233 protein-coding genes, 14 pseudogenes and 2 other annotated features (1 of these 249 cut by a window edge) are annotated in these 230,686 nt (G+C 34.9%); of the genes and pseudogenes, 193 read left to right on the top strand and 54 right to left on the bottom strand.

Annotated features, from left to right (window positions below):
• Positions 1-477: the 5' portion of a hypothetical protein gene (locus tag ACX5JI_RS12130; RefSeq protein WP_459501294.1), read on the bottom strand. It extends 75 nt beyond the left edge of the window; 477 of the gene's 552 nt are visible here — the first part of the coding sequence; the start codon lies at positions 475-477; its stop codon lies off the left edge, out of view.
• A gap of 214 nt (positions 478-691) precedes the next feature.
• On the opposite strand from ACX5JI_RS12130, the gene ACX5JI_RS12125 reads away from it, so the two are divergent.
• The 8 genes from ACX5JI_RS12125 to topB all read left to right on the top strand — a co-directional run bounded on the left by ACX5JI_RS12125 (position 692) and on the right by topB (position 9,336).
• Positions 692-1,045 carry an alpha-helical endospore appendage domain-containing protein gene (locus ACX5JI_RS12125; protein WP_459501293.1) on the top strand — a complete coding sequence of 118 codons (354 nt, stop codon included), beginning with the start codon at positions 692-694 and terminating at the stop codon, positions 1,043-1,045.
• Between the two features lie 106 nt (positions 1,046-1,151).
• Entirely contained in the window at positions 1,152-1,403 is a 252-nt protein-coding gene (locus tag ACX5JI_RS12120) for an alpha-helical endospore appendage domain-containing protein (RefSeq protein ID WP_459501292.1), read from the top strand.
• Positions 1,404-1,408: 5 nt separating this feature from the next.
• Positions 1,409-1,801 (top strand): hypothetical protein, encoded by a 393-nt coding sequence (locus ACX5JI_RS12115; RefSeq protein ID WP_459501291.1) that lies wholly within the window; start codon positions 1,409-1,411, stop codon positions 1,799-1,801.
• Positions 1,802-2,083: 282 nt separating this feature from the next.
• Positions 2,084-2,359, top strand: coding sequence for a metal-sensing transcriptional repressor (locus ACX5JI_RS12110; protein WP_459501595.1), 276 nt, complete (start codon positions 2,084-2,086; stop codon positions 2,357-2,359).
• Positions 2,360-2,371: 12 nt separating this feature from the next.
• Positions 2,372-4,768: a heavy metal translocating P-type ATPase gene (locus ACX5JI_RS12105; RefSeq protein ID WP_459501290.1), complete on the top strand. Its 2,397-nt coding sequence runs from the start codon at positions 2,372-2,374 to the stop codon at positions 4,766-4,768.
• Between the two features lie 20 nt (positions 4,769-4,788).
• Positions 4,789-4,992 (top strand): copper chaperone CopZ, encoded by a 204-nt coding sequence (gene copZ, locus ACX5JI_RS12100; protein WP_459501289.1) that lies wholly within the window; start codon positions 4,789-4,791, stop codon positions 4,990-4,992.
• 390 nt (positions 4,993-5,382) lie between these two features.
• Positions 5,383-6,774 carry an alpha-helical endospore appendage domain-containing protein gene (locus tag ACX5JI_RS12095; protein ID WP_459501288.1) on the top strand — a complete coding sequence of 464 codons (1,392 nt, stop codon included), beginning with the start codon at positions 5,383-5,385 and terminating at the stop codon, positions 6,772-6,774.
• Positions 6,775-7,191: 417 nt separating this feature from the next.
• The gene (topB, locus tag ACX5JI_RS12090) at positions 7,192-9,336 is read left to right on the top strand and encodes a DNA topoisomerase III (RefSeq protein WP_459501287.1); all 2,145 of its coding nucleotides are present in this window, start codon (positions 7,192-7,194) and stop codon (positions 9,334-9,336) included.
• Between the two features lie 88 nt (positions 9,337-9,424).
• On the opposite strand, the gene ACX5JI_RS12085 is transcribed toward topB, so the two are convergent.
• The gene (locus ACX5JI_RS12085; protein WP_459501286.1) at positions 9,425-10,618 is read right to left on the bottom strand and encodes a nucleoside transporter C-terminal domain-containing protein; all 1,194 of its coding nucleotides are present in this window, start codon (positions 10,616-10,618) and stop codon (positions 9,425-9,427) included.
• Between the two features lie 472 nt (positions 10,619-11,090).
• Here ACX5JI_RS12085 and brnQ point away from each other — a divergent pair, with 472 nt between their 5' ends.
• From brnQ to ACX5JI_RS12040, 9 genes and pseudogenes are all read left to right on the top strand, one after another.
• The gene (brnQ, locus tag ACX5JI_RS12080; RefSeq protein WP_459501285.1) at positions 11,091-12,440 is read left to right on the top strand and encodes a branched-chain amino acid transport system II carrier protein; all 1,350 of its coding nucleotides are present in this window, start codon (positions 11,091-11,093) and stop codon (positions 12,438-12,440) included.
• Between the two features lie 602 nt (positions 12,441-13,042).
• A complete protein-coding gene (locus ACX5JI_RS12075) occupies positions 13,043-13,363 on the top strand; it encodes a PadR family transcriptional regulator (protein WP_033796096.1) in 321 nt (106 codons plus the stop codon).
• 71 nt (positions 13,364-13,434) lie between these two features.
• The gene (locus tag ACX5JI_RS12070) at positions 13,435-13,776 is read left to right on the top strand and encodes a DUF1048 domain-containing protein (protein ID WP_017151751.1); all 342 of its coding nucleotides are present in this window, start codon (positions 13,435-13,437) and stop codon (positions 13,774-13,776) included.
• Positions 13,777-14,098: 322 nt separating this feature from the next.
• Entirely contained in the window at positions 14,099-14,860 is a 762-nt protein-coding gene (locus ACX5JI_RS12065) for an ABC transporter ATP-binding protein (RefSeq protein WP_459501284.1), read from the top strand.
• On the top strand, positions 14,861-15,610 hold the full coding sequence (locus ACX5JI_RS12060; RefSeq protein ID WP_459501283.1) for an ABC transporter permease: 750 nt from the start codon (positions 14,861-14,863) through the stop codon (positions 15,608-15,610).
• Between the two features lie 10 nt (positions 15,611-15,620).
• Positions 15,621-15,794, top strand: a complete 174-nt coding sequence (locus tag ACX5JI_RS12055; RefSeq protein ID WP_459501282.1) for a carboxymuconolactone decarboxylase family protein — start codon at positions 15,621-15,623, stop codon at positions 15,792-15,794.
• Positions 15,795-15,865: 71 nt separating this feature from the next.
• Positions 15,866-15,958, top strand: a pseudogene (locus tag ACX5JI_RS12050) (glyoxalase); the annotation flags it as partial.
• Positions 15,959-16,330: 372 nt separating this feature from the next.
• Positions 16,331-17,986: a copper resistance CopC/CopD family protein gene (locus tag ACX5JI_RS12045; protein WP_459501594.1), complete on the top strand. Its 1,656-nt coding sequence runs from the start codon at positions 16,331-16,333 to the stop codon at positions 17,984-17,986.
• 40 nt (positions 17,987-18,026) lie between these two features.
• Positions 18,027-18,650, top strand: coding sequence for a YcnI family copper-binding membrane protein (locus tag ACX5JI_RS12040; RefSeq protein WP_459501281.1), 624 nt, complete (start codon positions 18,027-18,029; stop codon positions 18,648-18,650).
• Positions 18,651-18,701: 51 nt separating this feature from the next.
• On the opposite strand, the gene ACX5JI_RS12035 is transcribed toward ACX5JI_RS12040, so the two are convergent.
• Complete coding sequence (locus tag ACX5JI_RS12035; RefSeq protein WP_459501280.1) at positions 18,702-19,613, bottom strand: DMT family transporter; 912 nt, start codon at positions 19,611-19,613, stop codon at positions 18,702-18,704.
• Between the two features lie 97 nt (positions 19,614-19,710).
• Between ACX5JI_RS12035 and ACX5JI_RS12030 the strand changes: the two genes are divergently transcribed.
• From ACX5JI_RS12030 to ACX5JI_RS11905, 26 genes are all read left to right on the top strand, one after another.
• Complete coding sequence (locus tag ACX5JI_RS12030; RefSeq protein WP_459501279.1) at positions 19,711-20,580, top strand: LysR family transcriptional regulator; 870 nt, start codon at positions 19,711-19,713, stop codon at positions 20,578-20,580.
• A 124-nt stretch (positions 20,581-20,704) separates the two neighbouring features.
• Positions 20,705-21,136, top strand: a complete 432-nt coding sequence (locus tag ACX5JI_RS12025; protein WP_459501278.1) for an Rrf2 family transcriptional regulator — start codon at positions 20,705-20,707, stop codon at positions 21,134-21,136.
• A gap of 99 nt (positions 21,137-21,235) precedes the next feature.
• The gene (locus ACX5JI_RS12020) at positions 21,236-21,886 is read left to right on the top strand and encodes a DsbA family oxidoreductase (RefSeq protein WP_459501277.1); all 651 of its coding nucleotides are present in this window, start codon (positions 21,236-21,238) and stop codon (positions 21,884-21,886) included.
• A 73-nt stretch (positions 21,887-21,959) separates the two neighbouring features.
• Positions 21,960-22,562 carry a nitroreductase family protein gene (locus ACX5JI_RS12015; RefSeq protein ID WP_459501276.1) on the top strand — a complete coding sequence of 201 codons (603 nt, stop codon included), beginning with the start codon at positions 21,960-21,962 and terminating at the stop codon, positions 22,560-22,562.
• 159 nt (positions 22,563-22,721) lie between these two features.
• Positions 22,722-22,856: a hypothetical protein gene (locus ACX5JI_RS12010; RefSeq protein ID WP_459501275.1), complete on the top strand. Its 135-nt coding sequence runs from the start codon at positions 22,722-22,724 to the stop codon at positions 22,854-22,856.
• A 398-nt stretch (positions 22,857-23,254) separates the two neighbouring features.
• A complete protein-coding gene (locus ACX5JI_RS12005; protein WP_459501274.1) occupies positions 23,255-24,865 on the top strand; it encodes an amidase family protein in 1,611 nt (536 codons plus the stop codon).
• A gap of 351 nt (positions 24,866-25,216) precedes the next feature.
• On the top strand, positions 25,217-26,239 hold the full coding sequence (locus tag ACX5JI_RS12000; protein WP_459501273.1) for an AI-2E family transporter: 1,023 nt from the start codon (positions 25,217-25,219) through the stop codon (positions 26,237-26,239).
• Between the two features lie 1,002 nt (positions 26,240-27,241).
• Positions 27,242-27,982: a YveK family protein gene (locus tag ACX5JI_RS11995; RefSeq protein ID WP_459501272.1), complete on the top strand. Its 741-nt coding sequence runs from the start codon at positions 27,242-27,244 to the stop codon at positions 27,980-27,982.
• A complete protein-coding gene (locus ACX5JI_RS11990) occupies positions 27,972-28,661 on the top strand; it encodes a CpsD/CapB family tyrosine-protein kinase (RefSeq protein ID WP_459501271.1) in 690 nt (229 codons plus the stop codon). The genes ACX5JI_RS11995 and ACX5JI_RS11990 overlap by 11 nt, the downstream gene beginning before the upstream one ends.
• Before the next feature lie 26 nt (positions 28,662-28,687).
• Positions 28,688-29,455, top strand: coding sequence for a tyrosine-protein phosphatase (locus tag ACX5JI_RS11985; RefSeq protein ID WP_459501270.1), 768 nt, complete (start codon positions 28,688-28,690; stop codon positions 29,453-29,455).
• Positions 29,456-29,669: 214 nt separating this feature from the next.
• Positions 29,670-31,490 carry a polysaccharide biosynthesis protein gene (locus tag ACX5JI_RS11980; RefSeq protein WP_459501269.1) on the top strand — a complete coding sequence of 607 codons (1,821 nt, stop codon included), beginning with the start codon at positions 29,670-29,672 and terminating at the stop codon, positions 31,488-31,490.
• 24 nt (positions 31,491-31,514) lie between these two features.
• The gene (locus tag ACX5JI_RS11975; RefSeq protein ID WP_459501268.1) at positions 31,515-32,813 is read left to right on the top strand and encodes an oligosaccharide flippase family protein; all 1,299 of its coding nucleotides are present in this window, start codon (positions 31,515-31,517) and stop codon (positions 32,811-32,813) included.
• Positions 32,804-33,376, top strand: coding sequence for an acyltransferase (locus ACX5JI_RS11970; protein WP_459501267.1), 573 nt, complete (start codon positions 32,804-32,806; stop codon positions 33,374-33,376). Before ACX5JI_RS11975 ends, ACX5JI_RS11970 begins: the two co-directional genes overlap by 10 nt.
• A 10-nt stretch (positions 33,377-33,386) precedes the next feature.
• Positions 33,387-34,724 (top strand): O-antigen polymerase, encoded by a 1,338-nt coding sequence (locus ACX5JI_RS11965; protein WP_459501266.1) that lies wholly within the window; start codon positions 33,387-33,389, stop codon positions 34,722-34,724.
• An 11-nt stretch (positions 34,725-34,735) separates the two neighbouring features.
• Positions 34,736-35,881, top strand: a complete 1,146-nt coding sequence (locus ACX5JI_RS11960) for a glycosyltransferase family 4 protein (RefSeq protein WP_459501265.1) — start codon at positions 34,736-34,738, stop codon at positions 35,879-35,881.
• A gap of 26 nt (positions 35,882-35,907) precedes the next feature.
• On the top strand, positions 35,908-36,957 hold the full coding sequence (locus ACX5JI_RS11955) for a polysaccharide biosynthesis protein (protein ID WP_459501264.1): 1,050 nt from the start codon (positions 35,908-35,910) through the stop codon (positions 36,955-36,957).
• Positions 36,954-38,060 carry a polysaccharide biosynthesis C-terminal domain-containing protein gene (locus tag ACX5JI_RS11950; protein ID WP_459501263.1) on the top strand — a complete coding sequence of 369 codons (1,107 nt, stop codon included), beginning with the start codon at positions 36,954-36,956 and terminating at the stop codon, positions 38,058-38,060. The genes ACX5JI_RS11955 and ACX5JI_RS11950 overlap by 4 nt, the downstream gene beginning before the upstream one ends.
• A gap of 5 nt (positions 38,061-38,065) precedes the next feature.
• Positions 38,066-39,196 carry a non-hydrolyzing UDP-N-acetylglucosamine 2-epimerase gene (wecB, locus tag ACX5JI_RS11945; RefSeq protein ID WP_459501262.1) on the top strand — a complete coding sequence of 377 codons (1,131 nt, stop codon included), beginning with the start codon at positions 38,066-38,068 and terminating at the stop codon, positions 39,194-39,196.
• Between the two features lie 60 nt (positions 39,197-39,256).
• On the top strand, positions 39,257-40,456 hold the full coding sequence (locus tag ACX5JI_RS11940) for a glycosyltransferase family 4 protein (RefSeq protein ID WP_459501261.1): 1,200 nt from the start codon (positions 39,257-39,259) through the stop codon (positions 40,454-40,456).
• 17 nt (positions 40,457-40,473) lie between these two features.
• Positions 40,474-41,088 carry a sugar transferase gene (locus ACX5JI_RS11935; protein WP_459501260.1) on the top strand — a complete coding sequence of 205 codons (615 nt, stop codon included), beginning with the start codon at positions 40,474-40,476 and terminating at the stop codon, positions 41,086-41,088.
• Positions 41,085-41,708, top strand: a complete 624-nt coding sequence (locus ACX5JI_RS11930) for an acetyltransferase (protein WP_459501259.1) — start codon at positions 41,085-41,087, stop codon at positions 41,706-41,708. Before ACX5JI_RS11935 ends, ACX5JI_RS11930 begins: the two co-directional genes overlap by 4 nt.
• A gap of 31 nt (positions 41,709-41,739) precedes the next feature.
• Positions 41,740-42,897, top strand: a complete 1,158-nt coding sequence (locus ACX5JI_RS11925) for a DegT/DnrJ/EryC1/StrS family aminotransferase (protein WP_459501258.1) — start codon at positions 41,740-41,742, stop codon at positions 42,895-42,897.
• Between the two features lie 79 nt (positions 42,898-42,976).
• Complete coding sequence (locus ACX5JI_RS11920) at positions 42,977-44,299, top strand: UDP-glucose dehydrogenase family protein (protein ID WP_459501257.1); 1,323 nt, start codon at positions 42,977-42,979, stop codon at positions 44,297-44,299.
• A 261-nt stretch (positions 44,300-44,560) separates the two neighbouring features.
• On the top strand, positions 44,561-45,268 hold the full coding sequence (locus ACX5JI_RS11915; RefSeq protein WP_459501256.1) for a cell wall anchor protein: 708 nt from the start codon (positions 44,561-44,563) through the stop codon (positions 45,266-45,268).
• A 3-nt stretch (positions 45,269-45,271) separates the two neighbouring features.
• Entirely contained in the window at positions 45,272-45,907 is a 636-nt protein-coding gene (gene srtD, locus ACX5JI_RS11910; RefSeq protein ID WP_459501255.1) for a class D sortase, LPxTATN-specific, read from the top strand.
• 105 nt (positions 45,908-46,012) lie between these two features.
• A complete protein-coding gene (locus tag ACX5JI_RS11905) occupies positions 46,013-46,804 on the top strand; it encodes an SGNH/GDSL hydrolase family protein (protein ID WP_459501254.1) in 792 nt (263 codons plus the stop codon).
• A gap of 270 nt (positions 46,805-47,074) precedes the next feature.
• Here the strand turns inward: ACX5JI_RS11905 and ACX5JI_RS11900 are convergent, their stop codons facing one another.
• Together ACX5JI_RS11900 and ACX5JI_RS11895 are read right to left on the bottom strand one after the other, a co-directional pair.
• Complete coding sequence (locus ACX5JI_RS11900) at positions 47,075-47,569, bottom strand: BclA C-terminal domain-containing protein (protein ID WP_459501253.1); 495 nt, start codon at positions 47,567-47,569, stop codon at positions 47,075-47,077.
• Positions 47,570-47,975: 406 nt separating this feature from the next.
• Positions 47,976-48,920, bottom strand: coding sequence for an L-lactate dehydrogenase (locus tag ACX5JI_RS11895; RefSeq protein WP_459501252.1), 945 nt, complete (start codon positions 48,918-48,920; stop codon positions 47,976-47,978).
• A 526-nt stretch (positions 48,921-49,446) separates the two neighbouring features.
• Here ACX5JI_RS11895 and ACX5JI_RS11890 point away from each other — a divergent pair.
• From ACX5JI_RS11890 to ACX5JI_RS11820, 15 genes and pseudogenes are all read left to right on the top strand, one after another.
• Positions 49,447-50,376 (top strand): CobW family GTP-binding protein, encoded by a 930-nt coding sequence (locus tag ACX5JI_RS11890; protein WP_459501251.1) that lies wholly within the window; start codon positions 49,447-49,449, stop codon positions 50,374-50,376.
• A 261-nt stretch (positions 50,377-50,637) separates the two neighbouring features.
• On the top strand, positions 50,638-51,855 hold the full coding sequence (locus ACX5JI_RS11885; RefSeq protein WP_459501250.1) for a substrate-binding domain-containing protein: 1,218 nt from the start codon (positions 50,638-50,640) through the stop codon (positions 51,853-51,855).
• A gap of 89 nt (positions 51,856-51,944) precedes the next feature.
• Entirely contained in the window at positions 51,945-52,718 is a 774-nt protein-coding gene (locus ACX5JI_RS11880; RefSeq protein ID WP_459501249.1) for an ABC transporter ATP-binding protein, read from the top strand.
• Positions 52,696-53,400, top strand: coding sequence for a branched-chain amino acid ABC transporter ATP-binding protein (locus ACX5JI_RS11875; protein WP_459501248.1), 705 nt, complete (start codon positions 52,696-52,698; stop codon positions 53,398-53,400). Before ACX5JI_RS11880 ends, ACX5JI_RS11875 begins: the two co-directional genes overlap by 23 nt.
• Before the next feature lie 25 nt (positions 53,401-53,425).
• On the top strand, positions 53,426-54,286 hold the full coding sequence (locus ACX5JI_RS11870; protein WP_459501247.1) for a branched-chain amino acid ABC transporter permease: 861 nt from the start codon (positions 53,426-53,428) through the stop codon (positions 54,284-54,286).
• Between the two features lies 1 nt (position 54,287).
• On the top strand, positions 54,288-55,292 hold the full coding sequence (locus ACX5JI_RS11865) for a branched-chain amino acid ABC transporter permease (protein WP_459501246.1): 1,005 nt from the start codon (positions 54,288-54,290) through the stop codon (positions 55,290-55,292).
• Positions 55,270-55,612: pseudogene (locus ACX5JI_RS11860) on the top strand (hypothetical protein); the annotation flags it as partial. The gene ACX5JI_RS11865 and the pseudogene ACX5JI_RS11860, both read left to right, overlap by 23 nt.
• Before the next feature lie 684 nt (positions 55,613-56,296).
• Positions 56,297-57,697 carry a cytochrome ubiquinol oxidase subunit I gene (locus ACX5JI_RS11855; RefSeq protein WP_459501245.1) on the top strand — a complete coding sequence of 467 codons (1,401 nt, stop codon included), beginning with the start codon at positions 56,297-56,299 and terminating at the stop codon, positions 57,695-57,697.
• Positions 57,684-58,700, top strand: coding sequence for a cytochrome d ubiquinol oxidase subunit II (gene cydB / locus ACX5JI_RS11850; protein WP_459501244.1), 1,017 nt, complete (start codon positions 57,684-57,686; stop codon positions 58,698-58,700). The genes ACX5JI_RS11855 and cydB overlap by 14 nt, the downstream gene beginning before the upstream one ends.
• Positions 58,700-60,403, top strand: coding sequence for a thiol reductant ABC exporter subunit CydD (gene cydD, locus ACX5JI_RS11845; RefSeq protein ID WP_459501243.1), 1,704 nt, complete (start codon positions 58,700-58,702; stop codon positions 60,401-60,403). Before cydB ends, cydD begins: the two co-directional genes overlap by 1 nt.
• Positions 60,396-62,129, top strand: a complete 1,734-nt coding sequence (gene cydC / locus ACX5JI_RS11840) for a thiol reductant ABC exporter subunit CydC (RefSeq protein WP_459501242.1) — start codon at positions 60,396-60,398, stop codon at positions 62,127-62,129. Before cydD ends, cydC begins: the two co-directional genes overlap by 8 nt.
• A 180-nt stretch (positions 62,130-62,309) precedes the next feature.
• Entirely contained in the window at positions 62,310-62,531 is a 222-nt protein-coding gene (locus ACX5JI_RS11835; RefSeq protein ID WP_459501241.1) for a hypothetical protein, read from the top strand.
• Positions 62,532-62,647: 116 nt separating this feature from the next.
• Complete coding sequence (locus ACX5JI_RS11830; RefSeq protein WP_459501593.1) at positions 62,648-63,094, top strand: DUF6376 family protein; 447 nt, start codon at positions 62,648-62,650, stop codon at positions 63,092-63,094.
• Positions 63,095-63,224: 130 nt separating this feature from the next.
• Entirely contained in the window at positions 63,225-64,196 is a 972-nt protein-coding gene (locus ACX5JI_RS11825) for a D-alanyl-D-alanine carboxypeptidase family protein (protein WP_459501240.1), read from the top strand.
• A 232-nt stretch (positions 64,197-64,428) separates the two neighbouring features.
• Positions 64,429-65,028 (top strand): nitroreductase family protein, encoded by a 600-nt coding sequence (locus ACX5JI_RS11820; RefSeq protein WP_459501239.1) that lies wholly within the window; start codon positions 64,429-64,431, stop codon positions 65,026-65,028.
• 138 nt (positions 65,029-65,166) lie between these two features.
• On the opposite strand, the gene ACX5JI_RS11815 is transcribed toward ACX5JI_RS11820, so the two are convergent.
• The gene (locus ACX5JI_RS11815; RefSeq protein WP_459501238.1) at positions 65,167-65,349 is read right to left on the bottom strand and encodes a hypothetical protein; all 183 of its coding nucleotides are present in this window, start codon (positions 65,347-65,349) and stop codon (positions 65,167-65,169) included.
• A 768-nt stretch (positions 65,350-66,117) separates the two neighbouring features.
• On the opposite strand from ACX5JI_RS11815, the gene entFM reads away from it, so the two are divergent.
• Entirely contained in the window at positions 66,118-67,431 is a 1,314-nt protein-coding gene (gene entFM / locus ACX5JI_RS11810) for an enterotoxin EntFM (protein WP_459501237.1), read from the top strand.
• A 77-nt stretch (positions 67,432-67,508) separates the two neighbouring features.
• Here entFM and ACX5JI_RS11805 read toward each other — a convergent pair whose 3' ends face one another.
• Entirely contained in the window at positions 67,509-68,267 is a 759-nt protein-coding gene (locus tag ACX5JI_RS11805; protein WP_459501236.1) for an alpha/beta fold hydrolase, read from the bottom strand.
• 491 nt (positions 68,268-68,758) lie between these two features.
• Between ACX5JI_RS11805 and ACX5JI_RS11800 the strand changes: the two genes are divergently transcribed.
• From ACX5JI_RS11800 to ACX5JI_RS11775, 6 genes are all read left to right on the top strand, one after another.
• Positions 68,759-70,519, top strand: coding sequence for an ABC transporter ATP-binding protein (locus ACX5JI_RS11800; RefSeq protein WP_459501235.1), 1,761 nt, complete (start codon positions 68,759-68,761; stop codon positions 70,517-70,519).
• Positions 70,520-70,618: 99 nt separating this feature from the next.
• Positions 70,619-71,296, top strand: coding sequence for an envelope stress response regulator transcription factor HitR (hitR, locus tag ACX5JI_RS11795; protein ID WP_459501234.1), 678 nt, complete (start codon positions 70,619-70,621; stop codon positions 71,294-71,296).
• Complete coding sequence (locus ACX5JI_RS11790) at positions 71,293-72,351, top strand: sensor histidine kinase (protein WP_459501233.1); 1,059 nt, start codon at positions 71,293-71,295, stop codon at positions 72,349-72,351. The genes hitR and ACX5JI_RS11790 overlap by 4 nt, the downstream gene beginning before the upstream one ends.
• Positions 72,352-72,718: 367 nt before the next feature.
• Positions 72,719-73,438: a 3-ketoacyl-ACP reductase gene (locus ACX5JI_RS11785; RefSeq protein ID WP_000818985.1), complete on the top strand. Its 720-nt coding sequence runs from the start codon at positions 72,719-72,721 to the stop codon at positions 73,436-73,438.
• 120 nt (positions 73,439-73,558) lie between these two features.
• Complete coding sequence (locus ACX5JI_RS11780; RefSeq protein ID WP_459501232.1) at positions 73,559-74,230, top strand: O-methyltransferase; 672 nt, start codon at positions 73,559-73,561, stop codon at positions 74,228-74,230.
• A 181-nt stretch (positions 74,231-74,411) separates the two neighbouring features.
• Positions 74,412-75,257, top strand: coding sequence for a peptidoglycan-N-acetylglucosamine deacetylase (locus ACX5JI_RS11775; RefSeq protein WP_459501231.1), 846 nt, complete (start codon positions 74,412-74,414; stop codon positions 75,255-75,257).
• Positions 75,258-75,410: 153 nt separating this feature from the next.
• Here ACX5JI_RS11775 and ACX5JI_RS11770 read toward each other — a convergent pair whose 3' ends face one another.
• Positions 75,411-76,025: an NUDIX hydrolase gene (locus ACX5JI_RS11770; protein WP_459501230.1), complete on the bottom strand. Its 615-nt coding sequence runs from the start codon at positions 76,023-76,025 to the stop codon at positions 75,411-75,413.
• Positions 76,026-76,107: 82 nt separating this feature from the next.
• Between ACX5JI_RS11770 and ACX5JI_RS11765 the strand changes: the two genes are divergently transcribed.
• The 4 genes from ACX5JI_RS11765 to thrB all read left to right on the top strand — a co-directional run bounded on the left by ACX5JI_RS11765 (position 76,108) and on the right by thrB (position 81,004).
• Positions 76,108-76,746, top strand: a complete 639-nt coding sequence (locus ACX5JI_RS11765) for a pyridoxamine 5'-phosphate oxidase family protein (RefSeq protein WP_459501229.1) — start codon at positions 76,108-76,110, stop codon at positions 76,744-76,746.
• Positions 76,747-77,020: 274 nt separating this feature from the next.
• Positions 77,021-77,254, top strand: a binding site (T-box leader).
• A gap of 115 nt (positions 77,255-77,369) precedes the next feature.
• Positions 77,370-77,603, top strand: a binding site (T-box leader).
• 155 nt (positions 77,604-77,758) lie between these two features.
• Entirely contained in the window at positions 77,759-79,054 is a 1,296-nt protein-coding gene (locus ACX5JI_RS11760) for a homoserine dehydrogenase (protein ID WP_459501228.1), read from the top strand.
• Positions 79,047-80,105 carry a threonine synthase gene (thrC, locus tag ACX5JI_RS11755; protein WP_459501227.1) on the top strand — a complete coding sequence of 353 codons (1,059 nt, stop codon included), beginning with the start codon at positions 79,047-79,049 and terminating at the stop codon, positions 80,103-80,105. The genes ACX5JI_RS11760 and thrC overlap by 8 nt, the downstream gene beginning before the upstream one ends.
• Positions 80,102-81,004 (top strand): homoserine kinase, encoded by a 903-nt coding sequence (thrB, locus tag ACX5JI_RS11750; RefSeq protein ID WP_459501226.1) that lies wholly within the window; start codon positions 80,102-80,104, stop codon positions 81,002-81,004. Before thrC ends, thrB begins: the two co-directional genes overlap by 4 nt.
• A gap of 166 nt (positions 81,005-81,170) precedes the next feature.
• Here thrB and ACX5JI_RS11745 read toward each other — a convergent pair whose 3' ends face one another.
• Positions 81,171-81,752, bottom strand: a complete 582-nt coding sequence (locus ACX5JI_RS11745; RefSeq protein ID WP_459501225.1) for a hypothetical protein — start codon at positions 81,750-81,752, stop codon at positions 81,171-81,173.
• A 156-nt stretch (positions 81,753-81,908) separates the two neighbouring features.
• Here ACX5JI_RS11745 and ACX5JI_RS11740 point away from each other — a divergent pair, with 156 nt between their 5' ends.
• From ACX5JI_RS11740 to ACX5JI_RS11705, 8 genes are all read left to right on the top strand, one after another.
• Positions 81,909-84,218 carry a glycoside hydrolase gene (locus ACX5JI_RS11740; RefSeq protein WP_459501224.1) on the top strand — a complete coding sequence of 770 codons (2,310 nt, stop codon included), beginning with the start codon at positions 81,909-81,911 and terminating at the stop codon, positions 84,216-84,218.
• Positions 84,219-84,496: 278 nt separating this feature from the next.
• Positions 84,497-85,495: an LCP family protein gene (locus ACX5JI_RS11735; RefSeq protein WP_459501223.1), complete on the top strand. Its 999-nt coding sequence runs from the start codon at positions 84,497-84,499 to the stop codon at positions 85,493-85,495.
• Positions 85,496-85,745: 250 nt separating this feature from the next.
• Positions 85,746-86,567: a peptidoglycan-N-acetylglucosamine deacetylase gene (locus tag ACX5JI_RS11730; RefSeq protein ID WP_459501222.1), complete on the top strand. Its 822-nt coding sequence runs from the start codon at positions 85,746-85,748 to the stop codon at positions 86,565-86,567.
• 17 nt (positions 86,568-86,584) lie between these two features.
• The gene (locus ACX5JI_RS11725; protein WP_459501221.1) at positions 86,585-87,241 is read left to right on the top strand and encodes a YkyA family protein; all 657 of its coding nucleotides are present in this window, start codon (positions 86,585-86,587) and stop codon (positions 87,239-87,241) included.
• 226 nt (positions 87,242-87,467) lie between these two features.
• Positions 87,468-88,145: an MgtC/SapB family protein gene (locus tag ACX5JI_RS11720; RefSeq protein WP_459501220.1), complete on the top strand. Its 678-nt coding sequence runs from the start codon at positions 87,468-87,470 to the stop codon at positions 88,143-88,145.
• 172 nt (positions 88,146-88,317) lie between these two features.
• Positions 88,318-88,854, top strand: coding sequence for a GNAT family N-acetyltransferase (locus ACX5JI_RS11715; protein WP_459501219.1), 537 nt, complete (start codon positions 88,318-88,320; stop codon positions 88,852-88,854).
• Between the two features lie 265 nt (positions 88,855-89,119).
• On the top strand, positions 89,120-89,326 hold the full coding sequence (locus ACX5JI_RS11710; protein ID WP_003197017.1) for an alpha/beta-type small acid-soluble spore protein: 207 nt from the start codon (positions 89,120-89,122) through the stop codon (positions 89,324-89,326).
• Positions 89,327-89,540: 214 nt separating this feature from the next.
• Positions 89,541-90,782: an MFS transporter gene (locus tag ACX5JI_RS11705; RefSeq protein WP_459501218.1), complete on the top strand. Its 1,242-nt coding sequence runs from the start codon at positions 89,541-89,543 to the stop codon at positions 90,780-90,782.
• A gap of 119 nt (positions 90,783-90,901) precedes the next feature.
• On the opposite strand, the gene ACX5JI_RS11700 is transcribed toward ACX5JI_RS11705, so the two are convergent.
• Positions 90,902-91,513, bottom strand: a complete 612-nt coding sequence (locus tag ACX5JI_RS11700) for a LysE/ArgO family amino acid transporter (protein ID WP_459501217.1) — start codon at positions 91,511-91,513, stop codon at positions 90,902-90,904.
• Positions 91,514-91,634: 121 nt separating this feature from the next.
• Between ACX5JI_RS11700 and ACX5JI_RS11695 the strand changes: the two genes are divergently transcribed.
• From ACX5JI_RS11695 to ACX5JI_RS11685, 3 genes are all read left to right on the top strand, one after another.
• Complete coding sequence (locus ACX5JI_RS11695) at positions 91,635-93,086, top strand: aminotransferase-like domain-containing protein (protein ID WP_459501216.1); 1,452 nt, start codon at positions 91,635-91,637, stop codon at positions 93,084-93,086.
• A 66-nt stretch (positions 93,087-93,152) separates the two neighbouring features.
• A complete protein-coding gene (locus ACX5JI_RS11690) occupies positions 93,153-93,320 on the top strand; it encodes a DUF3933 family protein (protein WP_459501215.1) in 168 nt (55 codons plus the stop codon).
• A gap of 225 nt (positions 93,321-93,545) precedes the next feature.
• Positions 93,546-94,379 carry a VanW family protein gene (locus ACX5JI_RS11685; RefSeq protein WP_459501214.1) on the top strand — a complete coding sequence of 278 codons (834 nt, stop codon included), beginning with the start codon at positions 93,546-93,548 and terminating at the stop codon, positions 94,377-94,379.
• A 209-nt stretch (positions 94,380-94,588) separates the two neighbouring features.
• Here ACX5JI_RS11685 and ACX5JI_RS11680 read toward each other — a convergent pair whose 3' ends face one another.
• Together ACX5JI_RS11680 and yjcZ are read right to left on the bottom strand one after the other, a co-directional pair.
• A complete protein-coding gene (locus ACX5JI_RS11680) occupies positions 94,589-95,518 on the bottom strand; it encodes a patatin-like phospholipase family protein (protein ID WP_459501213.1) in 930 nt (309 codons plus the stop codon).
• 89 nt (positions 95,519-95,607) lie between these two features.
• Complete coding sequence (yjcZ, locus tag ACX5JI_RS11675) at positions 95,608-95,745, bottom strand: sporulation protein YjcZ (protein WP_459501212.1); 138 nt, start codon at positions 95,743-95,745, stop codon at positions 95,608-95,610.
• 238 nt (positions 95,746-95,983) lie between these two features.
• Here yjcZ and ACX5JI_RS11670 point away from each other — a divergent pair, with 238 nt between their 5' ends.
• The 4 genes and pseudogenes from ACX5JI_RS11670 (at position 95,984) to ACX5JI_RS11655 (ending at position 98,864) form a co-directional block, all read left to right on the top strand.
• Complete coding sequence (locus tag ACX5JI_RS11670) at positions 95,984-96,721, top strand: YwqG family protein (RefSeq protein ID WP_459501211.1); 738 nt, start codon at positions 95,984-95,986, stop codon at positions 96,719-96,721.
• Between the two features lie 189 nt (positions 96,722-96,910).
• Positions 96,911-98,071, top strand: coding sequence for a transglutaminase domain-containing protein (locus ACX5JI_RS11665; RefSeq protein ID WP_459501210.1), 1,161 nt, complete (start codon positions 96,911-96,913; stop codon positions 98,069-98,071).
• A gap of 108 nt (positions 98,072-98,179) precedes the next feature.
• Entirely contained in the window at positions 98,180-98,410 is a 231-nt protein-coding gene (locus ACX5JI_RS11660) for a DUF4083 domain-containing protein (protein ID WP_459501209.1), read from the top strand.
• A pseudogene (locus ACX5JI_RS11655) lies at positions 98,403-98,864 on the top strand (NUDIX hydrolase). The gene ACX5JI_RS11660 and the pseudogene ACX5JI_RS11655 overlap by 8 nt, the downstream one beginning before the upstream one ends.
• An 84-nt stretch (positions 98,865-98,948) precedes the next feature.
• On the opposite strand, the gene nadE reads toward ACX5JI_RS11655, so the two are convergent.
• Positions 98,949-99,767 (bottom strand): NAD(+) synthase, encoded by an 819-nt coding sequence (gene nadE, locus ACX5JI_RS11650; RefSeq protein WP_459501208.1) that lies wholly within the window; start codon positions 99,765-99,767, stop codon positions 98,949-98,951.
• A gap of 269 nt (positions 99,768-100,036) precedes the next feature.
• Here nadE and ACX5JI_RS11645 point away from each other — a divergent pair, with 269 nt between their 5' ends.
• The 3 genes from ACX5JI_RS11645 to ACX5JI_RS11635 all read left to right on the top strand — a co-directional run bounded on the left by ACX5JI_RS11645 (position 100,037) and on the right by ACX5JI_RS11635 (position 105,574).
• Complete coding sequence (locus ACX5JI_RS11645; RefSeq protein WP_459501207.1) at positions 100,037-101,917, top strand: ABC transporter permease; 1,881 nt, start codon at positions 100,037-100,039, stop codon at positions 101,915-101,917.
• Between the two features lie 399 nt (positions 101,918-102,316).
• Positions 102,317-104,458, top strand: a complete 2,142-nt coding sequence (locus ACX5JI_RS11640; RefSeq protein WP_459501206.1) for an MMPL family transporter — start codon at positions 102,317-102,319, stop codon at positions 104,456-104,458.
• 165 nt (positions 104,459-104,623) lie between these two features.
• Positions 104,624-105,574, top strand: a complete 951-nt coding sequence (locus ACX5JI_RS11635; RefSeq protein WP_459501205.1) for a S8 family peptidase — start codon at positions 104,624-104,626, stop codon at positions 105,572-105,574.
• A gap of 40 nt (positions 105,575-105,614) precedes the next feature.
• On the opposite strand, the gene ACX5JI_RS11630 is transcribed toward ACX5JI_RS11635, so the two are convergent.
• Positions 105,615-105,923, bottom strand: coding sequence for an ArsR/SmtB family transcription factor (locus ACX5JI_RS11630; protein WP_459501204.1), 309 nt, complete (start codon positions 105,921-105,923; stop codon positions 105,615-105,617).
• A 107-nt stretch (positions 105,924-106,030) separates the two neighbouring features.
• On the opposite strand from ACX5JI_RS11630, the gene ACX5JI_RS11625 reads away from it, so the two are divergent.
• The gene (locus ACX5JI_RS11625) at positions 106,031-106,969 is read left to right on the top strand and encodes an aldo/keto reductase (protein WP_459501203.1); all 939 of its coding nucleotides are present in this window, start codon (positions 106,031-106,033) and stop codon (positions 106,967-106,969) included.
• Positions 106,970-107,016: 47 nt separating this feature from the next.
• Positions 107,017-108,201, top strand: a complete 1,185-nt coding sequence (locus ACX5JI_RS11620; RefSeq protein ID WP_459501202.1) for an MFS transporter — start codon at positions 107,017-107,019, stop codon at positions 108,199-108,201.
• A gap of 322 nt (positions 108,202-108,523) precedes the next feature.
• On the opposite strand, the gene ACX5JI_RS11615 is transcribed toward ACX5JI_RS11620, so the two are convergent.
• Together ACX5JI_RS11615 and ACX5JI_RS11610 are read right to left on the bottom strand one after the other, a co-directional pair.
• Positions 108,524-108,748, bottom strand: a complete 225-nt coding sequence (locus tag ACX5JI_RS11615; RefSeq protein WP_459501201.1) for a hypothetical protein — start codon at positions 108,746-108,748, stop codon at positions 108,524-108,526.
• Positions 108,749-108,832: 84 nt separating this feature from the next.
• Positions 108,833-109,180, bottom strand: coding sequence for a DUF4257 domain-containing protein (locus tag ACX5JI_RS11610; RefSeq protein ID WP_459501200.1), 348 nt, complete (start codon positions 109,178-109,180; stop codon positions 108,833-108,835).
• A gap of 199 nt (positions 109,181-109,379) precedes the next feature.
• On the opposite strand from ACX5JI_RS11610, the gene ACX5JI_RS11605 reads away from it, so the two are divergent.
• The 4 genes from ACX5JI_RS11605 (at position 109,380) to ACX5JI_RS11590 (ending at position 112,238) form a co-directional block, all read left to right on the top strand.
• The gene (locus ACX5JI_RS11605) at positions 109,380-109,907 is read left to right on the top strand and encodes a DinB family protein (protein WP_459501199.1); all 528 of its coding nucleotides are present in this window, start codon (positions 109,380-109,382) and stop codon (positions 109,905-109,907) included.
• Between the two features lie 179 nt (positions 109,908-110,086).
• Complete coding sequence (gene rsgA, locus ACX5JI_RS11600) at positions 110,087-111,136, top strand: ribosome small subunit-dependent GTPase A (RefSeq protein ID WP_459501198.1); 1,050 nt, start codon at positions 110,087-110,089, stop codon at positions 111,134-111,136.
• Positions 111,137-111,374: 238 nt separating this feature from the next.
• Complete coding sequence (locus ACX5JI_RS11595; protein ID WP_459501197.1) at positions 111,375-111,689, top strand: hypothetical protein; 315 nt, start codon at positions 111,375-111,377, stop codon at positions 111,687-111,689.
• Positions 111,690-111,869: 180 nt separating this feature from the next.
• Positions 111,870-112,238 carry a DUF3979 family protein gene (locus ACX5JI_RS11590; RefSeq protein ID WP_459501196.1) on the top strand — a complete coding sequence of 123 codons (369 nt, stop codon included), beginning with the start codon at positions 111,870-111,872 and terminating at the stop codon, positions 112,236-112,238.
• A 32-nt stretch (positions 112,239-112,270) separates the two neighbouring features.
• On the opposite strand, the gene ACX5JI_RS11585 is transcribed toward ACX5JI_RS11590, so the two are convergent.
• Entirely contained in the window at positions 112,271-113,311 is a 1,041-nt protein-coding gene (locus ACX5JI_RS11585) for a YkvI family membrane protein (protein ID WP_459501195.1), read from the bottom strand.
• 239 nt (positions 113,312-113,550) lie between these two features.
• Here ACX5JI_RS11585 and ACX5JI_RS11580 point away from each other — a divergent pair, with 239 nt between their 5' ends.
• From ACX5JI_RS11580 to ACX5JI_RS11570, 3 genes are all read left to right on the top strand, one after another.
• Positions 113,551-113,994 carry a Dps family protein gene (locus tag ACX5JI_RS11580; RefSeq protein WP_459501194.1) on the top strand — a complete coding sequence of 148 codons (444 nt, stop codon included), beginning with the start codon at positions 113,551-113,553 and terminating at the stop codon, positions 113,992-113,994.
• Positions 113,995-114,089: 95 nt separating this feature from the next.
• The gene (locus tag ACX5JI_RS11575) at positions 114,090-114,545 is read left to right on the top strand and encodes a DUF3939 domain-containing protein (protein WP_459501193.1); all 456 of its coding nucleotides are present in this window, start codon (positions 114,090-114,092) and stop codon (positions 114,543-114,545) included.
• 381 nt (positions 114,546-114,926) lie between these two features.
• Positions 114,927-116,723 (top strand): NTTRR-F1 domain, encoded by a 1,797-nt coding sequence (locus ACX5JI_RS11570; RefSeq protein ID WP_459501192.1) that lies wholly within the window; start codon positions 114,927-114,929, stop codon positions 116,721-116,723.
• A 226-nt stretch (positions 116,724-116,949) separates the two neighbouring features.
• On the opposite strand, the gene ACX5JI_RS11565 is transcribed toward ACX5JI_RS11570, so the two are convergent.
• On the bottom strand, positions 116,950-117,954 hold the full coding sequence (locus ACX5JI_RS11565) for an LLM class flavin-dependent oxidoreductase (protein ID WP_459501191.1): 1,005 nt from the start codon (positions 117,952-117,954) through the stop codon (positions 116,950-116,952).
• 92 nt (positions 117,955-118,046) lie between these two features.
• Positions 118,047-118,250 (bottom strand): DUF3896 family protein, encoded by a 204-nt coding sequence (locus ACX5JI_RS11560; protein ID WP_459501190.1) that lies wholly within the window; start codon positions 118,248-118,250, stop codon positions 118,047-118,049.
• 184 nt (positions 118,251-118,434) lie between these two features.
• Between ACX5JI_RS11560 and ACX5JI_RS11555 the strand changes: the two genes are divergently transcribed.
• Together ACX5JI_RS11555 and ACX5JI_RS11550 are read left to right on the top strand one after the other, a co-directional pair.
• A complete protein-coding gene (locus ACX5JI_RS11555) occupies positions 118,435-119,907 on the top strand; it encodes a flavin monoamine oxidase family protein (RefSeq protein WP_459501189.1) in 1,473 nt (490 codons plus the stop codon).
• A 102-nt stretch (positions 119,908-120,009) separates the two neighbouring features.
• Positions 120,010-120,594 (top strand): GNAT family N-acetyltransferase, encoded by a 585-nt coding sequence (locus ACX5JI_RS11550; protein ID WP_459501188.1) that lies wholly within the window; start codon positions 120,010-120,012, stop codon positions 120,592-120,594.
• Positions 120,595-120,640: 46 nt separating this feature from the next.
• Here ACX5JI_RS11550 and ACX5JI_RS11545 read toward each other — a convergent pair whose 3' ends face one another.
• Positions 120,641-120,787 (bottom strand): hypothetical protein, encoded by a 147-nt coding sequence (locus ACX5JI_RS11545; RefSeq protein WP_459501187.1) that lies wholly within the window; start codon positions 120,785-120,787, stop codon positions 120,641-120,643.
• Positions 120,788-120,999: 212 nt separating this feature from the next.
• Between ACX5JI_RS11545 and ACX5JI_RS11540 the strand changes: the two genes are divergently transcribed.
• The gene (locus tag ACX5JI_RS11540; protein WP_459501186.1) at positions 121,000-121,950 is read left to right on the top strand and encodes a CobW family GTP-binding protein; all 951 of its coding nucleotides are present in this window, start codon (positions 121,000-121,002) and stop codon (positions 121,948-121,950) included.
• Positions 121,951-121,981: 31 nt separating this feature from the next.
• Here the strand turns inward: ACX5JI_RS11540 and ACX5JI_RS11535 are convergent, their stop codons facing one another.
• The 3 genes from ACX5JI_RS11535 to ACX5JI_RS11525 form a co-directional block, all read right to left on the bottom strand.
• The gene (locus ACX5JI_RS11535) at positions 121,982-122,836 is read right to left on the bottom strand and encodes an alpha/beta hydrolase (protein ID WP_459501185.1); all 855 of its coding nucleotides are present in this window, start codon (positions 122,834-122,836) and stop codon (positions 121,982-121,984) included.
• Between the two features lie 346 nt (positions 122,837-123,182).
• On the bottom strand, positions 123,183-123,653 hold the full coding sequence (locus ACX5JI_RS11530; RefSeq protein WP_459501184.1) for a GNAT family N-acetyltransferase: 471 nt from the start codon (positions 123,651-123,653) through the stop codon (positions 123,183-123,185).
• 126 nt (positions 123,654-123,779) lie between these two features.
• Positions 123,780-124,727 (bottom strand): metal ABC transporter substrate-binding protein, encoded by a 948-nt coding sequence (locus ACX5JI_RS11525; RefSeq protein WP_459501183.1) that lies wholly within the window; start codon positions 124,725-124,727, stop codon positions 123,780-123,782.
• 537 nt (positions 124,728-125,264) lie between these two features.
• Here ACX5JI_RS11525 and ACX5JI_RS11520 point away from each other — a divergent pair.
• Entirely contained in the window at positions 125,265-125,924 is a 660-nt protein-coding gene (locus tag ACX5JI_RS11520) for an oxidoreductase (RefSeq protein WP_459501182.1), read from the top strand.
• 119 nt (positions 125,925-126,043) lie between these two features.
• Here ACX5JI_RS11520 and ACX5JI_RS11515 read toward each other — a convergent pair.
• Positions 126,044-126,202 (bottom strand): annotated as a pseudogene (locus ACX5JI_RS11515) (NADPH dehydrogenase); the annotation flags it as partial.
• A gap of 116 nt (positions 126,203-126,318) precedes the next feature.
• Here ACX5JI_RS11515 and ACX5JI_RS11510 point away from each other — a divergent pair.
• The 5 genes from ACX5JI_RS11510 (at position 126,319) to ACX5JI_RS11490 (ending at position 130,942) form a co-directional block, all read left to right on the top strand.
• Positions 126,319-126,771 carry a methylated-DNA--[protein]-cysteine S-methyltransferase gene (locus tag ACX5JI_RS11510; protein WP_459501181.1) on the top strand — a complete coding sequence of 151 codons (453 nt, stop codon included), beginning with the start codon at positions 126,319-126,321 and terminating at the stop codon, positions 126,769-126,771.
• A 202-nt stretch (positions 126,772-126,973) separates the two neighbouring features.
• A complete protein-coding gene (locus ACX5JI_RS11505; RefSeq protein WP_459501180.1) occupies positions 126,974-127,918 on the top strand; it encodes a DUF2628 domain-containing protein in 945 nt (314 codons plus the stop codon).
• A 147-nt stretch (positions 127,919-128,065) separates the two neighbouring features.
• Complete coding sequence (locus ACX5JI_RS11500) at positions 128,066-129,727, top strand: peptide ABC transporter substrate-binding protein (RefSeq protein ID WP_459501179.1); 1,662 nt, start codon at positions 128,066-128,068, stop codon at positions 129,725-129,727.
• 55 nt (positions 129,728-129,782) lie between these two features.
• Positions 129,783-130,202: a FosB/FosD family fosfomycin resistance bacillithiol transferase gene (gene fosB / locus ACX5JI_RS11495; RefSeq protein WP_459501178.1), complete on the top strand. Its 420-nt coding sequence runs from the start codon at positions 129,783-129,785 to the stop codon at positions 130,200-130,202.
• Between the two features lie 122 nt (positions 130,203-130,324).
• Positions 130,325-130,942: a phosphoserine phosphatase 1 gene (locus ACX5JI_RS11490; RefSeq protein ID WP_459501177.1), complete on the top strand. Its 618-nt coding sequence runs from the start codon at positions 130,325-130,327 to the stop codon at positions 130,940-130,942.
• A 59-nt stretch (positions 130,943-131,001) separates the two neighbouring features.
• Here ACX5JI_RS11490 and ACX5JI_RS11485 read toward each other — a convergent pair whose 3' ends face one another.
• Entirely contained in the window at positions 131,002-131,598 is a 597-nt protein-coding gene (locus ACX5JI_RS11485) for a CotG/ExsB N-terminal domain-containing protein (RefSeq protein WP_459501176.1), read from the bottom strand.
• A 190-nt stretch (positions 131,599-131,788) separates the two neighbouring features.
• Between ACX5JI_RS11485 and cotH the strand changes: the two genes are divergently transcribed.
• The 7 genes from cotH to ACX5JI_RS11450 all read left to right on the top strand — a co-directional run bounded on the left by cotH (position 131,789) and on the right by ACX5JI_RS11450 (position 139,469).
• Positions 131,789-132,865: a spore coat protein CotH gene (gene cotH, locus ACX5JI_RS11480; RefSeq protein ID WP_459501175.1), complete on the top strand. Its 1,077-nt coding sequence runs from the start codon at positions 131,789-131,791 to the stop codon at positions 132,863-132,865.
• Positions 132,866-133,558: 693 nt separating this feature from the next.
• The gene (locus ACX5JI_RS11475; RefSeq protein WP_459501174.1) at positions 133,559-134,176 is read left to right on the top strand and encodes an NUDIX hydrolase; all 618 of its coding nucleotides are present in this window, start codon (positions 133,559-133,561) and stop codon (positions 134,174-134,176) included.
• A 139-nt stretch (positions 134,177-134,315) separates the two neighbouring features.
• On the top strand, positions 134,316-134,918 hold the full coding sequence (uptA, locus tag ACX5JI_RS11470; protein ID WP_459501173.1) for an undecaprenyl phosphate transporter UptA: 603 nt from the start codon (positions 134,316-134,318) through the stop codon (positions 134,916-134,918).
• 96 nt (positions 134,919-135,014) lie between these two features.
• Positions 135,015-136,394: a putative polysaccharide biosynthesis protein gene (locus ACX5JI_RS11465; protein WP_459501172.1), complete on the top strand. Its 1,380-nt coding sequence runs from the start codon at positions 135,015-135,017 to the stop codon at positions 136,392-136,394.
• 184 nt (positions 136,395-136,578) lie between these two features.
• Positions 136,579-137,520, top strand: a complete 942-nt coding sequence (locus ACX5JI_RS11460) for a magnesium transporter CorA family protein (RefSeq protein WP_459501171.1) — start codon at positions 136,579-136,581, stop codon at positions 137,518-137,520.
• A 179-nt stretch (positions 137,521-137,699) separates the two neighbouring features.
• On the top strand, positions 137,700-138,596 hold the full coding sequence (locus tag ACX5JI_RS11455) for a permease (RefSeq protein WP_459501170.1): 897 nt from the start codon (positions 137,700-137,702) through the stop codon (positions 138,594-138,596).
• Positions 138,597-138,599: 3 nt separating this feature from the next.
• Positions 138,600-139,469, top strand: a complete 870-nt coding sequence (locus ACX5JI_RS11450) for a TIGR03943 family putative permease subunit (protein ID WP_459501169.1) — start codon at positions 138,600-138,602, stop codon at positions 139,467-139,469.
• 201 nt (positions 139,470-139,670) lie between these two features.
• Here the strand turns inward: ACX5JI_RS11450 and ACX5JI_RS11445 are convergent, their stop codons facing one another.
• Positions 139,671-139,757 (bottom strand): YjcZ family sporulation protein, encoded by an 87-nt coding sequence (locus tag ACX5JI_RS11445; RefSeq protein ID WP_343266989.1) that lies wholly within the window; start codon positions 139,755-139,757, stop codon positions 139,671-139,673.
• 159 nt (positions 139,758-139,916) lie between these two features.
• Between ACX5JI_RS11445 and cls the strand changes: the two genes are divergently transcribed.
• Positions 139,917-141,101, top strand: a complete 1,185-nt coding sequence (gene cls / locus ACX5JI_RS11440; protein WP_459501168.1) for a cardiolipin synthase — start codon at positions 139,917-139,919, stop codon at positions 141,099-141,101.
• A gap of 32 nt (positions 141,102-141,133) precedes the next feature.
• Positions 141,134-141,592, top strand: a complete 459-nt coding sequence (locus tag ACX5JI_RS11435) for a spore coat protein (protein ID WP_459501167.1) — start codon at positions 141,134-141,136, stop codon at positions 141,590-141,592.
• A 48-nt stretch (positions 141,593-141,640) separates the two neighbouring features.
• Here ACX5JI_RS11435 and ACX5JI_RS11430 read toward each other — a convergent pair whose 3' ends face one another.
• Positions 141,641-142,426 (bottom strand): SDR family oxidoreductase, encoded by a 786-nt coding sequence (locus ACX5JI_RS11430; RefSeq protein ID WP_459501166.1) that lies wholly within the window; start codon positions 142,424-142,426, stop codon positions 141,641-141,643.
• 187 nt (positions 142,427-142,613) lie between these two features.
• Here ACX5JI_RS11430 and ACX5JI_RS11425 point away from each other — a divergent pair, with 187 nt between their 5' ends.
• Positions 142,614-142,793, top strand: coding sequence for a hypothetical protein (locus tag ACX5JI_RS11425; RefSeq protein WP_459501165.1), 180 nt, complete (start codon positions 142,614-142,616; stop codon positions 142,791-142,793).
• 135 nt (positions 142,794-142,928) lie between these two features.
• Here the strand turns inward: ACX5JI_RS11425 and ACX5JI_RS11420 are convergent, their stop codons facing one another.
• From ACX5JI_RS11420 to ACX5JI_RS11410, 3 genes are all read right to left on the bottom strand, one after another.
• Positions 142,929-143,411: a DUF456 domain-containing protein gene (locus tag ACX5JI_RS11420; protein ID WP_459501164.1), complete on the bottom strand. Its 483-nt coding sequence runs from the start codon at positions 143,409-143,411 to the stop codon at positions 142,929-142,931.
• A 1-nt stretch (position 143,412) separates the two neighbouring features.
• Positions 143,413-144,720, bottom strand: coding sequence for a hemolysin family protein (locus ACX5JI_RS11415; RefSeq protein WP_459501163.1), 1,308 nt, complete (start codon positions 144,718-144,720; stop codon positions 143,413-143,415).
• 205 nt (positions 144,721-144,925) lie between these two features.
• On the bottom strand, positions 144,926-145,813 hold the full coding sequence (locus ACX5JI_RS11410) for a hypothetical protein (RefSeq protein ID WP_459501162.1): 888 nt from the start codon (positions 145,811-145,813) through the stop codon (positions 144,926-144,928).
• Positions 145,814-146,104: 291 nt separating this feature from the next.
• On the opposite strand from ACX5JI_RS11410, the gene cbpA reads away from it, so the two are divergent.
• The 4 genes and pseudogenes from cbpA (at position 146,105) to ACX5JI_RS11390 (ending at position 149,298) form a co-directional block, all read left to right on the top strand.
• Positions 146,105-146,752 (top strand): cyclic di-AMP binding protein CbpA, encoded by a 648-nt coding sequence (gene cbpA, locus ACX5JI_RS11405; protein ID WP_459501161.1) that lies wholly within the window; start codon positions 146,105-146,107, stop codon positions 146,750-146,752.
• A 365-nt stretch (positions 146,753-147,117) separates the two neighbouring features.
• Positions 147,118-148,455, top strand: a complete 1,338-nt coding sequence (gene brnQ4 / locus ACX5JI_RS11400; protein WP_459501160.1) for a branched-chain amino acid transport system II carrier protein BrnQ4 — start codon at positions 147,118-147,120, stop codon at positions 148,453-148,455.
• Positions 148,456-148,522: 67 nt separating this feature from the next.
• Positions 148,523-148,675: pseudogene (locus ACX5JI_RS11395) on the top strand (tRNA-binding protein); the annotation flags it as partial.
• A 107-nt stretch (positions 148,676-148,782) separates the two neighbouring features.
• Positions 148,783-149,298: a DUF1572 family protein gene (locus ACX5JI_RS11390; RefSeq protein ID WP_459501159.1), complete on the top strand. Its 516-nt coding sequence runs from the start codon at positions 148,783-148,785 to the stop codon at positions 149,296-149,298.
• A 240-nt stretch (positions 149,299-149,538) separates the two neighbouring features.
• On the opposite strand, the gene ACX5JI_RS11385 is transcribed toward ACX5JI_RS11390, so the two are convergent.
• Positions 149,539-149,832 (bottom strand): hypothetical protein, encoded by a 294-nt coding sequence (locus ACX5JI_RS11385; RefSeq protein ID WP_459501158.1) that lies wholly within the window; start codon positions 149,830-149,832, stop codon positions 149,539-149,541.
• An 89-nt stretch (positions 149,833-149,921) separates the two neighbouring features.
• On the opposite strand from ACX5JI_RS11385, the gene spoIIP (ACX5JI_RS11380) reads away from it, so the two are divergent.
• The 5 genes from spoIIP (ACX5JI_RS11380) to ACX5JI_RS11360 all read left to right on the top strand — a co-directional run bounded on the left by spoIIP (ACX5JI_RS11380) (position 149,922) and on the right by ACX5JI_RS11360 (position 154,244).
• Positions 149,922-151,076, top strand: coding sequence for a stage II sporulation protein P (gene spoIIP / locus ACX5JI_RS11380; protein ID WP_459501157.1), 1,155 nt, complete (start codon positions 149,922-149,924; stop codon positions 151,074-151,076).
• 206 nt (positions 151,077-151,282) lie between these two features.
• Positions 151,283-151,780: a GNAT family N-acetyltransferase gene (locus ACX5JI_RS11375; protein WP_459501156.1), complete on the top strand. Its 498-nt coding sequence runs from the start codon at positions 151,283-151,285 to the stop codon at positions 151,778-151,780.
• 11 nt (positions 151,781-151,791) lie between these two features.
• Positions 151,792-152,532 (top strand): M15 family metallopeptidase, encoded by a 741-nt coding sequence (locus ACX5JI_RS11370; RefSeq protein WP_459501155.1) that lies wholly within the window; start codon positions 151,792-151,794, stop codon positions 152,530-152,532.
• 24 nt (positions 152,533-152,556) lie between these two features.
• A complete protein-coding gene (locus tag ACX5JI_RS11365; protein WP_459501154.1) occupies positions 152,557-153,021 on the top strand; it encodes an NUDIX hydrolase in 465 nt (154 codons plus the stop codon).
• A gap of 578 nt (positions 153,022-153,599) precedes the next feature.
• Positions 153,600-154,244: a YczE/YyaS/YitT family protein gene (locus tag ACX5JI_RS11360; protein ID WP_459501153.1), complete on the top strand. Its 645-nt coding sequence runs from the start codon at positions 153,600-153,602 to the stop codon at positions 154,242-154,244.
• Between the two features lie 289 nt (positions 154,245-154,533).
• Here the strand turns inward: ACX5JI_RS11360 and ACX5JI_RS11355 are convergent, their stop codons facing one another.
• A complete protein-coding gene (locus ACX5JI_RS11355; RefSeq protein WP_459501152.1) occupies positions 154,534-155,751 on the bottom strand; it encodes an MFS transporter in 1,218 nt (405 codons plus the stop codon).
• Positions 155,752-156,030: 279 nt separating this feature from the next.
• Between ACX5JI_RS11355 and ACX5JI_RS11350 the strand changes: the two genes are divergently transcribed.
• The 17 genes from ACX5JI_RS11350 to ACX5JI_RS11270 all read left to right on the top strand — a co-directional run bounded on the left by ACX5JI_RS11350 (position 156,031) and on the right by ACX5JI_RS11270 (position 171,408).
• Entirely contained in the window at positions 156,031-156,459 is a 429-nt protein-coding gene (locus ACX5JI_RS11350) for an NfeD family protein (protein ID WP_459501151.1), read from the top strand.
• A 2-nt stretch (positions 156,460-156,461) separates the two neighbouring features.
• Positions 156,462-157,430, top strand: coding sequence for an SPFH domain-containing protein (locus ACX5JI_RS11345; RefSeq protein WP_459501150.1), 969 nt, complete (start codon positions 156,462-156,464; stop codon positions 157,428-157,430).
• Between the two features lie 105 nt (positions 157,431-157,535).
• The gene (gene spoIIP, locus ACX5JI_RS11340) at positions 157,536-158,687 is read left to right on the top strand and encodes a stage II sporulation protein P (protein ID WP_459501149.1); all 1,152 of its coding nucleotides are present in this window, start codon (positions 157,536-157,538) and stop codon (positions 158,685-158,687) included.
• 198 nt (positions 158,688-158,885) lie between these two features.
• The gene (locus tag ACX5JI_RS11335) at positions 158,886-160,358 is read left to right on the top strand and encodes a 4-hydroxyphenylacetate 3-hydroxylase family protein (protein ID WP_459501148.1); all 1,473 of its coding nucleotides are present in this window, start codon (positions 158,886-158,888) and stop codon (positions 160,356-160,358) included.
• Positions 160,359-160,510: 152 nt separating this feature from the next.
• Positions 160,511-161,257 carry an IclR family transcriptional regulator gene (locus ACX5JI_RS11330; RefSeq protein ID WP_459501147.1) on the top strand — a complete coding sequence of 249 codons (747 nt, stop codon included), beginning with the start codon at positions 160,511-160,513 and terminating at the stop codon, positions 161,255-161,257.
• Between the two features lie 19 nt (positions 161,258-161,276).
• On the top strand, positions 161,277-161,825 hold the full coding sequence (locus ACX5JI_RS11325) for an FAD synthetase (RefSeq protein ID WP_459501146.1): 549 nt from the start codon (positions 161,277-161,279) through the stop codon (positions 161,823-161,825).
• Between the two features lie 19 nt (positions 161,826-161,844).
• Complete coding sequence (nbaC, locus tag ACX5JI_RS11320) at positions 161,845-162,384, top strand: 3-hydroxyanthranilate 3,4-dioxygenase (protein ID WP_459501145.1); 540 nt, start codon at positions 161,845-161,847, stop codon at positions 162,382-162,384.
• Entirely contained in the window at positions 162,369-163,412 is a 1,044-nt protein-coding gene (locus ACX5JI_RS11315) for an amidohydrolase family protein (protein WP_459501144.1), read from the top strand. The genes nbaC and ACX5JI_RS11315 overlap by 16 nt, the downstream gene beginning before the upstream one ends.
• Positions 163,384-163,842 carry a RidA family protein gene (locus tag ACX5JI_RS11310; protein WP_459501143.1) on the top strand — a complete coding sequence of 153 codons (459 nt, stop codon included), beginning with the start codon at positions 163,384-163,386 and terminating at the stop codon, positions 163,840-163,842. Before ACX5JI_RS11315 ends, ACX5JI_RS11310 begins: the two co-directional genes overlap by 29 nt.
• A gap of 11 nt (positions 163,843-163,853) precedes the next feature.
• A complete protein-coding gene (locus tag ACX5JI_RS11305; RefSeq protein WP_459501142.1) occupies positions 163,854-165,323 on the top strand; it encodes an aldehyde dehydrogenase in 1,470 nt (489 codons plus the stop codon).
• Positions 165,324-165,399: 76 nt separating this feature from the next.
• Positions 165,400-166,179 (top strand): 2-keto-4-pentenoate hydratase, encoded by a 780-nt coding sequence (locus tag ACX5JI_RS11300; RefSeq protein WP_459501141.1) that lies wholly within the window; start codon positions 165,400-165,402, stop codon positions 166,177-166,179.
• 32 nt (positions 166,180-166,211) lie between these two features.
• Positions 166,212-167,111: an acetaldehyde dehydrogenase (acetylating) gene (locus ACX5JI_RS11295; protein WP_459501140.1), complete on the top strand. Its 900-nt coding sequence runs from the start codon at positions 166,212-166,214 to the stop codon at positions 167,109-167,111.
• Positions 167,098-168,123, top strand: coding sequence for a 4-hydroxy-2-oxovalerate aldolase (gene dmpG, locus ACX5JI_RS11290; protein ID WP_459501139.1), 1,026 nt, complete (start codon positions 167,098-167,100; stop codon positions 168,121-168,123). Before ACX5JI_RS11295 ends, dmpG begins: the two co-directional genes overlap by 14 nt.
• A 2-nt stretch (positions 168,124-168,125) precedes the next feature.
• Entirely contained in the window at positions 168,126-168,914 is a 789-nt protein-coding gene (locus ACX5JI_RS11285; protein WP_459501138.1) for a 2-keto-4-pentenoate hydratase, read from the top strand.
• Positions 168,915-168,929: 15 nt separating this feature from the next.
• Positions 168,930-169,130: a 4-oxalocrotonate tautomerase gene (locus ACX5JI_RS11280; RefSeq protein WP_459501137.1), complete on the top strand. Its 201-nt coding sequence runs from the start codon at positions 168,930-168,932 to the stop codon at positions 169,128-169,130.
• A gap of 267 nt (positions 169,131-169,397) precedes the next feature.
• Positions 169,398-169,946 (top strand): MarR family winged helix-turn-helix transcriptional regulator, encoded by a 549-nt coding sequence (locus ACX5JI_RS11275; protein ID WP_459501136.1) that lies wholly within the window; start codon positions 169,398-169,400, stop codon positions 169,944-169,946.
• A 256-nt stretch (positions 169,947-170,202) separates the two neighbouring features.
• A complete protein-coding gene (locus ACX5JI_RS11270) occupies positions 170,203-171,408 on the top strand; it encodes an MFS transporter (RefSeq protein WP_459501135.1) in 1,206 nt (401 codons plus the stop codon).
• Between the two features lie 27 nt (positions 171,409-171,435).
• Here ACX5JI_RS11270 and ACX5JI_RS11265 read toward each other — a convergent pair whose 3' ends face one another.
• Positions 171,436-171,897: a DinB family protein gene (locus ACX5JI_RS11265; RefSeq protein WP_459501134.1), complete on the bottom strand. Its 462-nt coding sequence runs from the start codon at positions 171,895-171,897 to the stop codon at positions 171,436-171,438.
• A gap of 173 nt (positions 171,898-172,070) precedes the next feature.
• Between ACX5JI_RS11265 and alr the strand changes: the two genes are divergently transcribed.
• Entirely contained in the window at positions 172,071-173,246 is a 1,176-nt protein-coding gene (gene alr, locus ACX5JI_RS11260; protein ID WP_459501133.1) for an alanine racemase, read from the top strand.
• 38 nt (positions 173,247-173,284) lie between these two features.
• Here alr and ACX5JI_RS11255 read toward each other — a convergent pair whose 3' ends face one another.
• Together ACX5JI_RS11255 and ACX5JI_RS11250 are read right to left on the bottom strand one after the other, a co-directional pair.
• Complete coding sequence (locus ACX5JI_RS11255; RefSeq protein WP_459501132.1) at positions 173,285-174,154, bottom strand: GNAT family N-acetyltransferase; 870 nt, start codon at positions 174,152-174,154, stop codon at positions 173,285-173,287.
• Between the two features lie 20 nt (positions 174,155-174,174).
• Positions 174,175-175,050 carry a phosphotransferase gene (locus ACX5JI_RS11250; protein ID WP_459501131.1) on the bottom strand — a complete coding sequence of 292 codons (876 nt, stop codon included), beginning with the start codon at positions 175,048-175,050 and terminating at the stop codon, positions 174,175-174,177.
• Between the two features lie 304 nt (positions 175,051-175,354).
• Here ACX5JI_RS11250 and ACX5JI_RS11245 point away from each other — a divergent pair, with 304 nt between their 5' ends.
• The gene (locus ACX5JI_RS11245) at positions 175,355-176,569 is read left to right on the top strand and encodes a macrolide family glycosyltransferase (protein WP_459501130.1); all 1,215 of its coding nucleotides are present in this window, start codon (positions 175,355-175,357) and stop codon (positions 176,567-176,569) included.
• A 245-nt stretch (positions 176,570-176,814) separates the two neighbouring features.
• Here ACX5JI_RS11245 and pdxR read toward each other — a convergent pair whose 3' ends face one another.
• Positions 176,815-178,242: a MocR-like pyridoxine biosynthesis transcription factor PdxR gene (pdxR, locus tag ACX5JI_RS11240; RefSeq protein ID WP_459501129.1), complete on the bottom strand. Its 1,428-nt coding sequence runs from the start codon at positions 178,240-178,242 to the stop codon at positions 176,815-176,817.
• Between the two features lie 130 nt (positions 178,243-178,372).
• Between pdxR and ACX5JI_RS11235 the strand changes: the two genes are divergently transcribed.
• Both ACX5JI_RS11235 and ACX5JI_RS11230 read left to right on the top strand, forming a co-directional pair.
• Entirely contained in the window at positions 178,373-178,798 is a 426-nt protein-coding gene (locus ACX5JI_RS11235; RefSeq protein WP_459501128.1) for a GNAT family N-acetyltransferase, read from the top strand.
• Positions 178,799-178,890: 92 nt separating this feature from the next.
• On the top strand, positions 178,891-180,018 hold the full coding sequence (locus ACX5JI_RS11230; protein ID WP_459501127.1) for a metallophosphoesterase: 1,128 nt from the start codon (positions 178,891-178,893) through the stop codon (positions 180,016-180,018).
• 88 nt (positions 180,019-180,106) lie between these two features.
• Here ACX5JI_RS11230 and ACX5JI_RS11225 read toward each other — a convergent pair whose 3' ends face one another.
• Positions 180,107-181,147: an ABC transporter permease gene (locus ACX5JI_RS11225; protein WP_459501126.1), complete on the bottom strand. Its 1,041-nt coding sequence runs from the start codon at positions 181,145-181,147 to the stop codon at positions 180,107-180,109.
• Positions 181,144-182,046, bottom strand: a complete 903-nt coding sequence (locus tag ACX5JI_RS11220; protein ID WP_459501125.1) for an ABC transporter permease subunit — start codon at positions 182,044-182,046, stop codon at positions 181,144-181,146. Before ACX5JI_RS11220 ends, ACX5JI_RS11225 begins: the two co-directional genes overlap by 4 nt.
• Before the next feature lie 133 nt (positions 182,047-182,179).
• Here ACX5JI_RS11220 and ACX5JI_RS11215 point away from each other — a divergent pair, with 133 nt between their 5' ends.
• From ACX5JI_RS11215 to ACX5JI_RS11195, 5 genes are read left to right on the top strand one after another with little or no spacing between them, the layout of a single operon-like run.
• The gene (locus ACX5JI_RS11215; protein ID WP_459501124.1) at positions 182,180-182,746 is read left to right on the top strand and encodes a GNAT family N-acetyltransferase; all 567 of its coding nucleotides are present in this window, start codon (positions 182,180-182,182) and stop codon (positions 182,744-182,746) included.
• Between the two features lie 6 nt (positions 182,747-182,752).
• Positions 182,753-183,301, top strand: a complete 549-nt coding sequence (locus ACX5JI_RS11210) for a 2'-5' RNA ligase family protein (RefSeq protein ID WP_459501123.1) — start codon at positions 182,753-182,755, stop codon at positions 183,299-183,301.
• Entirely contained in the window at positions 183,298-183,783 is a 486-nt protein-coding gene (locus ACX5JI_RS11205; protein ID WP_459501122.1) for a GNAT family N-acetyltransferase, read from the top strand. The genes ACX5JI_RS11210 and ACX5JI_RS11205 overlap by 4 nt, the downstream gene beginning before the upstream one ends.
• A gap of 23 nt (positions 183,784-183,806) precedes the next feature.
• Complete coding sequence (locus tag ACX5JI_RS11200; protein ID WP_459501121.1) at positions 183,807-184,211, top strand: cupin; 405 nt, start codon at positions 183,807-183,809, stop codon at positions 184,209-184,211.
• A complete protein-coding gene (locus tag ACX5JI_RS11195; protein WP_459501120.1) occupies positions 184,192-184,629 on the top strand; it encodes a GNAT family N-acetyltransferase in 438 nt (145 codons plus the stop codon). Before ACX5JI_RS11200 ends, ACX5JI_RS11195 begins: the two co-directional genes overlap by 20 nt.
• A 147-nt stretch (positions 184,630-184,776) precedes the next feature.
• Here ACX5JI_RS11195 and ACX5JI_RS11190 read toward each other — a convergent pair whose 3' ends face one another.
• Positions 184,777-185,376 carry an acetylglutamate kinase gene (locus tag ACX5JI_RS11190; RefSeq protein WP_459501592.1) on the bottom strand — a complete coding sequence of 200 codons (600 nt, stop codon included), beginning with the start codon at positions 185,374-185,376 and terminating at the stop codon, positions 184,777-184,779.
• A 692-nt stretch (positions 185,377-186,068) separates the two neighbouring features.
• On the opposite strand from ACX5JI_RS11190, the gene ACX5JI_RS11185 reads away from it, so the two are divergent.
• The 3 genes and pseudogenes from ACX5JI_RS11185 to ACX5JI_RS11175 all read left to right on the top strand — a co-directional run bounded on the left by ACX5JI_RS11185 (position 186,069) and on the right by ACX5JI_RS11175 (position 187,518).
• Positions 186,069-186,242 (top strand): hypothetical protein, encoded by a 174-nt coding sequence (locus tag ACX5JI_RS11185; protein WP_459501119.1) that lies wholly within the window; start codon positions 186,069-186,071, stop codon positions 186,240-186,242.
• 113 nt (positions 186,243-186,355) lie between these two features.
• A pseudogene (locus ACX5JI_RS11180) lies at positions 186,356-186,625 on the top strand (ArsR/SmtB family transcription factor); the annotation flags it as partial.
• Positions 186,626-186,810: 185 nt separating this feature from the next.
• Entirely contained in the window at positions 186,811-187,518 is a 708-nt protein-coding gene (locus ACX5JI_RS11175) for an FAD-dependent oxidoreductase (protein WP_459501118.1), read from the top strand.
• A 42-nt stretch (positions 187,519-187,560) separates the two neighbouring features.
• On the opposite strand, the pseudogene ACX5JI_RS11170 reads toward ACX5JI_RS11175, so the two are convergent.
• Positions 187,561-188,237, bottom strand: a pseudogene (locus tag ACX5JI_RS11170) (spore germination protein); the annotation flags it as partial.
• Between the two features lie 224 nt (positions 188,238-188,461).
• Between ACX5JI_RS11170 and ACX5JI_RS11165 the strand changes: the two are divergent.
• The 6 genes and pseudogenes from ACX5JI_RS11165 (at position 188,462) to ACX5JI_RS11140 (ending at position 194,291) form a co-directional block, all read left to right on the top strand.
• Positions 188,462-189,229, top strand: coding sequence for an ABC transporter ATP-binding protein (locus ACX5JI_RS11165; protein ID WP_001244401.1), 768 nt, complete (start codon positions 188,462-188,464; stop codon positions 189,227-189,229).
• Positions 189,219-191,201, top strand: a complete 1,983-nt coding sequence (locus tag ACX5JI_RS11160) for an FtsX-like permease family protein (RefSeq protein ID WP_459501117.1) — start codon at positions 189,219-189,221, stop codon at positions 191,199-191,201. The genes ACX5JI_RS11165 and ACX5JI_RS11160 overlap by 11 nt, the downstream gene beginning before the upstream one ends.
• Before the next feature lie 81 nt (positions 191,202-191,282).
• Positions 191,283-191,954: a response regulator transcription factor gene (locus ACX5JI_RS11155; protein ID WP_459501116.1), complete on the top strand. Its 672-nt coding sequence runs from the start codon at positions 191,283-191,285 to the stop codon at positions 191,952-191,954.
• A complete protein-coding gene (locus tag ACX5JI_RS11150) occupies positions 191,951-192,973 on the top strand; it encodes a sensor histidine kinase (protein ID WP_459501115.1) in 1,023 nt (340 codons plus the stop codon). Before ACX5JI_RS11155 ends, ACX5JI_RS11150 begins: the two co-directional genes overlap by 4 nt.
• Positions 192,974-193,574: 601 nt before the next feature.
• Positions 193,575-193,976, top strand: a pseudogene (locus ACX5JI_RS11145) (RNase A-like domain-containing protein); the annotation flags it as partial.
• A 12-nt stretch (positions 193,977-193,988) separates the two neighbouring features.
• Positions 193,989-194,291 carry a contact-dependent growth inhibition system immunity protein gene (locus tag ACX5JI_RS11140; protein ID WP_016079286.1) on the top strand — a complete coding sequence of 101 codons (303 nt, stop codon included), beginning with the start codon at positions 193,989-193,991 and terminating at the stop codon, positions 194,289-194,291.
• Between the two features lie 45 nt (positions 194,292-194,336).
• On the opposite strand, the pseudogene ACX5JI_RS11135 reads toward ACX5JI_RS11140, so the two are convergent.
• Positions 194,337-194,417: pseudogene (locus ACX5JI_RS11135) on the bottom strand (N-acetylmuramoyl-L-alanine amidase); the annotation flags it as partial.
• A 737-nt stretch (positions 194,418-195,154) separates the two neighbouring features.
• Positions 195,155-195,358, bottom strand: a pseudogene (locus ACX5JI_RS11130) (GNAT family N-acetyltransferase); the annotation flags it as partial.
• Positions 195,359-195,655: 297 nt separating this feature from the next.
• Here ACX5JI_RS11130 and ACX5JI_RS11125 point away from each other — a divergent pair.
• From ACX5JI_RS11125 to ACX5JI_RS11100, 6 genes are all read left to right on the top strand, one after another.
• The gene (locus tag ACX5JI_RS11125) at positions 195,656-195,931 is read left to right on the top strand and encodes a TIGR04197 family type VII secretion effector (RefSeq protein ID WP_098101497.1); all 276 of its coding nucleotides are present in this window, start codon (positions 195,656-195,658) and stop codon (positions 195,929-195,931) included.
• 40 nt (positions 195,932-195,971) lie between these two features.
• The gene (locus ACX5JI_RS11120) at positions 195,972-196,334 is read left to right on the top strand and encodes a DUF3958 family protein (protein ID WP_098101498.1); all 363 of its coding nucleotides are present in this window, start codon (positions 195,972-195,974) and stop codon (positions 196,332-196,334) included.
• Positions 196,331-197,911 carry a T7SS effector LXG polymorphic toxin gene (locus ACX5JI_RS11115; protein WP_459501114.1) on the top strand — a complete coding sequence of 527 codons (1,581 nt, stop codon included), beginning with the start codon at positions 196,331-196,333 and terminating at the stop codon, positions 197,909-197,911. The genes ACX5JI_RS11120 and ACX5JI_RS11115 overlap by 4 nt, the downstream gene beginning before the upstream one ends.
• Positions 197,912-197,923: 12 nt before the next feature.
• Entirely contained in the window at positions 197,924-198,256 is a 333-nt protein-coding gene (locus ACX5JI_RS11110; protein ID WP_459501113.1) for a hypothetical protein, read from the top strand.
• A gap of 750 nt (positions 198,257-199,006) precedes the next feature.
• The gene (locus ACX5JI_RS11105; protein ID WP_459501112.1) at positions 199,007-199,582 is read left to right on the top strand and encodes a recombinase family protein; all 576 of its coding nucleotides are present in this window, start codon (positions 199,007-199,009) and stop codon (positions 199,580-199,582) included.
• A gap of 1,841 nt (positions 199,583-201,423) precedes the next feature.
• Positions 201,424-202,665, top strand: coding sequence for a BRO-N domain-containing protein (locus ACX5JI_RS11100; RefSeq protein WP_459501111.1), 1,242 nt, complete (start codon positions 201,424-201,426; stop codon positions 202,663-202,665).
• On the opposite strand, the gene ACX5JI_RS11095 is transcribed toward ACX5JI_RS11100, so the two are convergent.
• Entirely contained in the window at positions 202,643-203,233 is a 591-nt protein-coding gene (locus tag ACX5JI_RS11095; RefSeq protein ID WP_459501110.1) for a BRO-N domain-containing protein, read from the bottom strand. The genes ACX5JI_RS11100 and ACX5JI_RS11095 overlap by 23 nt on opposite strands.
• 150 nt (positions 203,234-203,383) lie before the next feature.
• Here ACX5JI_RS11095 and ACX5JI_RS11090 point away from each other — a divergent pair, with 150 nt between their 5' ends.
• The 10 genes from ACX5JI_RS11090 to ACX5JI_RS11045 all read left to right on the top strand — a co-directional run bounded on the left by ACX5JI_RS11090 (position 203,384) and on the right by ACX5JI_RS11045 (position 209,986).
• Positions 203,384-203,716, top strand: a complete 333-nt coding sequence (locus ACX5JI_RS11090) for a hypothetical protein (protein WP_459501109.1) — start codon at positions 203,384-203,386, stop codon at positions 203,714-203,716.
• A 466-nt stretch (positions 203,717-204,182) separates the two neighbouring features.
• A complete protein-coding gene (locus tag ACX5JI_RS11085; protein WP_459501108.1) occupies positions 204,183-204,392 on the top strand; it encodes a helix-turn-helix domain-containing protein in 210 nt (69 codons plus the stop codon).
• A gap of 27 nt (positions 204,393-204,419) precedes the next feature.
• Entirely contained in the window at positions 204,420-205,238 is an 819-nt protein-coding gene (locus tag ACX5JI_RS11080) for a MarR family transcriptional regulator (protein ID WP_459501107.1), read from the top strand.
• Positions 205,239-205,323: 85 nt separating this feature from the next.
• On the top strand, positions 205,324-206,055 hold the full coding sequence (locus tag ACX5JI_RS11075; protein WP_459501106.1) for a BRO family protein: 732 nt from the start codon (positions 205,324-205,326) through the stop codon (positions 206,053-206,055).
• Between the two features lie 100 nt (positions 206,056-206,155).
• On the top strand, positions 206,156-206,842 hold the full coding sequence (locus ACX5JI_RS11070; RefSeq protein ID WP_459501105.1) for a hypothetical protein: 687 nt from the start codon (positions 206,156-206,158) through the stop codon (positions 206,840-206,842).
• A gap of 84 nt (positions 206,843-206,926) precedes the next feature.
• The gene (locus ACX5JI_RS11065) at positions 206,927-207,214 is read left to right on the top strand and encodes a hypothetical protein (protein ID WP_459501104.1); all 288 of its coding nucleotides are present in this window, start codon (positions 206,927-206,929) and stop codon (positions 207,212-207,214) included.
• Between the two features lie 14 nt (positions 207,215-207,228).
• Positions 207,229-207,912, top strand: a complete 684-nt coding sequence (locus ACX5JI_RS11060; protein ID WP_459501103.1) for a hypothetical protein — start codon at positions 207,229-207,231, stop codon at positions 207,910-207,912.
• 15 nt (positions 207,913-207,927) lie between these two features.
• Positions 207,928-208,563: an HGGxSTG domain-containing protein gene (locus ACX5JI_RS11055; RefSeq protein ID WP_459501102.1), complete on the top strand. Its 636-nt coding sequence runs from the start codon at positions 207,928-207,930 to the stop codon at positions 208,561-208,563.
• 115 nt (positions 208,564-208,678) lie between these two features.
• Positions 208,679-208,966, top strand: a complete 288-nt coding sequence (locus ACX5JI_RS11050; RefSeq protein WP_459501101.1) for a hypothetical protein — start codon at positions 208,679-208,681, stop codon at positions 208,964-208,966.
• Positions 208,967-209,185: 219 nt separating this feature from the next.
• Positions 209,186-209,986, top strand: coding sequence for a hypothetical protein (locus ACX5JI_RS11045; protein WP_459501100.1), 801 nt, complete (start codon positions 209,186-209,188; stop codon positions 209,984-209,986).
• A gap of 182 nt (positions 209,987-210,168) precedes the next feature.
• Here the strand turns inward: ACX5JI_RS11045 and ACX5JI_RS11040 are convergent, their stop codons facing one another.
• The 5 genes and pseudogenes from ACX5JI_RS11040 to ACX5JI_RS11020 all read right to left on the bottom strand — a co-directional run.
• Complete coding sequence (locus ACX5JI_RS11040) at positions 210,169-210,438, bottom strand: hypothetical protein (RefSeq protein WP_459501099.1); 270 nt, start codon at positions 210,436-210,438, stop codon at positions 210,169-210,171.
• A gap of 286 nt (positions 210,439-210,724) precedes the next feature.
• Positions 210,725-210,910: a hypothetical protein gene (locus ACX5JI_RS11035; protein ID WP_459501098.1), complete on the bottom strand. Its 186-nt coding sequence runs from the start codon at positions 210,908-210,910 to the stop codon at positions 210,725-210,727.
• Between the two features lie 390 nt (positions 210,911-211,300).
• Positions 211,301-212,083: a helix-turn-helix domain-containing protein gene (locus ACX5JI_RS11030; RefSeq protein ID WP_459501097.1), complete on the bottom strand. Its 783-nt coding sequence runs from the start codon at positions 212,081-212,083 to the stop codon at positions 211,301-211,303.
• Between the two features lie 159 nt (positions 212,084-212,242).
• On the bottom strand, positions 212,243-213,163 hold the full coding sequence (locus ACX5JI_RS11025) for a tyrosine-type recombinase/integrase (RefSeq protein WP_459501096.1): 921 nt from the start codon (positions 213,161-213,163) through the stop codon (positions 212,243-212,245).
• A 173-nt stretch (positions 213,164-213,336) separates the two neighbouring features.
• Positions 213,337-213,981, bottom strand: a pseudogene (locus ACX5JI_RS11020) (GNAT family N-acetyltransferase); the annotation flags it as partial.
• 134 nt (positions 213,982-214,115) lie between these two features.
• Here ACX5JI_RS11020 and ytfJ point away from each other — a divergent pair.
• From ytfJ to ACX5JI_RS11000, 4 genes are all read left to right on the top strand, one after another.
• Complete coding sequence (gene ytfJ, locus ACX5JI_RS11015) at positions 214,116-214,541, top strand: GerW family sporulation protein (protein WP_459501095.1); 426 nt, start codon at positions 214,116-214,118, stop codon at positions 214,539-214,541.
• A 160-nt stretch (positions 214,542-214,701) separates the two neighbouring features.
• Entirely contained in the window at positions 214,702-215,478 is a 777-nt protein-coding gene (locus tag ACX5JI_RS11010) for an oxalate:formate antiporter (protein WP_459501094.1), read from the top strand.
• A gap of 51 nt (positions 215,479-215,529) precedes the next feature.
• Positions 215,530-215,850 carry a hypothetical protein gene (locus ACX5JI_RS11005; RefSeq protein ID WP_459501093.1) on the top strand — a complete coding sequence of 107 codons (321 nt, stop codon included), beginning with the start codon at positions 215,530-215,532 and terminating at the stop codon, positions 215,848-215,850.
• 69 nt (positions 215,851-215,919) lie between these two features.
• Complete coding sequence (locus tag ACX5JI_RS11000; RefSeq protein WP_243521829.1) at positions 215,920-216,132, top strand: hypothetical protein; 213 nt, start codon at positions 215,920-215,922, stop codon at positions 216,130-216,132.
• Positions 216,133-216,159: 27 nt separating this feature from the next.
• Here ACX5JI_RS11000 and ACX5JI_RS10995 read toward each other — a convergent pair whose 3' ends face one another.
• Positions 216,160-216,498 (bottom strand): permease, encoded by a 339-nt coding sequence (locus ACX5JI_RS10995; protein ID WP_459501092.1) that lies wholly within the window; start codon positions 216,496-216,498, stop codon positions 216,160-216,162.
• A gap of 207 nt (positions 216,499-216,705) precedes the next feature.
• Between ACX5JI_RS10995 and ACX5JI_RS10990 the strand changes: the two genes are divergently transcribed.
• From ACX5JI_RS10990 to ACX5JI_RS10970, 5 genes are all read left to right on the top strand, one after another.
• Entirely contained in the window at positions 216,706-217,383 is a 678-nt protein-coding gene (locus ACX5JI_RS10990) for a class I SAM-dependent methyltransferase (protein WP_459501091.1), read from the top strand.
• A gap of 100 nt (positions 217,384-217,483) precedes the next feature.
• Positions 217,484-219,172, top strand: coding sequence for a formate--tetrahydrofolate ligase (locus ACX5JI_RS10985; protein ID WP_459501591.1), 1,689 nt, complete (start codon positions 217,484-217,486; stop codon positions 219,170-219,172).
• Positions 219,173-219,262: 90 nt separating this feature from the next.
• A complete protein-coding gene (locus tag ACX5JI_RS10980; protein ID WP_459501090.1) occupies positions 219,263-219,790 on the top strand; it encodes a hypothetical protein in 528 nt (175 codons plus the stop codon).
• 19 nt (positions 219,791-219,809) lie between these two features.
• Positions 219,810-220,979: a DEAD/DEAH box helicase gene (locus ACX5JI_RS10975; protein ID WP_459501089.1), complete on the top strand. Its 1,170-nt coding sequence runs from the start codon at positions 219,810-219,812 to the stop codon at positions 220,977-220,979.
• A gap of 193 nt (positions 220,980-221,172) precedes the next feature.
• Complete coding sequence (locus tag ACX5JI_RS10970; RefSeq protein WP_459501088.1) at positions 221,173-221,613, top strand: SRPBCC family protein; 441 nt, start codon at positions 221,173-221,175, stop codon at positions 221,611-221,613.
• A 52-nt stretch (positions 221,614-221,665) separates the two neighbouring features.
• Here the strand turns inward: ACX5JI_RS10970 and ACX5JI_RS10965 are convergent, their stop codons facing one another.
• Positions 221,666-222,283: a zinc dependent phospholipase C family protein gene (locus tag ACX5JI_RS10965; protein WP_459501087.1), complete on the bottom strand. Its 618-nt coding sequence runs from the start codon at positions 222,281-222,283 to the stop codon at positions 221,666-221,668.
• 29 nt (positions 222,284-222,312) lie between these two features.
• Positions 222,313-223,299, bottom strand: a complete 987-nt coding sequence (locus ACX5JI_RS10960) for a quinone oxidoreductase family protein (RefSeq protein ID WP_459501086.1) — start codon at positions 223,297-223,299, stop codon at positions 222,313-222,315.
• Between the two features lie 215 nt (positions 223,300-223,514).
• On the opposite strand from ACX5JI_RS10960, the pseudogene ACX5JI_RS10955 reads away from it, so the two are divergent.
• Positions 223,515-223,763, top strand: a pseudogene (locus ACX5JI_RS10955) (sigma factor); the annotation flags it as partial.
• Positions 223,761-224,015: pseudogene (locus ACX5JI_RS10950) on the top strand (DUF3600 domain-containing protein); the annotation flags it as partial. The pseudogenes ACX5JI_RS10955 and ACX5JI_RS10950, both read left to right, overlap by 3 nt.
• Before the next feature lie 261 nt (positions 224,016-224,276).
• On the opposite strand, the gene ACX5JI_RS10945 reads toward ACX5JI_RS10950, so the two are convergent.
• The 3 genes from ACX5JI_RS10945 to ACX5JI_RS10935 all read right to left on the bottom strand — a co-directional run bounded on the left by ACX5JI_RS10945 (position 224,277) and on the right by ACX5JI_RS10935 (position 226,122).
• The gene (locus ACX5JI_RS10945) at positions 224,277-224,717 is read right to left on the bottom strand and encodes a hypothetical protein (protein ID WP_459501085.1); all 441 of its coding nucleotides are present in this window, start codon (positions 224,715-224,717) and stop codon (positions 224,277-224,279) included.
• Positions 224,718-224,811: 94 nt separating this feature from the next.
• A complete protein-coding gene (locus tag ACX5JI_RS10940) occupies positions 224,812-225,783 on the bottom strand; it encodes an MBL fold metallo-hydrolase (protein WP_459501084.1) in 972 nt (323 codons plus the stop codon).
• A 129-nt stretch (positions 225,784-225,912) separates the two neighbouring features.
• A complete protein-coding gene (locus ACX5JI_RS10935) occupies positions 225,913-226,122 on the bottom strand; it encodes a DUF3925 family protein (RefSeq protein ID WP_459501083.1) in 210 nt (69 codons plus the stop codon).
• A 225-nt stretch (positions 226,123-226,347) separates the two neighbouring features.
• Here ACX5JI_RS10935 and ACX5JI_RS10930 point away from each other — a divergent pair, with 225 nt between their 5' ends.
• The 7 genes and pseudogenes from ACX5JI_RS10930 to ACX5JI_RS10900 all read left to right on the top strand — a co-directional run.
• A complete protein-coding gene (locus tag ACX5JI_RS10930; protein WP_459501082.1) occupies positions 226,348-226,824 on the top strand; it encodes a glutathione peroxidase in 477 nt (158 codons plus the stop codon).
• A gap of 314 nt (positions 226,825-227,138) precedes the next feature.
• Positions 227,139-227,648 carry a DinB family protein gene (locus ACX5JI_RS10925; protein WP_459501081.1) on the top strand — a complete coding sequence of 170 codons (510 nt, stop codon included), beginning with the start codon at positions 227,139-227,141 and terminating at the stop codon, positions 227,646-227,648.
• A gap of 74 nt (positions 227,649-227,722) precedes the next feature.
• Positions 227,723-228,376: an MBL fold metallo-hydrolase gene (locus ACX5JI_RS10920; protein ID WP_459501080.1), complete on the top strand. Its 654-nt coding sequence runs from the start codon at positions 227,723-227,725 to the stop codon at positions 228,374-228,376.
• A gap of 42 nt (positions 228,377-228,418) precedes the next feature.
• Complete coding sequence (locus ACX5JI_RS10915) at positions 228,419-228,904, top strand: hypothetical protein (protein ID WP_459501079.1); 486 nt, start codon at positions 228,419-228,421, stop codon at positions 228,902-228,904.
• 363 nt (positions 228,905-229,267) lie between these two features.
• On the top strand, positions 229,268-229,408 hold the full coding sequence (locus ACX5JI_RS10910) for a hypothetical protein (RefSeq protein ID WP_459501612.1): 141 nt from the start codon (positions 229,268-229,270) through the stop codon (positions 229,406-229,408).
• An 80-nt stretch (positions 229,409-229,488) separates the two neighbouring features.
• Positions 229,489-229,704, top strand: a complete 216-nt coding sequence (locus ACX5JI_RS10905; protein ID WP_459501078.1) for a hypothetical protein — start codon at positions 229,489-229,491, stop codon at positions 229,702-229,704.
• A gap of 518 nt (positions 229,705-230,222) precedes the next feature.
• Positions 230,223-230,686 (top strand): annotated as a pseudogene (locus tag ACX5JI_RS10900) (transposase); the annotation flags it as partial.

The following is a 230,686-nucleotide window of genomic DNA, read 5'->3' as shown; positions in this document are numbered from 1 at the left end:
TGAATTCGAGCTTTTTATTGCGTTTACAGTATTTTGTAAATGAGTCGAGACAGTGTGTTGCTTTTCATTCGTGTATTTATCTTCCGAAACTTCATAATCAATTTTATTTTTTTTGTGTTTGGATGATTGAAACAAATCCAAGCTTTTTATTGAGTTTATAGTATTTTGAATATGGCATGGGAAAGTATGTTGATCTTCACTCACATGTTTATCTGATAACATCGAATTTACAGAACTTTGTAAATTATTCAGGGCAGTGTGTTGCTCTTCATTTGTGTATTTATTTTCCAAAACCTCATAATTAATTATTTCATCTTTGGTATGTTGATCTGTATTCATGTATTTATTTTCCAAAATCTTATAATCAAGCATTTTATTTTTTGTATGTGGAGAAGTTTTATCACTACCTGTAAAGGCACACGAATCGTTTTTAACGCTGTGGTTTCCGAAAATTAAATTATCCCAGAAATTATTCATGTCAGTATGCTCCTAACTTTGATTATAGATATTAAGCCTAATAATAAGGTATTCAACATTTTTTTTGACGTGCTTATTTACTGAAGGATTCCGATAAATCTATACGTTTTCGAGTGGGGGGATAAGCAAACTGGATTATTATTTATTAATTTTTGATTTTTAAGTTTTATGTTTAGCGAGCTTGTAATATATATGTGTTAAAGGAGGGATCAATATGTCTTTGCCTAATATTCCTGATATACAGCCGAACATAACATTGACGAGAGATGAAGTTATCAATTTACTCTTATCGTCTATTGCGATGGAGGAAATAGGACTTTCACATTTATTAAATGCTGAGGCGGAAAAAATTCAAAAAATAATCGGTAAAAACTGCTTGTCTGTTAAAGAAGCAATTATAACCCAAGAGAGTGTAGAGAAAATATTAAGGAACATTATTAAAACACAAATGTTATTACAATTTAAACTAGAGGATGTACTCAAAATACCATCAATGGACTGCTGTGATGGCGATTGTGACTGTGACTGTGATTGTGACGATGACTGTGACTGTGACTGTCATTGCTAAGGTTCTAAAAATTTAAGAAGGGGAGTGCTTCAAATATATGTACCAAGTCATAAATAAAAAGAAAACAGGTACATAAAACGAATAAGAAAGGAGAAAACTTTAAACAATGGAATATAATACCGAATTATTAACGAGTTGGATCGAGAGTATGTTGCAAAGAGAAATAGCATTTAATAAGTTGTTAGAAATTGAAGTGGATATGGTCAATTCTTTATTAGACGTTGAAAATCAAATGAATGATATTTTAGATTTCCAAAATACAGTTGTTAGTTCAATGGATTGTATTTGTAATTCGAATACTATGCTTGTTAATGCTTTTGAATCAATAATTTATAAATATCATTTAATGCGGGAATGATTAGTATGAATATAAAGAAATTATACTCTGAAATAGAGAAACAAAATTTCTATATTGAACAACTCGTTATAAAATGTATTGAATTAATAGAAACAAAAAAAAACAAAGATGTACCGTTTCAAAAAACAGTAATGTTTGAATATCAATTAGTTTTACTGTCGAGTGTATTGGTAAATAAAACAAATGTAATGAAAAGAAAAGCAGCTCTATGCGTTACCGTAATGAATATTTTGAACATAACGGATAATAGTATAATGAATACAATAAAATCATCAATATCTTCTCATGTACTTACTGATTTGAAAAATATTGAATTCTATAATCATTTATGTGGTAAACAATTTAATGAAAATATAAAACAATTGGAATCAATTTTATTTGAAGATGTCCAAATATGAAAACTTGAATTTTATAGTTGCCAAAAATAAACTAGATACTAAAATGTATCTGGTTTATTTTTATTAATTGGAATGCTTCTAATAGAAATGCTACATTTGAATAAACTATATTGTTGTTCTGAATAAAATACATACAAGCAAGTCTGAAAAGCATTCGAAAATAGGATCATATCCAGTTGCAATTTATACCCCTTACCCGTATAATGTATACAAAGGATGATGATTACGATAACCGAGGTGATATTGGTGGAGCATTGTGAAGGTAATGAAACAAATCCAAAAATGGTTCCTCGAACAGAAGAGGAAATTCAAAATGTTATAAAACGTTTAAAGCGTATTGAAGGGCAAGTACGTGGTGTTCAAAAAATGGTGGAAGATAATCGTTACTGTGTTGATATTTTAATTCAAATTTCAGCAATACAAGCAGCTTTAAATAAGGTAGGTTTTTCTTTATTAGAACGTCATACAAAACATTGTGTAGCAAAAGCAATTCATGAAGGGAATGGAGAAGAGTCTATCCAAGAATTAATGAATGTTATTAAACAGTTTTCAAAATAGGAGGGGTATAGAGTGGATAAACAAAAACATGTTACGCTTGGCGTTACAGGAATGACATGCGCAGCTTGTGCAACCCGGATTGAAAAAGTACTAAATAAAATGGATGGAGTAGAAGCGAATGTAAATTTAGCTATGGAAAAAGCAAGTGTCAAATATGATCCATCACAACAAGAAATTTCGAATATAAAAAATAAAATTGAAAAATTAGGCTATAACGTAGCAGAGGAAAAAATTACTTTAGATATTGAAGGAATGACATGTGCAGCTTGTGCAACCCGAATTGAAAAGGTATTAAACAAAATGGAAGGGATTTCGAATGCAACTGTTAATTTGGCCACAAACAGCGCAGTTGTTGAATATAATGAAAGTTTAATTTCTGCAGAAAATATGTTAGAAAAAATCAAGAAGACAGGGTATAAGGGACAAATACGTAGTGAGGATGTAGATCGTTCAGAAAGAACAGAAAAGGTGATTAAGGGGAAAAAGCGTCAACTTATCATTTCTATTATTTTGTCCCTACCTTTACTCTATACAATGATTGGACATATGCCATTTGATACGGGGCTACCAATGCCACATATTTTAATGAATCCATGGTTTCAACTTCTACTAGCAACGCCGGTTCAATTTTATATTGGTGGTCATTTCTATGTAGGTGCTTATCGTGCTCTTAGAAACAAAAGTGCGAATATGGATGTACTAGTTGCTTTAGGAACATCAGCTGCTTACTTTTATAGCTTCTATGAAGCATTGAAAACATTAGGAAATACAAACTACAGTCCGGATCTCTATTTTGAAACAAGTGCAGTTCTTATTACATTAATTCTAGTTGGAAAGTATTTTGAAACATTAGCAAAAGGGCGTACAACAGAAGCAATTTCTAAATTGTTAAGTTTACAGGCTAAAGATGCCCTTGTTGTGCGTGATGGTCAAGAAATACGCGTACCACTTGAAGAAGTAGTAATTGGAGATACAATTATTGTAAAGCCAGGTGAAAAAATACCTGTGGATGGTATTGTAATCTCAGGAATATCTTCCGTTGATGAATCTATGATTACTGGAGAATCTATTCCAGTTGATAAAAAAGAAGGAGACGCTGTTATCGGTGCTACTATTAATGCAAATGGTATTCTGAATATTAGGGCCGAAAAGGTTGGCAAAGATACAGCTTTAGCAGGCATTATTAAGATTGTTGAAGAAGCTCAAGGCTCTAAAGCACCTATCCAGAGATTAGCAGACATCATTTCAGGTATTTTTGTTCCAATTGTTGTCGCGATTGCTTTTACTGCTTTTATTGTATGGTATTTCTTTATTACACCGGGAGATTTACCAAAAGCACTGGAAGTTGGAATTGCAATCCTTGTAATTGCTTGTCCGTGTGCGTTAGGTTTAGCTACACCAACTTCTATTATGGTTGGTACAGGAAAAGGAGCAGAGAAAGGTATTCTCTTTAAAGGAGGTGAATTTTTAGAAGGAACGCATAAAATTAATGCTGTGTTACTTGATAAAACAGGAACAGTAACAAAAGGGAAACCGGAAGTTACTGATGTGTTAGAATTTGAAGAAGATATGCTCGGTTATGCTATTTCAGCTGAAAGTGCCTCTGAACATCCATTAGCACATGCCATCGTTGAATACGGAAAGAAAAATGAAATTAGATTGAAAGATTTACAACAGTTTTCAGCCATTCCAGGTCATGGTATTGAAGCAAATATTGAAGACAAAAAGGTCCTTGTTGGAACACGTAAATTAATGAATGAACAATTTGTAGAAATATCGCAGCATGAAGAAGTTATGAAAGAATTAGAATATCAAGGAAAAACGGCGATGCTTGTCGCGATTGATGGCAAACTTGCTGGAATTATTGCTGTAGCTGATACAGTAAAAGAAAGTTCGAAGTTTGCGATTCAAACATTAAAAGAACTAGGCATTGAAGTATACATGGTAACGGGGGATAATAAACGTACAGCTGAAGCGATTGCAAAGCTAGTTAATGTTGATCATGTATATGCAGAGGTATTACCAGAAGATAAAGCTAACATTGTAGATGATTTACAAAAACAAGGAAAACGAGTAGCAATGGTGGGAGACGGTATTAATGATGCACCAGCTCTTGCGAAAGCTGATATTGGTATGGCGATTGGGACCGGGGCAGATGTAGCGATTGAAACGGCGGATGTTACTTTAGTTGGCGGTGATTTGTCACACATACCAAAAGCGATTGAATTAAGCCGTAAGACAATGAAAAATATTCGTCAAAATTTATTTTGGGCATTATTCTATAATGCAATTGGGATCCCTGTAGCTGCTGCTGGATTATTAGAACCTTGGGTAGCAGGGGCAGCGATGGCATTTAGCTCAGTATCTGTTGTTACGAACGCGCTTCGCTTGAAACGTGTCAAAATATAAAATAAATGGAGGAATGTATTATGACTATCACATTAAACGTACAAGGAATGACATGTAATCACTGTAAAATGGCAGTAACAAATGCACTTACAGAGTTAGAAGGAGTACAAAATGTTGAGGTTCATTTACAAGAGGGAACTGTAAATGTAGAGTATGATAGTGCAAAAGTAGATGCAGACAAAATGAAAGAAGTTATTGAAGATCAAGGATATGATGTGAAGTAAAAGTGAATTACAATTGCTTTTTACAAAAAGGAGGAGCTCATAAGTCGAATTTTTGACTATATGACACTCCTTTTTTTTGCTTCTATGCTGCATCTTGGAAGGACTTACCCCTTTAAGACAGTCTCGTTGAAATTGTATGGATGGATATTTTTTGCTTGTCATACGGACATTTCCTTCTTGTAATCCATTGTAAGGACGTAATATGAACGAAGTTGTGTACAGATGATAAGACCACTCCGAAAGAAAAACATGTACAAAATTAGGTAAGAGTTTATTCCATTTAAACGGTTTGTACATAGTATGATGTGTAAGGATTTAATCTTTAGGATACTTGTCCTATCAACCTATGAAGAATAGGACAAGTAACCGATATGGAGAGGTGAAATGAATATGTCACAAGCAAATATCCCTAATATTACACCGAATATTACGTTAACAAGAGATGAGTCAATTAATCTATTGCTAGCTTCAATCGCTTTAGAAGAATTGGGGTTATCGCATATTATTAATGCAGAAGCGGAAAAAATCCAATACGCACTTGGTACTTTAGCAGGATTATCACCAGCTGCTACTATAGCTGAGATATTAGCTGTAAATGAAAGTGTAAATAGTACAATACAGACAGTAATGAAACAAGAAATGTTTTTACAAAGTAAATTAGAAAGTATATTAAAAGCGCCATCCCTTACCGGACCTACTGGACCTGCTGGACCTACTGGACCTGCTGGAGGCCCAAGTGGAGCAACGGGTCCAACGGGTCCAAGTGGAGCAACGGGAGCAACGGGAGCAACGGGAGCAACAGGAGCAACGGGAGCAACGGGAGCAACAGGAGCAACGGGAGCAACGGGAGCAACAGGAGCAACGGGAGCAACGGGAGCAACAGGAGCAACAGGAGCAACGGGAGCAACAGGAGCAACGGGAGCAACGGGAGCAACGGGAGCAACGGGAGCAACGGGTCCGACGGGTCCAAGTGGAGCAACAGGAGCAACGGGAGCAACGGGAGCAACGGGAGCAACAGGCCCAACCGGTCCAAGTGGAGCAACAGGAGCAACAGGAGCAACGGGAGCAACAGGCCCAACCGGTCCAAGTGGAGCAACAGGAGCAACGGGAGCAACGGGTCCGACGGGTCCAAGTGGAGCAACAGGAGCAACGGGTCCGACGGGTCCAAGTGGAGCAACAGGAGCAACGGGTCCGACGGGTCCAAGTGGAGCAACAGGAGCAACGGGTCCGACGGGTCCAAGTGGAGCAACAGGAGTAACGGGAGCAACGGGTCCGACGGGTCCAAGTGGAGCAACAGGAGCAACGGGAGCAACAGGCCCAAGTGGAGCAACAGGAGCAACAGGTCCAACAGGCCCAACCGGTTCAACTGCCCCTATTATCACTGCTAATAATGCTCAAATAATTAATTCTGGCTCAGTAACCATTGCTAACAATGCTGCTGTTCCATTGCCTACTAATGTTGTCATTAATGGCACAGCAATTTCTCATACGCCAGGATCAACAGATATTTCTTTAGCTCCGAATCAAACGTATTGGATTTTTTATGAAGCATCGTCAGGTGTAGGGACTGGTACTGCACAATTAGAATTTCAATTGAATGGAAGCATAGTGCTTGGAACACAAGCAAGGGCAACGAGCCAACCTGGTGGGTCGAATACAGAGTTATCATCAGGAGCAATATTAACAACAGGTGCTGGCCCGAATATATTAACATTGGTTAATACTGCAGGTGGCGCTAGAGATATACTTGGAGCAAATATTAATATAGTCAAACTTCAATAATTCATCATAATAACGTATTAGTGAGTAGTAAGCGGATAAAAGTAAGTATGAAGAAATGGAATAACTCATTATACTTCCCTCATTTAATATGTTTGAATTTTCAACGTTTCGGTCTGTTAAACAGCGAAGAGGGTTCCTCAAAAAGTGAGGGAGCATGAAAGAAATGAGCGAAACGTCCTAAAGCAGGGGCTGTTCATAAGTCAATTACACTGACGGATGGATAGCCTTTTCTTACTGACAATGTTTTATGTTTTAGTGCTTAGTAGATTAAAAATGAATGTTAGTAAACTGCAAAGGTTAGTTTGTCATGTAAACAAAACGGTGTAACGATAAAGACTCCCTATTGTGAAGAGATTGAAATTAAGCGTATAATAGTAGAAGTTTATGGGAGATAAGATAGAGATAGGGAGTTAGAAAATGAAATTAATTATTGCCGAGAAACCAGATCAAGGTTTAGCCCTTGTTTCTCAATTTAAATATCGCCGCAAAGACGGCTATTTAGAAGTAGAAGCAAATGAGTTATTTCCAAATGGAGCGTACTGTACATGGGCAATTGGTCATTTGACGCAGTTATGTAATCCGGAACATTATCACGCTGAGTGGAAGAAGTGGTCACTTGATACATTACCGATGATTCCGGAGCGTTTTCAATTTGAAGTTACAAAATCAAAGTATAAGCAATTTAATGTTGTGAAACAGTTGTTACATAATCCGGGGGTAACAGAAATTATTCACGCAGGCGATGCTGGCCGCGAGGGGGAACTGATCGTACGAAATATCATTAACCTCTGTAACGTACAAAAGCCGATGAAGCGTCTTTGGATTTCATCTTTAACGAAGCAAGCGATTTATCAAGGATTTAAAAATTTACTTGATGAAGCAGATACAATTAATACGTACTATGAAGCGTACACACGATCATGTGCCGACTGGGTAGTTGGAATGAATGCATCGCGTGTCTTTAGTATTTTGTTAAAGAAAAAAGGAATGAATGATGTGTTTTCGGCTGGTCGTGTACAGACGCCTACATTAGCATTAATTGTGAAACGGGAACAAGAAATAGAGAACTTTACATCAGAGCCGTTTTGGGAAGTGTTTGCAACTTTTAATATAGAAGGAAAGAAGTATGAAGGGAAATGGGAGAAAGATAATGAGTCACGGTTAAAAGATCCTGACATGGCAAATAAGATTGCCGCGTTTTGTCAAAATAAACCGGCTGAAGTAAAGGAAATGAAAACAGAGCGAAAAGAGTTTCAACCACCGTTTTTATTTAACTTATCTTCACTGCAAGCAACAGCAAATAAAGCATTTAAGTTCTCTCCAAAGAAAACGCTTGATATTACACAAGCGCTATATCAAAAAGGGATTGTGTCCTATCCTCGTTCGGATTCCAACTATGTAACAGAAGGAGAAGCGGAAACGTTTCCTGATATTTTACAGAAGTTAAGTCAATTTGATGAATATAAGGATTTGTTCCCAACGCCGCTCGATTCTATTATGAATAATAAGCGCTACGTGAATGAGAAAAAGGTGACAGACCACTATGCCATCATTCCAACCGAACAAGTGACAAATCCAAGTAAACTATCAGGTGATGAAAAGAAAATTTACGATATGATCGTAAGACGTCTTATTGCGGCTCATTATGAAGTTGCGATCTTTGACTATACAACCATTACAACTCTTGTAGATGAGCGTGCTGAATTTATTTCAAAAGGGAAACAACAAATTCAAGAAGGATGGCGTAAAGTTATTTTTCAAGATGATAAAGATGATGAAACGATTCTACCAATTGTCGCAGAAGGTGAACAAGGAAAAGTTGTAAAGGTGAAAGTGAAAGAAGGAAAAACACAGCCACCAAAACGTTATACGGAAGGACAACTGATTACGTTAATGAAGACGGCTGGGAAGTATTTAGATAATGAAGAACTTGAAAAAGTATTAAAGAAAACAGAAGGTTTAGGTACAGAGGCAACCCGTGCAGGTATCATTACGATGCTGAAAGACCGAAAATATATTGATGTAAAGAAGAACCAAGTGTACGCAACGGATAAGGGGAAAGTATTAATTACCGCAATTGGAGATAAAATTTTAGCTTCCCCAGAAATGACGGCAAAGTGGGAACAGCGTCTTGCTGAAATTGGAGAAGGTACAGCTTCACCAGCGACATTTATGGAACAGACAAAAAAACTATCAGCAAAAATTATTGAGGATGCGGTTGAAATGTCTGAGAAATGGGATTTCACAGGTCTACATGTGGAATCGATTGAACGAAAAGGCTCGAAATTTACAACAGGTAAAAAAGTAGGGAACTGTAAAAAGTGTGATGGAGATGTAATCGATAAGTCTACATTTTACGGTTGTTCGAACTATAATACAACGAAATGTGATTTCACGATTTCTAAGAAGATATTAGGAAAAACGATTTCGCAAAAGAATATGGGTAAGTTATTAAAAGGTGAACAGACAGATTTAATAAAAGGTTTTAAGAAGAATGATAAAACGTTTGATGCGAAGTTAGAGTGGAAAGAGAATAAAATGAACTTTGTGTTTGAGAAGTAAAAAAGGTGTTACGACATATCGTAATACCTTTTTTAAGTATTTGTTTGAAATACTAATGATGATTGTTAATGGTATGATGAATATTTTCTCACCACACAAAAAGTCCCACAAGCATAGCGCTTAATAAGGAAACTGCCATCCCGCTAACAAGAAGCTTCCAAACATTTTTTCCGACAATGGCTGATTTTTCTGCACCAAATAATGAATTGTACGTTCCATAAATCATTCCAACTGTACTAAAGTTAGCAAAAGAGGCTAAAAATGTTGTTGCAACTGCAACAGTATGTGCAGGTAAAGAATGTAAATGTGATTTTAAATCCATCATTGCAACAAATTCATTCGTTGTTATTTTTATTCCCATTAATTCAGCGACATACATAGCATCAGTTCCTGATACACCGAGTAAAAAAGCAAAGGGGCTAAAGATAATCGAGAAGATTTTTTGAATCGTTAAACCTGCTACAAAGAAACTTAAAATACCATTCAAACATGCTGTTAATGCTACATATCCAATTACCATAGCTAAAATAACAATAACCATATTCATCCCAACTAACATACTGTTTGAAATGGTAGAAAAGAAATCTTTTTTTTCCGTTTTTGGAGGTGAATAAACAACATCTTCTTCTTTAGTGATTTCTATCGGATTTAAAACATTAGCTAAAATTAATGCATTTAAACAGTTTAAAGGAATTGCGCTGAAAATATATGTTGCTGGAACCATTGATAAATACGCACCAAGAATAGATCCACTGACGCTACTCATACTCATAATCCCAAAAGTTAACAAACGATTTTCTTTTAAAACAGATAATTGATCACGAACAACAGCAAGTGCTTCCGTGTTTCCTAAAAACATCATTTGAATAGAAAAGAAACTTTCTAACTTTGGTAAGCGAGAAATCTTTGAAATGATTGCACCTACTTTATCAATAATCCAAGTTAAGATTCCAAAGTAAGAAAGAATATCAAAAAAAGTGATAACAAAAATGATAGGCAGTAAGGCACTAAAGAAGAAATCAATCGTTTGATTTTCCATAGCTGACGGAAACGCAAATCGAATACCTTCATTCGCACATGATATGAGCCAAGTGAAAAATGATGCAATTTTATTAATTATGATACTTCCCAATTCGGTACCTAACATAAACCATGTAATAAGAAGTTCAAGTACTACCAGAATAATGATTGGTTTCCATTTTATTTTTCTTTTATTAGGTGAACATAAGAAAACGACTAGTAATACAACGAAAACCCCTATAATATTTAATATGAAATTCATGTCAACAACTCCTTGAGGTTTATTATTTGTATATAAAAAAGCTCTTATTCTTCATACTTTGGTTAATGACTAGAAATTATGAAGAACAGGAGAGAAAGGAAAAAATGAAGTGAACCTATTGGGGATAACGGCAGTAAAAGTCCGATTCTTTCAACTAACCATAGGGGAAGAGAGAAAGAAAGTCTCCACTGATAGAAGTTTCCCTGTATACAAAAATAAGATCATTGAATATGAAATAGAGAAATATGGTTACTAAAGGTTTATACCATTAAGTGATATGAAGGATATGTAATGTTTTTTTAGTTTTGCATTCAAAGTGAATTGAATAAAAAAATTCAAAAAATAGTATTGAAATATATTATTCTTAAGACTATAATAAGTGAGAATAAATAATTTAATGATTAAATATTCAGAATCTTCGATTAGTTAAAAGTGGAAATGAGATAATGTATTTTGTAATGGAGGTTGTATCATGACGAATAAAGTACCTTTTTCGTTTATAGTAGTTATCGGATTAATGTTATTTGCTCTCTTTTTTGGGGCAGGAAATTTAATTTTCCCTGCGATGTTAGGTCAATCAGCTGGAACAAATATTTGGTCAGCGAATGCGGGATTTTTAGTAACTGGAGTGGGATTACCATTACTTGGTGTATTAGCATTTGGAATTTCAGGTAAAGAGGATTTACAATCACTGGCAAGTCGTGTGCATCCTGTTTTTGGAATTGTATTTACAACAATTCTATATTTAGCAATTGGTCCATTATTTGCAATACCGAGAACGGGTAATGTTTCCTTTGAAATTGGTCTTAAACCTTTTGTACCAGAAAGTTTAGGTTCTATGCCTTTAATTATTTTTACAATTATATTTTTTAGTATTACTTGTTTTTTTTCGCTTAATCCTGCGAAAATTGTCGATATTGTTGGAAAAATTTTGACGCCAATTAAATTAACATTCATTGGAATTTTAGTAATTGTTGCTTTCATTCATCCGATAGGGGATATGCAAGCACCTGTTGAAATGTATACATCTAACGCATTCTTCAAAGGGTTTCAAGAAGGATACTTAACAATGGATACGCTCGCATCTTTCGTATTTGGTATTATCATTATTAATGCTATTAAAGAAAAAGGTGCGAAAACGAAAAAGCAAATTATGGTTGTTTGTGCGAAAGCGACAATCATAGCTGCATCCACATTAGCGATTATTTATACAGCACTTTCTTATATGGGAGCTTCAAGTGTAGCGAAGCTTGGACATTTAGAAAATGGTGGGGAAGTGTTAGCGAAAGTTTCAAATTATTATTTCGGATCATACGGAGGAGTACTATTAGGATTAATGATTACAGTAGCTTGTTTAACAACTAGTGTCGGACTTGTCTCAGCATGTTCTTCATTTTTCCATAAGTTGTTCCCAGGGGTTTCTTACAAAGCAATTGCAATTACGTTATGTGTGTTTAGTGCCATTGTTGCCAATGTAGGATTAACGCAATTAATCGCAGTTTCTGTTCCTGTATTAACAGCGATTTATCCACTAGCAATCGTGTTGATTTTCCTAACATTCTTCCACTCACTATTTAAAGGAAGAGCTGAAGTGTATCAAGTGAGTTTGATTATAACGTTTATCATCAGTTTATTTGATGGGTTAAATGCAGCTGGAGTAAACATCCAAGTAGTAAATCAGTTATTCACGAAGTTTCTTCCGATGCATGAAGTAGGTCTAGGGTGGATCTTCCCGGCTATTATTGGTGGATTTATCGGATATGGTATTAGTGTTTTAAAAACAAAAAATCAAATCGATTCTACAGCTAGAGTAAATAAATAATTAGATTGTATTAAAAGAGTTATAGAATTTTAAAATGTACCCTATAGAATAGACACTGAAAAAAGTCTATTCTATAGGGTATTTCTTATATAATAAGAGGGAAATTGGGATTGGAGAATGTTCAAAATGACAAAAAAGCTATTTACAGAAAGATAAATTCAAATTTTATCGAGTAACCTATACGTAAAATCTGTAAGTCAGAAAGGTATCACTTCTTTATCGTTTTCACACCAGAGAAACTGGGAACCTATATGTACAGCTGCTGGATGGGAATGATCTACGGTATAATCATTGTGAAAGAAGCATAGGAGGAAGTAAAAGCTCCATAAAGAAAAGCGACGGGGATAGCTGGTTTTAAAATATTTAGAAAATCCAGTTGACAGTCTAACTATTACGTGTTACGATGCACCTGTAGTAGGTAACACTGAATAGTGAAGTTGCAAAAATATTTGACACCTTCTACTCGGTGTTACAATATACATGTAATAAGTAATACTGAATAGCTTAATTTCCTAAAAGTTATTCAGTAAAAATTTCCCTTAGTACTCTGTTATACTGAATATAAGTCAGACAAAATAGAGGAGGTAGAGGAGGATTTGAACATGGAAAATTTAACTGAAATGCTGAAGGGTTCGCTGGAAGGCTGTGTGCTGGAAATCATTAGCCGCCATGAAACCTATGGTTACGAGATTACCCGCCGCCTGAACGAGCTTGGGTTTACCGAAGTCGTAGAAGGGACGGTCTATACCATTCTCGTGCGATTAGAAAAGAAAAAACTTGTGAATATAGAAAAAAAACCGTCAGATATGGGACCGCCTCGCAAGTTTTACTCACTTAATGAGGCTGGCCGCCAGGAACTTGAATTATTTTGGGAAAAATGGGATTTTGTATCATCAAAAATCAACGTCTTGAAGTCAATATAGCTGCATAAGATATTTCGTCCGATATTTTTGAAGTGTCTTGTTCAGCTTTATAAAAAAGGAGGAAAAATAACATGATGGAAATGTTCAAAAAAATGATTGGTGATAAAAAAGAGTACAAAATGATGATGGCACGGGTTGGAGCCCTGCCAGAGGACTACCAGTTTGTATTTAAGAAAATTCAAAACTACATGTGGAATTTCTCAGCGGGCAACGGAATGGATATGCTACACATACAGTATGAATTAATCGAGTTGTTCGAAGCCGGTGCGGCGGAAGGTAGACAAGTGCTGGAAATCACTGGGGACGACGTGGCGTCCTTTGCTGACGAACTAGTGGCAAACGCTAAAACCTATGTCTCCAAGTATCGTGAAGATTTGAATCAGAGTATCATGAAGCGATTGAGAAAAAAATAAATTCAATAGATAATACCGACTGATTAGCTGGCTACAAATGTGAATTGCCGCCTTCGCTATTCAGTTATATTTTTAACCCGGTAATAAGTAATACAGATTATCAGTAAGACTAAATAGAAGAGTATAGGCAATATAGCTCCGCAAAGTGCTTTTTATCCCGCATTAACGGACAGTAACACTCCCACCTCAAAATTCAGCGGAAGCGAAGAAGTTAGGTGGGAGATGAACTATCCGTAAAAGCCCGATTGGTGAGGGCTAATAATCAGTGGGGGTGGAGAAAACCCCACTGATTAAAGTTTCACTTTATAAGGAGGAGAAAAGGATGAGCAATGCAGCGATTTCTGTAAAAGGGTTAAAAAAATCTTTTAAAGACAAGGAGGTTTTAAAAGGAGTGGATTTTGAGGTGCAGCGTGGCGAAATTTTCGCACTGCTGGGTTCAAATGGAGCGGGAAAGACGACGACGGTCAACATCCTCTCGACGCTGATGGAACCCGATGGCGGCGAAGTAAGTATTTGCGGCTTTGACGTCCAGCGTCAACCGAATCATGTTCGCCAGAGCATTAGCCTGACAGGGCAGTTCGCAGCTTTAGACGGTATGCTCACCGGGCGGGAAAACCTGATAATGATTGCCAAGTTGCGTGGAGTTTCCAATCCCGCCCAAGTCGCCGACAATTTGCTTGCAAGATTCAGCCTAACCGATGCGGCCAACAGCCGAGCAGATAAGTATTCCGGCGGTATGAAGCGCCGGCTTGACATCGCCATGAGCTTGATCGGGACGCCAGCAGTCATTTTTCTCGACGAACCGACGACAGGGCTTGACCCCGAAGCGCGGATTGAAGTTTGGAATACCGTCAAGGAGCTTGCTGGCGGCGGCACGACCATCTTGCTGACGACCCAGTATCTCGAGGAAGCCGAACAACTGGCAGACCGTATCGCCATCTTGCATGGCGGAAAAATCATCACGACCGGTACCCTTACCGAACTCAAAGAGATGTTCCCGCCAGCGAAAGTGGAGTACATTGAGAAACAGCCGACGTTGGAGGAAATTTTCCTCGCGATCATCGGCACAAAGGAGGAGATGTAAATGAAAAGCAAAACAGGGGTATTACTGGGACGTTTAATGCGCAACATCATGCGCAGCCCGGATACGATTATCACGGTGGCAATTACGCCGATTATGATGATGCTGCTGTTTGTCTACGTATTTGGCGGCGCCATAGAGACAGGCACGGACAACTACGTCAATTATTTATTGCCGGGCATCTTGCTGATGGCTATCGCATCCGGCGTCGCTTACACTTCTGTGCGGCTGTTTACGGATGTAAAGAGCGGGCTGATGGCACGTCTTATTACTATGCCTATTAAGCGCTCATCTGTATTGTGGGCTCACGTGTTGACCTCGCTTGTTTCTAATGCGCTTACTGTCGTGGTGGTTATTCTCGTCGCCCTCTTGATGGGCTTCCGTTCCAGCGCTGATATCCTGGATTGGCTGGCGGTAGCTGGGATACTCGGGCTGTTTACGTTGGCGCTGACATGGCTGGCTGTCATTCCCGGATTGACAGCGAAGTCTATGGAAGGGGCGACAGCCTACTCGTATCCGCTGATTTTCCTGCCGTTCATCAGTTCAGCCTTTGTCCCCACTGAAACCATGCCGAAAATTGTCCGTGCGTTCGCTGAGAACCAGCCTGTGACTTCAATCGTGAATACGATCCGTGCCCTCTTGTATGAAGGGGCTGTTGGCAACGGTATTTGGATCGCGCTTGCCTGGTGCGTCGGCATCATGGTCATCGCTTACTTCTTCGCCAGTAAAGTATTTAAACGTCAGTTAGGGTAAGTACATTATTATGGGTTTAGTCATATCAATAGTCAGCCACTGCGATGAATGCATTTGCTATCACATGAAAGGCTGCTTAAATGCCGGGGCAACCATCGATGAAATCATGGAAACCCTCAAAACTGGTGTGATTGATGGCGACTCGATCCTTATCCCAACGCGAGGTTTACTATGCATGATTTAGAAGAATTTACAGCGGGTAGTGCTCTTTCGCTGAATTTTGAGATGGGAGTCTTACCGCCCGCAAATAGCGGGATAAACAAACATGGTAGAAGATTAATTTATCTGAATCCAGCAGATACAGAAGGAACGATCATTGAATATTGTGCTTATCCTGAAGAACAATAATTTGTATATGAAGAGTGATAAAAGGTGTTATGCATTGGCGTAACGCCTTTTTCGTTTTGGGGTAAAAAATTACACTGTATGAAGGCACATTTCACACTTTTTTCACAAATGATTCACCGTTTCTTTTCGTTCTAAAAACTTATATTTATATATTATGTGTTATAATCGTAACTAGCTTTAAAAAAATAAGTAATGATTTTATAAATAGTATCTTAACTAGTATAAGTTCAAGTGTTGTATGAATAGATCACAATGAAGTTTATATTTTATTACTTAATATTTAATGTTATTAATTTTTCGGAGGTAGAATAAAAATAGTAATGCTTTATTAGCCTTTGGGTGAAATACAGTGATGCAAAAGAAAGAAGTGAACTGAATGTGAGTGTATTAAGAAAACTAGGAGCATGGATCATGATGGCATGTGTGTTCGTGATATTGGTACCAACAGCAGCCTCCGCTCATGCTTATGTTGTTAAATCAAACCCTGCAGAAAATGAAACGTTAGAGAAAGTACCTTCCGTTGTAAGGATTGAATTTGATGAGACGTTGCAGGTTTCACACTTTAATACGTTGTTTGTAAGGGATGCTTCAGGAAAACGGGTAGATTTAAAAAATGCTCATATTGATAAAAAGAACCCGAAACGATTAGAAGCTGGAGTAAAACAGAATATACCAAATGGAACGTATTCGATTCAGTGGAAAGCCATTTCGGCTGATGGCCATCCCATTCAAGGAGTGACTCCCTTTCGTATTGGAACAGAAGGAGGGGAAACGAGTGACATACAAGCAGAAGAAATAGGTTATTTCCCGCAAATGGATATGATGATAGAACGAGGGTTTTTATATACAGGTTTTTCTTTATATATAGGTGTTCTATTTTTTAACCTAATCATTTATAAGGGAAAGTCCAGTAAAGTCCAATCAAGAAGTAATAAACTAATTTGGATTTCTTTGCTTGGTATATTCATTAGTTTACTATTCAGTCTTCCATTACAAGCTAAGATAAATGCTGATGTTTCGTGGATAGCTGCCTTCCAGCCTTCATTATTAAAAGAAACTTTACAGTTATCTGTTTTTGGGTATGTATGGATGACTCAGATGGTACTCATAATTACATTGATGGTTGTTACATACGTCGCTTTAAAACGAGAAAAGCTTTCATCTTTCAAAATATGGACGATTCCGCTTGTCTTTTTCATTGGGTTACTTATTATGAAAGCAATGAATAGTCATGCATATGGTCTAAAGTATAAAGAGATTGCGGTAATGATGGATTTTTTACATTTACTTGCAGCTTCATTATGGATTGGAGGACTATCGGCAATTGTTCTTCTTTTACCTAAAGACCATGAGAATGGGAAATGGACGATGTATTGGGATGCAATTCAAAGGTTTTCTCCATGGGCAATATGTGCGGTCATTCTTCTTTTCGTAACCGGCCTTTTTAATAGTACATTCTTTATTCCAACGATCCATTCATTATTTGATACAAAATATGGACTAGCATTGTTAACGAAATTTCTTTTATTTATTGGTATGGGAATATTGGGACTTATTCATTATGTGAAAGGAAGGATGAGGGGGCAAAAAAGGTTGGGGGCTACGATGAAAGTCGAGTTTGGTATAGGTATAGCTATTTTTATAATCGTAGCCTTTTTAACAAATGTACAAACACCACCAATGCCGCCAACGGGACCTTTTACAGGAAGTCAAAAACTCGATAATGGATATGAACTTACTTTACAAGTAAGCCCAAATAAAGTAGGAATGAATACATTTCGCATTGATTTAAAAGATACAACTGGACAGCCTGTTACCGATATGGAACAAATTGTATTAACAACGAAATCTTTAGAGATGGATATGGGAAAAGGTACATTTAAAGTTTCGCCTGTTTCACCAGGAGTGTATCAAGCAGAAGGTATGTATATTAATATGACCGGTGAGTGGAATATACATGTTCATGGATTAACGAAAGCTCTTGATAGTTTTGATACAGATTTTAAATTCATGGTCGGTGGTCGATAAAGTCAAATTTATAGAGAAAGAAAAAAGGAGTAATAGAAAAATGAAACGTATAAAAAAATTAGGAACAACAATGATAGCAACAGTAATTGCCATGGGACTTTTCGCAGTACCTGCTAGTGCACATGTGACGGTGAAACCAGCTACTTCTGGAGTGGGCTCTTGGGAAACGTATACAATAAAGGTTCTAGTTGAAAAGGGTATAGCAACAACGAAAGTGACACTTAAAATACCAGTGGGAGTCGAGTTTCAACAGTATGAGCCAGTACCCGGATGGAAGGTTGATGAACAAAAAGATACATCTGGAAAAGTTAAATCTGTTACATGGGAGACGACTGGAGAAGGGATTTTACCAGGTCAATTTCAGCAATTTACTTTTGTTGCGAAAAACCCGGATAAAGAGCAGAACGTGGCTTGGGATGCATATCAACAGTACAAAGATGGAGATATTGTAGAATGGACAGGTGATGAGAAGGCTGATAAACCGCATTCACTTACAACGATTACAAAGGATACATCATTAACTGGAGAACATGGAGAATCAAAAGTATCTAATGTGAAAGAGAAAGAAAGTACAAGCATGCAAACAACAGCTATTATTTTATCCATCCTATCTATTATCGTTTCAATAGGTACATGTATCTTTGTATTACGCCGTAAAAAGTAAGAAATAAGAAAAAACCTATTTGATGATAGGTTTTTTCTTATTTATATTTGATTAGCATCTTTTAGGTTCAACAGACTGTTTCATGGTAAGTGATTTTGGTTTTATATTCACAAAGCAAATACTTACAACAATAAATAAAAGTCCAATGAATAAGCTAATTGTAATTGCCTCATGTAGGAAAATAGAGCTCACAATAATGGCGATAAGAGGAATGAGAAATGTATAAGCGCCAACTTTACTTGCCTCTCCAGCTCCGACAAGTGTAAAGTAGGCAAGCCAGCCCATTGCAATAACAAAGATTGAAATGAATAGTAATACGATTACAAATGGTATGCTCCAAGCGATGCTAGACCAGCTTTCAAATTCTGAACCAAATCCAATTAAGCAAAATCCTCCAATAATGAGTTGCAGTGTTACCATCCAAGTAGCGTTTACACGGTTGCCAGTTTTTTTGATAAATACTGTACCGAGCGCCCATCCAATTGCACACCCTAAAGCAAGTAAAATGCCGATAACGGAGATATGCTCGGTTAAGCTACTAGAGCTAATAACAGCAACCCCTATAAATCCAAGAATAAGACCGAAGATTTTTAAACCATACATTGATTCTTCAAGCCAGATCCAAGAGAAAATGCCGAGTAAGACAGGTTGGAGAAATACAATAGCGGAAAAAAGTCCAGAAGGCATATACTGAAGTCCTACAGTTTGTAGTCCGTAAAATAAAATAATGTTGAGTAGGGCGGAAATAAAGTATAAATGCCAAGTTTCTTTTAAGTGTAATTGTTTGTATTTCGGTAATGCAAATATAAGTAGAATAAATCCGCCTATTACTGTTCTAATCCCTGCAAACAACACGGGTGGTGTATAATGGAGAGCAAATTTAGATAAAGGCCAATTAATCCCCCACATAAGAACGAGGAATGAAAGGATTATGGCTGCTTTTGTTCGAGAAAGCTGAGACACGATAATACCTCCTTGTTGTATTTCATTTCACTATGATATGATATTGAACGCGATAAATAAAATGAATCTTTTTTATAAGGAGTATAAGTAATTAGTTATGACCATTACACAACTTCAAGTTTTTGTAAAAGTAGTCGAATTAGGAAGTTTTACGAAGGCAGCTCGGGTCTTGAATATGACGCAACCAGCTGTTAGCCACGCTATTTCTAGCGTGGAATCGGAATTAGGTGTGACACTTATCATACGTGATAAAAGAAAAGGTTTGATTCTTACTGATGTAGGGAGTCGTATTTTGGTTCATTTTCGAGAAATTTTAAATGGTGTTGAGAAAGTAGAACAAGAAGTAGCGATGGAGAAAGGGCATGAAGTTGGTACAATTCGAATCGGAAGTTTTCCAAGTGCATCAGCATATTTCCTGCCTAAAATGATCAATATCTTTCGTGAGAAATATCCGAAGTTAGAGTTGATACTCCATGAAGGAACACTGAAAGAAGTAGAAGCGTGGCTAGCATCACGTGTAATTGATGTAGGAATCGTAATTTTACCTAATAAAGAAATGGAGATTGTACCTTTAACGAAGGGAAAGATGGTTGTTGTTTTAAGAGATGATCATCCTCTATGGGAGAAAGCGACAATTACAATTCAAGATTTAGAAAATGAACCAATTATTATTTGTAAAGGTGGGTATGAACCGCCAATTATAGAAATGTTTAAACAAGCTTCCGTACCGCTTCGCATTGAATACGTTGTGTCTACTGTGACGACATCCTTGAATATGATACAAGAGGGATTAGGGTTAGCTATACTGGCTGAATTATCCTTATCAGATTTACCACCTAATGTTCAAACAAGAGAATTAGAACCACAAGTATGGAGAGAAATTGCGTTAGCTGTTCCTTCATTAAAAGAATCTTCACTAGCTGTTCAACTGTTAATTGAAGAATTTCAAAAGTTATTTGTAGAGTAATAAAAGGGTATCTCATGTAGTGGCACATGAGATACCTTGTGCACATGCCCAAAAAAGTTTTATAGAAATGGTTGACTTATTCTTTTGTTGTAACTATAATGATTACATCGAGGTGGTGATCACGATGAAAATTAGTAGCCGCTTTTCTATAGCTGTTCATATGTTATCCATTTTAAAAAATAATCCATCTTCTATTTGTACTTCAGAATTTATGGCTGAGAGTGTAAAGACAAATCCGGTTGTCATTCGAAAAATAATGTCTTATTTAAAACAGGCCAAGTTTGTTTATGTAAATCGAGGGCCAGGTGGGGCCGGATTACTAAAGGATTTAAGTGAAATTACTTTATTAGATGTATATCATGCAGTAAATGTAGTTGAGGAAGATAAGTTATTCCACATTCATGAACAACCAAACCCAGATTGTCCAATTGGAGCAAATATTCAAGCTGTGTTAGAAGTTGTTTTAGTTCAGGCACAATCTGCAATGGAAGAGGTTTTGAGAAGTATGACTATGGAACAGTTATTCGAATCTTTGCAACAAAAAATGAATACTTAAAATAATAATCGCAAGTCTCTAAAAGAGAATGCATATTTTTTTCTTAAAATTGTAACTAAATTTGTTACAACTAAAAACAAGAAGGTAAGGTGTAATACTATGACTGTAAAAATGAAAGTATATTCCGATTTTATATGTCCGTTTTGCTTTTTAGCAAAAGGTCCATTAGATGAAGTGGCGAAAGAGAAAGATGTAGAAATTGAATGGATGCCATTTGAATTACGTCCAAGTCCATATTCGAAAATTGATCCTTGGAACGAGCCAGATAAGTTAGGTTCATGGGATTCTTTCATTCTTCCTACTGCAAAGAAATTAGGAGTTGAAATGCGCCTGCCACGCGTTTCACCACATCCATATACACATTTAGCTTTTGAGGGTTGCCAATTTGCGAAGGAGCGTGGACTTGGAAATGAGTACCATCACCGAGTGTTTACTGCATTTTTCCAGGAAGAACAAAACATTGAAGATATAGACGTATTAACAAAATTAGCGGTTGAAGTAGGACTTCCTGAAGCGGAATTTAAAGATGCTTTAGTAACTCGTAAATATAAAGAAAAACATCAAGAAGCGATTCAACATGCATATGATGAGGCAAATATTATGGCTGTTCCAACTGTAATGATTGGAGATGAAGTCATTCAAGGACTTGCTAGTAAAGAGACGTTAGAAAGAGTCATTGATAAAGAAATTGAAAAGGATAAAACAAATTCATTTGAAGGGATGCAATGTAATACGGATGGCTATTGCTAATCTGTATTACACCGAAGAATCAACTTGAATTGTTTAAATAAATTATAAAACGTATATATTTGGAGGAATTAACATGTCAGCAACTACAACAAACTTAAAAGAAGCAATCATGAACCGTCGTTCAATTCGTAAAGTAACAAAAAATAATGCAATCACAAAAGAAAGAATTAATGAAGTTTTAAAAACAGCTTTACATGCACCAACATCTTTCAATATGCAAAGTGGTCGTATGGTCGTATTAATGGATGCAGAGCATGAAAAGTTTTGGGATATTGTAAAAGAAACGCTTCGAGCACGTGTACCAGCAGAAAACTTTGAAGCAACTGTAGAAAGACTAAAAGGTTTCCGTGAAGGAGTAGGAACAGTACTATTCTTTGAAAATCAAGCGACAGTAAAACAAATGCAAGAAAATGCACCATTATATAAAGAACAGTTCCCATTCTGGTCTCATCAAGGAAATGCAATGTTACAACATACTGTGTGGATGCTATTATCTGCAGAGGGAATCGGAGCATCGTTACAACATTACAACCCAATTGTAGACGCTGAAGTGAAAGAAACTTGGAATATCCCAGCAGAGTGGAGTTTAGTAGGGCAAATGCCATTTGGTGAGCCAAATGAACAACCAGGAGAAAGAACGTTCTTACCTACTGAAGATGTAGTGAAATTTTATTAATATGTAGTAAAAAGAAGGCTATTCTATCAAATAGTCTTCTTTTTTTGTTGTAATCATTTTCACAGCAAACGTAAAGAGTATGGATTTTGAATTTAGGGAAGAAATATAATAAATAGCCTGGTCTCCATTTCATGGGGATTTTTGAAGGGGAGTGAAATGATGGATAACGAGAAAAAATATACAGTTGTAGGTACGGATATTGATGAAGTAAAGCGTTTAAATAAAAATTCTGGACTAACGTATAATCAAGTAAAGGAATTATTAGCGAAGCAATTTAAAAAAGAAAAACATTGAAGAGGGGAATATATAAATACAAATTGAAAAAATGACAAAAAACCATTCTTTTTAGATGGGAGAGAGGATCCGGTCATGCATAGAAGGGGTCAGCCCCTCTTCCTGCCCCATGCCAAGTGAAAACAAAGAGAGAAAATGAGTGTAGTTCACTTTTTGTTCTTCCTAGCAGCGGGTTATGTGTCGAAAAATCAAAATGGATTTATATAGTTCGGTCATTTGGACTTGAGTGTAAAGATAATATATTTGGATAGTAAGAGGAGAATGCATACTTGATATTAATTGTAAAATCATTATTTACATATATTTTGTATAATGGTAACCTTGAATTTTGTTGTAGTACAAAAGACACGTGAAATAGAGAAAAGTACTATTTTCTTTTTAGAATAGGAGTGAACAGCATGAAAAAATGGTTGAAGGTGACATTGTCCGTTGCAGGGGCGATTGCTTTATTAGCAGGCGCAGGGGGGTATTATTTTTACAAAACATATATTCCTGAGAAACCAGAGCGAATTGTATACGATAAAGAACGTGTGTTAGCGCCGATCAATAAACAACTTAAAGGAATAGATATAGAAAACGTAAAGAGAAAAGAAAAAGAGGTTGTAAATGCAACTGTAGACGAACTTCAAAAATTGATTGACGAGCAGAAGCTTACATATGAAGAGTTAGTTAGTGTTTATCTGTTGCGTATAAAGGAACATGATCAAAATGGAATGACACTAAATGCTGTTACAGAAATTAATCCGAATGCAATGGAAGAAGCTCGTAAATTTGATAAAGAGCGAGCTACAAGTAAGAAATCCAACTTATATGGAATTCCTGTCATTGTAAAAGATAATGTGCAAACAGCAAATGTTATGCCAACAAGTGCAGGAACATATGTATTGAAAGATTGGGTTGCAGATGAAGATGCAAATATTGTTAAAAAATTAAAAAAAGAAGGTGCATTTATTTTAGGGAAGGCAAATATGTCAGAATGGGCAAATTATTTATCGATTAAAATGCCTAGCGGCTATAGTGGAAAAAAAGGACAAAACGTAAACCCTTATGGACCTCTTGAATTTGATACAGCAGGATCAAGTTCAGGATCTGCTACGGCGGTTGCGGCTGATTTTGCACCACTTGCTATTGGTACAGAAACAACAGGATCGATTGTCGCTCCTGCATCTCAGCAATCGGTAGTCGGTTTACGCCCATCTTTAGGACTTGTTAGTAGAACTGGGATTATTCCGCTAGCAGAAACAATTGATACAGCTGGTCCAATGGCTAGAACGGTAAAAGATGCAGCAGCATTATTAAGTACAATGGTAGGATACGATGAGAAAGATGCTATAACGGAAAAAATGAAGGATAAAGAAAAAATTGATTATGCAAAAGATTTATCAGTAGAAGGATTAAAAGGGAAGAAAATAGGGATTCTTTTCTCTGTAGATCAGCAAGATGAGGAAAGAAAGGCTGTGGCACAAAAAATAAAACAAAATCTTCAAAACGCGGGTGCTACATTAACTGAGGACATAAAGTTGAACCGTGATGGTGTAGATAATTTATCAATTTTAGAATATGACTTTAAACATAATCTGAATGCTTATCTTGCTAATCAAAAAAATGTGCCAGTAAAATCGTTAAAAGAAGTAATTGAGTTTAATAAAAAAGATGAAAAACGTCGAGTTAAATATGGACAATCTTTAATAATAGGATCGGAAGAATCATCTTTAACAAAAGAAGAATTTGAAAAGTCGGTTCAAACAAGTCAATCTAACGCTAAAAAAGAGTTAGACAAATATTTAGAAGAAAAAGGTTTAGACGCCCTTGTTATGATTAATAATGATGAAGTTCTCCTTTCAGCGATTGCTGGCTATCCAGAGCTATCTATACCAGCTGGATATGATTCAAAAGGACAGCCTGTAGGAGCAACCTTTATTGGAAAGCCTTTTGGTGAAAGAGAGTTATTCAAAATTGGGTATGCATACGAACAACAATCAAAAAATAGGAAATCTCCTAACATCTAGAAGAATAGCGGTGCTTTATATTTATTCAAATATAAAGAGGGATTATACGATTTACTAAGAACATAATGTATATAAAAGAAAGTGTAACAGGTACTCTCTCGCTATGAATCATATGAAACGAGAGAGTACTTACATATAAATGGTAGAACTTATAAAATTGTAATCATATCCAAAAAAGGAATTATTTGAGAATATTACAAGGTAGATGGAAAATAGGACTTTTCGAAGTTAAAAGAAAGATTGAAGAGTCTTAGTCATAAGATGTTATGAAGAGAACAGGAATTGTTGGAATTGATAGAACGATTTATGATGAACAGGATAGAGAAGCTAGAAGGAGGCGGTTTGAAATAAATGATACAAATGAAAAATTTCTTTCAAAGTAGAGGATTTCAGAGGCTCCTTGTATTAGTAGTGTTGGCTCTTATCTTATACGGGCTAAAAAGTATGATTAATTTAATATTAATTACCTTTATCCTTACGTTTCTCATGGATCACTTTCAAAGATTTATTTCTGGGAAGCTGAATCGTTTTGTACCCATAAGCAGAAAAGTAATTATTACTTTTTTGTACATTGTTTTAGTGACTTTTATTATTACTACGTTATATAAATATTTACCTGTATTAACAGTACAAATTTCTCAATTGATTCATCAGTTTAAAGTATTTTTTAAAAATCCACCAGATAATGAAATGGTTAAATATTTGTTCTCAGCGATAAATCAAATGGAAGTATCAAAATATATTGAACAAGGTGTAGATGTCATTTATCAGTCGTTAGCGAATATCGGAAAAGTAAGTTTGCAAATTTTACTTTCTCTTATTTTAAGTTTATTCTTCTTATTAGAAAAAGAGCGTATTATTGCTTTTACTTCCAAATTTAAAGATAGTAAACTTAATATTTTTTATGAGGAAATAACATACTTTGGTCAGAAATTTGCCCGTTCATTTGGAAAAGTTATTGAGGCGCAGTTTTTAATTGCAGTTGTAAACTGTATTCTTTCTGTCATCGTGCTTATTTTTCTTGGCTTCCCGCAATTACTCGTATTAGCAGTAATGATATTCCTTCTAGGTCTTATTCCTGTTGCAGGTGTGATTATCTCGTTGTTTCCACTTTGTATCATCGCTTATAATATTGGCGGAATTACATATGTCGTATACATATTAATTTTTATTGCGGTTATCCACGCAATTGAAAGTTATTTCTTAAATCCGAAATTTATGTCTGCAAAAACAAATTTACCTATTTTTTATACGTTTATGGTTCTTATATTTTCAGAGCATTTTTTTGGAATATGGGGACTTATTATTGGAATTCCAATTTTCGTCTTTTTGCTTGATGTGCTTGAAGTGAAGAATGAAGGAGAGGGAGGATAAAAAGGATTAGTAGTGAGTTAGATATGAAGAATTGGGAGAATTATTTTAATTTACCTTTGTAGATCTGTTCAATTCGTTATAAATGAGAACTGTCGGGAAAGTTTTGTTTTATATGAAAAAGTGGAATAGCCTGGGGCGAAATATATATTTCGCCCCAGGCTATTTTAGTTTGCTATTCATTAGTTGAGGGGCTTGATATGTTTTCCTGATGATTTAAACATTTTCTCACCAGATGAAGTAATAGAATTTTCACAGGCATATGAGCAAGTATGTTTCAGCTGCTTCAAATGTAGTTATTGTTATGTATTGCTTAATTATTTGGATAAAATACAAGCAAATGTTTTAAAGCTTCAATTAGCTTATGAGCTTGTTTTTTGAAAGGATATGAATGATGGAGGAAGGTAATAGTTAATTTTCTCAATAATCTACTTGAAAATAAAAAGTTGTGTAGTTGGGATAAGTACTATTTTTTTGTTATATATATGTATCTTTCTGAATAGAAAGGGTCCTTATTATGAAAGGATTCTTCTTTTTTATGTCCCAAAATTGGTTTTTACAAATAGAATTTTCGAAATTATAGAATTGGACTTGTAATTAAAATAAAGCCAGCAACACTAAATAAATAACCGTTATATAGTATGTTTATTCGGATGATAGGTATAATTATCTGGTTGTCTATACAGAATGTATAGAAAATTCAAGAAGTTGTTTCTAAAATTTGATAAGTATTTTATCAAAAAAATTTTAATATGCGGTAAGGAATAGATAACCAGATAATTAGATTGAATTTTCTTTCTATTATCCTTTGTACACCAAAAGGAAATGTAGTATACATACATTTTTGTAATTTAACTGAATAATGTTGATAAAAAATTACATATATTGCTACATTATGGTTCTATTTGGTATATTCTGTGTTAATACAAGAGGGTGATGTGGTGTGATGAAAATTTCGAATTTTCCTATACTTATAACTAATAAAAAGAAAAGGAGGAAATATACATGGAAGAAACCGTTCGTTTGAAAGAACTGTTTTATATTTTGAAAAAACATTTATTTATAATCTTAACTATTTCTATAGGAGCAGCGATTGCAAGTTCAATACTAAATTTCTATTTTATAACACCTATCTATCAATCTTCTACCCAAATTCTTGTGAATCAAAAAAAGCAAGAAGGTATAATTCAACCAGGAGAAATCCAAACCAATATTCAATTAACAAATACATATAAAATCATTATCAAAAGCCCTGTCATTTTAGAGCAAGTAAAGAGTAAGTTGAAATTAGATATGTCTATACAAGAATTAAGCGGAAAGATTAGTGTAGCAAATGAAAAGGACTCCCAAGTAATCATTATTACTGTACAGAACGAGGATCTTAAAGTAGCCAATAATATTGCTAATACAATAGCTGAAGTATTTAAAAATGAAGTTGCAAAAATTATGAGTGTTGATAATGTTACTATTCTTTCTAAAGCAGAAATAGTAACAGAAAAAGAACCAGTAAAACCTAGACCGCTATTAAATATCGGAATCGTTTTCAGTATAGGCTTGATAGTAGCAATTGGATTCGTACTTTTACTAGAATACTTAGACAATACCTTGAAAAGAGAAGAAGATATTGAAAACGAACTTAAATTACCTGTTTTTGGAGTTATTTCTCATATTGAAGAAAATGAAGAAAGTGGTAATGAGATGATCGCAGCTGCAAAGAAAGTGAGGGAACATACAAGTGGTTTTTAAAAGAAAGAAGGGACGACAGCGTCGACAATTAATTGCTCATACTCGATCAAACTCTGTAATAGCAGAGCAATATCGTAATGTCCGTACTAACATTGAGTTTGCTGCAGTAGATAAACCAATACAATCACTTCTTATTACGTCGCCGACTTCTGAAGCTGGCAAGACAACGACTGCTGCAAATATAGCTGTGGTATTTGCTCAACAAGGTAAAAGAGTAGTAATAGTAGATACAGACTTACGTAAACCCGTACTACATGAACTGTTCCAAGTTGATAATAGGTTTGGGCTAACAAGCGCATTAACTGGAGCACAGACTCTTGAAGATTGTATTAAACGTACAGAAGTAAATGGAGTATACCTATTGCCATGTGGACCGATTCCACCAAACCCAGCAGAGCTATTAGGATCAGAAGCAATGAAAGAAACTATATTACACTTACATCAAATATATGATTTTATTATTTTTGATACACCGCCCATTCTCCCTGTAACAGACACGCAAATTCTGGCAAATCAATGTGATTCATCACTTCTTGTTATTCGTTGTGGTGTAACGGAAAAAGATGATGCATTGAAAGCAAAACATATATTAGAGAACGCACAAGGAAAACTTCTTGGCGTTGTATTGAATGATGGGGAACAACAAGAAGGAGAACAATATTATTATAGCCAGAATTAAAACATAAGAAGAAAGGATGGGACAAAATGATTGATTTGCATTGTCACATTCTATCAGGTGTGGACGATGGAGCTCGTACTATTACAGACAGTATTAATATGGCAAAGTTGGCAATGCAAGAGGGGATTCATACTATTGTCGCGACACCACATCATCAAAATGGTATATACATTAATACTGCTAGTCGTATTGTTCAGCAAGTGAAACAGTTAAATACTATTTTAAAGGAGCAGGAACTAAATATTACGGTTCTACCTGGGCAAGAAGTTCGCTTGTATGATGGATTGTTAGAAGATTTAGAAAAAAAGAAGATTGTTACGTTAAATCAAACAAATAGATTTGTATTAATAGAGTTTGCTTCTAACTTTGTGCCACACTATGCAGAAAAAATGTTATACAAATTACAGTTAAAGGGAATTGTTCCTATTATCGTTCATCCTGAAAGAAATATGGAATTTGTAAAAAATCCCCAAAAATTATATAAGCTAGTGAATCAAGGGGCTTTAACTCAAACTACTGCTAGTAGTTTGGTTGGACATTTTGGGAAAAAGATTAAGAAATTTAGCTTACAACTTATTGAACATAATTTAACACATGTCATTGCATCTGATGCCCACAATATAACAACAAGAGCATTTCATTTACAAACGGGTTACGAAGTTATAGAAAAAGAATTTGGTATTTCTGTAGCTTTTAACTTTAAAGAAAATGCATATTTGGTGATTGGTGGTAAAGAAGTGTATAGGGATGAACCGGAGATGATACGTCATAAAAAGTTATTTAGTTTTTTTTAAAGAATAATAAAGTTGGTGATGTCTCCTTACCTATATCAACGGGGGCACTCGGTCATACTGTGGGTAAGATGTATTACCTTAGACGCTTGTCGTCAAAAGTATGGTGTGAGGAAGGGTTAGATGCCCAGATTTTAATTATATTATGTAACTACTGTAGCTATTACTGAAAAAGGAATTTAAAGATATATTAACGGTTCTTTGGGAGGTACGAAAATTGACGTATAAAGGAAGGGTATGCCTATTAATATTAATAGACTCTTTGATTGTTTTGACTTCAGTCTATTTGAGTTACTGGCTTTTATTTCCTGACTTATTAAAGGAATCGCCTGAGATTTTTATTACGAGTTCAATTGCGCTATTGTGTAGTCATCATTTTTTTGCTTACTCTTATAAGTTATATAAAAAAGCCTGGGAGTATGCAAGTATAAGAGAGTTGGAGCAGATTTTTAAAGCTGTTACTTTCTCTGTTATTGTTATTACAGTTGTTCAATATATAACAGGGCAATATGTATATTTGCGTATTTTAGCAATTACATGGATGTTATATATAGTATTACTTGGGGGGTCTCGTTTGGTATGGCGTATTTTTCGGGATAGATATATTACGAAAAATACCGAAAAAAAACGTACACTTATTGTAGGCGCTGGCTCAGCGGGAACGATGGTTATACGACAATTACAGAAAAATAGAAATACTCATTTAGAAGCAGTTGCCTTTGTTGACGACAATAAAACAAAACAAAAATTGGAAATTTATGGTGTTCCCGTGGTTGGAACGACAGGTAATATTCATAGAATTGTGGAGCAATATGAAATTGAACATATCATTATTGCCATTCCATCTTTGAAGAGAAGAGAAATAAATAAAATTTTTCAAGAATGTACAAAAACAAAAGCGAAAACTCAAATTGTACCTATGTTAGAAGATATATTAGATGGAAAGGTTTCCATTAATGAGTTTGGTGATGTTAAGGTTGAAGATTTACTCGGTAGAGAGCCTGTTAAATTAGATGATGTAGGTATTACTGAAACAATTAATAGTCATACAATTGTAGTTACAGGTGCTGGTGGATCGATTGGGTCTGAAATTTGCCGGCAAGTAATGAAATATACACCAGAAAAAATTGTTTTATTAGGCCATGGAGAAAATAGTATTTATACGATTGAAATGGAATTAAAGGAGCACTATCAAGATAATGTTGAAATAATAACAGAAATCGCCGATATTCAAGATCGTAATAAACTATTTAGCTTAATAGAAAAACATAAACCATACATTATATATCATGCAGCAGCTCATAAACATGTTCCCCTTATGGAACGTAATCCAGAAGAAGCTGTAAAAAATAACATAATTGGAACTAAAAATATTGCAGAAGCCGCAGATACGTTTAAAGTAAATACATTTGTAATGATTTCAACTGATAAGGCTGTGAATCCGACAAGTGTGATGGGAGCTACAAAACGTATTGCTGAAATGATCGTCCAACATATGGATACGGTAAGTAAAACAAGATTTGTGGCCGTTCGTTTTGGAAATGTATTAGGAAGCCGTGGAAGTGTTATCCCGTTATTTAAAAAACAAATAGAAAAGGGTGGACCTGTAACGGTTACACATCCAGACATGGTGCGCTATTTTATGACAATACCAGAAGCATCGCGCCTGGTTATACAAGCAGGGGCGTTAGCAAAGGGTGGAGAAATCTTTGTGCTGGATATGGGGGAGCCTGTTAAAATTGTTGATCTTGCAAAGAGTCTCATTACATTATCAGGTTATCCTATAGAAGAAATTGGCATTGAGTATACGGGGATGAGACCTGGCGAAAAGTTATATGAGGAGTTATTTAACGATGCAGATGTATTAGCAAATAAAGTTTATTCGAAAATATATGTCGGTAAACCAAAATTTATGGATATCACTACTATTATGAATTTAATAGATCATTTTCATGAATATGAAAAAACTAAGTTAAAACGAACAATATTTGATATAGCCTTTGAGAGAAACGTCGATACTCCAGTTATGAAAATATAAATGACAGGATTAGGAGAATTAAAAATGGAGTTATGGAAAGAAAACAAACAATCAGACGGAAAAGCACCTTTAACATTGAAGCGGAATTTTTTATATACAGCAGCAGCAAATCTTATATACGCTTTTAGTCAATGGTTGATTATTTTATTAATTGCTAAGCTGGGAAATGTAGAAATGGTTGGACAATATTCTCTAGGCTTAGCCATAACGGCTCCCATATTTTTATTTCTTAATATGAACTTACGGAGTATACAAGCAACTGATACACATGATAGCTATAAGTTTACAGATTATTTTATAAATCGAGTTATTACAAGTTTAGCTGGGGTCATAATTGTATTAATTATCTCATTACTAGGAATGTTCAATGATCAAACGAGAGTGATCATACTAGCAATGGCACTAAGCCGTTTTTTTGAATCTTTGTGTGATGTATCTTATGGACTCTATCAGCAAAAAGAGAGGATGGATTATTTAGCTTTTTCGAAAATCATACAAAGTGTATTAGCTATCTGTTTGGTTACTTTCTCTATGGTAATGTTTAAGAATTTATTGTTAAGTGTGATTTTACATTCTTTAACATTTATATTTGTTTTAATCTTATATGATTTTCGAAAAATTAGGGTGTTGGTGCATTTTAATATATTTGAATCATATAAAAGCCCTAGTAAATTTTCTAATGTAAAAACATTAATTATTCTTGGACTACCGCTAGGGATTGTATCTTCCTTAGATACGCTAAATGCGAACCTTCCTAGATACTTTATTCAATATTTTTTGAACGAAGTAGCATTAGGGTATTTTGCTTCAATAGCATTTATCATGTCAACAGGAGCTACAGTTGTAAATGCACTTGCGCATGCTAGTATTTCAAGATTGTCAAATTACTATCAAAAAAACTATGAGTTATTTAAAAAATTATTATTTCAACTGGTTTGTCTAGGAATACTCATAGGAGGAGGAGGGGTTCTAGTAAGTTATATATTTGGTGAAAGTATATTGAGTGTTCTATATACAAGTGCTTATAGCCGTTATAATAATGTATTTATTATTATTATGGTTGCTGGGTTAATTTGGTATGTAACTGGATTTGTGAGCAGTGCACTTACTGCAACTAGAGAATTTAAAGCACAGGTTCCCATTCACATCATTACAACAATTGTCACACTTGTGTCATCAGTGCTGCTAATACCTCAATATACTTTAATTGGAGCTGCGTTAGTTGTATGTAGTTCAAATACATGCAGATGTATTTTAACTTTAATTACTCTTAATAAAATTGTCAGTAAAAAAAATAAAAGAGGTATTGAAGGATGCGCTTGAAGAAGTTTTTTCAAAAAAATGGTTATATATTAGGTTTTTTTAGGTTATTCACGAGAAGTTTTATAAAAGGATTAAATGTATTAAATACAACTAGATGGAGAGTTATGGGGGTTGAATTAGGTAAAGGTTCAATTATACAGGTGGGTACTAGAATTGAAAACCCTAAACAAATAATAATAGGTGATAACTGTTTAATTGCAAGTGGTACTGTAATCGATAGTGAAAATAATGATGGAAAGTTAATTTTGAAAAATAATGTACAGGTTAACAAGAGCGTAAGATTAGATCACACTGGAAATCTAGTAATATATGATAACGTTCTAGTCTCAGAATGTTCAACTGTATATACTCACAGTCATGGACACGATCCACGATCTAATCCAGTTCCTCAAAGTCTAATTATTAAAGAGAACACTTGGATTGGTTCACATTCTATTATCTTATCAGGAATTAATGAGATAGGAAGTAATTCTATAGTAGCCTCAGGATCGATAGTTACTAAAACTGTAGAGCCAAAATCTGTATATGGGGGAAACCCAGCTAAGTATATTAAATCTTTATAGGAGCATCTTTATGAATTTGTTTTTATTAATAGTCATGTTGTTTGTAATATATTTATTTGGCTTATGTTACTCATATTTTAGATCCAATAAAGATATATTCTCACCTGGAGTCTTGATTACTTTTTTACAGATTATTAGTACAACCCCATATCTGTTGGTTTTGTTGTTGGATAAAAGTCAAATTTCATACCTTATATATACTAATGAATTAGATGTAGAAAATAAATTAATTTGGTATGTATTTATACAAATCCTGGGTTATATCTGTTTAATGATAGGGATAGAGTGTAAAAGGTATCCGGATTTTTTTCGGAAAATTCCTATAGTAAATATCGATATTTCCTCAAATAGGGTATATATAGCTATCTTTATCTCATTACTTTTAGGTATTTTTGGCTATATGTTTTTTTTGAAAAATATAGGAGGTTTCAGTAATCTTGTTTACAATCTTCAACATCGAGCTGAGTTTACTTCAGGGAATGGTTATATATTAACTTTACTTAAATTTTTAACAGTAGCTATTTGTTTATTAATTTATAGCAGGAAGTTTAAAAAGAACAGAAACATATGGTATAGATTTTTTGTTCTGGTGGTACTACTGGGGACAATATTTGTTCTATCTACTCTTGGTGGAAGAAAATCTACCATACATTTAGTAATCTTGTGTATATTGTTTTTTCACTACGGAGTGTCACGTGTGAAAAAAATTCCTATTAAGTTTTATTTCTTGTTAATTGTGGGCTTAGTATATTTTATAGCCATGCCAATATTAAGAAGTCCAGGAGCTATTGAATATTATAGTGAAAGACCGGCAGAATTATATGGCCAGGTAAAACAAAATTATACTGCTGCTATCAAATCTATAAGTTATGTAGATCACTATGTTTTGATAACAGATCATTTTAATTTGCAAAATGTTTGGTTAGGAAAAAGTTATTTGGATTTATTCAAAGCACCTTTACCAAGATCTATATATCCTGAAAAGCCACCTGTTGATGATGGTATGTATATTCGTACAATAGCAGAAGGATATAATGTTACTCCGTCTAAACCAGTTCAGGAGTTGTATGCGTCTTCTTGGCCACCTGAAACTCTTGGGAGTATGTATGCTAATTTTTGGATACCAGGTGTTGTATTTGGGATGTATATATTAGGAGTTATTTATAAAATGTCATATTATTTCATGAAAGTGAGTGGATATAATTTTTTATCTATTTTTATTTATGGAAGTATGATTTTGAATTTTCAATTAAGTAATTTAAGAATAGTGCAAATCACCACGGATGTAGTATTAGTTATAGTATTTATTCTTTTCTTTTCTCAAAAAGAAAAGAAAATATTAAGGTGAGGGAATTTAAAATGAAGAATATCTTAATATTAGCACCGTACTATTTACCCGGCTTCAAAGGCGGAGGACCTATAAGATCTATTAGTAATTTAGTGCATACGTTAGGAAATGAATTTAACTTTAAAATTATTACTAGTGATAGGGACTTGGGGGATTCGATATCATATGAAAAGGTTCAAAATGAAGTTTGGACGAAAGTGGGATCAGCAGAAGTTTATTATGTAGCTCCTGAAAAATTTAAATTTAGATATTTAAGAGGAATTATTAAAAGAACGCATTATGACTTTATTTATCTGAATAGTTTCTTTAATAAGAATTTTTCGATCCTTCCCATCTTATTAAGAAGTATGGGAAGCATTCCCTATAAGCCGATTATAGTGGCGCCAAGGGGAGAGTTCTCACCAGGTGCTTTAAAGATAAAAAATTTTAAAAAAGAATTGTTCATTAAGTCAACAAAGCTAGTGGGTTTACACAATAAAGTGATTTGGCACGCTACGAGTGAAGAGGAAAAAACAGATATTAAGCAGATTTATGGGGGAGAAATTCCGGTACATGTTGCACCAAATTTACCTAATGTTTTAGAAAATAAAGAGCTTCAGAAAAAGGAAAAGAAAAATGGAGAATTAAAACTTATCTTTCTATCGAGAATAACGGAGAAAAAGAATTTGAAAGGAGCATTAACTTTTTTAAAAGGTGTTACTGGCAATATAACTTTTGATATTTATGGTCCAATTGAAGATCAAAATTATTGGAAAGAATGCCGAAATGTAATTAAATCGTTGCCAAATAATGTCCATGTGAATTACATGGGACAAGTCAATAACAATAAAGTACATACGCTGTTTTCTAGTTATGATGCTTTCTTGTTTCCGACATTTGGTGAGAATTATGGTCATGTAATTGTTGAATCATTGTTAGCAGGATGTCCAGTGATTATAAGTGATAAAACACCTTGGAGGAATCTTGAAAATGAAAATGCTGGCTGGACAATCCCCTTAGAGAAAGAAGAGAGATTTACAACAGCTTTAAATGATCTTGTGCATATGAATTCTGAAGAATCACAACAATTATCAAGAAGCGTTTCTGAATACGCAGTGAAGATGTTTTTTTGTGAAGAAATAGTTAAACAAAATAGAGATTTGTTTACAGCAAATTAATTCATATTGGCAGGGAGTGATTTGAATTGTTTAAAAATAGAACATTGCTTATTACTGGTGGAACAGGTTCATTTGGTAATGCTGTTCTCAATCGCTTTTTAGATACCGATATTAAAGAAATTCGTATTTTTAGTAGAGATGAGAAGAAACAAGAGGATATGCGTATAAGGCTTAATAGCCCTAAGGTGAAATTTTATATTGGAGATGTACGTAACAAGGAAAGTGTGGACTATGCAATGAAAGGAGTTGATTATGTTTTTCATGCTGCTGCCTTAAAACAAGTGCCTTCTTGTGAATTTTATCCAATGGAGGCTTTAAAAACAAACGTTGTTGGAACTGAAAATGTAATTAATAGTGCAATCCAGCATTCTGTAAAGAGAGTTATCCTTTTAAGTACGGATAAGGCTGTCTATCCAATTAATGCAATGGGACAATCAAAAGCTTTGGCTGAAAAAATATTAGTGGCGCAATCTAGGAATGGAGTGGATGGAGAAACTGTTTTGTGTGCGACGCGTTACGGTAATGTTATGGCCTCTAGAGGTTCAGTTATTCCTTTGTTTATTGAACAAATTAAGAAAAATTTAGCATTAACGGTTACTGATCCCGAAATGACACGTTTTCTAATGTCTTTAGATGACGCAGTAGATTTAGTGTTATATGCATTTGAACATGGTAATCAAGGTGATATTTTTGTGCAAAAGGCACCTGCATCAACAATTTTTGATTTAGCTATTGCTTTGAAGGAAATTTTTAATGCTGAAAATGAAGTAAAGATAATAGGGACAAGACATGCTGAAAAACTTTATGAAACTTTATTAACTAGAGAAGAAATGGTCAGTTCAGAAGATCTGGGAGAATATTATCGTATTAAAGCAGATAATCGTGATTTAAATTACAATAAATATTTTGTAGAAGGCAAAACTAGTATAAGCGAACAACAAGATTACCACTCACATAATACGAAAAGACTAGATATAAAGAGTATAAAAGAGTTAATACTTAAATTAGATTATGTACAAGAGCAATTAGCAGAGTTTAAAAAAGAACAATTAATGATGATAGAGGGATTATCATGAAAATAATAGTAACAGGTTCGGAAGGGTTTGTAGGGAAAAATTTGGTGGACCGATTGAGTAAAATTGATGATATTGAAATTTTACGTTTTACGAAAGAATGTTCATTATCTATACTTAATGATTATTTGAAAGATGCAGAAGGAATATATCATTTAGCGGGAGTTAATCGTCCTCAAAATGAAGAAGAATTTCACGAAGGAAACGTAGAGTTAACAAAGTATATCGTAGATAATTTGTTGAAATTAGATAATAAGCCATGGATTGTTTTTTCTTCATCAGTTCAAGTGGAATTAGAAAATCCATATGGAAAGAGTAAAAAGCAAGCCGAAGACATTTTGCTTAGTTATCAATTTGAAACCCAAGCACCTGTAAAAATATATCGCTTACCTAATTTGTTTGGGAAATGGTGTAAACCGAATTACAATTCTGTAGTGGCTACCTTTTGTCATAATATTGCAAGAGGGAAAGCAATTTCTATCCATGATCCTGAAAAATCATTGGAACTTATGTATATTGATGACCTTGTGGATGAATTTATTAATCTATTACAAGACGATTTTAATAAAGAAATCTATTGCAAAATAACTAGAACGTACGAAATTACATTGCAGGGTTTGGCAGAAAAAATCAATGGTTTTTATAATATCAGGAAAAGTCATATTATTCCGGATCTTTCGGATGAATTTACTAAAAAATTATATGCAACATATCTCTCTTATTTAGAGAAAAATGACTTCTCTTATAAATTAGAAATGAAAAGAGATAACAGGGGATTCTTAGCGGAAATTGTAAAGTCTAGTGAATTTGGACAAATATTTATATCTAGTACAAAGGAGAACATTATAAGAGGAAATCATTATCATCACACAAAAGTAGAAAAATTTTGCGTGATTAGGGGAGAAGCTGAAATTAATTTTCGAGATATTTATTCGGAATCCTCTTTCTCTTATATAGTATCTGGAGAAAGGTTAGAAGTAGTCGACATCCCACCAGGTTATACACATAATATTAAAAATATCGGTCAAGACGAGATGTTAGTATTATTTTGGGCGAATGAAATTTTTAATCCGGAAAAAGCCGATACATTCTATTTAGAGGTGTAAATATAATGAGAAAAAAGAAAATAATGACGATTGTAGGTACAAGGCCAGAAATTATAAGATTATCATCTGTAATAAAGGCTTGTGATACGTATTTTAACCACATATTAGTTCATACAGGACAAAATTGGGATCCAACATTAAATGATGTGTTTTTTGAAGAATTAGGTTTAAGGCAACCAGATTATTTTTTAAATGTAGTAGGTAATCATCTTGGAGAAACAATGGGAAACATTATTAGTAAATCTTACGAACTTATGAGTGAATTACAACCAGAGGCTTTATTGATTTTAGGAGATACGAATAGTTGTTTATGTGCGATTTCAGCAAAGCGTTTGAAAATTCCTGTATTTCATATGGAAGCTGGAAACAGATGCTTTGATCAAAATGTGCCTGAAGAAATAAATCGAAAAATTGTAGACCATGTAAGTGATATGAACCTTCCTTATACAGAGCATAGTAGGAGGTATTTATTGAGTGAAGGTATTCGAAAGGAACATATCATAGTAACAGGGTCTCCAATGCATGAAGTCTTAAAGGAACATAAAGAGAAGATAGAGACTAGTAATGTTCTTACAGAATTAGGTTTAAAACAAAATGATTATATTTTAGTGAGTGCGCATCGAGAAGAAAATATCGATCATGAAGGTAATTTTTACAATTTGATGGAATCTTTAAACGCAGTAGCTGAAACATATAATATGCCAATTATCTATTCTACACATCCAAGAAGTCTCAAACGAATTAAAGCAAGAGGCTTTAAATTCCATCCTTTAGTAAGAATTTTAAAGCCTTTTGGTTTTTTTGCATACAATCATCTTCAGAAAAATGCATTTTGTGTATTATCTGATAGTGGGACTTTAAGCGAAGAATCCGCAATGTTGAAATTTCCAGCAGTACTGATTCGAACAAGCACTGAAAGGCCAGAAGTATTAGATAAAGGTTCAGTTGTAATTGGGGGCATCACGAAAGATGAAATCCTTCAATCAATTGAATTAGCAAAGGCTATGGATAATAATGGAACTATATTCAATCTTCCGATGGATTATGTAGATACAAATGTTTCTATTAAGGTTGTAAAAATTATTGAAAGTTATACGAAAATTATAAATAAAGTTATTTGGAATAAATACAATTAAGAGACTTCTTTATGATTAGGAGTCTCTTAATTGTATAAAAAATAATTTAAGGTGAGAACAATGAATATTTTATTTCTAATGATAGCTTTCCCAGACGTGGAACGAACAGAAAATTTATATACTGAATTGGCACATGAATTTAAGAATCATGATCATAATGTTTATGTAGCAACGATTTTAGAAGGTTCAGATCGTAATGAAACTGTTATGCGAAATGAAAGGGGAGTAAATGTATTACGTGTAAATTCTGGAAAACTATTTAATGTAAATTATATCGTCAAAGGAATAAATACTGTGTTGCTCCCTTATAGATTTAATCAAGCAATAAAAAAATATTTTAAAGATGTGAAGTTTGATTTAGTTATCTCGCCTACACCACCCATTACATTTTTGGATACTATTAAAAAAATAAAAAAGGAACATAATTGCAAATCCTATTTAATTCTTAGAGATATTTTTCCACAGAATGCTAAAGACTTAGGTTTAATTAATAATAAAGTACTCTTTTCTTATTTTCGGAAGCAAGAAAATAAGCTGTATGCACTTTCAGATTCTATAGGTTGTATGTCGCAGGGAAATATCGATTATGTTATGAAACATAACAAAGATGTAAAACTAGAGAAATTAGAATTGTTGCCGAACTGGCGAAAAGTAAGAGATTTTTCTTTATTGTCTAAAACGAATTATAGAACAAAATATGGATTCAATGATGATCAAATTATTTTAATCTTTGGAGGGAATATTGGATTACCTCAAGAACTAGACTTTTTAATGCAATTAGCAGAATGTTATAAAAATCGTGAGGATATTCTTTTCTTAATTGTTGGATCTGGTAATAGGCGAGAACATATTAAGAAAACGATTGTTGAAAAGGAGTTAACTAACGTTATACTCAGAGATTCTATTCCTAGTCAAGAATACGATTGTTTGGTTAGAGAATGTGATATTGGTTTAATAAATCTGAATCGTAATTTCACAATTCCTAATATCCCTTCAAAAACATTAGCCTATTTTGAAGCAGAAGTACCTATTCTTGCTTCGGTTGATCAAAATACAGATTATGGACAAATACTTAATGAAGCCCAGGCTGGAATGTGGAGCATTACAGGTGATTTAGAGAGCTATAAATATAATTTCGAAAAGTTAGTAAGTGATAAAGAGTTAAGAAAAAGTATGGGAAAAAACGGTCGTTCCTATCTTATACAAAATTTAGGCGTAGACAAAGCGTATCACACAATTATTAAACATATAGCAAAATAAATTAGAGGATGAGAACTATGTTGAAAAGAATGTTTGATTTTGTAATTGCAGTTATAGGGATTCTAATATTAGCAATTCCTATGGGGATCATTGCAGCATTAGTTCGAATAAAACTTGGTTCGCCTGTTATATTTAAACAGCTACGTCCTGGTTTGCATAGAAAGCCATTCTATTTGTATAAATTCCGGACAATGACAGATGAGAAAGATGAACAAGGAAATTTACTTTCGGATTATATGAGATTAACATCATTCGGTAAATTTCTTCGAAAACTAAGTTTAGATGAGTTACCCCAACTTATCAATGTGATCAAAGGTGATATTAGTTTAATAGGACCACGCCCTTTATTGATGGAATATCTTTCTTTATATACTCCTGAACAGGATAGAAGGCATGAAGTTCGCCCGGGTATAACAGGGTGGGCTCAAGTAAACGGTCGAAATACTATTTCATGGGAGGAGAAATTTGAGTTAGATGTTTGGTATGTCGATCATCAATCTTTTTGGTTAGATGTGAAAATTATATTTCTCACAATTGTAAAAGTATTTAAATCAGAAGGAATTAGTCAAAAAGGGCATGTGACAATTGAGAGATTTACGGGGAAAAACTCAAATAAAGAAGTGATGAAATGAAACGGATAGCTTTAATAGGTCAAGGTGGGCATGCAAAAGTAATTAAAGATATGATTGATGCAAATAAACATTTTAATGTTATTGCATTTTTTGATGATAGGTATCAGAGCTTAGATAAGCATGAAGAAATATATTATGGACCAATCTCTTCTATTCAAATATTAATGAAAGAGATTGAGTTTAAGCTTATTATTGCAATTGGAAATAATGTTGTACGAAAAAAAATTGTTGAACAGTTACATTTCGATGATGAATATTATGAAAGCGTAATTCACCCTACTGCCGTAATTAGTGAATCGGCTACTATTGGAAGAGGTGTAGTTATCATGGCTAATGTTACCATTAATGCAGATACAACTATTGGTAGGTGCGTTATTGTCAATACAGCGTCCGTTGTGGAGCATGATAATTGTATTGGTGATTTTGTGCACATAGGTCCAAATGCTACATTAACTGGAACAGTTACAATTGATGAAGGTACACAAATAGGAGCAGGGGTAACAGTGATTCCGAATATTAAAATTGGGGATTGGAGTATGATAGGAGCGGGAGCTACAGTGATTCATAATATACCGCCAGGTTGTACAGCTGTAGGTTCGCCCGCCAAAATAATAAAATAGAGTATTTTCCTAAAGGGAGTGGAACGTAAGTATGCAAAATAAGAGGATTTTTTTATCGTCTCCACATATGAGTGGAAATGAAAAAATATATATTAATGAAGCTTTCGATACAAATTGGATTGCTCCTCTCGGTCCTAACGTAGATCATTTTGAAAAGGAAATATCTAATTATATAGGATCGAAAGGGGCTGTTGCAGTTTCTTCTGGAACAGCGGCAATTCATTTAGCTTTAGAATTGTTGGGAGTGAGATCAGGCGATAGTGTATTTTGTTCTTCTTTAACATTTATTGCAAGTGCGAATCCTATTATGTATCAAGGGGCAGAACCTGTTTTTATTGATTCTGAGCTTGAGACGTGGAATATGTCTCCGGTTGCGCTTGAAAAAGCTTTTAGAGATGCGAAGATAATAGGAAGGATGCCTAAAGCTGTTATTGTTGTTAATTTACTTGGACAAAGTGCGAAAATGGATGAAATTTTAGCAATCTGTAATTATTACAATGTACCAATTATTGAAGATGCTGCTGAATCTTTGGGTGCTACATATCAAGGAAAGCAGACTGGGACTTTTGGAAAGTTTGGAATTTATTCATTTAATGGAAATAAAATCATTACAACATCTGGTGGTGGAATGATTGTTTCAGATGATGTTGAATTGTTAAAAAAGGCGAAATTTTTAGCGACACAAGCACGTGATCCGGCTATACATTATCAACATAGTAAAGTAGGTTACAATTATCGAATGAGCAACATTATTGCTGGAATTGGTCGCGCACAATTACAAGTATTAGATGAACGAGTCAATATGCGTAGGGGGATTTTTAAGCGATATACGGAAGCGTTACAACATCTGGAGGGCATTACATTTATGCCAGAATTAGAAGGGACAGTGTCTAATCGTTGGCTAACTGCGATATTAATAGATGAACAGAAACTTAATATAACTCCAGTGAATATTGTGCAAGAATTAGAAAAAGAGAATATTGAAGCACGTCCATTATGGAAACCGCTCCATATACAGCCGGTATTTAAGGGGACAAAATATTATTCACATGGGGAAAGAGTAAGTGTATCGGAATATTTATATCATAGCGGCATATGCCTGCCTTCTGGTTCAAACATGACTATGGAAGAACAAAATAAAGTAATAAAATATTTAAAAGAAAATTTAATCGGGAAAGTTAGAGCTTAGTGTATATCCTAAGCTCTAATTTTATTTACAGGTAAATAATTTGAGTTAAATTGTTTTAAAAGATTAAGGAGGTTAGTTCATGAAAATCGCTATTTTTGGTACGGGCTATGTGGGGTTAGTTACTGGTGTATGCCTATCTGATATTGGTCATGAGGTAACTTGTATTGATATTGATATAAAAAAAGTGGGAAAAATGAGGGATGGTATTTCACCTATTTATGAACCAGGATTAGATAAATTAATGCTAAAAAATATTAAAGCGGGGAGATTGTCTTTTACAACTGAATATAGTGAAGCTGTGAAAAATGTAGATTTAATTTATATTGCAGTAGGTACTCCGCAAAAAGAAGATGGCTCGGCAAATTTACAATATATCGAACAAGTAGCTTTGGATATAGCTGGAATTTTAGAGAAAGATATGATTATTGTGACAAAAAGTACGGTACCAGTAGGAACGAATGATTATTTAAAAGACTTAATTCTAAGGAATTTAAAATTTGATGTGAAAATTAATATGGTTTCAAATCCAGAATTTTTACGGGAAGGCTCAGCGATTCATGATAGTTTTCAGGGGGATCGTATTGTAATAGGTGCGGATAGCGAGGAGATCGCAAATATAGTTCAAGAAGTGAATAAACCATTTAGGATTCCGGTATTTAAAACAAATATTAGAAGTGCGGAGTTGATTAAATATGCATCCAATGCTTTTTTAGCAACAAAAATTAGTTTTATTAATGAAATTTCAAATATTTGTGAAAAAGTTGACGCGAATGTTGATGATGTTGCGTATGGAATGGGTCTAGATAAACGAATTGGTATACAGTTCTTAAAAGCTGGAATTGGATATGGGGGATCTTGTTTTCCAAAAGATACACAAGCACTGGTACAAATTGCTGGTAATGTAGACTATGAATTTGAACTGTTAAAATCAGTTATTCATGTAAACAATAAACAAAGATCCTTATTAGTACAGAAAGCTAAAACGAAATTAGGAAACTTGGCAGGTAAAAAGGTGGCAATATTAGGGCTAGCATTTAAACCGAATACGGATGATATGCGTGAGGCTACTTCTATAGTAATCGTGCAAGAATTAGTAGCTATGGGTGCCGTAATTAAAGCGTATGATCCAGTTGCAATGAATAATGCAACTCAATTTTTGCCATCTGAAGTAGAGTACATGAGAAGTATAGATGAGACTATTCAAGATGCTGATGTAACGTTCATTGTTACCGAATGGGATGAAATTAAGAACTATCCTTTGAGTAAGTATGTAAAATTGATGAAACAAGCTAATATTTTTGATGGTCGTAATTGTTATAATTTAAATGAGATTAGGAAATTTGGTTTGTATTATTCTTCAATTGGCAGATCAGAGGTGATGAGAGAGAAGATAAAAGTTTAATCACTTATTGTAAAAATGAAATGATATACATGGTTAAAGCAGTGATTATCCATGTGTAAATTTTTAGATGCTTGCGCATCGGTATTATTTATACATGCTGTAAATAATACTATTTTTAGAGCGAAATAAACAAAGAAGGCCTTTACTAAAATAGGTAAGGTCTTCTTTGTTGTAGAAAGGGGGTGATTAGGGATGGAATAGGAGAAAATGTAAAGAGATATATTGATAATGAAAAAATCTAATAAAAAGGGAGAAGGGACTGTGAATTTCAAAAAAATTATGAAAAAAAGTTCGCTAGTTGCTACAATGGGAATTGGATTGACCATGTTCTCATTACCATTAGCGCATGCAGACACTAGTAAAGATGCCTCACAACAAATGGTAAGTGCATTAAATAATTTACATGTTGATCAAGTAGATTATTTGTATGCCTATTTGCAATCAATTAATTTAACAGAACAAGAACAAAATCAAATAAATGCAAATGCTGAAAAGGTAAGTAGTATTTTAAGAGAAGCGAAAGAAGTGACAAGCTTAACGTCGGCACAAAAAGTAGAAGTAATGCGCTTGTTTCTAGAGAGTGCTAAACTAGCGCATTTACAAGTGGACATTTTAGATGAAAAAGGAAGAAGTTTAAATCTTGTTGATTATAATTTAAATGGGGATGTTGTAATTCAATTAAAAGATTTAAATGGTAAGTTACTTGCGAAAATTAACCCGACACGGGAAATGCTTGCCCCAGGTAATTTCAAAAACATGGTGAACGCGCTTAAGATAGCAATGGATGCGAAAAGAGAGCTGAATAAAACTGGGAAATTTGTACCAATGGCCAATGCTCAAATGCCAAATACAGCATCAAATGAACAAGCATATATGTTAGTTGGTGGATTGATTGCTTTGATAGGTACAATAGCATTAATTCCGGCAGTTCATGTTGTTCGTAGGTCTGAACAAATGAATAAGGGATAATTCATGAAGAAAAAAACTCGTAAAAATAAGTGGAGATGGGTAATTATCGGGATTCCCATCTTTTTTATTTTATCTGGATTTGCAGTTGTTGGTTTTTTCGGATGGGAATTAACGAAACAAACAGTATTATTAGCTCATACAGCTGTTACAACATATAAACCAGCAGAACCTGATAAAGAGTTCCAACAGGTTTGGTCGGAATTACCAGCGCCCGGATCGAAAATTGGCGAGTTGACCTTTAAAACACTTGATTATACAGTTCCTGTTGTGCAAGGCACACATGATACAGAGTTAAAATCGGGTGTTGGTCATTTTGCGGGAAGTTCATTGCCAGGTCAAGATGGAAACGTTGTTTTAAGCGGACACCGAAATACAAGTTTTCGGAAACTTGAATACTTAAAGAAGGGTGATTCAATTGAATTCACAACTCCTTATGGTAATTTTATCTATGAAATAACAGATTTTAAAATTACGAATGCTAAAGATGAAAAGGTTATCGTTCCTACAGATCACGAAACATTGACATTAACAACTTGTTATCCTTTTGAATATATAGGCGATGCTCCAGCTAGATTTGTTGTATTAACAAAGCTGTTATCTAAACCCAATTTAGACAAATATCAAAATAACAAATTATAATAACGTCTTTAGACTCAATTAACAAATGAAATAATAAAGCCCAATTGTTTGAAAAGCAATTGGGCTTTATTTGTGATGAGAAAAATAAATAAATGAGGTAGATGCATGAATAAGAAAGTATGGATCGGACTTGCGATTTGTTTGCTGTTTGTTACAACAGTTGTATGTGGGCAATTACATTGGCGTGAGAAGATTACAAGAGCAACAAATGAAGCAATACAGCAAGAAAGTGAAGTTGTACATCAGGAAGAGTCAATAAGTGTATCACCAAATTATGAAACATATATAAAGAATCTTCCTGATGTTGTGAAAGAGAAGGTGAAAAAGGCTGTTACTAGTAAAAAATTAGTTCATCTCGTTATCGTTGGTGATCAAGCATCTTCAGCCAGTCAAGACGCTTGGCCAATGAAGGTAGCTGAACAAATAAAAAAGACATATGGTAATGGAGTTTGGAATATCACAGTAAGAGAGTGGAAAGATGAGAGTACAGCTGATTTACTTTCCAACAAACGTTTTGATGAGTTAATTGCCTTAAATCCAGATGTCATTTTGTTTCAACCGCCATTTTTAACAGATAATAATAGAGGTGGGAATAAAGATTCTGTTATGAACTTGGATCAATTTTTAAAGCAAGTAACAGAAAATTTAAAGGATACAACTTTTATAATACAACCGCCAAACCCTATTCATCATGCTATAAACTATCCAAATGCTATTTCAGAATTACAGCAGTATGCAGAGCAACATCAATACATATATTTGAATCATTGGACAGCTTGGCCAGATCAAAATTCAGAAGCGATATTACCTTATTTACAAAATGAACATGGTTTTCCTAATATAAAAGGCCATGAGCTTTGGGCTCAATACATTAATACTTATTTTGTTGGAAAATAAGTATTGCTTTAATATGAATTAAATGATAACTAAGAGGCTTTACTAGTAGAGAACTTGTAGTTTATGTTGTAAAAAGGGTAGCTAGTCAAACTAACTACGCTTCAGCTTGGTGGGAAACAGGAGCTAGAGGGCTCCTGTTTTTTGTCGTTTTTATTGGTTAGTGTTAGTCGATATCCTTTGTCGAATCGCTGATATATTCAAATTTGCGCCGATATATTATGAGGAATGGTTGATATATGGGGGATTACCCACAAGGAGTGTTTTAAGAGACTATGCTAGGGGAGCAAAGAGTTTAACTAAGGTTAAAGAAGCACTAATGACTGAATTTCCATCTTCAGAGGCAGGTAAAACATCCGTTGTAGAACCTACATTACGAAGAGTAACAGTTGCACCAGCAGGGATTTTTAAGATACATGAGCCTACTAGTTGCTGGTTAAGATTTTGAGGCCCTGCTTGAATTGAATTACCATAGATAGAGTTTGGTTGTGGTACACCATTGATTGTTATAGCGTAAGCAGCTCCCAACGAAGCCTGGGGATCTTGAGTCGTTGTAAATACTTGATAAATTACTTGATAGTGACCATACCGTTTAACATTAACTGACGATGTTCCTGGTGTATATGAAACATCATTTAGTATACCATTTTGATTAAATGTCACATCTTGACCAGTACTAATGACTTGTGTGTGATTACTATATACTTGTCCATAAGCAGGATTAAGAATATCTAGTAAATTAGATGGATTTAAAGAATTCTCTTGCATAATTTTTCACCTCCTGAAACATATATATGTGAAAATATATGTTTTGTTTGTACTTTTGATAGAGAAAAACGTTGGATTTGTATATTTTTAAATCTATTTATTTTTTTATATTGTAATATTTATATGAAACATAAGAAAGAGTCTAAAGATTACCTATAGATAATAGAAGGTTTAGTAAGGAGGGATTTGAGTACAAGATTTATTGAAGGAATAGGAAGTGTAATTATTGAGTGTGTATGATGTAGTTCGAATCTTATTTTTTAATATATATAAAACGCTGCTGGTGTTATCATATAATACAAAAACCTATCCTTAATACAAAGGGATAGGTTTTTAGCAAGGTCTCTATATAGAAGAAACAAGGGTAACGAGCAGAAATAATTAGAGAGGATAAACAAAAGTTATTTCATAGAACAGGAGCCATTGTTTCTTTTAGTACTTGAACAGAGTGATCGAATTTTAACTCTTCATCTTCACTTAATTCGACTTCTAAAATTTCACGAACGCCTTGGCGATTCAAGACGGCTGGCACACCGATATAAACATCGTTTTGTCCATATTGACCTTCAAGATATGCAGATACAGTTAATACGCTATTTTCATCATTTAAAATGGCTTTCGTTATGCGTAAAAGAGACATACCGATTCCATAGTATGTTGCACCTTTTCGCTCAATGATGTGGTAAGCCGCATCACGAACGTTTAAAAAGATTTCATCTAAATCTTTTTGGTTATGGTCATTATCTTTTTCAAGAATCGTTTGTAGTTTTTGAATGCCAATTGATACGTGGCTCCAAACTGGAAGTTCTGTATCACCATGTTCACCAATGATGTAAGCATGAATATTGTGAGATCCAATATTGAAATATTCTCCTAACATATAGCGGAAACGAGCAGAATCTAAAGTTGTACCAGAACCAATTACACGTTCTTTTGGTAATCCAGATTCTTTCCAAGTTACATAAGTTAAAATATCCACGGGATTTGTAGCAATTAAGAAGATACCATCAAATCCACTGTCCATAATACTACGAACAATTTGTTTAAAGATTTTAGCGTTTTTTTCAACTAAGTCTAAACGAGTTTCACCTGGTTTTTGTGGTAACCCAGCGGTAATGACAACAAGATCTGCATCTTTACAGTCTTCATAGTTACCTTTCCAAACTCTTGTTGGTGTTGGGGCAAAGGGAACTGCATGACTTAAGTCCATTGCTTCTCCTTCAGCCTTTGCTTCGTTCACATCAACGAGAACAAATTCTTCCGCAACTCCCTGGTTAATCATACAGTAAGCATAGCTACAACCTACTGCTCCAGTTCCTACTAATACGACACGATTAATACCTTTTTTCATTTGACAATTCCTCGCTATTTTAATGATTTTTTATATGTAAGAAAAACTAGTTCTTACTTTTACAGATTCCAACCTAGTTTATTACATTTTGTGAAAGATATTCAAGTATTTTGAAATACGTCTATTTATTGAGAGGAACTGTTTGTACCTTAGCAGAAATAGGGGAATCACACACTCAAAGCTTGCATAGAGGGTTCAATATAGAAGGATTATAAGGAGGGAGATGCAGCGATCTTTTAGCTAGGAAATCTATACTCTTGCGGAAGATTTCCGGTTCTTGAATTACCTTTTCTATGAAATGACCAGCCGGTCGCATGTATTTTACAGGAAACATATAATGTTAATCTAGAGTTAGAAGGTGTAGTTACTAGGGAATTGAGCGTGAATGATTGAATATATAGAGAGGCGAAGTAACATAGTGAGCACGTTTTGTTTACAAATAGCCGTTATTTTAATAAAATGATAAATAAAAATCGGAATAATTACGTTTTGTAAATTAGAAATACAGAAATGGATGGTTGGTAATATGAGTAAAGTAGAAATTCATATATTAGGTGGCTTTTTAGGTAGCGGGAAATCAACACTGTTACAAAATTTATTATTAGGGGAAAAAAAGAAAAATCGAAAAGTTGCCGTTTTAATGAATGAAATAGGAGAATACTCGGTAGATACAGATATTATAGGGAAAGAGAATGTGTTAAGAGAACTTTTAAAAGGGTGTATTTGTTGTACGTTGAAAGATGAACTTGAGATTCAGTTACATTCTTTATATCAACAAGAAAAACCAGATGTAATTTATATAGAAACAACAGGAGTTGCTCATCCAATTGAAGTATTAGATGCATGCTTGTCACCTATTTTAGCACCGTACTTTGATGTGAAGTCTATCGTTGTTGTATTAGATGCAATGAGATGGTTAAAGCGCGATACATTAAGTAAAAATATTCAACAACTTCTAAATGAACAAATCAAGTATGGAAGTCATATTCTTATTAATAAATCAGATTTATTAATAGATGAGGAGAAGAAAAAAGTTTTCGAAGAAATAGTAGTAATTAATAAATATGCGAAATTGTATGAAACACAATATTGTAATATATCTTTAGAGGATATAGAAGGTGCAGAGCTTAAAGGAAATGAAGAACATGAAACATTACATGTGAAGCAGCATTTACATATACAAACGATGACATATCAATTTACACAATCAATCGATCAAGATCAAATATATGAATGGCTTTCTAATTTACCTGAAGGAATTTATCGTGTAAAAGGATTTGTGAAATTTCATGGGGATAAATACCCGCACTTATTGCAATACTCATTTGGTGTACCAACTTTATTGGAACAGGATTTTGGATTTCCGACGAACCTTGTGATTATCGGGGAGGGGTTAGAGAAGGAGCGATTGGCAGAAGGATTAGGGAGATTAGAAAGCAATTTGTTTAATAGTTAATATACAGTACAGCAGCGTAGAGTAATTGATTCTACGCTGTTTTTATGTGTACATTTGTTCAAGGAATGGAATGTGGAGTCTGGCTAATTGTATGAATATGTACAAGTTTGTCAGGAGGTATTTGGAAATATTTAGAGAATGTAGAGGTACTTCGAGAAATTTCCATTGACTGTAGATTTTAGAACGGAAAAGTCATGATTACGGATGGTTTACTATGGCGTATTTGATTCGATCAGAAAGTAAAGTATGGGGAGGATCACGATGTCAACGAAAAAACGTAAGTGGCTAAAAATGGTGTTTACGGGATGTGTTCTTGGCTCATTGTTAGTAACAGTAGGGTGCTCAGGAAAGAAAGCAAGTACAGATGATGAGAAAACGATCAAGGTAGGTGTTCTTGCTTCGTTAACAGGTCCATTAGAATCGTATGGGAAACAAACAGTAACTGGATTTGAGTTGGGGCTTGATTATGCAACAAATGGTACAGGAACAGTGGAAGGAAAGAAAATTAAGTTTGTTGTAGAAGATACGGAAACGAAAGCAGATGTAGCAGTAAAAAAAGCTACGAAATTATTGGAAGAAGATAAAGTCGATTTTCTTGTTGGTTCTTCTAGTTCAAGTGATACATTAGCAGTGCTACCATTAGCGGAAGAGTATGAAAAAATAATGATTGTTGAACCTGCGGTTGCAGATAGTATTACGGGTAAGAACTGGAATAAATATATTTTTAGAACAGGAAGAAATTCATCACAAGATGCAATTGCTGGCGCGGCATCAATTGCTAAGAAAGATGTCAAGATTGCAACGTTCGCTCCAGATAATGCCTTCGGTCGTGAAGGAATTGCTGCATTTAAAGCTGGAGCACAGAAACTGGGCGCGAATATTGTAAACGAGCAATATGCTGATACGAATTCGACTGATTTTACTGCAAATATTCAAAATATCATTAGTTCAAAACCAGATTATTTATTTGTTGTTTGGGCTGGTGCGAACTCACCATGGAAGCAATTAAAGGATATGAATGTAGAAGAACAAGGTATTAAGATTTCAACGGGGGCACCAGATATACCGGCGTTAAAAACGATGGATGCGTTAGTCGGTATGCAAGGATTTTCAGTGTATTATCATACACTCCCGAAAAATAAAGTAAACGATTGGTTAGTAGAAGAACATAAGAAACGTTTCAATGGAACAGTTCCTGATTTATTTACCGCAGGAGGAATGTCAGCAGCGATTTCTATTGTTGAAGGTTTAAAGAAAACAAAAGGCGATACAGAAGTAGCTACACTTATTAAGAAAATGGAAGGAATGGAATTTGATACTCCAAAGGGAAAAATGAAATTTAGAGAGAAAGACCATCAAGCGTTGCAAACGCTTTATTCTATAACACTGCAAAAGCAAGATGGTACGGAGTATCCAGTCCCTGTTCTAGAACGTGAGCTAACAATGAAAGAAACCGAGCCACCAATTCAAATTAAATAGACTGAATATTTTTAAAATAAAGATGTAAAGAGAGGGAGAGCCTTCTCTTTACATCAACATCTCTTTTAATTTTATGGGGAGGGTATAGCGTGAAGAATTTGCTAGAGACTAGAAAGCTCTGTGTCTCATTTGGGGAACACCATGTGATTAAAGATGTGAATTTGGTAATACCAAAAGGAAAGCTTATTTCTATCATTGGGCCAAATGGAGCAGGGAAGACAACTCTATTTAATTTATTAAGTGGACAAATTTCTCCAACAAAAGGAGAAATTTATTTTAAGGGTTGTGACATTACAAAGTTATCGATACCAGAACGAACACGTCTTGGGATGGGGCGATCATTCCAACTTACTAATATATTTCCTGAATTAACAGTGATTGAAAACGTACGCTTAAGTGTGCAGTCATTTGTTCAAGATTATTATAGTTTTTTTCCAAATGTATCTCGATTGAAGCAGCAGATGGAAGAAGCGAGACGACTTTTGAAGACAGTACTGCTTCATGAAAAGGAAGAAGTAGTAGCGAAAGATTTGGCGCACGGAGAAAAACGAAAACTGGAATTAGCGATGCTATTAGCACTCAAGACTGATGTATTGTTACTTGATGAACCGACAGCTGGTATTTCTGTGGAGGAAGTCCCGGCTATTTTGCAAGTAATAGAGAATGTAAAGAAAAATCGTAACAATACAATTGTACTCATCGAACACAAAATGGATATGGTCTTGCATTTGTCAGATCACCTTGTCGTATTATTTCATGGAGAGTTATTAGCCGAAGGATTGCCGGAGGAGATTATGAAAGATGAGCGTGTACAAACGGCATATTTAGGGGGATTATACGGTGACACTATTAAAAGTAGATAATATAGAAACGTATTTGGATCAGTTTCATATTTTACAAGGTGTTTCCTTCTATGTTGAGGAAGGAACAATTACTGTATTGTTCGGAAGGAACGGGGCTGGAAAAACAACAACATTACGTTCTATTATGGGATTTCATCACATTTCTAATGGCGATATTTATTATTGTAATGAGAAAATTAGTGAGTTATCCACTCATTTGATTTCACGAAAAGGAATAGGTTATGTCCCAGAAAATCAAGGGATATTTCATGATTTAACGGTAGAAGAAACATTTTCTCTTGCTAAAGTGAAGAACGGGATAGAATATGCAGAAAAGGTAGAATGGATGCTCGATTTATTTCCAGATTTAAAACAATATTGGAATAAGAAAAGTGGGCTGTTGAGCGGAGGACAAAAGCAAATGTTGGCGATTTCAAGAGCATTTATTAATAGTGATGGATTACTATTAATCGATGAGCCAAGTAAAGGATTAGCGCCGATTATGATAGAAAAATTAATGTCGGCTATTTTGAAAATGAAAGAGAAAACAACTGTTTTACTTGTAGAACAAAATTTTATGATGGCAAGCCAAATCGGTGATTATTTTTACATTATGGATAATGGGAAGATTGTTCATAACGGTCCGATGCATGAACTGAAAGAAGATAAGGAAACATGTCATAAATATTTAGGGATTTCTTAACATTGATACGGAGGAGGTATAGAACGTGGATGTGTTAGTAAATTTGTTTGTAAATGGTGTTTCGACAGGGATGCTTATTTTCTTATTAGCATCTGGGCTTTCGCTTATTTTTGGTTTAATGAGTGTCCTTAATTTTGCTCACGGTGGATTGTTTGCATGGGGGGCTTTTACGGGAGTATGGCTCTTTAATATGACGGGGAGTTATGTACTTGCATTAATAGGTGCAATTTTGATGGGAATGTTTCTCGGTTTCATTTTAGAAAGGTTTCTCATTCGTCCTGTGTATGGAAATCATGTTCGGCAGCTTCTCGTTACACTCGGTGGAATGCTTGTACTTAGTGAATGTATAAAAGTATTTTGGGGGCCGAATCCAATTAGTGCTAAATTGCCAACGTGGTTACAAGGAAGCTTTACATTTGATGGGATTATCTTAATTAAGTATCGCTTATTTGTTATTATCGTTGGAGTCGTGATTTATATTGGCTTAATGTTGTTATTACGTAAAACAAAAATAGGTCTTATGATTCGTGCAGGTGTAATGGATAAAGAGATGGTGCAAGCTCTTGGTATTAACGTAAAGGCTATATTCTCTTTTGTCTTTTTATTAGGAGCTGGAATGGCAGCGTTAGGAGGATTTCTTCTTGCACCGTACTCAGGCGTTATTTTTGCTGAAATGGGTATGCAGTATGCAATTTTAGCTTTTATTGTTGTCATTATTGGAGGATTAGGCAGCGTGCAAGGTTCGGCGCTTGCATCTTTAATTGTTGGGCTGGCTGGAGCGTTTACGGCATATTATATACCTGATTTATCACTCGCAATCAATATGTTAATGCTATTGTTTTTCTTAATAGTCAAGCCAACGGGACTTGTTGGTGAAAAGGGGTGAAATGGTGAACAACACATTGAATCGGGCTGGGATATATTTTGGTATAGCTGCATTGATTTGTTTAAGTGTATTCCCTTTCGTGAATGATTCGCGGAGCTTACTCATTTTGTTCACGCAAATTTTCATCTTTGCTATATTTGCAATGAGCTTTGATCTTCTTCTTGGATATACAGGGATTGTTTCATTCGGTCATTGTATGTTTTTGGGAATAGGGGCCTATTGTGTGGCAATCTTATTTGATCGATACGAAGTTTCCGTAATCAGTTTTTTCATTGGCGTTGCGATAGCAATTGTATTATCAGCGATAATTAGCTATATAATTGGCTTACTCTCTTTACGGTTAAAAAGCCATTTTTATGCAATGTTAACTTTGGCTATCTCTCAACTATTCTTTGTTCTCGCTGAAAAATGGCGAGCTGTTACACATGGCGGAGATGGATTTACATTCGGGGTACCTGATATGTTTCGTGACCGCTTTACATTTTACTATATTACACTCGTATGTCTACTTGTAATTTTTTTATTGCTTCGCCTATTTACTCAATCTTCTATTGGAAAAGTATTGAAAGCAATTTCGCAAAATGAACAACGGGTAGAAGCACTTGGATATAAGGTTCTTCACTATAAAATTATTGCAAGTATAGTTGCAGGAGTAGTAGCAGCGATTAGCGGTGGTTTATTTGTTATCACATTACGCTTTATAAATACAACTGTCTTTTCAATTGAAATGACTTTGAATGCTTTATTAATGACAATGATAGGAGGAGTGGGTACGTTAATTGGAGCGATTGCTGGCGCAGGGATTATTGAATCTCTAAAATATTATTTATCGGAACTGGGGGCGCAATATCCAATCTTTGAACGATGGACGATTTTCCTTGGGTTACTATATATTATTGTATTATTAGGTTTTCCGACAGGATTGGTTGGAACGGTTAAAAAAATAAGAACTATAACAAAAAAGAAGAGGGAAGAGAAAAGTAAGGAAGTTGAACATAGTGCATGAAACACTGCCTCAAAGTACGTCTGATCGAGTTCGTGTATATGAAGTTTTTGCTATGATTGATTTCATTTCAAATGGTCGTGCTGAAATAGTAGTTGGACATGGTTCACGTATAGGGGGATAGAGCTTACTTAGTTACGGTGTAAATACTTTTGAAGAATTATTTGAAGAGAAAATGCTCTACCAATATGAATTATATGGGCAATAACGATTTATGGCACAAATTGATTTTGGTGGTGTGCCATTTGATAGGAGTGTAAAAAAATATTGAATTGATTGCGACTGAAATTATGCCAGCCATTAAAAAGTACACAACAAAATAAGTCAGAAGAAACACTGAGAATGTAGTCCATTCTCGGTGTTTTTATTTTTTTAATTGAAAAGTTCTCCTTAAGTGAAGTGAAGGTAAAAGTAGTTCAATATATTTTTGACTTTTAGAAAATGACCAAAATGTGAATTTTTATATAAAAAGGGGAGGGATTTTTCTATTTGCAAATAGTAATATTACGAGTTTGAATTTTCGAAATATAGTTTCCTCTTGACAAAATGTAAGAGGATTTTCGGCTAGAGCTCAGGGGCATTTTTTAGAGGGAAAGTCGAGTGCATGAAGAAAAAATCGACTTTTTCAATGCTGCAAAAGTAAGTGTCATATTATAAAAATACGTTTTTATAATATGAGAAACCATTTCAAAAAAGTGACAAACGACATATTTCAGACAAAATCCTGTCAAGAATACGTCAAAAATCATCCGAATTTATTATGTAAGTATATTATACAATTCGATTAACGAACAAAACACTGTGGAAATAGTGAAAAAGATAAGTCTCATAAAAACAGAGCTTTAGTTTCGTTCGAAAAAAGACTGGAAATTTCTATTTTCTAACAATACATAAGAGGTACTATCTTTTCGTATTTCCAATAGATTGAGCTGTAGTATTCATTATTCCAATCATTGTGACTCAATCTATGTTCAAATATAAAAATTCAAGAAGGAAGTGATTGTGATATGGATATGCTCGAATTGGCAAGAATTCAATTTGCATCCACGACGATTTTTCATTACTTTTTCGTTCCGTTGTCTATTGGCTTGGCGTTTATTATCGCATTAATGCAAACAATGTATGTGGTTAAGGGACAAGAAATCTATAAGAAGATGACAAAGTTTTGGGCTCAGTTATTCCTCGTTAACTTTGCAGTAGGAGTAGTAACAGGTATTTTACAAGAATTTCAGTTTGGTATGAACTGGTCAACTTATTCACGTTTTGTTGGTGATGTATTTGGACCATCACTTGCGATTGAAGGGCTTTTAGCCTTTTTTATGGAATCTACATTCCTTGGGCTGTGGGTATTCGGCTGGGATAAGTTACCGAAAAAAATTCACCTTCTATGTATTTGGCTTTTATCACTTGGAACAATGTTATCAGCATTTTGGATTTTAACGGCAAGTGCTTTTATGCATTCTCCGGTAGGGTATGAACTGGTAGAGGGACGCGCGCAGATGAATGATTTTTTGGCGATTATCCAAAATCCACAATTATGGGTACAGTTCCCGCATACGATTACAGCAGCAATGGCAACAGGTGCATTCTTTATTGCTGGTGTTAGCGCATGGAAAATTTCAAGAAAACAAGAGACGGAGATGTTTAAAAAGTCTTTCCGAGTTTCAATTACTGTTGGAACAATTGCAACAGCGCTTGTATTATTTTTTGGCCATGCGCAAGCACAACATTTAATTAAATCACAGCCAATGAAAATGGCAGCAGCAGAAGCATTATGGAATACAAGTGAGGATCCTGCACCGTTTACAGTTGTGGCAGATATTAATCCGGAAACAAAATCGAACTCGTTTGAGATCCAAATTCCATATATGTTAAGTCTATTGTCTTACGATAAATTTAGTGGTCAAGTGGAAGGAATGAACCAACTTCAAAAGCAATACGAAGAAAAATATGGACCTGGAGATTATATTCCGCCAGTACGAACGATGTTTTGGAGCTTTAGAGCGATGGTAATGAGCGGGACTTTTATGTTGCTTCTAGGAGCTTATGGATGGTTTTTATCAAGAAAAGATCGCTTAACTGAAAAGTCTTGGTATTTAAAGATGATGGTATATGCGATTGCACTTCCGTTTATCGGTAATACAGTAGGGTGGATTATGACGGAAATGGGACGCCAGCCTTGGGTTGTCTTTGGCGTTATGAAAACAGAAGATGCAGTGTCTCCGAATGTTACATTTGGAGAAGTATTATTCTCGCTTATTTCATTCACATCACTGTATTTAATTTTAGGAGGAATTTGTGTTTACTTATTCGTTCGTATCATTAAAGGGTATGCGAATAAGAAGGCTAAAAAGGATTATCAAAGCCATGATCCGTTTGATAAGGAGGAAGACTATGTTGTCTCTTAATGAGTTGTGGTTTTTAATTATCTCGACCTTATTTATTGGCTTCTTCGTACTTGAAGGTTTCGATTTCGGAGTAGGGACAGTTTCAAGGTTTTTAGGGAAAAATGATTTGGAGAAACGAATATATTTAAATACAATTGGACCGTTTTGGCACGCGAATGAAGTATGGCTTGTTTGTGCTGGTGGCGCTATGTTTGCAGCATTTCCACATTGGTATGCGACACTATTTAGTGGTTTCTATATTCCTTTTGTATTTATACTTCTCGCTTTAATTATAAGAGGAGTCGCTTTTAAATTCCGAGGTAAAATAGAAAATCATAAATGGAAAGGTATATGGGATTGGGGAATATTAATTGGAAGTGTATTACCACCTCTAATTTTTGGGATTACAATTTCAAACTTTATGGTTGGTGTACCAATTGATGAAAATAAAAATGTCGTAGGCGGGTTCATGCAATTACTTCATCCATTTGCGTTACTTGGCGGAGTAATGTTCCTTCTTTTATGTATTGTTCATGGGTTGCACTTTATTACTTTACGTACAACAGGTAAATTACGAGAACGTGCACGTATTGTTGCGATAAAAATTGCTCCTGCTTCATTAATAACACTTCTTCTTTTTGCAGGTGTAGGATTATGGAAAACGGACATTTTTACTATCCATGGCACAGAGTGGATTATGGTTCCAATTGGAGCTTTTGTAGCGTTATTTGCCTCTACTTTATTAAATAAAAGAAGAAGAGATGGTTGGGCTTTCTTTATGACAAGTTTAACAATCATTTTATTAAGTGCAAGTGTGTTTATCGGTATGTTCCCACGTGTCATGATTAGCACATTAGGAGCAGTAAATGATTTAACGATTTATAATGCTGCATCAGGGGATTATGCATTAAAACTCATGAGTTATTTTTCTATTACTATTTTACCGTTTGTTATAGGAAGTCAAATATGGAGTTTTTATGTGTTTAAGCAACCTGTTAAGTCAAACAATGATTTGGAGTACTAATGAAAAGAAAAAGAGGACTTCCGTCGTATCCTGGTAGCCGGTTTTTATATGTAGTGTTGAGTTTTATTAGTATTTTAGAAGCTTGTAGTATTATTGCACAAACAGTATTTTTAGCACGTGCCATTACATGTTTATTTCAAGGAGAAACAGTACAAGCTGTGCTGAATGATATTTTATATTTTGGAATTTCATTTGCTGTACGTCAAATATTAGTTCGTACTTCACAACTCTTTGTCGAACGTTTTGCTGAAAAAACAGGATTAGCATTACGTAAACGATTAATAGAGGCGTATTTCACATTAGGACCAAGATTTGTTCAAACAAGTGGAACGGGTCATCTGGTGACCTTATCGATTGAAGGGATAGAAAAGTTTAAAACTTATATTGAATTAACAATCCCTCGAATGATTAGAAGTTGTATCGTTCCAGCGCTCCTTGTTATATATATTTTTACACTTGATGTGGAATCTGCAGTGATTTTGGTTGTAACCATCCCGATTGTTATTGTTTTTATGATTCTTTTAGGATTAGCAGCGCAGAAAATGGCTGATAATCAATATGATACGTATCGCGTATTATCAAATCATTTTGTAGATACATTAAAAGGGTTAGAAACATTGAAGTATTTAGGGAGAAGTAAACAACATGAAGGTAAGATTGAAAAAGTAAGTAAAAAATATAGAAAAGCAACGATTCGTACTTTGCGAGTTGCTTTTCTTTCTTCTTTTGCTCTCGATTTTTTTACAAGTTTATCGATTGCCTTTGTCGCAGTAGGTCTTGGAATTCGTTTAGTAGACGGATCTATCACGCTATTACCTGCTCTTACTATTTTAATTTTAGCTCCGGAGTACTTTTTGCCAATTCGCCAAGTCGGGGCAAATTATCATGCGACGTTAGATGGACAAATTGCGATGGAGCAAATTGAAGAGATTTTGCAAAAGCAAAAAAATATATCAGTCCAAGTAGTTGATACAAATGTTAAATGGGATTCATTTAGTAGTATGGAATTAAAACGTGTAACAGTTTGCAATGATGAACATGCAAAAGCAATGTTACAAGATGTTCACTTTTCATGGAAAGGTAACGGAGCAATTGGGATAATTGGTGAAAGCGGGGCTGGCAAATCAACATTCATCGATGTGTTAGCAGGTTTTCTCCGACCTACGCATGGCAACATTGTGATAAATGGAATGGAAATAGACTCATGTAAGCGGGAAGATTGGTTACAAAACATTGCGTACATTCCGCAACAACCATATATTTTTCCGATTTCACTAGGAGATAACATTCGTTTTTATGAACCAGAGGCGACTGATGAGGAAGTAGATAGTGTGATAGATGAAGTAGACCTTCGCTCGCTAGTTCAATCTTTACCAAGCGGAATACATGAAAGAATTGGAGAAGGAGGACGGATGCTAAGCGGGGGGCAGGAACAACGTATTGCAATGGCACGTGCTCTTTTAAGTAAAAAACCAATTATTTTATTAGATGAACCGACAGCCCACCTTGATATTGAAACAGAATTTGAAATAAAACAAGCGATGCTTCGGTTATTCAAAGGAAAGTTAGTTTTTCTGGCAACACATCGGCTTCATTGGATGAAACAAATGGACCATATTCTTGTATTAGAAAAAGGTAGTGTTGTAGAAAGAGGGACTTATGAAGAGATTTTTGTACTGAAGGGAGGAGAAAGAAATGAATAACTGGATTGGGCCATATATAAAACAAAATAAGGGGAGAATGCTCTTGACGATTATTCTCGGTATTCTTGGAGTAAGCTCAGGTGCGATGCTTCTATTTATTTCAGGTTATTTAATTTCTAAATCTTCTCTCAGACCAGAAAATATAATGGCTGTGTATGTCCCGATTGTTGCAACACGAGCATTTAGTATAGGGCAAGCTGTTTTTCATTATATGGAACGATTGGTTGGCCACGATGTGGTTCTCCGTATATTGGAAAATTTACGTACAAAGTTATATAGAATTGTAGAACCGCAAGCTTTATTTTTGCGTTCGCACTATCAGACAGGAGACGTTTTAGGGATATTATCTGAGGATATTGAACACCTTCAAAATTTATACTTGCGTACAATCTTTCCTAGTATATTGGGATTAGTTATATATAGTATATTTGTTATAGTTCTTGGAACGTTTGACTGGATATTTGCACTTACTGCTGGGAGTATGTTAGCTGTTATTATTTTTCTCATCCCAATGTTATCGTTATTTTTAATGAGGAAGCACCATACTACATTGAAGCAAGGTAAAAATCGCTTATACCAGCAATTAACGGATGCTGTATTTGGATTATCTGATTGGCAAGCAAGTGGGCGAACAGCTGAATTTGTAAAGGAATATTCAGAGCATAATACTTCGTTGCTAAAAATCGAGAAGAAGATGAAACGTTGGCAACATATTCGAGATGGGCTTATCCACTTAACGGTAGGGATCGTTGTGATTTCTATGATTATATGGGCTGGAAAGCAGGCGGAAAGTGAACAAATTGCTCCAACGATTATTGCAGCGTTTGTATTAATGACATTGTCAGTGACAAATGCATTAATACCTATCTCAGATGCAGTTGATCGGATTCCATCGTATATAGATTCTATAAGTCGACTGAATCGTATTGAAAATGACATCGATTTGCCCAGCGAAGATCAGGATGAATTTGCATATGGAGAGAAAGAATTTACTATACCAAAAAAAGTGGGAATTCAATTAGAAAATGTTACGTATAAGTATCCGCAAAGTAACGAACTTGTATTGAAAGATATATCAATTACCATTCCAGCAGGAAAAAAGATAGCCATATTAGGGAAAAGTGGGACAGGAAAATCTACGCTATTAAAGTTATTAACAGGAGCGATCTATCCGCTAGATGGTCAAATATTGGTTGACGGGGAAAAAGCACATACTAATTTTTTATCGAATTATATTTCTGTGTTAAATCAAAAACCACATTTGTTTGATACAACAATAGGGAATAACGTACGTATTGGGCGACCAGAAGCAGACGATCAACATATTTGGTCCGTTTTAGAACAAGCGCAAATTGCTGCGCATATTTCATCTCTTCCAGATGGATTTCAAACAAAAATGCATGAAATGGGTAAGCGATTTTCTGGGGGAGAACGACAAAGAATAGCCTTCGCGCGAACACTTATACAAGAAGCGCCTATTATTATACTGGATGAACCGACTATTGGCCTAGACCCTAAAACAGAATCCGCTTTATTAGAAACGATGTTTACAGCAACAAAAGACAAAACGGTCATTTGGGTCACACACCATCTTATAGGGATTGAGCATGTAGATGAAATCATCTTTCTTGAAGATGGTCAAATTAAGATGCAAGGTAGTCACAAGAAACTTCTTGTAGAAAATGAGAAATATCGTAGACTTTATGAGATGGATAAAGGGATGTAAGAAGATTGTTATAAAGAGAACAAATTTTTGATGTGCCTCGTATATTCCTTGAAAGTAAGCTGCTTAGAGAAGTTTTATTTTTATGGTGAATGTAGCATTATGACTAGCTGTGTTTAGAATGCATAAATCAAAGGCAATACTGAAACCATATTAGAGTTGTACCTGAAAGGCAGTGATTGTATGTTTGAGGAAGAGGGAATCGTTTTAATTATGGAGCCTATTGATGAAAGGAATGTTAGGAAATTTATTTTGACGATACCAAAGGCGGTGTATGAAGAAAAAGAAATCTCATTAAATTATGGGGCTTCCATAGGCGAGGGATATACGAATATTATTGATGAAATCATTGGAATACATATAGAATCAGAATTTGTAACGGTTGTAGGATATGTAAAACCTTAGTTGTATGGAAGAAGAATAAAAAGGGACTGAAAGGTTTTAATCGAATACATAGGATATAACGTTTTAAAAGTTAATAATAACAAGGTTTTGTATGAATGTAGGGAGGTAAAGAAGTGATGATAAAAAAAGCTATGCTATTCTTGTTTATAATGGTAATTGGTTTAACTGGATGCTCTATGATTGAAGAGGGAAAGAATACAGTGGATTATGCTCAAAAGGCGACAGACTATGTTAATGAAGTGAGTACATTTGCCAATGAAGCACCGCAATTAGTAGAAAAAGCAATTAACGATAGTGCTGCTCGCAAAGAATTAGAGACTAAACTTAACGAAATTCAAAAGGATATTCCAGCTTTTAATGAATTAACACCTCCGGATGTAGCAAAGGATATTCATCAGCAAATTGTTGGATATAATGAAAAGTTAAATACATTAATTGATACAACGGTAAACAAGATAGAAGAAGGGAAAATGGATGTAGAACAATTCAAAAACTCGGAACTGATGCAGACAGTTCAACAAGTTCAAGATTTAAAAGACAAGATTCAAAACTTAGGTCAGTAAATATAGAAAGTAAAAAAGTTCGTTGTGTATAACGGACTTTTTTTACTTGGTTTGACCTTGACGATGTAAAGGCATTGTTGTTATGGTTAAATTTGAAATGATAATAGGTAGAGTAAAAGGAGTTTTAATGATGAAAAGGTTAGGACGAGGAAGTGTAGTAATACTCTTTGCTATTATTTTAGGTACATGTTGGTTCTTTTTTCAGGGGAATATTCTAGAAAAGAGTGCCAAAGCAAAAGGGAAAATGGCAATAGATAGTCCGCCTTTACAAGTAGCAGAGTTACCAAAGATGGGGCTATCTGAAAAGGAGATTCCTCAAAAGTATGTACCAGTAGTTGAAGCGAGAGCAGCGATGATTCTTGATGCAAGTGATGGACAAGTTATGTATAAAAATAATGCGGAAGAGTTGCTGGCTCCTGCGAGTATGTCAAAGATGATGACAGCATATATTCTTTTAGAAAATGTCCATCAAGGAAAAGTTCATTGGGAAGATCAGGTGAACATAAGCGCTAAATCAGCACAAACAGAAGGTGCTGGAATTCCGGTACAACCAGGAGATGTGTTGACGGTTAAAGACTTATATCATGCGTTAATGATTAAATCAGCTAACAATGCTGCAGTTGCTTTAGCAGAGCATATAGCGAAGACGGAGCAAGATTTCACTCAACTTATGAATCAAACAGCGAAGCAACTAGAATTATCAGAAGTAGCCAAGTTTGCAAATGCTTCTGGATTGCAAGAAGCTGATGGAAGTGAAACAAAGCTGACTGTAGCTGATGTAGCGAAATTAGCATATCATCTTGTAAAAGATTATCCAGAGATATTAGATGTCACACATTTACCTCAAAGTCAGTTAGCCTTTAAAAGTACAATTGTTACAAGTACAAATGAAATGTTGAATTCGGCTAACCAAGAACTTTATATGGAAGAAATGGATGGATTGAAAACGGGTTTCACTGATAGTGCAGGCTATTGTTTTACAGGGACTGCAAAACAAGGTGATAAGCGAATCATAACAGTGGTTATGGGTACGAAGAGTAACATGAAACGTTTTACAGAAACAAATAAACTTATGTCTTATGGCTTCCAGATTGTTAAGTAAGTGAAACAGCTTGTTTGAAACTCGCATTGAGTAGAAAATGAGCTGTTTTTCATTTTATCGGGAATATAAAAAGTATCACTAACACAAACTGAAAAAGTATGAAGGTGATAGATTGAATTTATTTTTGTTTGTTGATAGGATGAAGTAGGAGACTTATTATTAATAAGTTGGAGGCGGAATATATCGTAATACATATGAGTAAGCCTCAAAATGACAATTGGAGGGAATTAGTATGGCAAAAGATTTTTATTCAGCAATTGAAGACAGAAGATCAATTTATGCAATTAGCAAAGAGCAAGTTGTTTCTGATGAGAAAATTCAAGAAGTAGTAAATCATGCCGTAAAGTACACACCTTCATCTTTTAATTCTCAGAGTGCAAGGGTTGTTGTTTTATTAGGGGAACAACATGATAAACTATGGGATATTACGAAAGAAACATTACGAAAAATTGTACCTGAAAATAATTTTGCACCGACTGAAGAAAAAATGAATGCATTTAGAAGTGGTTATGGCACAGTTTTGTACTTTGAAGATAGTAAAGTAGTAGAAGATCTTCAAGAAAAGTTTGCCTTATATAAAGATAATTTCCCAACTTGGTCTCAGCAATCATCGGGAATGTTGCAATTTACAATTTGGACCGCGTTAGAAATTGAGGGATTTGGTGCAACACTTCAACACTATAATCCGTTAATTGATGACGATGTAAAAAAAGAGTGGAATATTCCTGCAACTTGGAAGTTAATCGCTCAAATGCCATTTGGTAAACCAGTTGCACCAGCAGGAGAAAAAGAATTTCAACCGTTAGAAACGCGTGTTAAATTTTATAAATAAAATACGAAAAAGATTGCCTGTAATAGGTAATCTTTTTTATTTACACGGGACAGATAGTGAAATGCATCAAACACCTAGGGAATGCGGTTAATAGCGATTCTCCTAGGTGTCTGTGCGGATAAATGTATGGGGAAATAACTATAGTTTATATGGGTTCTGATGATTTAAATCATTCTCTTGATTTTTAATCGTCATTTTTAATTCGGATTTTTTTGTTTCGATGGTTGGGAATGTTCTAAACGTTACCAAGGATAGTGTACGAACGAATGTATAGTAAAAAGTAATATAGTGTTTCGAAGTATTATCAATGATTTGCTCCATGGATAATGATGCCCCTCCTAATTATTTGAAGTATATTGGTTATTTTAACACTGAAAGGATAAAGATTCCAAATTATTAAGTCTTTAATTAAAAAGACCGAAATAATCTAAAATATTTTTGCTATGGAAAAGAAATGATATATGGCCATGCAATCGAACAAAAAGGAAACGCTTTTTATACAGATGATCCCGTGCACGTATATTTATCATTTTAATCGAGAAGACCCTTTCCTCTAAACGAAGTGAAGGTAGGGGTAGTTCAATAGAGAACTATATATGGCATAATATATTAGTTAATCGTTTAGTAAAAGAAAGTGAGAAAAACATGGATTCGTGGATTGGTCCGCAACGTAATAAATTCTTTTTTGTATAAATATAAATTTTTAAACACTATATAGTTGATAAATGTCGAAATTTTTGTCATGATAAGAAGGTGACTCATGAAAAGAACTATTTTGTAAGACTAGTAGAGAAATTCATTGTTTATTTAGATATCATGGTGTTATTTGTCTAGTAAGTAAAGAATGGGTACGATTCTTTTTTGTAATAGAAAACAGTAAATATTTTATTACAAAAACGCTGTATATGTATTTGGAATTCACATGAAGTTCACATGAAGTTCACATTGATAATTTAAAATGTTTACGTGTAAAAAAGAAAGCCCTTGTATAAAAATGGAATTTAATATGAATTCATTTCCAATGTTTTGGTGAGATATTAAAATTATTTTTTTAAAGAGGGTAGTAGGGAAAGGGAGTTAATACAACTTATGAAAAAAGTACTAGCAGGTTTAGCGGCAGCATCTGTAGCTGGTGTGGCAGTTCCTGGTATGGATACCGCTCACGCACAAGTTTCAGCTGATGCACTAAAAGAGATCAATGGACAAACTGAAACGCAAACACAAACACAAACTGAAACACAAACAACAGTAACTGAAACACAAACTGGAACTTCTGAATTAAAATACACAGTAACAGCTGACGTATTGAATGTACGTACAGGTGCTGGTACAGGAAATGATATCGTTTCTAAAGTAACAGAAGGTCAAGTGTTACAAGTAGTTGGTGAAGAAAACGGCTGGTTTAAAGTAAATGTAAACGGTACAACTGGCTATGTAAGCAGTGATTTCGTAACAACTGGTGCGAAAACAGGAACTACTGTTCAACAAGGAAAAGGTGATTATACAGTAAATGTTTCTTCACTTAATGTACGTACAGGTCCTAGTGCTTCGCATACAGTTTTAGGTACTGTAAGCAAAGGACAAACTGTACAAGTTGTCGGTGAAGTGCAAGACTGGTTTAAAATTAACCACAACGGCGAAACTGGTTATGTAAGTAAAGACTTTGTAACAAAAGGCGGTACAACAAATGTAAGTACACAAACGGAAAAGCAAAACAACAATGATATGACAGTTCGCAAAGATGGCTCATATGTTGTTGATACAGGAGCTTTACGTGTACGTACAGGCCCAGCTACATACAATGCAGTAATTGGTGGCGTAGTAAAAGGCCAAACATTAGACGTGATTGGTGGAGAAAATGGTTGGTATAAAATTAACCACCAAGGAAAAACAGGTTATGTAAGTGCAGACCTTGTTAAGTTTGTAAAAGGCGGAACAGGTAATGTAACGACACCTTCTCGTCCAACTACAGGCGGTGAGCAAGGAAATGCACAAGTAGAAAAACCACAAACAGAAAAACCGACGACGCCATCTGCTAATGGCTCATCAATTACATCAATTGCACGATCATTAAATGGTTCACCATATAAATGGGCAGGTACAACACCTGCTGGTTTTGACTGCAGTGGTTTCATTTACTATGTATTAAAACAAGCTGGTGATTCTGGTTCCCGTAAAACAGTTGCTGGTTACTGGAGCAGCAAGCAACATACTAGCAATCCGCAACCAGGTGATTTAGTATACTTTAGCAACACTACTGGTGCTGGTGGTATGACTCATATGGGTGTTTACTTAGGAAACGGTCAGTTCATCAGTGCAGAAACTGAAAAAACTGGTGTAAGAATTAGCTCAGTTAATAACCCTTACTGGAGTCAACATCTAGCAGGTTACACAAAAGCATAATAAGAGAATTTAATTCTTCAATATGATAGGAAAAAGCTTTCTAGGAAACTAGAAAGCTTTTTCTATTTTAGATGTCTTTATGTGTCTAGTAAAAAAGTATCGTACAAATTATGGAAATGGTTAGGGCGGAATAAATTTGCTGCATGTCCCGCTAATGGAATCTCTTTATATAAAACGTTCGGAAGAATAGATTTTAAATCAAATAGACAAGATTTATAGAGATGATCATGTTCGCCCATAACCCATAAAATGGGGTGTGAGAGTTCTTTCAATTTAGATTTCAAATCAAATTCGAGACGGTGTCTAAGTGATTCTACAATAATGGATGAATGTAATTGTAATCCAAAACGATAATAAATATTTTTTGAAATAGCTGCAAAAGGGTTAGCTTTTAGTATGCCACCTGGAAAAATAGTATTCGCATATTGAGAGAGCCAAGTTGAATATTCGTCCCCACGTTTCTCCCAAAATTTTTGGAATACGTTATATAAAACAGATGGATTATTATAATGACCACCGATATGACAAAGACTTAATACTTTCTCAGGATATGTGTGAGCAAATATAGTAGCAATATAGCAACCATAACTTAGAGCGCAAATGTGGGCCTCTTGAATCCCCTCTTTTTCATAAAGATCTGACAATTGTTGTACTAATTTGTCTAAAGAAAAATCTATTGCTTGTCCTTTATCTTCACCATGACCTAATAAATCATACGTTATAATATTGTAAGAGGGAGAAAATCGTTTATATTCTTTTTTAAAAGCACGGCGATTTCCGACTAATCCATGAATGAATATAATGGTCTTTTTTTCAGAAAGATTGTTTGCTTGCACGGTATACCCCTTTCGATCAATGAAGATTAGAGAGATGTGTATGCTATGAAAATATATATTTTCATAGTTATATATGAATAAGTATTCTATAGTTCTTAAACTATAGAATGGGAATTGTATATATAAATCCATTTTGATTTTTCGACACATAACCCGCTGGTATGAAGAACAAAAAGTGAACTACACTCATTTTTTCTCTTTGTTTTCACTTGGCACGGGGATAGGAAGAGGGGCTGACCGCTTCTATGCATGGCCGGATGCTCTCTCCCTCCTAAAAAGAATGGTTTTATGTCATTTTTTCAATTTGTATTTATATATTAAGTACCAGGTAATAATATCAGATATTTATAGTTGTTGTAAAGATAAGAGTTTTTGTGTTTTATTACCAAATCAATAAATAAATCATTTAATTGTTTACATTCAGTTTACATTCATATCGTATTCTAATTGTAGAAATAGCAGTTTCGTTTGAAATAAGGAGATGAACAGGAATGGAAATACAAAATAACGAGAAGACAAAAGGAAGTTGGCGGAAGTTTTTACGCCTCATACAAGATACAAATCCTCCGAGAGGTATTCTTATTTTTGCATTAGTAATGAGTTTGTTCTCAACAGGAGCAAGTTTGTTTATTCCGATGCTTACGAAAGGGTTAGTTGATAATTTTTCGATTTCCTCAATCAGTACAATGCAAATTGTTGGCTTAGTTGCATTCTTTGTTGTTCAAACAATTGCAGCAGGGTTATCGATTTATTTCCTTAATTATATTGGGCAAAAAATTGTAGCTGGAATTAGAGAACGACTATGGAAAAAGGTTTTGATTTTACCGGTGTCTTACTATGATCAAAACAGAACAGGTGACACAATTAGTCGTATGACAAATGATACGGGTGTTGTAAGAACGTTAATTTCAGAGCATCTGTCTAACTTATTAACAGGTGGTATTTCTATTGTCGGATCGTTGATTGTATTATTTGTTTTAGATTGGAAAATGACGGTCTTACTATTAACTGTTATTCCGTTATCTGTATTGATTTTAGTACCACTTGGAAGAATGATGTATAAAATTTCTAAAACATTACAAGATGAGACAGCTTCTTTTACGAGTGTGTTAAATCAAGTATTATCAGAAATTCGTTTAGTGAAATCTTCAAACACGGAATCAAGAGAGTATGAAAATGGTAATAAAGGAATTCAAAAGTTATTACAATTTGGGCTTAAGGAAGGGAAAGTTCAAGCATTAATTACGCCAATTATGTCATTTGTTTTAATGGCGTTGCTTGTTATTATTGTAGGATACGGTGGCATGCGTGTTTCTAGTGGAGCATTAACAACTGGAGAGCTTGTAGCGTTCATTTTATATTTAGTACAAATTGTTATGCCGATGAGTCAACTGTCTATGTTCTTTACACAGTTCCAAAAAGCAATTGGTGCAACGGAACGTATTAATACTATTCTAGAGTATGAAGTTGAAAACCATACTAAAGGTGTTCTTGTAATGAGTGCAAAGCAACCAATTATAATTGAAAATGTAGATTTTGAGTATAACGAAGAAGAAAAGGTACTACAAAATATTCACTTTACGATTGAATCAGGAAAAGTGACTGCGATTGTAGGTCCAAGTGGTAGTGGGAAAACGACACTGTTTTCCTTATTAGAACGTTTTTATGAACCAACGAGTGGTGTTATAAAGTTAGGAGAAGACCCAATCTCAATATACTCCTTACAATCGTGGCGACGTCAAATTGGATATGTATCACAAGATAGTCCGTTAATTGATGGGACAATCCGAGATAATATTTGCTACGGAGTTGAAGGAGATGTAAGTGACGAGGACATAGAACGAGTAGCAGCGATGGCTTATGTTGATGTATTTATTCATGATTTACCGAAAGGATATGATACGGAGGTCGGCGAACGTGGTGTGAAACTATCAGGGGGACAAAGGCAAAGAATTGCGATTGCTCGTGCTTTAATCCGAAATCCGCAAATTTTAATGTTAGATGAAGCGACTTCAAGTCTTGATAGTAAATCGGAATCTGTTGTTCAAAAAGCATTAAATAATTTAATGAAAGGTAGAACAACTTTAGTGATTGCACATCGACTTTCTACAGTTGTAGATGCGGACAAAATTATTTTTATTGAAAAGGGGAAACTTACGGGAAGTGGTTCTCATGATGAATTGTTACGTTCTCATAATATGTACCGAGAATTTGCAATGCAGCAATTGAAAATTAAAGAAGGAGCACGATAAAACGATTGTAGTATTGGATTTTGAAGCAGTGGGGACATTTTTTACTTCACTGCTTATTCATGATTATAAATGGTATGACAAAAGAGGAGAGGTGATGATTTGATGCCGAGAATTTTAGTAGTAGATGATGATCCACACATTAGAGAACTAGTTTCTGTGTTCTTGGAACGAGAAGGTTTTCAAACTTATGAGGCAATTGATGGGGTAGATGCTCTTCGTAAAATAGAAGAGGTGAAAATGGATATGGTCATACTGGATGTCATGATGCCGAATATGGATGGGTGGGAACTATGCTATGAGTTAAGAAGGCATTACGATATTCCGCTCCTCATGCTTACGGCAAAAGGAGAAACTTCACAAAAGGTAAAGGGATTTCAATTAGGAACAGATGATTATCTTGTAAAACCCTTTGATCCATTAGAATTAGTTGTAAGAGTAAAGGCATTATTGAAACGATATCAAATTACAGTATCGCAATCTATTCAAGTCGGAAATGTATTATTAAATCGTAAAGCATTTGAGGTGACGATTGGGGAACAAACATTAACACTACCTTTAAAAGAATTTGAGTTGTTGTTTACAGTAGGATCTAAAGCAGGCAGAACGTGTTCAAGAGAGCAATTGATTGAAGCTGTATGGGGCTATGATTTTGAGGGGAATGAACGTACATTAGATGTTCATATTAATCGTCTACGTGAAAAGTTCCAAGAAGAACAATCTGGTTTTATAATTAAAACAATTCGTGGGTTAGGTTATCGATTAGAGGTAAGTAGATGAGCAGACGAAAGCTTTGGAAGGTAATAGGCAGTATTGTAGGCGTACTTCTTTCTCTCATTATACTTTGGACAATTGCTTTTTTCGTATCATCATATATGTTACAAGTTCTTAAAATCGAAGTGGCTCCTTTTTTTAGCTTTTTAATTAGTAATATTTTAAGCTTTTTATTTGCGATTTTAGCTAGTATGACAATTGGACTTTTAATGAGACCAAAGCGCGAAGCAATGATGTGGTCAATTATTGAGCCGATACAAAAAATTACAAAAGGTGATTTCTCTGTCAAAATAAGAAATGAAGAACAGTATGATGGAGAAATTGGTGTTCTTGTAAAAAGTATTAACGATATGGCGAATGAATTAAGTGAGATGGAGAGAATGAGACAAGAATTTGTATCGAATGTCTCTCATGAAATTCAATCTCCTTTAACATCTATTAAGGGGTTTGCACGTGCTTTGCAAGACGATCAACTACCCGATGAAAAGAGAAAACATTATCTTACAATTATTGAAACTGAAACAACAAGGTTATCTAAGCTTAGTCATAATTTGCTCAAATTAACATTGTTAGAATCTGAAGAGTATGTACCAGAGCGAGTAACGTATCGATTAGATCAACAATTAAAACAAATTGTGCTAAATTGTGAACCATTATGGAATGAGAAGGAAATTGAATTGGAATTATCTTTAGAAAAAATCCACATCACTGCAGATGAGGAAAGTATGAGTCAAGTGTGGATCAACTTACTTCATAATAGTATCAAATTTACACCTGGTGGCGGAGCAATTACAATTCAATTAAAACAAAATGGCGAACGAGCTGAAGTTCATATTTGTGATACAGGAATAGGAATTTCAGAAGAACAAAAACAACATATTTTCGAACGTTTTTACAAAGCAGATTCATCACGTAATCGAGCACATGGAGGTAGCGGTTTAGGGCTAGCGATTGTGAAGAAAGTGATTGATCTTCATAAAGGAGAGATACAAGTAGAGAGTGTGTTTGGAGAGGGAACTGAATGTATTGTTTCGATTCCTGATAGTAAGCACATTGTTTGAGAATAGAGGAGTGAGGGACAGAGAAAATGTTTTTCACGCTTAGTAGGAGCTACAAATATATAAATACAGATTGAAAAAATGACAGAAAACCATTCTTTTTAGGAGGGAGAGAGCATCCGGCCATGCATAGAAGCGGTCAGCCCCTCTTCCTGCCCCATGCCAAGTGAAAACAAAGAGAGAAAATGAGTGTAGTTCACTTTTTGTTCTTCCTAGCAGCGGGTTATGTGTCGAAAAACCAAAATGGATTTATATATAAGTTACCTGCAAGTAACCTACGCACATCAAAGTGCATAATTGCTTTTAGAACTAGATACATATAAACTTTATAATAGGAAAAGCAATTTAGAATGATTGAGGAGTGTTCCATTTGGCAGAGTTATTACAAGGGAAGAATGCGTTAATTACAGGAGCAGGGCGAGGAATTGGTCGTGCGGTAGCGATTGCCTTAGCAAAAGAAGGGGTAAACGTTGGTCTTTTAGCACGTTCTGAAGAAAACTTAAAAGCTGTTGCGAAAGAAGTAGAAGCAGAAGGTGTAAAAGCTGTTATTGCTACTGCTGATGTGTCTTCATATGAAGAAGTTACGACTGCTATTGAAACATTAAAAAATGGTTTAGGATCTATTGATATTTTAATTAATAATGCTGGTATTTCTAAGTTTGGTAAATTTTTAGAATTAGATGTTGCTGATTGGGAAAAAATTATCCAAGTAAACTTAATGGGTGTATATTATGCAACTCGTGCAGCATTACCGAGCATGATTGAACAACAGTCTGGTGATATTATTAATATTTCATCAACAGCCGGACAAAAGGGGGCACCAGTAACAAGTGCATATAGTGCTTCAAAATTTGGTGTTCTTGGTTTAACAGAATCGTTAGCGATGGAAGTACGTAAACACAACATTCGTGTAACGGCTTTAACACCGAGTACAGTTGCGACGGATATGGCAGTAGACTTAGGATTAACAGATGGTAATCCAGATAAAGTTATGCAAGCAGAAGATATTGCAGAGTTTATCGTAGCGCAGCTCAAATTAAATAAACGTACATTTATTAAATCTGCTGGACTTTGGTCTACTAATCCGTAAAAAGTAAAAAAGATTTGGCCCTAGGCCAAATCTTTTTTTGTTTATTTTTTAAATCTGAATTTTTTGTTTATAATGAGGTTGAAGGAGTCTCTTACATAATCGGAAGGGAATGGTAGTGACATGAATCATATTGATAAATGGAAGGTTGTCGATGATTATATTACAGACTTGCTTGTACCAACTGATCCTATTTTGAAAGAGGTACTTCAAGCGAATGCGAAAGCTGATCTACCAGCACATGATGTTTCGATAGCGCAAGGGAAGTTTTTACAATTGTTAGTGCGAATTCATGGAGCACAGAATATTTTAGAGATTGGAACTTTAGGGGGATATAGTACAATCTGGCTTGCAAGAGCATTACCAGCAGGTGGTCGTCTTATTACGCTTGAAGCAAATGAAAAGCACGCTGAAGTTGCTCGTGCTAACATTGGAAGAGCTAAATTGGATGATGTGGTTCATGTGCGAACAGGAATGGCAATAGATTTATTACAACAAATAGCTAATGAAAATGATGAACCATTTGATTTTATTTTTATTGATGCAGATAAACAAAATAATCCAGCGTATTTTGAGTGGGCACTTAAACTTTCAAAGCCTGGTAGTTTAATTATAGGAGATAATGTAGTACGTGAAGGGGAAGTGATTGATACTTCTAGTGATGACCCGCGTGTGCAGGGGATACGTCGTTTTTATGAGCTAATCGCTAATGAACCACGCGTTACTGCCACAGCAATTCAAACGGTAGGGAGTAAGGGATATGATGGATTTGTAATTGCGCTTGTAACAGAGTGACAAGTTATTTAAATCATGTGAAGTCTTTACCCAAAGATAGTCAAAAAATTTATTAAGTGTTTGAAATAGAAAGAAATGGGGTCGTTCCAAAGGTGGGACGATCTTATTTCTGTATGCGAATAGGAACCTTTCTAACAAAATTCGAATGAACGGCATATAAAATGTAAAGGAGGTTTTTATCATGTACTATGTTTATCCACCAGAAATGTTTAGTCCTTTTCAGTGGATCCCAGAACGCAATGTCCCTTTTTATACTCCGCATTCTTATATACCGTATTCAAATCCCTCGTATTATCAAATTTATCCTAGTTTGATTCATAATGTATCAAATGTTGGATTAGATAACGAAGTACAAAGTGGGGAAGAGGTTCGAGGCTCTTGGACACCATTTTCATGGGTTGAAAAATATGCTTATGCGTTTTCAGGTCCATATAAGAAAGCTGAGGTTGCTCTTACATTTGATGATGGGCCAGACCTAGTATTTACCCCACAAATATTAGATAAGTTAAAAAGTTATGGTGTGAAAGGTACTTTTTTTCTTCTAGGTGAAAATGCAGAAAGGTATCCTAATGTAGTAAAGCGAATTGCGAATGAGGGACATATTATTGGAAATCATACTTACAATCATCCTAATTTAGCTAAAGTGAGTGATGAAGAATACCAGGCCCAAATTGTAAAAACAGAAGAGATATTGAAAAAAATGGTGGGATATGCACCAAAGTTTATACGTCCACCTTATGGTGAAATACGCGAAAAACAGCTGGGATGGGCGACAACACAAAATTTTATGATTGTGCAGTGGAGTGTAGATACAGTTGATTGGAAAGGTGTAAGTGCAGAGAAAATTACAAATACTGTATTAGGAAATGCGTTTCCGGGAAGTGTTATATTACAACATTCGACACCGGGAGGGAACTTGCAAGGATCTGTAGACTCATTAGATCGAATTATTCCTGAACTGAAAGCGAAAGGATCACGATTTGTGACGCTTCCTAGTATGTTTCAAACGTCGAAACAGAGAAAGTAAATATAACACAATAAGGGATAGTGTTAATCATTCGTCTATTTATACGGGCGGAGAACAAATTAAAAGAACTGGAGAAATAATGAACATCGCTTATAAATCTTGTTATTAAAAACGCTGACTCCCATGTTATTTAAGCTGGGAGTCAATCGGGATTTAGAAATTATTGTTATGTACTATGTTTCGTCCTTTTTCCACAATAAATTCATAGTATGCAAGTTCATATGGATAGACATCTTCAAATGTTATGGAAATAGGTGTAGCGTTTTTGTGTAAAACTGGAATTCCTGTTGCGGATGTGATTTCTCTTTTTAAAAGCTGTAAAAAAGATGTCGCGTTTATTTTCATTACGTCTTCAACTTCATCACCTGGTGCGAACGGAAGTGATTTTGAAACAGCGTGAAAATACATATGACACATTTCACGGTCAATGAAGTGCGGGATTTCATAATTGATTTTAAAAATGCCTTTATATTCTAAATCAGTAGCTTGAAAGGATAGGCCTAATTCTTCTTCTATTTCACGAAGACCGCCTATTCCTATATTTTCACCATGCATAATATGTCCAGCAGATGTAATATCCCATTTTCCTGGGAAATCTTTCTTGGTTTTAGCTCGTAGCTGGAAATATAGAAAGATATCTTCATTATCTTTTTCTACAAACCAGCAATGGAATGTTTCGTGCCAATTCCCATCACGATGTACGTCATCTCGTAGTTTTTTTCCAATTTTGTTTCCTGTTGTATCAAATATCGTTAACCATTCTGTCATTTATATTCCCCTTTCTGTATAGTTTAGTATACAATAATTATATGTAATTTTGGGAAAATAAAGAAAAAAGGGTGTGTATGGAATGGAACTAGGGGAAACAAAAATAAATTCTTTCATTTCAACAGAAGAAGAATTACGCCTTATTTTAGGGTATCCAAGTGAGCGTGCGGTGAAGAAAGTGATTCCATCTCTTGATCATCATTGTCGTGATTTTCTATCTAAATCTCCGTTTCTTGTAATGTCTACTTCAGATAAGTTTGGCCATTGTGATGCTTCGCCAAGAGGAGATGCGCCTGGATTTGTACATGTTTTAAATGAAAATCAAATTGTCATTCCGGAAAGACCGGGTAATCGCCGAGTGGATTCGATTCTTAATATTTTATCGAATCCAAAGGTGGGGCTTATCTTTTTAATTCCGGGGCTTGGAGAATCATTACGAATCAATGGACGTGCAGCTATCACAAAAGATGAAGCGATTTTAGAGAAAATGCAGGTGAATGGTCGTAGTCCACTTCTAGGGATCGTTGTGGAGATAGAAGAATGTTATATCCATTGTGCAAAAGCATTTATAAGGTCTAAGTTGTGGAATCCAGATTCGTGGTTAGAAAAAGAAGCATTACCATCAGCGGCAAGAATACTTGTTGATCATGCTAAAGTGAATGCAAATGAAGAAGAAGTTGCACGTTCTTTAGAGGAAAGTTATACGAAAAGGTTGTATTGAAAATTTGCATAGTATGTCGTTTGATAAAGTATATAAGAATAATTAATATAAAGATGTTGGTAAGAAAACTTCTTTAAAGATGATCAGTATACTTTGGATGGTAGGATTTTTATAGATTCCTTTATCGGTAGAATTATTATTTTAAGATATAAAATAAAACAAGAATCATATTATGTAGTAAAGGATATATGAATAGTGAAATTTATGTTTTTTCAAAAATGGGCTTGATTTTTCGAATTATCGTAATTATAATAATTTAACAAATAGACATGAACGAAAAGTAATGATAAGGACACGAGATTATTTTTACGGTTTACAGAGAGGGAGGCCAAAGGCTGCGAGCTTCCTAACACGGAAAATAATCTTACCACCTTTGAACTTCAGTAGTGAACGAGTAATCTAGTAATTATTGACGGAATCAGCCGTTATCTGAACTTGAGCAATCCAAAACGAATATATATTTGGATTGGAACAAGGGTGGAACCACGAAAACACATTCGTCCCTTTTTTAGGGGGATGAGTGTGTTTTTTTATGTATAATAAATATTGAAAATTTTTAAAAATGAAATTTTTATTGCTTTTTAGCGGTATGTACGTATAATAAATTAACAAATAGAATCGAACGAAAAGTAATGATAAGGACATGAGATTATTTTTACGGTTTACAGAGAGGGAGGCCAAAGGCTGCGAGCTTCCTAACACGGAAAATGATCTTACCACCTTTGAACTTCGGTAGTGAACGAGTAATCTAGTAATTATCGACGGTCCCAGCCGTTATCTGAACTTGAGCAATCCAAAACGAGTGTATATTTGGATTGGAACAAGGGTGGAACCACGAAAACACATTCGTCCCTTTTTTAGGGATGAGTGTGTTTTTTTTATAAAACATTACTAAATTGAAAGGAGGTGCAGTTGGAGTGAAACAATTGACCCGAACGAGAACCACCATTGACTGCGCAAATAGGAAGAAGATAATGATCAAGTATTTTGAAAAATAGGGGGAGATTTAAAAATGAGAAATGTAGTACACGTTGGAGTATTAGGACTTGGAACAGTAGGAAGCGGTGTTATTCATATTTTGGAAGATCACAAGGAGAAAATTAGTCTTGATACAGGATATGAAGTAAAGGTAAAAGCAGTGGCAGTACGTGATGTGAAAAAAGAACGTGATGTTTCAATTGATGGAATTAAGATAATAAATGATGCAAATGAAATTTTAGAAGATCCTAATATTAATATCGTAGTAGAAGTGATAGGAGGAATTCAAGAAGCGAGGCAGGCGATTGTAAAAGCATTACGTAATAAAAAACATGTCGTAACTGCAAACAAAGATTTAATGGCTGTATATGGTAATGAATTATTAAAATTAGCGAATGAAAATGGCTGTCAGTTGTATTATGAAGCAAGTGTAGCTGGAGGCATCCCGATTTTAAGAGGACTAGTAGACGGATTAGCTTCTGATCATATTGAAAAAATGATGGGAATTGTAAATGGCACAACAAATTATATATTAACAAAGATGAGTCAAAATGGTTGGTCATATGAACAAGCACTGCAAGAAGCACAAAGGTTAGGCTTTGCAGAATCAGATCCGTCAGCAGATGTAGATGGACTAGATGCTGCGCGAAAGGTGGCTATTCTTGCAAACTTAGGTTTTTCAATAAATGTTTCTTTGGATGATGTACATGTTCGAGGTATTCGAAATGTGGAAAAAGAAGATTTGGAAATGGCTAAAAAGCTAGGTTTTACTATGAAGCTGGTAGGGAAAGCGGAGAAACAAGGTTCAGCTATTCACTTAAGTGTAGCGCCTACTCTATTACCGAGTCATCATCCGCTATCTAATGTGAACAACGAATTTAATGCTGTATATGTACACGGTCATGCAGTAGGTGAGGTTATGTTTTATGGGCCGGGAGCTGGAAAACTACCAACAGGATCTGCTGTAGTGAGCGATATCATTTCAATCGTTAAAAATATGAATCAAGTAGTAAAAAGTAAAGATGTGCGAAAAGAGCTAGTGCCATATACAGTAAAACAGGACGAGGAAGTTATTTCGAAATATTTTTTACGTATTTTATTGAAGGATGAACCAGGAATGTTTCGAAAAATAACAGAATGTTTTGTTAATGGGTTAATTAGTTTAGAAGAGATTATTCAATTGCCATTGAATCAAAAACTTGCCGAAATTGTGATTGTGACGCATCAAACTTCAAAATATCAGTTTGAAAAAGTTTTAGCATCAATAGAGAATGTGGCGAATGAAATAAAGAGTTATTACGCTATTGAGGAGGAGAAACAATATGTATAAAGGATTATTAAAACAATATGCTTCTTATTTACCAGTGAATGATCATACGCCAGATGTAAGCTTGATGGAAGGAAATACACCACTTATTCCACTTCTGAATATTTCTAAAGAATTAGGGATTCATTTATATGGAAAATATGAAGGCGCTAATCCAACGGGATCTTTTAAAGATAGAGGAATGGTGATGGCAGTTGCGAAGGCGAAGGAAGAAGGCTCGCAGGCAATCATTTGTGCGTCCACAGGTAATACATCAGCAGCGGCAGCGGCATACGCCGCTCGCCTTGGGATGAAGTGTATTATCGTTATACCAAAAGGGAAAATTGCTCATGGAAAGTTAGCACAAGCAATTGCATATGGAGCGGAGATTATTTCAATAGAAGGAAACTTTGATGATGCACTTCAAGCTGTACGTCAAATCGCGGCAGAAGAGGCGATTACATTAGTAAACTCGGTGAATCCGTATCGAATTGAAGGGCAAAAAACAGCTGCGTTTGAAATTTGTGATCAGTTGCAAAAAGCACCAGATGTTCTTGCTATTCCAGTTGGAAATGCAGGGAATATTACAGCATATTGGAAAGGTTTCTGTGAGTATGAAAAAGAGAAGGGATTTAAAAAGCCAAGAATTCATGGTTTTGAAGCTGAAGGAGCTGCTGCAATTGTTAAAGGGCGTGTCATTGATTCGCCAGAAACAATCGCAACGGCGATTCGCATTGGTAATCCAGCAAGCTGGTCTTCAGCTGTAGAAGCAGCGGAGCAATCAAATGGTGAAATTGATATGGTATCAGACGAAGAAATTTTAAATGCATATCAGTTATTAGCGAAAACAGAGGGAGTTTTTGCAGAACCAGGGTCAAATGCTTCTCTGGCAGGTGTAATCAAACATGTTCAAGCAGGAAAGATTCATAAAGGAGAGACTGTTGTTGTTGTATTAACAGGTAATGGTTTAAAAGACCCTGATATTGCAATTGCCTCTAACCATTTAGAGATTGCAAATGTTTCCAACGATATGGAACAAATGAAAGAACATATTAAAGGAGTGATCGTTTCGTGATTCCATTTAAAGTTCGTGTTCCAGCTAGTACGGCAAATGTAGGTCCTGGTTTTGATTCTGTTGGAATAGCACTATCATTGTATTTAGAAGTAGTTGTGAAAGAAAAGGCAAATCATTGGCATGTTGCACATTCATTTGCTTCTTCAATCCCGAATGATGAAAGAAATTTAATTGTAAGTACGGCACTTAAAGTATGTCCTTCTTTATCTCCACATATAATAGAAGCTACTAGTAATATTCCACTTGCGCGAGGATTAGGAAGTAGTGCATCAGCCATTGTAGCGGGAATAGAACTTGCAAATCAACTTGGGGAATTACATTTAACAACAGATGAAAAAATTCACCTCGCTACGAATTTTGAGGGGCACCCGGATAATGTAGCTGCTTCTATTTTAGGAGGTGCTGTTATTGGGGCGATGGATGGAGATCACGTGTCTGTTGTTAGAATAGAGAGTAAAGAATTAGGTGTAATCTCTCTTATTCCTGATGAAGAATTAAAGACAAATAAAAGTCGTTCTGTATTACCTGAGACATTTCACTTTCATGATGCAGTTCGTGCTAGCGCAGTCAGTAACGTATTAGTGGCAGCGTTATGTCAAAAGAAATGGGGAATTGTTGGTGAAATGATGGAAAGGGATCTGTTTCATGAACCGTATCGTTCACAGCTTGTGCCGCTTTTACCTTTGATTCGCGAGTATGCAAAAAGATTTGGAGCATATGGAACAGCACTTAGTGGCGCAGGACCTTCTGTTTTTATTTTAACTCCATATGAAAACCGTCAGGATATTGCTGAACAGTTAGGGAAAGTATTGCCGGCATTTAAGGTTTGTGAACTGGATATTGATCATAAAGGAGTAGTTGTAAAAAGGGAAGCAGATATTTGTGTAGACAAATTGTAACATGTGTAAGAGAATTTAGAATTTCTTGGAGCTGCCATTGTGTATGGCTGCAGATTGCTTGTGATTATAGATATCATATTAATAGATAGAAAAATGACTACAGCAAAAAGTGCTGTAGTCATTTTTTAGTTAAGGATTTGTTGCGCATGCAGTAGTAAGAATAGAGTTAGAAAGCAATTTCTGAAGCAGTAAATGTAATTGGTCCAGCTACTCCAGCGACTGCACTCGGAGTCTGTGGGCCCAATTGTGCAGTTAAGATATAGGTTACATTTGGTTCAGTAGCTGTAATTTTATCAACGAACTGTGCAACAATTTGTGAAACGTCATCTCCTTCAGGAGCATCAATCTCTACTATTGAGCGCCAAATAAGATTACTTTCAGCTATGCTATTTTTATAAATAGCAGTGACGATATCTGCTGTTCTAACGCTACCACTTGTAGTGTCATTATCGACATGATAGAGTGCATTCAACCATACAACATTCCCTTTTTCTACATTGTGTAATGTAACAGATGCAATTGGAAAAGGAGTCTGTGCATTTAGAGGAGAGATGATTGGAATATCATCTAAATTAGGATCAGCTATGGGACTTAAATTTTTATAATCAAAATCGACTAACTTTCCTTTTTTCTCATGTTTTTTAGACTTTGAACCAGTGTCTTCGCACTTTTTATCGTGTTTTTCTGAATGATGGCTATTGTTTTCAGAGTTATGACGACAATGTTTCTTTTTACTATAATCTGCCATTTGTTTGCTCTCCTTTTATTTTTAATATATTGTATTCATTGCTAGAAAGGGATGCTTGGACAAGTTAAAAAAATAGTATTGCATTGAGCGAAGAGTTAGGATTTGCCACATTCCTGTAACAAACCAACTGTATATTCAGTGGTGGAGGTGCAGAAAATGAAAAGAATGATGACAATATGTCTTCTTACAACAATGACAATTACGGCTTTGACGGGCTGTAATTGGAAACAAAAAAATGTTTCAAACGAATTCAAAGCAAAAAAAGTAATATATAAAGATTTTACGTATGAGGTGGATCCAGAAACGTTTGCTTTAACGGTTGAGCATGATGGAGTGAAAGAGCAAGCATCACAGCCTTTACCGAAAATGAAAGTATCAAAATTGAAAAAAGATGATACACATACATCGTGGGAATATCCAGATCAGAAGGTGAAAGTGAATTTAGAAAAGAAAAAAGATCATGTAAATATTGAGATTGAATCTACGGGTGCAGAAAGTTTTACTTGGCCTAAGGTACAAGCTGAAAATTATACACTTCCTTTATGGGAAGGGAAGTATATTCCGAGTAATGACGAGAATTGGAAGGGATTTTTAAAGGATGAAACGTATTCATTTGCTGAGTCATTTTCAATGCAATTTTTTGCATTAAATGGTTTGGAATATTCGATGGTATTTGTAGCAAACAATATATTTAATAATGAAGTGAAATTCCATTCTGAGCCGAAAATTGGATTTGATTTCACCCATGAATTTCCGAGTATTAACAAAAATAAATCGTACAGTTTTCAAATGTATGTGACTGATAATCATGCAGTAAATATTGCGAAATTATATAAACAGAATATTGTAGAGAAGGGTGAATTTAAAACATTACAAGAGAAAGCAAAACAAAATAAAGAAGTTGAAAAGTTATACGGGGCAGCGCATGTTTATTTTTGGAATCAAAATGTTTTAGCGCAAAGTAATATAGATTGGCCAAAATTCAGACAACAAATTGATAGTCCTATATTTGGATGGATAAAAGAATTAATTCAAAAATATAGCAAAGAGCCTGGCGAATTGAGTGTGTTTGATCAGATTAATAAGCAAGATTTTATTGATACGTATCAAAGAAATGTTGTTTTGCGTTATATAAACGAAGTGTTAGGAATGAGGGAGTTTTACAAAGAAGAAATATTTCCGAAAGTTGATGATGAGGCAAGTCGATTATTGAAAAAAGGTGTTGATCACTTAACTGAAACGGAATTGTATAGCTTAAATAAACATTTGTTGAAATCGACACTTGGTGATGCAGTTGAGGATGTTGAAAAATGGGGGAGTGGAGATGGAATAAATGTATTAAAAGAAATGAATGAAGCAGGTATTGATCGTGCATGGATTGGACTACCGAATTGGGAGCAAGGATTTATTCAACCAGAATTTGTGAAGCAAGCTGAGAAAATAGGATATTTAGTCGGTCCATATGATTCTTATCATTCGATTCACGAAAAAGGTGATAAAAATTGGAATACAGCTTCTTTTAAAGATCCTTCACTATTTGAAGATGCAACGGTTGCGAAAAAGAATGGTGAGAAAATACAAGGATTTTTAGGGAGAGGCCGTAAATTAAATCCGACATTATCTTTGCCTAGTGTGAAAGAACGTGTTAGTAGCATATTAAATAATGGTACCGCATTTAATTCATGGTTTATTGATTGTGATGCTACAGGGGAGATTTATGATGATTATTCTCCAAAACACATTACAACACAAGAACAAGATTTAAAAGCACGTTTAGAACGGATGAATTATATCGCGGAAGAAAAAGGTATGGTTGTTGGCTCTGAGGGTGGAAATGATTTTGCAAGTCAAGTGATTGCCTTTGCACATGGTATTGAAACACCTGTTATTAAATGGATTGATGAAGATATGAGAAAGAATAAGACAAGCCCATATTATGTTGGAGGTTACTGGTCACCAAATCAAAACGTTCCAGAAAAGTACGCAAAACAAGTACCAGTCAAGGAAGAATATAAGCAAGTATATTTAAATCCTGTGTATTCAATCCCCTTATATAAATTAGTGTACAACGACTCTGTAATTACAACTCATCATTGGGAATGGGGGAGCTTGAAGGTGAAAGATGAAGTCGGAAACCGTATGTTATATGAACTACTATATAACGTTCCACCTTTATATCACTTAGATGAAGTAGAATGGAAGAAGCATAAAAATGAAATTACGCATCATTTAAAAACATGGGGGACATTTCATAAAAAAGCAGTAACAGAAGAGATGACGAATTTTGCATATCTTTCAAAAGATAGACTTGTGCAAACAGCTTCCTATGGAAAGGATATAAAAGTAATTGTAAATTTCTCTAATCAAGATGTGAAAATAGAAGATACAAAAGTATCAGCAAAGTCAGCTGTTATTTTTGACGAAGGCAAGAAAATAATTTATAAACCCGCAGTGCATGTAAAGTAAAAAATACATGTAGAACCATTCCGCTAGTTATGTAATGAAAGTTCTAACTAGCGGTCTTTTTGCGGGAGTATTGAAAATAGAATTGTAAATTTTTTCGAAATAACATGTAACGTCTTGTTAAAATACAACACACGAGTATAATGTGAAATGAAATATATATTGATTTTACTTCTTTACAATGAAACCTTACAAAAATGTAAGGTGAATGCAATGAAATTCAATATGAAGATTGATAAACATAGAGTATACTAAGAAAAGAGAAAGAGAGGAGAATGGACATGAGTTCTGAATTAGAACAAAATACAAGAAGTAAAAAGAAACGTTCTAAAAGAAAATCTGTGAAATGGCTTGTTTTGATCCCATTTTTACTGCTCATTTTTGGAGGGGTAGGATATGGTTCGTTTTTATATAATAAAGCAAAAGCGGTTGTAAGTGATGCGTATGCAAAAATTGATCAATCAACTAAACGGGATAAAGAGGTTGAACCGTTAAAAGACAATATTTCTGTTTTAATTATGGGTGTGGATGGAAGCGATATTCGAAAAGGACAATACGGGGAAGCTGTTCGTACCGATGCACTACTATTAGCGACAATTAATAAAGATGATAAATCAGTGAAATTAGTAAGTATTCCCCGTGATTCTCGCGTATATATTCCATCAAAAAAGAAGATGGATAAAATTACGCATGCCCATGTATTTGGTGGAGTTGAAAGTACAAGAGATACTGTAGAAAGATTTTTCAATGTTCCAGTTGACTATTATGTAAAATTTAACTTTGATTCGTTTGTGAAAATTGTAGATTCACTTGGTGGCATTGATGTGGATGTACCAGTTACATTTACCGAACAAGATAGTAAAGACCAAGCAGGTATGATTCACTTAGAAAAAGGTTATCAACATTTAAATGGAGAGCAAGCTCTAGCATTGGCAAGAACACGTAAAATTGATAGCGATGCGATGCGTGGTCAAAGACAGCAACTCGTTATCGAAGCGATTGCGAAAAAAGCAATGTCTGTGCAATCCATTAGTAAATTAGGCTCCCTTTTAGATGCAGTTGATAACAACATGAAAACAAACTTAACATTTGATGATATGCTGTCTATTACAAGAAATATGGCGGGAACTGACTTGCAGATGGAGAAAATGCAAGTAGAAGGTACGGATAAACGTATGGGTGGTATTTATTATTACATTCCAAATGAAAAAAATGTGCAAGAAATTTCTAAAAAGTTAAATGAACATCTAGGGGTTACGCCAAAAGCAGTACAAAACTAAAAAGGTTGGTGTCTGGCCAACCTTTTTAAATTTGTCGTACATGTATGATAGAGGAACAGTGTTGGGGTTGTCTAAAGTTTACATACACAATAGTATTTGTATATTGTTATTTAATGATTAAAGAGTATAATAATTAAGATGAAACTTCCTTTGTATATAGTTAATGTTCATTTTGAAAGAAATGGAATATATAGACTACTATGAACGGAAGATTTATATAAGATAAATAGAAGGAAAGGAATTTAATAGAATGGGAAACGTATTTAATGTAAAAAGTATTGTAGTTACAATAGTGGCTATTATTGCGATCGCAGTTGGGTATTTTATGTTTCAATCAATCACATCACCGGCTAAAGCAGTAGCAAATCAAGTAAATGAAGTACAACTTGCGAGCGAGCAAGCAAAAGTCGAGCTGAATAAAACCGCACCAATTCAATTTAATGGTCAAGTAAGAAAAATTGCTTATCTTACATTTGATGATGGTCCAGGAAAATATACTGCTGAACTTTTAAATGTATTGAAACAAAATGATGCGAAAGCAACATTTTTCTTAATTGGTGCCAATGTAAAACAGTTTTCAGATTTAGTAAAGCGTGAGAAAGCAGAAGGTCATTATGTAGGTATGCATAGTATGACACATGATTTCAAAAAACTGTATACAAACGGCGAGTATGTAAATGAAATGAAAGAAGATCAAGGATTAATTGCAAATATTATTGGAGAAGCACCGAAATTAACACGTCCTCCATATGGTTCCATGCCTGGTTTAAATGAAGCGCTTCGTAATAAAGTTGTAGAAGGTGGTTTGAAAGTTTGGGATTGGACGATTGATTCTTTAGATTGGAAATATAATAAACTCCCAGTTGATGTTGCCTCGGCAAAAATTGTCGAAAATGTACTTGCAGGTGCAAAGAATCCAAAAGAAGTTATCTTAATGCATGATATTCATCCGCAATCTGTTGCAGCAGTACCAGCAATTATAAAAGGGTTAAAAGAAAAGGGTTATGAGTTTGAAGCGTATCATGAGGGAGAACATTTTCCGTTAAATTTCTGGCATGATAAACGTATGTAACATAGGAGGAAAAGAAGTTGGTTTACAGAAAAATAGCACTAGTTGGAGCACTATCGGTAGGATTATTATCAGGTTGTTTTGGTGAAAAACCAGAAGAAAATTTATTTGTAGCATTTGAAAATGCAGCTAAACAAGAGAAGTCGTTGTTTGAAGATGCGAAAAAATTAGAGACGTTAGAAAAACAAGGACAAGAGTTATATGCTCAAATTATAACAGAAGGAAAAGAGCATAATGAGGCGGTTGCACAAAAATTAGACCAAGCAGTTTCAAATGTGAATGAGCGTGAAAAAGTATTAAAAAGTGAAAAGGATGCCTTAGAGAAAGCACAGAAAGAAACGAAATCAGTTCAAAGTAACGTAGAGAAAATTAAAGATAAAAAAATACAAAAACAAGCGAAAAAAGTAGAAGAAGCTTATAAAAATCGTTACGATGCTTTTCAAAAAATGAATGAAAGCTATGTGAAATCAATGGCGATTGAAAAAGAACTTTACGAAAAGTTAAAAGTAAAAGAAACAAAGTTAAAGGAAATCAGTGAGAAAGTGCAAGCGGGAAATAAATTGACCGAAGAAATGCAAAAGGAAAAAGAGAAATTTAATGCATATACAAAAGAGTATAATGAAGAGAAACTAGCATTTTATAAAGAAGCAGAAATAAAGATTAAGGACCAAAAATAACACACATTTTATTTTTATTTATAAGTAATACATACTTTTAAACAGTACTCATATATGGTTAATAAGCTGAAAAAACGTTTATTTTTATGTTTTTTCAGCTTTTTTATATGAAAAACAGACAAGACTGAGATTGAAGTTCTAAAAGACTTCTAGTGTAATATTTAAAGCGGGAATGATGTTCAAGAAAAGAACTGATGAACAATTATATAAGTAAGGAGATTGAAAAATGACATATGAATTTTTACTCAAATTAGGTTTGGCACTCTTTTTAGGTTTATTTATAGGAATTGACAGGCAATTAAAGAATAAACCACTTGGTGTGAAAACAAGTATGGTCATTTCTGTTGCAAGTTGTTTAATTACGATGGTTTCGATTGAATCTGTGAATGTCTATTCTTCACCAGGCCATACGAATATGGATCCGATGCGTTTAGCGGCACAAATTGTGAGTGGTGTCGGCTTTTTAGGCGCAGGAGTTATTTTAAGGAGGAATAATGACGTTATTTCAGGACTTACAACGGCATCGATGGTTTGGGCAGCATCTGCTTTAGGAATTGCAATTGGAGCAGGCTTTTATATACAAGCAACAGTGGCGATGATTTTAATTATATTAGCGATAAATGTATTGCCTCATCTTGTGAAAATAGCTGGTCCATATTCTTTAAGACAAAAAGATCTATCCATTAAAATCACTGTAAATGATCACCGAGAACTAGATGGTATTTTTAAACAAATTAGTAATTTGAATATGCAAGTAAAGCGTGTGAAAATTAAAGATATTGATAATAAATCCCAACAACTAGAGATGGTTATATTAGCATCTGAAGATTTGTATACGACTGAATTATATAGTTCGTTAAAGGAAATTGATCATATTGTTTCTGTTGAAGTTGAGAGTAGATAAAACAAGCCCCCAGTTATGCAATTGCAATTGGGGGCTTGTTTTTGTTACATGATAGAAAAGATATATAGAATATATTGTTGAAAAAGGGGTGATATGGAGCTTTTAAAATTTTGATATACTAAATGGACGGGGGATTCATTTCGTATATTAAGGTTAAGGGAGCGAATGGAGCGTGCAAATAGAGATTCGGAAAGCAAGAAAAGCAGATATTAAAGGAATCGTAAGAGTGCATGTTGATAGTTGGCGAACAACGTATAAGGGGATAGTATCTGACGACGTTTTAGACAATGTAACATATGCAGCTCGGGAAAAACAGCGGGAAATGATTTTTCAACAAGCAACAGCACAGCAATATACATATGTAGCAGAAAATGCGGATGGAACAATTATAGGATTCATTGACGGTGGTCCTGAAAGAACGGGAAAATATGATTGTGATGGAGAATTATACGCAATTTATCTTTTAGAAGAATACCAAAGATATAAAGTAGGACAGCGATTATTTCAAACACTTGTGTCAGAATTTATAAAAAATGACATTCGTTCCATATTAGTCTGGGTTATATCGAATAATCCTTCAACAGGCTTTTATGAAAAGTTTTCTCCGGAGCGAGTCGATACAAAGTTTTTAGAAAGGTTACATGTTCAAGAAACAGCATACCGATGGAGAGATATAGGGAAGCTTTCCTGTTTGATTAGAGAAAGGTGAACTAATAATTTTTTATGTAAACAAGATTGTGTTTTAAATGACAAGATTATCTTCATAAAGAAAGGTATTTACGACTATTTTATGATGAAATATAAGCTTTCGTTTTTGAAGTAAATATAATATAAGAGTGAATAGAAAAGAGTCTCTTTTTGCAAGACTCTTTTTTTCGTGAGTTCAAAGTATAAGTCATTTGTTGTAACCATAATTTACCATGTATTTTTTTTTGAAATCTATCCATTTTAATATGTAAAGGAGGTGAACGGAAATGGCTAGAAATCGTAATTCTAATCAGTTAGTATCTAATGGGGCACAAGCGGCTCTTGACCAAATGAAATATGAAATTGCACAAGAATTTGGTGTACAACTTGGTGCTGACACTTCTTCTCGTGCAAATGGTTCTGTTGGTGGTGAAATCACAAAACGTCTTGTAGCTATGGCAGAACAACAGCTTGGTGGCGGGTATACTCGTTAATGTACAGTAGTTATAAAGGAAAGGAAGAAGGCTTCCTTTCTTTTTTTTAGCCGAAAATAAATTTTCCATTTAATAGCATGGATATACTGTTGTAAGGATTGGAAAAATAGAAGTAATGCTATACTCTAATTTCTTTTGTTATATAAGTTAAAAAGCAGACAACATATAGTAGCCCTGATGGAATTCATCAGGGCTACTATATGGAAAGAAATACATGAAAGGTTTCGAAATCAACATGTTCAAAAAAGAAAACGGTTGTCTAATTGCACTTGCATCTGTTCCACTTGTTATGACATTAGGAAATTCTATGCTTATTCCGATTCTTCCCACACTTGAAAAAAAACTTGATATTTCTTCTTTCCAAGCATCAATGATTATTACAATATATTCCGTATTAGCAATTTTGTTAATTCCGATTGCTGGTTATTTATCCGACCGATGGGGGCGTAAGATGGTAATGGTTCCAAGTTTGTTACTTGCAGCTATTGGTGGTGCGATGACGGGGTGGGTGTCATGGAAAGTGGAAAATCCCTATGTATGGATTCTAATTGGGAGAGCGATTCAAGGAATAGGTGCTGCTGGAGCAATGCCTGTTGTAATCCCTTGTGTTGGCGATTTATATAAAGAGGAAGAGCAAGTAAGTATTGGATTAGGAATCATTGAAACATCAAACACATTTGGAAAAGTTCTTAGTCCAATATTAGGATCAGCTCTTGCGGCAATCGTATGGTTTTTACCATTTTGGGCAATCCCGGTTTTATGTGCGGTTGCTATTATTTTATTATTACTATTAGTAAAAGCAAAGAAACAAGCAAATGAGGCACCGCCTTTTAAAGAATTTATTCAATCAATCGGTTTAACCTTTCGAGAAAAGGGGAGATGGTTAGTAGCGATTTTTATATTAGGTGCTATCGTTATGCTTATATTATTCGGTATTCTTTTTTATTTATCTACGATATTAGAAGAGAAATACAACATTCATGGAATTTGGAAAGGGTGTATACTTGCGATTCCATTGCTTATATTATCTCTAAGTTCATACATGGCTGGGAAGAAGATTGGTGATAACCAAGCCGTTATGAAAAAATGTATATATATCGGATTTATATTAGCTGCAGCGTCTGTTATGCTCCCATTATTTTTAAAAGGCATTTACTTAGTCATGGTTTGTCTTGTTGTTATGGGGAGTGGAATCGGGATTGTTTTACCATGTTTAGATGCCCTTATTACACAAGGGATTGAAAAAGAGCAAAGAGGAACTGTTACTTCTTTTTATAGTTCAATGCGTTTTATTGGGGTAGCTGCAGGTCCACCTCTTTATTCTTTTTTTATGAAGGGATCAGATCATGAAGTTTTTTATTTAACAAGCATCTTTGCAATCGTTGGAGCAGTGGTTACAATCGTTTGGATTAAACCAGAGAAAGATCACGCTCTTTTGAAAAACAGCCGAAATTGATTTTGTGATTTTTCTTACTGTTCAATATTCATAATAACTAGAGTTTCATTGTATTTGCGCATATGGATGCGAGTCACATATTAAATGTTGTTAATATGTGACTCGCATTATTTTACTTGTTACATAATAAGTTGTTTTAGCATATAAAGAGCAACTCCCCAAATGATAACCCCTGAAATTTTATTTAGAATTGTAATTGTATTCCCTGATGGATCTATTTTTCCAAGCATCTGCCCTGTAAATGCTAAACCAATAAACCAAAGCCAAGAAATTGTAATTGTTGTGAAAGTAAAAGCCCATTTTTCGCCGCCTACATATTGAATAGAGTTTGTACCAATGACGCCAATTGTATCTAGAATTGCATGTGGATTCAATAAGGAAACAGACGTGGCAAAGAGAATTTGCTTTTTAATCGTCATCGTTTTTACTTCAATTGCTTCTTTTGTAGAATCACTTTTCCAAATTAGCCATCCCATATAAATGAGAAAGAAAAATCCAATTACATAAAGTGTTGTTGTTAACCATGAAAAGGTGAGAAGTATAAGTGATACACCTTGTACTGCAATCAAAATTAAAACTGTATCGCAGATTGATGCGGTTAAAATAACCGGTGTAGCTCGCCACATATTTGGCTGGCTAGCACCTTGATTAAAGACAAAGACATTTTGTACACCTAATGGAATAATGAGTCCAAGCGCAAGAACCATTCCGTGAAGGATTGCTTCAGTCATTTTATTTCCTCCCATATAAATTATTAAAATATGATAGTGTATATTTTATAAAAGAAAATTGAAATTGTATCCATCCATATGGTTGGGTAAGAAGCCAACCATAAATAAGTGGGGTGATAATATGGAACGATTTGACTGGAAGCCAAACGGATCTTCTTTAGTTCCTTTATACAAACAAATTGAGGAGTATATAAAAGAGAAGATTATAAATGGAGAATGGACGGTTGGTACAAAATTACCATCACAGCGAGATTTTGCGAAAATGTTTGAAGTGAATCGAAGTACGATTGTAATGGCTTTAGATGAATTAGCAGCGCAAGGATTAATTGAAGGAAAGGGGAGAAGAGGGACAATTGTGAGAAACGATACATGGAGTGTATCAACTTTGACTTCGCCTCCTAACTGGAATTCTTATGTAGAAACAGGAATCCATTATCCGAATCTCCCTACCATCCAAGAAATTAATCAAGCTGAATTTTATCAAAATATTATTCGACTAGGAACTGGTGAACTTTCACAAGAACTTTTACCTGAGAAGAAAATGAAGCAAATCATGAAGGAACTTTCCTATAAACAAATTCCTTTAGGATACGAAGAACCAAGAGGGGACTTGAAATTGAGGGAGCAAATAGCAAAGTATCTACAAAAATATGATATTGTTACATCACCAGCATCTATATTAATTGTTTCGGGAGCAATTCAAGCACTGCAGCTGATTTCGATGGGACTTCTGTGCAAAGGGTCGTCCATTTTACTTGAAAAACCATCATATTTATACTCTCTCAATGTGTTTCAGTCTGCAGGAATGCGTTTGTTTGGGATTCCAATGGATGAGTATGGGGTCCAGCCATCACTTATTTCAAAATACAAAAGACAGTTCAATGGTTCTATTTTATATACCATTCCGTCTTTTCATAATCCAACAAGTCTTGTGATGAATAAACAAAGAAGGCAAGAAGTTATGAAAGTATGTAATGAAATAGGATTACCTATAATTGAAGATGCCGTGTATCAAGATTTATGGCTTGATGCGCCCTCGCCACCACCATTGAAGGCATATGATACAAATGGGATCGTATTACATATTGGAAGTATGTCAAAAGTTATTAGTCCTGGTTTAAGAATTGGCTGGGTTGTTGGGCCAGAACCAGTTATTAAAAGATTGGCAGATATAAAGATGCAAATGGATTACGGCTCGAGTTCGTTATCACAACGAGCTGCTGCAGAATGGTTTGCCAGTGAGTTATATGAAAAACATATACAGCAAATACGCATTGATTTAAAAAAGCGGAGAGATTTTATGCTAGAAATGCTAGAGAAATACTGTAGAGATGTGGCAACTTGGCAAATGCCAGCTGGTGGTTTTTATATTTGGCTACAAATTAAACCAAACATTTCAATACGAGAATTATTTGAAAAAGCATTACAAGAAAAAATTCTACTCAACCCTGGAAATGTGTATGATAGAAATGCAAGTCAATATTTACGCCTTTCTTATTCATATGCCTCCATATATGATATAGAAAAAGGTGTTAAAACGATTGCGAGATTAATAAAGAATCTTGCAATGTAATCATCATATTTTTTAAAAGTAAAAAATGATAGTATAGATGTTAGTAACTGAAAAAGGGGAAAAACTATGAAACAATATGTTATTTGTCAAGTTATTGATGGAAATAAATATTTAGCTGCTTATGCAGAAACAAGACAAGAAGCAATTGAAAAAGCCGAGTTATTAGGATTAAGGACAGGCGAACGCTACGTTGTTGTTACTGCTGAAGAAGCGAAGGGATTACAGTATCCTTAATTGTTAAGTTACTAAAATATAAAAAAAGAGTGAATCCTAAGATTCGCTCTTTTTTATATTTGTATAAGATTAACTTCAAGTATCGATTCTTTGTTTTTAAGATAGCAATACAAATATTTCTGTATATTATGATATTATATTAAAGGCGGTAATAAGAATGCTGAATGAGCTTATAAGGATTATTTTAACTATAGAAAATATATAGGTGATAGAGGAGAGAATAAAATGAATGAAGTAAACATACGACCTAAAAAAAGGTCTAAGTATCGTATTATGTTAGGAACTTGGTATTACACTGCAAAAAGGAGTATTCAATGGCTAACAGATGGGAAAAGGTATGCTAAAACTTTTCGACAAGAAAAGTTACCTTGTACGGTTATACAGCACCGAACGATACTGCGTCGTAAACTTAAAGATGTAGATATGTGGTATCAGGAGAATAAAATTATTAATTTGAAAATCGCAATTAAACAGTTAAACGGTGTTGTAATTAAGCCGGGAGAAACATTTTCTTATTGGCGTTTAATAGGTAAGACTACAAAGAGAAAAGGGTATGTAGAAGGAATGGTGTTACATTATGGTACTTTTAAACCAGGAGTTGGAGGTGGGCTTTGTCAACTTTCCAATTTAGTATACTGGATGACATTACATACAACATTAACCATAACAGAGCGATATCGTCATAGCTATGATGTATTTCCTGATTCAAAGCGTACACAGCCGTTTGGAAGTGGTGCGACTTGCTCCTATAACTATCTTGATTTACAAATAAAAAATGAAACAGATCAAGCGTATCAACTTCATCTTTACGTGACAGACGAACATTTAGTAGGGGAATGGAGAACAGCCTATCCGCAGCTTTATCAATATGAAGTATATGAAAAAGAGCATGCGATTAAGCCAGCTTATTGGGGTAGCTATATCCGGCGTAATGTCATACATCGTAAGGTATTTAATCAACAAAAACAGTTTGTTGAGGATCAATATGTAACGGAAAATCACGCAATAATGATGTATGAGCCGCTTCTGGCTTATAGTAGTGGTAAAAGTGGGGAATAGTATTTTATGAATAAGCATAATAAAATGAAACTTTAATTTTACCTCTAACAACTTTACTTTCGTCCGTTTTTGAGTTGGCGGTATAATTGCTCACAAGTAGTGGGATACAACAGTTAGTTTATTTAGCATATTTCTTTTTTTGATTTAGTGGCCTTACAATATTCAAGTAAAAATAAATGAATACAACAAGATGTGCTTTTCTGTGGATTTTATAATCGATTCCCGTGTCTAAACCGATTAATATATGTTTTGAAATTCCAAGACTGTAAAAATTTTTCGGCAGCGCGAAAGCCAGACTGATAGAGCCATTCTTTTTCATCGGTAGTTAATTGGAATTTTGTACTTGTAATTGTTCCAGTTGGAATTGTAATGGTTCTTGCTTTTGATTCTTTATCTAGATGGCGTAAATCGTGTGCTTGCATCATCGTTTTGAATATGCCTTTAAACATAGAGAGGGGATCTTTATAAGGAAGCGGTTCAGCTTGTATTTCATCTTTTACAAAATGAAACCCAAAAGTTGGCCAACGGGGTATATGAGATGAGTCGAAAATCCAAATTGGATAATTACTGAGAAGTCCTCCATCTACTATATAGCACGGTTGTTTCCACTTTGGTGTTTTCCATTTTACTGGTTCGAAATAGAAAGGGATGGTGCTGCTCATTCTTACTGCTTTTGCGATAGAGAAATCTTGATTTGTAAATCCGTATTGTGGTAAATCATCGGGAAAAATGACCATCTTCCCATTACTAATATCTGATGCAATAATTTTTAAGTTTTGTGGATTAGCTAAATCACTAAAATTATGAATCCCTTTTTTGTGTAGTAAGCCTTCTAACCATTTTTCTAAAAAATCATTTGAATAAATTCCTAATTTAGTCCATGCATTTAATCCTTTCCCTACAAAAGGAATGTTATCAAGTAAAGTTTTTTTTATAAATTGATGATAATCAACCTTATTTATAATTTTTTTCAATTCTTCACAAGAGTAGCCTGCCGCCAAAAGGGCTGCAATAATAGCTCCAGCTGATGTTCCTGCTACGCGTTCCCATTCGTAACCATGTTTTTCCAATGAGCAAATTGCACCAACATGTGCAATTCCTCGGACGCCGCCACCTTCAAAGACACCATCGATTTTCATAGAGATAATTCCTTTCAAAGATTATAGATTTTATATAGCAAAAAAGCACGCGAATCACGTGCTTTTTTACAATAGTTTGTAAAGCTTACTTAGCAACCGACGAAGCCGCCCCAGCAGCTAGCTCCAATGATGATTAAAAGAATGAATAGAACAATTAATAAAGCGAAACCGCCGAAACCGCAACCACCGCCACCGCCGTAACCACAACCGTAACCACCATAACCCATGTGGAATGCCTCCTTATAATAAAAGTTAAAATAAAGAAAATTGAAATATGAGGGTCTGTTATAAGGAATGATGAAAGATCTTATTTGTAGGAACAATGTATACTATGCGAAGTTAAACTTGTTCGCGTCCTAAGAATGAGCCCATTTTTTTTGAATAGGTTATTTTGATTTTTCAGGATGAAAGAGATGTCATATTTATGCTATGATACGAATAAGTACATTTACGTAAGGAGAATTTATGGAAAATCAAATTGATTTACTAATTGATAAATATAATTTAACACATATAAAAAGTGAGCTATTAGCGACTATATTTCCATGTGTAAAAGTTATTCCAAGACAAGAAGAGTTGCTTCACATTGGCTGTTCAAAGATAGGGGGACTTCCTGATGTCCCATCTGTATTTGAATATCCAACTTATGAAGGAAAAGCTTTGGATTTTATTGCGCAATTTAATCTAGCTGATTTACAAGATGTAGGTATGGAACATGACTTACCTGAAACAGGTATGCTGTATTTCTTCTATAGTGGAAATAATCAACATGAAGGTGCTTGGCGTGTTCTCTATTATGATGTTCCGGCCGGGCAACTACAAAGGGTAAATGATCAACATATGAAGTATGCACAATGTTCAATAACATTTAAATTAACATATAAGTTGCCAGAATTGTTTATTGAAGATGAAGCTGATTCGGATCGATTTTTACAATTATTAGAGGAGTTAGTTCCAGATCATTATGATAACCATCAATTATTTGGTGAACCATTCTCAGTTCAAACAGAAGTATTTGAGGAAGCAGGGGAATATGTCGGTACAAATTATAATGATATGAAATTGTTATTCCAAATTGACTCTGATTATAAGAACTGTAATATGATGTGGGGAGATTTAGGTATGCTGTATTTTTGTATTAGTAATGAGGATTTAAAATATCGTCGTTTTGAAAATACATGTTGTATATTACAATCGTGTTAGCAAAAGAGCAGTAGTTCACTCCCCTTGAAGAACTACTGCTTTTTGTATATTTTGAGAGTTGTTTTGACGGTAGGTGATAATTAATAAATAAATATGCATAATTTCATATTTTATTTTTCAAAAATATTGTATACTCTAAAAATATGCGAAAAAATTTTTGTATGATTTTAAATAGAAGGACGTGACGAGATGAAAAAAACGAGCAAGTATGTAGCTACTGTCGCACTTTGTTCAACGTTTATGATTGGTAGTTTACAAGTTCCAGCTGTATCCTATGCAGCTACAAATTCAAAAGTGGTGGTTACACAACCAGATGCTAAATTATTAGAAGCATTTCGAAAAGAATTAAAAAAACATATTGATAATCGCGAAGAGAATATTACAATCGCATATAAAACAAAAGATAAGAATCTTAAAGGCGTAATGGATACTCTTTTTAAAGAGTATAATAAAATAGTAGATGCAGATGAGTACTTAAAATATAATGTCGCGAGTACAAATTACTCCATACGTGGTATACCAGGAAACTATACATTTACATTAAAAATTACATATCGTGAATCAAAAGAACAAACACAATACGTAAAGAAGCAAGCAAAATCAATTATAAGCTCTATTGTGAAGACTGGTATGGATGAGCATGAAAAAGTAAAGGCTATTCATGATTATGTTGTAAAACATGTTTCCTATGATACTTCTTATAAGGCTTATACAGCATATGAAGCATTAGCAAATCGTTCTGCTGTGTGCCAAGGATATACACTATTAACATATCAGTTACTAAAAGAAGCAGGGATTCAATCTCATATTGTAACAGGAAAAGGGAATGGACAAGCTCATGCTTGGAATTTAGTGAAAATCGAGAATAAATGGTATCATCTTGATACTACATTTGATGATCCAGTTCCAGATAAAGCAGGTCGTGTGACATATTCTTACTTTAATATGTCAGATGAACAATTGAGCAAAGATCATCAATGGGATCGCAGTAAATACCCAAAAGCAACAACAAGTTACTATAATGAATTAACAAGTAAAATCAAGGCAGGTAGCCCTAAAAAAATGGTATATCAACAAATGTTAAAGGATACAAGCCTTGTTTATTTGTCTACTCAGTATGGGGCGGAAAACTACAATGATTTCAAGAAAAAACTACAGCAACAATTTGCAGCAAAACCGACAAAAGTAGAACTACGCTATAAACAGTCAATGGATGGAACGATGCAAGATATTAAAAAAGTATTAAATGAACTTTCTTGGCCAAAAGGAGCAAAGCGAGTTTCTTATCAAGTAGCGCCATATAGTGCGCAAGCTGGATATTCATTGGCAACAATTACATTTACTTACTAATGAAAAAGAGCATCTGTAATAGGTGCTCTTTTTTGTGATAGTTAGAAAGGAGTCTGCTATAGTTAAAATATGGTAAAATCATTAAGAGGAGAAGGGTGTGAGTGTAGAATGTCTTTGTTTGAAAATGATATATTCGCAACCGCTTACTTATGTGTGATAATCGGACTAATTGTTTTGTTTTGTATTTCACTTACTTTGTTTATAAAAAGGAGATTGTTAAGCGCTTCTATAAACAAAGCCCATTTTAGAAACATCGAAGAAAAGCTCGATAGAATTATTGAATTACTGGATAGAGATAAAGAGCACCATAAAGCAGTCGGGGAGGAAGAAGATGGCTAATTATATTAAAGACATACGCAAAAAGGTGGGGCATGACTATATCATTTTAAATTTTGCAGGGGGATGCGTCTTTAATGAGGAGGGAGAAATACTGTTACAAAAAAGGGGAGATAATGAAGGGTGAGGATTTCCTGGCGGGGCAATGGAAATCGGTGAATCAGCTGAAGAAACGGCAATTCGAGAAATAAAAGAAGAGACAGGATATGATGTGAAAATAGATGAACTTATTGGTGTATATACGAAATATTTTCATACATATCCAAATGGAGATCAAGCACAGACAATTGGACTGTTTTTTTAATTCTCTTTAACTGGTGGAAGTAAAAAAATAGATGGAGAAGAGACTTTGGATTTGAAGTTCTTTTCGTTAGATCAAGTGCCAACTTTATTTAATGAACAACATCGGGATTGTTTAGACGATATTTTGGAGGGAAGAGTGGCTGTATATCGTTAAGGGATTGTAAAAGGATAGTGTTATTGATAAGACATGAAAGAGAAAAAAAGCCAGTTTATATTGGCTTCTTTTCTCTTTTCATGTTTATTTCCACCAATCATCAAACATCGATGCTGGTACGTGTCGTTTATGTTCACTTACTGTATAACGTTTTTCAATTTTCTCAGCAACGTCCGCTGGAACTGTTTTTCCTTCTAAGTAATCATCTAGTTGATCGTATGTAATGCCTAATTCTGTTTCGTCAGCTTGACCTGGTTTTTCATCTAATAAATCTGCTGTAGGCATTTTTAAATAAAGGCGTTCTTCAGCACCTAATTCTTGTAATAATGCACGGCCTTGACGTTTTGTTAAGCCTGTTAGTGGTAAAAGATCCGCGCCACCATCACCGAATTTTGTAAAGAAACCTGTTACAGCTTCAGCAGCGTGGTCTGTTCCAATAACAAGTAAACCTTGTTGTCCGCCAATTGCATATTGTGTAACCATACGAAGGCGAGCTTTGACGTTTCCTCTATTGAAGTCTGTTAAGGATTCGTTTAATAAGTCTTTATATTGGTTAGAAAATGCATCGACAGCCGGAGCGATATCAAAAGCAACAGATTGATCTGGTTTAATAAATTGAAGTGCTAGTTGCGCATCATCTTCATCTTTTTGTACTTTATATGGAAGACGTACAGCAATGAATGTTGCATTTTTTCCTTCATTGCGAACTTCCTCAACTGCAAGCTGCGCTAGTCGGCCCGCAAGTGTAGAATCTTGACCACCACTAATTCCAAGCACAAAACCTTTTGCACCTGTTTTTCTTAAATAGTCTTTTAGAAAATCAATTCGTTTACGAATTTCTACTTTTGGATCAATTACAGATTGTACATGCAATGCTTTCATAATTTGTTCTTGTAATGTCATTATGGTTTCCTCCTATTCATATAGAACGAGTAGTAAATATATATGTACGGATTCATAAATCTCCATTCTTATTATTTCGCAAAATTAACGAATATACAATAGGGTGAAGTATGAATATGAATGTAGTTATTATAAAGAAAATGTTTTGGTTAATCAATTTTTCTGTAACCTTTCAAAAATGTAAGGTTTTTGTCATTTGAATCAATGGCAAATATTTCCGCGGTTTATTATGATAGCGATATAGCTAGTAAGAGGGCGGAGGTAACAACATGAATATTAGAGAATTAGCGTTTCGTAATGTAACGCGAAATAGAAGAACATATTCGGCTTATTTTTTGAGTAGTGCATTTGCAATCATGTCTTTTTTCGTTTACTCATTTTTTGCTTTTCATCCTGCATTAAGCGCAGGTCAATTAGGTCAATATGTATTTGTAAGTATGTCTTTTGCGCAAGTTATTATTTATCTTTTTACATTTTTCTTTATTTTATATTCAATGGGAATGTTTTTGAAAACAAGAAAGCGTGAACTAGGGATTTTAATGATGTTAGGTATGACGAAATTTCAATTAAAACGTCTTGTCTTTTTTGAAAATGTCATGTTAGGAATCGCGGCAATTATTGCAGGGATTATTTGTGGTATGCTGTTTTCAGGTGTATTAATTTGGATTGCTCCATTGTTATTGAAACTAGATATATCGCTGGTATACTATATTCCAACAAAAGCGATCGTTGTCACAAGTGTTATGTTTTTCATTTTATTTATGATTATTTCATTCTTTAGTGCAGGGATGATACGTAAAAATCAAATTATGAAATTATTTAGAGGATCAGTTCAAGCAAAGCCTGAACCGAAAGCATCTATTATATCTTCTATTTTAGCGATATTATTGCTTAGTGCAGGATATGTAGGTGCGTTATCTTCACATGGTGCAATGGTGTTTATTATGTTGATTCCCGTAACAACAGTTGTCATTATTGGCACATATTTATTGTATAAGCAGCTCAGTGTATTTCTTATTCGTGCATGCAAGAAGAGTAAACGTTTCTATTGGACAAGAACAAATATTATTACTCTTTCAGACTTAGCGTACCGTATGAGAGATAATGCGCGGATGTTCTTTATTGTTACGATCATTTCAACTGTAGCTTTCTCGGCTATTGGCACATTAGTTGGCTTTGCTTCTATAACAAAGGGAATTATGGACCAACCTATTGCATTTCATTATCACTCTAAACAAGGGAATGAAAATGAATCAAAGCATGTCCAATTTATTGAACAAACATTGAATAAACATCATATATCTGCTGGGAAAATAGAGGTTGTCTCAAAGCAGACGGAAGATAAATCGTTACGAGATGTGACCTTTGTAAGAGAATCTGATTATAAAAAGTATGCCAAGTTAACGGGAGAGTCAGTTGATTCATTCAGTCAAAATGAAATTTTATTTCTTTCGATCGAAATACCAGGTCCACCGAAGAAAGAGAGAAAAACAATTGAATTACCGAATGATAACCGACCGTTACAGGTGAAAAAAGTTAACACCTCTTCTCTTGGTAAGGTACTTACTGGAAATATATATGTAGTTTCAGAAAATCAATATAATGCATTACAAGATGGATTTAAAGAAGTAAAAGATTACATGTATAAAACAAAGGAAACAAAAAATGAAGTTGAAGCTGGAAAAGAAATAACAAATCAAATTAAATCTTATCAAGAATACGCAAAATTTAGCGCAGCGGAATATGATCAAAATCAGGCTTTACAATTTGCTGGACCCGTCTTTTTTGTAGGATTCTTTATTGGTATTGTCTTTTTTGTCTGTGCAGGTAGTTTTCTATACTTCCGTTTATTCTCTGACTTAGAGGATGATTATCGTTTATTTGATTCTATTCGAAAAGTGGGATTAACAAGTGGCGAGTTAGCAACAGTAGTAACCATTCGATTGGCGTTACTGTTCTTTATTCCAGTTGGTGTTGCAACATTACACGGTGCGGTTGCTTTAACCGCTTTAGGACAAATGTTTGAGTATTCACTTCTAAAAGAGAATGTAATTGTACTAAGTATATTTGTGGGAATTCAAATCGTATACTTCATTTTGATACGATTCCGTTATTTAAAGCAATTGAAAGAACGATTACGAATGCGTTAATCATATAGTAACTTATAAAAAATCTCTTAACATATGACGTTAGGAGATTTTTTATTTTTATCCTGCTATTTGCGGGCAGTAAGACCTCCATCTCAAGATTCAGAGAGAAGCAAGGAAGGGAGGCGGGGATCCGGCTGCCCGTAAAAGCACGATTGGTGAGGGCTAATCATCAGCGGGAGATGAAGAAAACCCCTACTAATTAAAGTTTTATTTTATGGAAATACGTGGAAGGTTTTAATAATTGTATATTCAAATAGTAATTTGTAGTTTTTGTGAACAGTCTTGTATTTCGTATATATTTGTCCTACACTTTAGTTGTTTGTAAGAAAGTAATATACATATAGTGTAAAACTATTAGTTAATTTTATTAAAGATTAACAACATGTAAGGAGGGGTTGTATGTGGAAATGGTTACAGAACATAACAGACTTTGCGAGTAGTAAAAAAGGTGCAAGGATCATTGTTGTATCTTGGATTATGCTTATGCTTATACTAACAGGAGTCTCAAAACCAGCAAAGAAATACGCAAATAATGTAAGTGGTGATGGGATTCCGGAAAGTGCAACATCTATACAAGCTGAAAAGCAAGTAGAAAAGTATTTTCCAAATGATGAAGGTTTACCCGCTATTATTGTATTTGATCAAAAAGAAGAAATGAAGGAAGAAGAATTACATCGTGTTCAAGAAATAGCTAAAAAGCTAGAAGATAAAAATATAAAACATGTCGAGAAAATTGTACCAATTAGTGAAATGTCAGTTCAAATGTTAACAGGATTTTTATCTAAAGATAAAACAAGTTTTATTTTACCTGTAACAATGACAAATAATCTAGAAGTAGAAGAGATTCATACGACTGTAAAGCAAATAAAAAAAGAATTAAAACAGGAACTACCTTCTAGTATGGAGGCGAAGGTAACGGGTCCTGCAGGGATTGCTGCAGATACATTAGAAATCTTTAAAAATGCTGATGTGTTGCTTTTATTGTCAACGATTGGATTGATTTTTGTTTTATTAATTATTATTTATCGCTCACCACTTCTAGCAATTATTCCACTCATAGCGGCAATTATTGTGTATCAAGTAATCGATCGAAGCCTTGGCTTATTTGGTAAGTTTGGTCTTGAAATTAAATCACAATCATTGTCGATTATGTCCATTTTATTATTTGCGGCATTAACGGATTATGCTTTATTTATTTTTGCAAGGTACAAGGAAGAGTTGCAAAAGCGTGAGGATAAATATGAAAGTATGAAACAAGCGATGAGAAGAGTAGGGGAACCCATTTTCTTTAGTGGGAGTACTGTACTTGCTTCGATGTTAATGCTCTTTTTTGCAGTATATAATGGTTATCGAAATTTTGCACCGCTGTTTTCTATTGCGCTTATTATCATTATTCTAGGTGGAATTACATTGCTACCAGCCCTCTTCACGCTGTTTGGTAGAAAGGCATTCTGGCCGCTTATTCCAAAGGTTGGACAGCAAAAAGAAACACACTTGATATGGAAAAGGGTGAGTCATGCTGTAGTAAGGAAACCATATATCGTTGGAGGGGCAGTTGCGCTGTTTTTAGTCGTATGCTCAATGAATATTTTTCAAATTAAATATTCATTTAATTTATTAAAATCTTTCCCGGCAAATTTAGAATCCAGACAAGGGTATGAGTTAATTGAAAAGAAATATTCTCCTGGTCAATTAGCACCGATTACGGTTGTAGTAAGTAAAGAAGAGAAATTATCAAACGAAGAAATTGTACAATTTGTAGAAAAGTTGACTGTACAAAAAGGTGTAGAAGGAGTCAATCCTTCCGTTGAAATGCTAAAAAGGAATACAAGTCAATTATTGTCTGAGGATGGGAAAGTAGCAAAAGTGCAGGTAATCTTAAAAGATCAACCATACTCATTACAAGCAATGGATACGATTCAATCACTTCAAAGTAAAGAAAATGAATTCGTAAAGGATGGTCATGTTTATTTTGCAGGCGAAACAGCGAAGCAAGCAGATCTTTATGATATAAATAACCATGATACAACACTAATTGTCGTGTTAATCTCTATCTTAATTTTTATTTTGTTAGGCATTCAAACAAAATCACTCATCGCACCAATTTATATGATTGGCACGATACTATTATCATATTGTGCAGCATTAGGGCTTAGTATGTTCTTATTCCAACATTTGTTTGGATATACTGACATGAGTTATCGAATTCCGCTATATACGTTTGTGTTCCTTGTTGCACTTGGTGTTGATTACAATATTATGCTCGTTTCACGCATTAAGGAAGAAGCAACGCATCACCCGTTACAAGCAGCTATTGAAAACGGCTTAACAGCGACAGGTGGCGTCATTTCGTCTGCTGGTATCATATTAGCAGCTACATTTGCTGTGTTAACGACTCAGCCATTATTAGAGCTGTTTATGTTTGGATTTGTAGTTGCATTAGGGGTTATTATCGATACATTCCTTGTGCGGACATTACTTGTTCCAGCAATTATGCTGTTATTAAAGAAGTGGAGTTTGTGGCCACAAAAAATGAAATAGTATAATCAAACATGTCTTTTTCGTCAAAATATTTGATGGGAAAGACGTGTTTTTTATATTGAGAAACATCATGAAGCAGGAAAATAGGAGAGAGAAAACGAATATTATTAATAGTTGTAAACGTATTCAATAAGAGGGGTTAATATATGTTGAGGAGGGGTTATGATGAACAGTAGTACAGCGAATAAACAAAAAGGTATTCAATTAATTCCGTTTACGGTAGATAAAGTAGTTGAGCAAGTAAATGAAATTCCACCAGGTGTGCAACTGATTCATGCTCCTGAAGTTTGGGAAAAAAGTGTAAAAGGAAAAGATATTGTTGTTGCAGTATTAGATACAGGTTGCGATATTACTCATATAGATTTAAAAGACCGAATTATTGGGGGGAGAAACTTCACTGAGGATTATGAAGGTGACCCAAATGTTTATATTGATAATAATGGACATGGTACTCATGTTGCGGGAACAATTGCGGCAACAGAAAATGGTGTTGGAGTCTTAGGAGTTGCACCACTTGCCAAATTATTAGTGCTAAAAGTATTATCAGGAGATGGATCGGGAAGCTATCAACAAATTATTGAAGCGATTGATTATGCGGTACGATGGAGAGGACCGAATCAAGAACGAGTACGAATTATTTCTATGTCACTTGGTGGACCACAAGATGTTCCAGAATTACATGAAATTATTCAGCATGCAGTAAAGCAGGATGTGCTTGTTGTATGTGCTGCAGGAAATAATGGAGATTGTAGTGGTGAAACAGAAGAATTAGATTTTCCAGGTGCCTATTCAGAAGTAATTGAAGTAGGGGCGGTTAATTTAGAAAGAAAACTTGCTTGCTTTAGTAATTCAAATCAAGAAATTGATTTAGTTGCACCGGGGGAAGGAATTCTTTCTACTTATCCTGAAGGAAAATATGCGGTATTAAGCGGAACATCAATGGCTACGCCGCACATTGCTGGAGCATTAGCGCTTCTTATTAAGAAATGTGAGCGAGAATATGGAAGAAAGTTAACAGAGCCAGAAATTTATGCACAGCTTATTAAGCATACTGTACCATTAGGATATGAGCGAACAGCAGAAGGAAATGGATTAATAGATTTGTTAAAAGAATAATTGTTACTAAAAAACATCTCATTTAGACATGAGATGTTTTTTAGTATGGTTCCGTTGCTTGTAAAACAGCATCTAATAATCCGGGAAATCTAGTGTTTAAATCATCCGTTCGAATCGAAATAAAACGCTGCGTACCTTCTAGACGGGTATACATAACACCGGATTCGCGTAACACTTTAAAATGATGTGACAAAGTTGATTTAGCAACTGGAATATTTAATGCGCCACATGATTGTTCATTTCGCTTCATTAGCATGGTTACAATTTGTAAACGGATTTGGTCGCTGAGAGCATATAGGACAGAAGAAAACTGAATTTCTTCCTGATTTGGATGATAGAGTGTTCGCATACTTTCACCTACTTGTATAAGTTTATTTAGTTGCACTATAACATATAACGTGTTATATTTCTATTGTTCGATTATATTCGAACAATAGAAATATAGGGGGATTAAAAATGAATTATACAAAGTTACAAAAGGCGGGTTTACAAGTTTCACAAATAGGTTTAGGTACAAATGCAGTCGGGGGCTATAATTTATATTCACATGTGGATGAACAAGAAGGAACAAAAATGATTGAAGAGGCACTTCAGCAAGGAATTACATTTATAGATACAGCAGATTCATATGGGTTTGGTAGGTCTGAGGAGTTAATAGGGAGGACAATTAAGGGGAAAAGGCAAGAGCTTGTACTTTCTACAAAAGGAGGGATACAGCTATTAGCCAATGGTTCTACTTGTATTAACAATGAACCAAGTTATTTAAGAAATGCTGTTGAAAAGAGCTTGCGAAGATTACAAACAGATTATATTGATCAATATTATTTACATTTTACGAATCCTGAAACGATGTATATAGATTCAATTGGAGAACTTGTTCGTTTAAAAGAAGAAGGAAAAATTCGCTCAATTGGAATATCGAATGTAAATGTAACGCAATTAAAAGAGGCAAACCAATTTGGAGATATTGATGTACTTCAGTCTCCTTATCATATGTTAGATCGTACAGCTGCGAAAGAACTTATACCATATTGTATAGACGAAGGGATTTCATTTATTCCATATGGCCCCCTGGCTTTTGGAATTTTAGGTGGTAAATATACAGAAAATTTAAAATTGAACGAGGGTGATTGGCGACGGGACGTGTCACTATTTGAAGAACATACATATAAGAAGAACTTTATGAAAGTTGAAAAATTAAAAGAGTTTGCTAGAACAAAAGACGCAACGGTAGCTCATATAGCGCTAGCTTGGCTTTTAGGACAAAGAGGGATAGATACAGTGATTCCGGGTGGAAAACGTGCAGAGCAAGTAAGGGAAAATATAAAAGTAGTAGATGTTTCGTTAAATGATAGTGATTTGAAATATGTACAATCTATTTTAGAAGATGAATAGAATAGGGGAGAAATATCCCCTTTCGATTCATTAGGGAGATGGAAAAGATGAATAGAGTTATAATATTATTTTTTATTACGATGTTTATGATTGGTACAGACACCTTTTTAATTTCTCCACTTTTACCAACATTGAAAACAGTATATAGTATTCCAACAGAAGTTTCAGGGTGGATGGTCAGTGCGTATGCATTAGGATATGCCGTATTTGCACTTATTGCTGGACCTATTTCTGATGGACTAAATCGGAAGAGGGTAATGCTAGGAGGTATGAGTTTTTTTGCAATTAGTACCTTTTTATGTGGAGTCGCACCGAGCTTTTGGTGGATGCTGATCTTTCGTTTTTGTGCAGGGGTAAGTGCAGCATTTGTATCTCCGCAAGTGTGGGCATCTATTCCGCTTCTTGTGCAAAAAAATCAAATTGTGAAATCAATGGGGATTGCAACGGCGGGATTATCATTAGCGCAAGTGTTAGGATTACCTATTGGAGCGTATTTGGCAACGATCCATTATACAGCACCTTTCTTTATAATTGGCATTTGTTCAGCGGTGCTTGTCCTTTTTATTTATATTGTATTGCCAGAAATACAACCACTACAAATAGAAGAAAAGCGTCAATCTATTGTAAGTCGATATCAACAATTGTTGGGGCATTCGCAGGTTTCACTTTCTTATTTCGCATATTTCCTCTTCCAAACTGGTAATTTTGCAGCATTTTCGTTCTTTGGGGTGTGGCTAACTACTCAGTTTGGGTTACAAGTAAACGAAGTAGGAATTGCAATGCTTATACTTGGAGTAGGAAACTTAACAGGTAATATTGTAGGGCCTAGACTTGTTAAGAAACTTGGTTATCCTTCTATGTTTTATGGTGGCATTGTTGCTGTAGCTAGTTTATATATAATTTTACCGCACTTAAAACAAATGTTGTTAGTTGAGTTATTTTTCTTTCTGCTATTTTTTATTACAGGGATTTTATTCGTACTAATGATGAGTCATTTGCAAAAACTGTCTAGTATAGCAAGAGGAACAGGGGCAGCGTTAGCGAATGCTTCAATGTATATTGGACAAACAATTGGAGCGGCAGTAGCAGGAATGCTATTTGGAGCAGTTCATAGCTTCGCACCGATTGGTTATTTCACAGCGATTACATATGTGTTTGCGTTTCTTGTATTTAGAAGAAGTGATCGATATATAGCAAAAGAGGAGAGGGATAAGCAAAGAGTTGTTTCATAACTGAACTATAAACTAAAAATTCGATAAGTGTGAGACTTGCTACTGATAGTTATTCGAACGATTTTTTAGTGGAATATATAAATCCCATTTGATTTTCTAACAGATGTATTATGATTATGAAGAACAGATAGAGACCTTCACTCATTTTCTCCTTCTGTTTTCACATGGAATGGGGCTAAAAAAGGCACTGACCGCTTCTATCCATGGCCGGACACTCTCATCCATCTGAAAAGAATGGTTTGATGTTCGTTTTTAAATTTGGAGTTATATATAAAATAATTATGTAAACAATATAATGAAAAGCACTGTTCTAATAGTATGTTTAAAACAGTGCTTTTCGTTTAGAATGAACAGTTGCAGCATTTTCATCTTTTATGCCAGCTTCTTTAATAATTCTTTTTTTTGCTTTATCTAATAGGTGATTGACTGCTTCACCAAAATAGTTAGCTTCACGCTTGGTGCGGGCTGCTCGTAAACATTTGTAGTTGTCTATCAGTTCCTCTTTTTCAGAGTCTGTTAAGAAATCTTCTATTTTCTTTTTTGTCATACGAAACACCCTTTCTTCTGACAGACGATACAGTTCAGAGAGATTTATTTTCATTATAACAATCATTTATAATGAAAGTGTAGCTTAACGTCGTAGTAATTTGTCAATTTCTTGAATTTTTTCATCAGCTTTACCGATTTGAGTACTCTTTGCTTGTTCACCACCAAGAGCTTGGTGTAGTAAAAAAGTTTGACCAGAAATAGCAGTAACAATAGACACTTTCACAATTTCCTTTACTGTTATTACATCGAATAAAACAAGTCCTAGAAGTGCAGCTAGACTACCAGTCAAAATATCAGTGAAAAAACCAAGATGAAAAAATGTTTTTAAACGGCGTGGAAGCAATAACTTGCCTTGGTTATTGATAAGATGGGAAACGAAACCAGTAACGCCACCAATGAGAACAGCAGTTAGCCATTGATACATTTCCATCGAATCCACTCCTTTTAGTATATAAAATTCGGATTCTTTCGTATGGATTCCTTTGTCAATTTCATATACAAATATTGAGAAAATTTGGTTTGGCTACATGCATGTTCAATTTCATTATAACAGAAAATTCTGGTATACTTCAGTCTATTATACGACGCTCTTTTTCATTATTATAAATGTAGAGAAGGAGGATGAAAAAATGAAAATAGATTATCGAATTAGAAGTGTAGAGGATTATACGCCAAATATTGGGGGACTTGTTAGTATGCTTGAACATACAAGGGCTGTCACATTACAAGAAATAAAAGATTTAACAGTAAATCATTTAGATTTTATTCTAGTCGATGACGGCAATTCTATCGGTGCATTATTAAAACACATTGCGGCAATAGAAAAAGTTCACCAGCTTATTTCTTTCCAAAATCGCGATTTTACAAAAGAAGAGTTAGAGAACTGGAGTGATGCCCTTTTCTTAGGAGAAGCGGGAAGGGAAATTAATAGGAATGAAGTGCAATACTACGTACAGCTTTTACATACAGTTCGAGAAGAATCATTGCAATATTTAAAGGAAAAAGATGATGATTGGTTACTGTCAGAAGGACAATGGGGAAATGGAGTTATATATAATCAGTATTATTTGTGGTTTCATGTCTTAGAAGATGAAATTAGTCATCGTGGACAAATCAGAACGATAAAAAACTTTTTAACAGAAAATTCCGTTAAATAAAGTAGCTTTTTAAAATAATATTACATATAATGAAAGTAATTAAAATAAGAACGGAGTGATGTATTATGGTGATTATTTCTATAGATGTTAAAGCGAATACAAAGGTGGACGGAAAGAGCGGAACTTTGTAAGGAATCGCGCTATCCTTCTACTGGGCTCAAACTAGGGAGGATATAAATTTGAATCAAAATCGTTTAGAATCATTTGGTTGGGATTCTTTTTTTGAGAATCAATCTTTAGAAACGTATGAGATAGGTCGAATTGTACTTGAACATAAGCACGTGTATCGGATTATTTGTGATGATGGCGAGTATATAGCTGAGTTATCGGGAAAGTTTCGGCATGAAGCATTAGATAAAGGGGATTATCCAGCAGTTGGTGATTGGGTTCATATAAGGAAAATAGAAGCAGAAGGAAAGGCTATTATTCATCGTGTTTTCCAAAGAAGAAGCTCCTTTTCTAGACAAGCAGCTGGAGAAAGAACTGCTGAACAGGTTGTGGCAGCAAATGTTGATTATCTTTTCTTAGTAAATGCACTGAATCATGATTTTAACGTAAGAAGAATCGAACGTTATTTATTATTAGCTTATGAAAGTGGATCACTACCTATTATTGTTTTGACGAAAAGGGACCTATGTGAAGATGTGGAGCAAAAGATATCGGAAACAGAAGCGGTAGCTATTGGTGTGCCAATATTTGTAGTGGATAGTTTGCAGCAAACGGGAATTGAATTACTACAACAATTTGTTGCTTCTGGTAAAACGATTGCCCTTGTCGGTTCCTCTGGTGCAGGTAAATCTACTTTGTTAAACGCATTAATGGGAAGTGAAGTTGCCAAAACAGGTGGTATTCGTGAAGAGGATAGTAAAGGAAGACATACTACGACTCATCGAGAGTTGTTCCAATTACCGAACGGTGGTTTAGTAATTGATACGCCAGGGATGCGAGAGCTTCAGCTATGGGAAGGAAGCGAAGCGATTCATACAGCGTTTTCTGATATTGAAGAAATTTCGAGAGAATGCCGTTTTCGTGATTGTAAGCATGAAAATGAGCCTGGGTGTGCCGTTCGCAGTGCGATTGATGCAGGTATTTTAGTAGCAAATCGTTTGCGGAATTACAAAAAATTACAAAGAGAAATTGCATACGCGCTAAGAAAACAAGATCCAGTACTTGCTCGTGCTGAACGAGGGAAGTGGAGAAAGATGGCAAAGCAAAACCGGAAAAATTAGAATGGAGTAAAACCAAAAGTGGATAGCATGCTTTTGGTTTTTTATTGATTTTATCTCGCTAAAGCCCGATCCGTGAGGGCTGATAATCAGTGGGGATGAAGAAAACCCCATTGATTAAAGTTTCACTTTATAGAAAGTGATAAGTTGAAAAAATAGAAAATTATCGTCGAAAAATAAAGGAATTTGTTATATGCGTGTATAATTATTGTAAAGTAGATTATTTATAAAGGAGAAAAATATGGGAGTGTACTGGGGAACAAAAAAACATTCATGGCTTAGCTATGCCTCATTTTGGTTGAGTGTTTCATTTTTTCTTATCTTTTTCATTGAAGTGTTTGTATTAAAAACACTTTTTAATAGCTCAAGTGGTGTCGTACAAATTATTAAATATTTTTATTTCATATTTGTTCCATTAAACGTAATTATTAGTTTGAAATTATTATTTAGAAAGAATGAAAAGAAAATATTACCGATTTTCAGTTTCATCGTGTCATTACTCTTTGTAAGCTTGGTAGTAGTATTAGCTTTGGTTGCGACAGGAAAAGTATTTTAACGCAAAAACAGGAATGATTCATGTCATTCCTGTTTTTGCGTTAAAATATAGAAGCGATAAAGTATAACAGGCAGATGAATATAGCAAGTCAATTGATATATGGTACAATAAACTGGCTAGTGGTAGAGAAAAAGGGTATATAAAATACTCATTGTGTTTTAGTAAGAGAGGGGTTATCTTATGCTATACGAGGATTTGATGTCATTATTTCAAGTTGCTCCGGTGGAAGATGGAAAAACTGGCTGGAAATATGTAATCCAAGAAGAAGACGGTCAGTATTCAATTGTTAATAGTGTATCACCGGAACATATGAATGTAGAATTGTTTTTTAATGAATATGACGAGTTGCGAATTACTTTATATAAAGAAGGTCAGACAATTACAACTATACAGCGAATAGCAATCTTAAAAACAGAGTTAGAAGAGGATGAAGAAGGGGTTCAATTTGTTTTAGAGCGTATGCCAAGCCGAATGATTCGCTTACAATTAAAGCCATTTCTTACAATAGAAATGGGTCTATATTGGGAAGTTTGTGAAGATTGTGAGTAAAAAAGCATCCGTACGTAACGGATGCTTTTTTACTATGTTTTTTCTAGTTGTTTATATGCGATAATTGGTAGAATAATGATGCTAACCCATCCGATAATTGGATACAAGATGTGAAGAAGTTCGCTGTAACCAATATAGCTAAAACAATAACTGATTAATAAAATAAAATAGATAATATGATTACTCTTCCAGCCAGTAATAGATTGCATTTGTTTGGTCATTCCAAATACATTTCCAACTAGTGTGGTAAACACTTCTCCAAAGATAATAAGAACGAAGAAGAAGTGGAAAGTAGCGTTAAATCTTCTTACGACTTCAGCCATGGGGATGTTATATTGATAAAATTGATCAACAGATAGAATGGCTAAATGACTACATAATAGAATAAAACATAACCCAGCTCCTCCTAAAATTCCGCCCCATAGAATTGCTTTTTTATCTTTTACTTCGCTTGCTAGCGGTACGAGAACACTCTGGGCAAGAGACAGATTTAAGGCGACATATGTAAGTGGACTTGTTATCCATCGCGTATTCCAACTTTCTTCTGGAACAGTGTTAAAAATAGGTATTGTACCATGAATAAAAGTTGTAATAGCAAGTCCGATAATAAAAATCATCATAATTGGTACGACAAGTGTATTTACTTCAAATACACCTTGTAGTCCTCGGCTACCGATGATAATACATGCGATAACAGTAATGAAAATGCCAAGTTGTCGTGGTAGACGCAGTTGTTCTTCGAATACAGCTCCAGCCCCTGATAGCATAACGCTTGTTACACCAAAAAGTACGAGTAATAATAAAGTGTTTATTACATTTCCAAATACATCGCCAAACAAATATCGGTTAAATTCTTGAGCGGAAAAGGCACCAATTTGCGAAGAAAGTAACATCATCTTTGTGCCGAGCCAAATGAAAAAAATTCCACTTATGCATATTCCAATTGTTCCGTATAATCCATTGATCGTAAAAAATTCAACAATTTCTCGCCCAGTTGCAAATCCAGCCCCGACGACAGTCCCAATATAAGTGGCAGCAACTTTTTTAGCTACTTGCCATTGCTGATTATCCATGTAATCCCTCTTTCTACTATGATGAGCTTGACCTATTATTATGCATATGTGTGAGTTTGGACAATTAGACATATGAAGGAAAAGAAAGGGGCATGGATTTGCAGTATTAGGGAATGATTAGAGTTGTTGCAACTTTGTTACATATAAGTGAGTGACTTGGACGAAAAGGGAATTCATGGTACAATAATTGTGTATTATTAAAAGATAATAATTATAAAATAGTAAGAGGAGTGGATTGAATGAGTACGAAAACAAATGTTGTTGAAGTATTAAACAAGCAGGTAGCAAACTGGAATGTGTTATATGTAAAACTCCATAACTATCACTGGTATGTAACAGGCCCACACTTCTTTACATTACATGAAAAATTTGAAGAGTTTTATACAGAAGCAGCAACGTATATTGACGAATTAGCAGAGCGTATTTTGGCGCTAGAAGGAAAACCATTAGCAACAATGAAAGAGTATTTAAATACATCTACTGTACATGAAGGAACAAGTAAAGAATCCGCTGAAGAAATGGTACAAACATTAGTAAATGATTTCTCAGCAATCATTCAAGAGTTAAAAGAAGGTATGGAAATAGCTGATGAAGCTGGAGACGAAACATCAGCAGATATGCTATTAGCTATTCATACAACATTGGAACAACATGTTTGGATGCTAAGCGCATTTTTAAAATAAGATATTAAAAACCTATTGAAAGTTCTGTCAATAGGTTTTTTTATGATTTTTAAGTTTTCCTTTTATGGTACAATGTAGGAAAAGGAGGCGATGCAATGTTTCGCTTTTTCAAAAGTGGAAAAGAGGAGAGACAAATTACGAAGGATGAATTAGAACAAGCGATGGCTAAGTTTCTAGAAAAAAATGCAAATATTGTTTATACAGTATTAGTCAATGAAGATTACACAGTGAATTATGACCTATTAAAACCTTATTTAGCAGCATTCCCCACTAATTCGTTCATTATAACGAAGGAAACACTTGAGGTATTTGAACATACAGAAGAAAATTTAAAACTTGTAAAAGAAATTGACCTTGTGCAAAAAGCAGTAGATCAATATGTGACTGAGAAAGAAATGTTCCCGATTGTAGAAGATAATGAAGATCGTCTCATATGCGGAATGAAATTAGCACCATATTTAGATCGTATATTAAAGCGAGATTTATATATTTCAGAGAAGCATTATTTAGTTTCAAGTAAACCAGATAAAAGTAAAAAAAATATAGTTTAGTATGAAAACAACAATAATATATTGTTGTCTTTTTTTGTATTTAAAAGACTTTGAGACTATATTTTTATAAATAAATCGATCATTTTATCAATATGGATTTGAATTATAAATAGAGTGCTAGAAAGGAGTGATGTATGACGGGAAGCTGTAAATTCATTAGTAAAAGTCACCTTTAAAAGTGGGTTTGTTATAAAAATATTAATCTATAAAATAATGAATTGGAAAAATATGAGGGTTCGTACAAAGAGTTCTCATTTTATATGTTTTTTGTTCTAAGAAAATATATATTAAAGTACATTTATTATACTTTATATGCAAATGTCCAATCAAGAATTCTATCAATTTCATACAGATATAAAATCAGAGAAAGGAGGTGTTTTTATGGTTAAAAATCTCATTGTTAACGGAGGATTTGAGACTGGGACACTTTCTCCGTTTCAGACTGTGAATGCTGTGATTGACGCTACACGTAGTCATTCTGGTTTTTACAGTGCAAGTCTTTCTGGCGGAATTGTAGATGCAATTATTGTGCAAGAGGTACCTGTATCCCAAAATGAAAGTTATGAATTACTTGTCTCTCTTGCAAAAAATGGAGGAGCTTCAAGTCCAGTTATTCGGATTACGATTGCTTATTATGCGGGAGCAGTTAGTCCAACTAATTTTATAGGATACGGTTTAAATACTATAATTCCACTCAATCGTCTTCCAGATAGTAGTCAAAATAATTGGTTGGAATTGTATTTCATTCCTTCTTTAGTGCCACCTACGGCTACTAATGCTACTGTAGCTATCTATAAGCCAGGTCAGATTGGAAGCTCAAATGTGGTTATAGATGATATAGCATTGTTAGCATTTGAACAATCAGGCCCAGCAGGACCAACGGGAGCAACCGGCCCAGCAGGAGAAGCAGGACCAACGGGAGCAACCGGCCCAGCAGGAGAAGCAGGACCAACGGGAGTAACTGGCCCGACAGGAGAAGCAGGTCCGGCGGGAGCAACTGGCCCGGCAGGAGAAGCAGGTCCGGCGGGAGCAACTGGCCCGACAGGAGAAGCAGGTCCGGCAGGAGAAGCAGGACCAGCGGGAGCAACCGGCCCAGCAGGAGAAGCAGGACCAACGGGAGTAACTGGCCCGACAGGAGAAGCAGGTCCGGCGGGAGCAACCGGCCCAGCAGGAGAAGCAGGACCAACGGGAGCAACTGGCCCGACAGGAGAAGCAGGTCCGGCGGGAGAAGCAGGTCCGGCGGGAGAAGCAGGTCCGGCGGGAGCAACTGGCCCGGCAGGAGAAGCAGGACCAACGGGAGCAACTGGCCCAGCAGGACCAACAGGAGCAACTGGCCCGGCAGGAGAAGCAGGACCAGCGGGAGCAACCGGCCCAGCAGGAGAAGCAGGACCAACGGGAGTAACTGGCCCGGCAGGAGAAGCAGGACCAACGGGAGCAACTGGCCCGGCAGGAGAAGCAGGACCAGCGGGAGCAACTGGCCCAACAGGAGAAGCAGGACCAACGGGAGAAATTGGCCCAGCAGGAGCAACTGGCCCGGCAGGAGAAGCAGGACCAGCGGGAGCAACCGGCCCAGCAGGAGAAGCAGGACCAACGGGAGTAACTGGCCCGACAGGAGAAGCAGGTCCGGCGGGAGCAACCGGCCCAGCAGGAGAAGCAGGACCAACGGGAGCAACTGGCCCGACAGGAGAAGCAGGTCCGGCGGGAGAAGCAGGTCCGGCGGGAGAAGCAGGTCCGGCGGGAGCAACTGGCCCGGCAGGAGAAGCAGGACCAACGGGAGCAACTGGCCCAGCAGGACCAACAGGAGCAACTGGCCCGGCAGGAGAAGCAGGACCAGCGGGAGCAACCGGCCCAGCAGGAGAAGCAGGACCAACGGGAGTAACTGGCCCGGCAGGAGAAGCAGGACCAACGGGAGCAACTGGCCCGGCAGGAGAAGCAGGACCAACGGGAGCAACTGGCCCGACAGGAGAAGCAGGTCCGGCAGGAGAAGCAGGACCAACGGGAGCAACTGGCCCGGCAGGAGAAGCAGGACCAACGGGAGCAACTGGCCCAGCAGGAGAAGCAGGACCAACGGGAGCAACTGGCCCGGCAGGAGAAGCAGGACCAACGGGAGCAACCGGCCCAACAGGAGAAGCAGGACCAACGGGAGCAACCGGCCCAACAGGAGAGACTGGCCTCTAAATAGTACACATATTTCTTGTAATTACATTTATTCTTTAACTAAAAAATGTTAAGCTCATGTGTAAAAACAAAAAGTCATTCTGATAATGAATCAGAATGACTTTTTTGTATTAATTTCCGTAACTGTATCTTAATATAATACAAGTTTTATAATTTTTGAAATAACTTACTTCGGGTAACTCATTTTGAAATAATCATTTAAATCGATAATTATGAAAGGTTCATGTTATTGTAACTCAAATGCGTCTGCTAATAACTGATAAGACTTTAATTTATCCTCAAATTGATGAGTAATGGTAACAATCATAAATTCTTCGGTATTGTATGCTTTGCTTAATTCCATAATTTGTTTTTTTACTTGTTCCTGATCTCCAACAATCATACGTTGTCGATTCTCTTTAATGCGGAACAAGTCATAAGCACTATAAGGATAGTTTTGTGCTGTTTCAATAGAAGGAGTACCAGTTGTACGCTTTCCTTGTTCTAATAATAGAATTGATAAATCTAGACTAGAAGCGATTTTTTCAGCCTCTTCGTTTGTTTCCCCGCAAATAACAAAAATCGAAACGATTGATTTCGGTTTATCTCCTAAGAAAGACGGCTGGAATTGTTCTTGATAAGCTTTCATCACTTCTGGGCCACCATAACCATTAATAAATTGGGCGAAGGCGAAAGCAGCTCCTTGCTTTGCGGCAATCGTAGCACTTTCTCCGCTGGATCCGAGCATCCATATTTCAGGTGTAGTCGGAATGACAGGAGAAGCTTTTAGATTGGCATAGTGATGGTTTTCGGGAATCTTGTCATGTAGGTACATTGCTACATCTTGTATTTGATCGGGGTACTGATCGAGAGAAATCATTTTTCCTTCTTGTAACGCGCGCGTTGCAATAGGCATGCCCCCTGGTGCACGACCTACTCCAAGGTCAATTCGATTCGGATACAGTGCCTCTAATACCCGGAAGTTTTCAGCTACTTTATATGAGCTATAGTGAGGAAGCATAACGCCACCGGATCCCACACGGATGCGATTTGTTTTCGCAGCAATATGAGATATGAGTACTTCGGGGCTTGAACCAGCTAAACTGACAGAATTATGATGTTCAGATACCCAAAAACGAGTAAATCCTAGTTTTTCTACTTCCTGAGCGAGTGTTACTGTATTAGAAAAAGCTTCAGTTGCTGTGCTCCCCTCAGAAATAGGGGATTGGTCTAATACACTTAGTTTTATCATAGAATATACCTCTTTATCTTTAATGTACATTCTATTATATATTTACTTACAAAAAATGCGTAGAGAAATGCTCAAATGAAAAGCGAATGTTTTCACATTCGCTTTTCGTGAGAAATTCCACGTTCATAATGATTCATTTCCACTAAAGTTAAAATATATTCGTAGTTATCGATTTCCATCTTAATTTTATTTTGATCTTCTTCACTTAAATTTTCATCTAATAACTTTTTGCATAGCAGTTGTTTTTTGAATTGTAAATATTTTTTTGTCTCAAGATAGTCGTAAGTACGTTTCATTTTTATCAATTCCTTCCTTACATTTCCTACCTGTATTTTTATTATACGATAAGAAAGTGAAAATGAGAGCTAATCATCATTATTTATTGTTGAATATTCAGAAAAACCCTGTGCTGTTCTATCATATTCATGAATAAAATTCAGTGAAACGTTGTTTTATATTTATGAAGTAAGGGGTGGAATGATGCAAGCACATATACAATCTCGGTTCACAATTAATGAAATGTTGACAATCATTGACAAGGGATTACCAAAACCGGTACAACCGAAACAAATAATTATAATTGGTGCTGGAATGGCTGGTTTAGTATCAGCATCGTTACTAAAAAGTGCAGGACATCATGTGAAAATTTTAGAAGCAAATAATCGTGTAGGTGGCCGGATTGAAACGTTTAGAATAGAGGGTACTGAATTATATTTTGAGATGGGAGCAATGCGTATCCCATATGTACATACATTAACGATGGCTTATATAAAAAAGTTTGGGCTACAAGTGGCCCCATTTATTAATCGAAGGGAAACAGATATTATTTATGCGAATGGCAGAAAAACAACATTGAAACAATATGAGACGAATCCTAGTATATTACGTTATCCGGTAGCAATGAATGAAGAAGGAAAAACATCTGAGGAATTATTATTATTAGCGATGCGGCCAATTATTGAATTTATTAGAAAAGATCCAAATAAAAACTGGGCAATTGTTGAAAAAGATTTTGGAAAGTATTCAACAGCGCAATTTTTAAAGTATTACACTTATCAATATAATACGAATTTTTCACCTGTAGCAATTGAAATGATGGGTGTACTTTTAGATTTAGATGGTTTTTTAGAAAGAGCATTTGTTGAAACGTTACGTTACATATATACACTGCAGGAAGAAAGCGGTTTTTGTGAAATTCCAGGAGGCAATGACCAGCTTCCGAAAGCTTTTTTACCTCAGTTACAGGATGATATTATATATAATCAAAAATTGATGAAGCTTCATCAAAATGAAAAGGGAGTGACCGCATATTGCAGGCATGAAGAAACATTTGAGTATAGTAGCATAACAGGTGATTTAGTGATTGTTACAATTCCATTTTCTACAATGCGCTTTGTTGAAATTGATCCTTTTGATTCTATATCACATGACAAGTGGAGAGCAATTCGTGAATTACATTATATGGCCGCGACTAAAATAGGAATTCAATTTAAAAGTCGTTTTTGGGAAGAACAAGGACAATTAGGAGGCAGGATTATAACAGATTTACCAATCCGCTATGCATATTATCCAAGCCATGGTATTGGCTCAAAGGGACCAGCTATGATGCTTGGGAGTTATACGTGGTCATACGATGCGTTATTATGGGATGGATTGTCAAAAGGTGATCGTATATATTACACATTGCAAAATTTAGCGACTATATTAGGTAGCCAAGTGTATGATGAATTTATGTCAGGAGTAGTAAAAAATTGGACATTAGACCCATATGCTTTAGGTGGATTTGCGATTTTTCAGGCAGGACAAGAAACAGAACTGCACGCAGCTATTATAAAACCTGAAGGGAAGATTTATTTTGCTGGGGACCATACAACGCTTTATCATGGGTGGATACAAGGTGCAATTGAGTCTGGAATACGTGCAGCGGTTGAAGTGAATCAATTGAGTGTATAAGCAGGAATATATTGTGCTGATCGGAAAGTTCAGAAAAAGCTATTTACTGTGTGGCCAGGATTGAATATTATTATATATAAAAGAAAAATAGGAGTGTTTGGAATGAATCCGTTATTACTTGATTTTTCATCTGAATTTTACACGGATAGACTTTTTATCCGGCTACCAAAGCCAGGAGATGGAAAGGTAGTATATGAAGCTATCAATGCATCGATAAAAGAATTAAAGCCTTGGATGACTTTTGCTCAAAAGGAGCAAACAGTAGAAGAAATCGAGGCGAGTATAAGAAAATCACATATTCAATTTTTACAACGTGAAGATTTGAGACTACTAGTATTTTTAAAAGAAACAGGTGAATTTGTCGCTTCTGCTGGATTGCATCGTATTGATTGGGAAATAAGAAGATTTGAAATTGGATATTGGATAGATTCGCGCTTTGCTGGAAAAGGCTATATGACAGAAGCAGCACAAGGTATTATGGATTATGCTTTTTCTGAGTTACAGGCAAACCGGATAGAGATTCGATGTGATTCGCGAAATGTAAAAAGTAGAGCGATACCTGAAAGACTAGGTTTTAAATTAGAGGGAATTTTAGAAAGCAATAGTGCAGCAGTAGATGGTAATGGATTAAGGGATACTTGTGTGTTTGCAATGACAAGAAATAGGTATGAAAAAGAGGAGCTATAATAGATTAGCTCTTTTTTGAATTGTATTATTAGTTAAGTTTTAGTCGTTATAAGAACTGTTTAATGATTTTTATCCAACCTAAATAGGAAGCTCCTAAAAGAATAGCCCATAAGAATGCAAGTCTTGCATTTCTTGGAATAGATAACCAAATTCTGAGCAGTTTCCAGGAGGGATCTTTATTTGAGTTATTCATAAAAAATCATCCTTTTTATGGTGATTATAACATGAAAAGGAGTGGGTCGTTCAATACATATTATCATGTAGCACATTAAGGCACGGGATGCTCATTCGAACTTTCAAAGATGGTAAACCATTGCTGACGATCTAATGTGAGATGCTTACAATAAATATGTTTTTTCTGTATGATATAATGTATAGAGATATAGGCATAAGGAGCTGTAAAAAATGATTCCAGTAACAATTTTAACTGGTTTTCTTGGATCTGGGAAAACAACATTATTGAATCGTATTTTGTCGGAAGAGCATGGAAAGAAACTAGCAGTTATTGTAAATGAGATAGGTCAAATTGGCATCGATAATCAACTAATTATGAATGTAGAAGAAGAAATTATGGAAATGACAAATGGCTGTTTATGCTGTACAGTGCGTGAAGACCTACTTGTTGCTTTAAAACAATTACTTGACGTAAAAGCAGAAGAAAAAATGGATTTTGATGGTCTAGTGATTGAGACGACAGGTCTTGCAAATCCAGGTCCAATTATCCAAACGTTCTTTCTAGACCCGGTTATTCAATCAGCATACCAAATCAATGGCGTTGTCACAGTAGTGGATAGTTATCATATACATAAACACTTTGAAAAAGGATTAGAAGCAAAAGAACAGATTGCTTTTGCTGATATGATATTGGTAAATAAATTAGATTTAATTGAAGAGTCGGAAAAGGAGCAGCTTCTTACTGAATTACAAGGTATAAATCCAACTGCAAAATTAATTCCAACAACAAATTGTGAAGTGGATATCCCGGGATTATTAGAAATTCAAACGTTTAAAACGCGTGATACATTAGAAATTTATCCACATCAAGAGCATCATCATTTAGAAGGTGTGAAATCATTTGTATTACGTGAAGAGCGTCCGCTTGATTTACAGAAGTTAAACGAATGGATGTCAGCTGTCGTTCAAGAATTAGGAGAGTATTTATATCGATATAAAGGAATTCTTTCGATTGACGGAGTAGATCGCCGAATCGTTTTCCAAGGTGTTCATACATTATTCGCAGCTTCTTATGACAGAGAGTGGCAAGAGGGAGAAGAGCGAGTGAGTGAAGTAGTCTTTATCGGGAAAGATATTAATAAAGAATGGTTCCAAGAACATTTTAAAGAATGCGTAAAATAAGCTTGCTAATTTAGCAAGCTTATTTTTGTTACTAATCTCTACCAGCTTCAACTAATTTCTTTGCGACAATTGTTGGTTTAACATGGAACATAGTCATGTGATCACCTTGTGTAGTTACTAAACGAAATAATCCAAGGCGATTTGACATGTGAGGATGCCATCCCGATTCTTTACCTTGTGGAACTGCCGTGTCTTCGGTTAAGTAGAAATAACTTTTGGGGATATTCAATTGATAAAATTTTGTAAGGTCCAGTTTTTCAAAGAGAGGTCCAGCAGGTTCTGGTGTAACAGTTTCATAAACTTCTTTTGCTAACGCTAAGTCTGCATTATTCATAAAGGTTTCTCGCCAAATAGGAAAAGGCAATTGGATAGCATTATTTTTCGATTTTTTTGCAAGCTCAGCCCAAAGTTTTTTTCCTTCGACTGGGATTTCATCAGCTGCACTTTCTCCATTTGCTAAGACAAATGCGTCCATAAAGACGAGTCTATGGATTCGATCTGGAATTTGCTCGGCAACTTTTGAAATAACAGTACCACCAAAACTATGACCAACAAGAACAAAGTTTGTAATATTTCTTTCTTTCACATAAGTAACTACAGATTTGACATAATCAGAATGTTTTACAGCTTTATTCGTATCTTTTCCATGTCCAGGTAAGTTAGGCGTATATACTTTATGGCCCATTTGTTTCAACTCATTAGCTGTTTTATCCCAATAACTATAGTCTCCCCAAGCCCCGTGAACAAGTACAAACGTAATGGGTTTTTGACGTACTACATCCATATCTGTCTCTATTTTTGCTTCGACTGGGATAAGGAAGTTATTACTGCTTAGTACGATTAAAATAGAAGTTACGATTCCGAATAAGAACTTGAATGCTTTCAACATAAAACCTCCATTTACTACAGATTTTGCACATGTGTATATATTTTCGCTGAAAGATTGTTTTTATTCTTTTAGCGTGTAGTTATTAAAAATAGAAGTGTTTCCTTTTTAGAAAAAAGGATAGTATTTTATGATAAAAGAAACAATTATAAATTTAATGGAAAGTTGGAAAATGAAGCATGGTCATTTTGTAATCAAAGTCGGAGGAGGAATGCAAGAAAAGAAGGAGGGATACAAATGCCTTATTAATAAAGTAGGAATCTATCTTTCACTGAACTTTTTTTGTTTTAAATGAGCTTTGGGAGGATGTCCGTGAATAGTAGTAGAAAATAAAAAAAGCCTGCTTTCACAGGCTTATACTTTCATTTATTTGTAATTCCATTACAACACCAACAACGGGGCCCTCATCATCTATATCACCAGTTAAGTGAAACCCGAAAGACTCATATAGTTTCATTGCTAATTTGTTTTCTGAATGAAGACTTAAATAAATCTTTTTGCATTGAAATTTTTGTTGTAAATACTGAATTAGCAGGCGGAGAAACCGTTTTGCATACCCGTTTCCTTGAAAGTGGTAATCAATCATAAAACGATCTAACCATACGCTGTCATCTGTTGCTGAATACCAACCATACATTGCGTATCCAATAAGTGTTTCTCCATCATATAAACCTACTGACGTTCCGTTTTCTTCAAATAAAGATTCTGCCAAAGAAAACGCATTACTCTCTATAAATTGTTGTTGCTCTTTTGCTACGTTTAAAGCAGCGATTGAACGCCAATTATTTACTGTTACTTCACAAATGTGAAGGTTCATAGTTCCAACTCGCTTTCTGAAGTGTGATAAAGCTGATATGGATCATTTTACTTGTTCTTTCGTTTCAGTCAAGGTGATGTATAGAAAAAAGGCAGCTGAATATGTTCAGCTGCCTTACAGAAAAGGTTAGCTTGTAGCTTCTTTTAAAGCATTCGCATTTTCTTCCATTAATGTGAAGTAATCTTTGTTTTTCTTTGCATCATCTTCAGAAATAGTAGCAAGGTGATTTAAACGTAAAATTTTTGTTCCGGTTTCTTTTTGAATAACTTCTGCGACTTTCGGAGTAGAGAACGTCTCAAAAAGAATATATTTTAAACCATGATCTTTTGCTGTCTTTGTAATAGTAGCAAGTTCTTTTTGTGAAGGTTCATCGGAAGCCGAGATTCCAGCAACTGGTATTTGTTTTAATCCGTAGCGTTTTTCCCAATATCCATATGCAGCGTGAGAGACTAAAATGTCTTTCGTTTTTGCATCGGAAACAACAGATTTAAAATGATCATCTAAATCGGTGAACTTTGTTTGCAAGGCAGCGAAGTTTTTCTCGAATTCTTTTTTATGATGTGGCTGCAATGCTACAAGTGCATTTTTAATTTTTTCAGCTTGTTTCATCGCAAGTGTAGGGTCAAGCCATACGTGTGGATCTTTGTCGTGATGGTGATGTTCTTCCTCTTTATGCCCTTCCTCATGATGTTCTTCTTCTGATGAAGCGATAAGAGCAAAGTCTTTAGATGCATTAATAACTTTTACATTCTCTTTTTTTAATGTTTTTTCCATTTTTTCTGCAAACGGTTCTAATTCTGCACCGTTATACACAAATAAGTCTGCTTTCGCAATTTGTACGGTCTGTTTTTGACTCGGTTCATATGTATGAGAGTCAGCACCAGGTGGGTAAATCGCTTCAACCGTTACATAGTCACCACCGATTTTTTTAGCGAAATCAGCCAGTGGAAAAATAGTTGTATACACAGAAAGCTTTCCATCTTTTTTTGCTACATCATCTTTTTTGCCGGAACATCCAGCGAAAATTAATGTAAAAACAAGTATAAAAGAAAATGCTAGTAACTTTTTCTTCATGTAGTTCTCCTCTTTTCTGTCTTTTCCAAGTTTATTTTCTCCAAAAAACATTTTTTGTTACAAAACGTAATAATTACGTTTTAAGTTGCGAACTTAGTATAATACATCTTTGTGAAAGTTGCAATAAATAATAATCATTCCGATTTGATTTTGTTATAAAGTTGTCAAAAAGAACAGTATTAATTTTCATGAATGTCACATATATGACAACACTTCTTTCATATATTGAAGTAGAAGGGTATGACAGGGGGATGAGAAGTTGGATTACTTAATGGAGGCGATTTTATTAATATTAGCGGTAGTTTTACCGTTAACAAGCGTTTTGCTATTCCTGAAGACATTAATAAATAATCTAGGTGACTCTACAATAATAACAAAGCCACCAAGAGAAAAAGGAGAGAAGAGTAAGTAAAGCACTTGCGTCAAGCATAGTGCTTTACTTATGATAGAATAGGTAAAAGGGAACTCCTAGCAATAGGATTTGTGCTATCTGGCTCGACGGATGGTATAAAATTAGATAAAGAGGTATAAAGATAAATGAATAAAAGAACAGCCTTAGTACTCGGCGCAAGTGGTTTAGTTGGACAAGAAGTGACGCAGCTATTACTTGATTCAGATTACTATGATTCGGTTATGATTTTTGTCAGAAAACCGCTGCAATGGGAACATGAAAAGTTACAGCAAAAACAAGTGGATTTTTCTATACTAGAAGAGTATAAGGAATTTTTTGCTGTTGATGATGTCTTTAGTTGTCTTGGAACAACGATTAAGAAAGCAAAAACAAAAGCGAATTTTAAAAAAGTAGATTATGAATATACATTACGGGCAGCTTGTTTGGCAGAAAAACAAGGTGTACAAAATTTTCTCGTTATTTCTTCAATGGGGGCTAATCCAAAATCACTTTTCTTTTATTCGCAAGTAAAAGGAAAAATGGAGGAAGAGCTTCAAAAGCTAGTCATTGGTGGAATCCATATATTTAGACCCTCGTTATTGTTAGGGGATCGAGAAGAGTTTCGTTTTGGAGAAAGAATGGCTGAGAAGATATTTGGTGTTTTACCATTTGTATTTAATGGTACCTTAAAAAAATATAAGCCGATAACAGCCGAGCAGGTCGCAAAAGGAATGTATTTAGCAGCACTACGTGAAGAATCAGGTGTTCATATTTATAATTCCACAGAGATTACAATGATGAAATAATAAAAACGAGAAGGCAGTCCCTTCTCGTTTTTGCTTTATCTTGCGATTTTTTGTTTAAAAATCAGTAGAAGGTGGGAGAAAATTGATTAAAGTGTAACGGCATTCAGTTCTAATTCACCTTATCGACGAATCTGGGTTATTTTACCATGAGTACGTTGATATTGGTGAGGCTCTTCTAATTCAAAACCAAGTTCATTAGCAGCTGTTCTTGGAAAATAGGGGTTGCGGAGTAGCTCGCGACCAATAAAAATTAAGTCTGCAGCATTATTCCCTCTTATTGCAGTTCCTTTTATTGTATCATTATCATTTTTGTTTCCCTAATAAAACGCTCATTCTCGAAAATTCGTGCATTTGTGTTACAATTATTGAAATGAATTAAATTGGGGGATAGAGTATGTATCGAGCTTATTATGAAAGTGAAATAGGTTTACTTGAAATTACTGCCAATGATGAGGGGATTATTTCTGTTATTTTTGTGGAGGAGCGGAAAGAAGAAAATAAGAATCAAATTGTAGAACAATGTATTGCTGAATTAGATGAATATTTTAATCAGCAGCGAACTGAATTTACAGTACCATTGTCAGCAGTTGGAACGCCATTTCAAAAGAAGGTTTGGGATGCGCTTTATACGATTCCATATGGAGTGAGCGTCTCTTATCTAAATATTGGAGAAAAAATTGATAATATAAAGGCAGTACGTGCGATTGGTGGAGCGAATAGCCGCAATCCAATTTCTATTATTGTTCCATGTCATCGTGTAATTGGAAAAAATGGAAAACTGGTTGGCTATGCAGGTGGACTATGGCGAAAAGAATGGTTATTAAAACATGAAGGGATTTTGAAATAGAGTGAAACACCGTTCCGGTGGCGATAGTAGTTTTCAGTGATTAGAGGTTAATGGAAATTAGTATTCAAGTATGAACGGAATGGGTTCACACATTATTTGTGGGTACGCTATCCTGTGAAAGCCTCTTTCTGCAAGTAACTAAGTTTCAAGTTGTTGGACAAGAAGTATAAATCGCGGATAAATAATGGAAAGAGGGATTATTTTGCGTTGTATAAATTGTGAGAATCCTTGTTCTGATGGTCAGTTTAATTGTGAAGGTTGTCAGCAAGTTTTACATAATAGAACGAAAGAGGAGATCTCGGCAATAGAAAAAGATATGGAGCAATATGTAGGAGCGCATTATCCATACTTTAAAAGGAAATGGGATAAGGAAAAGAAACGAATAGCAAGATGGAGCTGGAATGGATGGGCTGCTATTTTTAATGTTGGATGGTTTGGATATCGAAAGTATTACTTACCGGCTTGCTTATTTGTAATCTTATTCGTAGCTTGTGACGCATTTTCGTATTATATGGGTTTCAATGTAGCGCTCCCAATTATTAATATGGTTCCGCTTACTTTCTTATTGCTCATTTTAATGATGATAGGAATCGGGATCTTTGCGAATGGATTATACTATCGATTTGCTGAGCGGAAAATATACCGGATAAAAGCAAGAGGGATAAAGAATGAAGATGTTGAGAATTATCTTATTCGTGATAGTGGTGGAACAAGTAAATTTGGAGTAGCTATTGTTACAATTTTGACAGTTGCTAGTATATTTATGAGTCACTTTTTCTTTCCCACGGATCGAGATGTCATTCAAAAAGTACGGGCAAGTTCCCTTTATGAATATCCTTTCTTTTCTATTGGAGAATCGTTTGAACAATATTTTAAGCAACCAACCTGGGTTTATTACCGCGGGGAAGATGGATTAGAATTGGTAGAATTTCATGGATACAATCATGGTATGGCAAGGCAACAAATTGTTATTCAATTTGTTGTTGATTACAAGTTGCATGAAATCGAACCATATTCTTTTATAATTAACGGTGAACCACAAGGTGAAAAAGAATTCTTAAAAATGATGGAAGACGTATTTCGTGTGCAAGATCTTTTTGAGCTGAACGATGGATTGCAAAAAGATAAAGAAAAAGAGATGTTATAAGAAGTGAATGTGAAAGCAGATGAGGTAGCTTTTACATTCATTTCTTTTTTTATTTTTATGAAGAAAAATATTTAAAATAATCTGAATTTTTTGTATAATAATATCGTACATACTTTACTGTATACATAGAGATTGGGGGAAGGAAGAATGAAGAGAAAATTTGTAACGTTTGCTGCACTTACATTGTCAACAAGTATGTTCGTTGCAGGTTGTGGAAATGAGGAGAAAGCATCGACAACGAAGAAAGAAACAAGTAAGGGGATAGCCGATAAGCAAGTGCTAAACTTACTAGAAACAGCAGAAATTCCTTCGATGGATACGTCAAAATCAACAGATTCCGTATCATTCCGAGTATTTGTAAATGCAATGGAAGGTTTATATCGTTTAGATAAAGATAATAAGCCAGTTCCAGGCATGGCAAAAGATGTGAAGATTAGTGAAGATAAGAAAACATACACGTTCGAATTAAGAGATGCAAAATGGTCGAATGGTGAGCCGGTGCGTGCACAAGATTTTGTGTATGGCTGGCAACGTGCACTTGATAAAGCAACAGCAGCTGAATATGCATTTATTTTATTTGATGTAAAAAATGCGCAAAAAGTTAATAAGGGAGAGTTACCTCTTGACCAGCTAGGTGTCAAAGCAAAAGATGATAAAACATTAGTGGTAGAATTAGAACAGCCAACTCCATATTTTCTAGATCTTACATCATTTCCAACATTCTTTCCTTTAAATGAGAAGTTTGTAAAAAAACAAGGCGATAACTATGCGTTAGAAGCTGATAAAATTTTATACAATGGACCGTTTACGTTAAGTGAATGGAAACATGAACAAAGCTATCAATTAAAGAAAAATCCGAATTATTGGGACAAAGATACTGTAAAACTAGAAGAAATTAATGTTGGTATTGTAAAAGAAACGAGCACAAGTGTGAATCTGTATGATAATGATCAAGCAGACCGCGTAATTTTAACTTCAGAATTTGTTGATAAATATAAAAAGAATAAGCCGGATGAATTTAAAACGAAACTAGATCCGCGCATGTATTTCTTGCGTTTTAATCAACAAAACCCAACATTTAAAAATCAAAAAGTGCGTGAAGCGATTGATTTAGCGTATGATAAAAAAGGAATTGCTAATGTCATTTTGAATGATGGCTCATTACCAGCATATTTCTTAGTACCGGAAAAATTTACAACAGGTCCAGATGGAAAGGATTTTCGTACTGTAAATAAAAACTTCCGTGATAGTAAAGACAATGCAGAAAAAGCGAAAAAATTATGGGAAGAAGCGAAAAAAGAATTGGGTCAAGATACAATTACAGTAGAATTACTAAACGATGACAATGGTAGTCGGAAAAAAGTTGGTGATTTTATTAAAGAAGAGCTTGAAAAAAATTTACCTGGCATAAAAGTAAATTTGAAACAACAACCGTATAAACAAAAATTAGATTTAGAAAAGAAATTGCAATATGAGTTTTCACTATCAGCGTGGAGTCCAGATTACCCAGATCCAATGACCTATATCGATATGTTTATTACAGGAAGTACGTTTAATGAAATGGCGTACTCAAATCCGGAATATGATGACTTAGTTGCCAAATCGAAAGGTGAGCTGTTAAAAGATGATGCAGCACGCTGGAAAGCACTGGCAGAAGCAGAGAAAATTTTAATTGGAAAAGATGTTGCGATTTCACCTACTTATCAGCAAAGTACAGCATATTTAGAAAAAACATATGTAAAAGGAATTGCAAATCATACATTCGGTGGTGATTTTAGTTATAAATGGGCATATATTACAAAAAAATAGTATAATAAAAGATGCACGAATTTTCGTGCATCTTTTATTGGTGAGGTGACAAGGAGTGTTAAAAGGCATTAATCATATTTGTTTTTCTGTTTCCAATTTAGAAAAATCTATTCAATTTTATGAGAGAGTGTTAGAAGGTGTTTTATTAGTACGAGGAAGGAAATTAGCATATTTTGATATATGCGGAGTGTGGATAGCGCTTAATGAAGAGGTAGGTATTCCTAGAAATGAAATTCATCAGTCGTATACACACCTTGCGTTTTCTGTTGAACAAGAGGATTTTAATCGGTTAGTAAAGCGATTAGAAGAAAATAAAGTTCATATTTTACAAGGAAGAGAACGGGATGTAAGAGATTGTCAATCTATTTATTTTATGGATCCCGATGGCCATAAGTTTGAGTTACATTCAGGTACATTGCAAGATCGCTTAAAGTATTATAAGGAAACAAAGCCACATATGAAATTTTATTCATAAAGGTAATTGAGAAGAGTATGTATGCGCTCGTTACTTTTGGGGATTCAAAGTGAAAAAAGTGAATGGATTGTAGGAGCATTAGAGTTATTGGAATTACGACTAGGATGGTAAGGGGGATAAACATGAAAACAACATTATATGTAACACGTCATGGGGAAACAGAATGGAATATCGCAAAGCGTATGCAAGGAAGAAAGAACTCGAACTTAACGGAAAAAGGCATGCTGCAAGCCAAGCAGCTAGGGGAACGTCTAAAAGATATATCACTTGCTACGATATATAGTAGTCCAAGTGATAGGACGATGCATACAGCGGAATTGATAAAAGGGGGACGACACATTCCGATTATAGCTGATGAACACTTTTATGAGATTAATATGGGAACATGGGAAGGGCAGACGCTTGAGGATTTGGAGGCGCAATATCCGGAGGAAGTACATACATTTTGGAATGAGCCACACCGCTTTTGCTCCACGTCAGGCGAAAATTTTTATGATGTATATAATCGTGTGATAGAAGGAGTGAACGATCTTTTAGAGAAGCATAAAGGTGAGAGTATTTTAATTGTTTCACACGCTGCGGCGGCAAAATTACTTGTAGGTCATTTTGCTGGTCTTTCTGTCGAAAAAGTGTGGGATGATCCATTTATGCATAGTGCGAGCCTAAGTATCATTGAATTTGAAGAAAAAAAGGCTAGTGTTAAACAATTTGCTGATATAAGTCATTTTCAGCAAGTGTAAAAAAGACCGCTCTCTCGCGGTCTTTTTTACGGTTACTGCTAACAATAAAGTATTAAAAATTATTCATTATCTTTTTTATACCAAAAGTGATCAAATTTTTTCCGCTTGCAGGACGATTTTTTCTCATCTTCCCAGTCACGGCGGCGTAATTTACGATCTTCCTTCCAAGAAGAATGTTTATCGCTATCACAATCATGCTCAGGATAGAATACAGATTTTTTACAATAAGAACGTTTTGTCCAGTAATGTTTCTTTTCATGGCGCACGCATTTTGTAACGAATGTACATTTTTTCACGCGTTTACGTTCTGTAACGAATTTGCATTTTTTTTCGTGAGTAACTTTTGTAACAAATGTCCATTTCTGTACACGTACATGAGTACGTTTTGTAACGAACGTACATTTTTTCACGCGATTACATTCTGTAACAAATGTACATTTTTTCTCACGAATACATTCTGTTTTAGGACATTTGTGATCTGACTTACAATCATGTTTTTTGTGACTTGATTTACGATTGTGTTTTTTGCGACTTGATTTACAATCATATTTTGAAGAGTCATCATCATATTCAAAAGTACTTGGATCTTGATGTAAAAATTCCTCCATTCCTGCACTTTTGATTTCTTCAACGGCTTTTTGAATATCTCGCTTCATAGAAATCCTCCTTATCGTTAAATAAAATGAAAAGGTATCCCTTTTACACTAATCATGGTATGAAGAGAGAATCTCTTCTGCATGAGACAAGAGTTTAGGTTCAATGAAAATAGACATATAGCGGATATATGGACATGGACAAAATAATGAGCATACAGTAAAGGGAGAAAAAAGAAGGGATGGGAGAACAATGCTGCCTTCTTATGATTTTTTTATTCATCCAATGTATCTTGTTGAATTAAAGAAAGATATTTGGTCTGATAGTCCAGTTCCTGCGAAATTAACATATGAGAAAAGAAAATATGATATCGATATTGTTTACCGAGGAGCTCATATTCGGGAATTTGAAAAAAAATCATATCATGTGATGTTTTACAAACCAAAACGATTTCAAGGTGTAAAAGAGTTTCATCTAAATTCAGAGTTTAAAGATCCGTCACTGATTCGAAATAAATTATCGCTTGATTTTTTTCGTGACATCGGTGTGCTTTCACCAAAATCTCAACATGTCGTTATTAAAATTAACGGTCAAATTCAAGGTGTATATTTACAATTAGAGTCTGTTGATGAAAATTTTTTGAAGAGCAGAAAATTACCGAGTGGATCAATTTTTTACGCAATTGATGATGATGCGAATTTTTCTTTAATGAGTGAGCGGGATGAGGGAGTTAAAACAAACTTAGCTGCAGGATATGAGTTTAAATGCGCAAATGAACATAGTGAAGAGCAACTGAGTGAATTTGTGTACCAAGCAAATGTATTATCACGAGAGAAGTATGAAAAAGAGATTGTGAACTTTCTAGATGTTGACAAATATTTACGATGGCTAGCAGGTGTCATTTTGACGCAAAACTTTGATGGATTCGTTCATAACTATGCACTGTATCATAATGATGAAACGAATTTATTTGAAGTAATACCGTGGGATTATGATGCGACGTGGGGGCGTGATGTAGAAGGAAGGTTGTTAAATCATGAGTATATCCGTATTCAAGGATACAATACATTGAGTGCTAGAATTCTTGATATACCAGTATTTCGAAACCAATATCGAAGTATTATTGAAGAGATTTTAGAAGAAAAATTCACAGTTTCTTTTATAAAACCAAAAGTAGAGGGAATGTATGAAGTGATCCGTCCGTACCTAATTCAAGACCCGTATATGAAAGATAAAATAGACATTTTTGATCAAGAACCAGATATTATTTTTCAATATATAGACAATCGACGTCAATATATACAAGAGCATCTTCGTGAATTAACATAATGTGAAACGGGATTGATTCTTTATCAATCTCGTTTTTGTAGTTCAGTTATTTATAAAATGAAACGTTAATCAGTGGATTTTTTTCACCTCCCACTGATTATTAGTTGAACCAATCGGGCTTTTACGGGCAGTTGATCCTCACACCTACCTTCCTTGTTTCTCTCTGAATCTTGAGGTGGGGGTCTTACTGCCCGTTAATGCGGGATAGATGGTAAGCTATCTTATTGCGGAATTTGGTGGTAGTAAAGGAGTTAGATGGAAAATTCACACTGATTAAAGTTTGAAGGGATTTCAATACTTCGGTGTTGTGAAACATTAAAGTGATAATAGGATTAGTTAGAAGGTCATCTCTTTTTAATCAGTGAGACATAGCATTTTTAAGAATATATCTTGAGAGTAGGTTTTTATTTCTCGAAAAGTATGTGATAAGAGTAGTAATGCAATAAAAACATGTGGTTATATATGATAAGATGAAGTTGGATAAATTGGTAAATTATGAACAGAAAATGATTCGTACAGAAAGAGGTTCCTTTGAAATATGTATAAGTGGTCATGGTAAACTGTTATGTATTACACATCCATATTAAGAGTTCTCTAGAAATGGCCCGGAGTGTGTAGATTGTTTTAGTTTGTAGTGGAACGATGTATCGTTTCATGTAAATAGAAAATAATTTTTCATAGGTTGGTGATAATATGGAAGCAAAATGGATTGATTGGGTAAAACAAATACAAGCCATTGCTCAGGCTGGTTTAACGTATTCAAAAGATGTGTATGATCTGGAACGTTTCGGGCAACTACGTGATCTTTCAGTTACGATGATGTCTCATTATACGAAGACAGATTGGGAAGTGGTAGAAAAATTATTTGCCAATGAAACAGGTTATCAAACACCAAAAGTAGATATCCGAGCTGTTGTGCATCAGGGGGATAAATTATTATTTGTGAAAGAAAAAAGCGATGGAAAATGGGCTTTGCCAGGTGGATGGGCAGACGTTGGTTATACACCAACAGAGGTGGCAGCAAAAGAAGTATGGGAAGAAACGGGTTATAAAGTGGACCATTTTCGATTATTAGCAGTGTTTGATAAAGAAAAACATCATCCATCACCATCAGCAATGCATGTATATAAAATATTTATTGGCTGTGAAATTATTGGAGGAGAAAAACAAACAAGTATTGAAACGGAGGCGGTGAATTTTTTTAGCGAAAAGGAAATTCCAGAGTTATCGACTGCGAGAAATACAGAGTGGCAAATTAAAGAAATGTTTGCTTATGTGAAAGAGAAGGATAAAAAACCGTTACTTGATTAAGAAAAATGTATAAATCTCTCTATCTTTTTATTCATACTTGATATATGTATCATGAATTGTACATATTTTGGGTAGAGAATGAGGAATATTTGTGAGATAATAGGAAAGTATGTAAGCAGAAAAGGAGATAAAAAAGAAAATGTTAGGAAATTTAATAGAGCAGTTATTGCAATTTTTTGCAAGTCTAGGATACTTTGGAGTTGCCTTAGGGTTAATGATTGAAATTATTCCTAGTGAGATTGTCCTTTCTTATGCTGGTTTTTTAGTCGCACAAGGTGAAATCGGTTTTGTTGGAGCAGTAATTGCCGGCACAATCGGTGGTACTTTAGCACAAATCTTCTTGTATTGGTTAGGATATTACGGAGGGCGTCCTGTTGTTGAGAAATATGGAAAATATTTATTGATTAACAAGCATCATTTAGATGTAGCAGAAGGCTGGTTTAATCGATATGGAGCGGGAGTAATCTTTTCAGCACGCTTTATACCAGTTGTGCGTCACGCAATTTCAATTCCTGCGGGATTAGCAAAAATGCCTTTGAAAAATTTCACAGCATATACAGTTATTGCGATTATTCCGTGGTCAATTCTTTTTATTTATTTAGGAGAAAAACTAGGTGGGAATTGGCGTCAAATTAAAGAATATGCGGCTGACTATACGCATTACATAATTATTGGGGCAGTGCTCTTTATTGCTCTTTATTTCGGTTTAAAGTTATTGAAAAAAAGAAAAACAGTTCGTTAAAGCCAATGATTTCATTGGCTTTTTTTTATGCACGTTAGTTCTAAAATAGAGAAGTTGTCCATAATGTGTAGTAATAAAGCGTAGCGGGGGAATGAAATGAAGGGATCGCCGTTTTTACGTGGAACATTATTTTTAACGATGGCAACGATGATATCTAAAATGCTCGGATTTATATATGTTATTCCATTTACAGCAATGGTCGGTACTAGTGGATATGTATTATATACGTATGCATATCGGCCATATACTATTATGTTAAGTATTGCAACAATGGGATTACCACTCGCTGTTTCAAAAATGGTCTCGAAATATGATCAGTTAAATGACTATCATACAGTAAAACGGGTGTTGAAAAGTGGAATATTTTTCATGATTTTTATGGGGGTAGTTTCATTTCTAGTGCTTTATATGTTAGCTCCATATCTTGCGAAGCTAGTGATTGATGGAAGTGATCAAACTGGTAATAGTATGACTGCTGTTACATATAATATTCAAATTGTTAGTTTTGCGTTATTAATTGTACCCGTAATGAGTTTATTACGTGGTTTTTTTCAAGGATTTCAATCTATGGGACCGTCAGCATCTAGTGTAGTTGTAGAACAGTTTTTTCGTGTATTGACAATCTTAATAGGAAGCTTTGTTGTCTTGCATATTTGGAAAGCGTCTGTTTCGCTAGCGGTTGGAGTATCAACTTTTGGCGCATTTATGGGGGCGGCAGCTGGATTAACTGTTTTGCTTGGATTTTATATGAGACGACGGAAATACTTGAAACGGAAGGAAGTTTCTAGTATCCCACAGACAACGAAATCGTTTTTTTCTTTATACAAAGAACTATTCACGTATTCAATCCCATTTGTTGCGGTGGGACTAGCGATTCCGTTATATCAAACAATTGATACATTTACAATTAATAAGTTGTTGATAGAGATTGGTTACGTACAAATCGAAGCAGAAAAAATAAATGCGATAATTGGGCTTGTTCAAATGATTGTACTTATTCCAGTTTCAGTTGCAACAGCTTTTAGTATGTCTCTCGTTCCTGAGATGACGAAAGCTTATACAGCTGGAAATGTGCAATTATTATATAAGCATTTCACGAGAACGAATTTGCTTGTTGTAGCGATTACAATTCCAGCGGCAGTGGGAATGATACTATTAGCTAAACCTATATATACTTTTTTATTTGGAGTAGGAAATGATCCCAGTTTAGGAAGTGTTATTTTACAGTACTATGCACCGGTATGTATATTATTTTCATTGTTTACAGTTACTGCTGCGATGTTACAAGGAATTAATCAGCAACAAAAAACAATTCTTGGTTTAACTTTAGGAATTATAGTGAAAGTCGTACTCAATATTGTATTATTATCGTACTTTGACTATACTAGCTTTATTATTTCAACATATGCAGGTTACACCGTTTCGGTTGCATTTAACTTGTGGATGCTTTCTAAATATGTTATAAAGGCAACATGAGCTTTTGGAAAGACAGGGCACTCTCTGTCTTTTTCTATTTTACAAAAATTTATGGAGAAAAGCGTTTTCAAAATAATTTTCTATTGAAATTTGAACGTTTGTTTCATATGCTGAAAATGGCGGTTCAAAAACTGTTGTTTAAGTGAGGTAGATTCCCACATGTAAAAAGAATCGGGGTGATAGTATGTTAAATATTTATTTAACAGACCGAAACGGAAAACTACAAGAAATAGAAGAAATTGAAAAAGGTTGTTGGATTAATGTACTTCATCCAACAGAAGAGGAAATTCAATTTTTAGTGCAAACATTAAATGTAGAATTGGATTTCATTAAGGATCCATTGGACGATGAAGAGCGATCTCGTATTGAAAAAGAAGATGATAATGCATTAATTATCGTTGACATCCCTACAGTGAGGCATGATGAAGAAGGGAATTCAATATATGACACAATTCCGATTGGTATGATTGTAATGCCAGAATGTTTCGTGACCATTTGTTTGGAAGAAAATCCGATTTTCGAGCGCTTTATTAATCAACGTATTAAAGAATTTTATACTTTTAAAAAGACACGTTTTGCACTGCAGCTCTTATATACAATTTCTACTTATTATTTACGATACTTAAAACAAATTAATAGAAAAACAATTGATTTAGAGCATGAATTAAATAAATCAATGAAAAATAAAGAAATTTTTACATTATTAGGTCTTGAAAAGAGTTTAGTGTATTTTACAACATCTTTAAAAGCGAACAAAATTGTTATTCAAAAGTTAATGCGTAATAATAACTTTCTTAAAATGTATGAAGATGATCAAGATTTATTAGAAGATGTGTTAATTGAAAATAAACAGGCCATTGAAATGGCTGAAATATATAGTAATATTTTAAGCGGTATGATGAATACGTTTAGCTCAGTCATTTCAAATAATTTAAACAGTGTCATGAAACTCTTGACTTCTATTACTATTATTTTATCATTACCGACAATGGTTTCGAGCTTTTTCGGAATGAACGTGACAATTCCATTGCAAGCAAACCCGTATGGTTTTGTAATTGTAATGATTATATGTGCGACATTATCTTGCACGTTAGCGTTTATTTTTTGGAAGAAACGTTATTTTTAGAGATAAAGAAAGCTGCTCTAGCATAGTCGTGAGACTGCACTAGAGCAGCTTTTTTGTCATAACAGAGTTTTATGATAGGAATGTGAGCAGCATTATTTCCAAGATGTATAAGACTTGTTAAAATTATTATTTGACGTTAAAATTACACTTTATTAAGGAAGGAATGGAGGAAACACATCGTGGAAATGTTTCATTTACCGAAAGCATTCCTACAAATGAATACGATTTTTATCTCAATTTTAATTGAAGCACTACCATTTGTGCTAATTGGTGTATTTATTTCAGGATTCATTCAAATGTTTGTGACAGAAGATATGGTGGCGAAATGGATGCCAAAAAATCGATTTCTGTCTGTATTATTAGCTACTTTCCTTGGAATGATGTTTCCGGGTTGTGAGTGTGGTATCGTTCCAATTGTAAGGCGGTTAATTGGGAAAGGTGTCCCCCCGTATGCCGGAATTGCATTTATGTTAACGGGACCTATTATTAATCCGGTTGTATTATTTGCCACATACGTTGCGTTTGGAAGTAGTATGCATATGGTATGGTACCGTTCGATTGTGGCAATTATCGTTGCTGTAATTGTTGGACTCATATTATCATTTATGTTTAAAGATCATCAATTGCGTGATGAACATTTTCCAGAAGAGGATCATAAACGTCCATTGCGTAAGAAAATATGGGATGTTTGTACACATGCGGTTGAAGAGTTTTTCTCAATGGGGAAATATTTAGTGATGGGAGCGTTAATTGCTGCTGCTGTTCAAACGTTTGTACAAACTTCGACATTACTTACTATAGGACAAGGGCCGTTTTCCTCATCAGCAGTTATGATGGGACTTGCTTTTATTTTATCATTATGTTCAGAGGCAGATGCTTTTATCGCATCTTCTTTCCAAAGTACGTTTTCAACAGCATCACTTGTCGCGTTCCTTGTTTATGGACCGATGGTGGATATTAAAAATATGTTTATGATGTTTGCGACATTTAAAACAAGATTTGTAATTATTGTGACAGTGACAGTTACACTTGTTGTTTATGCAAGCTCACTACTCATTTATGCGATGGGGTGGTAGATTATGTTTCGGGCATATATATTATTAGGGTTTACAATTTTAATAGCACAGCTTCATATTTCTGGTAATATAACAAAGTATATTAATATGAAGTATGCGTATTTATCCACAACAGCTGCAATTATTTTAGGGTTTTTAACAATTATTCAAATCATCGTTGTGTTCCAAAAGGAACATAAAAATGAAAAAGATCAGCATAGTTGTGGTTGTGATCATAGTCATTGTGGACATGATCATTCAAAAGATGAAAATACATGGTGGAAACGCGCCTTTTCATATTCATTATTGTGCTTTCCTATTATTTCAGGATTGTTTTTTCCAATCGCGACGTTAGATTCAGACATTGTAAAAGCGAAAGGATTTCATTTCCCAGTTTCACAACCAGATAGTCAAGATCCGTTTATGAGAAGACAATTTTTAAAACCAGATACGAGCATTTATTATGCGAAAGAAGGATACAGAGATGTAATGGAAAAAGGGAAAAAACAATTTGTAGATAAAGATAAAATAGCTTTAAATGATGAGAATTTCTTAAAAGGAATGGAAACAATCTATAATTATCCTGGAGAATTTGTCGGGAAAAAGCTTTCTTTTAAAGGATTTGTCTTCCGTGACGACTCTGCAAAGAAAGAGCAATATTTCTTATTCCGTTTTGGTATTATTCATTGCGTAGCCGATTCGGGTGTATACGGAATGTTAGTGAAAAAGCCAGATGGAGTAGAGTGGAAAAATGATGATTGGATTGAAGTTGAAGGTGAAATTTCAACTGAGTTTTATCAACCATTCCACGCAAACATTCCTGTTTTAGAAGTAACAAATTGGAATAAGGTTGAACAACCGAAAGAGCAATATGTATTTAGAGGAGCAGATTGATTCTAGGAAGGCACTGAAAAAGGAAACAATCGTGCGCATGTTAAAAATATGTTAAAAGTAGAAGGGAGCCCTTTGCCTGTATATAGTAGGGTAATGGGCTCCTTTTTCTTATGAAGTAGCTTAGAATGAAAAGCGGACATCTAAAGATAGATGTCCGCTTTTATAGTTTTTTAACTATATATCACCCTTAAAGGTAGCTAACTAACAAAAACAAGCAGCACCAACGATGATTAAGAGGATAAATAGTACGACAAGTAATGAAAATCCATTTCCACATGCAAAGCCCATTGTTATTTCCTCCTTTTATTGCAGAATACAACATACAATATGCAAATCCACTCTTGTTTGACAGGGACATTTATCACGAAATCTTGTTTTTTTTGTATGTTAAATTGAAAAAAAAGGAACGATATAGGGATAAAGGATTTTGAAGAAAGGATTTTATCCATGAAAAAATGTATAGCCATTTTGTTATGTATCATCGGCGTATTTATATGGATGAACATCGATCTAGAAATGGAGAAGAAAATGATCAATAAGCTTGAAATATCACAAATTCGATATGGGAATTTTCAATTATATACAGATGGGAACGATTTGAATCGAAATTTATTTGACGATATAAATCATGCGAAAAAGTATGTCTATATTCACTTTTACATTGTTGGTAAAGATGAAGTGAGTCAGGAATTTTTAAAAATATTAGAACAAAAAGCATTGAGTGGTGTGGATGTGAAATTATCAGTAGACCGTATTGGTGGTTATAAAATTAAGAAAAAAGTGATGCAGCAGTTAAAAGAAACGGGTGTTAAGTTTACTTTTAGTAAAAAGTTTAAATTAAAAAACTTTTTTCATTCATTGCATCAACGAAATCATCGCCGCATCGCAGTGATTGATGGCGAAGTTTCTTATATTGGTGGTTTTAATATTGGAGAGGAGTATCTTGGGAAGGATCCTAAATTTGGGAGATGGCGTGATTATCAATTACGTATTGAAGGAGATGGAGCAGTTGATATGGAAAGGAAATTTGCAGAGGATTGGTATGCAGATACAGGTGAAAAGCTTTCTTTGTACAAAGAACCACATCAGCAAGGGAAAGTAAAGTACCAATATGTATTTTCAGATGGGAAGGGGCTATGGCAAGAGTATGGAGCATTAATTAACAAAGCTAAAAAATCATTAATTATTGCAACGCCATATTTTGTACCAAGTAGGGAAATGATGAATGGTTTACAAGAAGTCCTGAAACGCGGTGTGACTGTAAAGATTTTAGTTCCTTTCAAAAGTGATGCTCTGTTATTAAAGCAAGCAGCTTATCCCCATTTGAAAAAGCTACTAGATGCTGGTGCTGAAATTTATCAATACCGGAATGGTTTTTTTCATGGAAAAGTAACAATAATTGATGATACAAGTGCGGATGTAGGGACAGCTAATTTTGATAATCGTAGTTTTTATATAAATACAGAATCGAACTGTTTTATCTATGACAAGGGAGTTGTAGCTGAGGTGCGGAGGCGGCTACAGGAGGACTTTCATGATTCGAAGCGTTTGGTTGATAAAGATTTTGAAAAAATTAGTAGTTGGGACTGGTTTTTAGCGAAGGTAGCAAATGTTCTTGCTTTCTATTTGTAGGCATACATTAGAAGAAAGGGGGGAGCTATACTATGAGATGTATGGAAGAATTATTGAAGTGTAGTTATGAAATGATTCATATGATGGGTGAGTATTTGAATAGAGTAGAAGATGAGGAATTAGGTGATATATTAAAACAGCATTTACCTTATATTTTGCAAGCATATAATGAACAAGTGAACTTTCAAGAAGGTGAAAATATACAGCATATGATTTGCGAGCAACTGAAGTCTCCCCTTATACAAAATGGTGTATCAATGAAGAGTACAAGTAAGGGGGATATTGAAATTGCGATTTCCTATATTTCAAATTTAAAAAGATTAGCACTCAGATTTGCTCAAGTTGCTGTAGAAGTTGCAAATCCGGAATTTCGATCATTTTTGGAAAACTGCTTTGTTAAAATGAATCGTTACGCATATAGCATATGGCAATATGTTGTGAAAAAAGAATATACAATAGAAAATATATATGCAGATGAACGGTTTGCATAGAATGAAAAACAAGACAGCATATGAGTTGTCTTGTTTTTTTGACAGAAATTATAAGCTTTTCACCATTCCTCCATCAACAAGGAAAGATTGTCCGGTTATATATGTATTTGCATCGGATGCGAGGAATACAGCGAACACTGCGAATTCGCTAGGGTGACCGTATCTCCCAAGAGGGATAGTAGCTTCATATTGTTTTTGAACGTCTTCTACTGTAATTCCATGCTTTTCAGCAAGTGTTTGATCCAGAGAAGCGATACGGTCTGTAGCGATACGTCCTGGCGCAATTGTATTAATTAAAATATTATGTGGAGCAAGCTCAGTTGCTAATGTTTTTGCTAAGCCTGTAATACCGACGCGGAATGTATTCGATAATAGTAATCCGGGGATAGGTTCTTTAATAGAAGATGAAGCAATGTTAATAATTTTTCCGCCTTGTGTTTTCATATATGGTAGTACTTCGCGAATCATGCGAACGTAACTTAATAAATTAAGTTCAAATGAATGGTACCAATCCTCGTCTGTTAATTGTTCAAAGGTACCAGGCTTAGGGCCACCGGCATTGTTTACTAAAATATCAATTGTACCAAAGGTTTGTATAGTATATTGTATCGCTTGTTCTATACTTTCTTTGTTTGTAACATCACAAACTGTATACATGACATTACCTTTATTAAGGGTGAGCAATTCCTTTTGTAAGGCTGCTAGCTTTTCCTCACTACGACTCAGTATCATAACATTTGTTCCTTCTTTTATAAGTTCCGCAGCAATTGCTTTTCCTAAACCTTGACTAGAAGCGACAACTAGAGCAGTTTTTCCAGCTAATCCAAGTTCCATATGTATCAACCTTTCTTTGTGAGATACCTTTTATTATAAGTGAAAATAGTACAAAATGAAAAATAAACGCTTCTGTTATCAGAAAATTTACATAAATTTACCTTATCTTTACGTTTTTCTCATATTTTCTTCAAAAAAGAGAAGTAATATGAGATTGTACATATTCTATCAAAAGGGGGATAAGCAAATGAATAAATGGGTTAAATCTTTAACTGCTATGGCACTTGCGAGCTCTTTATTTATGGTAGGTTGTAGTAATGGTGAGGACGAAAAGAAGGATGAGGACACAACGACGCAGCAAGAAGAAAAGAAGGATCAGGAAACGAGCAAAGATAGCAGTTCTTCAGATTCAAAGGAAAAAAAATAATATTTTGAATGACAGGCTTCCTCATGAGTTGAGGAAGCTTTTTTAAATTTTGAGAAAAAATAGAGGTATATAGTAAATTGTGGAAGTTAGCGCGTAGGTACGGTGTATTAAAAAACCACCCCTAAAAAGGGATGGTTAAAAAAGAATGTAACATACAAAAATGATGATCATAATAATTTGTAAAATCGCTTTTGCTACTGTGCTGCTTAAAAAGCCGACAACTGTAGCAATCCCGACCATAAACGCTTCTTGCGGTGTCTTTTTATGCATGATTTCTGTTACAAAAACAGAAATAAATGGAATGATAATGAGACCAAATGGTGGGAAGAAAAAGGAACCGATAATAATAGATATCATTCCTACACGTTCGCTCCATTTCGTGCTCCCATATTTTTTTAAAAAGTATCCATTTGCAATAAAATCAGCAACGAAAATAATGATGGTAAAAAGGATTTGAAGGATCCAAAAACTCATTGTTAGTTCGCCACCATTTATGCCAAAATGATAAATAAAATATCCAGCCCACAATGCAAGTATGCCTGGAATGATTGGATAAATAAACGCAATAAACGATATGATAAAACATGCAATTATACAAAGTGTTAATAGAATGGTCACTTTATATCTCCTTTTGACTATCTAGTTTATGTACAGCGACTTTCTTAATTTGGTGTCCGTCAAGTTCTAATGCTTTGAATTGGAAACCAGCATATTCAATTGAGTAGCCAGCTTTAATATTTAAATCAAGAGCTTGGGATAGAAGCCAACCGCCAATTGTGTCTAAATCACTATCATCAATATGTAGACCAAACATATCATTTACTTCGGAAATGAGTACTTTCCCATCTAGTACAGTGAGTTTTGGTGTCCGTTTTTCGATCATTGGTGGTTCATCTGCATCAAACTCATCTTGAATTTCACCAATAATTTCTTCAATAATATCTTCCATTGTTAATAGACCAGCTGTCCCTCCGTATTCATCCATTACAATTGCCATTTGAACACGATTTTTTTGGAGATGAATCAATGTTTTACGTATTGGCACTGTTTCAAAGACAGTTAAGACTGGATGTATATACGCTTCTAAAGGTTTGTGAATTCCTTTCGTTTGATCATGAAAAATTTCTTTTGTATTTATCATACCAATGATATCATCTTTATCTTTTTCTATAATCGGATAGCGTGTATATTTCTCAGAAGCGACAATTTCCATGTTTTCTGCCAATGTATTCGCTGTAGATAAGCAAACCATTTCTGTACGAGGTACCATAATTTCTTTGGCAACACGATCGTCAAACTCAAAGATATTGTTTACATATTTATATTCAATTTGGTTAATTTCGCCACTTTTAAAGCTTTCACCTAAAATAAGTCGTAATTCTTCTTCTGAGTGAGCGAGCTCATTTTCTTTTGCCGGTTCTAAGCCGAATAGTTTTGTAAAAAATACGGCAGTACCATTAAGTAACCAAATAAAAGGATACATGATTTTATCAAACCAGATAAGTGGTTTAGCAAATTTTAAGGTAATTGCTTCAGCTTTTTGAATCGCAAAAGATTTCGGAACAAGTTCACCTAATACAACGTGGAAAAAAGTAATGACACTGAAAGCGATGATGAAAGATAGTGTATTAGCCACTGTTCCAGTAATGTTCATTTTTTCAAATAGTGGTCGTAATAAGTGTTCAACAGTTGGTTCACCAAGCCAACCAAGTCCTAAAGATGTGATAGTAATACCAAGCTGACAAGCTGATAAATATACATCTAAATTAGAAAGAACACTTCTAGCAGCTAGTGCTTGCTTGTTTCCTTCATTTGCAAGCTGATCAATTCGACTTTTGCGTACTTTTACAACCGCAAATTCGGATGCAACGAAAAAGCCAGAAATGAGGATAAGTACAAAGATGAGAAAAATATTTAATATGTCCAAGTGTGTTCTCTACTCCGAAGTTGGAATAAAGATGTCACCTCCTGCAAGTATGTTATACTTTTATAATAAATCGAAACGAAAATAATAGTCAAAGGAAATGAACAAATATTGGCATGTTTTTCTAAAAAATTATGAGTTTGTTGGTATTTTACCCGGAATGAAAGAGGGTTAACCCTCCATTTTTTTAGGCGGGAATTGTTTGTAATTATTTAATCCTTATTTTGGAAAAGGCATAAGTTTGATGTTTCGACTGGTTCGTTGTCCATACGGATTGCAGAAAGGAAAGGATGGTGTATGGAATATAAAGAAGTAGCAGTCCAGTTGTAACCACAGTTGGTGAACTTCCTCCAAATTGAATAATAAATTGCAGTAATCCTTTCGTATGAAAAATACATTCCATATAAAAGAATGACAAAATAATGGAATTAAAAATGAATGTATGATTTGAAACGATTGCCATAAATAATGTATGAATGAGAAAAGATGAGTCATACATATTATGTTTTTCAGTTTTATTTAAAAATGGAATCCATTTTTTTATTGCCTGTATAACGATAATCATTGATGTACTACATATGATGATGAGAGAAGAAAGAAATGGAATTGTTATGTACTTTGCGATGTGTAAAGAAAGTAAAACGATAGAACATTGTAATAAGGCGGTACCGAATGAGTATGGAATCCAGCGCAATACGACAGTATATTTTTTAAATTGCTTTGGTACTTTTACAAATAAACGTCCGATCGCTAAGCTAATCGAAAAACCAAGTACAAGCGTAAATGTAAAGCGAACGATCGATAAAAAGTATATTTCCCACATATAAGGGAATAGAAGTGTAGATTGTCCTTGAGCATGTAACGTTGTAGTTGAATTTATAGTAGGTTGAGATGAGAAAAGAATAGATTCATGTATCCAATCAATCGCTGGAATGGATATGTATGGAAAATGAGTGAAACTATAAAAAATTTCAAGCAAACCGTTTAAATAAGAAGATTCATGTGTTAATAATATAGCGGGAATAGGGCTTATTATAAGAATAAGTACGCCCCCAGCTAAAAGGCGATATGTGTAAGAACGAAATAATGAAGACATAATACTTCACCTACTCTTTGAAAATTCAGAAAATTCTTATTCTTATTTTAGCGTTTTTTTGCATGAGTTACAATATCTTTTTCTTTATATATAGGTACGGTATATTATTTGATGAATATCGACTTATGCAGAATGATAATCTACTAGGACTCTCCACAAGTGAATCATTCATGAACAAATAATGACAACAATGCGAAAAGTTTTCAGAAAAATTAAATAAAATATTTATTTTTTTTTGAAAATATAATATAGTTATGGCACAGAAAGTATTTTAACATAAGGAGGATTTTTATGAGAGTTAAAGGGAATTATGTGCCAAAAAAAGATGTTTTATATTGCCGTATCTCATTTACAATAGGTGAAGCGTTGGAGCATTTAAATAAAACAGGTTATCGCTGTGTACCAGTTTTAGATGAAAAGAAAGAAAAATTTTTAGGAAATGTATATAAAGTAGATATTTTAGAATATAAAGGTTCATTGGAAGATGATTTATCAAAATTATTAAATAATAAAGATGGCTATGTGAGAGAAGACTCTTCTTTCTTTAAAGTATTTTTTACAATTAAAAAGCTACCATATTTATCCGTTATCGATGAGAAAGGGACGTTTCTTGGGATTTTAACTCACAAAAAGGTATTTGAGTTATTAGAGGATGCATGGGGTGTTCATTCTAGCAAGTATTCTGTTATGGTGGGAACACAAGATTATAATGGAGCCATTCAGAAACTATCTACAGTTTTGAAAAAATATAGCGGTATCCAAAGTTTAATGACATTTGATAATGATGCATTATTAGTACGTAGAATTATGTTTACGTTGGGTGCCGCATTTAAAACAGAAGAGTTAGAGACTTTATTGAAGGATTTAGAAGATCACGGATTTCGCGTTGTATATGTAGAAGATATGAATAATTCAAGTGAAGTGGAGACAGTAGAGTAAACTTGGAAAGCCATCTGTATGAATTAGATGGCTTTTCATTATAGTTGATATTATTTTAAAATAAAAAATGCCTATTTATTTTTAATGTTTTCCCGAAAATTATGTATAAAAAATATATTTCTATTTTTCAACTAAATGTGTTACTATATTTGTGACGAAAGCAAAGAAGTCTGACGAGTTTTACTCCACGGTATAATACTCTGATGATTTAAATATTCAAAAAAATCAAAAAATAATCAGAGTAAGAAAAAGTGGAGAAAGACATTGCTTTTAGAGGCATATATAATCAACATGAGTAGAGAGGAGGATGCGTAGCATATTGTGAAACGATAAAGACAATAAAGAACATGCTATGCAAAAGAGAGATGAAAGGACGATTGAGGACAGGAGATACGATAGCAATTGGTTTAATGTTGTTTGCATTATTTTTAGGGGCAGGCAATTTAATTTTCCCACCGGTATTAGGACAACAAGCTGGAGAAAATGTTTGGATTGCCACAATTGGATTCCTTGTAACAGGAGTCGGACTTCCTCTATTAGCTGTAACTGCGGTCGCTTTTGTAGAAGGAGACTTGAAAGCGCTATCCTCTAGAGTACATCCTATATTTGCGTTTATTTTCCCATTGGTTAGTTATTTAGCAATTGGGCCATTCTTTGCAATCCCGCGGACAGGGGCCGTTTCTTTTGAAATGGGAATGAAACCATTCTTAACGGAAGCGTATGTATCAGAATGGTACATGTTATTTCTCTACACAGCAGTTTTTTTTGGTATTACATGGTATTTATCGTTAAACCCATCAAAATTAATTGATTGGTTTGGAAAGTTTCTTACACCGTTATTGGTATTAATTGTTGCTGTAATTGTTGGGAAAGCAATTATTAATCCAATCGGGGCACCCGCTGCACCTATAGAAGCATATAAAGAGAATGCGTTTTTTGGTGGATTTATTCAAGGATACTTAACGATGGATGCCATTAGTGCACTTGTATTTGGCATCGTTGTTGTACAAGTTATTCGTTCAAAAGGGATAAAAGAGAGCGGACAAATTGCAAAAATAACAATTGTATCCGGAATTATTGCTGTATTAGGTTTAACATTAATTTATTTATCACTTGCTTATCTTGGTTCGACAAGTACATCACTTGGCGTTTCTGATAATGGAGGTCTTATTTTAACGAAGGTTGTAAATGAGTTATATGGAACAAGTGGCAAAATATTATTGGGTCTTGTTATTACACTCGCTTGTTTAACAACTTCAGTTGGACTGGCATCAGCATGTGCAGAGTTCTTTACAAACTTATTCCCAAAAGTATCACATAAAATGATTGTAACATTGGTATGTGTGTTCAGTTTAGTTGTATCAAACTTAGGATTAACACAACTTATTGCTGTAACATTACCAGTATTAATGATTATTTATCCTGTTGCGATTGTATTAATTGTACTGTCTTATTTCCATAAATGGATTGGACAGCGAAATACAATATATATTGGTGCTATTTTAGGTGCACTAGTTATTAGTTTATTTAACGGCTTAGAAAGTGCGAATATTAAGTTTGATGCAATAACAAATGTCCTGCAAATGCTTCCCTTATATAAGGAAGGAATTGGTTGGTTACTACCATCATGTATTGGCGGAATTATCGGGTATTTTCTACATAGACCAAACGAATCAAGTGAGTTGCAAAAGAAAGGTGCTTAGGCATCTTTCTTTTTTTAGAGGGAATCTTCATGTTTTGTCTAAAGGATAATGTGGGAGGGAGAATGAAATGGCTACATTTGAGTATTTTTTACAATTAGATTTACGTATTGGAACGATAATAACAGCAGTGGAATTTAAGGAAGTGCGTGTACCTGCAATTAAGCTAGAAATCGATTTTGGTGAACTTGGTATGAAACAATCCAGTGCTCAAATTACAGAATTTGTGAGCGGGAAAGCCCACGTGCTTTAGCCGTGGGAGTGGTCGATACAACTTGATATAGAAGTCCAAAATGGAACATCTATTAGTTAGGCTAGGAGGGATGAGAAGTGGAGCTTGGAAAGGTTTATTTAGAAAGTGCAATTTCCAACTTTAAATCGATTCAAAATCAAGGAGAACGGACACTTTCACAGTTATCATATGAACAAATTAGTTGGATACCTCATGAAGAAGCAAACAGTATTGCCATTATAATTAAACATTTATATGGAAATATGCGTTCAAGATGGACGGATTTTTTAACGACAGATGGTGAAAAGTTAGACCGGAATCGTGATGGTGAATTTGAAGGCGGTTATGCTTCAAAAGAAGAAGTGTTAGTAGCATGGAGGGACGGCTGGGGATATGTTTTTCAAGCGCTGCAATCATTAACTCCGCAAGATCTGTTAAAAATCGTTCATATTCGGGGGGAAGCGCATCGTGTTATGCAAGCGATTGACAGGCAGATCGCTCATTATGCATCACATATCGGACAGATTATTTATGTTGGAAAATTGCTGAAGGAAAAAGAATGGGAATGTTTAAGTATTCCTAGAGGACAGTCTAATGGTTATCTTCAAAAGTGACGTTCCATATAAATAAGAAGAAATAAAACGATATAGAATGGGAACTAAAAAATAAATATATACATCCAATTTGATTTTCTAACAGATATATTATGGTTATGAAGAACAGACAGAGACATTCACTCATTTTCTCCTTCTGTTTTCACAAAAAAGGCACTGACCGCTTCTATCCATAGCCGGGTGTTCTCATCCATCTGAAAAGAATGGTTTGATGTTAGTTTTTTAATTTGGATTGATGTATTATGTTCTTCTTAAGTTAGTTACTAGTTTATAAGTAAGAAGATATAAAGAATATACCCCGACATAGGCCCCGGTAATGAGAAATATTGGGTTCAATAAGATACCGTGAATGGTTGTCATAAATACTAAGCCGTGCAGTACAACATCGTATATGTTAAAAGCAATTTGTATACCTAGTATATATAATGAAAGATAGGCACAAATATCTAAAAAAATACGAATTTTAGGGTGTGCTGCAAGTAATAAAAAAACACATGATAAAACAATAGGAATGATACCTATAAGTAGCTTCAATTCACTTCACCTCTAAGATAATATAGCCGGAATTTAGGCGGTCTATTCTCGATAGCTTGTACATAAGTTGGAATGGAGAGGGTGATGTTATGAATCGAGGCTTTTTCTATGTAAATGTAACAAGTGTACGAAAACTTATTTTATTTGTTGTCATTATGATGTTAGCAATTTTTTTTCTTATTAGTATGATGGTGACTTCATTAAAAGAAACAAAGTCAGCATATTTATATAATTGGTTGAATGAGCTATCAATGAACGGCTATATGTATGTGATTGGAAAAGAAAATCATTATTTTACACAAGAATATCGGAATTTAAATCAAGAGTTTTCCATTTCATCTTTTCTTTTTTCGACGGCGACAAATATTAGATTTGATGATGTGCGCAGTTTCGTCGGAAAGGAACTTCCAGGATTCGGAAAATATGATACAGAAATTGTCATTGCTGGTGAAGGGACGAATTATTCTAATTTGCCTATTGAGTCGAGCGTGCCGCTTGAAGAAGTGGTGAAAGAGCGTACAGGAGAAGCGGGTCAGGTTCCGAAGACGGATCCGAATAAAGAGAAGAAACAACCCGCTCAAACTACAGGGGAAAGACAAGTAGCCTTTATTTATCATACGCATAGCTGGGAGTCTTATTTGCCGTTATTAAATTCTACAAATGATCCAAATCCGAATAAAGCGACAAGTTCTGTGACGAATATTTCTATTTTCGGAGATAGATTCCGTGAGCAATTAGAAAGTGAAGGTATAGGAGCAGCTCTTGATAAAACAGATGTCGGAAAAAGACTGATTAGTAGAGGGTTAAATGATACGAGTTCTTACAAAATGTCTCGGGAAATTGTACAGGAGGCGATGGCAGGCAATAAAGAACTTCAATACTTTTTTGATTTACACCGAGATAGTGCTCGTAAAAATGTCACAACAAAAGTGATTGAAGATAAAGCGTATGCGAAGCTTGCTTTTGTCATTGGAAAAGGAAATAAAAATTACACAAAAAACTTACAACTAGCAACTGCACTACATGAAGCGATTAATAAAAAATATCCAGGAGTAAGTCGAGGGGTTATACAAAAGGGTTTTCAAACAGGGAATGGTGTTTATAATCAGGATTTATCAGGGCAAGCGATTTTAATTGAAGTAGGAGGTGTAGATAATACATCTGAAGAATTAAATCGATCCGTTGATATATTAGCGAAGGCATTTAGTGAATATTTTTGGCAAGCAGAAAAGGTGAATGGGTGAACGTAAGCAATGTGCTTACGTTTTTTTGTTCCAAAAAAGAAAAATAAGAACCAAGTTCTTTTTATAAATAAAAACTCACCTGCATTATTAATATCGAAATTTGTCTATTTCTCCTATGAAAAATAGAAAGGTATTTCATAAAAAAATAGCGAAGTTCTCTTTATAGATAAAGCTTCTCACATTATAAAATCGATAGGATGATAGAGATGATAAGAGAAATTCAAATAGAGGACGCAGCAGCATTTTTACAATTAGGAAAACAATTAGATGTAGAAACTTCTTTTATGTTATTGGAACCAGGAGAACGAGATCTAGCAGTGGAGCAGCAAGCGAAGATGATTCAACGTTTCATAGATAATCATACTTCTACAATATTTGTAGCTACTCATGAAGAACAAGTGGTAGGTTTTATTTTAGCTAACGGTAGTGATGTGCAAAGGAAAAAACATGTCGCAACAATTGTAATTGGTATTTTACAAGAATATAGCGGGAAAGGAATTGGAACCATCTTGTTTAAAGAAATAGAAAAATGGGCAAGATTACATGATGTATGGCGTTTAGAATTAACAGTAATGGCCCATAATACGCGAGCGCAAGCATTATATAAAAAAGTAGGATTTAAACAAGAAGGTATAAAAAAAGCTTCTCTTATCGTTGATGGGAAAAATATTGACGAGTATTATATGGCCAAATTATTAAAATAAGAGGTCGTTTTATGAAAAAGAGATGGACACTACTGAGTGTCGTAGTAGTTGCAATGATTATTGGAGTGGCAAGTATGAATTATAAAATGTACAATGAAAAACAAGCACAAGAGGTGAATCGCAGCGTTACATTTCCACAGGCGCAAGAAACGATTGCAAAAATGGAAGAAGATCTTGCGGTTGTGAATAACCCAGATTCCGTACTTGTACTTGTAAATAAAAACAGGCGGCTACCAGATCGTTATAAACCGCAAGATTTAGTTATTCCAAAAGTGCGCTATTCGAGCGAAGGCGATCAAGAGAAAAAGAAGATGAGGAAAGAAGCAGCGCTGGCACTTGAAAAAATGTTCGAGCAAGGTGAGCGAGAACAGATTTTTCTCTTTGCAGTCTCAGGCTTCAGATCTTTTGACCGGCAAAAAGCATTGAATACAATGTATAAGATTCAAGATGGGGAAGCGAAAACAGCGATGTCGAGTGCAGTACCAGGAACGAGTGAACATCAAACGGGACTTGCAATGGATATTACGTCACAATCAGCTAAATTCCAATTAGAATCCATTTTTGGTGATACAAAAGAAGGGAAATGGTTAGCTGAAAATGCGCATAAATTTGGCTTTGTCATTCGGTATACAAAAGAGAAAGAGTCTATTACTGGTTATCGCTATGAACCTTGGCATGTACGATATGTAGGGAATCCACAAGCGACATATTTGTATGAAAATCAACTTACCTTAGAGGAAGCGATGAAGTAATCAAATTGAGGGGAGACGGCTCAAATGACAATGTTATATAAGAAAAAAGTATATGCATACATTACAAGGGAGAAAGAAGGAGTTATGCAGTTGCTTGTTTTTACTCATCGTGATATGCCAGAAGCGGGGGTACAAGTCCCAGGTGGCACAGTTGACGACGGAGAAAAATTAGAAGAAGCAGTACTGCGTGAAGTACTAGAAGAGTCGGGTTTACGTCATGTATGTATAGAACGGTTCATTGATGATTGTATGATCCATGTGAAAGAAAAACAGGAATATCAAAAACGCCACTTTTTTCATATTTCATTGTTAACAGATGTAAAGGATGCATGGGAACATACAGTAAGTGCCGGAGATGAGGATCGAGGTTTAGTATTTTGTTACGAGTGGGTCGATATCAAAAAGTGTCCTGCATTAACAGGGAATCAAGGTGAGTTTGTTCATTTATTAGAAGAGATGTGTGAAGTAGAAAGTTTATTTATAGACTAAAAAAGTAACTGTAAAAGTCTATCGTGAACAATGGGAAGTTGATGAGCTTATTGATGAGTTTGAAGTAACAGTTTACGGTGATGAGACAGGTGATTTTAATTACACTATTGATAAAACTGATTTAGCTAACTATTATTTAAAATTCTCTCCTACTTAAACCGGACTTGGACGTTCAAAGAGAAAGGGACAATTTCAACAAAATAATATTAGATTGATTCTTTTTAGAATGAATCAATCTAATATTATCGTCTTATAAATTCTCTCTATATTTGTTTTTCATCATGTTGCAATAATACTGAAAAACAAATGGTAAACTAAAGAAAGGCACTCATATGAGTGCTTTTTCCATACCCCTTATAATCCTCCTGACGAGATATTTTAAATTTTTTGACTGTAACTATGTCATTTTTTTCATTATGTTTTAGTATTTCATCCCCATTAAAACGCGTGTACGCTCTCTTGGTTGAAAGTATAAAAGCTAAATTTTATTTGTTTTCATAACGAAATACAAAACATTTGTATAACTGGATTTTTGCATGTAATATACGTAATGATACATTATATTAGGGGGATTAAAAATGGGGCTAACACTTTTTCGGTATTTTCTTTTTTTCTTAGGATTAACGTTCTTTGGACTCGGTAATGCCATTGCAGTAAAGGTTAAATTTCTTGGCCTGCATCCATGGGAAGTTTTGAATATGGCGCTCTATCAGCGATTTGGATGGACCATTGGTACATGGAGTGTTATATGCGGCTTATTTCTTGTTCTTGTTTCCTTAGTAGTAGATCCGAGATATATAAACATAGGAACATTCTTAAACGCATTGCTAATCGGCCCTATTATGGATTTTTTCTTAAGGTTGGATATTCTTCCTCATGCCACACATTATTTGTGGATAAATCTTCTTATTTTACTTTCTGGAATTATAATTACAGGTATTGGCGGCGGTATGTATGTTGCTGCCGGAATTGGTGCAGGACCAAGGGATGGATTCATGCTGGCCATTTCTGATAAAACAGGATTATCTGTAAGCCGGGCTAGAATTATTGTGGAAAGCATTGTATTAGTAATTGGTTATAGTCTAGGCGGTCCCGTTTTTATTGTGACATTCTTATACACTTTTATCCAGAGTCCAATATTTCAGCAATCATTCAAGATGTTTCAAACATTTTTATATACTTTAGAGGGGAAAAAGAAAGACAAAGTTAGTGCAAATTTATAAATATATAAAACTTCTTTTACAAAAATATAAGAGTCTATTTTGAAGGCAGTATCATCAAAACAGACTCTTTTGATAATCCACTTTCTTTAAAGTCTTGGATGTAAGCTTCCCATTCTTTCTTTATAAGCTGGTTTTTTTGAAAAAACCTCCACATGTAGGGTGTAAGAAGATTATCTCATGGGCTATTTACAACTGATAGGTGAGGAATATTTGACGCTCAAATTTATCGTAAATACATTGCAAAAAGGATAGGGCATCCTATCCTTTTTGCAATGTAAAGTTTCCTATATTAAAGAGAAATATCTCTTTCTTGCTGCTTCGTATGTTTTAACAAAATAAAAGATAAACAAGCAGAACATAAAATGAGAAAAGCAGCAATAATATATATTGTCCGGACACCGAACATATCGGTAATAAGACCGACACTTAGCATAGAGAGACCTGAAGCAACCGAAGTAAGTGTGCCATGAGCTGTGTATATTTTCGGTAATAGAGTTGGTGGTACGCTTGATTGGAAAACGGTTGTTTGGGAAATATCCCGAATTTGATAGGAAGGTCCCATTAAAACACAAAGAAACAGCGCAATAAAGCCGTTGCTTGTTAAGCCATATAAAAAAGTGAACACACTAAATAGAAGTGATCCAATTGCCATTGATCGGATCAAGTTATTTTGAATATATGTACTCATTCGCCACGCTAATACCCCACCAATTAATGTTCCGATATAGTAACTTGTATTAATATAGCCCCACCATTCTTCGCCTTTATGCAGAGCGGTTGTAACATATGCCATCGTAATACCACCAATCCAAATCGTTCCAGCAAATGTTTCGATTAAATCCATATAGGTCACGGTGCGGAGAGACGGATGTTGGAATAATAGTTTCCAACCCTCTATTAAAGTAGCAGATGTAGAAGCTGACTTTTCTGTTGTTTGTTCAACTTGTATAGTACGTAATGAAATGTATAATGTAATACATCCAAAAATCATTAATATGTTGTTTATCATGAGTGAAGAAGTTGCACCGATAAAAAGGACGACTACACTGGTGAACGAATAAGCAGCTGCCTGAACAATTTGTGTTGAAAAGGAAAAGACACTATTTACTCTTACTAGCTTTTCCTGTGACGTTAAAAGTGGTATAACAGCGTATAATAAAGGAGAACTCCAGCCTCCGCATAATGAAATGAGAATAATAAAAGTAAGAAGGGCAGTGATGTTAGATGATAACAAAGGGAATAGCATGGTTAAAAGAATCAAAAGGAAATTTTTAATCCCTTGTAATGTGAAAAGTAAGGAATACGATCGGAAACGGTTCATTAAAAGTGGTGCAGATGTACTTGCAATAAAACTAGCAATGACTCCTAATAATGGAAAAAGAGCAGTAATGGTAGCAGATTCGGTCGTTATATAAATTTGAGTAGTAAGAATCATTACATACATAACATCAGCGAGAGTGATGCACATTTTGGAAAACCAGTAAAAGGACAATGATTGTCGATGCAATATTAGTACCTCCGCTTAGATTATAATTAATTTTTGATTGTATTCATCATAATTTGAAAAGAGAATTTTTGAAAGAGTTTTATTTTTTGTAACTTTTATACAGGAATTTTCATGTATAATAAAGAATATATTAATATAACATTTTAATAATGCTTATTGTAACAGTGAATATGTATAGTATCTTCCGCTGAAATGTCTCACCTTAATTAGGGGGACGTGATAAACAATTCTTTTTTTCATATACATATAGAAAGTAAAAAAAGAAAGTGAGGGGTGCATATGGCTGGATGGATAGTTTGGTTTATCATAGCTGGTATTTTATTTATTGCAGAAATGTTATCCATTACTTTTTACATGCTGTGGCTTGGAATTGGGGCAGTTGTCGGAGGTCTTATTGCGCTATTTGCTCCAGAAGCGCTATTTTTACAAGTTGTTGTAGGGGCAATTGTGAGTTTAACATTAACTTTCTTTACGAAACGAATCTCTAAAAATTTTCGAGAGGCCAAAGGATTCACCGATACTGTCGATAAACTTGCGAATAAAAAGGGGATTGTCATGCAAGCGATTACAAGTGAAGAAAATGGAATTGTGAAAGTGGATGGAGATACTTGGACTGCTATTTCGGATGTTCCTATTTCAGTTGGAGAAAAAATAATTGTTATAAAGAGAAGCAGCACTGTTTTATATGTGAAAAGGGAGAGTGAATAAAAATGGTAGCATTAACGTTAACAATTATTTTTGCATTAATTGTTGTTGTATTTGTGGCGCTAACAATTAAAATCATTTCGCAGCAAAAGGTGGCAGTTGTTGAAAGGTTTGGTAAATTTCAACGCATCATGCATCCTGGATTAAACATTTTAATTCCAATTGTAGATCGCGTTCGTGTATATCATGATTTGCGTATTCAACAAACAAATGTACCACCGCAAAAAGTGATTACGAAAGATAACGTACAAGTCGAAATTGACACAATTATTTTCTATCAAATCGTTGAACCGGAACTTGCGACATATGGTATTTCTAACTATGAATATGGTGTACGTAACATTACGTCTGCAACAATGCGCCAAATCATTGGTAAAATGGAGCTTGATGAAACATTATCAGGCCGTGAGAAAATTTCAATGGAAATTCGTTTAGCGCTTGATGAAGCAACAGAAAAATGGGGCGTTCGTATTGAACGTGTGGAAGTTGTTGATATTAATCCACCAAAAGACGTGCAAGCATCAATGGAAAAACAAATGAAAGCAGAGCGTAATAAGCGTGCAATTATTCTAGAAGCAGAAGCGGCTAAACAAGATAAAGTTCTCCGTGCTGAAGGGGAAAAACAAAGTAAAATCTTGATGGCTGAAGGGGATAAAGAAGCGCGCATTCGCGAAGCGGAAGGTATAAGAGAAGCGAAAGAACTAGAAGCACAAGGGGAAGCAAGAGCGATCGAAACAATTGCGAAAGCGGAACAAAACCGTATTGAATTATTACGTGCAGCAGATTTAGATGAACGTGTTCTCGCTTATAAATCATTTGAATCCTTAGCTGAAGTGGCAAAAGGACCAGCAAATAAAGTCTTCATCCCATCTAATGCAATTGAAACACTGGGCACACTTGGTGCAATCGGGGAAATTTTTAAAGAAAAACAAGCGAAGAAAATTTCTTCTTCGGATATACCGAAGGAACAATAACAGTGAGAAAGAGAAGTGGGTATCCATTTCTCTTTTTTATTTTTGGGAGATAAGATTATAGTGAGCTTGATTAAAATGTATATTGTATAAAGCTTGTACATATCCATGTATAAAGAGGGTGATACATTGAAAAAGTATGCAACTCATATACATGGTAGGAAATTGGTATTCTTCATCGTATCATATGCATTTATTGTGATAGTAGCGGCGTCCATTGTGACTTCACTTTTACATACAATGAAATCTTATTATGCGAGTCAGTGGTTTGGTAACGTTTCGATGCAAGGTTTTGTGCAAATGTTTGAGAGCGAAAACCGCTACTTTGCATCGGATTATTTTAAAACGAATAAACGAGAATCAATAGGGAGTGTATTGTTTTCTATTGCGACGGATCTGAAAATACAAGATTTAAGGACGTTTGTTGGTAAAGAAGTACCAGGGATGTCAAAGTACTATTCTAATATTATCGTAGCTGGAGAAGGGACAGATTATACGAATATTCCCAACGAATCTAGTGTTCCAATTGAAGAAATAACGAAAGAAAGGGAAATAGCGAAGGAGAAAGTGACAGAAGCAGACAAAAAGAATCCTGTACAAAAAAATAGAAGTAATGTAAAAGGTGAAAATGCGGTCTATATTTATCATACCCATAGCTGGGAGTCGTTCTATCCATTGTTACCTGGAGCGGAGAATCCATCAAGTCCTGATGTAAATGTCTCGCTATTGGGAGAGCGTTTAAAAGAGCAACTGGAAGGTCAGGGAATACCGGCTCTACATGATAAAACAAACATGGGAGATTTGTTAGCAAATAAGAAATTCAAATGGTATCAAGCATATACTGCATCTCATGGATATGTGAAAGAAGCGTTAGCACAAAATGATAAAATTATGTTTCCAATTGATATTCACAGAGATGATCAGCGAAAGAATGTTACGACAAAAGTGATTAATGGAAAATCTTATGCGAGACTATATTTCATTATCGGGATGGAAAATAAAGGGCATTCTCAAAATGAGAAGATTGCAAGAGCGATAAATTCATATTTAGATGACAACTATTACGGGTTAAGTAGAGGGATTTTCCCGAAATATAAAAAAGATGGCAATGGTGTTTATAATCAAGATTTATCAAAAAATGCCATGCTCATTGAAGTTGGTGGCGTGGATAATACGTTAGAAGAGCTGTATAACACAATTGATGTTTTGTCAGAGGCTTTTAGTAAATATTATTGGGATGCAGAGAAAGTGAATGGATGATGTGAAAGGAGCAGGGAACTGTTCCTTTTTTACATGCCCTCAAAATTTTTTACTAGAATTTCATAATGTGAAATAAAGCAGTAGTTTCGGGGTGAGATTGGTTTATAATGATTAAAAATTCTGCTAATTAAAAGAGGGCAGAATTTCTAAACTTATTTTTATAGTAAGCTTCAAAATGTATATATTGGAGGGGGAAACATGGCGATTCGAACAGGGGCTCAGTATATTGAAGGATTAAAGGCTAGAAATCCTGAAATTTGGATTGGTGGAAGAAGGGTAACAGATGTTGTAAATGAAGATGTTTTTCGGGAACCCATTTTACAAATTGCAAATCTATATGATATGCAGCATAATCCAGAGCATCAGGACAAGATTACTCACATATGTGAAGAAACGGGAGAACGGGTATCAAATGCATTTTTAGTGCCAAAAAATTATGAGGATTTAAAAGCGCGCCGTGAATTATTTGAGGTGTGGGCAAGGGCGACGTTTGGTTTAATGGGAAGAACGCCGGATTTTTTAAATGTTACGGTCACTTCAATGGCAAGTAACTCTTGGTTCTTTGAAAAATTTGATCCTGAATGGGGAAAAAATATAAAAAATTATTATCGACATATACGTGATCAAGATTTGTTTTTAACGCATGCAATTATTAACCCGCAAAATGATCGGAGTAAAGCTTCTCACCAGCAAGAAGATGCGACGCTGCATTTAGGTGTGGTGCAAGAAACAGAGGAAGGAATGTATGTAAGTGGTGCGAAAATGCTAGCGACACTTGCACCGATTACAGACGAAGTAATTATTTATTCCTATCCAAGTTTTAAACCAGGTGATGAACGGCATGCGATTTCTTTTGCAGTTCCAATTGATGCACCAGGGTTACGGATTCTTTGTCGCGAGCCAATGCAAGATGGTAAACGTTCTTTATTTGACCATCCACTGGCTTCAAGGTTTGAAGAAATGGATGCACTTCTTGTTTTTCATAATGTGTTTATTCCGTGGGACAAAGTCTTTATCTATCAAAGTGTGGAAGCGGGAAATCAACTGTATCCGAAAACGGGAATTGGGCATCAGCCTGCACATCAATCAGGAGTAAGAGGTCTAGTGAAACTTTCTTTTGCAGCAGAAGTAGCTATAAAGCTAGCAGATTCAATTGGAGTAGATGGGTTCTTAAACGTACAAAATCAGTTAGCGGAACTTATGCAAGATGTAGAAACAATTCGTGCTCTCTTACAAGTAGCGGAATATGAATATGAAACGAATGCATACGGTGAAGCTGTTCCAGCAAGATTACCACTTGATACAATACGTAGTTTATTACCAAGAATGTATCCACGAGCAATTGAAATTGTTCAAACCATTGGTGCTGGTGGGCTTCTTATGTCGCCAACTGGTGCCGATTTTATGAATCCAGAGATTCAAGACGATATGCATAAATATTATATTGGGCGTGAAGGGGTATCTTCAGAGGAACGTGTGCGCTTATTTAAACTCGCTTGGGATTTATGTGGTGAAGCGTTTGGACAACGTTTATTACAATATGAGCGTTATTATTCTGGCGATCCAGTTCGTAAAATGGGAATGTTTTATACTGCGTATAAAAAACAACAATCGCTCTCTCTTGTGAATCATGCTTTGCACACAAGTTCGTCTGAAAGTGCATTAAGTTAATTATAAAATGATCGCGCTTACAATTTTTAGTGGAAAAGGAAGGAGCAGCAAATAGATAACAAGAATTTTACTGTTAGGATGTAAATCTGCTTATATGTTTAGCTATATATGAACTTGAAAATATGTAACTGGAATAGGGGAGGTAGGTTGTTTTGATCGCTTCTATCAGTAAAATTTGCAAGATTCTAAATTGTTTTACTAGTGATAATCCGGTATTAGGAAACTCTGAAATTGCAGCGAAATTAAATATGAATCCGAGTACAGTTCACCATCTTGTTCGTACATTATGTGAAGAAGGGATGCTCATCCGAGATGAACAAAGAAAATATCGATTAGGTTGGAAATTGTTAGAGTGGGGAAATCAAGTGATGTTTCAACAAGAAATTTATAGCGGGGCAATTCCAATTGTAGAGGAACTGGTGAAGAAATTTAACGGAACAGTGCATATCGGTATGTTTGACCGTGGGGATGTTGTATTTATTTTGAAAGTTTCATCAAAGGATTCAGTTCAAATTTCAACTCATGTTGGATCTAGAAAGCCTGCATATTGTACAAGTACAGGGAAAGTACTTCTTTCATTTAATCCTTCGACTTTAGAATACGCTTCAGAACATGGGCTTTTGCCCAGAGCACCAAATACGATTACTTGTATGAAAAAATTTCAAAAGGAGTTACAGACAATTCGTAAGCAAGGTTATTCCATAAGTGATAACGAAAATGAACATGGTTTATATGGCATTGCAGCTCCTATCCGTTCTTATACAGGGAGAACGATTGCTGCTCTTAATATTGTCGGTCCAATCACGTATATGCAAGGAAGCAATCGCCAAGTAATGATTCGAAGTGTGATGCATACTGCAAATTTAATTTCAAAAGAATTTGGTTATTTAGATATTTGACATCGATTAAAAAAGAGAGGTGAAAATCATTTATATACATGATCATTGTGTACCTAAATTAATAAAATCGATTGTTTCGATTGGAGCTTTTGATGGTGTTCATAAAGGGCATCAAACTGTTATTAGAAATGCAGTGAAGAAATCTAAAGAAATGGAGATTACAAATGTCGTGTATACATTTGATCCGCCACCACGTGCTTATTTTCAAGGAGCCCAAGTAATAACATCAATCGATGAGAAATTAAATCGATTTCAAGATCTTGGTGTTGAACATGTAATTGTTATTCGTTTTGATGAATTGTATGTAAAGAGAACGGCTAGTCACTTTATTCAAGAGTTACAAAGGTTGTGCCCAGCTAAAATTTATGTAGGAGAAGACTTTCGATTTGGAAAAGATCGAGAGGGTGGTATAGAGCTATTGAAGAGATATTTTGATGTTTCTATTGTTGAAGAAGTGTGTTGTGAAGATGGGGAACGAATTTCTTCAACGAGGATTCGGAATTATGTATTTCAGGGAGAATTGCAGAGGTCCCATTCCTTATTAGGGTGGCCTATGAAAACAATATGAATTATAAGGAGGAAAAAACATGTCAAAAACATTACAATCTTTTAATTTACTAAAATGGATTGATGAAAATAAGGAATTGTTGAAACCACCGGTAAATAACAAGGTGATTTGGCAAGATTCAGAGTTTATTGCCATGATTTTAGGGGGGCCAAATAGAAGGCGTGATTTCCACGTGGATCCTTCAGATGAATTCTTTTATCAAATAAAGGGTGAATGTTATGTGGAATGTATTACAGAAGAAGGAAAACGTGAAGTCGTTACGGTGAAAGAAGGTGACGTGTTTATGTTGCCAGCTATGGTACCACATTCACCGCACCGCGTTGCAGACACATATGGATTAGTAATTGAGAGGAAGCGTAATCAAGGAGAACTTGAGGATTTTGTTTGGTTCTGTGACGAATGTAATCAGGAAATGCATCGTGTACGAGTTCAATTAAATGATATTGAAAAACAAGTGAAAGAAGCAATTCATAGCTTCAATTCAAATAAGGAAATTCGTGCATGTAAAAATTGTGGTTATATTATGCCAGAAGAAGTGGAGGAATGGAAGTGCGAATAGATTTTCATACACATATTATTCCTGAAACATTTCCAAATTTTGAGGAGCAGTTTGGTGGTGGCAGGTGGCCGATATTAAATCGAACTTGTACATGTGGTGCAGCCATTATGGTTGGAGGGAAAAACTTTCGCGATGTGACAGATCAAGTATGGTGTCCGGAGAAAAGAATTGAAGATATGGACCGTGAAGGTGTGGATATACAAGTATTATCACCAATTCCTGTTACTTTTTCTTATTGGGCAAAACCAGGAAATGCTGAAGCAATGGCGCGTATTCAAAATGATTTTATTGCCGAAACAGTCTCGGCATATCCAGATCGTTTCCTTGGATTAGGAACAGTGCCAATGCAAGATGGAGAAACGGCAGTGCGTGAGATGAAGCGATGCATAACGGAATTAAAGTTACATGGCATTGAAATTGGGACGAATGTAAATGGGAAAAATTTAGATGATCCTTCATTTATTGAGTTTTTCCAAATGGCTGAAAAATGGCAAGTTCCAATTTTTATTCACCCGTGGGAAACGTTAGGGCGAGATAGAATGCCGCATCATAATTTTATGTATACCATTGGGATGCCGAGTGAAACGGCTCTTGCAGCGGCTACCCTTATTTGGAGCGGCATGATGGAGAAATTTCCGGATTTAAAGATTTGTTTTGCTCATGGCGGTGGTTCGTTTCCCTATATTTTGCCGCGATTAGATCAAGGATGGCAGGTTTGGCCACATCTTAGATTGACTACATACCCTCCGAGCCATTACGCAAAGAAATTTTATTTCGATTCTTTAAACTATGATCCAATTAATCTTAAATATATGATTGAACGATTTGGACATGAGAAGATTTTTATGGGATCGGATTATCCGTTTTTATTACGGGAAATTCAGCCAGGTAAAGTGATTGACGAGACGATTGCGTTATCAGAGGTACAAAAAGAAGCACTGCTTGGAGGAAATGCAGCGGGCTTCTTAAATATCGATATGAAAAAAAGAGGTGTAGCATATGCAGAAAGTACAAACACCAGAAAGTAAATTACATGAAATGGGACTCACGCTACCAGCTATTCGTCCGGCGGTTGGAAATTACGTTGGGTGTGTACGGGTCGGTAATGTATTGTTTACTGCTGGCCAAGGTGTTGACCAGTACCACGGGAAATTAGGTAAAGATGTATCGATAGAAGATGGATATAAAGCAGCAAGACAGTCAATGTTGAACTTATTAAGTGTCGTGAAAAATGAACTAGGTGATTTAAACAAGGTGAAACGAGTTGTGAAGTTACTTGGTTTTGTAAACAGTACAGAAGATTTTATTCATCAACCAAAAGTGATGAACGGAGCATCTGATTTATTAGTAGATGTTTTTGGGGAAAAGGGAAAACATGCTCGTTCAGCTGTTGGAATGGCGCAATTGCCGAATAATACAACAATTGAAATCGAGATGGTTTTAGAAATTGAAGAGTAGGAGGCAAACATATGAATAAAGAACTATTAGCTGAAAAAATAAAAATAAAAGATGCGAAGTTATTTATTGATGGCCAATATGTCGATACGATGTCCGGTGAAACATTCGATACATTGAATCCATCGACAAATAGGAAACTTGCCTCTGTCGCACAAGCAAATGAAGAGGATGCTAAGCGTGCGATAGACGTGGCACAAAGAACGTTTATAAGTGGCATCTGGAGTAAAATGCCTGTGGAAGAACGCTCAGCTATTTTATGTAAAATGTCAGATTTGATTATGGAAAAGGTAGATGAATTAGCGTATATAGAGACACTTGATGTCGGAAAACCAATAAAAGAAAGCCGCGGCTTTGATATTCCGCGTTCTGCTCAAAACTTTCGTTTCTTTGCTGAGATGGCAAAGTATATGGTGCATGAACATTATGATAAACATAATTTTATGTCGTATGCGAAATATGCACCAGCAGGAGTAACAAGCTTAATTATTCCTTGGAATTTACCATTTATGCAGATGACATGGAAGGTGTCAGCTGCACTAGCTGCTGGTAATACAGTAATTGTAAAACCAGCGTCTTACACGCCGCTAAGTGCAGTTATGCTTGGTGAAATTGCGAATGAGGCTGGGCTACCTCCAGGTGTACTCAATATTATTACAGGACCAGGAAGTACGGTAGGAACGAAAATGACGACGCATCCCTCTGTAAGACGTATTTCATTTGTTGGGGAAAGTAATACAGGAAAAACAATTATGCGGAATGCCGCAGAAAATTTAATACCAGTTTCGTTAGAATTAGGAGGGAAATCAGCAAATATTGTCTTCGAAGATGCTGACTTAGATGAAGCGGTACAAGGGTCAATTGAAGCAATTTACCGGAATCAAGGAGAGATTTGTTTAGCAGGTTCAAGATTACTCGTACAAGAAAGCGTATATGAACAGTTTTTAGAGAAGTTTGTAACAGCGGTGAAAAAGATAAAAGTGGGGGATCCCCTTGGTGAAGATACAGATATGGGAGCACTGGTTTCACAATCACATTTAGAAACAGTTGATCAATACGTACAAATAGGTCTTTCAGAGGGAGCAAAAGTAGCTCACGGCGGAAAAAGAATCGAAAGTTTAGCGCAAGGAAATTTCTATGAACCGACTGTACTATATGATGTTGATAATCGTATGCGCGTAGCTCAAGAAGAGATTTTTGGTCCGGTTTTAGTTGTTATACCATTTAAAACAGAGGAAGATGCGATTCGTATTGCAAATGATTCGATTTATGGTTTAGCAGGAGTTGTTTGGACCAATGATCTTCGAAGAGCGCAGCGAGTTGTTTCGCAAGTTGATGCAGGATTGTTGTGGATTAATTGTTGGTATGTACGAGATTTACGTACCCCATTCGGTGGTTCTAAGGCAAGTGGTATTGGCCGAGAAGGTGGACGCCATAGCTTTGAGTTTTATACAGAAGCAAAGACAGTTACGATGAAATTATAAAGTGAAACATTCATCAGTGGAATGGTACTTCCACTGATGGGGTAGAAATAAAGATTCTAAAAATGAGGTGAGATAAATGCAGGTGTCAATAAAGGAATTAGCAGATGAACTATTGCGGGCAGAACAAATGTGTAGACCAATTTCTCCTTTTACAGAAAGGTATCCAAATTTATCAGTTTCAGATTCATATAATATTCAGCTCGAAGTAGTGGGGCAAAAGCTAAAGCAAGGACGTAAAGTGATCGGGAAAAAGGTTGGACTTACTAGCACGGCAATGCAGCAAATGCTTGGAGTAGATGAGCCGGATTACGGACATTTATTAGATGATATGAAAGTAGAAAGTGGGAGTACTATTTCAGTAGATTCATTTGTATCTCCAAAAGTAGAAGCAGAAATTGGATTTGTTTTAGCGGAGGATTTAAGTGGTCCTAATATTACATATGTAGACGTGTTAATGGCAACGAAATATATTGTACCAACACTTGAAATCATCGATAGTCGTATTGCGGATTGGAAGATTAAGCTTGCTGATACAGTCGCAGATAATGGTTCATCTGCGAAAGTGATTGTTGGTAATAAGTTTTCTCATATATCTGAAGTAGATTTGCGTACGGCCGGAATGACGCTTTATAAAAATAATAGTTTAATTGCTACTGGTGCAGGTGCGGCGGCATTAGGACATCCTGCACAAGCTGTTGCTTGGTTAGCGAATAAGCTTAGTGAATTTCATATTTATTTAAAGGCTGGTGAATTAATTTTACCAGGTGCGCTATCTAGTGCTGTTGCAGTTCAATGTAATGATGTAATTCAGGCTAATTTTGGTTCTCTTGGTTCGGTTTCAATTAAATTTGTCTAGTCTGGTAGTTGTGTGAAAAGGAGGGGGTATATGTGAAGAAAGTGAAAGCTGCGATTATAGGTTCTGGAAATATTGGTACAGATTTAATGTATAAATTAAGAGAAAGTGAAGTCATTGAAATGACTACTATGATTGGCATAGATGCTGAATCAGACGGATTAAAGCGAGCGAAGGAAGAAGGATATGCGATTTTTGATAATGGTATACAAGCAATCATCGAGAATCCTAGCATAGCGGATATTATATTTGATGCGACTTCAGCTAAAGCTCATATGCATCATGCAGAAGTTTTAAGAGAGTTAGGAAAACTAGTAATCGATTTGACACCAGCAGCATGTGGCACATTTGTTTGTCCAGCAGTGCAAGATGATAATCATGTAGAAGCGTGGAATGTCAATATGATTACATGTGGTGGGCAAGCAACAATTCCAATTGTTCATGCTATTAATGAAGTGGCGGACGTTGCATATGCAGAAATAGTTGCGACAATTTCTAGTTTAAGTGCCGGTCCAGGTACACGGGCAAATATTGATGAATTTACAATTACAACAAGGCGGGGGATTGAAGAAGTTGGAGGAGCAGATTGTGGAAAAGCGCTTATTATATTAAACCCTGCCGATCCGCCTATCCTAATGAGAGATACAGTATATTGTGAAGTCAAACATATGGATGAATTATCCATAAGACAGGCAATTTATAAGATCGTTGAAGTAGTTAGGTCATATGTTCCAGGGTATGCTTTAAAACAAGAACCAATGTTTGATGGGAATCGTGTGACTGTATTTTTAGAGGTGGAAGGAGCTGGGGATTACTTTCCTCCTTATGCTGGGAATTTAGATATTATGACAGCTGCAGCATTAAAAGTTGGTGAAAGATTTGCATCCCGAATAATTAGAGAGCGGAAGCGAGGTGTGATGAATGAAACGAAATAGTGATATGCCAATTAAAATAACTGAAGTTTGTTTACGTGATGGCAGTCATGTAATGAGGCATCAATTTACAGAAGAACAAGTTCGTGCTGTAACTAGGTCGCTGGATGAAGCTGGTATGCACTATATTGAAGTTAGTCATGGGGATGGGTTAGGTGGTTCTACACTGCAATATGGTAAGTCGTTAGTAGAGGAAATGAAACTTATTGAAATGGCAGTAGAAGAATGCAAAGAGGCAAAAGTAGCTGTTTTACTTATTCCAGGTATTGGTACGATCCATGAATTAAAACAAGCAAAGGGCATTGGGGCGAAACTTGTTCGCGTAGCAACGCATGTAACAGAGGCGGATGTTTCGGCGCAGCATATTCATTTTGCGCGAGAGTTAGGTATGGAAGTGTGTGGATTTTTAATGATGGCACATTCGGCACCTGTTGAGAAATTAGTAGAACAAGCAAAGCTTATGGAAAGCTACGGGGCACAAGCTGTCTATGTAACAGATTCAGCTGGGGCTTTATTACCACATGAAGTGCGGGAGCGAATTCAGGCATTACGTCAATCTTTAAATATCGAAATTGGCTTTCATGGTCATAATAACCTTTCTGTTGCAGTAGCAAATACGATCACTGCAATTGAAGAAGGGGCAACTCGTATTGATGGAAGTGTCCGCTGCCTTGGAGCCGGAGCTGGGAATGCGCAAACAGAGGTATTGTTAGCTGTACTAGATCGTATGGGATATAAGTTAGATGTAGATTTATATAAAATGATGGATCTAGCAGAAGATATTGTTGCTCCATTGCTACCAGGGCCACAAGAAATTCAAAAAGGTAGTCTTGTCATGGGGTATGCTGGTGTCTATTCAAGCTTTTTACTACATGCTGAGAGAGCTGCTCATAGATTTAATGTAGACGCTCGTGATATTTTAATAGAACTTGGCAGACGAAAAGTAGTTGGTGGACAGGAAGATATGATTTTAGATGTTGCAGCTGAATTAGCGAAGATAAAAACGGGGGTGTAAAAATGGCTTTAGTTAAAGGAGCAGATTCAGAGATTATTGAATATTTACTTCAGGCTGAGAGAAAGCGAAAAGAAGTAGTAAAGGTAACGGATCAGCATCCCGATTTAACAGTGGAAGATGCTTACATATTGCAAAAACGGTTAATCGAACAAAAGATAAAAGAAGGATCTAAACGAGTTGGTGTAAAACTTGGATTAACGAGTAAAGCGAAACAGCAAATGATGGGAATTGATGAAGCAATTTATGGTTACTTATTATGTGATATGTTAGCGTTTGAATGGGAACCAGTCCGGTATGAAACATTGATTCATCCAAAAGTAGAACCGGAGATTGCTTTTTTAATGGGAGAGGATTTACAAGGCACTAATGTTACAGCGGATGATGTATTAAAGGCAACAAAATATGTTACACCAGCTTTAGAAATTATTGATAGCCGTTATTTGAATTTTAAGTTTACATTACCTGATGTAATTGCAGATAATTGTTCATCTTCAAAATTTCTATTAGGCAGCAAATGGGTTAATGCTCAGGAAATAGACTTAGCTAATGTTGGAATGGTTATGTCGAAAAACGGTAAAACAGCGACAACGGGAACAGGAGCAGCTGTACTTGGACATCCAGCAACTGCGATTGCCTGGGCGGTAAATAAGCTTGGATTACAAAATGAAGGGTTGAAAAAAGGGGATATTGTACTAAGCGGAGCATTATCTGAAGCAGTTGCTTTTCAAGCTGGTGACGCTATTATTGCGCAATTTGAAGGTTTAGGTAGCGTTTCAATGTTTTGTGAATAAAGAGTAAAGCGAGAGATGGATATGCCAATTATACAAATTCAAGTGATTGAAGGTAGGAAACAAGAGCAAATTCAAAATCTTATTTCAAATGTTACAGATGCAGTTGCAAAAAGTTTAGATGTCGATGCGGAACGTGTACGCGTACTCGTAAATGAGATTCCGGGTTCACGTTGGGGGGGTGGAGGAAAGGTAAAAGGTCGTGTGGCAGAAAAATAATATTTTCGAGTAGAAGCAATTCTTATTAAAAATAAGAATTGCTTAGAGTGTTGGGAAAACTCTGTTATACATAACAGGGTTTTTTTGTTTGTAAAATTGACTTATCTAGTTCGGATGAATATTCTAAATGATCAAACATTTTTATCGGAATGCTCTTGCAATAAAATGGAAAAAAGGAGTATAATAAAAAGTAGTTAGTCAAACTAATCACTTTGAAGAGAGAGTGCATAAAGGAGAAAAACAATAGAAAAGGGGAAACTAGGAACGATGATTTCAAAAAATGATGATATTCCCTTAGGAATAGAGCCCTATGCAGAGTTGATAAAAAAGACAGCATCAGTAGACACGGATCCAATAGCAGCGAAACTTGGTTTACTGATGCTTTGGATATCTGATAATGTCTTAGATGCAATTGATATGGATTTAGCGCCACTGGGAATTTCTGAAAGTAAATTAGATTTTTTATTGCTATTTATTCTACGTGAAATTGAAATGAATGAGGAAGAAGCTACTAGTATGAGTCCTTCAGATATTGCAAATCGCTTAGGGATTACGCGCGCTTCAGTCACTGGATTATTAGACTGGATGGAAAAACGAGCGTTAATTGTAAGGTACCATCATTCTGAAGATCGTAGAAGATTAAAGGTGAAGATTACGCCAAAAGGAAGAGAACTTGTTTTTCTTTCTTTACCAACTTTCTGGTCTTCTTGTGCAACATTAGTGGATGATTTTAATCAAGAAGAACGTCAAATACTAGAAAAATTATTAAATAAGATGCAAATAAGTATGCAATCGAAAGTGGGAGAAGGTAGGTAAATAAGTTGATGATAAAAATCAACTTATTTATTTGGACATATAGTTAGTTTAACTAATTATATGTGTAGCTAACAAAATGAAAGGAGGTGATGAAATAATTAAATCAATATTGTATTTTCAATGAAAGAGTTGAAAAGGGTAAGTAGCGGACGTAAAAAGCGATAATTTTTTATGATCTTATTTTATGTACTTTTGAGGCGTGGAATGTAAACGTTATGAATTTAAATGACAACTTTATTAAAGAGGAGGATTTAAGTTGCAAATTTCAAAAGAAGTGAATTCTATAAAGAATTATGTGTCAATGACAGCTGTTCTATGCTGGGCGGGCATGGTAGTTATGTCAAGCCTTTATGTTACGATTCCTTTGATTCCGTTATTTGCAGATTTTTTTAATGTTTCATTAACGCAATCTGCAGTTACTGGTAGTATGTTTTCGCTAGGGTTTGCGATTGGTTGTTTGCTGTTTGGTGCGATATCTGAAAAATATGGTCGCAAGAAAGTCATTTTGATGGGGCTAATTGGATTGGCGATTATTTCTTTCTTATTGGGATTAGTCAATAGTCTATCTTGGCTTATTGTCCTTCGTGGGTTACAAGGTATAGCTGCGGCTACTTTTTCTCCAGTAGCATTAGCTTACGTTGTAGAGTCATTTCCAGCAGACAAGAAGGTTACAGCAATAGGGTTTGTTAGTACTGGTTTTTTAGTCGCTGGAATTGTAGGTCAAGTTATGAGTGCTGTAATTAGTCAATATTTTGGATGGTATATGGTGTTCTTTCTTCTTAGTGGTGTATATATAATGACTGCCTTATGGATTCATTATGCTCTTCCAAAAGGAGAGTCTTCTCAATCATACACGGATATATTAGGAACAATAAAACAAATGGGTAAGGTCTTTACGTATAAAAACTTAGTATTAAGCTATATGATCGCATTTGTCTTATTAATGGCTTTTGTAAATATGTACACTGTTTTAGGAAATTATTTAAGCTCTGCTAACTTTCATTTACGTGCAGAGCAAATTCTCTCTGTTCGCTTAGCGGGATTATTTGGAATGTTACTTTCACCAATGGCAGGGCGTTTAACAATGAGGTTTGGTGTTAAGCAGGTTCTTCAGGGAGGATTATTAATAGCCATTTTTAGTCTAGGTTCATTAGGGTTTATTTCTAGTCTTCCTTTTCTTGTAATGATGAGTGTATGTTTTGTTGGCGGAATTGCTGTCTCTGTTCCAGCTTTAGTCACTTTTGTCGGTCAATTAGGTGGAAAGTCAAGGGGAATAGCAGTTTCAATTTATACTTTCATTTTATTTTTAGGAACAAGTATAGGACCTGTCATCTCTATTTATCTGATGAAAGTAGGTGGTTATTCTCAAACTTTTATTTTACTAGGCTTCATACTTTGCATCGGACTGCTGTCTTCTCTTTTCGTTAATAATGAATCTGCGTTTGATGGAGCAGGAAATTGATTTAAATAATAAATGAGTGGAAAATTTTTATTCAAATAAAGAAACATAAGGGTCCCCAACATGCTCAACTAATAAAATATGCATTTGTTCACGGTGATGATAGAAGTGCGCGATAATTTCAAGTAACCATTCAAATCGTAAATAAGAAACACCCCAGTAGGCAGTCATAGTTTCAGAAAGTTCATCATTTGAATAAGATGAGAACGTTTCAGAGAGATGTTCGTATCCTTGGAGTAGTGTCTGCTGCATATGAGCAATTGTTTTCGGTGTATGTTTTAGATAGAATGTATGTAATTGTTCTTGTGTGGAGCCATTTAGAATGAGTAAATCGGCATGACAAATGAGAGAGAGATGGGTGCATATTTCAAATAAGGATCTTTTATTGGGAATGGGCGTACATTGTAATTCTTCATATTTGAGTTGGTTTAGCATTTTTATATAGGTATCGATAGCGACTTTAAGTTGATGTAACGTAGCTCTAACAAACATTGTAATTCTCCTCATTTCCGTTTATAATAGTGTCTTAAGAGTATCATATCATATTCAAAATTCCGAAAATTCTAGTAGTTTGACTAGGAAAATGAAAAGTATTATATTGTATAAGGTCATAATGAAACGAGAAATGGAATGGAAAGCAATTATTGAGTTAGGAGTTTAGACCCATGAGTTCGAGATACGGAAGAGATACAATTGTTGAAGTTAACTTAGATGCTGTAAAACATAATGTGAGAGAATTTAAAAAACGTGTAAACAATAAAAATATTGCAATGATGGCAGCTGTAAAGGCAAATGCATATGGTCATGGAGCGGCGCAAATTGCAAAATCGGCAATTGAGGCAGGAGTGAGTCAACTTGCTGTTGCATTTGTTGACGAGGGAATAGAACTGCGCGATGCTGGAGTTACAGTGCCAATTTTAGTTTTAGGTTATACATCAGTGGAAGCCGCTAAAGATGCGATTGAATATGATATTATGATGACAGTATATAGAATAGAAGATTTAAAAGGTATGAATAAAATCGCGAAAGAACTTGAAAAGAAAGCACGTATTCAAGTGAAAATAGATACAGGAATGAGTCGCATTGGTTTACAAGAAGAAGAGGTTGAGCCATTTTTTAAAGAGCTAAAAAATATGAAATATATCGAAGTAGAAGGTATGTTTACACATTACTCTACAGCTGATGAAACAGATAAAACATATACAAATATGCAAACAAATTTATTTGAGAAAGCTGTTAATACAGCGAAAGAAATAGGAATCCCTCTACCATATATCCATAGTTCAAATAGTGCTGGATCAATGGAGCTAAGCAATACATTTCAAAATATGGTTCGGGTCGGGATTGGAATTTACGGTATGTATCCTTCAAAAGAAGTGGATCACACAGTTGTTGCATTGCAGCCAGCATTGTCATTAAAGGCGAAAGTAGCGCATATTAAGCGCGCAAAACAAAAGCGCGGCGTCAGTTATGGAAATACGTATGTAACAACTGGTGAAGAATGGATTGCAACTGTTCCGATTGGTTATGCAGACGGATATAATCGTCAGCTGTCAAATAAGGGATATGCGTTAATTAATGGAATCCGTGTACCGGTTATTGGCCGGGTTTGTATGGACCAGTTAATGTTAGATGTTACGAAAGCAATGCCTGTACATGTAGGCGATGAAGTAGTGTTCTACGGTAAACAAGGTGGGGAAGAAATTCCTGTTGAAGAGGTTGCCGATAAGTTAGGTACAATCAATTATGAAGTGACTTGTATGTTAGACCGAAGAATTCCGCGCGTATACAAGGAAAACGGTGAAACGACTGCAGTTGTGAATATATTAAGAAATAAATAAATTAGAAAAAGACTGAAGCGCTAAGATTCAGTCTTTTTCTAATTTAGTAAATGATAATAATCGTACTTTGTTGTAATCTCAAAACCACATTGTTTATAAAGATGTAAAGCATTATCGTTTTTTGTTTCAACATCCAATTCAATCTTCGTTCTTCCCTCGATTAATAGCTGATGTACGATGTACTGCAAAAGACTCCTCCCGTATCCTTTTCCTTGATAAGAAGGATGAACAGCAAATCCAGATAAGAAAGTAAATTCTTTTTGTTTATTTACTGTGATGGTTCCTATTGGTTGTTTCTCAAGTTGAGCTATATATACTTGGTGAGTGGGTGATAACATCATTTTTTGTAACCATGCAGATGTATCTGCTTTAGAATCTTCAAAAGCCTTGCTAGAGATTTCTACTAGCGAAGGAATTGTTTCTGTTGATGCAGCAATAAGCTTGATTGTGTTGTTTAGTACTGGTATTTGTGGTACATCAAATCGATAAGCCATTTTATATTCGCTAAATAGATAGGATAAATGAATGTGTTCAGCAAAATTTTTTCCAGATATAGATGATCCATTTATAATAAGCAAAGCTTCGTCGCTCCCTCGTTTTGTTGCTTCTTCAATCGCTGTTTGTAAAAGGGTGCTACCTATATTTTGTCTTCTAAAGTTAGGGTGAACAAAACCTGATAACTCTAGTTTCGTAGATCTTTCGAATTCATACATGCTTAACAAACCGATTAATTGTTCGTTATTGTAACAAAGAAAATCATTTATTTGGTTTCCTTTTCGATTTTGCAGAATAGTGATATGTAAATCGGATTGATATTCGATGCCATCGTTCTGCATACAGATATAAGCTAAATCAATGATTTGTTGAATTTCAGTTGCTGTTAATGTTTTTTTTCTTTGAATTAGCATATAGTCCTCCTAAGATTATTTTAAAAGTAGACGGGATGTTGTAGCCATTTCTCTAAATCTACATTTCCTTGAACGGATAGTAAACGATATAAATATCGGTACGGTGCTCTGCATTGTTCTAAATTAGGAATGGGTATAATTGTTTCGTAACCTTGTCGGAATGCATGAGCTTCTTTCTCAGTAAATACGTACTCTAATCCGATAAAATCAAGTTCTCTCGGTACGATCGCATAAGCTTCTGTATCTACTAATCCAGTAATTACCACACCATCTGTTAAAAATTGAGTTGGATCCATATCAATTAAAACGAGTGTAGCTTCTTGTGGTACTGGTAATGCCTGCAATTGGGACTGGAATACTTCGAATGAATCAGTTATTTTAGCATTATTAGAGTGAAACATTTCCACAAGTTGTTTACTTTTATCGATTATATGTTGATGAAACTGATGTAGTGGAATTTGAAAAGTTCCAGATGGATTCCCGATATAACTCGCTTTGTATTGATGAATTTGTGCTAATCCCTGTCCAAGGTTATATAAGATAGAATCCGATTGTCCTATAAATGATTGAAGTACTTGACCGTTTAATTTTTCAACAACGACATATTCTCTATCTAATGTATGTTTCTGTAATATTTTCGGAATAGGGAGCGTTGTATACTGCCTTAACTGTTTATGTATCGTTTCTAAGGCATGTACATTTCTTGGATCAATCCCAAATAAGTGTTTACATCCCCACCAAAAATCATTGTTTGGTTTTGTTTTCATTTTAGAAGATCGAACGATGACTTCCTCTGTCTCTGTTTTTACGAGCCAGACATCACTTGCATGATCTTCATAACCTGGGTGTAATGTGTCTATAGATAGGATAGGGGAGGTAAATAGTTTTTGTAACATAAGAAAGCTCCTTTTTCTGTATATTCGATAAATTAATTATATAACATAATTGAAACCAAGAGTGTGTTTGTTTGAAATGTAAATTGGAACTGAAGTGAGAATTTTGGATGAATAAACCATATAAAGTTAGAAAAATGGAATTTGTAATGTGAAAAAGAGAGCTACCATAAAAATATTTCTCAATAATATAGGTTGTTTAAATATATGAAAAGTTAATAGATTATCATATATAATAAATTGAAAGTTTTTAATAATATTAATAATTATTTTCATTTTATTAATGCTTAGTGAAGGGGAGAGTATGATGGCGAAAGTTCTTGTAATTCATTTTCCGGGAGAAGGGCATATCAATCCAACATTGGCAGTGTTAAGTGAATTAATAAAAAGAGGAGAAAAAGGTGTTTCGTATTGTATTGAGGATTATCGAAATAAAATTGAAGCGACGGGTGTTGAATTTCGAGTATATGAAAATTTTCTTTCTCAAATTAATATTATGAATCGGATTAAACGAGAGAATAGTCCTTTAGAGATGTTGTCAAAAATGATTGAGGCTACGGATCGTATTGTAGAGGATATTCTAGAGGAAATAAAAGAAGAACAATATGATTATTTAATTTATGATAATCATTTTGCAGTAGGTCGTATTCTTGCGAAAATCTTACAGTTACCTAAAATTTCCTCGTGCACAACTTTTGCTTTTAATAAGGACATCTCTCTTCATGGCAATAATGAACTTAGAAAAATAGATGGAAGTTCTCCGTTGTACCAGTCTTGTGTATTAGGAATGAAAAGGTGGGAAGAGAAATATGGAATAAGATGTAATGATTTATTTGATATTATGAATCATCCAGGAGATATTACTATTGTCTATACGTCAACACAATATCAACCTTATTCTCATACATTTGATGAATCGTACAAATTTGTTGGGCCTTCAATTGCGCCACGTAAGGATGTGGAAAGCTTTCAAGTGGAAAGTTTCAAAAAGAAGCCAGTTATTTTCATTTCGATGGGAACAGTTTTTAATGAACAACCAGAGTTATATGAAACATGCTTTGAAGCATTTCAAGATATAGATGCAACTGTCGTGTTAGTAGTTGGGAAGAAAATAAATATAAATCAATTTGAAGAAATTCCAGCGAATTTTAAGACGTATAACTATGTGCCACAATTAGAAATCTTACAACATACAGATGTATTTATTACACATGGAGGAATGAATAGTTCTAGTGAAGCGTTATATTATGGGGTTCCATTAGTTGTAATTCCGGTTATAGGAGATCAACCTTTTGTAGCAAAACGAGTCGAAGAATTAGGAGCAGGGATTCAGCTAGATCGTACAAATTTAACTTCTGAAATGTTACGTGAAGCGGTAGAATCGGTACTAGATAATAAAAGTTTTAGAGAAAAAAGTCGTGAAATTGGAGAGTCTTTACAAGCAGCTGGTGGATATAAAAAAGCAGTGGATGAAATATTTAAATTTAAAAAAGAAGTTATCTCTGGTTCCTTTCAAAAATAAATAGGAAATGCAAAAAACACGCTTCTGTAAAAGTGTGTTTTTTGATTGGAACGTAAATAGTATTAACAAAAATAACAAAAAAGGTGAAAGGTTTGTATGTAGAGCGTAATTCCTTTGTGGTTCCAAAAAAATTTCGGTATGTTAATACCAATAAAATGTATATGTTTTGAGAAGAATCGATGAAAAGAATATTTGCATATGTGTTAGTAATGATCAGATTGATTATTGTAGCTAGCCCCTTGCAATTATTTTTGCGAGGAGCAACTTTTTTTAGGAAACCAAGCTTCTTTTAATAATGTTACAACGGTTTCGATTGCATCAATCGATATTCCTCCAAAGCCTAGTAATACATAAGCTTCTTTTTGTAAATGATTTACTGAATCGTATACGGACAGAGGATAAACTTTTACATGTTTTTCAGCGGCTGACTGAATGAGTTCTTGTTCATTCATGCCGTTACGGACGTGTAGTACAATATGAAGTCCAGATTGATCTCCAAGTATATCGATATCAGTGCCTATTTGGCTCAAAAGTGATTTTACTAATGTATGATGTTTTTTCTTATACAATGTACGAACACGATTTAAATGTCGATCCCAATCTCCTTTTTGAATAAAGTTAGCAAGGGCAAGTTGTTGTATTTTTGAAACAGTTTGTTTGAAGATGCCACCTAAGTTTTTATAAGCATCTAAAAGATGGTTTGGAAGAACGATATAACCCATTCTTAAGGAAGGTAAAAGTGATTTTGAAAAAGTTCCCATGTAAATAACACGTTCATTTGTATCAAGTCCTTGTAATGAAGGGATAGGTTTTCCAACGTACCGAAACTCTCCGTCGTAATCGTCTTCAATAATGTATCCAGGGCAATCATTGGCCCATTTTAATAACTCAAGTCGCCTTGATAAAGGCATAATCATTCCGTATGGAAATTGATGAGAAGGGGTAACATAAGCGACGTTCGCATTGCAATCAGTAAGAGATGAAATGTTCATTCCTTTCTCATCTAATGGGACGGGATGAATAGGAAGTCCGCAGCTTTGAATAATAGCTTTTACGCGATGAAATCCAGGATTTTCTATGGCGTATGATTTTTGTTTTCCAAGTAATTGAATGAGTAACCAAAGAAGAGGCTGTGTACCAGCACCAATAATGATTTGATGAGGTGTGCAATGAACCCCCCGAGCATGATACAAATATTTTGCAATGTGAGTGCGAAGTATTTGTTCTCCTTGAGGGTCTTCTTTTGTAAATAAGTCGTTTTCAAATTGGAGGAAACATTCTTGTAATGCTTTTTTCCAATTTGAAAGGGGAAAGGCTATTTGATCGATATTTCCTTGGCTACAATCAAAATGAATGGGTTCTTTTTCTGTTTTTTCAAATGGATAAGATGTTTTTGGTTGTTTATTTGGGATAACATCTACTTCTACATCTACTTCACTTACAAATATACCGCGCTTTGGTTTACTCTCTACATAGCCTTCTGCAGACAACTGCTGATAAGCTGATTCGACTGTAATGCGGCTAATACCAAGTTGCAATGCTAAATTTCGATGAGAAGGAAGGCGTGTTCCGGTAGGGAGCGTTCCCTTTAAGATTTCTTGTTTTATGTAATCATAAATTTGTATATAGATAGGTATTTGACCTTTTAATTGTAGAGGAATGATTAAATCCATTGCAGACACTCTCCTTTAAAACTGACCTTATAAAAAAGAAGTGAACTGCCACTTAAGAAAAGGGCAGTTTCTATTTATATTAATGATATAACATTTAGAAAATTTTATAAATAGTTAGGAGAGATTTGTGATGCATGTTAAGGAAATAAAAACAGAAGAACAATTAAATAAGGTATTACTCGTTTTACAACAATTACGAACTGCACTTACAAAAGAGGAAGTACACATTTTATTTCGTCAGATGAAAGAGGAACGCTATCAATTATTTTCTTTGTATAATGAAGAGAATGAGGTGGTAAGCCTTGCTGGAGTAGCGATATGTACAAATTTTTATAATAAGAAACATGTTTTTGTGTATGACCTTGTAACGGCAGAAGCTCATCGCTCCAAAGGATATGGTGACGCATTATTATCATATATAGAGGAGTGGGGAGCAGAAAAGGGATGTAGTTCTGTTGTTTTGACATCAGCGTTTCCAAGAATTGATGCACATAGATTTTATGAACGAGAAGGATATGAGAAGGTAAGTTATTCTTTTTGTAAAGAATTACAATAGAGAAGAGAAATAGTAGATTCTAAATGTGATAAGATATAGAATCTACTATTTTTTGTTATAACAGAAATAAGTTGAAAGAAGGGGCGTTTATATTGGATAAAATAAAAAAATTATCTATTCCAAAAGAAGGAAGAGTTATTGTTATTTCTGATATTCATGGAGAGTTAGACCTTCTAAAAAAACTATTAAGCAAAGTTAATTTTAGTGCAGAGGATTATTTAATAATTAATGGTGATCTTTGCGAAAAAGGAAGGAATAGTATAGGTGTTGTAAACTATGTCATGGAACTTTCAGCTCAGAATCAACAGGTACATGTGATTGAAGGGAATTGTGAAGCTTTAGTTGAGGCTCTTTTAAATGAAAATCCTGGGTTAATAAACTATTTATGTACGAGAAAGTATTCTACCTTTAATGAATGGCTTGACCAATTAGATTTTCATATTAATGAAGAGACGGATATTGGTAAAGTAAAAGACATGGTAATGAGCTGTTTTTCAAAAGAAATGAATTGGCTTATGGAATTACCAACTGCCATTGAAACAGATGACTATCTTTTTGTGCACGCAGGACTTGAAGATATAGAAGATTGGAAGAAGACTGAACGGAAAAATGCGATTGCAATGCCGGAGTTTTTTACTAAATCACATCGTGCAAATAAGTATGTAGTAGTTGGGCATTGGCCTGTTGTGAATTATTCTGAAGAGGCACCTTCTAATAATCCAGTTATCGATGAAAACAAAAAAATAATTGCGATTGATGGCGGGAATACGATTAAAGAAGCGGGTCAATTAAATGCATTTATCATTCATAGATCAAGTTTTAAAGATGTGTTTTCATATACATATGTCGATCATTTTCCACAATATGAAATTGTAGCAGATTTTAACGCAGAACCAATGATGCAAGGCGGAGTTATGTATCCGTATTATCATGTTGTACCAGTTAGAACAAATGATGATTTCACAATCTGCAAACAAATAGAAACAAATAAACAATTATATGTTAAAAATGAATATATAAAACGAAATGAAGCAGGTGATTATACTGTTAAAACCGATATTTCTTGTGCGCAAATAAGTGTAAGAAAAGGTGATATTGTTTCACTTATTGATGATAGCTGTATGGGGTATGATTTAATAAAAAAAGATGGTGTGGAAGGGTGGATAGAGAAGGGGCTTCTTCTTAAAGTGAATGAGAAGGAATTAAAAGTATATAGCTAAAAAATAGGAGGGAAACATCCTCCTATTTTTTATTTTGTAGACTTTGAGAGCGTAAAGTTTAGAAAATCATGAGAAGGAATTTAATTTGTTATAAATGCAGCGAAGAATGATTTTTCTTTTCCGGATAAGCAAATGAAAAAGAATCTTTATTTTTAACAAATGTTTTTTGATCTTGAACAGATTGAATCGCTACAATTTGTGAATTTCTTACTTTAAGTGCATCTTGGATTCCAATTGTCATGAGCTTAATAAAAAGAATAGTAATAAAGAATGCAATGAGAGTATAAAAAATAATCCACAATGAAAGATTCAGTTCATTACGATTTAGTCCAATAAGGCCTGCCCAATCATTCGAGAGTGAAACAGGTTTGAACTGATTTTGGTCCATTTCTTTCATTTGTATCCCGCCGATTACAATGTCAAGCAACGCTAAATGGATCATGAGTATGAGTGTTTGGACAATATGTTCCATAAATAATACAAATATGCGGTCCGGCAATAAGACTCGTAAGTGTTTTTTTATAATATGAAAACGACTTGCCCCCATTAATCGTGAGCTCGATATATAATCTTTTTTCATAAATTCATCAACTTCTGATGAAATATATAACGAAATTGTAGGGAGAGCAATAAAAATGAGTATAATAGCTTGATAAAGTGCAAATGAGATATTTGGATTTAGTCGATCCGCATTTGATGTGATTACAAGATTAACTGGTGTGATAAGTATAAATGCGATAAATAGAGTTGGGATATAATAAAAAACTTCTGAGCATGCTTGGGAAAATCTTTTGAATTTTGTAGCGTATAAACTTAATAGAATACCTATACATGTTCCAAATAAAATACGTAGCAAACTAATTGCGACAGCAAATAAAATTGTAAATTTTGCTCCGTCTAAAATTTGTAAGAAGATGGATTCTCCAAAACGGTCAGAGCCAAAAGGTGGCATTAAAGATGGCGGAAAGGGTGCCTTTCCAAGTAATTCATGCTTATCATTATAAAGTAACAGGGGCGCCTCCGGGATGTTAGCTTTAAAGAACAAACTATAAATAATACTAGCTGCCACTAGTATGAAAAGATAAATGAATCCGATTACAAAACGTTTTGATTTCCAAATAGATTTCATAGCGTTTCTCCTTTCATTTGTTTTTGCCATCTATTCATCATAAAAGAAGTGATTTGGAAAATAAGATAAAACGGCAAGATAATCATGATAAGTATGATAAATATAGCAGGGGGAGAAATAAACGCCTTCTTAAATAAAAATTGAATAATGCCTTGCATGTTAAAAACAAACTCTAAAATGAATAAGTTAGAAAGTAAGAAAACAAAAATTGTTTTTAAATGGTGAAAGAAGTGAATAAATATATTTTTGAATAAATGAATGCATAGTATATATCTTGATGAAAGGCCTTTTCCATATGCGACTTCTACATATTGTTTTCCATATTCTTCTTGTATGTATAAAATCATCATCCGAAACATTTGTAATGTAGGTAAAACTGCTAAAGATAAAATAGGGAGTAAATAAGCTCGATTTTCATTAAACGAAATAATTGTGACAGGAGATTCTCCGAATTTTTGAAGGAACCATATGAAAAATATTTGCAAACAAATCATCATCATCATATCAGGGACAGCTTCTAATATAAAAACAAACCTATTTATCCACTTTTTGATAGAATCTTTTGCTAAAAAATAAAAAAATGCCATGCTAGATGAAAGAAAGAGCGCAAGAAAAAAAGCTACAAATAAAACAGTAAATGAATATACATAAGGTTCTAAAACGGTTGGGAACAATGGGGTTTTTTTGAAGCTACCAAACCTTGGATCTGATGATAGAACGATAAGAGACTCTGGAGAGAAAACCTGTTTTAACATAATAAAGATTTGTTTGAAAAAATATATCGGCTGAAAGGTGAATCCTCCGTGAGTGATAAATAAATAAGGTAAATTTAATAATAGTAAGAGTGATAAAACAATCGATGAAAGTTTTATAGTGAATTGAGATATTTTATATAACATGAAATCCCTCCGGCTCCTTTTTATAATATTATATAACAAAGTCCTTCTCGTTGTTTGATTTTTCCGAAAAATAAATATACTATTAGTAGTGTGTTAAATTCTAATATTCGATTTAATAGTGTAGGAGGCAAGTATGGAACATATATATTTACGGGGTAAAAAAGTGATAGTAAGAAAAATAGAAGAGAAAGATATACATTCTTTATATTCGCAAAGGTATAAGGAAGAAAACCCTGAGTGGAAAAAGTGGGATGCGCCATATTTTCCGTTTTCTATTCAGGAGTATCCCGTGTATAAGGAGAGTTTGCAATCTAAGCTAAAAGAGGAGCCTTTGTCGCAACTTATTATCGAAACGGATAATGAAATAATTGGGACAGTTGGCTTCTATTGGGAATATAAGGCGTCACGCTGGCTAGAGATAGGAATTACGATTTATGACCCAGCGTACTGGAACGGTGGTTATGGTACAGAAGCTTTGCAACTATATAGAGATTTGTTATTTGAAAACATGGAGATTGGTAGGGTGGGACTAACAACCTGGTCCGGAAATGAACGAATGATGAAAGTCGCAGAAAAAATCGGTATGAAATTAGAAGGTAGGATGCGAAAATGTCGTTACTATAATGGAACATATTATGATTCTATTCGAATGGGAATGATTCGTGAAGAGTGGGAAGCGTTAAAGGAAGTAAAGGAGTGAAGAAGGATGTACGCCGTTATTGCTACATTTGATGAGGAGTTTTCGAAGCAAGTGCAAAAGATTTGGAAAGGGCTAGCGGATATTGTACATAACGAAGACCTAGAGCCTCATATTACATTAGCTGATTATCATACTTTAGATATGAAAACATATGGAGAGAAATTGGGGGATTTTACAGAGGATAGAGGGTGCTTTCCAGTTGAATTTTCTTCTGTAGGCACTTTCCCTACAAATGGAACGATTTTTTTCGCACCAACAGTAACGAGAAGATTACTAGAACTGCATCAATCGTTTCATAATCATTTCGCGGATTTTCATGATCAGCCACAGTCGTATTATGTACCTAATAAGTGGGTACCACATTGTACGATTGCAAATCATTTAGAGCGAGAAGCATTTATTCGTGTAATGGAGTTTGTATATAAGAATTTTAGTGTACAAAAGGCAACTGTAAAAAGTTTGAAGTTAATTAGATTGAAATATGAAAATAGTAATCTGATTTCTTGTAGTGTTTTAGCAGAATATAAATTGAAGAAAACGGGGATATCCATATGACATATGTAGTTAGAGAAATGGACGCACGGGATATTGCTGCTGTACAAAAAGTGGCGAAAATGGCTTGGCATGATACGTATAAAGGGATTATCCCAGAAGAAGTACAAGCTACGTTTTTGCAACAAGCGTATTCGGACGAAATGATGAAACGAAGACTAGAACATTCACACTTATTTGTAGCAGAAGCAGATGACCAAATTGTAGGGTTTGCAAACTTTTCACCTATCAAACATCAAAATGAAGCGGAATTAGGAGCCATTTATTTATTACCGGAGCATCAAGGCAATGGAATTGGAACAGCTTTATTGCAAAGAGGTATTACGGTTTTAGACGGTGTTAAGAAGGTTTATATTCATGTAGAAGCAGCGAATGCAAAAGGGAAGTGTTTTTTTGAAGCAAAAGGTTTTGCAGCTTTAGAGGAATTTGAAGAAAATTTTGAAGGACATAATTTGCAAACGATAAGAATGGTGTTACATGTTTAGTACAGGTTATAGGAGGGGAAGAGATGAAAATATTCGATTTTAGTGCAGAGGTAGGGAACCACATATCAGTATTTCATTCTGACTTTATTATGTCAAAAGTAGTAAAACATCAAAGTGAAGTACATATTGGGTGTATGCATTTACAACCAAAAGGAATAATCGGATATCATGAAGCAGTTGTTTCGCAGCTGCTTCTTATTGTGCAAGGAGAAGGATTTGTTTGCGGTGCAGACAAAAAGAAAAAGACAGTTGCGCCGGGTCAAGCTGTTTTCTGGAATAAAGGAGAGTTTCATGAAACAACGACTGAAACGGGGCTAATGGCAATTGTTATTGAGTCAGAGAATTTAGAAAGTAATATCCGCATGCCGATTGCAGAACAAGAAGACGGAGATAATAGGGGGCAGGAATATGATTCGGAAGGCAACTGAAGAAGAAGTTCAGCAAATATTATCATTTGCAGCACAATCACTCTTTGAAGGAACGAAAGAAACGTGTCAGTTAAGTAAGGAAAAGGCGATTGAGATTACACAGCCGCTATTAGAAAAAGGGGCGTATTATTTAGTTGTAAAACAAGAAAATACACTAGCGGGATGGATTTTAATTGGAGAGAATACAGATTATTTTTCAGGTGAAAAACTGGGGTTTATTTATGAGCTATATATTTTTTCAAAGTATAGAGGAAGAGGATTATCCCGAAACTTAATGAAAGCAGCAATTGATAGATTGCAAGAAGAGTATAGAGAAATACGCTTAAATGTATTTGCTGGGAATTTTGCGCAAGAGATGTATAAAGAATTTGGATTTGTTGAGAGGCAAGTAGTTATGACTTTGAAGCAAGAGAAGTAGCTTGGAGAGGGAACAGGATTACATTCTTTATCTCGCTATTTGCATGCAGTAAGACCCTCACCTCAAAATGTAACGAAAGCAAAGAAGTTAGGTGAGGATCAATTGTCTGTAAAATTCCGATTCGTAAGGGCTGATTAAAATTTCACTTTATTGAAATAGCTGAGGGAATTGCTTTATTATTCCTTCGGTAAGTGCATCCGCCATTTCTAAAGCTTCTTTCTCAATTTTGTCATACAATTGAACACCTGCTTGATAATCTTTACTTAGAATGGCCACTGCTTCAGATTTAGTCAATGCTAGGTGCTCATAAAACATCTTCCTAAATTCTTCTTTAGGTATATACGGATTGATACTACTTAAAAATTCAACAATGTCGTCTGCATTAGCGTACCATTTTCTCTCTGCAATTGTTGCAGCGTTTTGATTACCAGCTTTTACTGCTTTGACAAGATCGGCAGCAATCACTAAGTGATCTTTTATTAAATTACTATATTTTTGGGCCGCATTGTCACCGTAGAAAAGTTTAAGCGAATTTCCCATATCTGGAGCATTTTGAAGGAGGCGTGTAATCGTAAATTTAGTATCAGGTAAATTGAAAATTATGCTAATGATAGCCATTCTTGTCCAAGCAACATGTTGTTCCCATAGTGAACGCATATAACTTTTTACATCGACTTCATTTTTACTGACACGATAATTTCGTTCTGGTAAAAATGAAGTTGTTGGATTCCAACCTACATAAGGTATGTCATGCGTGAAATAATAGGATTGTCAATAAGGATACATAATGAATTCACCCCTTTTGAACACATATATATCACGGTATGAAAATACCTATTCCTATGTTCTCATGTTCAAAGTATCTTTTCATATGTTTAGGGGAGACGTTAAATTTTATATCTGGATTTTTAAAATAAAAATGAAGCTTGACTCAGATGAAAATCGTTGATCAAGAGCCAGCTTTTTTATTTTAACCAATATTTTCTTAGAAAAGACTTTCGAAAGAATGTACGTTCGCATATAATAGGAACTAACGTTCTGTTTTGTGGTAATGTCGCGTATGATTATCTTCTTTTTTAAATTAAATTATGTGTAGGATGGGATTTTTTATATATAAAATTAATCATAGAAGGCGAACGTCAAGCGCGACGATTCAATTGTTTTGGTAGCGGTGCCATCACTAAAAAAACTAGGCGTTACGAAATTCTATGAAGGTAGGATAGTATCCGTAGTAAATCCAATAAGGAGAATTTATATAAGTTTTTTCGATTATATAGCAGAATTAAAGCTTACATACATAGCACTTAAAATTTTTTACGGATACAGTATTTCATTAACAAGTTTGGTGGTAAAAGGAAAACAATAAATTTTTCTTTTTAATATCTGTAATACAGTGCGATTGCAACATATAGAAAGACTTTATTAGGAGGATACAAATCATGAACAGCGCAAATATGCCAAAAGGAAGAGGGAAGGTAAAGTGGAAACCGTTCACATCTACGCTAGAACAGTTTACTAGCATATGTGATTTAGACCATAACCTTGCCACTTTGGCAAAGTTATGGTTCTTTTTATTCGTGGCAAATTTATTGTTCCAAAAAAAGATTATATAATTGGCCGTTATTGTATACTTTTACAACTAATAAATCAAAAAAATTGATGAAAGGAAATTACCATGAAAGAAATTAAGTTGTATACTCAATCAACTACCTAAACCTTTGAAACGTATGAAAAGAAGTTTAAAGCATTGGCAGATCAAAAAAGGTTACACATTTTGTACGAATTGTGTCAGCGTGGAGAAACTTGTGTATGTGATTTAACTGGTGTTCTTGAATTACCACAATCAAAACTTTCATATCATTTAAAACTTTTACTTGATGCAAACCTTATTACGAAAGAAACAAAAGGAACATGGAGTTACTATAATATTAATAAAAAAGAAGTAGACGCACTATTATCTGAGCAATTATGCTGTATATCTCATCCTATGTCATAATTTTGGTTGGGACGAAAGGGCATTTTAATATATTTTAAATCAATTTTTTTTGATTAATATAACTTTTTGATAAGTGATTAAACTTGAATAATAATTATGGTTTTTAAATCAATTTTTTTTGATTTAAAGAATCCAATTAAAGAACTACACTTGCAAGTTTAGAGAAAATAAGGAGGCTTTTTTTCATGAAACCTATTCAACTTTCATTCAAAGTACAAGAGTGTTGCGGAACGGAAAATCAAACATTACAAAACAATAATGATATGCAGAGATTAAAACAGTTACCAATAGCCATTATTGGGGGCGGACCCGTAGGGTTGGCAGCGGCAGCACACTTAGCAAAACATGGTGAATCATTTATCTTATTTGAAGCTGGAGAAAATATAGGGTTAAATATTCTTACATGGGGTCATGTGCGACTATTCTCATCTTGGCAATATAACATAGATAAAGCGGCGTTGGATCTCCTTAAACAGCATGGTTGGGAATCACCAGACATAAAAGCATTACCAACAGGAAAAGAAATTGTAGAACAATACTTACAGCCACTTGCGAACCTTCCAGAAATTAAACCATTTATCCACTTGAATACTAAAGTACTATCTATAGGTAGAAAAGATACAGATAAAATGAAAACAGCGAATCGTGAAAAAGAACTTCGCCAACCGGAAAAAGACTTCTACATTGTAGGTTCAAAGAGTTATGGTAGGGCACCGACATTTCTAATGGCAACAGGTTATGAACAAGTTAGATCCATCGTCGCATATCTTACTGGAGACTATGAATCAGCAGAAAAAGTTGAACTTGATTTGCCGGAGACTGGTGTTTGTAGCGTAAATTTAAAACCTAATAAAGTCAATGATTCATGTTGTGGAACAGATTCGTGTTGTTAAGGAAAGTAACTGTAAGGAGACGTAATTTAATTTACGTTTCCTTATATTTTGAATTCGTGTTTCTAATTCCTTCAGCACATCTTCAGAAGCTACATCTTTCAAATATAAAATAGGAATTTTGGTTTTGCTTCGTACACCAATTACTATTTCTTTTATCGTTAATTCACGATGAGGAATATACCTTCGAATCATTGCGATATTTTGACTTCCAGTTTCTATGAATACTTGATGTGCACCTTTTAGAGCTATTTCGTTATGTGCGTCTTCAACACTTCTTTGTGGCCATCCTTTTGTATCCAATTGATGTGCTGTTGTTCGACTGTGAATTAATAAAACACTATCTCCCCCAAAATAGCATTTTCAACCTGACTCAATGTATTAATAATCTTAATTGGTCCTAATGGAATTGGAAGTTCTGTATTGGTATCAAAATCACTATTCATCAAAGGACTTAGAACATGATTTTGAATCAATTCTCTATCTGTTAATCCAGATAAATATACTAAAGCTGCTTCCAATCCATCTACTGTTATTTGAAACCGCCGAATTACTAAATCAGGCACTTGACGAAATATATTCTGAATGTGAGCTATGTTTTTTGATAAATCAGCGTCTAAGAGGGAGTCTTCAATATTTTTTTCCTGAAAATGAGTATTGTCTCGTATTGAACATGACTTAGGATTGTCTCTATATTTTAAACGTGTCAAAAATTTAGCCATGATTCCCTCACTTTCTATGTACCTTTTATAGTATGTTTAGTATGCATATATTAAGGAAAAATATCCTAATAACTAGAGAGATAACATCAGAATTACTCAATATAACAAAAATGTAATGTTAATGAAATGTAATTCCATCGATACTATAAATGAAATTATATAAAATGAATTACATAAATGAATGGGAGTTAAAGAATTTTTATAATGAAAAAGGAGAAGTATTAATGCGAAATATATTAAGTGTAGAAAAAATTGAAAAATATTATGGTAATAAAGATAATGTAACAAAGGCTATAGATAATATTAGTTTTAAGGTAGATGAGGGAGAATTTGTTGGGATAATGGGGCCTTCAGGAAGTGGCAAAACTACATTACTTAACTGTATATCAACTATTGATAATGTTACTACGGGAAAAATAATGATAAATAATAGTGACATTACTCGGTTAAAATCAAAGTCACTAGATAAGTTTAGACAAAATGAATTAGGGTTTATATTTCAAGACTTTAATTTATTAGATACCCTTACTGCTTATGAAAATATTGCCCTAGCGTTAACAATAAAAGGTGAGAAAAGTTCAAAAATTGATGGGAAAATACAAGCAGTTGCAAAGTATTTAGACATTGAACAAGTATTAAGCAAATACCCTTATCAAATGTCAGGCGGACAAAAACAAAGGGTTGGTTCGGCAAGAGCTATCGTAACAGATCCATCTTTAGTACTTGCAGATGAACCAACAGGATCGTTAGATTCTAAATCAGCTAGATTATTACTCGAAAGATTTGAAAGTCTAAATAAGGATTTAAAAGCTACAATACTTATGGTTACTCATGATGCATTTACAGCAAGCTATGCTCGTAGAATTCTTTTTATTAAAGATGGAAAAATATTTATCGAGTTGGTAAGAGGGAATGATTCCAGAAAAGAATTCTTTACTAAAATTATCGAAGTTATAACCCTTCTTGGAGGTGACGATAATAATGTACTCTAAGATTGCTATTGGGAATGTAAAGAAAAGTCTTAAAGATTATGCAATATATTTCTTAACACTAACACTGGCTGTTTGTATATTTTATAGCTTTAACTCAATAGAATCACAAAAGGCACTTATGGAAATTAACGCTTCAGATAGAAAGTATGTGCCTACAATAATGAACGCTATCTCAAATGTGTCAGTATTTATATCCGTAATATTAGGTGGTTTAATATTGTATGCAAATAATTTCTTAATCAAAAAACGTAAAAAAGAATTAGGAATATACATGACTTTAGGTATGGGAAGAAGAAACATATCCAGAATATTAGTAACAGAGACATTTCTAGTTGGTATTATATCTTTAGTGAGTGGGCTTATAATAGGTATTGGAGTATCACAGGGATTATCTACATTTGCATTAAAGTTATTTGACTTGCCCATCAATAAATATAAATTTGCAATTTCAACAGGTGCTATAGGTAAAAGCGTATTATACTTTGGAATCATGTTTTTGCTTGTTATGTTATTTAATGTATATGTTGTTTCTAAATACAAAATAATTGATATGTTAACAGCAGGTAGAAAAAACGAAGATGTAAAATTTAGAAATCCTCTTATCTATGTAATCACATTTATTATGTGTGTAGCATCACTTGGATATGCATATGTGACTGTACTAAAAATCGGATTGAATTATAAAAATCCTATGCTCATGGTATCAATCATTCTTGGCATATTAGGTACATTGCTGTTTTTCTTTAGTTTATCTGGATTTATATTATATGTTGTAAAGAAGAATAAAAAAGTCTATTTTAAAGGGTTAAATATATTTATCATTAAACAAATAAATAGTAAGGTTAATACAAATTTTATATCCATGTCTTTAATCTGTTTAATGTTATTCCTTACAATGGTGGCTTTATCTACAGGAATCAGCTTTAACAGAATGATGGACGCAACAACGAAAGAAATAACACCATTTGATGCCAGTATTACGTTGGAGAATAAGGATGAAAGTTACACTATAGAAGACGTATTAAATAAATTTAATTTTAAAATAAGTAATAACGAAAAATATGTATCTTATAATGTATATCGAACAGGGATGGAAGTGGTGGACTTTGTACCAGAACTTAAAGATTATAATAACAGTATAGATTTCATTAAAGTATCTGATTATAATAAAATTTTAAATCTTAAAGGTGAAAAGGAAATCACTTTAAATAACAATGAAATTTTACTTTTATCAAATGAAAGCCGGTTGGTTAATTCGACAAATGAAAGATTAAAAAATAGCAATAAGGTGAATATTAAAGAAAAAGAATATTTGGTAAAAAACGCTAAAGTTATACAAGAGAATCTTTACACTTATGATGTGCGAACTAATTACTTTACAATCGTTATAAATGATGAGTTTTTATCAGGCTACAAAATTACTGCATCCGTACTTAATGTAAATTATTTAGATGGAAATAGAGAAGAATATAATAAAAAATATGATAACGTTGCACGGGGCTTTTATGACGAAAATGGCCCGAAATTAAATATTAATCATATAGCAGGCAAATCAAAGGATGAAGTTTGTGCAGGAAGTAAGGGATTGAAAACTATCGTACTGTTTATTGGGATATATATAGGTATTGTATTTTTAATAACGAGTATGGCTGTATTAGCTCTTCAACAATTATCAGAAGCCAGTGATAGCATAGATCGATATAAATCTTTGAAGAGAATTGGTTCAAATGGAACAATGATCGACAAAACGATTTTTATTCAAACTTTCGTATACTTTAGTCTTCCAGTTATTCTTGCCATAATTCATTCTATAGTTGGAATTTATGTAGTCAATAAGTATATTAACACATTTCAACAAACAGACATTATTTTACCAGCATTGATGACTGGCTTAGTATTTCTTGTAGTTTATGTAGGATATTTCTACACGACATATGTCGGGTATAAAAATATTGTAAAAAGTAATACTTGATTTTATAATGCTCATTAAGGCTATTACACCTTGTTTCTCAAGATGTAATAGCCTTATATTCTATATAGGAAGGGAAAAGTCATGAAAAAAATCATTCTTATTGAAGATGATGAAATCATCAGAGAAGAATTACAAAATTTTTTTATAAAGTATGGATATGAAATAAAGGCTCCCACAGATTTTAATCATATTATCGAATATATAGAAAGTGAGAATGCAGACCTTATATTACTAGACATAAATCTTCCTGTGTTCGATGGCTATTATATATGCAGAGAAATACGTAAAACTTCAGATGTTCCAATCATCATGGTTACAAGCAGAGATAGTGATGTAGATGAACTAATAAGTATGAATTTAGGAGCAGATGATTTTATAACAAAGCCTTATAATACAGAAATACTATTAGCAAGAGTAACAAACATTTTAAGAAGAACATCTGGAGATTTCAAGACGAATAATATCTTAATTTATAGGGATTTTAATTTAAATCTTTCAAATGCAACAGTTACTTATCAAGACAAGTCTGTAGAGTTAACTAAAAATGAAGTTAAGATACTCTCATGCTTAATAAATAATCGCGGTAATATTGTAAAAAGAGATTCACTCATGGAAACCTTATGGAAATCTGATTATTTTGTGGATGATAGCACCTTAACTGTTAATATAAATAGATTAAGAAAAAAGCTTGAAGAGATAGGTATAGAAAATCCAATTGCAACAAGAAGAAGGTTAGGATATATAATGTCATGAATATAGGTGAATTTATTAAAGATAAAATGGTAGTAATACTATCTAATGTACTGGTATTTATTATACTAGCAGGTATATTGCTGACTGCGAATGTTCAGTTCATTATAATATTCTTTGTCTTTTGTATTTGGTTTTTTCCATTGATTTCATATATAGCTATAGAATTTATAAAATGTAAAAATTATTATAATGAAATTAATGGCATATTAGAAAACTTGGAGAAAAAATACCTACTTCCAGAGGTAGTAAAGGAAGCAAACTTTATACATGGGGAAAAGCTTAACGCTATACTGAAAGAAATAAGTAGAGATATGCATGAAAATGTAAAATATTATAGAGATATGCAATCGGGTTATAGGGAATATATAGAAACATGGGTACATGAAATTAAGACGCCGATAGCTTCTACAAAGCTAATAATTGAAAATAATCAAAATGAAGTAACTAATAAAATAGACTCCCAATTGGATCGAATCGAAGGGTTTGTAGAACAGGTGCTGTATTATTCTCGAAGCAATAATGTCGGTAAGGACTATATTATAAAACCAATCTACCTTGATGATGTAGTAAAAACTGTAATTAAAAGAAATTATAGAGATTTTATTCATAAGAGAATAAAATTAGATATAAAAGATATTAATGAAATCGTATATAGTGATAGAAAATGGGTTGAATTTATTATTAATCAAATATTAGGAAATTCCATAAAGTACTCAAATAACAAAGAACAAATAATACGTATATACTCAATTAAGAAAGCTAACTCAGTAATACTAACTATAGAGGATAATGGAGTAGGGATAATAACTAAAGATATAAATAGAGTTTTTGAAAAAGGATTTACTGGAGAGAATGGAAGGAGATTTAGCAAAAGTACAGGAATGGGTTTGTATCTATGCGAAAAACTGTGCTCAAAATTAGGAATAAAAATTGGCATTGAATCTGAAGTGAATAAAGGAACTAGAGTTACATTAATATTTCCGTTGTCAGGTATGGTAACTTTTGAGCCTTGTTTATAAAAGAGATGCTGCCATCTTTCCACGAATTTCGTATGAAACTTATAAATCAAAGCCTCAAAAAACTTTGTTTTTTGAGGCTTTTTTATATAGTTAGGATGGATAAATAGGGAATCTTTTAGTAGACGTTCTTATGAAAGAAATGAGGAAAATATGTGCCGATTTTTCGGAAAGGCTGATAAAAAGCATTAATAAAACTTTTCTCAAAAGAAGGTTCTTTATATTGAGGGAAAAGAAGGAAGAGTATAAAACGATATATACGTTAGATTTAAATTAGCCCCGAAGTTTTAAATTCCGCATAGATTTTTCAGGCGCCTGGCAAACCAAAATCCCGAAAACTTCCCCCTCGATAGATTCACTTTTGTGTTGTGGAGAGATAAAGTGGTAACAGAGGGAAAAGATATAGAAGTTTAAAAGAAAGCCGCCTGTAAGGGCGGTCTTTTTTGCATCTTAAATTTATTATTTCGTATTTTATAATCGTTTTTCTTAGAGAATTATCAGCGAATTTGAGTACGTGTATCCGATGTGATACAAATACATTTAAATCGACGTACATCTCGCACTAATAGGGGATACTAGTCTGTTAGCTGTTAGCTGTTAGCTGTTAGCTCCTGGAGGAGGATTAATTGCCCATGAGGCAAAACCTGGCCAAAGAAGAGGTGGTCACTTAATCAAAAGACACGTAGAAAAAACGGATGCAGAACTATTGCAAAGATTACAAAGTGACCCTAGAATACCAGCATCATCATCTTTCACTAATAGGGCTATAGCCGAGAGAGTAGCTAATGAAGTTTTAAGTAATCCACAAAATATAGCAAAAATAAATAGGTGGTTAAACAATCCTAATAGCAGACCAACCTTACCGCTAAGATATAACGGTAATAGTATACTTGGACGATATGTCGAAAGAGGATCAAATGGTGCTTTAGATGTGGAAAATGCTGTGATTGTTTTGAAAAAAGATAACCAAGGAAGTTTTATTATTACAGGATATCCAGAAAAGTAGAGGAGAATTTGTATGGAAAATAAATATAGCCATTATGAAGAATTAGGTGATTTCTTAGCAGGAACATTTCACCAAGATATTGAATCACCTGAGGAAGCTCTTAATGAATTTATAATGGAAGTTACTAAAATATGTATCGAAAATACTAAAAATGATATACTTTTGTTTTTAAACAGTAATCTAACTGATAGTGAAAAAGAGGAATTTATTAAATATAATGCTTACATTTATTTCCCTGCATTAAACTTAACAGCTATAGAATGGTTACAGCAGACCCTTGAAATACTAAAAGAAGCTATAAAAAGTAAAGAATAAAAACTAAACAAAGCCGACTCAGCTTGATATGAGTCGGCTTTACTATTACTTCACACTCACATACGCATCACTAGCCGTAATGTAGTACGTAGTTCCCTTCGAATTGTGTACTTTATATTGCGGTGAACCATTTACGTCAACTTTAGCGTCGATATCTTATGCTTTAAAGCCGTTTTCCCTAGAGAATTATCAGCGAAATTGAGTACGTATATCTGAAGTAATACAAATAGATTAGAACGGCTTATAAAACGTAGAATGTTGTCTAGTAAATTAGCCCCGAAGTTTTAAATTTCGCGTAGATTTTTCAGGCGCCTGGCAAACCAAAACCCCGAAAACATCCCTTTCGATAGGTTCACTTTTGTATATAACGAATCAGACCTGCATCTTAGACAAGAGAAGTGGATGAGAATAACTTCTAGGTCACTATATAAATTGATTTAAAAGTATTCTAATCGGCCTTTTAGTACTTGTAAGTTACATACTCACAGGTAATACTATGAGGTGTGCTAAATAGGTAAACCCCGACCTCGATGTGATCCTTTTTGGCTAAACTCATATCAGAACTATATAGTGAGGGCTCAAGTGGCAATAGTCAACTATGTAAGTTTGAGATAGCACAGCTCCGTAATATGTTTGCAGCCGTGCCCTGAAGTCCGCATCTTTTATTTGTCTCATTTGACTAAACTAATTCGTTATATTGAAATTCTAGGGTTGAATATATACTACCGTATAGGAAGACAAATATGAAAAAAGTTAGGACAATTTTTTCATTATCTTTGTAATCTTTTACACGTATAACTTTTCTATGTGCTATGAATTCCGTAATAGTCGTTGGATCATCAACAAGTTAATAGAGTATTTCATCAGCGATACATCGTCCACATTCCAATATCCTTAAATCCTAAACGCTTATAAATCCGCCCGGCAGCTGGATTATTATAAAATAAGCAAAGCGTTCGTCCTTCTTGAGTAAAATCTCGAATCATTTTTTGCAAGATGAGTGAAGCGTATCCATTCCCCCGATAATCTGGATGCGTACATACTCCAACAACCATTGCTGATAAGGTGAAAATTGATGAGTTAAAGCTCAGAGGGTATTACTGTAGAGTTAGTAAACCTAGAAGACTACCTATTTTAGAATTTATTAAGAGTAATTATAGGGGAGTTATAACCCACAGTCAAGCTCTAATAGTCCCAGCTCGTGGAGCATTTATACACATGAACACAACAGGAGGGGCTTAGTAGGTGAAAAGGTTGGATTTACCTTAACTATATATCCTTTTTCATTATGAACATAATTTCTAATGGAGAAACTTTGAAATATGGTATAATTTTCTATGAGCATAATAGAAAGGATTTAAACAATGGGAAAATTCCAAAGTAATTTACAAACAGCAACACAAATTGCTACGAAAATGGGATCAGCCTCTGACAGGATTCAAAGTACAACAAGTCGTTCTATAACAAAGGCGACGCGTACAACACTATCTGTTAATTCCAAAGCACAAGAAGCGAATCAACAAGTTTTAGATTTAACGAAACAATTTTCTGCTGCTTTTCAACAAGCGGTTGATAATATTCATTCGGTAGCTAACGATTTTGAGAGAATGGATAACGAACTTCAAAATATTTTTCGCTAATGTAATAACCTACGTAAAGTAAAACGGTAGGAGGAAAAAGATGAGTCAGGATATTGAAAAAGAAATCAAACAATTAAATCAAAAATTACGAAGAATATTTGAAGAACAGGATCGGAATCAATCTGCGATTCAAACACAGGAACAAGCAGAAGAAGATTTTCATATATGGAAAAATCAAAATCATCGCTTGTTTGACCGTATTTTAGGAACTTGGCATAGAGATCGAGAAATGTCACTGTTTTTTATGGATATGCGTCAAGATGCACAACACATTGAGCGAAAACTTACATTTGAATTGGAAAATCAAAAAGAAACATTGCTTAAGGAAAAACGAAATCTTAGCGACTTAGAAAATGACCTTTCCTATCAGCAACAACAATTAGTCAGGGAGGTCAATTCATGAGTTTGAATATGTATCTAGGGGAAGTACATACCCAAACACAAAGCATGAACGCTGTATGTACCGCGACGATTCAAGGTATGGAACAAGTCATTCAATCTATTGACGCTTTTGCAATTGATACTGTTCTACAAGGACAAACATATAGCAGTGCAAAATCATTTTTTGTACAAACATTTCGTCCTTTAGCACAAGGAATTATTTACTTATGTGAAGAATTAATCCGTCAGAACGATGCTTTTCCAAGTCAATTTCAATCGCAAGTCGCTTCGACAGATGTAATCGAACAAGAAATATTAGAACAAATCCAAGGGATTGACCAAACGAGAGCAAATATGGAAGCAATCCGTCAAACTGTACCCCTTCCAGGTACGGACGCTATGATGGGTATTTTTGATATGATGAAACGGAAACTGCAAGAAAAACTAGAACATCTACATGAATTTAATTATACTTCTAGTAGTAATTATGATACAGCAATCGAACTAGCTTCGAGTATCGCGCGAGGTCTTGCGGAAGTGCAAAGCGGGAAAGGTTTCAGCCTCGCAAGTGGTACGTTTAGTACACAAGGGTTGAATATGGAGTGGACGACTTCCATTCAAGCGATTGAAGAAGGTAGGAAGCGTCAGGCTGACAAACTTTTAAATGGTAGTTCAATTGAAGAAGGAGCAATGTGTGGTCCATTAAATAGTGGAAAAAAAGATGAATCCTTACTGGATAAGTTTAAACATGGTGCCGGAAATATTTACGAGAGTGCTCGGGACTTTGTACAAGGCGCTGGCAGTGCAGTTGCAGAAGACTATATTGGACTAACACCACCTGAGAATGATAAATTAGAAAGCAAGGCAACTTATCAAGCTGGAGAGTTTACTGGACATATTATATCAACGGTAGGATCTATTGTAGAAATTTTTGAAGGTATTTCAGTCATAGGCGGAGCTAATTTCTTAACCTTCGTCACAGAAGTAGGAACTGGTGGGTTAGCATCACCAATTGTTCTTCCATTAGATGCAGCTGCTACGGCGGCTGGTGTTGGTGCTGTTACACATGGTGGATATGTTTGGCATAAATCAATTCAAAATGCTCAGGATACTCTTCAAAAATTCCAGTCTTCTCCGTCTTCTGGTGGGCGTGTTAATAAGGTTAAAGATAGTGGTAAACTTGATAAAGAGGGAAATACTACTAAGGGGATGGATAATACTAGTAAGAAAACCGATGGAGCTAGTAAAAACACAAACTCTCAACTTAAAAAAGTGCTTGATGTAGCTGACAACTATACCTTAAATAATAGAGTATATGCTAATCATATTTTAGAAAGGCATGGAAGTAATAGTAATAATCCAGCTTTTGCAAATAAATCAAAATTTAATTCTAACTTTGATATTAGAGCAGGAATAGATAGTACGTTAAAGGGAAATGGTGTGTTAATGAAGCCTAATACTTCTGGAAGAGACGGATATATATTCGAACAAACTTTCAGACAACCTATTGGTTTTAAAGCTAATGGAAGGCCTGTTAACACTTTGAAAGTAGTTATTGATAAGAATGGAAATGTAATAACTGCGTTCCCGAAAAAATAGGAGGAGTATAATATGAGTTTAGACTTTTACGTTGGAAAAAATATGGATAGCATTGATTTTAAATCAAAATATGTGGAATTCGATGATGAGCTTCAAAACTATTTATACCATATTAGAAACAAAGTTTCTTTTGATATTCAGCCTTTATATGGAATAGATCCTTATGACGATACAATTTTTGATGAAGATGAGATAAAAACTATAATTACAACTTGTGTTAATCTATTAAACAGTAAAGTATTGGAAGAATATGATAGTGAAGCTTCAGTTTGTATATTAAATATCAAAAAATTATGTGAGGAAGCATTGCAGAAGCAAGAAAGACTTTTTTCAATAGGAGATTAATAAAAATTCTTTTTTACTAGATTCTGAAGGTAAGAAAAGAACTTTTTGAAGAACAAGTTTTTTTAGGACTGTATATTCCAATGAGTCATGTTACCTTGCTTGGAGTAAGTGAAGAGAAAGTTATATAGAAAATCTTTAAATCAAATTGTAAGCCGCTCATTTTTACGTGGGCGGTTTATCTTTTGTAAAACCCGGCATGTTGTCTAGTAAATTAGCCCCGAAGTTTTAAATTCCGCATAGATTTTTCAGGCGCCTGGCGAACCAAAATCCCGAAAACCTCCCTTTCGATAGGTTCACTTTTGTATATAACGAATCAGACCTGCATCTTAGACAAGAGAAGTGGATGAGAATAACTTCTAGGTCACTATATAAATTGATTTAAAAGTATTCTAATCGGCCTTTTAGTACTTGTAAGTTACATACTCACAGGTAATACTATGAGGTGTGCTAAATAGGTAAACTCCGACCTCGATGTGATCCTTTTTGGCTAAACTCATATCAGAACTATATAGTAACCAATGTAGTGATAGCTCTATGTTGTGTGAATCTTAGATAGCCAGCTCTGTAGTATACTCCGAGATTACATAAAACGATAAATAAGTGTAATCATTTCACTAGGGAGTCAAACCTTATGGTTAAGCCTTTTTTATATTACATAAAGTTATTACATAAAAGATTACATAAAACCTTTACACTTAGCATACCCTTATGTTACATTAAAGGTACAATAAATGTAAGGGGAGAGACTTTATGAGAATCGCTTATGCTAGGGTTTCAACTGATGAGCAATTGCTTGATAGACAGTTAGAAGCACTCAATAATTATGGCTATGATAGATTAATCCAAGAGAAATATACAGGAACGAAAAAAGACCGAGCAGGACTAACCCAGCTCATGGATACAGTAAGGGAAGGTGATACTGTTATTGTAGAAGCCATTAGCAGACTAGGGAGAAACACCCTTGATATCCTTACAACTGTTGAGGGGTTAAACACGATGGGTGTTACTTTCGTATCCCTAAAGGAAAATATGGATACTTCAACGCCAACTGGAAAAGCTATGTTCTCTATGATGGCAGTAATTAGCCAGCTCGAGAGGGACTTAATAGCAGAACGAACAAAAGAAGGACTAGCAAGTGCAAAGAAACGAGGGGTTAAACTCGGTAGACCTCAACTCGATAATGACAAAATAAGGGTAGCTTTACAGATGTATGACTCAGGAGAATACTCTATTAAAGATATTGTTAGTCATGTGGGTATTTCTCAAGGTAAGCTATATAAAGAGATTAATAAGAGGAAATTACAAGAAGGAACACGGGATAGGTAACGATTAAGTTGCTGCCTCGCTGTTTCTTTTTATTTGTATGCGAGTATGGACAATGTAGCTGCACCTCGTGTAGGTCTTTATATCCTTCACTACACATGTTTACCTGCTACTCAGTTAAAGATCCAACGAGAAGACACCTATCAGTTTAACCTACCTAGAGTCCTCTCCAGGAGCTTTGATGAATTAACTATCTCTATAGTATCGCCTTACAGTAAGCCTAGGAGGTGGGTCATACAGAGTATATCCTGTAGTCCTGCTTTGTTTGTGTACGTGGTTAAGCTTATGAGTTACACCTCATAGGTAATATGATGGCTAAAGCTTCACGGGTCTTTATATGTCGTCTTGTGAGTACGATCTCTATGAGTTTGTGCTCTGTGAGTAGATATCTACTGTGTTTGCTTTGTTAGTCCAGCTCCAAGGAATGGGGAAGGTTAAGCTTTGGGAAGTGGCCGGCTCGTAAGGGGAACTTTAAAAATAAATCTAAAAAGTTAAATGTATGTTTGAAAAAATAAGGCTAGGGGGGTAGGAAAATCCCTCATGGAGACAAACGTAGATGAAATTATGGGGATTAATTTTTTTAGTGAATTTTCTGTGAGTAAAACTACATCGCAACACTTGAATGTTCCCTCTCGAGCAAGCACCTCGTACAGACCACCAATGAGTTATACCTATCAAGTTAAATTTTAGAGTTGAAATTTTTTTAGATTAATTTTTTTGAGTAAAATCGAGTAGGTAATTCATCCAGTCACCTGTTGAACTTTACCTTAAAGGTGATACAAAGAGTTTCCCAGCTCGCTAGGTTCAAGGTATTTGAAATCGGTAGTCTACTAGAGTTTAACCTCTTTCACCCTTCTCTCTAGTACACTTCCCAGTAGGTTTACCACCAAAGCTATAGATGTAAAAGTTAAGTGTTACAAAATCTTAACTTGACAAGGTGTTTTTTGGGTGTCATTATAGTTATAACTATAGAGGTCAAGCTGATTGGTTAAGCCATTAGATTAATAATTAAAAAACTTAATAGGTTAACCTATTAGTCTATCTCATGATAAGTCAATATAAATGACCCTGAGATGATACGAATTAGTAATACTCAGTAAACAAAAATAAAAAAGAACTACTGAGGTGAACAAATTGGTTAACCTAAAGGATTCCGCCTCGTAAGGATTTGAAATATTATATATACGAGCTGGGAATGAACTAGGATTATCCCCACAAGTAAGTCTAGTCGATTCTCGACAAGAAATAGCCTTGTGAACTTACATTAAAGGATTTCCTCCTCAGATATTTTATTTTTTTTTGTTTGAGGAAGTAGGATCTACTTTAGTTAAACCTATATAAATTACATATGAGTAAAACTTGGAGCTGTGCTGATGGGTAAACTGTATTGTTTGCTTAGTTGGTATAGCTCTTTTTGTTTGCCACTTGAGAAGGGACATAGGGAGGGTAGCCAAATTGGGTGACACGAGACGGCCATGTAGTCTATAAGAATAAAGAAGGTTTTTTCGATGGGAACAGGGTCTATACTTAGAGCCACAAGGGATTGAGGTGTATTGAATCGACGCGTTTTTTTTCGCATATTTGAAGAATCGACGCATTTTTTTTACATACTTAACTAAGTTAATTAAAATGGAGTGTGTTAAGCAGGTACTACATGGTTTATCGCAAAAGATATCCTAACAGACATCATCGGATATAGAAACATAACGGATGCTTTAAAGAAGGTTAACACTAACGAGATCAAGACTAGACAAATAGAGGGAGCTAGATTTGTTGTTTTAACCTCCGAAGGATTAAATCAGTTCTTCTATAACACGAAAGCAAAGAAAGAGAAGTTCAAGACAATGAAAGAGTGGGCTATCGAGTCAGGATTGATCCCTCGACAAGTGGACAAGCAAGTTGTTACTAAGTTACCACCTCTAGGAGAAGTATTTGCTCACATTGAGTTTGGTGATCTAGAGGTACTAGAGATCGAAGGTAAACCTTGGTTTCCAGCTATCGAGTGCGCTGAAATATTAGGTTACAAAAATACCTTTGATGCAATCATTAAACACTGCTTAGGTGATGGGGTCGCGTTTCGCGAGGTGAATACCGAAGCGGGTAAAAGAGAAAAGAAATATATCTCAGAGGGAAATCTTTACCGTTTAATTATTAGTTCTCACCTTCCTAGTGCGCAACGTTTCGAGAGGTGGGTATTCGATGAAGTACTACCGAGTTTACGACAAAACAAGGGCTACGTGGTTGAGGGCGGTGAAACACAGTTTATTGAGAAACACTTTACAGGCCTATCTGATAACCTTAAAAGAATGATGGTAGTGGAGTTGAACGAGAACAATTACCAAGGGGGAATATTAATGAATACTACACAAGTTACTTTCGAGGTTATCGACAATAAAGAGCAACGTAATAACTTAGCTGAAAGAGTTGAGGTACTAGAAAAGGTTAAGGAGTTACTATTGCTTCCTAATATGGAGCTTGCTACAACAAGTCAGGTTGCTGAGTTTTATGGAGTAGATCTTGTAGCGATTAATAAAATTTCTACAAGACATAAAGATGAATTAATACAAGATGGGTATATAACTAAGTATGGAAAAGAAATAAAAGATATTTTAGGTGAAGACAAAATGTCCCTACCTAAAATTGAGCCTAAAAGAGGGCATTTCATTATTCATTATAAGGGACGCCAAACAAAGATTAATTACAGAACAGTAGGTCTCTTCCCCAAACGTGCAATCCTGAGAGTGGGAATGCTACTAAGAGACAGCGAGGTTGCTAAAGAGGTTCGCTCTCAACTGTTAAATATCGAAGAAAAAGCTAGCGAACAAATTAAAGTAGTCGATATCAACGAGGAGCCAGCTCTACAAACAAACATCGGTAAAGCTTTCGCTACAGGGGATATGATGAAAGTTATGCAGGCTACTATGGAGTATAACAACTTTAAAGACCGTCACATTAATGCCGTTGAGGAGGAACTCAAAGAGATCAAAGAAGAACTTGACGAGATTAAACCCGATGCGGAAAAATACAGAAAGTTTTTAGACGAGGAAGGACTAGCTACACTTACTACTGTGGGTAAGCACTTCTAATATAGTTAGGTTTCTCACCAAGTTCTCGCAGTTTATCGACCACCTGAGTTACTGTCAGCGAGCTATCTGTTTCAAGGTAGTCCTCATACTTTTCAACCTTCGGAGCTTGCACCTCGATGGTCTTATTTAATTCTTTGTTTTTAGTATGCAGATCGAGCACCATCATTTTCTTTACATCCTCGGAGAAGCTAGGGAAGTAATTCTCAATGAATTCCGCTTCACGATCTGTTTGTACAACTCCACCTGTTAAGCGAATCTGTTTAAGGATTTGCTTAACTTCCTTTTTCCGCTGTTTGGCTATTGGCTTACGAGATTGCATCAATACTTCGTAGATACCGTCCTCAGTGAGAAACATTGTTCCGTTTCCTCCTGTTCTACCTTCAAGATAATTATTGTTTAGTTTGACTTTTTCCTCGTCATCTACCGCTTTCAACATCATTGTTAAATTCGTATGGCCGATCCACTCAGCTACATCCTTTGCAAGGAAATATGGCTCTTCTACAGTCCCATAAACCTTAAAAGTTTGATCTAAAACGTCTTGTTGGTGAACAACTTGCAAATTACTCAAATAAAACTCCCCCTCAGTAATGTTATTAACTAAATATTACCACGGTATTACCGAGATAGATTAATCGTTGCAAACTAATAATTGAGTTGTTTTTTTCTGTTATAGATGACGCTATAATTGTCAATCTTGATAGAAATGGAGGTGATTTAAGTGATTTCTTTGCTGAAATATGAAGATTGGTTAGGTACTTTGGAAGTTAAGTTCGTAGTGGGCTTAATATATTTTATTATCAGAGATAAGCAAGATCATTTTGTTCACTGTGTATTCTCAGGGAGCTCGGCTCGTGAACTTATAAAAATTCTAACAGGTAATGAATCAATTGAGATTCTAGACCGTGGAGGTGATTTAATGAGTTTTCAATTGTTCAGAGATGGCGGTTTTGGTATCACTATAAATTCTAAGGGTATGTCAAAAGCATTTGCGATGAACCAGCAGCAAACTCAAGAACTGGTTGATTGGTGTCAAAAACTACATAACTTGTAGATTCTCTTCGGATTTGAGGGTAGATAAAGAGGGTGGTTAAGGTAGATGTAACTAAATAGGTTGAACACTAAAGCTGTAATTCACTGGCAATCTATAGAGGTTGCTTGATGGATTGCAGCTTTTTGACTTTGGTGGGATAGATGACTTGCGCAATACATAACATAGGTAACTCACGAGGTGCGACTTACTTGTGCTACACCTCTTTTAAATTTCAATTACCGTATTAAGATTATTCTTTTCAGGTTAAACATGAGGAGCTATAGCTGTGTCGCGAAACACGTCCCCATTTTGGTATTTACTTTATGAGGGGCAAAAAAAGAGTTTTTTATTTCATGTTACCTCCATTGGTAAATTTGCTAGCTGTTTTCTTCCAAGAGTCGGCTAGTCTTATTTATTGGAAGGTAATTGGCAATCAAGTAAAACAAATGTAAATAACAACAAAATAGATATTAAGGAGGAGTTACCAATGGGATTTTATGTAGATATTAAAAGGCTAACTCGTAAGAGAGGATTAACGTTAGATCAATTAAGTGACAAAACGGGAATTCACAAGGCTAATCTTAGCAGAATGAGCTATGGTGAACCGGTGAATATGAGAACAGTCAATAAGATTGCTTTAGCGTTAAACATTCAAGAAGCCAATGAGTTGCTAACTTTTAGAAAAGAAGAATACTGATAAAGGGAAAACATGGAGGAGAAATAAATGGATAATTTACAAGCAGCAAAACGGGAATTATTAGAAGCCGGATATGAAGTAGTTTCACAATCTCAAAAGAAAGCCCGAGAAAAATATCTAAATAGTATGAGCCGACGAGATGGGAGACATTTTACTATGATGAAACGAGACAAATTCAAAGTAATCAAAGAGAATTTAACTCTACAACAGCATGGTGTGTTACTTTATTTAGCAACTTGTATGAAAGTTAATCGAGAGGGGAATCTGTTCACTGAAAAAGGTGAGCTACTAACAGTTAAACACTTGGTAGCAAGCTTGGATAAAACACGCTCTCAAGTTAATAAAATCCTATCAGAATTAGAATCTAATGAATTAATCACTCGCAAAACGGTAGGGAAAACAACTTACGTAAATATGACTGATGCGGTATTTGTTTGTGAGAAGTTAAAAGAGGAATACAAGGTAGTTAAAATTTTCAAGGCTCACTTACAAGAGAAAGCTAAATCTATTTCGTTAAATGCTTTGGGGTTATTCGGTATGATGCTTTCATACATGAGCTGGACAACTAATTTAATTGTTGAGAATCCCGACGAGGAAGAAGCTAGCAAGCTTGTGCTATTAAAGCGTAAGCACCTAGAAGAGCTGCTTGGTTTATCTCGTCCAACAGTTAAGAAACTAATGGAAGAACTAGGGAAGAACCGCTTGATTGTAGAGATTAATTCAGTTACTGAGGCTATCTGTTTGGATCCAAAAGCGGTTAGTCGTCAGGCTAAAAAGATTACTTTGGAGGAACTGCTTGATAACATCGAGAAAGCCTCCTTCTCTAAAGAGAACTTTAAGAAATAAGACTGCAAATTTCACCACTATAACGTTACCCCATAGGGAACACAAAAATATTACCTCAAGAGAAGAGCGAAGGAGATAAATCATAATGAATGACTTACAAATATTTGAATCAGAATTAGGACAAGTTAGAACAATCTGTCAAGGAGAAACCGTTTGGTTTGTGGCCAAAGATGTATGTGACATCTTGGAGTTGAATGATACAAACAAAGCTTTATTAGCTCTTGATGATGATGAGAAATCCAAACACGAACAATATTCGGGTTCAGGTAGAAAACCGATGATAATCAATGAATCAGGTCTTTACTCCTTGATACTTAGAAGTCGAAAACCACAAGCTAAAGCATTTAGGAAATGGATCACTAGCGAGGTGATACCTAATATAAGGAAAGAAGGTGGTTACCTAGTAACTACCGAGGAAGATGACACAGAAACGATCATAGCTCGAGCTCTTATTCTAGCTCAGAAAACAATCGAGAAGAAGACTAAGCAACTAGAGCGAGCTCAACAGGTTATCGAGGAGCAAGCTCCACTCGTTGAGTATGTTAATGAAGTGCTATCCACGGAAAACTTTTACACAGCTACAGAGATAGCTAAGTCTTTGGGATTGCGTTCTCCTCAGGAACTCTACAATAGACTAGTTGAGAAGAAGATAATCTATAAGAGTAGGAAAAAGAATTACCTACACAGAGCTAACTATGAATTCTTGAGAAGTGAAAACTACATTAGATATGAAACTAATATGTTTGGTCTTACGATGATGTTTAGCGAGAAAGGTCGTTATTGGATAGCTCAAGAGCTAGGAATTATCAATAAGTAAGTCCTCTCATGTTACCACTCTTTACCCACAAGTAACCCCCAACAAAATTAATCCCCGAATTACACCTCGAAGGGGAATAAACCAATGGAGATGATTATTTATGTTAAACACTATTAAAAGTTTATTAGAAGGTAACAATAAAAAGATTAAAACTGTAGAAGCGGCTCAAAAGGAATTGGACAAATTAGAAACTCAAGTATCGGACTTACAAGGTAAACGCTTAGGTGTCGCTCAACAGATCGGCGAGGTAGAAAACGCTGTGCGTATTATTTCAGCTAATCTAGTAATTGACGAGAATGATAAAACAGCTTTAGCTAGCAAAGAAAAAGGTAATAGGAAACTAAAGAACTTACAAGTTGAATTGAGCGAGTTTGATACTAAGATTGCTGACACTCAGCAGCAAGTTCTAGAATCTAAGAAAGAGTTATTCCGTTCTCAAGGCGAAGAGGCTCGAAAGAATAACGTTGAGGGAGTTAAACAGCAAAATACAATTGACAATTTAATTAAATTCTTCAAAGCAGAAGACGTTTATGGTTCTTGCTTATTTAGATACGTAAGGAAAAATCATGTTATTGACCTTGCTCAGGCTTATGGCTTAGGTGACTTTCAACAAATTAACCCTGTTGACCAATCCTTTGTATTTGAAGCTAACCAGGAAGATGTGGCAAAAGGGAAAGAGAAAGCTAACGAGATTGTAAAGGAAGCGTTAGAAGCTATGAAAACTGTACTTGATAAGCATGACATCGAGCTTGATGAGGAGACAGTTAAACGTATTGAAAACCTATAATAGTGGTTCTTATGGTAGGTGCACCTCGCCAGCAATAGCAAAGAAGGTGCGATTCATTTATATAACTAATGAGGTGGTTAAAACATGAGCAACCGTATGGAGGCAGATTCCTTAGCTAAACTTATAATGCAGAAAACGGCAAGAAAAACACAATCTCCTTTTCTAGTTGGTCGAGTAGTCGAACTTATAGATAGTAACTATTCAAAGAGTACTGTACTTGTTAATTTTGAGTACTTTGGAGATTCGAATAAACCTGTATCATGTAAGCTGTCTCAAAGAGCTAGAAAAAACTTACAAGATAAACCACAAGGTTCAAAGGTTTTAATTGGTAAGTTTAGCGACTTATATGTAGTACTAGATATTATTTTGTAACGAGGTGAAAATATATGAATTACAAACGATACGAGTCAAACCTTGTCAGTTCCTTCTCAGAGGGAATTGAACAAGGGAAAGATTTAATTCGGGAAGCTGAGTTGTTTTCGGTAGGCGCTTATAGGAGGCGAAAATACGAGGTAGCTGACCTTCAAAGATTGGCTAACAATTTCATTACTGAGGAGCAAGTACCTATCCAGCTAGATCATTCTGAATCAGCAAAGGATACAGTAGGCTTCCTCGATAGTGTAAAAGTAGTAGGTAATAAGCTTGTGGGAACTGTCAGAGTAATTGACGAATTCACCAAAGAGCGTATTGCTAAGAAATTAATGAAAAAACTCTCAATCTCTTTCTATACGAACTCTCAAGGTAAGCCTGAGAAGATTCGTGAAGTATCTTTCGTAGCATTCCCTCAAGTTAAATCCGCACAACTCTTCAAAGAACAATCCCCACTAGCTGAACTACAAAGAAAAACTGATATGTTACAATGTGAAGTTAATCTTATGTTGCAATACTCGGAGGTGCGCTCTCAGGCTCAGCAAATTGAATTAGGGCTTAAGCAGCTAACTCGAGAGTTCAGTAAGAGGGAACCGCCAAAGAAACCGATAGTTTGTGAGATTGAAGCTACCAAGAAGGCTCAAGGAGAATTTGACAAATTCTATGAAGAATACACGAGTAATCTACATTGGAGTAACTAACGAGGTGATACTGATATGGCAAGACGTAAACTTCCGAAACAACTAAGGGAGTTCATGCAAAAAGCTGAACAGGAAATACAAGCAGGTGATAACGAGGAGCTTATTAAGGTGTTCAAGAGAGACCTTAAGGTGAGTGCTACTATTTGTGGTGCTGTTCAGAAAACTGGAAAGATATGTGCTAGAAAACCAGTTATCCATGAGGACGGCTCTACTAATGGACGTTGTGTATGGCATGGTTCAGGCTCTAAGGGAGCAACTACAGAGGAAGGGAGGGAAAAAGCTATGGCAAATTTAAACCCTAAAGCAGCAACTATACATGGTATTTACTCTAAGGATTTTCGCAATACGCTCACTAAGGAGGAAGTTGAGTTATACAACTACTTTGTTGATTACTTTTGTGAACACTATGAGGTCGACCCTTTCAATCTAAGTTTAGTGGATAGATATGCTATGAACTATATCAAAGTGGGGCGACTTGATTCTACTAAGTTCTTATCTGACTCGCAAAGTTATAATGATCCGGAGATTAAACTAATTCGCTACATTGAGACTCTAGGGTTGAATAATAAGTTCAAAATGAGCAAGGAAAACAAAGATAATCCTAGTAAGGTTGATCTTAATGCTTTATTTGACCTGGGTAATGAACAGTAAGTGAATATATGGTATGGCGACTCGCTAGGCACGCCTTGTAGGTGGTGAAACGGCCGTCTTCAGTGAGAACGGATACAAGAGAGCTCTCAACGAGCATAACTAAGGAGGATGCACTATGAAATATCTATCTGTTGAAATTACTTATTCTTATAATACGAATCCTAACGAGGTGTACATTCAAGAGCACTATACAACTACTGAGGGAGACCTAGAAGCTGCAAAGAACGATCTTCAGGAGGTGTTCACTCGAGTGTATGAACAAGGCTTTTCTTTGCTAGCTGGTGGTACTCTCTATAATGTAGATGTGAAAGAAATCAGCGAGGAAGAATACCGTCACCTCAGTTTACAAGAGGAAAATAAGCTGTGTAAGATGACTGAGAAGTGGGGACACGTTTACCGCTAAAAGTAAGGCTAGGGGGTGTTTCTATCTCTGTATCAGCTATCTATTGATTTGTCAGTTTTGACTAAAATTGCTTTACCTGAGGAGAAAAAAGACTTTGGAAATTTAAGACAAACTCTAACAAAAAATACTAAAGAGCAGGGAGGAATCCTTGCTTTATTTTTTTGTACATAATTACCAAATAGAGTATCATTAAATTAGGATACCTGAGGGGAGAGAACTATGGAGAAAACTAATAAATATAGTTATATAGTTGTGAATGAATTTTTAGAAGAGCTTAATACATATGTTGAAACAATACAAAAGTTTGCTAATTTTGGTAAACAAATACACAACGCAATAGATGAGGTGAAAAAAGAACTTGCCTCTCCGTTAATTGATATTGACTGGGATGGAACCATGAGAATTTGGATGGAGTCTGCTGAGAAGCTTGGAGAACGAGGGTGGACATTTCCGTTAAGTATGACTCCTCGTGAAGTGGTTGAGTTTTCTGAGATTGAAGATATAGATACAGCGATGGAGGAATACTTTAGTCATGATAATGGATATGCATATACGAGAATGAAAAGAGAGGTGCTTGACCATAAACTTGTTGAAAGTTGGAAAGGTTTATTAGAACAATGTTTTAATAGTTACGAGAACGGAAACTATTTAGTAGCCATTCCAAACTTATTCATTATTGTTGAAGGTATAGCACGTATGCTTATATCCGAAAAGTTTGAGAAATACAAAATAAAGAAAAGAACAAGCTTGAGGGGTCAGTATGAAAAAGTAAGAGAAGATGTATCTACAGATAGAGTCTATATAGTTGCATATGCGTCTGTTGGAGGCTTTTTAAATCAAGTATTTCAACGAGGTAATTTTGAAGAGAATCCAACTCGCTTTCCAATCATAAATAGAGACTGGGTACTTCATGGGAAAGATGCTCCGGTTAATTGGAAAAAGGTTGATGCTTTAAGGTTATTTAATGCTATTTATTCGCTTACAGCAGTAGATTTCTTGCTAGAAGAGCCAATAGAATAGAGGAAGTATGAGAAAATAATTATATATAAATGTTTCGGAAGAAGTTGAGGAGTAACTTTAGGGTTTACTCCTCGTCTGATTTCTAGTCTAATCTTACTTATATCTTATTGCTGCCTGTAGCTTGTGGTATTGTCCCTGTGAGTATGGTGTGAGTTTAGCTGATACTGTGTAAGTTGGTTTGGTTAGCATGTTCTAACCTCCTCGAGGCTGAAAGTTAGTGTATCCTCTAGGTGACCAACTTGTAAGTGTACAAAGTATGTAGATCCATGTTGTGAAGCTCGTGTTTCCATTAAAATGCCAGCTTTGTTCATCTTGTGGTGGATTGCTAGTACCTCTGAGAACGCCATCTCTTGAGTAACTTCGTAGCCTAGCTCTTTAATCATTCTAATTTGCTTTGAATCTACTGTATTATCAATAATCTCCATTAATTTATCTAATTTAGTTACTTTCATTTTAAAATTCCTCCCTAGTTTATCATTGGTAGTTTGCTATTAAGAGTGATAAGAGGTAGCCGACCCCATAAAGAAAACCTGTCATGCCACTCGCTATGAGTACGGACTCTAGGTTTTGTCTTCTCACGGTATGTCCCTCCTTTGAGGAATCACCTTGCCAGTCATCTGCTAATCATGCTAAACTAGAGGATAATTGCAAGGTGATTCCTTGTGTTGTGCTAGGAGCGTTCACCTCAGCGACCAAACTGAGAGGGTGAACGCTCCTTTGCTTTTGTTTAGTTTTCGGTTAATCTGTTAACTTCTTACCAGCGTACATACGAGCTAGCATTTTGTCGATCTTATCCGCTTTGTCTACTGTATGTATCTTGCTGAGTTGATTGAAAGCGGTATAAAACCTTTTAGCGTCTTCGAGTGTCTCTAACTCGTAGAAGTCTTTGACCTTACCGTAAAACTTTTGTTGTTTACTTTCCAATGGCTCACCTCGTTTCCTTAGTGGCTTGATTACATCATAATCCAAAAGTTCTAGAACCGTCAATAAATATTTAGGGTATTTTTAGATTTATTTTCGTGAGGACGCTAAAATAGACAGAATTTTACGAGAGACGCCTCTAATTCTCTCTGTCGAGTTTTATTTTATTTTCATACAGAAAGGTTAGTTGTCTTTGTAAAATCCCTTACAAGCGAATCTGAGAGACCGTTTTTTGGTATGGCAATTCAGCAAGTATCATAACTGGAATATCCCGTCCGCACAGGTGCAAGTAGGGGAGGATAAACTAGATTACTGTGCTAAACTGTGAAGGACAGAAACCAGTTGTTAAGGATATTACTTAACAGTAATAACGGGTGTGTGACTCTCCTCAAGTTAACCTTGTAGGAAATTGAATAACTTACATTTTAGCTTTCTTTGCTCAACAGACATCATCTTTGCGAGAACGCCAAACAGGTAACCTTTGAAGTCTTTTCTAATTTTGTTCATCTTCAGAGCAAATACAGCTTGTTTAAATGCTGAGATCGCTATCTCGGTTGTATCAACTAAGTCAGGTGCATACTTGTTTGCAGCCAATTTAACTTTACCCCACATAACATAGATTTCCTTAGCTGTGCCAAAGAAAGGGGAAACTGTATTGATAAATTCCATCGGTACACATGAGCTAGCCAAATAAGATACATCTAACTCGTCGATACTAACAGGTGCGCTATTACGTATTTTTAATTCTTTAGAGCTTTTAGCTTTAAATGTAATAGCTTCGTTTTCGTGGGATGGCTCGTCAAGTTGCTCAGGAGTAGGCTCTACAGCTTCCTTGCAAGATGCCAACTCATGGTGACGCTCGAAAGGATTAATTACACAGATAAACGCTGAATAGCCACCCTTAACAGGTTTAAACTGTTCAATACGAGTAATGATTCCTAGTTCGCTGAAACGCTTGAGGGCACGTTGAATAGTACGTTTAGAGTATCCTGTTAGATCAGCTAACGTATTATTCTTCAAATATGAAACACCAACGAACTTACATGAGTAGTTTGATAACTTTAGAAGTATTACTCGTTCGCTATCCTTTAAATTATATTCCTTAAGAGTGCGATCAATAGTCTTGTCCATCTCGGGTACTGAATTAAATGATTGGTATTTCCGTAGTTCCTTCATATGTAATATTCCTCCATGTATATAGAAGGAGTATCCCTTGAGCTAGTACCCATGAGAATGATACAATAGCAAACAAGGAAGCTCTTTCAGAGTTTCTTTAGTAGCTGTAAGAGAACTCTGTCCGGTCGCCAAACTAGAAGGGTTCTCTTTTTATTTGTCTTAAATATCCATTCTCTCTAGTGGATTGTACTTGTCGTTTTGCTCTCTCAAGGCTGTTCCCCAAATAGCAAGATACCTTTCAGTCATCTTCAAATTTGAATGCCTGAGGAGCTTACTCAGAGTGAAGACGTCCATTCCAGCCATCAAACACCTATGTGCAAATGTGTGTCTAAACGTATGAGCTGACAATCGTACATTTTTGAAATTCATTATCTTTGCGAGTCGGCTAAACATGAGTTTGACTGCGTTAGGTGTAAGTTGGTGACCTTCTCTAGATGTAAAAACGTATTCAGGGAGCTTACCTCTAAAGCGTTCCACAAACAGTCGGTACTCGTATAACTCACGAGTCAGTTTCTCAGTGAGTGGAATAGATTCTTGTCTACGAGCTTTACCAAAGAGGGTAGCTGTTTGACTCATCAAGTCTAGATCAGACCACTTGAGATTAATCATCTCGCCAAGCCTTGAACCAGTACCCAAAAGGAAAACTATAATGGTGTGATCTCGGCAGCTCCAAAAGCTTTTATCCCTTGCTTTGAGCCTTCTGTAGTATCTAAGCATCATTCTTATTTGTTCATCGGAGAAGACTTCTATCCTAGTCTCTGTTTTAGCTTGCTTGAGCTTGCGAGCTGGATTTCTCTTTTGGCTTATTACTTCCTCGTCCTCAAGGAACTGGAAGAAAGTCTTCAAGTGCTGCAATTTAGTATTCCTTGTGAGTACGCTGTTTTGTCGTTCTCGTTGGCAATATACAAGGTAACTCTTGATGGTTTGTTCTCTCACTTCCTCAGTATCTATGAGTTCACGCTCTGAGCAGAACGTTTGAAACTCGGTGAGAGTATCTCCATAAGCTTTAATCGTTCGAGGTGCTAAGTTTGTAAATTCCTTCTCGTCCAAGTAATCCTTAATAGCGAATTTGAGTAGCATAATTTATCGTTTCTCCTTTTAGTGGTCTTCTTTTCGATGTAAGCAAAAAAGAGGACTACCCGAGCCAGCTCTAATGAGCCGACCAAAGTAGTCCTCTTGTGCGAGAGAGTGTCTTGGTGAGACACCCATAGTTCTAACTCTTGAGAAAACACTCTCAAGCCTTGCTAACTCTCAGCGTATCCATTCCCCCGATAATCTGGATGCGTACATACTCCAACAACCATTGCTGATAAGGAATTTTCAGCTGATGTGGAAGCGGAAGTCACGATTTCTCCTTTCTCTTCAATGTAATATGTACGTCCTGTGTTTGTTTCGAGTGATTGTCGTAAAAGCTTTTCTGATTCTTCTGTGTGAGGGAATTCTTTAATGGTGTTTCGAAGTTTCATAATTCGTTTAACATCATTTATGGTTGCTAATTTGATTGTAGTATGAAATCCTGTTTGTGGTAGGGCAGTATCATCTTTACATTCACAAAAGTACATTTTATTTTTTGTACCTAGATGTATGCTGTGTATATCCTCAAATTTCTCTACAATATCCGACTTGCCAGAGATTTTAAGTGGTTTGTGAGGCGAAAGAATTTCCTCATAGTCAGTGACTGAGAAATTTCTTTTTCCATATGGTATAAACGAATCATGAAAGCGTAGTAATACGGATTGTAATGCGCCGCTCTCTGTGAACATGCCCCATAATTCTTGGAAATCTGTATCGTATCCAAACGCTTCAATATCGCCAATGATAAATAGATTAATTGCTGCTTCTTCTTTTAGAAATGTAAGCACTTGTTCATGATCACTCTTTGTCAAATTTCGTAGCATCATAACTCTCCTTTTTTATTTTGTTTTTTCTAAATATTATTACTTATTGTTTTTGAAATCAATATGAAATTTTATGTTTAGTTCACAAGGTTTCGGAAAGACTAGGAAAGATATGACAAAGGAGGTTGTGAACGGTGGATCATCCAATTCAAGGATTAATGAAAGCAGCAATGGAAAATTTAAAAGAAATGGTCGATGTTAATACAATTATTGGAGAACCGGTTCAGACGGCTGACGGTGGTGTGGTATTAACAGTTTCTAAAGTAGCATTTGGATTTGGAGCAGGAGGATCGGATTTTCAAACAAATGATGGAGTAAAAGCACAAGGCAACCCGGCATTCGGTGGTGGAAGTGCGGGTGGCGTTTCTATTACTCCAGTAGCTTTTCTTGTAGTGAATAAAGACGGTGTAAATATTCTTCACTTACAAAATGCCACACACTTAGCTGAGAAAATGATTGAGTTAGCTCCACAAACAATAGATAAGATTCAATCCATTTTTCAAAAAAATGAAAAGCATACTGAAAATCATCACCCACAAAATCCAGATGAAATCGCGTAAAAAAGCCTGTTTTTCAACAGGTTTTTTTACTTGTAATCAGTATGTAATAAAAATCATGAAATTGTAAATACTTTTTGAAGTTTTTTCTATGTTTCTAAAATTTTTCATGTTAAAATATGCTATAGAATTGAAACATATAAAACGAAGGTGGCTAGGTGCTTTGTCTGGAGGATCTGACCAAGTAAAGAATATGATATATATTAATGGTAATCGTCGGGGTCATTGTTTTATTACATCTGGAATTACATTTGAAGAGTTTGCGAGTAACATCCCTTCACCGCTTCATCAAGTGTTGCTTTTAAAACATAATTTTGAGTGGACTGATTTTCACTATCATACTTTATTTGAATATGTCGAAGAAGAGAACATACATAAGTTAATTAAAGCAGAAATTGATGAATTTGATGAGTTTTGTTGGGTGGACTTTGATGATGCAAGCGATTTAGATGAATTGGAGCCAAAGGAAATTGCGGAATTGTTATATTTGGCTCACAAAAAAGAACCGCTTGGGAGAGCATTTTTCCCATTATTGAAAAATAGATTTGTCTATTTTTCTCATGATGACGGTTGGTACAACAAAGTGTATTACCGTAGAATCGCTGATTTTGTGGGAATGCTTAGTAAAGTAATTCCATACAAAATAGGTTCGTTTGGAAAAAAACGATTCTCGTTCTTTCAAAAATCGAAAATATTCCCAGCAATTTCAAAAGAGGTTATTCTTGGACTTGTTCCATTAATGGAAGACGGACTATACATTGATTTAGCTGGGAAAATCGAGTCAAGAAGAGGTCTAGAGATTCCTGTATACGTAGTGGGTTCGTATGAAAGTACGGATGAAGTACTAGATAACGTAGAGGAATTAAAAGAAGATGCAACCGAAACTGGCTGGCTTATTTTTGATAGGAAAGAACAAGAGTGGCAATGGGTTGTGGATTAAGAGAACTTGACGATTTAGGTCAAGTTTTCTTGTTTTTTGAAAGGAGAAAAAATGAAGAAATATTATACAGCGGTAGGTATTGTCAGCATTATTCTTGTTGCAGTACTACTTGTAACTTGTCCGAAAGAATCTGATTTTAGGTCTTATTTAGAGGACAAGTATGCGTTGATTTGTAACCAAGATAGCTTTGAATGTACACAAAGTGTAAATAAAAAAGAACAACAAATGAAGTTTGTCAGTACAGATACACGAAACGGTGTATTTTTTATCACAGTGAAACAAACTTTTGAAACAGAAGCTGGTAAAAAGAAAGAGTATAGTGGAGTAGGCATGTTTCATACATTTCTTTTTGTTAAGGAAAAGACTTTCTAATTATAGAAGGTCTTTTTTTTATACGTATGTTCATATAGATGAAGTAAGACAAGCATAGGAGGGATAAAAATGAAGAAAATATGTGTAGTTTGTGGCGGAGAAGAATTCTTTTCATCTACATTATATGCACGCACGAAACAAGACTGGGCATATGCGCAAAACATGTATCGCTTTGAAAAGGTATTTATTGAACACCGAGATGAAGAAAACTATCCAGTGTTTCAAGAAATTACAGCAAAACATTGCTGCGGATGCGGACACATTATGTTGTATCATGAGTGAACACACCAAGTAGTACTTGGTGTGTTTTTATAATGCTGATAAAGCAAGTGGATACAATAACGTAAATAAAACAGAAAAACTACCAAATCCAATAGCGGTATAACCTAGTGTTTTCGCTCCAAAATTAACAGCCAATAAGCCAATTAAAATGGAAAGGGAACCAAGGGTGACTGGATAAAAGGCAATTGAGAATAAAGAAAGAAATAGTGCTACATAACCGATAAGTGTACCAGTGTTTGTACCTTCTATTTCATGTGTAATATCTTTACGTCTATGTCTAAGTGGAAGAGGCTGTGGCGAGATTTCAGCCGCATATTCTTCATTTTTTTCACCACTTTTAAAATGATGTGTTCGCTTTTTTGGCATGTACATCCCTCTCTTTCAATTGGGTGTATCTTTATTATTTTTCATAAAAGAACAGAACATGAGTATGAGTTATATCCAAGTAAAGCAAAATTTGGAGAATTCATGAGTCTGTTGCTATCTTATCCATCTCTCCATGAGAATAAACAGGAATATAAGAAAAGGATGTAGAATGAAATGAATGAAAAATAAGTGAAAGTAGGGAGAAACATGACAAATTTTAATTGGCATAAATCTTCAGAAAAAAAATGGGATGACAATGCAGAATTTTGGAATCAAAATAGCGGGGAAATGTGGGATTATGGAAGCCGTAGTACAATTATCCCGTTTTTTGAAAAATATGTAGAAAAGGGTGCGGCAGTTCTAGATGTTGGCTGCGGTGATGGATATGGTACGTATAAATTAAGTCTAGCGGGATATAAAGCGTGTGGTGTAGATTTATCTGAACAAATGATTCAAAAAGGAAAGGAACGCGGAGAGGGGCCTAATTTGTCATTTGTGAAGGGGGATCTTTCGTCATTGCCCTTTGAAAATGAGCAATTTCCAGCAATATTAGCAGTGAACTCATTAGAATGGACAGAACAGCCCTTGCAGGCGTTACACGAGATAAAGCGTATTTTGAGGCCGGATGGATATGCGTGTATTGCTATTTTAGGACCAACAGCAAAACCACGTGAAAATAGTTATCCTCGTTTGTATGGAAAAGATGTTGTTTGTAATACGATGATGCCTTGGGAATTTGAAAGGCTTGCAAAGGAGCAAGGGTTTCAAATTATGGACGGTATAGGTGTATATAAACGAGGAGTAAACGAAAAAATGCTTGGACAATTACCAGTAGAATTGCGGCAAGCATTAACATTTTTATGGGTATTTATGTTGAAAAAATAACGCTTGAAGAAATGAGGGGAATTTAGGAGGTAAATAAGTGCAGAAAATACAAAAAACTGATACAATATCAAAAGAACCAATTAAAGGGGGACTAGGGTATATGACAACTACTACAACAGTTAAATCCGATATTGAAATTGCACAAGAAGCAAGTATGAAGAAAATTCAAGAGATTGCAGCTGAGTTAAACATTTTAGAAGAAGAACTAGAGCCTTATGGTCATTATAAAGGGAAGTTATCTCTTGATATTTTTAAGCGCTTACAAAGTGAGAAGGACGGAAAAGTTGTTTTAGTAACAGCGATTAACCCAACTCCAGCAGGAGAAGGTAAATCAACAGTAACAGTTGGTTTAGGTCAAGCTTTTAATAAAATTGGTAAAAAAGCAGTCATTGCACTTCGTGAGCCATCACTTGGACCGACAATGGGACTAAAGGGTGGTGCAGCAGGTGGAGGTTATTCGCAAGTTGTACCAATGGAAGATATTAATCTTCACTTTACTGGTGATATTCACGCCATTACAACTGCAAATAACGCATTAGCAGCATTTATTGATAACCATATTCAACAAGGAAATGTACTTAAGATTGATACACGAAAAATCGTATGGAAGCGTTGTGTTGATTTAAATGATCGTGCACTGCGTAATGTAGTAATTGGTCTTGGCGGACCAGTTCAAGGTGTACCACGTGAAGACGGTTTTGACATTACAGTAGCATCTGAAATTATGGCTGTATTCTGTCTTGCGACAGATATTCAAGACTTAAAGATGCGTTTATCTCGCATTGTAGTTGCTTATAATATGGACAATGAGCCTGTAACAGTGAAAGATTTAGGTGTAGAAGGAGCATTAACACTTTTATTAAAAGATGCATTAAAACCAAACTTAGTGCAAACGTTAGAAAATACACCAGCTATCATTCATGGCGGACCATTCGCGAATATTGCTCACGGTTGTAACAGTGTAATCGCAACAACAATGGCAGCAAAATTAGGTGATTATGTAATTACAGAAGCTGGATTCGGTGCGGACTTAGGCGCTGAAAAATTCTTAGATATTAAAGCGCGTGCAGCTGGTATTAAGCCGGAAGCAGTTGTTATTGTTGCGACAATTCGTGCGCTTAAAATGCACGGCGGTGTGGCGAAAGATCAATTGAAAGAAGAAAATGTGGATGCATTAGCAAAAGGAATGGAAAACTTACAAAAACATGTTGAAACAATTCAAAGTTTCGGTGTTCCGTTTGTAATTGCAATTAATAAATTTATTACAGATACAGATGCAGAAGTTGCATACTTACAAGAATGGTGCAACGAGCGTGGCTATGAAGTATCCTTAACAGAAGTTTGGGAAAAAGGTGGCCAAGGTGGTATGGATCTTGCTGAGAAAGTATTAAAAGTAATTGAGAAAGATGACAATACATACGCACCACTTTATGATTTAGAATTGTCATTAGAAGAAAAAATTCGTACAATCGCTCAAAAAGTATACGGTGCGAAAGATATTGAATTTGCTCCGAAAGCCCGTAAGCAATTGGCTCAATTTACAGGAGAAGGTTGGAGTAATCTACCAGTGTGTATGGCGAAAACACAATATTCTCTTTCAGACGATGCAACAAAATTAGGTCGACCATCTGACTTTATTGTTACTATTCGCGAATTAAAACCATCTATAGGTGCAGGGTTTATTGTAGCGTTAACGGGCACAATGTTAACAATGCCAGGTCTTCCAAAACAACCAGCTGCACTTCAAATGGATGTAAATGAAGATGGAAAAGCAGTAGGTTTATTCTAAAAGGTTGTAATTCATCTCGTTTATCTGTAAACTATATATACATCAAGTGGCGCCTTTCCATCGAAAGGCGCCTGTTTTTTGGAGGAAATTATGTTTGATCCAACTGCTTTTGAAAATTTAAAAGTAATCGTTGAAGGAGCTGTCTATGATTTTGATTTACATGGTGACATTCTTGTAACAGATCGAAAAGATATGATGGACCTTGCCTCGTTAAGTCGTATATACAATATTTCATTTCAATTAAATGAATCATTTGAAACACTAGTAGAAGCGACATTTTCATTATCTGTCGATGCGAAAAATTTATCAGGTGAGATATTGGAAGTACCGCAGTTTATACCAGGGTGTGAAATGAAACTTGGATTTACATTTCCTATACATTCTCCAGAAACAGAGTGTCAAGAGATTGAAGACTTGTTACAAGCCATCTGGGGAAAAGAGCGAATGATTACGCAACAAATTTCATACGAATATAATAAGCAAGCGATTTCATATCATAATAAGGTAGAAGTTCTATTTCAAAAAGCGATTACAGAAGACCATGTTGATGATTTAATAGCTGTTATTTCTCACATGATAGAAACGGTGCGAACAATACAACATTTTCTTCAAAAATAGAGATAAAGGAGAAAAACAAATGATAAAAGATATGCAACCATTTTTGCAACAAGCTTGGGAGAAGGCTGGTTTTAAAGAGTTTACTGAAATTCAAAAACAAGCAGTTCCAACCATTTTAGAAGGACAAGACGTTATAGCTGAATCCCCAACTGGAACAGGAAAAACATTAGCGTACTTATTACCACTTTTACATAAAATTAATCCAGAAGTGAAACAACCACAAGTTGTAATCTTAGCGCCAACACGCGAACTAGTTATGCAAATTCATGAAGAAGTTCAAAAGTTTACAGCAGGAACGGATATTTCAGGTGCATCTTTAATTGGTGGTGCAGATATTAAGCGTCAAGTCGAAAAGTTAAAGAAACATCCAAAAGTAATCGTTGGTTCACCTGGACGTATTTTAGAATTAATTCGTATGAAAAAATTGAAAATGCATGAAGTGAAAACGATTGTATTTGATGAGTTTGATCAAATTGTAAAACAAAAGATGATGGAAGCGGTGGTTGACGTCATTAAATCAACAATGCGCGATCGTCAATTAGTATTCTTCTCGGCAACGATGACAAAAGCTGCAGAAGAAGTAGCACGTGATTTCGCGATTGAGCCACAGTTAGTTCGTGTGACACGTACTGAGACAAAGAGCCTAGTTGAGCATACGTATATCGTTTGTGAACGCCGTGAAAAAAATGATTACATTAGAAGAATTATGCATATGGGAAATGTAAAAGCAGTTGCCTTTTTAAATGATCCTTTCCGTTTAGATGAAATTACTGAAAAGCTGAAGTTCCGTAAAATGAAAGCAGCAGCTCTTCATGCAGAAGCGAATAAACAGGAACGTGAAGCAACGCTGCGTGGAATACGTCATGGGAAATTAGAAATTTTACTAGCGACAGATATTGCAGCACGCGGATTAGATATTGATGATTTAACACACGTAATTCATTTGGAATTACCGGATACACTAGATCAATATATCCATCGTTCAGGACGTACAGGACGTATGGGCAAAGAGGGGACAGTTGTCTCACTTGTAACACCGCAAGAAGAGAAGAAATTACTTCAGTTTGCGAAAAAATTAGGTATTCAGTTTAAGAAGCAAGAAATGTTTAAAGGAACATTTGTAGAATCTAAACCGAAAGCACCAAAGAAAAAGAAACCAGCATTTACTGGGAAAAGAAAGCCTAGATAATGTGAAGTTTTCATTAATAATGGGACAATAAAAGTGAAAAGACGTGTCTGCATATATAAAGCAGTCACGTCTTTTTATTATTTTGTATACAGGGAGGGGTATGTCAAATAACCCTGTTGATATTTGAATAACAGGAACGTTCGTTCTATAATGAAGAGAGCCATTAAATATATCGAAAGAGGATTGGTGTAGTATGGATACGCAAGTGATTACGAAATTTAAAATAATCAAGCCGGCTAATGAGGTGTTTGAAGCTATAGTAGATCCAGAAAAAATGTCTAATTATTGGTTTTCATCAGGAACGGGAAGAATGGAACAAGGGAAGACGATTACTTGGAGATACGATGAATATAATGCGGAAGTCGTAATACATGTATTAGAGATTGAGGAAAATAAAAAAATCGTATTCTCATGGGGCGGATATGATGAAGAAACAGTTGTTACGGTTACACTAAATGAGCTGAATCATACGAGTACAATGATTGAAGTAAATGAATCAGGTTTGAAAGAAGATGACCCTGGAATCGTCACTAAAATGATGGGACAAAAAGAAGGCTGGGTATATGTATTAACTTGTTTAAAAGGATACTTAGAAAACGGCATAAATAATTTAAGAGCATCATTAATTCATTAATGAAATAGCTTCATGCTTAATTTTTTAGGCATGAAGCTGATTATGAATAATGTCATTTAAAGGCGGTTTCTAATAAGAAAACACTTTTCTCAATGGCAGTTTCTATATAACCGACGATTTGATTAAACGTAAACACTTGTAAGTCTGTGTGCAAATCTTGCTCCGGGTACAACATATCATCGAAAATAAATTTTTTAAAAGCTAGAGCATTTTCTATTGTCACTTCCTCAATCTTTGGTATGTTCGCTTGTTGATTAAGAATAAAGAGAAGTTGTTGCTCTCTATCGTAATAATGTAATAGTTTTGCATTCAACAGTTTAAAGTCGTTATAATACAGGGATAAAATTATTTTGTCATGATCAATTCTATTTTTAAGCCAAGGAAGAAAAAAGCCATTTAGCCAGTTATCATCGGCAATTAGGTGGGTGTAATAACCTAAAATAAAAGGAGAATCCATAAATGATTCATATTTATGAAAAAATGCATCATAATCGATTCTTCTCGTATAGTTTTTGGTCGTACCAGCGTAGAAATGTGAAATTTCTTTTTCTGCTTTTGAATGAACTGCATCAGGAGCGACTCCGCCGAGTAAGAAAGATGTTTTATCTTGGATCGATAATTTCTCTGCAATACCATTTGCGATAATTAAGTGCATAATTCGTGATCCCATGAATGACACCTCAATTTTATGGATTCATTTTAGGGAGTGGACTGGACATTTAGTATAACTTTTCCCGTACTCTGTCTACTTTCGATCCATTCATGTGCTTTCCCTGCATTTTGAAGGGGAAAACGTTTTGTACCTTTAATCTGTAGACTGCCATCCTGTAAATAACGAAAAACTTGATCAGCGGTATGGCGGAGTGATTCAGGACGTTTTTTTCTTGTTGTTCCAAAACTAAAACCTAGAATAGAACGGCAACTTGCATGTAAATCTTTTGTTCGGAATGTACCAACTTCACCGCTTGCATTCCCAAAATGGACGAGGCGGCCATAGTAAGCGAGACATTCTAAACTTTTTTCTGATACTGTACCGGAAATGGAGTCTAATATAATATTTGCACCTACTCCATCAGTAAGATCATGTACCTTCTCTACAAAATCTTCGTTTTGGTAACAAATGATATGATCCGCACCAGCGTCTAAAGCGATTTTTTGCTTTGCCTCACTTCCTACTGTTCCAATAACCTTGCCTGCACCTAATATTTTAGCGAATTGAATTGCTGTTGTACCAATTCCCCCAGCAGCCGCATGAATAAGAACAGTTTCACCTTGCTGTAATCTCGCTACATTTGCAAGCAAGTTATAACTCGTAAAAGATACGATAGGACAAGCAGCTGCGGTTGTGAAGTCCACTTCATCAGGTAATACAAACGTAAGGTTGTCATTGGCAACAACATATTCAGCATACGAGCCGTTAAGAGGAAAGGCGATTACACGCTGTCCGACGCGGATATCTTTTACATCCGCCCCTACTTGTTCTACAATTCCAGCCGCATCTATACCAGGAATAAATGGTAGTCTTCCATTACCTTTTTTTCCATAGCGGGATTTAATATCGGCAAAATTGACACTTGTTGCGATAACACGAATTAATACCTGCTTTTCATTGAAAGTTGGCATATCTACTTCTGTATACTTCATTGTTTCAGGTCCACCGAATGCAGTTACAACAATGGCTTTCATTTGTATATCCTCCTAAAAATATTTTCTACCTATTATTTTAAATACCAATCATAAAATGGGAAATTATATAATTGTTATAAGGGGCTATAAGCAAATGTTATAAAGGCATAATTTTTAAATCCTAATATTTATCTATATTGAAATTAATTTAAAAAAATCGAACGAAATGCTTTTTACTTGCCAATATATAGTGTAAGACAAAGGAGGGGAGATGAATGGAAGAGGAAATAGACTATTACCATCTCATTGAGCGTACTTTATCAGGAAATCAAGAAGCATATAGTGAATTATATGATATAACAATTCAAGATGTTTATAAGACAGCGCATTTTTTGATAGAGGAAAAAACGGATGTAGATGATGTAGTCCAAGAAATATACATACAGTTATATCAATCACTTAGTAAATATAATCGAGAAAAACCTTTTAAACCGTGGTTAATAGGACTTGCAATTAGACAAATGAAAAAGGTATCAATGGAACTCCAACCGTATTTTGATAAATTGAATGGGGATAAATCTAGTAAAGAAGAATTAACTTCTGAAGAATATGAACAGTATATAGATTCGTTAATGACGTATGAGAAAGTGCAGGTGAAAATTAAATCAAGCGGACATGTAACGGTAGAAGAAGTCCCTGAAGCGTATAAAGAGGAATTTGTACGGGCGGATCGTTTTATGGAGTATGTAAATGGAAAGGTACAACAAATGAATTAAATCTATGAAAAGAAGAGCCGATGTTTATAAAAGTAAGTAGTTCAGATAACGTGGAGAAACCGTATCAATGGTAGATTAAATCGAGTATAAAACCACAAAGGTTTTATACTCGATTTTTTGTTGATATGTAAAGGTTTATCCTGGCTTGATTATTGAATTAACAAGTGCAATAGCACATCAATTATCAGGAGAATCCGCACTATTGATCCCCCCTATCTACTTCTACAAGAGCTTCAGGTGGCGGATGAAGCCCCTTACTGATTAAAGGTTCACTTTATGTGGGACTATGTTAATTTTTTGTCGTATGAAACTATCTAATAATGAGTAACCAGCTATTATATTTATTATGATGGGGAATGTTGTATGTAAAAGAGTTAGAATATCTAAGTAAGGGGGAAATTGTCCGATAGGTGAGAAGAATAGAATAGGCGAAAAGCCAATCAATGTGGAAGGTAACGTAATACCTATAAATTTCTCTAGTTGAAATTTCCACACATGTTGGTTCTTTTTGCTACTGATAAGTTGAAAGAAACGCAATACACCGCCGACGAAAAAGGGGAAAAATACAAAGAAAAATATGCGAGGATACATATGAAAGGATAGTTCAGCTTGTTGATCTAAATAAAACTGAATTTTTCCTCCTATAAATAGCAATATAACAATAATTAATGTGAAACATAAGTATTTAATTATTTCTTTCATCGTTTCGCTCCTTCCTGTATTATTCAAAAAATATATTCAAAGAAAGAGGATATATGCTTGAAACAGAGCATCATATCCTCGTATGTTTTTTCATTTAGTTAGTGGGCGTTTTAGCATTTTCTTGCTTTGTAAGATAATCCATAATTCCTATTGCACTGATTTCCATATCTAGTTTTAATACATCATAAATAGAATGAGTGGATGGTACGCCTTGCTGCGAAAGGTGTGAGGATACCTTTTCAAGCAGCGAAACATATAGTTCATGACTTGCTGTTTCAAAATCTTGTTTTTTTGCAAATACTTGTTTTCCTGCTTCTACAAAGATAGGAAGCCAATGCTCTAGTTGTGTATATACTTCAGAAACATGGGTAGATGCACCATAATGCCCAAAGTAGATCGAGTCAACATTCATATTTTGAATGCGATCTTTTGCGGCCATCATTGCATCTGGTTGAAACTGTGATGGAGATGTGGTTGGTAAATATAATTCAACGCCAAGTTCAGCGAGTTTTGGGTAATAAATACCAATCGTGTCACCTGTGAAAACACCATTTGTTAAAGAATCATGGATGCTAATATGGTGTTTTGCGTGCCCTGGTGTATCGTAAAATGTGAGTACGCGGCTTTCAGAGATTTGCAGTGTTTCACCATCTTGTACAATATGAACTCGTTTTTCTGGAATCGGAAGGATTGGGTTGAAGAGTGTATCAAAAGAATTACCGTATACAGCTTTGGCACCTTGAATTAATTTTGTAGGATCAATCATATGACGAGCGCCACGTGGATGGACGAATAAAGTCGCATTTGGACATTTTTCCATCAATAAACCAGCACCGCCAGCATGATCAAGGTGAACATGTGTAACAATGATGTTTTTAATATCTGCTAAGTTAATTCGTAATTGTTGTAAGCCATTTAAAAGGTACGGAAGAGAAGGGGAAGCACATGTTTCAATCAAAGTAATGTCATCGCCTAATAAAACATATGTACCTGTACGGTTTTCCTGCTGTAAGTCATGATCGTCAATTAAATATAACTGTGAAGATAATTGCTCTACTTTTTTCACGTATATCACTCCTTGTTATCTATATCAATACAAACATGGAACTTCTTTTGTGTTCATAGCCGACCTTATCTTTATTATAAAAGAAAAGGCAGAAAACGAAAGATCGTTTTCTGCCTTTATGTAATGTTGTTACTTACTCTGCTCTTTACTAACTGACATAATAAAGAATCCGACAATACCACCAACTAGTGGAAGAGAAATCATTCCTGCAAGTGAAAAGTACTTGCTTAAAAATAGTCCATTTATATCCATAAACCAACCAGCAACAAATAGTAACATCATGTATAATACGAAGTAAAACTCGCGGTTAGAAAGCATTTCACGTTGTGCAGTTTTCATAATCAACACCATCCTTTAGTCATTATAATGGAATTGAAAATGTCACAATTTAGAAGGTAAACTGTCACATTTTGTTCACAATTTTATTGTAAAACTTTCCAACATATTTGTCTAGTAGTTTGTGTCGAAATTTCGACACAAAAATAAAGCGCTGTCATTAGACGCGAAAGATAAATACATATATGATGAGAATAAGTATGAAATGATAGAGAGGAGCACATATATATGACAATTTATGATTTTTCTGCAAAAACAATTACAGGAGAAGAAAAATCATTACGAGAGTATGAAGGGAAAGTTCTTCTCATTGTAAATGTCGCAAGTAAATGTGGATTTACCCCGCAATATAAAGGATTACAAGCAATTTATGAAAAGTATAAAGAGTACGGATTTGAAGTTTTAGGCTTTCCATGCAACCAATTCGGAGGACAAGAACCAGGCGTAGAAGAGGAGATTAAAAGTTTCTGTGAATTAAATTACGGTATATCCTTTCCAATGTTCACTAAGGTTGATGTAAAAGGTGATAGCGCGCATCCACTATATACATATATGACGGAGCAGGCGCCAGGCATACTTGGTATGAAGGCGGTAAAGTGGAACTTTACGAAGTTTTTAGTAGGGCGTGACGGAAACGTGATAAATCGTTTTGCACCGCAGACGAAGCCGGAAGAGTTGGAGAAGGAGATTGAGAAGGTATTGTAAATCTATGTTTTTATAAATAACAGGGGAATTATTTATAGAGAGAGAAATGGTTATTTTGCTCGAAAGTAGATTCCCATGTTTTAAATACAATCTCTATTTGCCAACGTAGGGGTAGCGCCGAGGTACGTGTAAAAATAGGTCATAGTCTTACTTTTATTTCCAGATACGACCTATTGAACTGATAAATATGGATGGTGACAGGATAGCTGGTAATACCCATTAACGTAGAGTAGTGAAGGAAAACTTTTTTATCGTAGAGAATATATATAGAATAGGAATCTAAGTATGTACTTTCAGGTGAAGGGAGAAACCTCATGAAAAAACTTGTAAATGACAAGTTTTATGAAACGAGAAATAACCTATTAAAGGAGATTACTTTATTGAGTGATGCTCAATTTAATAGTAAACCAGATATGAATAAATGGAGTATAGCACAAGTTTGTCATCATTTAGTTTTATTAGATGAGACAGCTATAAAAGTTATTTCATTTGGATTAAAAGAGATTGATAGTACCCAAAAAGAGCGTCAAGAAATTCACTCTATATTATTAGATAGAACGAAAAAATTTACGGCTCCAGAAATTCTTGAACCAAGCTTAGAACCATTTGAAGTTCAGCAAATGATTGATTTGTTAAACGATTCAAGAAAAAAATTGATGACTTTTCTTAGTACAATAGAAGATGTATCCATATTAGCGAAAAAATCAGTGAAGCATCCTGCTCTGGGAGAATTACTTCTCGATCAATGGATAGAACTGATATATTTGCATGAACAGCGTCACATAGAACAAATAAAAGAGATAAAATTACTTTTTGAAAGTTGAATCGTATACGAAAGCTCTATCCGATTGGGTGGGACTTTTTATAATAAAATCTAATTATACAGGAGCCCAAAGTTATGAACATTTCTAAGGGAGTAGCGATGCTGCACCTTGAATTTCATGGGAATATTATTCATCCAGTTCTTTTATGGGATCAGGAAATGGCTGTTTTAATGGACACTGGATTCCCTGGACAAATTGAAGATTTACAGAGAGAAATGGATAAAGTAGGAGTATCGTTCGATAAACTAAAAGTTGTGATTCTGACACATCAGGATATAGATCATATAGGCAGTCTTCCAGAAATATTGCAGAATCGTGAAAGTGATATTAAAGTTTATGCTCACGAACTAGATAAACCTTATATCCAGGGGGATTTACCTCTTTTGAAAGACGGGCACATAGAGAATCCCCCCAAGGGAAAAGTGGATGATACCTTGATTGACGGTCAAGAACTTCCGTATTGTGGCGGGATTCGTATCATCCATACTCCAGGGCATACTCAGGGCCATATCAGCTTATATTTGATACAAAGTAAAACGCTTGTTGCCGGGGATTCGATGTACAGTGTAAGCGGAACACTGGGAGGAATTCATGTTCCAACCACTTTGGATATAAAGGCTGCTCGACAGTCTTTAAAGAAATATTTAGACCTAAATATTGAATCCGTTGTTTGTTACCATGGAGGATTAAGTAAAGGAAATATTAATGAGCAGATCCAAAAATTATAGAGGTTGCTAATAACAGCTTATCATTTATTATGAAGTTGGAATGTGAAAATCGTTGTCTATTTTTCGAGCAATTTGGGATATAGCCGAGATATGTGTAAAGGTAAGCCTATGACCTATTTTTACATGTATCTCGGCTGCCCCTCCCTCATATACTGTCGTTCCATTTTTTTATTTCTCTCCATACGATCTTCCCCTAATATTCTGATTGATGTAATCATAATATCTTCATCGAATATTGAATTTGCCGCTATAAGAATAATTAAACGGGCTCTCATACCAAGAGTTGTTGCTAAAGGATTAGTAGTAGCTGCAATAATGGCGGCTTGCAATGAATTAAATGGGTTAGAAAGTGTTCCATCTCTTTGTCCTGGAGCAATTGAATCTACCCATATAATAGTTTCTTCTCCCCATATGAAATTATTTGGCCCAGTAGGTAAAGTAAAAGGTGGTATAGGAGGGAAAGTGGGCCCCACAACATTTTGGTTTAAACTTTTTTTGACATTTGTTCACCGCCAATCTATTTTTTAATTAGATTTAGATGCATTATTTGTGGAATTCAAAGAAATTCTTAAAAAAGATAAAGAGTTTTTAGAGACCAAAGAGAGAATTTGGCCTGAGGGTTTCACGGATGAATCGGATAAAAAGAATTTTGAGGAATGAAAAGTTAAATCATAAAAGTTAAATGTAAATTTTGATTGAACCTTTTTAAAAAATTTTCATACGGGTTTACAAGAAAGCAATCCGTTTTGATCTAATTTTATTTTAAAGCTACATAAACAGCTAATAGAGTAGTTCACCATACATTGAAGTGAACCCGAATAGTGGTACATGAAAAAAATACCTCCTGAATTCGCATACTAAGTATGCATATTCAATGGAGGTGTTTTTCGTTTGAAGACTAGAGTTCATTATCCAGAAGAAACAAAGTGGAAAGTGATTGAGATGAAAAGAATGGTTATTCAAATCTGCCCATTATGGAGACGCTTAATTGGTCATGATTTTGTAAAAAAGTCTACTATTTTATTAATGTAATAGATTTTCATTAAGGTGCCACTCTCAAGAACTATCACTGATTTTTTTATGAATTTAAACGTAGGAAGGGGTAAAATATAATGAACTGGAAAAAAGGTGGATTATGGATTATTATTTTTTTCATTGTAAAAGGTACGATTTCTACACTATTAATTGTTACAGGTGTTAAATATTTTAATTTATCATATATGCAATTTTTAGTACTAATACTGATTTTATTACTGATTTCTCTAACATGTCGTAAATTCCTTTATAGACATAAACAAATCAAAAAGCAAAAAGAGATAAATATATAATAAAGCCCCGGAGATCTTTGGATTTCTGGAGCTTTACTTATTCATTATTCTATTACCATCCGCCTTTTGGTATAATCGTAAAGGAGATATCGTTTACTGGGTCTTGATCTACCTTTAGTTCGTAGTAGAAACCCCTTTTATCTTTTACTTCATTCAAGTCTACCCCACTATCTATTAGCTTATTTACTTCTTCAATAGTAAGTTTTGGGGGTATTATAAAATTTCAACTTGATGATGATGGGGTATTTCCCCACTAAACATAAAATTCGAGCCTCTTTTTATCACTTTCTTTAAAAGTACTCTCTGCAATTCCAAAACTTAAGTGGCTTCTTAGGCCCAGCACTTGGTGGTTGATTATCCATTTTGCACCACAATTGTATTTGCTAATGGTTGGCCTATGCTTAGTAGTTATTGTTTGCTACATAGCAGCATTACGTGGTAAATCATTTCGAATGTCTTAATGCAAATAAAAACTGTGACTAAAAGAGGCAATCTCTTTTGTCACAGTTTTTTCTTTCTATGACTTGTATTCATTACGCTGGCAAATTGAAATTTTGTTCAAAACATGGAAATCTTTCTTTCAAATTGACAAGTGCAAAGAAATTAAGAAAGAACGCTTAGACTCTCATTTATATGGGCAACTCATTAGTATTTTACTCTGTCCATCGGCTAACAAAAGAACAACAAAAAAACGATTACAAGATCAAACTGTAAGAGAAAAAAAGAAAGGAATGAAGTATTCGCCTCTGTTCTTCTATCATGTTTCAAATGCGGCAATTACTTCTTATGAAAAAGAAACGAGAATTGAGTGAGTATAAGGATATATATATGATTAAAGATTATTTTCTTCTTCTTTTCCAAGCTATACAAAACATACTAAGATTAGTAGTGCAGACCAAGGCATTGGTTCGCACTACTATTTTTTATATAGTAGAAGTGAAGAGAAGGTCGTGGGTGTCTTGGGATTCTGAATCCGTATACA

This window comes from Bacillus sp. C1, from assembly GCF_054570475.1.
Note: the sequence above shows the minus strand (reverse complement) of the source record. Positions and strands in the feature narration are given on the sequence as shown.

Coding starts and splice junctions, on each gene's coding strand:
- ACX5JI_RS11820 (WP_459501239.1), top strand. CDS start 64,429: ATGGCAAAAGATTTTTATTCAGCAATTGAAGACAGAAGATCAATTTAT.
- ACX5JI_RS11305 (WP_459501142.1), top strand. CDS start 163,854: ATGAATAAAGAACTATTAGCTGAAAAAATAAAAATAAAAGATGCGAAG.
- ACX5JI_RS10965 (WP_459501087.1), bottom strand. CDS start 222,283: ATGGGATCACGAATTATGCACTTAATTATCGCAAATGGTATTGCAGAG.
- ACX5JI_RS10970 (WP_459501088.1), top strand. CDS start 221,173: ATGGATACGCAAGTGATTACGAAATTTAAAATAATCAAGCCGGCTAAT.
- ACX5JI_RS11185 (WP_459501119.1), top strand. CDS start 186,069: ATGAACAGCGCAAATATGCCAAAAGGAAGAGGGAAGGTAAAGTGGAAA.
- ACX5JI_RS11660 (WP_459501209.1), top strand. CDS start 98,180: ATGTCTTTGTTTGAAAATGATATATTCGCAACCGCTTACTTATGTGTG.
- ACX5JI_RS12040 (WP_459501281.1), top strand. CDS start 18,027: ATGAAACGTATAAAAAAATTAGGAACAACAATGATAGCAACAGTAATT.
- ACX5JI_RS10980 (WP_459501090.1), top strand. CDS start 219,263: ATGTTTGATCCAACTGCTTTTGAAAATTTAAAAGTAATCGTTGAAGGA.
- ACX5JI_RS11885 (WP_459501250.1), top strand. CDS start 50,638: ATGTCAACGAAAAAACGTAAGTGGCTAAAAATGGTGTTTACGGGATGT.
- ACX5JI_RS11745 (WP_459501225.1), bottom strand. CDS start 81,752: ATGGCAGATTATAGTAAAAAGAAACATTGTCGTCATAACTCTGAAAAC.
- ACX5JI_RS11040 (WP_459501099.1), bottom strand. CDS start 210,438: ATGAAAGTAACTAAATTAGATAAATTAATGGAGATTATTGATAATACA.
- thrC (WP_459501227.1), top strand. CDS start 79,047: ATGTATAAAGGATTATTAAAACAATATGCTTCTTATTTACCAGTGAAT.
- ACX5JI_RS11995 (WP_459501272.1), top strand. CDS start 27,242: ATGGAAGAAACCGTTCGTTTGAAAGAACTGTTTTATATTTTGAAAAAA.
- ACX5JI_RS11300 (WP_459501141.1), top strand. CDS start 165,400: ATGCAGGTGTCAATAAAGGAATTAGCAGATGAACTATTGCGGGCAGAA.
- ACX5JI_RS11585 (WP_459501195.1), bottom strand. CDS start 113,311: ATGGATAATCAGCAATGGCAAGTAGCTAAAAAAGTTGCTGCCACTTAT.
- ACX5JI_RS11000 (WP_243521829.1), top strand. CDS start 215,920: ATGAAGAAAATATGTGTAGTTTGTGGCGGAGAAGAATTCTTTTCATCT.
- cydC (WP_459501242.1), top strand. CDS start 60,396: ATGAATAACTGGATTGGGCCATATATAAAACAAAATAAGGGGAGAATG.
- ACX5JI_RS12010 (WP_459501275.1), top strand. CDS start 22,722: ATGGATAACGAGAAAAAATATACAGTTGTAGGTACGGATATTGATGAA.
- ACX5JI_RS11375 (WP_459501156.1), top strand. CDS start 151,283: ATGATAAGAGAAATTCAAATAGAGGACGCAGCAGCATTTTTACAATTA.
- ACX5JI_RS12095 (WP_459501288.1), top strand. CDS start 5,383: ATGTCACAAGCAAATATCCCTAATATTACACCGAATATTACGTTAACA.
- ACX5JI_RS11280 (WP_459501137.1), top strand. CDS start 168,930: ATGGATATGCCAATTATACAAATTCAAGTGATTGAAGGTAGGAAACAA.
- ACX5JI_RS11210 (WP_459501123.1), top strand. CDS start 182,753: ATGTACGCCGTTATTGCTACATTTGATGAGGAGTTTTCGAAGCAAGTG.
- ACX5JI_RS10995 (WP_459501092.1), bottom strand. CDS start 216,498: ATGCCAAAAAAGCGAACACATCATTTTAAAAGTGGTGAAAAAAATGAA.
- ACX5JI_RS11275 (WP_459501136.1), top strand. CDS start 169,398: ATGATTTCAAAAAATGATGATATTCCCTTAGGAATAGAGCCCTATGCA.
- ACX5JI_RS10945 (WP_459501085.1), bottom strand. CDS start 224,717: ATGAAAGAAATAATTAAATACTTATGTTTCACATTAATTATTGTTATA.
- ACX5JI_RS11120 (WP_098101498.1), top strand. CDS start 195,972: ATGAGTCAGGATATTGAAAAAGAAATCAAACAATTAAATCAAAAATTA.
- ACX5JI_RS11830 (WP_459501593.1), top strand. CDS start 62,648: ATGATAAAAAAAGCTATGCTATTCTTGTTTATAATGGTAATTGGTTTA.
- topB (WP_459501287.1), top strand. CDS start 7,192: ATGAAATTAATTATTGCCGAGAAACCAGATCAAGGTTTAGCCCTTGTT.
- ACX5JI_RS11950 (WP_459501263.1), top strand. CDS start 36,954: ATGAAAATAATAGTAACAGGTTCGGAAGGGTTTGTAGGGAAAAATTTG.
- ACX5JI_RS11570 (WP_459501192.1), top strand. CDS start 114,927: ATGGTTAAAAATCTCATTGTTAACGGAGGATTTGAGACTGGGACACTT.
- ACX5JI_RS11520 (WP_459501182.1), top strand. CDS start 125,265: ATGAATAAAAGAACAGCCTTAGTACTCGGCGCAAGTGGTTTAGTTGGA.
- ACX5JI_RS11835 (WP_459501241.1), top strand. CDS start 62,310: ATGTTTGAGGAAGAGGGAATCGTTTTAATTATGGAGCCTATTGATGAA.
- dmpG (WP_459501139.1), top strand. CDS start 167,098: ATGAAACGAAATAGTGATATGCCAATTAAAATAACTGAAGTTTGTTTA.
- ACX5JI_RS11475 (WP_459501174.1), top strand. CDS start 133,559: ATGGAAGCAAAATGGATTGATTGGGTAAAACAAATACAAGCCATTGCT.
- ACX5JI_RS11070 (WP_459501105.1), top strand. CDS start 206,156: ATGTTAAACACTATTAAAAGTTTATTAGAAGGTAACAATAAAAAGATT.
- ACX5JI_RS11815 (WP_459501238.1), bottom strand. CDS start 65,349: ATGGAGCAAATCATTGATAATACTTCGAAACACTATATTACTTTTTAC.
- ACX5JI_RS11545 (WP_459501187.1), bottom strand. CDS start 120,787: ATGAATAACTCAAATAAAGATCCCTCCTGGAAACTGCTCAGAATTTGG.
- ACX5JI_RS12075 (WP_033796096.1), top strand. CDS start 13,043: ATGGAAAATTTAACTGAAATGCTGAAGGGTTCGCTGGAAGGCTGTGTG.
- ACX5JI_RS11935 (WP_459501260.1), top strand. CDS start 40,474: ATGTTGAAAAGAATGTTTGATTTTGTAATTGCAGTTATAGGGATTCTA.
- ACX5JI_RS11615 (WP_459501201.1), bottom strand. CDS start 108,748: ATGACAAAAAAGAAAATAGAAGATTTCTTAACAGACTCTGAAAAAGAG.
- ACX5JI_RS11695 (WP_459501216.1), top strand. CDS start 91,635: ATGGAACGATTTGACTGGAAGCCAAACGGATCTTCTTTAGTTCCTTTA.
- ACX5JI_RS12085 (WP_459501286.1), bottom strand. CDS start 10,618: ATGAATTTCATATTAAATATTATAGGGGTTTTCGTTGTATTACTAGTC.
- ACX5JI_RS11690 (WP_459501215.1), top strand. CDS start 93,153: ATGAAACAATATGTTATTTGTCAAGTTATTGATGGAAATAAATATTTA.
- ACX5JI_RS12020 (WP_459501277.1), top strand. CDS start 21,236: ATGACTGTAAAAATGAAAGTATATTCCGATTTTATATGTCCGTTTTGC.
- ACX5JI_RS11705 (WP_459501218.1), top strand. CDS start 89,541: ATGAAAGGTTTCGAAATCAACATGTTCAAAAAAGAAAACGGTTGTCTA.
- ACX5JI_RS11160 (WP_459501117.1), top strand. CDS start 189,219: ATGTACTCTAAGATTGCTATTGGGAATGTAAAGAAAAGTCTTAAAGAT.
- ACX5JI_RS11335 (WP_459501148.1), top strand. CDS start 158,886: ATGGCGATTCGAACAGGGGCTCAGTATATTGAAGGATTAAAGGCTAGA.
- ACX5JI_RS11975 (WP_459501268.1), top strand. CDS start 31,515: ATGGAGTTATGGAAAGAAAACAAACAATCAGACGGAAAAGCACCTTTA.
- ACX5JI_RS11925 (WP_459501258.1), top strand. CDS start 41,740: ATGCAAAATAAGAGGATTTTTTTATCGTCTCCACATATGAGTGGAAAT.
- ACX5JI_RS11225 (WP_459501126.1), bottom strand. CDS start 181,147: ATGAAATCTATTTGGAAATCAAAACGTTTTGTAATCGGATTCATTTAT.
- ACX5JI_RS11310 (WP_459501143.1), top strand. CDS start 163,384: ATGCAGAAAGTACAAACACCAGAAAGTAAATTACATGAAATGGGACTC.
- ACX5JI_RS11265 (WP_459501134.1), bottom strand. CDS start 171,897: ATGTTTGTTAGAGCTACGTTACATCAACTTAAAGTCGCTATCGATACC.
- ACX5JI_RS11940 (WP_459501261.1), top strand. CDS start 39,257: ATGAATATTTTATTTCTAATGATAGCTTTCCCAGACGTGGAACGAACA.
- ACX5JI_RS11235 (WP_459501128.1), top strand. CDS start 178,373: ATGCATGTTAAGGAAATAAAAACAGAAGAACAATTAAATAAGGTATTA.
- ACX5JI_RS12000 (WP_459501273.1), top strand. CDS start 25,217: ATGATACAAATGAAAAATTTCTTTCAAAGTAGAGGATTTCAGAGGCTC.
- ACX5JI_RS11215 (WP_459501124.1), top strand. CDS start 182,180: ATGGAACATATATATTTACGGGGTAAAAAAGTGATAGTAAGAAAAATA.
- entFM (WP_459501237.1), top strand. CDS start 66,118: ATGAAAAAAGTACTAGCAGGTTTAGCGGCAGCATCTGTAGCTGGTGTG.
- ACX5JI_RS11960 (WP_459501265.1), top strand. CDS start 34,736: ATGAAGAATATCTTAATATTAGCACCGTACTATTTACCCGGCTTCAAA.
- ACX5JI_RS11735 (WP_459501223.1), top strand. CDS start 84,497: ATGAGTTCTGAATTAGAACAAAATACAAGAAGTAAAAAGAAACGTTCT.
- ACX5JI_RS11105 (WP_459501112.1), top strand. CDS start 199,007: ATGAGAATCGCTTATGCTAGGGTTTCAACTGATGAGCAATTGCTTGAT.
- ACX5JI_RS11930 (WP_459501259.1), top strand. CDS start 41,085: ATGAAACGGATAGCTTTAATAGGTCAAGGTGGGCATGCAAAAGTAATT.
- ACX5JI_RS11765 (WP_459501229.1), top strand. CDS start 76,108: ATGGAACTAGGGGAAACAAAAATAAATTCTTTCATTTCAACAGAAGAA.
- ACX5JI_RS11710 (WP_003197017.1), top strand. CDS start 89,120: ATGGCTAGAAATCGTAATTCTAATCAGTTAGTATCTAATGGGGCACAA.
- ACX5JI_RS11680 (WP_459501213.1), bottom strand. CDS start 95,518: ATGAAAATCGATGGTGTCTTTGAAGGTGGCGGCGTCCGAGGAATTGCA.
- ACX5JI_RS11665 (WP_459501210.1), top strand. CDS start 96,911: ATGAAAAAAACGAGCAAGTATGTAGCTACTGTCGCACTTTGTTCAACG.
- ACX5JI_RS10920 (WP_459501080.1), top strand. CDS start 227,723: ATGAACATTTCTAAGGGAGTAGCGATGCTGCACCTTGAATTTCATGGG.
- ACX5JI_RS11100 (WP_459501111.1), top strand. CDS start 201,424: ATGAAAGAGTGGGCTATCGAGTCAGGATTGATCCCTCGACAAGTGGAC.
- ACX5JI_RS11410 (WP_459501162.1), bottom strand. CDS start 145,813: ATGTCTTCATTATTTCGTTCTTACACATATCGCCTTTTAGCTGGGGGC.
- ACX5JI_RS12115 (WP_459501291.1), top strand. CDS start 1,409: ATGAATATAAAGAAATTATACTCTGAAATAGAGAAACAAAATTTCTAT.
- ACX5JI_RS10975 (WP_459501089.1), top strand. CDS start 219,810: ATGATAAAAGATATGCAACCATTTTTGCAACAAGCTTGGGAGAAGGCT.
- ACX5JI_RS11485 (WP_459501176.1), bottom strand. CDS start 131,598: ATGAAGCGAGATATTCAAAAAGCCGTTGAAGAAATCAAAAGTGCAGGA.
- ACX5JI_RS11345 (WP_459501150.1), top strand. CDS start 156,462: ATGGTAGCATTAACGTTAACAATTATTTTTGCATTAATTGTTGTTGTA.
- ACX5JI_RS11510 (WP_459501181.1), top strand. CDS start 126,319: ATGTATCGAGCTTATTATGAAAGTGAAATAGGTTTACTTGAAATTACT.
- ACX5JI_RS11370 (WP_459501155.1), top strand. CDS start 151,792: ATGAAAAAGAGATGGACACTACTGAGTGTCGTAGTAGTTGCAATGATT.
- ACX5JI_RS11855 (WP_459501245.1), top strand. CDS start 56,297: ATGGATATGCTCGAATTGGCAAGAATTCAATTTGCATCCACGACGATT.
- cbpA (WP_459501161.1), top strand. CDS start 146,105: ATGAGAGTTAAAGGGAATTATGTGCCAAAAAAAGATGTTTTATATTGC.
- ACX5JI_RS11450 (WP_459501169.1), top strand. CDS start 138,600: ATGTTTCGGGCATATATATTATTAGGGTTTACAATTTTAATAGCACAG.
- ACX5JI_RS11490 (WP_459501177.1), top strand. CDS start 130,325: ATGAAAACAACATTATATGTAACACGTCATGGGGAAACAGAATGGAAT.
- ACX5JI_RS11315 (WP_459501144.1), top strand. CDS start 162,369: ATGGAAGTGCGAATAGATTTTCATACACATATTATTCCTGAAACATTT.
- ACX5JI_RS11365 (WP_459501154.1), top strand. CDS start 152,557: ATGACAATGTTATATAAGAAAAAAGTATATGCATACATTACAAGGGAG.
- brnQ (WP_459501285.1), top strand. CDS start 11,091: ATGACGAATAAAGTACCTTTTTCGTTTATAGTAGTTATCGGATTAATG.
- ACX5JI_RS11285 (WP_459501138.1), top strand. CDS start 168,126: ATGGCTTTAGTTAAAGGAGCAGATTCAGAGATTATTGAATATTTACTT.
- ACX5JI_RS11720 (WP_459501220.1), top strand. CDS start 87,468: ATGACATATGAATTTTTACTCAAATTAGGTTTGGCACTCTTTTTAGGT.
- cydD (WP_459501243.1), top strand. CDS start 58,700: ATGAAAAGAAAAAGAGGACTTCCGTCGTATCCTGGTAGCCGGTTTTTA.
- yjcZ (WP_459501212.1), bottom strand. CDS start 95,745: ATGGGTTATGGTGGTTACGGTTGTGGTTACGGCGGTGGCGGTGGTTGC.
- ACX5JI_RS11050 (WP_459501101.1), top strand. CDS start 208,679: ATGAAATATCTATCTGTTGAAATTACTTATTCTTATAATACGAATCCT.
- ACX5JI_RS10925 (WP_459501081.1), top strand. CDS start 227,139: ATGAAAAAACTTGTAAATGACAAGTTTTATGAAACGAGAAATAACCTA.
- ACX5JI_RS11610 (WP_459501200.1), bottom strand. CDS start 109,180: ATGGAAATGTATCAATGGCTAACTGCTGTTCTCATTGGTGGCGTTACT.
- srtD (WP_459501255.1), top strand. CDS start 45,272: ATGAAGAAAAAAACTCGTAAAAATAAGTGGAGATGGGTAATTATCGGG.
- ACX5JI_RS11985 (WP_459501270.1), top strand. CDS start 28,688: ATGATTGATTTGCATTGTCACATTCTATCAGGTGTGGACGATGGAGCT.
- copZ (WP_459501289.1), top strand. CDS start 4,789: ATGACTATCACATTAAACGTACAAGGAATGACATGTAATCACTGTAAA.
- ACX5JI_RS11970 (WP_459501267.1), top strand. CDS start 32,804: ATGCGCTTGAAGAAGTTTTTTCAAAAAAATGGTTATATATTAGGTTTT.
- ACX5JI_RS11065 (WP_459501104.1), top strand. CDS start 206,927: ATGAGCAACCGTATGGAGGCAGATTCCTTAGCTAAACTTATAATGCAG.
- ACX5JI_RS11220 (WP_459501125.1), bottom strand. CDS start 182,046: ATGTTATATAAAATATCTCAATTCACTATAAAACTTTCATCGATTGTT.
- ACX5JI_RS11255 (WP_459501132.1), bottom strand. CDS start 174,154: ATGCTAATTCAAAGAAAAAAAACATTAACAGCAACTGAAATTCAACAA.
- ACX5JI_RS11060 (WP_459501103.1), top strand. CDS start 207,229: ATGAATTACAAACGATACGAGTCAAACCTTGTCAGTTCCTTCTCAGAG.
- ACX5JI_RS11920 (WP_459501257.1), top strand. CDS start 42,977: ATGAAAATCGCTATTTTTGGTACGGGCTATGTGGGGTTAGTTACTGGT.
- ACX5JI_RS11580 (WP_459501194.1), top strand. CDS start 113,551: ATGAGTACGAAAACAAATGTTGTTGAAGTATTAAACAAGCAGGTAGCA.
- ACX5JI_RS11770 (WP_459501230.1), bottom strand. CDS start 76,025: ATGACAGAATGGTTAACGATATTTGATACAACAGGAAACAAAATTGGA.
- ACX5JI_RS12005 (WP_459501274.1), top strand. CDS start 23,255: ATGAAAAAATGGTTGAAGGTGACATTGTCCGTTGCAGGGGCGATTGCT.
- ACX5JI_RS12055 (WP_459501282.1), top strand. CDS start 15,621: ATGGGTTTAGTCATATCAATAGTCAGCCACTGCGATGAATGCATTTGC.
- ACX5JI_RS11635 (WP_459501205.1), top strand. CDS start 104,624: ATGAACAGTAGTACAGCGAATAAACAAAAAGGTATTCAATTAATTCCG.
- ACX5JI_RS12025 (WP_459501278.1), top strand. CDS start 20,705: ATGAAAATTAGTAGCCGCTTTTCTATAGCTGTTCATATGTTATCCATT.
- ACX5JI_RS11540 (WP_459501186.1), top strand. CDS start 121,000: ATGATTCCAGTAACAATTTTAACTGGTTTTCTTGGATCTGGGAAAACA.
- ACX5JI_RS11595 (WP_459501197.1), top strand. CDS start 111,375: ATGGGAGTGTACTGGGGAACAAAAAAACATTCATGGCTTAGCTATGCC.
- wecB (WP_459501262.1), top strand. CDS start 38,066: ATGAGAAAAAAGAAAATAATGACGATTGTAGGTACAAGGCCAGAAATT.
- ACX5JI_RS11575 (WP_459501193.1), top strand. CDS start 114,090: ATGTTTCGCTTTTTCAAAAGTGGAAAAGAGGAGAGACAAATTACGAAG.
- ACX5JI_RS11590 (WP_459501196.1), top strand. CDS start 111,870: ATGCTATACGAGGATTTGATGTCATTATTTCAAGTTGCTCCGGTGGAA.
- ACX5JI_RS11445 (WP_343266989.1), bottom strand. CDS start 139,757: ATGGGCTTTGCATGTGGAAATGGATTTTCATTACTTGTCGTACTATTT.
- ACX5JI_RS12125 (WP_459501293.1), top strand. CDS start 692: ATGTCTTTGCCTAATATTCCTGATATACAGCCGAACATAACATTGACG.
- cotH (WP_459501175.1), top strand. CDS start 131,789: ATGCTGCCTTCTTATGATTTTTTTATTCATCCAATGTATCTTGTTGAA.
- ACX5JI_RS11555 (WP_459501189.1), top strand. CDS start 118,435: ATGCAAGCACATATACAATCTCGGTTCACAATTAATGAAATGTTGACA.
- ACX5JI_RS11115 (WP_459501114.1), top strand. CDS start 196,331: ATGAGTTTGAATATGTATCTAGGGGAAGTACATACCCAAACACAAAGC.
- ACX5JI_RS11460 (WP_459501171.1), top strand. CDS start 136,579: ATGTTAAATATTTATTTAACAGACCGAAACGGAAAACTACAAGAAATA.
- ACX5JI_RS11825 (WP_459501240.1), top strand. CDS start 63,225: ATGAAAAGGTTAGGACGAGGAAGTGTAGTAATACTCTTTGCTATTATT.
- ACX5JI_RS10985 (WP_459501591.1), top strand. CDS start 217,484: ATGACAACTACTACAACAGTTAAATCCGATATTGAAATTGCACAAGAA.
- ACX5JI_RS11700 (WP_459501217.1), bottom strand. CDS start 91,513: ATGACTGAAGCAATCCTTCACGGAATGGTTCTTGCGCTTGGACTCATT.
- ACX5JI_RS11500 (WP_459501179.1), top strand. CDS start 128,066: ATGAAGAGAAAATTTGTAACGTTTGCTGCACTTACATTGTCAACAAGT.
- ACX5JI_RS10935 (WP_459501083.1), bottom strand. CDS start 226,122: ATGAAAACTGCACAACGTGAAATGCTTTCTAACCGCGAGTTTTACTTC.
- ACX5JI_RS11030 (WP_459501097.1), bottom strand. CDS start 212,083: ATGAAGGAACTACGGAAATACCAATCATTTAATTCAGTACCCGAGATG.
- ACX5JI_RS11195 (WP_459501120.1), top strand. CDS start 184,192: ATGATTCGGAAGGCAACTGAAGAAGAAGTTCAGCAAATATTATCATTT.
- ACX5JI_RS12015 (WP_459501276.1), top strand. CDS start 21,960: ATGTCAGCAACTACAACAAACTTAAAAGAAGCAATCATGAACCGTCGT.
- ACX5JI_RS11055 (WP_459501102.1), top strand. CDS start 207,928: ATGGCAAGACGTAAACTTCCGAAACAACTAAGGGAGTTCATGCAAAAA.
- ACX5JI_RS11110 (WP_459501113.1), top strand. CDS start 197,924: ATGAGTTTAGACTTTTACGTTGGAAAAAATATGGATAGCATTGATTTT.
- ACX5JI_RS11670 (WP_459501211.1), top strand. CDS start 95,984: ATGGAAAATCAAATTGATTTACTAATTGATAAATATAATTTAACACAT.
- ACX5JI_RS11200 (WP_459501121.1), top strand. CDS start 183,807: ATGAAAATATTCGATTTTAGTGCAGAGGTAGGGAACCACATATCAGTA.
- ACX5JI_RS11895 (WP_459501252.1), bottom strand. CDS start 48,920: ATGAAAAAAGGTATTAATCGTGTCGTATTAGTAGGAACTGGAGCAGTA.
- ACX5JI_RS11645 (WP_459501207.1), top strand. CDS start 100,037: ATGAATATTAGAGAATTAGCGTTTCGTAATGTAACGCGAAATAGAAGA.
- spoIIP (WP_459501149.1), top strand. CDS start 157,536: ATGTATAAAGAGGGTGATACATTGAAAAAGTATGCAACTCATATACAT.
- ACX5JI_RS11430 (WP_459501166.1), bottom strand. CDS start 142,426: ATGGAACTTGGATTAGCTGGAAAAACTGCTCTAGTTGTCGCTTCTAGT.
- ACX5JI_RS11530 (WP_459501184.1), bottom strand. CDS start 123,653: ATGAACCTTCACATTTGTGAAGTAACAGTAAATAATTGGCGTTCAATC.
- ACX5JI_RS11620 (WP_459501202.1), top strand. CDS start 107,017: ATGAATAGAGTTATAATATTATTTTTTATTACGATGTTTATGATTGGT.
- ACX5JI_RS11205 (WP_459501122.1), top strand. CDS start 183,298: ATGACATATGTAGTTAGAGAAATGGACGCACGGGATATTGCTGCTGTA.
- ACX5JI_RS11075 (WP_459501106.1), top strand. CDS start 205,324: ATGAATGACTTACAAATATTTGAATCAGAATTAGGACAAGTTAGAACA.
- ACX5JI_RS11565 (WP_459501191.1), bottom strand. CDS start 117,954: ATGATAAAACTAAGTGTATTAGACCAATCCCCTATTTCTGAGGGGAGC.
- ACX5JI_RS11800 (WP_459501235.1), top strand. CDS start 68,759: ATGGAAATACAAAATAACGAGAAGACAAAAGGAAGTTGGCGGAAGTTT.
- ACX5JI_RS11760 (WP_459501228.1), top strand. CDS start 77,759: ATGAGAAATGTAGTACACGTTGGAGTATTAGGACTTGGAACAGTAGGA.
- ACX5JI_RS11890 (WP_459501251.1), top strand. CDS start 49,447: ATGAGTAAAGTAGAAATTCATATATTAGGTGGCTTTTTAGGTAGCGGG.
- ACX5JI_RS11150 (WP_459501115.1), top strand. CDS start 191,951: ATGAATATAGGTGAATTTATTAAAGATAAAATGGTAGTAATACTATCT.
- ACX5JI_RS11250 (WP_459501131.1), bottom strand. CDS start 175,050: ATGTTACAAAAACTATTTACCTCCCCTATCCTATCTATAGACACATTA.
- ACX5JI_RS11425 (WP_459501165.1), top strand. CDS start 142,614: ATGAATAAATGGGTTAAATCTTTAACTGCTATGGCACTTGCGAGCTCT.
- ACX5JI_RS11125 (WP_098101497.1), top strand. CDS start 195,656: ATGGGAAAATTCCAAAGTAATTTACAAACAGCAACACAAATTGCTACG.
- ACX5JI_RS11525 (WP_459501183.1), bottom strand. CDS start 124,727: ATGAAGAAAAAGTTACTAGCATTTTCTTTTATACTTGTTTTTACATTA.
- ACX5JI_RS11165 (WP_001244401.1), top strand. CDS start 188,462: ATGCGAAATATATTAAGTGTAGAAAAAATTGAAAAATATTATGGTAAT.
- cls (WP_459501168.1), top strand. CDS start 139,917: ATGAAAAAATGTATAGCCATTTTGTTATGTATCATCGGCGTATTTATA.
- ACX5JI_RS11865 (WP_459501246.1), top strand. CDS start 54,288: ATGGTGAACAACACATTGAATCGGGCTGGGATATATTTTGGTATAGCT.
- nadE (WP_459501208.1), bottom strand. CDS start 99,767: ATGACATTACAAGAACAAATTATGAAAGCATTGCATGTACAATCTGTA.
- cydB (WP_459501244.1), top strand. CDS start 57,684: ATGTTGTCTCTTAATGAGTTGTGGTTTTTAATTATCTCGACCTTATTT.
- ACX5JI_RS11685 (WP_459501214.1), top strand. CDS start 93,546: ATGAATGAAGTAAACATACGACCTAAAAAAAGGTCTAAGTATCGTATT.
- ACX5JI_RS11905 (WP_459501254.1), top strand. CDS start 46,013: ATGAATAAGAAAGTATGGATCGGACTTGCGATTTGTTTGCTGTTTGTT.
- ACX5JI_RS12070 (WP_017151751.1), top strand. CDS start 13,435: ATGATGGAAATGTTCAAAAAAATGATTGGTGATAAAAAAGAGTACAAA.
- ACX5JI_RS11630 (WP_459501204.1), bottom strand. CDS start 105,923: ATGCGAACACTCTATCATCCAAATCAGGAAGAAATTCAGTTTTCTTCT.
- ACX5JI_RS11350 (WP_459501151.1), top strand. CDS start 156,031: ATGGCTGGATGGATAGTTTGGTTTATCATAGCTGGTATTTTATTTATT.
- ACX5JI_RS10930 (WP_459501082.1), top strand. CDS start 226,348: ATGACAATTTATGATTTTTCTGCAAAAACAATTACAGGAGAAGAAAAA.
- ACX5JI_RS11640 (WP_459501206.1), top strand. CDS start 102,317: ATGTGGAAATGGTTACAGAACATAACAGACTTTGCGAGTAGTAAAAAA.
- ACX5JI_RS11625 (WP_459501203.1), top strand. CDS start 106,031: ATGAATTATACAAAGTTACAAAAGGCGGGTTTACAAGTTTCACAAATA.
- ACX5JI_RS10905 (WP_459501078.1), top strand. CDS start 229,489: ATGAACTGGAAAAAAGGTGGATTATGGATTATTATTTTTTTCATTGTA.
- ACX5JI_RS11790 (WP_459501233.1), top strand. CDS start 71,293: ATGAGCAGACGAAAGCTTTGGAAGGTAATAGGCAGTATTGTAGGCGTA.
- ACX5JI_RS12110 (WP_459501595.1), top strand. CDS start 2,084: ATGGTTCCTCGAACAGAAGAGGAAATTCAAAATGTTATAAAACGTTTA.
- ACX5JI_RS11560 (WP_459501190.1), bottom strand. CDS start 118,250: ATGAAACGTACTTACGACTATCTTGAGACAAAAAAATATTTACAATTC.
- spoIIP (WP_459501157.1), top strand. CDS start 149,922: ATGAATCGAGGCTTTTTCTATGTAAATGTAACAAGTGTACGAAAACTT.
- ACX5JI_RS11140 (WP_016079286.1), top strand. CDS start 193,989: ATGGAAAATAAATATAGCCATTATGAAGAATTAGGTGATTTCTTAGCA.
- ACX5JI_RS11245 (WP_459501130.1), top strand. CDS start 175,355: ATGGCGAAAGTTCTTGTAATTCATTTTCCGGGAGAAGGGCATATCAAT.
- ACX5JI_RS11085 (WP_459501108.1), top strand. CDS start 204,183: ATGGGATTTTATGTAGATATTAAAAGGCTAACTCGTAAGAGAGGATTA.
- ACX5JI_RS11550 (WP_459501188.1), top strand. CDS start 120,010: ATGAATCCGTTATTACTTGATTTTTCATCTGAATTTTACACGGATAGA.
- ACX5JI_RS11360 (WP_459501153.1), top strand. CDS start 153,600: ATGGGGCTAACACTTTTTCGGTATTTTCTTTTTTTCTTAGGATTAACG.
- ACX5JI_RS11780 (WP_459501232.1), top strand. CDS start 73,559: ATGAATCATATTGATAAATGGAAGGTTGTCGATGATTATATTACAGAC.
- ACX5JI_RS12060 (WP_459501283.1), top strand. CDS start 14,861: ATGAAAAGCAAAACAGGGGTATTACTGGGACGTTTAATGCGCAACATC.
- uptA (WP_459501173.1), top strand. CDS start 134,316: ATGTTAGGAAATTTAATAGAGCAGTTATTGCAATTTTTTGCAAGTCTA.
- ACX5JI_RS11080 (WP_459501107.1), top strand. CDS start 204,420: ATGGATAATTTACAAGCAGCAAAACGGGAATTATTAGAAGCCGGATAT.
- ACX5JI_RS12030 (WP_459501279.1), top strand. CDS start 19,711: ATGACCATTACACAACTTCAAGTTTTTGTAAAAGTAGTCGAATTAGGA.
- alr (WP_459501133.1), top strand. CDS start 172,071: ATGAGTTCGAGATACGGAAGAGATACAATTGTTGAAGTTAACTTAGAT.
- ACX5JI_RS11605 (WP_459501199.1), top strand. CDS start 109,380: ATGAAAATAGATTATCGAATTAGAAGTGTAGAGGATTATACGCCAAAT.
- ACX5JI_RS11025 (WP_459501096.1), bottom strand. CDS start 213,163: ATGCTACTCAAATTCGCTATTAAGGATTACTTGGACGAGAAGGAATTT.
- ACX5JI_RS11900 (WP_459501253.1), bottom strand. CDS start 47,569: ATGCAAGAGAATTCTTTAAATCCATCTAATTTACTAGATATTCTTAAT.
- ACX5JI_RS11175 (WP_459501118.1), top strand. CDS start 186,811: ATGAAACCTATTCAACTTTCATTCAAAGTACAAGAGTGTTGCGGAACG.
- ACX5JI_RS11775 (WP_459501231.1), top strand. CDS start 74,412: ATGTACTATGTTTATCCACCAGAAATGTTTAGTCCTTTTCAGTGGATC.
- ACX5JI_RS12065 (WP_459501284.1), top strand. CDS start 14,099: ATGAGCAATGCAGCGATTTCTGTAAAAGGGTTAAAAAAATCTTTTAAA.
- ACX5JI_RS11730 (WP_459501222.1), top strand. CDS start 85,746: ATGGGAAACGTATTTAATGTAAAAAGTATTGTAGTTACAATAGTGGCT.
- ACX5JI_RS11045 (WP_459501100.1), top strand. CDS start 209,186: ATGGAGAAAACTAATAAATATAGTTATATAGTTGTGAATGAATTTTTA.
- ACX5JI_RS12120 (WP_459501292.1), top strand. CDS start 1,152: ATGGAATATAATACCGAATTATTAACGAGTTGGATCGAGAGTATGTTG.
- ACX5JI_RS11465 (WP_459501172.1), top strand. CDS start 135,015: ATGAAGGGATCGCCGTTTTTACGTGGAACATTATTTTTAACGATGGCA.
- pdxR (WP_459501129.1), bottom strand. CDS start 178,242: ATGGATTTAATCATTCCTCTACAATTAAAAGGTCAAATACCTATCTAT.
- ACX5JI_RS10960 (WP_459501086.1), bottom strand. CDS start 223,299: ATGAAAGCCATTGTTGTAACTGCATTCGGTGGACCTGAAACAATGAAG.
- ACX5JI_RS11965 (WP_459501266.1), top strand. CDS start 33,387: ATGAATTTGTTTTTATTAATAGTCATGTTGTTTGTAATATATTTATTT.
- ACX5JI_RS11155 (WP_459501116.1), top strand. CDS start 191,283: ATGAAAAAAATCATTCTTATTGAAGATGATGAAATCATCAGAGAAGAA.
- ACX5JI_RS11005 (WP_459501093.1), top strand. CDS start 215,530: ATGAAGAAATATTATACAGCGGTAGGTATTGTCAGCATTATTCTTGTT.
- nbaC (WP_459501145.1), top strand. CDS start 161,845: ATGTCAAAAACATTACAATCTTTTAATTTACTAAAATGGATTGATGAA.
- brnQ4 (WP_459501160.1), top strand. CDS start 147,118: ATGAAAGGACGATTGAGGACAGGAGATACGATAGCAATTGGTTTAATG.
- ACX5JI_RS11740 (WP_459501224.1), top strand. CDS start 81,909: ATGAAAAGAATGATGACAATATGTCTTCTTACAACAATGACAATTACG.
- ACX5JI_RS10990 (WP_459501091.1), top strand. CDS start 216,706: ATGACAAATTTTAATTGGCATAAATCTTCAGAAAAAAAATGGGATGAC.
- ACX5JI_RS11435 (WP_459501167.1), top strand. CDS start 141,134: ATGAGATGTATGGAAGAATTATTGAAGTGTAGTTATGAAATGATTCAT.